The 230,686-nt window shown below is 72.8% G+C and carries 183 protein-coding genes, 1 tRNA gene and 4 pseudogenes (2 of these 188 running past the window's edge); 74 read left to right on the forward strand and 114 right to left on the reverse strand.

The genetic code is table 11. The features are described 5' to 3' along the window. The 7 genes from QUY26_RS05330 to QUY26_RS05360 all read left to right on the forward strand — a co-directional run. Positions 1 to 853 carry the 3' portion of an aminotransferase class I/II-fold pyridoxal phosphate-dependent enzyme gene (locus QUY26_RS05330; protein WP_289943949.1) on the forward strand. It extends 1,112 nt beyond the left edge of the window, so the window shows 853 of its 1,965 coding nt (coding positions 1,113-1,965); the start codon falls outside the window, past its left edge; the stop codon is at positions 851 to 853. 5 nt (positions 854 to 858) lie between these two features. Then, the gene (locus QUY26_RS05335; protein WP_289943950.1) at positions 859 to 2,574 is read left to right on the forward strand and encodes an AMP-binding protein; all 1,716 of its coding nucleotides are present in this window, start codon (positions 859 to 861) and stop codon (positions 2,572 to 2,574) included. Positions 2,575 to 2,585: 11 nt separating this feature from the next. Further along, complete coding sequence (locus QUY26_RS05340) at positions 2,586 to 10,667, forward strand: type I polyketide synthase (protein WP_289943951.1); 8,082 nt, start codon at positions 2,586 to 2,588, stop codon at positions 10,665 to 10,667. A 46-nt stretch (positions 10,668 to 10,713) separates the two neighbouring features. Continuing rightward, positions 10,714 to 11,592 carry a thioesterase II family protein gene (locus tag QUY26_RS05345; protein WP_289943952.1) on the forward strand — a complete coding sequence of 293 codons (879 nt, stop codon included), beginning with the start codon at positions 10,714 to 10,716 and terminating at the stop codon, positions 11,590 to 11,592. Then, complete coding sequence (locus tag QUY26_RS05350) at positions 11,580 to 12,725, forward strand: SAM-dependent methyltransferase (RefSeq protein ID WP_289943953.1); 1,146 nt, start codon at positions 11,580 to 11,582, stop codon at positions 12,723 to 12,725. The genes QUY26_RS05345 and QUY26_RS05350 overlap by 13 nt, the downstream gene beginning before the upstream one ends. Next, on the forward strand, positions 12,722 to 15,457 hold the full coding sequence (locus QUY26_RS05355; RefSeq protein WP_289943954.1) for a PEP/pyruvate-binding domain-containing protein: 2,736 nt from the start codon (positions 12,722 to 12,724) through the stop codon (positions 15,455 to 15,457). Before QUY26_RS05350 ends, QUY26_RS05355 begins: the two co-directional genes overlap by 4 nt. Positions 15,458 to 15,526: 69 nt before the next feature. Further along, positions 15,527 to 16,702, forward strand: a complete 1,176-nt coding sequence (locus QUY26_RS05360) for an aromatic ring-hydroxylating oxygenase subunit alpha (protein ID WP_289943955.1) — start codon at positions 15,527 to 15,529, stop codon at positions 16,700 to 16,702. Between the two features lie 63 nt (positions 16,703 to 16,765). On the opposite strand, the gene QUY26_RS05365 is transcribed toward QUY26_RS05360, so the two are convergent. Then, positions 16,766 to 17,776: a Ppx/GppA phosphatase family protein gene (locus QUY26_RS05365; protein ID WP_289943956.1), complete on the reverse strand. Its 1,011-nt coding sequence runs from the start codon at positions 17,774 to 17,776 to the stop codon at positions 16,766 to 16,768. 273 nt (positions 17,777 to 18,049) lie between these two features. On the opposite strand from QUY26_RS05365, the gene QUY26_RS05370 reads away from it, so the two are divergent. Beyond that, a complete protein-coding gene (locus tag QUY26_RS05370) occupies positions 18,050 to 19,591 on the forward strand; it encodes an amidohydrolase family protein (protein ID WP_289943957.1) in 1,542 nt (513 codons plus the stop codon). A 136-nt stretch (positions 19,592 to 19,727) separates the two neighbouring features. Here QUY26_RS05370 and QUY26_RS05375 read toward each other — a convergent pair whose 3' ends face one another. The 5 genes from QUY26_RS05375 to QUY26_RS05395 form a co-directional block, all read right to left on the reverse strand. Then, on the reverse strand, positions 19,728 to 20,531 hold the full coding sequence (locus QUY26_RS05375; RefSeq protein ID WP_289943958.1) for an ABC transporter permease: 804 nt from the start codon (positions 20,529 to 20,531) through the stop codon (positions 19,728 to 19,730). After that, complete coding sequence (locus QUY26_RS05380) at positions 20,528 to 21,529, reverse strand: ATP-binding cassette domain-containing protein (protein WP_289943959.1); 1,002 nt, start codon at positions 21,527 to 21,529, stop codon at positions 20,528 to 20,530. Before QUY26_RS05380 ends, QUY26_RS05375 begins: the two co-directional genes overlap by 4 nt. Positions 21,530 to 21,627: 98 nt before the next feature. After that, entirely contained in the window at positions 21,628 to 22,476 is an 849-nt protein-coding gene (locus tag QUY26_RS05385; RefSeq protein ID WP_289943960.1) for a DUF4097 family beta strand repeat-containing protein, read from the reverse strand. A gap of 96 nt (positions 22,477 to 22,572) precedes the next feature. Next, on the reverse strand, positions 22,573 to 23,070 hold the full coding sequence (locus QUY26_RS05390; protein WP_289943961.1) for a hypothetical protein: 498 nt from the start codon (positions 23,068 to 23,070) through the stop codon (positions 22,573 to 22,575). Positions 23,071 to 23,600: 530 nt separating this feature from the next. Next, a complete protein-coding gene (locus tag QUY26_RS05395) occupies positions 23,601 to 25,853 on the reverse strand; it encodes an MMPL family transporter (RefSeq protein WP_289943962.1) in 2,253 nt (750 codons plus the stop codon). Positions 25,854 to 26,575: 722 nt separating this feature from the next. Between QUY26_RS05395 and QUY26_RS41115 the strand changes: the two genes are divergently transcribed. After that, positions 26,576 to 27,289 (forward strand): hypothetical protein, encoded by a 714-nt coding sequence (locus QUY26_RS41115; RefSeq protein ID WP_436840270.1) that lies wholly within the window; start codon positions 26,576 to 26,578, stop codon positions 27,287 to 27,289. Positions 27,290 to 27,413: 124 nt separating this feature from the next. Here the strand turns inward: QUY26_RS41115 and QUY26_RS05405 are convergent, their stop codons facing one another. The 6 genes from QUY26_RS05405 to argJ all read right to left on the reverse strand — a co-directional run bounded on the left by QUY26_RS05405 (position 27,414) and on the right by argJ (position 34,216). Further along, complete coding sequence (locus QUY26_RS05405; protein ID WP_289943963.1) at positions 27,414 to 28,688, reverse strand: cytochrome P450; 1,275 nt, start codon at positions 28,686 to 28,688, stop codon at positions 27,414 to 27,416. 471 nt (positions 28,689 to 29,159) lie between these two features. Then, positions 29,160 to 29,999, reverse strand: coding sequence for a DUF4097 family beta strand repeat-containing protein (locus QUY26_RS05410; protein WP_289943964.1), 840 nt, complete (start codon positions 29,997 to 29,999; stop codon positions 29,160 to 29,162). 82 nt (positions 30,000 to 30,081) lie between these two features. Further along, positions 30,082 to 30,627, reverse strand: a complete 546-nt coding sequence (locus QUY26_RS05415) for a toxin-antitoxin system HicB family antitoxin (protein WP_289943965.1) — start codon at positions 30,625 to 30,627, stop codon at positions 30,082 to 30,084. Between the two features lie 205 nt (positions 30,628 to 30,832). Next, the gene (locus QUY26_RS05420; protein WP_289943966.1) at positions 30,833 to 32,071 is read right to left on the reverse strand and encodes an acetylornithine transaminase; all 1,239 of its coding nucleotides are present in this window, start codon (positions 32,069 to 32,071) and stop codon (positions 30,833 to 30,835) included. Between the two features lie 82 nt (positions 32,072 to 32,153). Continuing rightward, complete coding sequence (gene argB / locus QUY26_RS05425) at positions 32,154 to 33,065, reverse strand: acetylglutamate kinase (RefSeq protein ID WP_289943967.1); 912 nt, start codon at positions 33,063 to 33,065, stop codon at positions 32,154 to 32,156. Then, positions 33,062 to 34,216: a bifunctional glutamate N-acetyltransferase/amino-acid acetyltransferase ArgJ gene (gene argJ, locus QUY26_RS05430; protein WP_289943968.1), complete on the reverse strand. Its 1,155-nt coding sequence runs from the start codon at positions 34,214 to 34,216 to the stop codon at positions 33,062 to 33,064. Before argJ ends, argB begins: the two co-directional genes overlap by 4 nt. 633 nt (positions 34,217 to 34,849) lie before the next feature. On the opposite strand from argJ, the gene QUY26_RS05435 reads away from it, so the two are divergent. After that, positions 34,850 to 35,074 (forward strand): MbtH family protein, encoded by a 225-nt coding sequence (locus QUY26_RS05435; protein WP_030357088.1) that lies wholly within the window; start codon positions 34,850 to 34,852, stop codon positions 35,072 to 35,074. 268 nt (positions 35,075 to 35,342) lie between these two features. Here the strand turns inward: QUY26_RS05435 and QUY26_RS05440 are convergent, their stop codons facing one another. Further along, positions 35,343 to 36,653: a lysine N(6)-hydroxylase/L-ornithine N(5)-oxygenase family protein gene (locus QUY26_RS05440; protein WP_289943969.1), complete on the reverse strand. Its 1,311-nt coding sequence runs from the start codon at positions 36,651 to 36,653 to the stop codon at positions 35,343 to 35,345. Positions 36,654 to 37,047: 394 nt separating this feature from the next. On the opposite strand from QUY26_RS05440, the gene QUY26_RS05445 reads away from it, so the two are divergent. Then, positions 37,048 to 37,692 carry an FMN-binding negative transcriptional regulator gene (locus QUY26_RS05445; protein ID WP_289943970.1) on the forward strand — a complete coding sequence of 215 codons (645 nt, stop codon included), beginning with the start codon at positions 37,048 to 37,050 and terminating at the stop codon, positions 37,690 to 37,692. A gap of 283 nt (positions 37,693 to 37,975) precedes the next feature. Here the strand turns inward: QUY26_RS05445 and QUY26_RS05450 are convergent, their stop codons facing one another. Then, the gene (locus QUY26_RS05450) at positions 37,976 to 38,680 is read right to left on the reverse strand and encodes an LmbU family transcriptional regulator (RefSeq protein ID WP_289943971.1); all 705 of its coding nucleotides are present in this window, start codon (positions 38,678 to 38,680) and stop codon (positions 37,976 to 37,978) included. A gap of 1,382 nt (positions 38,681 to 40,062) precedes the next feature. Here QUY26_RS05450 and QUY26_RS05455 point away from each other — a divergent pair. Beyond that, a complete protein-coding gene (locus QUY26_RS05455) occupies positions 40,063 to 41,253 on the forward strand; it encodes an IS701 family transposase (RefSeq protein WP_436840487.1) in 1,191 nt (396 codons plus the stop codon). 342 nt (positions 41,254 to 41,595) lie between these two features. Here the strand turns inward: QUY26_RS05455 and QUY26_RS05460 are convergent, their stop codons facing one another. Then, positions 41,596 to 42,159, reverse strand: a complete 564-nt coding sequence (locus QUY26_RS05460) for a hypothetical protein (protein WP_289943973.1) — start codon at positions 42,157 to 42,159, stop codon at positions 41,596 to 41,598. Positions 42,160 to 42,407: 248 nt separating this feature from the next. Between QUY26_RS05460 and QUY26_RS05465 the strand changes: the two genes are divergently transcribed. From QUY26_RS05465 to QUY26_RS05475, 3 genes are all read left to right on the forward strand, one after another. Further along, on the forward strand, positions 42,408 to 42,833 hold the full coding sequence (locus tag QUY26_RS05465; RefSeq protein ID WP_289943974.1) for a nuclear transport factor 2 family protein: 426 nt from the start codon (positions 42,408 to 42,410) through the stop codon (positions 42,831 to 42,833). A 25-nt stretch (positions 42,834 to 42,858) separates the two neighbouring features. Further along, positions 42,859 to 43,182, forward strand: a complete 324-nt coding sequence (locus QUY26_RS05470) for a nuclear transport factor 2 family protein (RefSeq protein ID WP_289943975.1) — start codon at positions 42,859 to 42,861, stop codon at positions 43,180 to 43,182. Positions 43,183 to 43,356: 174 nt separating this feature from the next. After that, positions 43,357 to 46,635 (forward strand): AfsR/SARP family transcriptional regulator, encoded by a 3,279-nt coding sequence (locus QUY26_RS05475; protein ID WP_289943976.1) that lies wholly within the window; start codon positions 43,357 to 43,359, stop codon positions 46,633 to 46,635. Between the two features lie 85 nt (positions 46,636 to 46,720). On the opposite strand, the gene QUY26_RS05480 is transcribed toward QUY26_RS05475, so the two are convergent. The 9 genes from QUY26_RS05480 to QUY26_RS05520 all read right to left on the reverse strand — a co-directional run bounded on the left by QUY26_RS05480 (position 46,721) and on the right by QUY26_RS05520 (position 57,028). Next, positions 46,721 to 47,038: an AzlD domain-containing protein gene (locus QUY26_RS05480; RefSeq protein WP_289943977.1), complete on the reverse strand. Its 318-nt coding sequence runs from the start codon at positions 47,036 to 47,038 to the stop codon at positions 46,721 to 46,723. Continuing rightward, a complete protein-coding gene (locus tag QUY26_RS05485; RefSeq protein WP_289943978.1) occupies positions 47,035 to 47,739 on the reverse strand; it encodes an AzlC family ABC transporter permease in 705 nt (234 codons plus the stop codon). Before QUY26_RS05485 ends, QUY26_RS05480 begins: the two co-directional genes overlap by 4 nt. Next, positions 47,736 to 48,677, reverse strand: coding sequence for a branched-chain amino acid transaminase (locus QUY26_RS05490; RefSeq protein WP_289943979.1), 942 nt, complete (start codon positions 48,675 to 48,677; stop codon positions 47,736 to 47,738). The genes QUY26_RS05485 and QUY26_RS05490 overlap by 4 nt, the downstream gene beginning before the upstream one ends. Next, positions 48,674 to 49,123, reverse strand: a complete 450-nt coding sequence (locus QUY26_RS05495; protein ID WP_289943980.1) for a nuclear transport factor 2 family protein — start codon at positions 49,121 to 49,123, stop codon at positions 48,674 to 48,676. The genes QUY26_RS05490 and QUY26_RS05495 overlap by 4 nt, the downstream gene beginning before the upstream one ends. Before the next feature lie 82 nt (positions 49,124 to 49,205). Further along, entirely contained in the window at positions 49,206 to 50,480 is a 1,275-nt protein-coding gene (locus tag QUY26_RS05500; protein ID WP_289943981.1) for a DUF6421 family protein, read from the reverse strand. Continuing rightward, complete coding sequence (locus tag QUY26_RS05505) at positions 50,477 to 51,112, reverse strand: bacilysin biosynthesis protein BacA (RefSeq protein WP_289943982.1); 636 nt, start codon at positions 51,110 to 51,112, stop codon at positions 50,477 to 50,479. The genes QUY26_RS05500 and QUY26_RS05505 overlap by 4 nt, the downstream gene beginning before the upstream one ends. A 335-nt stretch (positions 51,113 to 51,447) precedes the next feature. Then, entirely contained in the window at positions 51,448 to 52,779 is a 1,332-nt protein-coding gene (locus tag QUY26_RS05510) for a M1 family metallopeptidase (protein ID WP_289943983.1), read from the reverse strand. 71 nt (positions 52,780 to 52,850) lie between these two features. Further along, positions 52,851 to 56,738 carry a Pls/PosA family non-ribosomal peptide synthetase gene (locus tag QUY26_RS05515; RefSeq protein WP_289943984.1) on the reverse strand — a complete coding sequence of 1,296 codons (3,888 nt, stop codon included), beginning with the start codon at positions 56,736 to 56,738 and terminating at the stop codon, positions 52,851 to 52,853. Between the two features lie 213 nt (positions 56,739 to 56,951). Continuing rightward, positions 56,952 to 57,028 (reverse strand) — tRNA-Pro (locus tag QUY26_RS05520). 126 nt (positions 57,029 to 57,154) lie between these two features. On the opposite strand from QUY26_RS05520, the gene QUY26_RS05525 reads away from it, so the two are divergent. Beyond that, positions 57,155 to 57,856, forward strand: a complete 702-nt coding sequence (locus QUY26_RS05525; protein ID WP_289943985.1) for a transketolase — start codon at positions 57,155 to 57,157, stop codon at positions 57,854 to 57,856. A gap of 108 nt (positions 57,857 to 57,964) precedes the next feature. Further along, the gene (locus QUY26_RS05530) at positions 57,965 to 58,864 is read left to right on the forward strand and encodes a transketolase family protein (RefSeq protein ID WP_289943986.1); all 900 of its coding nucleotides are present in this window, start codon (positions 57,965 to 57,967) and stop codon (positions 58,862 to 58,864) included. A 355-nt stretch (positions 58,865 to 59,219) separates the two neighbouring features. On the opposite strand, the gene QUY26_RS05535 is transcribed toward QUY26_RS05530, so the two are convergent. After that, positions 59,220 to 59,723: a GNAT family N-acetyltransferase gene (locus QUY26_RS05535; protein WP_289943987.1), complete on the reverse strand. Its 504-nt coding sequence runs from the start codon at positions 59,721 to 59,723 to the stop codon at positions 59,220 to 59,222. A gap of 230 nt (positions 59,724 to 59,953) precedes the next feature. Then, positions 59,954 to 60,610 (reverse strand): HAD family hydrolase, encoded by a 657-nt coding sequence (locus tag QUY26_RS05540; protein ID WP_436840488.1) that lies wholly within the window; start codon positions 60,608 to 60,610, stop codon positions 59,954 to 59,956. Positions 60,611 to 60,764: 154 nt separating this feature from the next. Between QUY26_RS05540 and QUY26_RS05545 the strand changes: the two are divergent. Next, a pseudogene (locus QUY26_RS05545) lies at positions 60,765 to 61,164 on the forward strand (IS5/IS1182 family transposase); the annotation flags it as partial. Between the two features lie 101 nt (positions 61,165 to 61,265). Here QUY26_RS05545 and QUY26_RS05550 read toward each other — a convergent pair. From QUY26_RS05550 to QUY26_RS05565, 4 genes and pseudogenes are all read right to left on the reverse strand, one after another. Further along, positions 61,266 to 61,454, reverse strand: a pseudogene (locus QUY26_RS05550) (hypothetical protein); the annotation flags it as partial. 90 nt (positions 61,455 to 61,544) lie between these two features. Then, positions 61,545 to 62,786, reverse strand: a complete 1,242-nt coding sequence (locus tag QUY26_RS05555) for an MFS transporter (protein ID WP_289955495.1) — start codon at positions 62,784 to 62,786, stop codon at positions 61,545 to 61,547. Between the two features lie 390 nt (positions 62,787 to 63,176). Further along, positions 63,177 to 63,533 (reverse strand): MmcQ/YjbR family DNA-binding protein, encoded by a 357-nt coding sequence (locus QUY26_RS05560; protein ID WP_289943989.1) that lies wholly within the window; start codon positions 63,531 to 63,533, stop codon positions 63,177 to 63,179. Between the two features lie 59 nt (positions 63,534 to 63,592). Then, complete coding sequence (locus tag QUY26_RS05565) at positions 63,593 to 64,570, reverse strand: alpha/beta fold hydrolase (protein WP_289943990.1); 978 nt, start codon at positions 64,568 to 64,570, stop codon at positions 63,593 to 63,595. Positions 64,571 to 64,815: 245 nt separating this feature from the next. Here QUY26_RS05565 and QUY26_RS05570 point away from each other — a divergent pair, with 245 nt between their 5' ends. Further along, positions 64,816 to 68,301, forward strand: a complete 3,486-nt coding sequence (locus QUY26_RS05570) for a ThuA domain-containing protein (RefSeq protein WP_436840271.1) — start codon at positions 64,816 to 64,818, stop codon at positions 68,299 to 68,301. After that, entirely contained in the window at positions 68,298 to 69,158 is an 861-nt protein-coding gene (locus tag QUY26_RS05575; protein ID WP_289943992.1) for a sugar phosphate isomerase/epimerase family protein, read from the forward strand. The genes QUY26_RS05570 and QUY26_RS05575 overlap by 4 nt, the downstream gene beginning before the upstream one ends. Before the next feature lie 4 nt (positions 69,159 to 69,162). Here the strand turns inward: QUY26_RS05575 and QUY26_RS05580 are convergent, their stop codons facing one another. The 9 genes from QUY26_RS05580 to QUY26_RS05620 all read right to left on the reverse strand — a co-directional run bounded on the left by QUY26_RS05580 (position 69,163) and on the right by QUY26_RS05620 (position 78,345). Further along, positions 69,163 to 69,753 carry a GNAT family N-acetyltransferase gene (locus tag QUY26_RS05580; RefSeq protein WP_289943993.1) on the reverse strand — a complete coding sequence of 197 codons (591 nt, stop codon included), beginning with the start codon at positions 69,751 to 69,753 and terminating at the stop codon, positions 69,163 to 69,165. Then, complete coding sequence (locus QUY26_RS05585; protein ID WP_289943994.1) at positions 69,750 to 70,364, reverse strand: helix-turn-helix domain-containing protein; 615 nt, start codon at positions 70,362 to 70,364, stop codon at positions 69,750 to 69,752. Before QUY26_RS05585 ends, QUY26_RS05580 begins: the two co-directional genes overlap by 4 nt. 59 nt (positions 70,365 to 70,423) lie before the next feature. Continuing rightward, positions 70,424 to 71,257: an ABC transporter ATP-binding protein gene (locus QUY26_RS05590; RefSeq protein ID WP_289943995.1), complete on the reverse strand. Its 834-nt coding sequence runs from the start codon at positions 71,255 to 71,257 to the stop codon at positions 70,424 to 70,426. Between the two features lie 92 nt (positions 71,258 to 71,349). Next, positions 71,350 to 72,384: an ABC transporter substrate-binding protein gene (locus tag QUY26_RS05595; protein WP_289943996.1), complete on the reverse strand. Its 1,035-nt coding sequence runs from the start codon at positions 72,382 to 72,384 to the stop codon at positions 71,350 to 71,352. A 19-nt stretch (positions 72,385 to 72,403) separates the two neighbouring features. After that, entirely contained in the window at positions 72,404 to 73,270 is an 867-nt protein-coding gene (locus QUY26_RS05600) for an ABC transporter permease (RefSeq protein WP_289943997.1), read from the reverse strand. Between the two features lie 247 nt (positions 73,271 to 73,517). After that, positions 73,518 to 74,417, reverse strand: coding sequence for a LysR family transcriptional regulator (locus tag QUY26_RS05605; RefSeq protein WP_289943998.1), 900 nt, complete (start codon positions 74,415 to 74,417; stop codon positions 73,518 to 73,520). A gap of 185 nt (positions 74,418 to 74,602) precedes the next feature. Further along, positions 74,603 to 75,805, reverse strand: a complete 1,203-nt coding sequence (locus QUY26_RS05610; protein ID WP_289943999.1) for a glycine C-acetyltransferase — start codon at positions 75,803 to 75,805, stop codon at positions 74,603 to 74,605. Positions 75,806 to 75,927: 122 nt separating this feature from the next. Next, the gene (gene tdh, locus QUY26_RS05615) at positions 75,928 to 76,956 is read right to left on the reverse strand and encodes an L-threonine 3-dehydrogenase (protein ID WP_289944000.1); all 1,029 of its coding nucleotides are present in this window, start codon (positions 76,954 to 76,956) and stop codon (positions 75,928 to 75,930) included. Positions 76,957 to 77,160: 204 nt separating this feature from the next. Beyond that, a complete protein-coding gene (locus QUY26_RS05620) occupies positions 77,161 to 78,345 on the reverse strand; it encodes a Gfo/Idh/MocA family protein (protein WP_289944001.1) in 1,185 nt (394 codons plus the stop codon). 224 nt (positions 78,346 to 78,569) lie between these two features. Here QUY26_RS05620 and QUY26_RS05625 point away from each other — a divergent pair, with 224 nt between their 5' ends. Continuing rightward, a complete protein-coding gene (locus QUY26_RS05625) occupies positions 78,570 to 80,498 on the forward strand; it encodes a DUF2264 domain-containing protein (protein WP_289944002.1) in 1,929 nt (642 codons plus the stop codon). A 124-nt stretch (positions 80,499 to 80,622) separates the two neighbouring features. Here QUY26_RS05625 and QUY26_RS05630 read toward each other — a convergent pair whose 3' ends face one another. From QUY26_RS05630 to QUY26_RS05655, 6 genes are all read right to left on the reverse strand, one after another. After that, positions 80,623 to 81,246, reverse strand: a complete 624-nt coding sequence (locus QUY26_RS05630; protein ID WP_289944003.1) for a GAF domain-containing protein — start codon at positions 81,244 to 81,246, stop codon at positions 80,623 to 80,625. A 16-nt stretch (positions 81,247 to 81,262) separates the two neighbouring features. Continuing rightward, the gene (locus tag QUY26_RS05635) at positions 81,263 to 81,862 is read right to left on the reverse strand and encodes a GTP-binding protein (protein ID WP_030357053.1); all 600 of its coding nucleotides are present in this window, start codon (positions 81,860 to 81,862) and stop codon (positions 81,263 to 81,265) included. Then, positions 81,840 to 82,211 (reverse strand): DUF742 domain-containing protein, encoded by a 372-nt coding sequence (locus QUY26_RS05640; protein WP_289944004.1) that lies wholly within the window; start codon positions 82,209 to 82,211, stop codon positions 81,840 to 81,842. Before QUY26_RS05640 ends, QUY26_RS05635 begins: the two co-directional genes overlap by 23 nt. A 2-nt stretch (positions 82,212 to 82,213) precedes the next feature. Then, positions 82,214 to 82,648: a roadblock/LC7 domain-containing protein gene (locus QUY26_RS05645; RefSeq protein ID WP_030357202.1), complete on the reverse strand. Its 435-nt coding sequence runs from the start codon at positions 82,646 to 82,648 to the stop codon at positions 82,214 to 82,216. 182 nt (positions 82,649 to 82,830) lie between these two features. Next, complete coding sequence (locus QUY26_RS05650) at positions 82,831 to 85,032, reverse strand: sensor histidine kinase (protein WP_289944005.1); 2,202 nt, start codon at positions 85,030 to 85,032, stop codon at positions 82,831 to 82,833. 552 nt (positions 85,033 to 85,584) lie between these two features. After that, positions 85,585 to 86,781 carry an MBL fold metallo-hydrolase gene (locus QUY26_RS05655; RefSeq protein ID WP_289944006.1) on the reverse strand — a complete coding sequence of 399 codons (1,197 nt, stop codon included), beginning with the start codon at positions 86,779 to 86,781 and terminating at the stop codon, positions 85,585 to 85,587. 228 nt (positions 86,782 to 87,009) lie between these two features. Here QUY26_RS05655 and QUY26_RS05660 point away from each other — a divergent pair, with 228 nt between their 5' ends. From QUY26_RS05660 to QUY26_RS05670, 3 genes are all read left to right on the forward strand, one after another. Further along, entirely contained in the window at positions 87,010 to 87,588 is a 579-nt protein-coding gene (locus QUY26_RS05660) for a carboxymuconolactone decarboxylase family protein (RefSeq protein WP_289944007.1), read from the forward strand. Between the two features lie 192 nt (positions 87,589 to 87,780). Beyond that, positions 87,781 to 89,025 (forward strand): Glu/Leu/Phe/Val dehydrogenase dimerization domain-containing protein, encoded by a 1,245-nt coding sequence (locus QUY26_RS05665; RefSeq protein WP_289944008.1) that lies wholly within the window; start codon positions 87,781 to 87,783, stop codon positions 89,023 to 89,025. Between the two features lie 73 nt (positions 89,026 to 89,098). Then, positions 89,099 to 89,710, forward strand: coding sequence for a TetR/AcrR family transcriptional regulator (locus QUY26_RS05670; protein WP_289944009.1), 612 nt, complete (start codon positions 89,099 to 89,101; stop codon positions 89,708 to 89,710). On the opposite strand, the gene QUY26_RS05675 is transcribed toward QUY26_RS05670, so the two are convergent. From QUY26_RS05675 to QUY26_RS05685, 3 genes are all read right to left on the reverse strand, one after another. Beyond that, a complete protein-coding gene (locus tag QUY26_RS05675; protein WP_289944010.1) occupies positions 89,614 to 90,237 on the reverse strand; it encodes an SIMPL domain-containing protein in 624 nt (207 codons plus the stop codon). The genes QUY26_RS05670 and QUY26_RS05675 overlap by 97 nt on opposite strands. Positions 90,238 to 90,650: 413 nt before the next feature. Continuing rightward, entirely contained in the window at positions 90,651 to 91,454 is an 804-nt protein-coding gene (locus tag QUY26_RS05680; RefSeq protein ID WP_289944011.1) for an SGNH/GDSL hydrolase family protein, read from the reverse strand. A 78-nt stretch (positions 91,455 to 91,532) separates the two neighbouring features. Beyond that, positions 91,533 to 93,662, reverse strand: coding sequence for an alpha-galactosidase (locus tag QUY26_RS05685; protein WP_289944012.1), 2,130 nt, complete (start codon positions 93,660 to 93,662; stop codon positions 91,533 to 91,535). A 267-nt stretch (positions 93,663 to 93,929) separates the two neighbouring features. Here QUY26_RS05685 and QUY26_RS05690 point away from each other — a divergent pair, with 267 nt between their 5' ends. Beyond that, the gene (locus QUY26_RS05690) at positions 93,930 to 94,727 is read left to right on the forward strand and encodes a tyrosine-protein phosphatase (RefSeq protein ID WP_289944013.1); all 798 of its coding nucleotides are present in this window, start codon (positions 93,930 to 93,932) and stop codon (positions 94,725 to 94,727) included. Positions 94,728 to 94,755: 28 nt separating this feature from the next. Here the strand turns inward: QUY26_RS05690 and QUY26_RS05695 are convergent, their stop codons facing one another. The 19 genes from QUY26_RS05695 to QUY26_RS05785 form a co-directional block, all read right to left on the reverse strand. Next, on the reverse strand, positions 94,756 to 94,872 hold the full coding sequence (locus QUY26_RS05695) for a DUF6126 family protein (RefSeq protein WP_289955497.1): 117 nt from the start codon (positions 94,870 to 94,872) through the stop codon (positions 94,756 to 94,758). Positions 94,873 to 94,924: 52 nt separating this feature from the next. Next, entirely contained in the window at positions 94,925 to 95,596 is a 672-nt protein-coding gene (locus QUY26_RS05700) for a helix-turn-helix domain-containing protein (protein ID WP_289944014.1), read from the reverse strand. Positions 95,597 to 95,707: 111 nt separating this feature from the next. Further along, positions 95,708 to 97,102, reverse strand: a complete 1,395-nt coding sequence (locus tag QUY26_RS05705) for an aspartate aminotransferase family protein (RefSeq protein WP_289944015.1) — start codon at positions 97,100 to 97,102, stop codon at positions 95,708 to 95,710. After that, complete coding sequence (gene dxs, locus QUY26_RS05710) at positions 97,099 to 99,069, reverse strand: 1-deoxy-D-xylulose-5-phosphate synthase (RefSeq protein WP_289944016.1); 1,971 nt, start codon at positions 99,067 to 99,069, stop codon at positions 97,099 to 97,101. Before dxs ends, QUY26_RS05705 begins: the two co-directional genes overlap by 4 nt. Before the next feature lie 26 nt (positions 99,070 to 99,095). Then, positions 99,096 to 100,262, reverse strand: a complete 1,167-nt coding sequence (gene ispG / locus QUY26_RS05715) for a flavodoxin-dependent (E)-4-hydroxy-3-methylbut-2-enyl-diphosphate synthase (protein ID WP_289944017.1) — start codon at positions 100,260 to 100,262, stop codon at positions 99,096 to 99,098. 4 nt (positions 100,263 to 100,266) lie between these two features. Continuing rightward, positions 100,267 to 101,289, reverse strand: a complete 1,023-nt coding sequence (hpnH, locus tag QUY26_RS05720; RefSeq protein ID WP_289944018.1) for an adenosyl-hopene transferase HpnH — start codon at positions 101,287 to 101,289, stop codon at positions 100,267 to 100,269. A gap of 5 nt (positions 101,290 to 101,294) precedes the next feature. Continuing rightward, positions 101,295 to 101,945, reverse strand: coding sequence for a phosphorylase family protein (locus QUY26_RS05725; RefSeq protein ID WP_289944019.1), 651 nt, complete (start codon positions 101,943 to 101,945; stop codon positions 101,295 to 101,297). Further along, complete coding sequence (gene shc / locus QUY26_RS05730; protein ID WP_289944020.1) at positions 101,945 to 103,939, reverse strand: squalene--hopene cyclase; 1,995 nt, start codon at positions 103,937 to 103,939, stop codon at positions 101,945 to 101,947. Before shc ends, QUY26_RS05725 begins: the two co-directional genes overlap by 1 nt. A gap of 105 nt (positions 103,940 to 104,044) precedes the next feature. Then, positions 104,045 to 105,169: a polyprenyl synthetase family protein gene (locus QUY26_RS05735; protein ID WP_289944021.1), complete on the reverse strand. Its 1,125-nt coding sequence runs from the start codon at positions 105,167 to 105,169 to the stop codon at positions 104,045 to 104,047. After that, entirely contained in the window at positions 105,166 to 106,572 is a 1,407-nt protein-coding gene (hpnE, locus tag QUY26_RS05740) for a hydroxysqualene dehydroxylase HpnE (protein ID WP_289944022.1), read from the reverse strand. The genes QUY26_RS05735 and hpnE overlap by 4 nt, the downstream gene beginning before the upstream one ends. Positions 106,573 to 106,681: 109 nt before the next feature. Then, positions 106,682 to 107,632, reverse strand: coding sequence for a presqualene diphosphate synthase HpnD (hpnD, locus tag QUY26_RS05745; protein ID WP_289944023.1), 951 nt, complete (start codon positions 107,630 to 107,632; stop codon positions 106,682 to 106,684). Then, on the reverse strand, positions 107,629 to 108,528 hold the full coding sequence (gene hpnC / locus QUY26_RS05750; RefSeq protein ID WP_289944024.1) for a squalene synthase HpnC: 900 nt from the start codon (positions 108,526 to 108,528) through the stop codon (positions 107,629 to 107,631). Before hpnC ends, hpnD begins: the two co-directional genes overlap by 4 nt. A gap of 354 nt (positions 108,529 to 108,882) precedes the next feature. Continuing rightward, positions 108,883 to 109,668 (reverse strand): ABC transporter ATP-binding protein, encoded by a 786-nt coding sequence (locus tag QUY26_RS05755; protein ID WP_289944025.1) that lies wholly within the window; start codon positions 109,666 to 109,668, stop codon positions 108,883 to 108,885. After that, positions 109,661 to 110,590, reverse strand: a complete 930-nt coding sequence (locus QUY26_RS05760; RefSeq protein WP_289944026.1) for an ABC transporter permease — start codon at positions 110,588 to 110,590, stop codon at positions 109,661 to 109,663. Before QUY26_RS05760 ends, QUY26_RS05755 begins: the two co-directional genes overlap by 8 nt. 98 nt (positions 110,591 to 110,688) lie before the next feature. Then, entirely contained in the window at positions 110,689 to 111,534 is an 846-nt protein-coding gene (locus QUY26_RS05765; RefSeq protein WP_289955500.1) for a glycosyltransferase family 2 protein, read from the reverse strand. 71 nt (positions 111,535 to 111,605) lie between these two features. Continuing rightward, positions 111,606 to 112,385: a CDP-alcohol phosphatidyltransferase family protein gene (locus QUY26_RS05770; RefSeq protein ID WP_289944027.1), complete on the reverse strand. Its 780-nt coding sequence runs from the start codon at positions 112,383 to 112,385 to the stop codon at positions 111,606 to 111,608. Continuing rightward, on the reverse strand, positions 112,363 to 113,427 hold the full coding sequence (locus QUY26_RS05775; protein WP_289944028.1) for an iron-containing alcohol dehydrogenase family protein: 1,065 nt from the start codon (positions 113,425 to 113,427) through the stop codon (positions 112,363 to 112,365). The genes QUY26_RS05770 and QUY26_RS05775 overlap by 23 nt, the downstream gene beginning before the upstream one ends. Further along, on the reverse strand, positions 113,415 to 114,167 hold the full coding sequence (locus QUY26_RS05780) for a phosphocholine cytidylyltransferase family protein (protein WP_289944029.1): 753 nt from the start codon (positions 114,165 to 114,167) through the stop codon (positions 113,415 to 113,417). The genes QUY26_RS05775 and QUY26_RS05780 overlap by 13 nt, the downstream gene beginning before the upstream one ends. Further along, on the reverse strand, positions 114,164 to 116,029 hold the full coding sequence (locus QUY26_RS05785) for a DUF5941 domain-containing protein (RefSeq protein ID WP_289955502.1): 1,866 nt from the start codon (positions 116,027 to 116,029) through the stop codon (positions 114,164 to 114,166). Before QUY26_RS05785 ends, QUY26_RS05780 begins: the two co-directional genes overlap by 4 nt. Positions 116,030 to 116,284: 255 nt before the next feature. Between QUY26_RS05785 and galE the strand changes: the two genes are divergently transcribed. From galE to idi, 4 genes are all read left to right on the forward strand, one after another. Then, positions 116,285 to 117,265, forward strand: a complete 981-nt coding sequence (gene galE, locus QUY26_RS05790) for a UDP-glucose 4-epimerase GalE (protein WP_289944030.1) — start codon at positions 116,285 to 116,287, stop codon at positions 117,263 to 117,265. A 191-nt stretch (positions 117,266 to 117,456) separates the two neighbouring features. Beyond that, positions 117,457 to 118,389 (forward strand): cation diffusion facilitator family transporter, encoded by a 933-nt coding sequence (locus QUY26_RS05795; RefSeq protein WP_289944031.1) that lies wholly within the window; start codon positions 117,457 to 117,459, stop codon positions 118,387 to 118,389. Positions 118,390 to 118,678: 289 nt separating this feature from the next. After that, on the forward strand, positions 118,679 to 119,947 hold the full coding sequence (locus QUY26_RS05800; protein ID WP_289944032.1) for a bifunctional class I SAM-dependent methyltransferase/N-acetyltransferase: 1,269 nt from the start codon (positions 118,679 to 118,681) through the stop codon (positions 119,945 to 119,947). Positions 119,948 to 120,104: 157 nt separating this feature from the next. Beyond that, positions 120,105 to 120,698 (forward strand): isopentenyl-diphosphate Delta-isomerase, encoded by a 594-nt coding sequence (gene idi / locus QUY26_RS05805; RefSeq protein ID WP_289944033.1) that lies wholly within the window; start codon positions 120,105 to 120,107, stop codon positions 120,696 to 120,698. 23 nt (positions 120,699 to 120,721) lie between these two features. Here the strand turns inward: idi and QUY26_RS05810 are convergent, their stop codons facing one another. After that, the gene (locus QUY26_RS05810) at positions 120,722 to 121,234 is read right to left on the reverse strand and encodes an ATP-binding protein (protein WP_436840272.1); all 513 of its coding nucleotides are present in this window, start codon (positions 121,232 to 121,234) and stop codon (positions 120,722 to 120,724) included. 93 nt (positions 121,235 to 121,327) lie between these two features. After that, positions 121,328 to 122,035 carry an HdeD family acid-resistance protein gene (locus QUY26_RS05815; protein ID WP_289944034.1) on the reverse strand — a complete coding sequence of 236 codons (708 nt, stop codon included), beginning with the start codon at positions 122,033 to 122,035 and terminating at the stop codon, positions 121,328 to 121,330. Positions 122,036 to 122,109: 74 nt separating this feature from the next. On the opposite strand from QUY26_RS05815, the gene QUY26_RS05820 reads away from it, so the two are divergent. Further along, positions 122,110 to 122,925 (forward strand): enoyl-CoA hydratase/isomerase family protein, encoded by an 816-nt coding sequence (locus QUY26_RS05820; protein ID WP_289944035.1) that lies wholly within the window; start codon positions 122,110 to 122,112, stop codon positions 122,923 to 122,925. Here the strand turns inward: QUY26_RS05820 and QUY26_RS05825 are convergent. Then, positions 122,900 to 123,547 carry a DJ-1/PfpI family protein gene (locus tag QUY26_RS05825; RefSeq protein ID WP_289944036.1) on the reverse strand — a complete coding sequence of 216 codons (648 nt, stop codon included), beginning with the start codon at positions 123,545 to 123,547 and terminating at the stop codon, positions 122,900 to 122,902. The genes QUY26_RS05820 and QUY26_RS05825 overlap by 26 nt on opposite strands. 80 nt (positions 123,548 to 123,627) lie before the next feature. Further along, entirely contained in the window at positions 123,628 to 124,617 is a 990-nt protein-coding gene (locus tag QUY26_RS05830) for a GlxA family transcriptional regulator (RefSeq protein WP_289944037.1), read from the reverse strand. 162 nt (positions 124,618 to 124,779) lie between these two features. Between QUY26_RS05830 and QUY26_RS05835 the strand changes: the two genes are divergently transcribed. The 3 genes from QUY26_RS05835 to QUY26_RS05845 all read left to right on the forward strand — a co-directional run bounded on the left by QUY26_RS05835 (position 124,780) and on the right by QUY26_RS05845 (position 128,431). Further along, entirely contained in the window at positions 124,780 to 125,673 is an 894-nt protein-coding gene (locus tag QUY26_RS05835; protein WP_289944038.1) for an SCO6745 family protein, read from the forward strand. 101 nt (positions 125,674 to 125,774) lie between these two features. Next, complete coding sequence (locus tag QUY26_RS05840; protein ID WP_289944039.1) at positions 125,775 to 125,918, forward strand: LPFR motif small protein; 144 nt, start codon at positions 125,775 to 125,777, stop codon at positions 125,916 to 125,918. 110 nt (positions 125,919 to 126,028) lie between these two features. After that, positions 126,029 to 128,431, forward strand: a complete 2,403-nt coding sequence (locus QUY26_RS05845) for a Tex family protein (protein ID WP_289944040.1) — start codon at positions 126,029 to 126,031, stop codon at positions 128,429 to 128,431. A gap of 407 nt (positions 128,432 to 128,838) precedes the next feature. Here the strand turns inward: QUY26_RS05845 and QUY26_RS05850 are convergent, their stop codons facing one another. Next, the gene (locus QUY26_RS05850; protein ID WP_289944041.1) at positions 128,839 to 130,482 is read right to left on the reverse strand and encodes an ABC-F family ATP-binding cassette domain-containing protein; all 1,644 of its coding nucleotides are present in this window, start codon (positions 130,480 to 130,482) and stop codon (positions 128,839 to 128,841) included. Between the two features lie 52 nt (positions 130,483 to 130,534). After that, positions 130,535 to 131,584 carry an oxidoreductase gene (locus tag QUY26_RS05855; RefSeq protein WP_289944042.1) on the reverse strand — a complete coding sequence of 350 codons (1,050 nt, stop codon included), beginning with the start codon at positions 131,582 to 131,584 and terminating at the stop codon, positions 130,535 to 130,537. A 66-nt stretch (positions 131,585 to 131,650) separates the two neighbouring features. Between QUY26_RS05855 and QUY26_RS05860 the strand changes: the two genes are divergently transcribed. Then, positions 131,651 to 132,616, forward strand: a complete 966-nt coding sequence (locus tag QUY26_RS05860; protein WP_289944043.1) for an FAD-dependent oxidoreductase — start codon at positions 131,651 to 131,653, stop codon at positions 132,614 to 132,616. A 94-nt stretch (positions 132,617 to 132,710) separates the two neighbouring features. On the opposite strand, the gene QUY26_RS05865 is transcribed toward QUY26_RS05860, so the two are convergent. From QUY26_RS05865 to QUY26_RS05875, 3 genes are all read right to left on the reverse strand, one after another. Continuing rightward, the gene (locus QUY26_RS05865) at positions 132,711 to 134,357 is read right to left on the reverse strand and encodes a BCCT family transporter (protein ID WP_289955507.1); all 1,647 of its coding nucleotides are present in this window, start codon (positions 134,355 to 134,357) and stop codon (positions 132,711 to 132,713) included. Between the two features lie 173 nt (positions 134,358 to 134,530). After that, positions 134,531 to 135,814 (reverse strand): M14 family metallopeptidase, encoded by a 1,284-nt coding sequence (locus tag QUY26_RS05870; RefSeq protein WP_289944044.1) that lies wholly within the window; start codon positions 135,812 to 135,814, stop codon positions 134,531 to 134,533. After that, on the reverse strand, positions 135,811 to 137,826 hold the full coding sequence (locus QUY26_RS05875) for a Xaa-Pro dipeptidyl-peptidase (RefSeq protein ID WP_289944045.1): 2,016 nt from the start codon (positions 137,824 to 137,826) through the stop codon (positions 135,811 to 135,813). The genes QUY26_RS05870 and QUY26_RS05875 overlap by 4 nt, the downstream gene beginning before the upstream one ends. A 271-nt stretch (positions 137,827 to 138,097) precedes the next feature. On the opposite strand from QUY26_RS05875, the gene QUY26_RS05880 reads away from it, so the two are divergent. After that, entirely contained in the window at positions 138,098 to 139,633 is a 1,536-nt protein-coding gene (locus QUY26_RS05880; protein ID WP_289944046.1) for a M1 family metallopeptidase, read from the forward strand. A 38-nt stretch (positions 139,634 to 139,671) separates the two neighbouring features. On the opposite strand, the gene QUY26_RS05885 is transcribed toward QUY26_RS05880, so the two are convergent. The 3 genes from QUY26_RS05885 to QUY26_RS05895 form a co-directional block, all read right to left on the reverse strand. Then, positions 139,672 to 140,517 (reverse strand): oxygenase MpaB family protein, encoded by an 846-nt coding sequence (locus QUY26_RS05885; protein ID WP_289944047.1) that lies wholly within the window; start codon positions 140,515 to 140,517, stop codon positions 139,672 to 139,674. 167 nt (positions 140,518 to 140,684) lie between these two features. Next, a complete protein-coding gene (locus QUY26_RS05890) occupies positions 140,685 to 142,148 on the reverse strand; it encodes an amino acid permease (RefSeq protein WP_289944048.1) in 1,464 nt (487 codons plus the stop codon). A gap of 183 nt (positions 142,149 to 142,331) precedes the next feature. Beyond that, positions 142,332 to 144,149, reverse strand: a complete 1,818-nt coding sequence (locus tag QUY26_RS05895) for an AMP-dependent synthetase/ligase (RefSeq protein WP_289944049.1) — start codon at positions 144,147 to 144,149, stop codon at positions 142,332 to 142,334. 133 nt (positions 144,150 to 144,282) lie between these two features. Between QUY26_RS05895 and QUY26_RS05900 the strand changes: the two genes are divergently transcribed. Continuing rightward, positions 144,283 to 145,095, forward strand: a complete 813-nt coding sequence (locus tag QUY26_RS05900) for a MerR family transcriptional regulator (protein WP_289944050.1) — start codon at positions 144,283 to 144,285, stop codon at positions 145,093 to 145,095. An 80-nt stretch (positions 145,096 to 145,175) separates the two neighbouring features. Here QUY26_RS05900 and QUY26_RS05905 read toward each other — a convergent pair whose 3' ends face one another. From QUY26_RS05905 to QUY26_RS05930, 6 genes are all read right to left on the reverse strand, one after another. Continuing rightward, positions 145,176 to 147,404: a 3-hydroxyacyl-CoA dehydrogenase NAD-binding domain-containing protein gene (locus QUY26_RS05905; protein ID WP_289944051.1), complete on the reverse strand. Its 2,229-nt coding sequence runs from the start codon at positions 147,402 to 147,404 to the stop codon at positions 145,176 to 145,178. Positions 147,405 to 147,476: 72 nt separating this feature from the next. Continuing rightward, a complete protein-coding gene (locus tag QUY26_RS05910) occupies positions 147,477 to 148,691 on the reverse strand; it encodes an acetyl-CoA C-acetyltransferase (RefSeq protein WP_289944053.1) in 1,215 nt (404 codons plus the stop codon). Positions 148,692 to 148,773: 82 nt separating this feature from the next. Then, positions 148,774 to 149,916 (reverse strand): acyl-CoA dehydrogenase family protein, encoded by a 1,143-nt coding sequence (locus QUY26_RS05915; RefSeq protein ID WP_289944054.1) that lies wholly within the window; start codon positions 149,914 to 149,916, stop codon positions 148,774 to 148,776. Positions 149,917 to 149,937: 21 nt separating this feature from the next. Beyond that, a complete protein-coding gene (locus QUY26_RS05920; protein WP_289944055.1) occupies positions 149,938 to 150,963 on the reverse strand; it encodes an LLM class F420-dependent oxidoreductase in 1,026 nt (341 codons plus the stop codon). Further along, complete coding sequence (locus tag QUY26_RS05925) at positions 150,963 to 152,150, reverse strand: CaiB/BaiF CoA transferase family protein (RefSeq protein WP_289944056.1); 1,188 nt, start codon at positions 152,148 to 152,150, stop codon at positions 150,963 to 150,965. The genes QUY26_RS05920 and QUY26_RS05925 overlap by 1 nt, the downstream gene beginning before the upstream one ends. Before the next feature lie 169 nt (positions 152,151 to 152,319). Then, positions 152,320 to 152,733: an MmcQ/YjbR family DNA-binding protein gene (locus tag QUY26_RS05930; protein ID WP_289944057.1), complete on the reverse strand. Its 414-nt coding sequence runs from the start codon at positions 152,731 to 152,733 to the stop codon at positions 152,320 to 152,322. Between the two features lie 82 nt (positions 152,734 to 152,815). On the opposite strand from QUY26_RS05930, the gene QUY26_RS05935 reads away from it, so the two are divergent. After that, complete coding sequence (locus QUY26_RS05935; protein ID WP_289944058.1) at positions 152,816 to 154,003, forward strand: saccharopine dehydrogenase family protein; 1,188 nt, start codon at positions 152,816 to 152,818, stop codon at positions 154,001 to 154,003. Positions 154,004 to 154,110: 107 nt separating this feature from the next. On the opposite strand, the gene QUY26_RS05940 is transcribed toward QUY26_RS05935, so the two are convergent. Further along, positions 154,111 to 154,821, reverse strand: a complete 711-nt coding sequence (locus tag QUY26_RS05940) for an endonuclease V (protein WP_289944059.1) — start codon at positions 154,819 to 154,821, stop codon at positions 154,111 to 154,113. 120 nt (positions 154,822 to 154,941) lie between these two features. Here QUY26_RS05940 and QUY26_RS05945 point away from each other — a divergent pair, with 120 nt between their 5' ends. Next, positions 154,942 to 155,241 (forward strand): YciI family protein, encoded by a 300-nt coding sequence (locus QUY26_RS05945; protein WP_289944060.1) that lies wholly within the window; start codon positions 154,942 to 154,944, stop codon positions 155,239 to 155,241. A 24-nt stretch (positions 155,242 to 155,265) separates the two neighbouring features. Here QUY26_RS05945 and QUY26_RS05950 read toward each other — a convergent pair whose 3' ends face one another. Next, positions 155,266 to 156,366, reverse strand: a complete 1,101-nt coding sequence (locus QUY26_RS05950; protein WP_436840489.1) for a WD40/YVTN/BNR-like repeat-containing protein — start codon at positions 156,364 to 156,366, stop codon at positions 155,266 to 155,268. Between the two features lie 459 nt (positions 156,367 to 156,825). Here QUY26_RS05950 and QUY26_RS05955 point away from each other — a divergent pair, with 459 nt between their 5' ends. Continuing rightward, positions 156,826 to 157,242, forward strand: a complete 417-nt coding sequence (locus QUY26_RS05955; protein ID WP_289944061.1) for an SsgA family sporulation/cell division regulator — start codon at positions 156,826 to 156,828, stop codon at positions 157,240 to 157,242. A 57-nt stretch (positions 157,243 to 157,299) separates the two neighbouring features. Here QUY26_RS05955 and QUY26_RS05960 read toward each other — a convergent pair whose 3' ends face one another. Next, positions 157,300 to 158,133, reverse strand: coding sequence for an isocitrate lyase/PEP mutase family protein (locus tag QUY26_RS05960; protein WP_289944062.1), 834 nt, complete (start codon positions 158,131 to 158,133; stop codon positions 157,300 to 157,302). Between the two features lie 548 nt (positions 158,134 to 158,681). Between QUY26_RS05960 and QUY26_RS05965 the strand changes: the two genes are divergently transcribed. The 4 genes from QUY26_RS05965 (at position 158,682) to QUY26_RS05980 (ending at position 166,487) form a co-directional block, all read left to right on the forward strand. Further along, the gene (locus tag QUY26_RS05965; protein WP_289944063.1) at positions 158,682 to 160,424 is read left to right on the forward strand and encodes an ABC-F family ATP-binding cassette domain-containing protein; all 1,743 of its coding nucleotides are present in this window, start codon (positions 158,682 to 158,684) and stop codon (positions 160,422 to 160,424) included. A gap of 10 nt (positions 160,425 to 160,434) precedes the next feature. Then, a complete protein-coding gene (locus QUY26_RS05970) occupies positions 160,435 to 162,780 on the forward strand; it encodes an excinuclease ABC subunit UvrA (RefSeq protein ID WP_289944064.1) in 2,346 nt (781 codons plus the stop codon). A gap of 171 nt (positions 162,781 to 162,951) precedes the next feature. Beyond that, a complete protein-coding gene (locus tag QUY26_RS05975) occupies positions 162,952 to 163,920 on the forward strand; it encodes an acyl-ACP desaturase (protein ID WP_289944065.1) in 969 nt (322 codons plus the stop codon). A gap of 95 nt (positions 163,921 to 164,015) precedes the next feature. Continuing rightward, entirely contained in the window at positions 164,016 to 166,487 is a 2,472-nt protein-coding gene (locus QUY26_RS05980) for a hypothetical protein (RefSeq protein ID WP_289944066.1), read from the forward strand. A gap of 75 nt (positions 166,488 to 166,562) precedes the next feature. Here QUY26_RS05980 and QUY26_RS05985 read toward each other — a convergent pair whose 3' ends face one another. Further along, positions 166,563 to 166,811, reverse strand: coding sequence for a WhiB family transcriptional regulator (locus QUY26_RS05985; RefSeq protein ID WP_289944067.1), 249 nt, complete (start codon positions 166,809 to 166,811; stop codon positions 166,563 to 166,565). A gap of 167 nt (positions 166,812 to 166,978) precedes the next feature. Continuing rightward, positions 166,979 to 167,770 (reverse strand): VOC family protein, encoded by a 792-nt coding sequence (locus QUY26_RS05990; RefSeq protein ID WP_289944068.1) that lies wholly within the window; start codon positions 167,768 to 167,770, stop codon positions 166,979 to 166,981. Positions 167,771 to 168,102: 332 nt separating this feature from the next. Here QUY26_RS05990 and QUY26_RS05995 point away from each other — a divergent pair, with 332 nt between their 5' ends. Further along, positions 168,103 to 169,326 carry a glycoside hydrolase family 64 protein gene (locus QUY26_RS05995; RefSeq protein ID WP_289944069.1) on the forward strand — a complete coding sequence of 408 codons (1,224 nt, stop codon included), beginning with the start codon at positions 168,103 to 168,105 and terminating at the stop codon, positions 169,324 to 169,326. A gap of 74 nt (positions 169,327 to 169,400) precedes the next feature. Here the strand turns inward: QUY26_RS05995 and QUY26_RS06000 are convergent, their stop codons facing one another. Then, positions 169,401 to 170,462 (reverse strand): LacI family DNA-binding transcriptional regulator, encoded by a 1,062-nt coding sequence (locus tag QUY26_RS06000; RefSeq protein WP_289944070.1) that lies wholly within the window; start codon positions 170,460 to 170,462, stop codon positions 169,401 to 169,403. A 267-nt stretch (positions 170,463 to 170,729) separates the two neighbouring features. Between QUY26_RS06000 and QUY26_RS06005 the strand changes: the two genes are divergently transcribed. Further along, positions 170,730 to 171,293, forward strand: coding sequence for a ricin-type beta-trefoil lectin domain protein (locus tag QUY26_RS06005; RefSeq protein ID WP_289944071.1), 564 nt, complete (start codon positions 170,730 to 170,732; stop codon positions 171,291 to 171,293). A gap of 31 nt (positions 171,294 to 171,324) precedes the next feature. Then, complete coding sequence (locus tag QUY26_RS06010) at positions 171,325 to 171,870, forward strand: DUF1707 SHOCT-like domain-containing protein (RefSeq protein ID WP_289944072.1); 546 nt, start codon at positions 171,325 to 171,327, stop codon at positions 171,868 to 171,870. A gap of 19 nt (positions 171,871 to 171,889) precedes the next feature. Here QUY26_RS06010 and QUY26_RS06015 read toward each other — a convergent pair whose 3' ends face one another. Next, positions 171,890 to 173,002, reverse strand: coding sequence for a multicopper oxidase domain-containing protein (locus tag QUY26_RS06015; protein WP_289944073.1), 1,113 nt, complete (start codon positions 173,000 to 173,002; stop codon positions 171,890 to 171,892). A gap of 268 nt (positions 173,003 to 173,270) precedes the next feature. Between QUY26_RS06015 and QUY26_RS06020 the strand changes: the two genes are divergently transcribed. Both QUY26_RS06020 and QUY26_RS06025 read left to right on the forward strand, forming a co-directional pair. Continuing rightward, entirely contained in the window at positions 173,271 to 175,826 is a 2,556-nt protein-coding gene (locus QUY26_RS06020; RefSeq protein ID WP_436840273.1) for a ThuA domain-containing protein, read from the forward strand. Beyond that, positions 175,823 to 178,048 carry an OmpL47-type beta-barrel domain-containing protein gene (locus QUY26_RS06025; RefSeq protein WP_289944075.1) on the forward strand — a complete coding sequence of 742 codons (2,226 nt, stop codon included), beginning with the start codon at positions 175,823 to 175,825 and terminating at the stop codon, positions 178,046 to 178,048. The genes QUY26_RS06020 and QUY26_RS06025 overlap by 4 nt, the downstream gene beginning before the upstream one ends. Before the next feature lie 56 nt (positions 178,049 to 178,104). Here QUY26_RS06025 and ligD read toward each other — a convergent pair whose 3' ends face one another. After that, a complete protein-coding gene (gene ligD / locus QUY26_RS06030; RefSeq protein WP_289944076.1) occupies positions 178,105 to 179,121 on the reverse strand; it encodes a non-homologous end-joining DNA ligase in 1,017 nt (338 codons plus the stop codon). Positions 179,122 to 179,195: 74 nt separating this feature from the next. Between ligD and QUY26_RS06035 the strand changes: the two genes are divergently transcribed. The 3 genes from QUY26_RS06035 (at position 179,196) to QUY26_RS06045 (ending at position 183,222) form a co-directional block, all read left to right on the forward strand. Then, a complete protein-coding gene (locus tag QUY26_RS06035) occupies positions 179,196 to 180,269 on the forward strand; it encodes an ATP-dependent DNA ligase (protein WP_289944077.1) in 1,074 nt (357 codons plus the stop codon). Between the two features lie 154 nt (positions 180,270 to 180,423). Then, complete coding sequence (locus tag QUY26_RS06040; protein ID WP_289944078.1) at positions 180,424 to 182,238, forward strand: hydroxysqualene dehydroxylase; 1,815 nt, start codon at positions 180,424 to 180,426, stop codon at positions 182,236 to 182,238. A 30-nt stretch (positions 182,239 to 182,268) separates the two neighbouring features. After that, positions 182,269 to 183,222 carry a DUF3048 domain-containing protein gene (locus QUY26_RS06045; protein WP_289944079.1) on the forward strand — a complete coding sequence of 318 codons (954 nt, stop codon included), beginning with the start codon at positions 182,269 to 182,271 and terminating at the stop codon, positions 183,220 to 183,222. Here the strand turns inward: QUY26_RS06045 and QUY26_RS06050 are convergent. Beyond that, a complete protein-coding gene (locus QUY26_RS06050) occupies positions 183,209 to 183,673 on the reverse strand; it encodes a MarR family winged helix-turn-helix transcriptional regulator (RefSeq protein WP_289944080.1) in 465 nt (154 codons plus the stop codon). The genes QUY26_RS06045 and QUY26_RS06050 overlap by 14 nt on opposite strands. Positions 183,674 to 183,904: 231 nt before the next feature. On the opposite strand from QUY26_RS06050, the gene QUY26_RS06055 reads away from it, so the two are divergent. The 7 genes from QUY26_RS06055 to QUY26_RS06085 all read left to right on the forward strand — a co-directional run bounded on the left by QUY26_RS06055 (position 183,905) and on the right by QUY26_RS06085 (position 190,532). Next, positions 183,905 to 184,660, forward strand: coding sequence for a CoA transferase subunit A (locus QUY26_RS06055; RefSeq protein WP_289944081.1), 756 nt, complete (start codon positions 183,905 to 183,907; stop codon positions 184,658 to 184,660). Next, positions 184,660 to 185,403, forward strand: a complete 744-nt coding sequence (locus QUY26_RS06060) for a CoA transferase subunit B (RefSeq protein WP_289944082.1) — start codon at positions 184,660 to 184,662, stop codon at positions 185,401 to 185,403. Before QUY26_RS06055 ends, QUY26_RS06060 begins: the two co-directional genes overlap by 1 nt. Beyond that, on the forward strand, positions 185,400 to 186,083 hold the full coding sequence (gene pcaH / locus QUY26_RS06065; RefSeq protein ID WP_289944083.1) for a protocatechuate 3,4-dioxygenase subunit beta: 684 nt from the start codon (positions 185,400 to 185,402) through the stop codon (positions 186,081 to 186,083). Before QUY26_RS06060 ends, pcaH begins: the two co-directional genes overlap by 4 nt. A gap of 164 nt (positions 186,084 to 186,247) precedes the next feature. Further along, on the forward strand, positions 186,248 to 186,748 hold the full coding sequence (gene pcaG, locus QUY26_RS06070; protein WP_436840490.1) for a protocatechuate 3,4-dioxygenase subunit alpha: 501 nt from the start codon (positions 186,248 to 186,250) through the stop codon (positions 186,746 to 186,748). Between the two features lie 80 nt (positions 186,749 to 186,828). Beyond that, complete coding sequence (locus QUY26_RS06075) at positions 186,829 to 188,367, forward strand: lyase family protein (protein ID WP_289944085.1); 1,539 nt, start codon at positions 186,829 to 186,831, stop codon at positions 188,365 to 188,367. Between the two features lie 176 nt (positions 188,368 to 188,543). Next, the gene (locus QUY26_RS06080) at positions 188,544 to 188,909 is read left to right on the forward strand and encodes a hypothetical protein (protein WP_289944086.1); all 366 of its coding nucleotides are present in this window, start codon (positions 188,544 to 188,546) and stop codon (positions 188,907 to 188,909) included. Positions 188,910 to 189,029: 120 nt separating this feature from the next. Continuing rightward, complete coding sequence (locus QUY26_RS06085) at positions 189,030 to 190,532, forward strand: SulP family inorganic anion transporter (RefSeq protein ID WP_289944087.1); 1,503 nt, start codon at positions 189,030 to 189,032, stop codon at positions 190,530 to 190,532. A 138-nt stretch (positions 190,533 to 190,670) separates the two neighbouring features. Here the strand turns inward: QUY26_RS06085 and QUY26_RS06090 are convergent, their stop codons facing one another. Together QUY26_RS06090 and QUY26_RS06095 are read right to left on the reverse strand one after the other, a co-directional pair. Continuing rightward, positions 190,671 to 191,615, reverse strand: a complete 945-nt coding sequence (locus QUY26_RS06090) for an SDR family oxidoreductase (RefSeq protein WP_289944088.1) — start codon at positions 191,613 to 191,615, stop codon at positions 190,671 to 190,673. A gap of 132 nt (positions 191,616 to 191,747) precedes the next feature. Beyond that, positions 191,748 to 192,512: an SDR family oxidoreductase gene (locus QUY26_RS06095; protein ID WP_289944089.1), complete on the reverse strand. Its 765-nt coding sequence runs from the start codon at positions 192,510 to 192,512 to the stop codon at positions 191,748 to 191,750. A gap of 71 nt (positions 192,513 to 192,583) precedes the next feature. Here QUY26_RS06095 and QUY26_RS06100 point away from each other — a divergent pair, with 71 nt between their 5' ends. The 4 genes from QUY26_RS06100 to QUY26_RS06115 are packed head-to-tail and all read left to right on the forward strand — an operon-like array spanning position 192,584 to position 196,057. Next, a complete protein-coding gene (locus QUY26_RS06100; RefSeq protein ID WP_289944090.1) occupies positions 192,584 to 193,339 on the forward strand; it encodes an enoyl-CoA hydratase family protein in 756 nt (251 codons plus the stop codon). Beyond that, the gene (locus tag QUY26_RS06105) at positions 193,336 to 194,202 is read left to right on the forward strand and encodes a CoA transferase subunit A (RefSeq protein WP_289944091.1); all 867 of its coding nucleotides are present in this window, start codon (positions 193,336 to 193,338) and stop codon (positions 194,200 to 194,202) included. Before QUY26_RS06100 ends, QUY26_RS06105 begins: the two co-directional genes overlap by 4 nt. After that, on the forward strand, positions 194,199 to 194,975 hold the full coding sequence (locus QUY26_RS06110; RefSeq protein ID WP_289944092.1) for a CoA-transferase subunit beta: 777 nt from the start codon (positions 194,199 to 194,201) through the stop codon (positions 194,973 to 194,975). Before QUY26_RS06105 ends, QUY26_RS06110 begins: the two co-directional genes overlap by 4 nt. Then, on the forward strand, positions 194,972 to 196,057 hold the full coding sequence (locus QUY26_RS06115) for an NAD(P)H-dependent flavin oxidoreductase (RefSeq protein WP_289944093.1): 1,086 nt from the start codon (positions 194,972 to 194,974) through the stop codon (positions 196,055 to 196,057). The genes QUY26_RS06110 and QUY26_RS06115 overlap by 4 nt, the downstream gene beginning before the upstream one ends. A 273-nt stretch (positions 196,058 to 196,330) precedes the next feature. Here QUY26_RS06115 and QUY26_RS06120 read toward each other — a convergent pair whose 3' ends face one another. The 4 genes from QUY26_RS06120 to QUY26_RS06135 all read right to left on the reverse strand — a co-directional run bounded on the left by QUY26_RS06120 (position 196,331) and on the right by QUY26_RS06135 (position 201,910). Then, positions 196,331 to 198,982: an ATP-binding protein gene (locus QUY26_RS06120; RefSeq protein WP_289944094.1), complete on the reverse strand. Its 2,652-nt coding sequence runs from the start codon at positions 198,980 to 198,982 to the stop codon at positions 196,331 to 196,333. Positions 198,983 to 199,175: 193 nt separating this feature from the next. Continuing rightward, positions 199,176 to 200,333, reverse strand: coding sequence for an acetyl-CoA C-acetyltransferase (locus tag QUY26_RS06125; RefSeq protein WP_289944095.1), 1,158 nt, complete (start codon positions 200,331 to 200,333; stop codon positions 199,176 to 199,178). 47 nt (positions 200,334 to 200,380) lie between these two features. Further along, positions 200,381 to 200,968 (reverse strand): TetR/AcrR family transcriptional regulator, encoded by a 588-nt coding sequence (locus QUY26_RS06130; protein WP_289955512.1) that lies wholly within the window; start codon positions 200,966 to 200,968, stop codon positions 200,381 to 200,383. 159 nt (positions 200,969 to 201,127) lie between these two features. Further along, complete coding sequence (locus QUY26_RS06135; RefSeq protein ID WP_289944096.1) at positions 201,128 to 201,910, reverse strand: SDR family oxidoreductase; 783 nt, start codon at positions 201,908 to 201,910, stop codon at positions 201,128 to 201,130. Positions 201,911 to 202,063: 153 nt separating this feature from the next. Here QUY26_RS06135 and QUY26_RS06140 point away from each other — a divergent pair, with 153 nt between their 5' ends. Beyond that, on the forward strand, positions 202,064 to 203,311 hold the full coding sequence (locus QUY26_RS06140; protein WP_289944097.1) for an acyl-CoA dehydrogenase family protein: 1,248 nt from the start codon (positions 202,064 to 202,066) through the stop codon (positions 203,309 to 203,311). Then, positions 203,311 to 204,315, forward strand: coding sequence for an acyl-CoA dehydrogenase family protein (locus QUY26_RS06145; protein WP_289944098.1), 1,005 nt, complete (start codon positions 203,311 to 203,313; stop codon positions 204,313 to 204,315). The genes QUY26_RS06140 and QUY26_RS06145 overlap by 1 nt, the downstream gene beginning before the upstream one ends. A 44-nt stretch (positions 204,316 to 204,359) precedes the next feature. Here QUY26_RS06145 and QUY26_RS06150 read toward each other — a convergent pair whose 3' ends face one another. Continuing rightward, positions 204,360 to 205,835 carry an MFS transporter gene (locus QUY26_RS06150; protein WP_289944099.1) on the reverse strand — a complete coding sequence of 492 codons (1,476 nt, stop codon included), beginning with the start codon at positions 205,833 to 205,835 and terminating at the stop codon, positions 204,360 to 204,362. A gap of 366 nt (positions 205,836 to 206,201) precedes the next feature. Between QUY26_RS06150 and QUY26_RS06155 the strand changes: the two genes are divergently transcribed. Continuing rightward, positions 206,202 to 207,383 (forward strand): anhydro-N-acetylmuramic acid kinase, encoded by a 1,182-nt coding sequence (locus QUY26_RS06155; protein WP_289944100.1) that lies wholly within the window; start codon positions 206,202 to 206,204, stop codon positions 207,381 to 207,383. A gap of 80 nt (positions 207,384 to 207,463) precedes the next feature. Continuing rightward, positions 207,464 to 208,390: a DUF2510 domain-containing protein gene (locus tag QUY26_RS06160; RefSeq protein ID WP_289944101.1), complete on the forward strand. Its 927-nt coding sequence runs from the start codon at positions 207,464 to 207,466 to the stop codon at positions 208,388 to 208,390. A 252-nt stretch (positions 208,391 to 208,642) separates the two neighbouring features. Here QUY26_RS06160 and QUY26_RS06165 read toward each other — a convergent pair. Next, a pseudogene (locus QUY26_RS06165) lies at positions 208,643 to 209,263 on the reverse strand (TetR/AcrR family transcriptional regulator); the annotation flags it as partial. Positions 209,264 to 209,448: 185 nt separating this feature from the next. Here QUY26_RS06165 and QUY26_RS06170 point away from each other — a divergent pair. Next, positions 209,449 to 210,417, forward strand: coding sequence for a phosphatase PAP2 family protein (locus QUY26_RS06170; RefSeq protein WP_289944102.1), 969 nt, complete (start codon positions 209,449 to 209,451; stop codon positions 210,415 to 210,417). Continuing rightward, a complete protein-coding gene (locus QUY26_RS06175; RefSeq protein ID WP_289944103.1) occupies positions 210,414 to 211,403 on the forward strand; it encodes a DMT family transporter in 990 nt (329 codons plus the stop codon). The genes QUY26_RS06170 and QUY26_RS06175 overlap by 4 nt, the downstream gene beginning before the upstream one ends. 119 nt (positions 211,404 to 211,522) lie before the next feature. On the opposite strand, the gene QUY26_RS06180 is transcribed toward QUY26_RS06175, so the two are convergent. From QUY26_RS06180 to QUY26_RS06195, 4 genes and pseudogenes are all read right to left on the reverse strand, one after another. Next, positions 211,523 to 212,422, reverse strand: a complete 900-nt coding sequence (locus QUY26_RS06180; RefSeq protein WP_289944104.1) for a phospholipid scramblase-related protein — start codon at positions 212,420 to 212,422, stop codon at positions 211,523 to 211,525. A gap of 123 nt (positions 212,423 to 212,545) precedes the next feature. Beyond that, complete coding sequence (locus tag QUY26_RS06185; protein WP_289944105.1) at positions 212,546 to 213,271, reverse strand: class I tRNA ligase family protein; 726 nt, start codon at positions 213,269 to 213,271, stop codon at positions 212,546 to 212,548. 406 nt (positions 213,272 to 213,677) lie between these two features. Next, positions 213,678 to 214,001, reverse strand: a pseudogene (locus QUY26_RS06190) (class I tRNA ligase family protein); the annotation flags it as partial. Positions 214,002 to 214,121: 120 nt separating this feature from the next. Then, positions 214,122 to 216,179 carry a phosphocholine-specific phospholipase C gene (locus QUY26_RS06195; protein WP_289944106.1) on the reverse strand — a complete coding sequence of 686 codons (2,058 nt, stop codon included), beginning with the start codon at positions 216,177 to 216,179 and terminating at the stop codon, positions 214,122 to 214,124. 315 nt (positions 216,180 to 216,494) lie between these two features. Between QUY26_RS06195 and QUY26_RS06200 the strand changes: the two genes are divergently transcribed. The 3 genes from QUY26_RS06200 (at position 216,495) to QUY26_RS06210 (ending at position 218,210) form a co-directional block, all read left to right on the forward strand. Next, positions 216,495 to 217,415 (forward strand): NADP-dependent oxidoreductase, encoded by a 921-nt coding sequence (locus QUY26_RS06200; protein ID WP_289944107.1) that lies wholly within the window; start codon positions 216,495 to 216,497, stop codon positions 217,413 to 217,415. Then, a complete protein-coding gene (locus tag QUY26_RS06205) occupies positions 217,412 to 217,564 on the forward strand; it encodes a hypothetical protein (protein WP_289944108.1) in 153 nt (50 codons plus the stop codon). Before QUY26_RS06200 ends, QUY26_RS06205 begins: the two co-directional genes overlap by 4 nt. Positions 217,565 to 217,706: 142 nt before the next feature. Continuing rightward, a complete protein-coding gene (locus QUY26_RS06210) occupies positions 217,707 to 218,210 on the forward strand; it encodes an FBP domain-containing protein (RefSeq protein WP_289944109.1) in 504 nt (167 codons plus the stop codon). Here QUY26_RS06210 and QUY26_RS06215 read toward each other — a convergent pair. From QUY26_RS06215 to QUY26_RS06245, 7 genes are all read right to left on the reverse strand, one after another. Continuing rightward, positions 218,207 to 218,596, reverse strand: a complete 390-nt coding sequence (locus QUY26_RS06215) for a (2Fe-2S) ferredoxin domain-containing protein (protein WP_289955513.1) — start codon at positions 218,594 to 218,596, stop codon at positions 218,207 to 218,209. The two genes, QUY26_RS06210 and QUY26_RS06215, sit on opposite strands and share 4 nt — an antisense overlap. A gap of 129 nt (positions 218,597 to 218,725) precedes the next feature. After that, on the reverse strand, positions 218,726 to 220,066 hold the full coding sequence (locus QUY26_RS06220; RefSeq protein ID WP_289944110.1) for a 6-phospho-beta-glucosidase: 1,341 nt from the start codon (positions 220,064 to 220,066) through the stop codon (positions 218,726 to 218,728). Between the two features lie 122 nt (positions 220,067 to 220,188). Continuing rightward, positions 220,189 to 220,704, reverse strand: a complete 516-nt coding sequence (locus QUY26_RS06225) for a thioesterase family protein (RefSeq protein WP_289944111.1) — start codon at positions 220,702 to 220,704, stop codon at positions 220,189 to 220,191. After that, positions 220,701 to 221,687: a 3-hydroxyacyl-CoA dehydrogenase NAD-binding domain-containing protein gene (locus QUY26_RS06230; RefSeq protein WP_289944112.1), complete on the reverse strand. Its 987-nt coding sequence runs from the start codon at positions 221,685 to 221,687 to the stop codon at positions 220,701 to 220,703. Before QUY26_RS06230 ends, QUY26_RS06225 begins: the two co-directional genes overlap by 4 nt. A 139-nt stretch (positions 221,688 to 221,826) precedes the next feature. Further along, entirely contained in the window at positions 221,827 to 222,729 is a 903-nt protein-coding gene (locus QUY26_RS06235; protein WP_289944113.1) for a 3-keto-5-aminohexanoate cleavage protein, read from the reverse strand. Between the two features lie 116 nt (positions 222,730 to 222,845). Next, the gene (locus QUY26_RS06240) at positions 222,846 to 223,703 is read right to left on the reverse strand and encodes a TetR/AcrR family transcriptional regulator (RefSeq protein WP_289944114.1); all 858 of its coding nucleotides are present in this window, start codon (positions 223,701 to 223,703) and stop codon (positions 222,846 to 222,848) included. 105 nt (positions 223,704 to 223,808) lie between these two features. Continuing rightward, a complete protein-coding gene (locus QUY26_RS06245; protein ID WP_289955515.1) occupies positions 223,809 to 224,987 on the reverse strand; it encodes an MFS transporter in 1,179 nt (392 codons plus the stop codon). A gap of 503 nt (positions 224,988 to 225,490) precedes the next feature. Between QUY26_RS06245 and QUY26_RS06250 the strand changes: the two genes are divergently transcribed. The 3 genes from QUY26_RS06250 to QUY26_RS06260 all read left to right on the forward strand — a co-directional run bounded on the left by QUY26_RS06250 (position 225,491) and on the right by QUY26_RS06260 (position 229,678). After that, the gene (locus QUY26_RS06250; RefSeq protein ID WP_289944115.1) at positions 225,491 to 227,707 is read left to right on the forward strand and encodes a terpene synthase family protein; all 2,217 of its coding nucleotides are present in this window, start codon (positions 225,491 to 225,493) and stop codon (positions 227,705 to 227,707) included. Between the two features lie 94 nt (positions 227,708 to 227,801). Then, positions 227,802 to 228,278 (forward strand): hypothetical protein, encoded by a 477-nt coding sequence (locus QUY26_RS06255; RefSeq protein WP_289944116.1) that lies wholly within the window; start codon positions 227,802 to 227,804, stop codon positions 228,276 to 228,278. 14 nt (positions 228,279 to 228,292) lie between these two features. After that, a complete protein-coding gene (locus QUY26_RS06260; RefSeq protein ID WP_289944117.1) occupies positions 228,293 to 229,678 on the forward strand; it encodes a hypothetical protein in 1,386 nt (461 codons plus the stop codon). Between the two features lie 207 nt (positions 229,679 to 229,885). On the opposite strand, the gene QUY26_RS06265 is transcribed toward QUY26_RS06260, so the two are convergent. Continuing rightward, positions 229,886 to 230,686 carry the 3' end of a tetratricopeptide repeat protein gene (locus tag QUY26_RS06265; RefSeq protein ID WP_289944118.1) on the reverse strand. It continues 1,461 nt past the right edge of the window, so only the last 801 of its 2,262 coding nucleotides appear in the window; its start codon lies off the right edge, out of view — the gene reads right to left on this strand; the stop codon is at positions 229,886 to 229,888.

Genomic DNA, 230,686 nt, shown 5'->3' on the forward strand with positions numbered 1-230,686 from the left:
CGGCACCATCTCCGCGCTGGTCAAGAGCTACGACACGCTGGTCGTCGACAAGCTCAACCACATGAGCATCGTCGACGGCGCCCGTCTCTCCGGCGCGGTCCGCAAGATCTACCAGCACAACGACATGGCGGACCTGGAGCGCGTCCTCAAGCGCTGCGACGACCGCACGGCGGGCAAACTCATCGTCGCCGACGGCGTGTTCAGCATGCACGGCGACATCTGCGACCTGCCCGAGATCGTCCGGCTCGGCAAGGAGTACGGCGCCCGCGTCCTGATCGACGACGCGCACGCGACCGGGGTGCTCGGCGCGCGCGGCTCGGGCACCGCCGAGCACTTCGGCCTCAAGGGCGAGGTCGACCTGGAGCTCGGCACCATGAGCAAGTCCCTCGCGGGCATGGGCGGTTTCGTCGTCGGCGACGAGGACGTCGTCGAGTACCTGCGCTTCTACGCCCACTCCTACGTCTTCGCCGCGGGCATCCCCGCCGGGGTCGCCGCCGGACTCATCGCCGCCCTCGACCTGATCGAGGCGGAGCCGGAGCGGATCACCCGGCTCTGGTCCAACATCCGCTTCCTGCACGGCCTGCTCGCCGACGCGGGCTTCGACCTGGAGCACACCGAGAGCGCCATCCTGCCGCTCGTCATCGGCGACGAACGGCGCGCCCTGGAGATGGGCCGGGCCGTGCGGGCCCGGGGCCTGTTCTGTCAGACGGTGGTGTTCCCGGGCGTGCCGCTCGGTGACGCGCGGCTGCGGGTCAGCGTCACCTGCGAGCACACCCGCGAGGACCTGTCGACCGCCGCGGGCATCTTCGTCGACGCCGCCCGCGAGACCGGCGTCCTGCCGTCGGCCGGGTGAGCGCGATGACGAAGCCGCCCACGGATCTCTCGGACGTCGCGCTCATCCGCGAGCCGTGGCCTCGAAGCGCCGAACAGTCCACGCGGCTCGCGTTCGTCGGGCCCGACACCCGTACGTACGGCGAGCTGGCGGGGCACGTCGCAGCCGTCGCCGCCGGACTGCTCGGCCTCGGCGCCGAGGTCGGTGACCGGGTCGCGATCTGGACGGACAAGCAGCCGCGCTACGCCGAGGCGATCCTCGGCGCCCTGCACGCGGGCTGCGCGTACGTCCCGCTGGACGGCGGGCAGCCGGTGGCCCGCGTGGAGACGATCCTCAGGGACGCCGAGCCGGTCGCGCTCGTCACGGACAGCCGCCGCCTGGACGCGCTGAGGGAGTGTCACCTGCCGGATTCGGTGCGGGTGATCGTGCTCGTCGACGAGTGCGGCGGGCCCGACGGGCACGGGGCAGCGGGCGGGGCCAGGAGCGAGGGCGAGGGCACGCCGCACCCGCCCCGGCCGCTCCGCCCGGCCCCCGCCCCCCACCGGCCCGCCGTCACCTGGTCCGCCTTCACCGCGGGCGCCGCGGGCCACGTCGTCCTCCTTCCGCCCCTGGACCGCGACGACCTCGCCGCGATCCTGTACACCTCCGGGTCGACCGGCGTCCCCAAGGGCGTGCGGATCAGCTACCGGAACCTGGCGTGCTTCATCCGGTGGGCGCGCGTCGAGCTGGACGTCGGGCCGGACGACGTGTTCGCGGGCCACGCCTCGTTCAACTTCGACCTCTCCACGTTCGACCTGTTCACCGCCCTGTCGGCGGGCGCGGGCCTGTGGATCGTGCCGGACGGGCGGGCCCGCGACGTGGCCGCGCTCGCCGCCGGGATCCGTGACCACGGCGTCAGCGTCTGGTACTCGGTGCCGTCCGTGCTGCGGCTGCTCACGGTGTCCGGGGCACTCACGCCCGAGGTGGCGCGGGGCCTGCGGTACGTCCTGTTCGCGGGCGAGGTGTTCCCGATCCCCCATCTGCGGGCGCTGGCGGAGCGATTGGCGCCCGGCACCGGGCTCTACAACCTGTACGGGCCGACGGAGACGAACGTCTGCACCTACCACCGGGTGCGCCCCGAGGACCTGGCGCGCCACGAACCCGTTCCCATCGGCACCCCCCTGCCCGGCGCCAAGGTGTCCGTCGTCGACGCCGACGGCCGCGCCCTGACCGGCCCCGACGCGTTCGGTGAACTCGTCGTCGAGGGCGACTGCGTGACCCCCGGGTACTGGCGCGGGGAGGCCGAGCCCGCCGCTGCCGGGCACCGCAGGGGCCGGCACGCCACCGGCGACCTGGTGAGCCACGACGTGCGCCACGGCAGCGCCGCCCTGGTCTACCGGGGCCGCAAGGACCGCATGGTGAAGCTCGCGGGCCACCGCGTGGAGCTCGGCGAGATCGAGGCGGCCGTCCTGCGCCACCCCGGCATCGCGGAGGCCGCCGCCGTCGCCGACACCAGCGGCCCCGACACCGCTGTCGCCCTCTACTTCACCCTCAACGGCGAGACCCCACGCCCCGGCCTGATCGAGCTGAAGCGGCACTGCGCGCGCCACCTGCCGCGCTACATGCTGCCCCGCTCGGCCACCTGTCTGGACGTGATGCCGCACAACGCCAACGGCAAGACCGACTACCGGCGCCTCGGCGGCCCGGCGCCCACACCCCGGCCCGCGCCCGGCCCCGCCCCGCGTGCCGTGCCCGGCAAGTGACGGAGACGTACATGACCCAAGGCCCGACCGAGACCCACGAACGCGGCGGCGAGCCCCGGACCCTCGTCGACCTCCTGCGCCGGCACGCCGCGCACCGGCCGGACGCGCTCGCCTACCGCTTCCTCGGCACCTCCGACGCCCCGGCGCGAGATGGCGCACCCGCCCCGGGCGAGCACTCCTGGACGTTCGCCGACCTCGACCTGCGCGCCCGGCACGTCGCGGCGCTGCTCCAGCACGAGGGCGCGGCGGGCGACCCGGTGCTGCTCCTGCACCCGCCCGGCCTCGACTACATCGCCGGCTTCCTCGGCTGCCTGTACGCGGGCGCCACAGCCGTCCCCGCCTATCCCCCGGACACCCGCAGGTTCGGGCAGACCATGCCCCGGCTCGCGGCCATCGCCCGGGACGCGCGGGCCATGCACGCGCTGGCCACGGGCGGTCTCTCGCGGTTCGCGGGCGACCGCGAGGACGAGCTCGCCGCGCTCGGGCTCGGGGGGCTGCGGTGGCTGGTGACGGGGGGCGGATCCGGCGCGGCGGGTGGCGGCCCGCACGGGAGCCCGGGCGGGCAGGAGGACGTCGCGGGTGCCGACACCGCGGGCGCGGACGACTGGCGGGCGCCGGACCTCGACGGCGACTCCCTCGCCTTCCTCCAGTACACCTCCGGCTCGACGTCCGCCCCCAAGGGCGTCATGGTCAGCCACGGCAATCTGCTGCACAACCTCGCCGCCATCCACCGCAGGCTGGCGCACGACGCGGACTCGCAGATGGTGTCGTGGCTGCCGCCGTACCACGACATGGGCCTGATCGGCGGCATCCTGTCGCCGCTGTACGGCGGGTTCCCCGCGCATCTGATGGCGCCGATGTCGTTCGTGCGCCGCCCGCTGCTGTGGCTCCAGGCCCTGTCCGACACGCGGGCGTCGACCAGCGTCGCCCCCAACTTCGGCTTCGAGGCGTGCGTCCGCAGGATCACCGACGAGGAGCGCGACCGGCTCGACCTGCGGCACTGGCGGCTGGCCCTGAACGGCGCGGAGCCCGTGCGGGCCGACACCCTCGACCGGTTCGTGGAGCGATTCGCCCCGTGCGGGTTCCGGCGGGCCGCGCTGCTGCCCTGCTACGGCCTGGCCGAGGCCACCCTGATGGTGACGGGCGTGCGCGCCCACGAGCCGCCCGCCGTCGGGGAGTTCGACTCGGCGGCGCTCGGCACGGGACGCGCCACCGAGGCCACCGAGGCCGGGAAGGCGGCCGGGGGCCGGGTCACGCGGGTCGTGGCCTGCGGCCCCGCCGTCGACGGCGTGGACGTGGCGGTCGTGGACGCGGCGACCCGGCGGCGCGTCGCCGACGAGGGCACGGTCGGCGAGGTGTGGCTCACGGGCGCCGGCGTGGCGCGCGGCTACTGGCGTCGCCCCGAGGCCACCGAGGCCACCTTCGGCGCCCGCCTGGCGGACGAGCCCGACACGCCCTACCTGCGCACCGGCGACCTGGGCTTCCTGCGCGACGGCCAACTGCACGTCGTCGGCCGCACCAAGGACGTCGTCATCGTGCGGGGCCGCAACCACTACCCCCACGACATCGAACTCACCGTGGAGCGGGCCGACCCGGCCGTCCGCGCGGGCTGCGGCGCCGCCTTCGCCGTCGAGGTGGACGGCGCGGAGCAGCTCGTGGTGGCGTACGAGATCGACGGCCGCAGAGCAGCCGACGCGCCGGGTCTGCTCGCCCGGCTGCGCTCGGCGATCGCCGACGAGCACGAGGTGACACCGCACGCCGTGGTGCTGCTCAAGCGGTCCACGGTGCACCGGACCACCAGCGGGAAGATCCAGCGCCAGGCCTGCCGCGCGGACTTCCTCGGCCTCGGCCTGAAGGTGGTGGCGGCCAGCGTCACCCGCGACGGCCCGGTCCCGGCGCCGGACGGACGACGCCAGGGGCAGCCGGTCGCGGCGGTCGTCGACGAGGTCCTGCGCGCCCACGTCCCCGCCGCCACCGCCACCGCCACCGCCACCGCCACCGCCACCAGCACGTTCGCCGATCTCGGCCTTGACCACCCCCGGCTGCTGCTCGTCGCACGGGACCTGGAGCGGCGCCTCGGGGTGCCGGTCCCGGTCGGGGAGTTGCTCGTGCGGCCGCGGGTCGACACGCTGACCGGGCTGCTCTCCCCGCGCGTGCCCGCCGCGGGGACCTGGGACCCGGACTCCGTCGAGGCGTGGCTGACCGCGCGGGTCGCCGAGCGCCTGGGGCTCGCCGCGACGGCCGTCGACCCGTCCCGGCCGCTCGCGTCGCTCGGCCTCGACTCCAAGCAGGCCGTGGCGGTCCTCGCGGAGCTCAGTGCCCGCACCGGCCGTGAGATCCCCGCGTCCGTGGTCTTCGACCATCCGACGATCCGCGCGATCGCCGCCCACCTCGGCGCGGCGGACACGGCGGCGGCCGGGGCGCGTGCTGGCACGTCCGCGACCGTGGCGGCGGCCGGCCCCGCCGGTCCGGGGGGCGCGCCCGAGCCCGTCGCCGTCGTCGGGATCGGCTGCCGCTTCCCGGGCGCGCCCGACCCGGACAGCTACTGGCGGCTCCTGCGCGACGGCCGCGACGCGATCACCGAGGTGCCGCGCGGCCGGTGGGACGCCGCTCGGGTCGCGGCGCCCGGCTTCGGCGGGTTCCTCGACGGCGTCGAGGAGTTCGACGCCCGCTTCTTCGGCCTGTCGGCGCGCGAAGCGGTCCGGATGGACCCGCAGCAGCGGCTGCTCCTGGAGACGGCCTGGGCCGCGCTGGAGGACGCGGGCCACGACCCGACGTCCTGCGCGGGCTCCGCCACCGGCGTGTTCGTCGGCATCAGCAGCCACGACTACGCCGAGTTCCAGATGGGCCGCATCGACACCGTCGACGTGCACGGCGCGACCGGCAACGCGCACTCCATCGCCGCCAACCGGCTCTCGTACGCGCTCGATCTGCGCGGCCCGAGCCTCGCCGTGGACACGGCGTGCTCCTCGTCCCTGACGGCCGTCCACCTGGCGTGCGACAGCCTGCGCCGGGGCGAGTGCGGGGCGGCGCTCGCGGGCGGGGTGAACCTGATGCTCACGCCCGGCCTCTCGGTGGCGTTCGCGGACGGCGGGATGCTCGCGGCGGACGGCCGCTGCCGCACGTTCGACGACGCGGCGAGCGGCTACGTGCGCGGAGAGGGCGCGGGCCTGGTCCTGCTCAAGCCCCTGTCGGCCGCCCTCGCCGACGGCGACCGCGTGCACGCGGTGATCAGGGGCTCGGCCACCGGGCACGGCGGGCGCGCCAACGGCCTGACCGCGCCGAAGGGTTCCGCGCAGCGCGCCGTCATCGAACAGGCCCTGGCCCGAGCCGAGTTGAGCGGCAAGGAGATCGACTACGTCGAGGCGCACGGCACCGGCACGCCGCTCGGCGACCCGGTCGAGTGGGAGGGCCTCGCGGCCGTGTACGGCATGGGCCGCCCGGAGGGGGCCCGCTGCCTGGTCGGCTCCGTCAAGACCAACATCGGGCACCTGGAGGCGGCCGCGGGTGTCGCGGGCCTCATCAAGGCGGCGCTCGTCGTGCGGGAGCGCGCGGTGCCGCCGACGCTGCACCTGACCACGCCCAACCGCCAACTCGACTTCAGCGGAGCGGGACTTGACGTACCGACCCGGCTGACGCCGCTGCCCGGCACGGGTCCGGCGCGCGCCGCCGTCAGCTCCTTCGGCTTCGGCGGGGCGAACGCCCACGTCGTCCTGGAGTCCCCGCCCGCGCCCGCCCCCGCACCCGCACCGCCCGCACGGCCGGCGCACGCCCTGTGCCTGTCCGGCCACACCCCGACCGCCCTCACCACCCTGGCCCGGCGCTGGCGCACCCACCTGGCCGCGAACCCCGACGCGCCCCTCGCCGACCTGTGCCGGGCCGCCCACACCGGCCGGGCCGCGCTCACCCACCGCGCGGTCGTCGTCGGCGGGTCCGCGGCAGCGTTCGACGCCGGGCTGGACGCGCTGTCCCGGGGCGAGGCCTCGACGGCGGTGGTGCGCGACACCGCCGGGCACGGGCCCGAGCCGCGCACGGCGTTCCTGTTCAGCGGCCAGGGCACGCAGTACCCGGGCATGGGCAAGGGCCTGTACGACACGCACGAGCCGTTCGCCCGCTCCCTCGACCGGGCGGACGACGTGCTGCGCCCGCACCTGGGCGCCCCCCTGACCGACATCCTGTTCGCGCCCGACGGCGCGGACCGGCTGCGCGCCACCCGGTACTGCCAACCCGCCCTCGTCGCCCTGGAGATCGCGCTCGCCGAGCTGTGGCGGTCCCTCGGCGTGCGGCCCACCGCCGTGCTCGGACACAGCGTGGGCGCGTACGCCGCCGCGTGCGTGTCCGGCGCGCTGGCCTTCGAGGACGCCCTCACGCTCGCCGCGACCCGCGGACGGCTCATGGAGGAGCAGCCGGGCGACGGCGCGATGGCCTCCTGCGTCGGGGATCCCGAGACGGTGCGGGAAGTGGCCTCGCGGTACGGGACGTTGGCGGTGGCCGCCGTCAACGCGCCCACCCACCTGGTGCTCTCCGGGGACCGCGCGGAGGTCGAGCGGGCGCGCGCGGAGCTCACGGAGCGGTTCGTCGTCGTCAAGCCGCTCGCGGTCTCGGGTGCCTTCCACTCGCCGCTGATGGCGGGTGCCGCCGAGCCGCTGCGCGCCGCCGCCCGCCGCGTGCGCTTCGCCGAGCCCGCGATCACCTGGGTGTCGGACGCCACCGGTGAGCCCGTCGGCCGGATCGACGCCGACGCCCTGGTGGACCATCTCCTCGGCACCGTGCGCTTCGCCGACGGCCTCACCACCCTGCGGCGCCTCGGCTGCACCGCGTACGTCGAGCTCGGCCCGCACCCGACGCTGCTCGGCCTGGGCCGCGCGACGGCTCCCGCCGACGCCGGGCCCGGCACGCGGCCCGCGCTGTGGCTGCCGTCGCTGCGGCGGGGCAGGGACGGGGCCGCGCCCGGCGCGACGGGCGACTGGGAGACGCTGCTGACGTCCCTGGGGCGGCTGCACTGCGCGGGCGGCACGGTGGACTGGGCGGCGCTCGACGCGGGGCGGCGGGCACCGCGGGTGCCGGTGCCGCACGCGGTGTGGGAGCGGGAGCCGTACTGGTTCACGCCGGGCGGGGCGGAGTCCGGCGGTGAGGGTGCCGCGGCGGACGCGGTCGCGGCGGGGCACGGGCCCGTACGCGTGGCACGGGAGCCCGTGCACGCGGCGCGGGAACCCGGGTCCGTGCCGCGGGAGCCCCTGGTCGTACCGCGAGAGCCCCGCCGACCGGCCCAAGAGCCCGCGTCCGTACCACAAGAGCCCCTGGACGTACCGCGAGCGGCGCCCCTCGCGCCCCCGGCGGCGGACGCCCACCGGCCCGGGCGCCAGGAAGTGCTCGCGCAGGTGTCCCGCGTCTGCGGGTACGCCGTGGCGCAGATTCCGCGCGACGCCCGGCTCGGCGCGGACCTCGGCTTCGACTCGCTGATGCGCGCCGAGCTGGAACGGGCCCTGGCACGACGGTTCCCCGGGCATCTGAACAGCGACAGGGAGCGGCTGCCCGAGGACCCGACCGTGGAGCAGCTCGCCGACCTCCTGGCGGACGCCGCCCCCGTGGCGGACGAGACGGCCGCCATCGCCGAGGCACCCGTCGCCGGCGCGCCCGGCGAGGAGACCGCACCCGTCGTGCGCCAGGAGCGCGTCTTCGAGGAATGGCCCGAGTACGCCGAACTGCGCGGTCGCCTGCGGCAGGCCACGGCCGACGGCGACAACCCCTACGGGCGTACGCACGAGGGCTTCAACAGCGCCCGGTCCTGCGTGGACGGCCGCCCCGTCCTCAACTTCGCCGCCTTCAACTACCTCGGTCTCTCCCACCATCCACGGGTCCGCGCGGCGGCCCGCGCCGCCGTCGACCGCTACGGCACGTCCTGCTCGGCGACGCCGCTCCTCTTCGGCGAGACGCCGCTGCACCACCGGCTCGACGCCGAGATCGCCGCGTTCCTCGGCACCGAGGCCGCGATCGTGTTCGCGGGCGGGCACGCCACGAACGTCGCGACCATCGGGCACCTCTTCGGCCCCGAGGACCTGATCCTGCACGACGAGTGGATCCACGACAGCGCGGTGCGCGGCAGCGTCCTGTCCGGCGCCCGGCGCAGGCCGTTCCCGCACAACGACTGGCGCGCGCTCGACCGGCTGCTCGGCGCGTCCCGGGCGCGGGCGCGCCGCGCCCTCGTCCTCGTCGAGGGCGCCTACAGCCAGGACGGCGACCTGCCGGACCTGCCGAAGTTCATCGACGTGAAGAAGCGGCACGGCGCGATGCTGATGGTCGACGAGGCCCACTCGCTCGGGGTGCTCGGCCGCACGGGGCGCGGCATCGGGGAGTACTTCGGCGTCGACCGCGCCGACGTCGACCTGTGGATGGGCACGCTCAGCAAGGCCGTCGGCAGTCTCGGCGGCTATGTGGCGGCGCGGCGCCCGCTCGTGGAGTACCTGAAGTTCACCGCTCCGCTGCACATCTTCAGCACCGGCATCTCGCCCGCCAACACGGCCGCCGCCCTGGAGGCGCTGCGGGTCGTGCGCGACGAGCCGGAGCGCGTGGCGCGGCTGCGGCACCTCGCCGAGCACTTCCGCGACGGGGCCCGCGCCCGCGGCCACGACATCGGCGTGTCGCGGGCGTCGGCGGTGGTCCCGGTCGTCATCGGCGGCTGGGAGGAGACCATGGCGCTCTCCAACGCGCTGCTGCGCCTCGGCGTGAACGTGATGCCGATCGGCCACCCCGCCGTCCCCCGCGACGAGTGCCGCCTGCGCTTCTTCGTCAACGCCGATCACACCGAGCAAGAACTCGACCGCGCACTGGACCTGTTGGGGCGAGCCATGGCTGAACTCAAGCGGACGAACGGGACCTCGCGGACGGCGGGGCGCACCGGGACGGCGGCGCGCCCTGCGGAGCCCGCGGACCACGCGGACCACGCGGACCACGCGGCCGGACCGGACCACGAAGCGGCGGCGCCGGGCGCGACAGCACCGGTCACCAGGGCCGGGCCCGACACCACCCCCTCCCCCACGCCCGCCGCCGTCCCGTCCGCCCTGTCCGCCCCGTCCGCCCCGTCCGCCCCGGACGTCCTCGTGGCGGGCGCGGGCGGCTTCATCGGCGGCCACCTCACCCGCCGCCTCGCCGAACGCGGTCACCGCGTGCGGGCCCTGGTCCGCGAGGGCAGCGACCGCTCGGCGTTCGCGGAGTTCGACGTCGACGTGGCCGTGGGCGACCTCGGCGATCCCGACAGCCTGCGGCGGGCGGCGGCCGGGGTGCGGCACGTGTACAACTGCACGGGCCTGTCGGCCGACTGGGGCCCGTGGGCGGACTTCCAGCGGGTCAACGTCGACGGCAGCCGCAACCTCGTCGACGCCGCGCGGCACGCGGGCACCGTCGAGCGCTTCCTGCACGTGAGCACCACCGACGTGTACGGCTACCCGGTGCGGCCCTGCGACGAGGACACCCCGCCGCGCGACATCGGCCTGCCGTACAACCGCAGCAAGCTCCTCGGCGAGCAGGCCGTGCGCGAGACCGCGGCCCGCGCGGGTCTGCCGCTGACCGTGGTGCGGCCGGTGAGCGTGTACGGGCCGCGCAGCAAGGACTTCGTGGTCGAGATCGCGACGCTGCTCCTGAGCCGTCAGATGGTGTGCATCCGGGGCGGCGACGTACCGGCCGGACTCCTGTACGTGACCAACGCGGCCGACGCGATGATCGCCGCCTGCGCGACCGAGGCCGCCGCGGGCCGCACGTACAACCTGCGCGATCCCGACCGCACGACGTGGCGCGCGTACGTCGAGGCGCTGGCCCGCGGCCTCGGCGTGAAGCCGCCCTCACTGAGCCTGCCCGCGCCGCTGGCGCGCGGCGTCGCGACGCTGTCGGAGGGGGTGTACGGGGCGCTGCGGATCAAGTCCCGACCGGTCCTGACCCGGCACGCGGTGCACCTCTTCGACCGCGACCAGTCCTACGCCGTCGACCGTGCCCGCGACGACCTCGGCTTCAAGGGCGACGTGGGCTTCGAGGAGGGGGTGCGGCTGACCCTCGACTGGCTCGACTCGCCCGAGGGCCGCGCCCGCGTCCCCCGCTGAGGCCCCGCCCGCTCAGCCCGAGTCCGAGCCCGAGAGGAACCCCGTCGTGCACCTCACCGAACGGCCGCAGGCACCGGCCCGGGCCTGGTTCGCGGGCCCCGGCTTCGGGCCCCCGCCAGGAGCGGCCGCCTCGCCCGGCGCCACCTCGCCCGGCGCCGCACCGGCCGCCGCGCCCGCGCCGGACGCGCCCGACCCCCGGCCGCGTCTGATCTGCTTCAGCCACGCGGGCGGCACCCCGTCCGTGTTCCGCGACTGGCCCGCCCTGCTCGGCCCCGCCGTCAGGGTCGTACCGGTGCTGCTCCCGGGGCGCGGCCTGCGGCTCGGGGAGGAGCCGTACACGGACATGGAGCCGCTGGCCCGTGACGTGACCGACGCGCTCGTGGCGGCCGGACACGTCGGCGACCACGCCCTGTTCGGGCACAGCATGGGCGCGCTCCTGGCCTACGAGGTCGCCTGTGAGCTGCGGGCGCGCGAACTCCCCGGCCCCACGCACCTGTTCGCGTCCGGCAGCAGGGCCCCGCACCTGTACGGCGGCCCCGACGACCAGGCGCTCGGCGACGACGACCTGCGGCGCCTCGTGCACGACCTGGGCGCCCTGGAGCCCGACGACCGGGTGGGCGGCTCCTACCTGGAGCGCAGGCTGCCCGTGCTGCGCGCCGACCTCACGCTCTGCGCCCGCTACCGCTGGCGGCCGCGGCGCCCGCTCGACTGCCCGATGACGGCGTTCTCCGCCGCCCGCGACCCGGTGGCGCCCCCGGACCACGTCGAGGCGTGGCGGGCGTACACCAGCGCCTCGCTGCTGCACCGCAGGGTGGCGGGCGGCCACTTCTACCTGACCGGACCCGCACGGCTTCCGCTCCTACGTGAGCTGCGCGCCGAACTCACCCGTACCACCGAGGAGAGGGACCCCACATGGACCTACTGAGGCTGGCCAGGGCCGTCAAGGACCGGGCACAGGAGCCGTTCACGGATCTCGCCGCGATGGCGCGGATCGTCGCCGACCCCCGCCTTCCGCTGCTTCTCGTCCTCAACCGGACGCTGTTCACGCCCCTGTACCGGGCGTCGTTCCTCGCCGCCGCGGCGGGCTCGGGCGTGCTCGGGTGCCTGGCGGCGCGCCCGTGCGACCTGGAGAGCCTGGCCGAACACCTGGAGAGCGGGCCCGAGGACCGGCAACGCCTGCGCGCCTGGCTGGACGTCGGCGTGCGCCTCGGCGAGCTGGACCGCGGCGAGGGCTGCTACCGGCTGCGCAGCCGCACCGCCAAGGCGCTCGCGCAGGTCGGCAACGACGCCGTCGCGGGCGCCCTCGAAGAGCTCCTTCGCTTCCACGTGCCCGCGCTGCGCGACGCCCCGCGCATGCTGAAGGACGGCAGCCGCTTCGATCTCTCCGACCAGGACGGCCTGGTCATCGCCCGCTCCACCCTGGTCGTGCGCGGCTTCGTGGAGGAGGCCATCAGCCGGGTGCTGCCGCGCACCGCGCCGGTGCGGCTCCTCGAAGTGGGCTGCGGCAGCGGCGCGTACGTCCGGTACGCGGCCGGGCTCAACCCGCGTCTGACGGCGCTGGCCGTCGACCTCCAGGCGGAGGTCGCCGAGCAGGCCGCGAAGAACATGGCGCAGTGGGGCCTCGCCGACCGCGTCGAGACCCGCGCCGGGGATCTGCGCACGCTGGACCTGCAACCGCAGTTCGACGTGGTGACGCTGCACAACAACATCTACTACTTCCCCGAGGAGGAGCGCGCCGAGGTCCTGGCCCGCGCCCGGTCCTTCCTCGCCCCCGGCGGCACGCTGCTGCTCACCTCCTCGTGCCGGGGCGGGGGCCCGCTGGGCCTGGACGTGCTCAACCTCTGGTTCGAGTACGCCGGTTTCGGCGGCCCGCTGCCGCAGGCCGACGAGCTCACCGGCCAGCTGCGGCAGGCGGGCTTCGAGCAGGTGCGGGCGACCCGGTTGCTGCCCGGCCAGGCGTTCCGCTCGTTCGTCGGCGTCAACCCGGCGGCCGGGCCCGCCGCCCTGCCCCCGGCCCGCTCCGGCTCCCCCACCACCGCCGAGGAGGCCGCGTCATGACGACGAAGGCGACCACCGACTCCACCCCCACCGCCGAGGCCACCGCCCCGCACGCCGGCCTCGTGGCCGTGCTCGGCCGCCCGCACACCGCCACGCCCGAGGAGCTCGGCGGCAAGGCGGCCCGGCTCGACGAGCTGACGGCCACGGGCCTTCCGGTGCCGCCCGCGTTCTGCCTCACCACCGGGCTCTTCGACGTCTTCCTGCGCGAGAGCGGCCTCGCCGCCGAGATCCGCGCCGCCGAGGCCCGTGGCGAACCCGCCCTCGCCGTCCGCGAGTCGGTGCTCACCCGCGACATCCCGGAGCCGGTCGCCCGCACGATCCTCGCCGCGTACGAGGACCTGGGCCGCCCCCGGGTCGCGGTGCGCTCGTCCGCGCCGCGGGAGGACTCCGCCGAGCGGTCCTTCGCGGGCCAGCACGACACGGTCCTCGACGTGGCGGGCGACGCGGCCCTCCTCGACGCGGTCAAGGTCTGCTGGGCGTCGCTGTGGTCGGACCGCGCCGCGGCCTACCGCGCCGGGGGCGGCCCGGCGGGCTCCATCGCCGTCGTGGTGCAGGAGATGGTGCCCGCCGACGTCAGCGGGGTGCTCTTCACCGTCGACCCGGTCGGCGGAAGGCCCCACCGGCTTGTCGTGGAGGCCTGTTGCGGGCTCGGCGAGGGCCTGGTCTCGGGCAGGGTGTCCAGCGACTTCTTCGTGGTGGACGACCGCACGCTCGACGTCGTCGAGGAACGCGTGCGGTACAAGGTCACCAAGTGCGCGCCGCTCGCGCCCGGCCGCATCGGCCTGACGAAGGTCGACGCCGCCGACCGGGACGCCCCCTGCCTGACCCGGGACCAGCTCGCGGCGCTCGCCCGGATCGCCCTGGAGATCCGGGACGGCTGCGGCACGGAACAGGACATCGAGTGGGCGGTGCGCGACGGCACGCTGTACCTCCTCCAGGCCCGCCCGATCACCACCCGGCCCCGCCCCGAGACCTCCGACGCCGCCCGCAGCCCCTATCTGCCGGACCTGCTGGAGCGCCAGCCGGAGGCCGTGCGACACGGCACCCTGTGGTCGCGGATGGACATCGGGGAGATCTTCGTCGGCCTGATGACCCCGCTCGGCCTGAGCTTCGCCCGGCACTACCAGGACCACGTCCACGGCGACTGCGCGGCGGCGCTCGGCGTGCGCGACACCGGCGACGTCGGCCTGCACATGGGCTTCTTCCAGGGCCACGTCTACCTGAACATCTCCTACACCGCGTATCTGCTCGGCCAGGCCCTGCCCACCCGCGACCAGCGCCACTTCACCCGCCGCTTCGTCAGCGAGGAGGTGGACCTGGCCACGTACGAGAACCCCTTCGGGACGTTCCCCGGCGGTCTGGAGGACCTGCTCTCGACGACGCACTGGCTGCGGTCCACGGCCCACGAGATGCTGGTGATGAAGGACCGCGCCCGCGACATGGCCGAAAGTCGCCTGTACGAGTTCGACCGCGCCCGGCGACTGGACCTCACCCGCATGGGCCGCCGCGAGCTGCACGCCGAACTAGGCCGCTATCTGGACTACTTCCACGACGCGCACGTCGGCTACATGCCGTACTACATCAACGCGTTCGGGTTCTACGGCATCCTCACCGAGCTGTGCGGCAAGTGGCTCGGCGCCGCGGGCGACAACCTGCAGAACCGCATCAAGACGGACATGTCGAGCCTGCGCACGGTCGCGTCGGCGCAGGAGATCTGGAGCGTCGCGCAGGCCGCGAAGGCCAGGCCCCGGGTCATGGAGATCATCGAGGCGGCGCCCCTGGACGAGGTCGCGGACCGGCTGCGCGCCGACCCCGACGGCGAGGCGTTCTGGCAGGCGCAGCTGGAGCCGTTCCTGCGCGCCAACGGCACCCGGGGGCGCCAGGAGATGGAGCTCACCCATCCGCGCTGGATCGACGACCCGGGTTACGTCTTCCAGATGATCCGCCGCTACGCCGCCGACGGCTTCACCGCCGACGACATCATGGGCCGCAGCCGCGCCCGCCAGGAGGGCGACGTCCGGGCGGTCCTGAGGAAGCTGCCGCTGCCGCGCCGCACGGCCATCGAGGGCGTCATCTCGATGTACGCCCTGTGCAGCGAGCTGCGCGAGTCCACACGCATGTCGATGATCACGTCGATCTGGCTGGTCAGGAACGTGGTGTACGAGGTGGGCCGGCGTCTCGTCGCGGAGGGGGTGCTGCACTCCCTGGACGAGGTGGCGTTCCTCGACTTCGCGGATGTGCGCCGCTGGCTCGCCGGTGAGCTGCCCCTGCGCGAGGCGTTCGCGCGGTCCGCGATCGAGGAGCGGCGGCGCGTGCACGAGTACCACAACCGGCTGCCGGAGCCGCCGCTCACCTTCGTCGGCGAGCACGACGGCACCCGCGCGGTGCGGCCCGTGAAGGACGGGGCGCGCCTGGACGGGCTCGGTTCGAGCCCGGGGCGGATCGTCGGCAGGGCCCGCATCGTGGAGGACCTGGTGTGGCAGGCCGACGAGTTCCAGGCGGGCGAGATCCTCGTGACCCGGCACACCGACGCGTCCTGGACGCCGCTGTTCGCCATCGCGGGCGGCGTGGTCACCGACATCGGCTCGATGCTCTCGCACAGCTCCATCGTGTCGCGGGAGTTCAACGTGCCCTCGGTGGTCAACACCAAGCACGCCACCCAGGTGATCAACACCGGCGACATGGTCATGGTCGACGGCGACACGGGCGTCGTCGAGGTCGTGGAGGGCTGAGCGCGCCGAAAAGGCCCCGAGGAACCCCGAGGAAGGCAGCACGTTCCCGAGGAAGGCAGGAAGTTCCAGATGATCCCGAACCAGTGGTATCCGATTCTGCGGACCGAAGACATCAAACGTGACGCGCCGACCGGCGTGCGCCGCATGGGCGAGGAGCTGGTGCTCTGGCGTGACCTGCGCGGCCGTCTCGTCTGCCAGTCCGCGCGCTGCCCCCACAAGGGCGCGAACCTCTCCGACGGCCGCCTCGTGGGCAATTCGGTGGCCTGTCCCTACCACGGCTTCCGGTTCGGCACCGACGGGGCGTGCAAGCTGGTGCCCGCGCTCGGCGCCGAGGGCCGGGTCCCGGCGTCGCTGCGGGTCGACACCTACGAAGTGCGCGAGAAGTACGACCTGGTGTGGCTGTGGTGGGGCGACAGGCGCGCGCAGCTGCCGGACATCGAGCTGCCTCATGAACTCGCCGAGCACCCGCGGCCGTACGAGACCATCACCTTCAGCCGCCCGGTCCACTACACCCGCTACATCGAGAGCCTGCTCGAGTTCTACCACGTGACGTTCGTGCACCGGGACCACTGGGCGAACATCATCGACTACACGTTCATGTACGGCAGTTGGAAGAAGCTGTGGACGGACGGCCGGGAGCGGTACATCGCCGCCAACAAGATCGTCAACCATCGCGTGGACGTCGAGGGCACGATCATCCGCAACACCTTCGACCAGTGCGAGGAGGGCAACCCCGACAACACCTGGCACTTCGACCTGATCTACCAGGCCCCGTGCATGACGCACGTGCGCCAGGGTCTCCTGGAGGTCACGACCTGGCTCGTGCCCATCGACGAGCATCACACCCAGGCGATCATGCGGCTGTACGAGTACCCGCTGCTCAAGTGGATGGTGCCCGTCAAGCCGCTGCGGCCGCTGGTGCTGCGTCTGTCGCTGATGATGGAGCAGTACGTCCAGGACCGGCAGGACAACGACATCATGGCGCGCCAGGAGCCGAAGGTCAGCGAGCGCGGGGTGAACAAGTTCATCGCCGTCGACGAGATGAATGCCAAGTACCTGCAGATGCGGGACCGGTTGAAGGCGGAGGCGCGCGCCGAAGGGCCGGTGGCGGTCCCCGTGGCGGGCGGGGCGAACGGGCACGGGGCGGGCACCGGCGACGGGGCCGACGGCGCGAACGGGAACGGCGGCGCCGAGCGGTCCGGGAAGGGTGCCCGCGCGGGCGGTCTCAGCAGGTCCGCGCCCTGACCCCGGTGCGCGTTCCGGCGCGGACGGCCGGAGCGTGCACCGTGCGCGGGGCCGCGGCGCGGGTCAGGACGAGGCGACCCGCAGCGAGAGCCGGCCCGTGCGACGGCGGCTCTCGCCGTCGGTGAGCTCGCTCGTGACGCCCGCCCACCACTGGGCGCCCTCCTCGATGTGGCGCAGCAGGATGCCCTCGCGGACCGCCCAGGGGCAGATGTCCGCCGACTTCACGCCCATGAGTTTCATGGCCGTGTGCCCGACGACCGCCCCGGCCAGGCTCTGGGCCGCCCGCGGCGCCGAGATCCCCGGCAGCTGGGCGCGTTCGTGCGCGGGCAGCAGCGCGAGCTGGTCCTTGGCCCGGCGCAGCGCGGACCGCTTCAGGCGCCGGGACGCGAACAGGCCGCGCCGTCCTGGCACTTCACCGGTCAGGCGGGCCAGTTGCTGGAACGTCCGTGAGGTGGCGACGGCGGAGCGGGGCCCCTCCCAGCGGATCCGTGCGGCCACGTCCCGCAGTTGGTGGCGCACCCGGCGCCGCAGCTCCTTGACCGCCTGCGGGGACGGCGGGTCCGCGTCCTGCAGGAACTCGTGCGTCAGGCGGTTCGCGCCGAGCGGCAGGCTCGCCACGAAGTCCGGCAGCCGCCCCCGCCCGAACGCCACCTCCAGCGAGCCGCCGCCGATGTCGAACAGGACGAGCGGCCCCGCCTGCCAGCCCAGCCACCGCCGCGCGCCGAGGAACGTCAGCTCCGCCTCCAGCTCACCGGGCAGCGTGCAGAGGCCGACGCCGGTGCTCGCGCGGACGGCCCGCAGCACGTCGAGGCGGTTGGGCGCGTCCCGCACCACCGCGGTCGCGAAGGCCAACGGCTCGTCGGCGCCCCACCGTTCGGCCGTCGCCGCGGCCTCGTCGACGGCGCGCACGAGGTGCCGCACGGCCTCCTCGTCCAGCGGGCCGCCGGGCTCCACCCGCTCGGACAGGCGCAGCCGCCACTTCGCGGTGTGCACGGGCAGCGGCGCCCCGCCGGCGGCGTCCGCCACCACGAGGCGCACCGTGCGCGATCCGACATCCAGCACGCTCACTCGCATGAGCCCTCAGTACCCCCGGCGCGATCCGACACGCACCACGATTCGGTCACCTGTCGTTTCCTCATACTTCTTCCGTACGACATCCTTTCGTCAACCGTCGCGCGGGGAAAGGTCATTTCGCCCCCTGATCCGTTGGCGGCTCCCAGTCGGTTGAAGCATCCCCCGCTCCAAACGCGGCCGAAGGCCGAGGGAACAGGAGGGAAGCCGACGGAGGCCGAGGGAAACCGAGGGAAGCTGTCGGGAGGGGGCGCGGGCGGGGCCTAGCGTGGGCGCATGACTGCTGCTGCCGCACCGCCCGGACACCTCCATGATCTGGTCCTGCGCGGGGGCCGGGTCATCGATCCCGAGACCGGTCTCGACCGGATCGCCGACGTGGCCGTGACCGCGGGGACGATCTCGGCGGTCTCGCCGACGGCACCGGCCGCCCCCGCTCCCGAGGCTTCCCCGCGGCCGCCGTGGCGTCTTGCCGCCCGTCGGACGCTCGACGTGACGGGCCTGGTCGTCGCCCCGGGCTTCATCGACCTGCACAGCCACTCGCACACCGTGGCGGGACACCGCCTGCAGGCCCTCGACGGGGTGACGACGGCCCTGGAGCTGGAGCTAGGCCTCTCCCCCGTCGCGGAGGCCTACCGGCAGGCCGCCGTCGAGGGCCGACCGCTCAACTACGGCTTCTCCGCGTCCTGGGCGCAGGCCCGCATGGCCGCCGTCGGGGCGCTGCCGCACGGCGGCGGAGCGGCGGCCGCCCTTGACCACCTGGGCAACGCGGCCTGGCAGCGCGAGGCCCGTCGGCCCCAGGAGGACGCGCTGCTCGAACTGTTGCGGCGCGACCTCGCCGACGGCGCCCTCGGCATCGGCCTGATCGTCGGCTACGCGCCCCGGATCCGGCCCGAGGAGTACCTGGCCGTGGCCCGCGTCGCCGCGCTCGCGGGGCTTCCGACCTTCACGCACGCCCGGAGCCTCGTCGAGCAGGTCGCGGACACCCCGGTCGACGGCGCGGAGGAGATCGCGCGGGCGGCGGGCGAGACCGGGGTGCACGCCCACTACTGCCATGTGACGTCGACGTCCCGGCGGCACACCGACCGGGTCCTCGCCCTCATGGACCGGACCCGCTCCGAGGGCGGCCGGGTCTCCACGGAGGCGTATCCGTACGGAGCGGGCATGACCGCCGTCGGTGCCGCGTTCCTCGCGCCGGAGCTGCTGCCCTCGGCCGGGCTCGACGTCACCGACGTCGTCATCGCGGCGACGGGCGAGCGGGTCCGCGACACCGACCGGCTGCGCGAGCTGCGCGCGGCCGACCCGGGCGCCCTCGCCGTCCTGCACTTCCTCGACGAGGCCGACGCGCACGACCGGGCGTTCATCGACCGGGCGCTGCTGCACCCGGCCACGGTCGTCGGCTCCGACGCGATGCCGCTGACCTTCACGGGACCGGCGCCGGACCCGCTGGCGTGGCCGCTGCCGCCGGGCACCGCGGTCACCCACCCGCGCACCGCGGGCACGTTCGCCAGGATGCTGCGCCGCTACGTCCGCGAACTCGGCGCCCTCGACCTCCTGGACGCCGTCGGCCGCGCCACGCTGTTGCCGGCGCGCGTCCTGGAGTCGGGCGTGCCCGCGCTGCGCCACAAGGGGCGCGTCCAGGTCGGCTGCGACGCCGACCTCGTCGTCTTCGACCTCGCGACGGTGGGCGACCGGGCCACGTACGCCGAGAGCACCGCGCCGTCGGTGGGATTCACGCACGTGCTGGTCGGCGGGACGCCGGTGGTGGCGGACGGGGAGGTGGTGGCGGGGGCGCTGCCGGGGCGGCCGGTGCGGCGCTGAGCGCCCGGGGACCGGCCCAGGGGCCCGGGGGCCGCGGAGGCCCGAGGGTGTCCGAAGTCCCGAAGTCCCGGGGCACAGAGCGAGGGCCTCGGAGTCCGCCGACTCCGAGACCCTCAGTTCAGGGGGAGCTGCGCTCCTACCGCTTGGCGTCCTTGTTGAAGGAGGCCTTGGCCCACAGGTAGCCCAGGATCGACAGGCCCGCGAGCCAGGCCAGGGCGATCCAGGCGTCGTTGCCGATCTCGGTGCCCAGCATCAGACCGCGCAGGGTCTCGTTCATCGGCGTGAAGGGCTGGTACTCCGCGAACCAGCGGATCCCCGCCGGCATCGAGTCCGGCGTCACCACCGCCGAACCCAGGAAGGGCAGGAACGTCAGCGGCATCGGCGCGTTCGACGCCGTCTCCACACTGTCCGAACCCAGACCGATCGCCGCCGAGATCCACGCCAGCGCGAAGGCCAGGAAGACCAGCAGACCGATCGCGGCCACCCACTCCACCACGTTCGCGTTCGGACGGAAACCCACCACCAGCGCCACACCGATGACCAGGACCAGACTGATCAGCGTCTGCACCACATTGCCCACCACATGCCCCACCAGCACCGACGCCCGCGAGATCGCCATGGTCCGGAACCGGTTGATGATGCCCTCGGTCATGTCCGAGCACACCGCCACCGCCGTCGACACCGCACCAGAGGTGATCGCCATCAGCAGGATGCCGGGCGTGACGTAATTGGTGTAGTCACCGCGGTCCCCGCCACCACCGACCCCGGGGATGTCGATCCCCCCGCCCAGCGCGCCGCCGAAGACGTACACGAACAGCAGCAGCATCAGGATCGGCATCGCGACGACCGAGACCGTCATCGACGGATAACGCTGCGCGTGCTTGAGGTTGCGGCGCAGCATCGTCATCGAGTCACGCACGGCGTACGAGTTGGTGCTCATCGCTGAGCCTCCTTCACAGCGGTCGCGCTGTTCGCGTCAGAGGTGGACTTGCGGCCCTGACCGGTCAGGGCCAGGAACACGTCGTCGAGGTCGGGGGTGTGCACCGTCAGCGCCTCGGCGTGGATGCCCGAGCGCTCCAGGCCGTCGAGCACGCCGCGCAGCGCCGGGATGCTGCCGTCGCTGGGGATCTGCAGCGTGAGGTCCTCGTCGTCGCGCGTGGCCTGCGGGAGGGCGCGGGCGGCGGCGTCGTGGTGGGTGGCGTCGTTGAACTTCAGCTTGATGTAGCCGCCGGGGATGCGGCGCTTCAGCTCCTCGGCGGTGCCCTCGGCCACGATCTTGCCGCCATCCAGGACCGCGATGCGGTCGGCGAGCTGATCGGCCTCTTCGAGGTACTGGGTGGTGAGGAAGATGGTGGTGCCGCCCGCGACCAGGTCGCGGATCATGTCCCACATCGTGCGACGGCTGCGCGGGTCCAGACCCGTCGTCGGCTCGTCGAGGAAGATGACGCTGGGGCGGCCGACCAGGGTCATCGCCAGGTCCAGCTTGCGGCGCATACCACCGGAGAAGGCGGACGCGGGCTTCTTCGCGACATCGGTCAGGTCGAAGCGCTCCAGGAGTTCGGCCGCACGGCGCTGGCCCTCGGCCTTGTCGAGGTGCAGCAGGTCGGCTATCAGGAACAGGTTCTCCTCAGCGGTCAGCAGACCGTCCACCGCCGCGAACTGCCCGGTGACACCGATCTCGGAGCGCACCGCGTCCGGGTCCTGCTCGAGGGAGTGCCCGGCGACCGTGCACTGGCCCTCGTCCGCGCTGATCAGCGTGGAGAGGATCTGCACCGTGGTGGTCTTGCCCGCGCCGTTGGGACCGAGCAGGGAGAAGATCGTGCCCGGGGTGACCTGCAGGTCGACGCCGTCCAGTACGACCTTCTCGCCGTACGACTTGCGCAGCCCAAGGGCGGTGATCCCCTTGGATGCCCCGGTCGGTTGGGTGGTGGCGGTCATCGTGCCCCTTCTCATTTCCATTGGTGTCTCAAAGGTCGTTCTGTGTTGCTGCGGCCTGCTCGGGTCGTCTTCCGTGCTGCGGTGTCGTGCCCCGTGTGTCACACGGGCTGCGCGCGGCGGATCACGATGTCGCCGACGCCGGTGCGGGCGCGCACCTGCACGGTCTGCGCGCCCTTGCCGGGGGCGGCGGAGGCACCGAGTGAGTTGTGGACGGCGCCGGCCTGGGAGGTGACGTCCAGCCAGGCGGCGGTGCCCAGGTTGATGCCGACCTCCAGGTCGCCGGTCTGGGTCTGCAGGTCGACGCGGCCGCGGGCGATCTGCTCGATGCGGGTGTCGCCGTTGGCGGACTTGGACGCGACGCCCGCGTGCGCCCGGCCGACGAAGATGTTGCCGTTGGCCACCTTCAGCCGCAGTTCGCCGGTGACCTGGTCGATCCAGGTGTTGCCGTTGGAGTTCTTGACCTCGGCGGCGCCGTCGATCTCATGGACGCGGATCTGGCCGGAGCCGGTGATGATCTCGGCCATGCCGCCGATGTGCTGGACGGTGACGTCGCCGCGCTCCGTGCGCAGTCGTGCGGGTCCGGTGCGGTCCAGGCGGATGTCGCCGTCCATGGTGGTCAGCTGGCACTCGCCGAGCGTGCCGTCGCCGGTGAAGTCGCCGGTGGCCGCGGCGCCGTTGACGCGGGAGCCGCTCGGCAGCCGGATCTCGACGGCGACGGACCCGGAGTCGCCGCGCCGGTTGGCGGACTTGGGCGTGCGGATCGCGAGGCGGCCCCGGCTGAAGTCGACCCTGGTGTCCCGGGCGGCCCGCAGGTCGGCCTCGTCGCCCTCGGTGCGCGGGTGCACCTCGACGACGGTGATGGGGCGCTCGCCCGCGGTGATGTGGGCGACGCCCTGCTCGACGTGGAGCGTGGCAGTGATCGGCTCAGGGGTGTCAAAAGTAGGCAAGGGTGTCCCATCCTCGTGACTCTGCTGGGCGTCCCCACTGGCGGGACGGCTGGTTTCGGCGTCAGGCGGCCGTGGGCCGGGGGCGGTCCGTGGGGTCTATGTGCACGCCACCGATCCGCGGTTCCCGTCCGGCTCCAGGGCGTCCGAGACGGCTCGCACCAGCCAGGAGTTGAGCGAGACCCCTTCCGCCGCGGTGGCCTGCTCGGCCCGGAGCTTCAGCCGCGCCGGGAGGCGGAGGTTGATCCGCGAGGCGCCGCCGTCCTCCGGCTCCGCTGCGGGGCGCGGCACGGGCAGGGCCGGGAGCCGGTCGGACGCGCTCCGGTCGGGGCGCTGCGCGAACGGCTCGCCGCCGGGCGGCGGGGTCACGACGAAGTCGGGGTCGAGTCCCCGCAGCCGTACGTCGACCGAGCCGGGCGCGAGTTCGAGGGTGATCTCCCGCGTGGCGTCGGACAGCGCGTTCAACAGGGCGAGCCGGGTCGCTGTCTCCAGCGTCGCGGCCAGGCGCTCGGCGAGCGCGCGGGCGCCCTCGTCGCCCGCTTCGGTGGCGACCGCGAGTTCGTGCCGGAGATTGGCCACGTACGGCGTCAGGTCCATGCTGCCATCATGGCACACCCATGGCGCCACAGCGAGCCATCATGGCACCACACCCTTTCCCTGATGTGTGCCGGACGCCGTGTCCGGCACGTTTGCGCTCTTCAGGGCGACGTTAGACCCGGGATTGCCGCCGGAACAGGGTTTCTGGCGCAGACGCAGACCGCTCGGCGGATCGCCCTCTTCCAGGGCGGCGCCGACCGCGCGCGACGCCGCCGAGGAGCGCGCCACCAACCGGGCGCGCCCCCTGTTTCGTCCCGGCGACCAGGACACGCCGCCGGGAATTCCTCGCGCCCCCGCACACCACGAAGCGGGTCGCGCCGACCGGGTGAGCCGGTGCGGCCCGCTTCAACACCCTCTCGGGCAGCGCACGTTGACCCGCCGCCAGAACAGGGCGCAGGCGGTCCGGCAGCGGCCTCCACGACCGTGCTGACCCGCCTCGGGGCAGCTTTTCCGCCTCAGGTCTGGCTGTGTGCCACTCCTGGTGCTGTACGTCCGCTCCCGCCCGGGCGTCAGTCGGGGCGGCTCCCGCCTCAGCCCCGGTACTGCGGCTCGGGCCGGCGCTGTTGCGGCGGCACCTGCTGCTGCGCGGCGAGGCGCCGGGACAGCTTCTCGCCCTCGACGTCCATGTTCGGAAGCAGCCAGTCGAGCCACTTCGGCAGCCACCACGCCGACCTGCCCAGCAGGGCGAACAGCGCGGGCACGATGGTCATGCGGACGATGAAGGCATCGAAGAGGACGGCGACGGCGAGACCGAAGCCGATCATCTTGACCAGGTCGTTCTCCTCCATGATGAAGCCGGAGAAGACGCTGATCATGATGATCGCGGCCGCGGTGACCACCCGTCCGCCGTACCGGAAGCCGGTGACGACCGACTCGCGCGGTTCGACGCCGTGGACGTACGCCTCGCGCATCCGCGTCACCAGGAACACCTCGTAGTCCATCGCGAGGCCGAAGACCACGCCGATCATGAAGACCGGCATCGTGCTCATGATCGGGCTCGGCTGGTCGACACCGAAGACGTCCGCGAGCCAGCCCCACTGGAAGACCGCCACCACGGCGCCGAGCGCGGCGGCCACCGAGAGCAGGAAACCGAGCGCCGCCTTCAGCGGCACCAGGATCGAGCGGAAGACCAGCATCAGCAGAAGGAAGGCCAGGCCGACGACCGTGCCCAGGTAGGGCAGGAGCGCGTCGTCGAGGGTCTTGGAGAAGTCGATGAACATGGCCGTCTGGCCGGTGAGAAGGATTTCGGGGCCGTTGTCGGCCTTGATGTCCTTTGCCACTCCTCGCAGGGATTTGACCAGATCCTTGGTCTCGTCCTCGGCCGGGCCCGTCTTGGGCACGACGTTCACGATGGCGGTGTCGTTGGCCTTGTTCGGCGCGGCGGGGCCGACCGACTCGACGCCGGGCTCCTTCTCCATGCGCTTGCGCACGGTCTCGGCCTCGGCCTTGACGTTCTCGCCCTCGATGGTCACCATCAGCGGACCGTTGAAGCCCTTGCCGAAGGAGTCCGACATCATGTCGTACGCCTTGCGCTGGGTGGTGTCCGGCGCCATGGTGCCCTCGCTGGGCAGGCCGAGCTTCATGCCGGCGGCGGGGACGGCGACCGCGCCGAGGCCCACGACGGCAAGGAGCAGGACGGCGACCGGGTGGCGCAGGATGAAGCACGCCCAGCGGGCACCGAGGTTCGGCTGCTGCTGCTTCCGGACCCGCTCCTCGGCCTTGCGCTGCTTCTTCTCCGACAGCGGCTTGTCCTTGTGCAGCGCGCGGTCCTTGCGGGCGAGCACCTTGACGGGTGCGAAGCCGAGGAGCGCGGGGACGAGCGTCACGGCGATGAGGACGGCGATCGCGACGGTGCCCGCGGCGGCCATGCCCATCTTCGTGAGCATCGGGATGTTGACGACGGCCAGGCCCGCCAGGGCGATGATGACGGTGAGTCCGGCGAAGACGACGGCGGTGCCCGCGGTGCCCACGGCCCGCCCGGCCGCGTCCTGGCGTTCGCGGCCCTCGGCGATCTCCGAGCGGTAGCGCGAGACGATGAACAGGGCGTAGTCGATGCCGACCGCGAGGCCGATCATCATGGCCAGGGTCGTGGTCGTGGACGACAGGCCGACGGTGGAGCCGATCGCGGTGATGCCGGAGATGCCGACGCCGACACCGACGAGCGCGGTGAGCAGCGGCATGCCGGCGGCGATCATCGAGCCGAAGGTCAGGATCAGGACGATCGCGGAGACGGCGATGCCGATCGCCTCGGAGGAACCGCCCACGGACTGCTCGACCTTGACGGCGTCGCCGCCGGCCTCGGCCTTGAGTCCGCTCTTGCGGGCGTTCTCCAGCGTCTTGTCCAGGGCCTCGTGCGCCTTGTCGTTCACCTTGGTCTGGACGACCTTGTAGGTGGCGGACACATAGACGGTGGACTTGTCCTTGCTGACGGCGGCGTTGCCCGCGTAGGGGTCGCCGACGCTCGCCACCTGGGGCGCCTCGCGCAGCTCGGCGATGACCTTGTTGACCTTGGCCTTCTCGCCCGCCGCGGTGATGTCGCCGCCGGGAACCCGCAGGACGACGCGAGCCGTCGCGCCGTCGGCGCTCGCGTCAGGGAACTTGTCCTCGAGGAGGTCGTAGGCCTTCTGCGACTCCGTGCCCGGCATCGAGAACGCGTCGGCGGGGGGCGTCGGCGCGGACGAGGCAGCGTAGCCCACCCCGCCGAAGATCAGCACCCAGAGCAGTGCCATCAAACCGCGTCGCCGGAAGGCGAAGCGGCCCAGTTTGTACAGGATGGTAGCCACGGCGAAAGGGACTCCTGTCGGGTAGTCAGGAACACGGGGACCGTGCGAGAACCGCGCCGGCGGTCTCGCTGCGCGCTGCCGCGGGACTCGACGGGCCAGCCACGGCGGCGGCCTGCGGCAGACGGATGGACGGCACGGCTACGTCGGACCGGGGAGGCCGAGTCCGGCTCCGCTCACACGCGCCGAGGGGGCCGCGAACCCGAGCCGGAACTCGTCGACGTACCGCGTGGCATCCACAGCGCTACGATGGCACCACGATGGTGCCATGGCAAGCCACCATGGCACACATTCGGCACCAAGGCATCGCCACCCCTCGCCAGCACCACCCTCAAGGGGTAATCGACAATAGGAAAGCGGGCTTTTCGAGTGCCCGTTCGGGCGTGCGGGAGCCGCGAGTTGGCGCCACGCCCGCACGGATCCAGGCACCGGAAGCGGCGCTTCACCAGGTCACCCCCATCCGTCCGCACCATCGCCACATCCAGGCCCGAATGGGTTGCAGTAGCCGATCCCGAAGCGAAAACCAGCCAGCACCCTTTGCGGGCCTTGACTTCCAATGGGCCGCTCCATTCGCGACAGCGAAGTACTCCAAGGTCGCCACCGCCCCACAGCGGCACTTCCACCGTCAGGGACAAGCACGCATCAAGTAGCCGACAATCGGTCAGCCGTCGAGGGCGGGAGAAAGTGGCACTTGTATGGCGCCATATTTGTGCCATCATGGCGTCATGGACCTCACGCCATACGTCGACGATTTCCGGCACGAGCTCGTAGTCGCCGCAGACGCGGGCGGAGACGAAGCCCGAGCCCTGGCCCAACGCCTCACCGCGCCGCTGGCGACAGCGGCGCGGCTCACCCTGCTCAACGCGCTGTCCGACGCCATGGGAGAGGTGACCCGCGACCTCGCGCCCGGCTGCTCGGTGGCCGTGCAACTCCGCGGCCTCGACCCGGAGTTCGTGGTGACGCCATCCCCCTGCGGCCACGCCCTCGCGGAGCGCGAGCAGGACAGCGGCGCACGGAGACACACACCGGCGCCCGTGACGCCGGTGGCGCCCCTTCTCGACACCGGACTGCACGGCGGTTTCATCCGGCTGCAATTCGCCACCGTGAGCGGACTGGAATCAGCCACCGCCCTCTTCGACCTCGCCACCCCCGACCACGAGGCACTCGCCCTGCACCTGCCGAGCGACGGCACCGTGCCCGCGCTCCGTGCCGTCCTTGACGCCCTGGACGACGCGGCGATCGAGGCCACGCGGCTCACCGTGCACAGCGCCGGCCTCGACGACGTCGCCCATTCCCTCATCGGCATGCCCCAGGCGAGCGCCGGGCTGCCCCAAACGGGCATCGAGTTCGTCCCGTCGAACGACGAGCTCGCCTGCCGCAAGTCGTCGCCACGCACCCCGCGCAAGCCCCGCAAGTCCCCCCGGGGCGACGCGGGCTGAGGGCCGGCCGCAGGCCGCAGGCCCTCGCCGCACGCGGCTCGGGACCCGTCCCGTACGCGGCTCAGGGCCCCTCCCCTCCTCGGGGCACGGCCTCTCCCCTACGCGGGCGGGAGCCCCGTCGACATCACGCCGCCGCTCGTCCCGGCCCTCCCGCGGTGAGCAGCGGCAGCTCCCGCGCACCCGTCAGCTCCGGGTTCGCCATCAGGACGGGCGGGTTGTCGGGGTCGGTGCGCAGGTCCGGGTAGCGCTCCAGGAGGATGCCGAGCGCGATCCGCCCTTCGAGCCGCGCGAGCGGCGCTCCGAGACAGAAGTGGATGCCCCGGCCGAAGGCCAGGTGGGGGTCGGGGTCCCGCCCGGGGCGGAAGTCGTCCGGGCCGAAGAACACCCGCTCGTCGCGGTTGGCCGCGCCGACCCACAGGGCGAGCGCCTGCCCGGCGGGCACCCGCTGTCCGCCGAGTTCGACTTCCCGGGTCGTGGCCCGGTAGAAGACCTGGAACGGCGTGAGCAGGCGCAGCGACTCCTCGATCACGGCGGGCAGCCCCGTCGGGTCCCGCCGCAGCGCGTCCCCGTGCTCCGGATGGGCGTCCAGGCAGAGCACGGTGTTGCCGAGCAGCATGGTCGTGGTGACGTGCCCGGCGATGAGCAGCAGCTGGGCGAAGTTGCCGAGCGCCGCGGGGGACAGCCGTTCGCCGTCGACCTCGGCCTGGACGAGCAGCGTGAGCAGGTCCTCCCTCGGGTGGCGCCTGCGGTCGTCGGCGTGCTCCGTGAAGTACTCGTTCATGCGCCGCCCGAGGTCGAGGGCGGCGGCGACCTCGTCCACGCCGACGCCTCCACCGCCTCCACCGCCTCCGGTACCGCCCGCGCCGACTGCGTTCGGCCCTTGCTCGCGCGGGAAGATCTCCTCGCTCCACTGCCGGAACAGCGGGCGGTCGGCGGCGGGGACACCGAGGAGTTCGGCGATGACGGTCACCGGCAGCGGGTGGGCGAGGTCGTCGACGAGTTCCAGCGCGCCGCGTTCGTCGGCCCGGTCGAGCAGCTCATGGGTCAGGGCGCTGATTCGGGGCGCGAGGCCCGCCACGAGCCGGGGCGTGAAGGCCCGGCCGACGAGCTGCCTGAGCTTGCGGTGGTCGGGCGGGTCCATCTGGGTGAGCAGGCCGCTCTTCTCGTAGTCCGGGGCGTCGGGGGCGAGTTGGCGGACCGTGTCGGACGAGTAGGTGGCGGGGTCGGAGAAGACCTCGACGACCTCCGGGTAGCCGTGCACGTTCCAGATCCCGGTCCGCTCGTCGAGGGTCACCGCCCGCTCCGGGCGGGTGCCGCGGAGCCAGAAGTGGGCCGGGGGCGCACCCCACTCGTCGGCGCGGGCGGTGAGAGGGACTTGGCGCAAGGACTGGTAAGTCATGATATTTCACCTGTTTCAGGGCGTGCCAGGGCACGCTCCACGGGTCGGGGACCGCGCGGTACGGGAGGTGGGGGGGGAAGGTGGCGCGTCGGGGCCGCGACGGCTCTGCCGAGGGCGGGCGGCGATCAGCGCGTGCGGGGTGCGCGTGCGGGGTGCGCGTTCGCCCCGCGCTCGGGACGCGGGCTCCGTGCGCGGCCGGCACGAGCGGTACCGGCGGTACGCCGCCATGTACCGCAGCCTGATCACGGGCTCCGGCCGGGCGGACCGGCCGACGAAAGGGCGGGCGGGCCCCCGGGCGCGGCCGGATCAGGGCGCGGCCGGATCAGGGCGCGGCCGGATCAGGGCGCGGCCGGATCAGGGCGCGGCCGGATCAGGGCGCGGCCGGATCAGGGCGCGGCCGGGGGTTCCCGGAAACGCGGCGAGGGCGCGGTGCCGACCACCGCGCCCTCGTGCTGCCGTCAGGCGCCGTGATCAGGCGCGGCGTATGACGATGTCGCCGCGGCTGGTGACGGCGTGTATCTCGACGGCCTCTTCCGGCAGTTCGGGCGCTTCGGACGCACCGAGCGAATTCCGTACGTGGCCGACCTTGGTGTGCACGTCCAGCCAGGCGGCTGATCCTTTCCGCACTCCGACCTCCAACTCGCCCGCGGCGGCGCGCAGCTCCACGCGGCCGCGCGTCACCTCGCCGACGCGGATGTCACCGGTGACGGAGCGGGCGGTGACGTCGTCGTACACCCGGCCGATGCTGATGTCGCCGCGGTTGACGGTGGCCCGCAGGCGTCCTGTGACCTCTTCGATGTCGGTGTCGCCGCTGGAGTTCTTGAGGGTCAGCGCGCCGTCGACACGGCCGATGCGGATGTCACCGGAGGCCACACGGATGTCGGTCTCGCCGGTGACGCTGCCGACGGTGACGTCACCGAAGCCGCTGTTGAGCTGAAGCCGTCCGGCCCGCTCCAGTTGGATGCGGCCGTGCCCGGTCTTGAACTCGCACTCCCCCAGGTCGCCCTCGCTGTAGATGTCGGCCATGGTGGCATCGCCCGACACCCGTGATCCGGCGGGCAGTTCGACGCTCACGTCGACGGAGCCGCCGGAGCCGAAGAGGCTGCGCCGGCGCGGGGTCCTGATCAGCAGCCTGCCCTGGCCGTACTCGACGCGGGTCTGTTCGGCGGCGCTGCGGTCGGACTGGCTCAGCCCGTTGCTCGGGCTCACCTCCACCACGGTCTCGGTGCGCGCGCCCGCAGTCAGGCGCAGGAGGCCCGCGTTGAGCTGCAGGGCGACAGAGATGGGCTCGGGGGTGTCGAAGGTTGGCATGGCTGCCCCGTCCTGTGGGTCTGTCGGGCGTCCCCGCTGGTGGGACGGTTGAGGGAGGGTGACACTGCGGTGCGGGCGGCGCTCAGCCGACCCAGCCGGTGTGGCTCCGGCCGCCGCGGTCGGCGAAGCCCTGCGGCCCCGCCTCGGGGGCGACGGTCCGCTCCTCGGGTTCCAGAGCCGTCGATATCGCCCGTACGAGCCAGGCGTTGAGCGAGAGTCCTTCCCGCGCCGCCGCCTTCTCGGCTCGCAGCTTGAGGCCGGAGGGCAGCCGAAGGTTGATCCTGACCGTGGTGCGCAGGTCCTCGGCGGACAGGGCCGGGGGCGGCACCGGGGCCGGTCCGGCCGGGGCCGGCTCGGGCGCGGCGCGGTCGGACCAGTCGTCGAGCGGGGCCGGTGTCACCACGAACTCGGGCTCGCGGCCGCGCAACCGTACGTCCACGGAGCCCGGTGCCAGTTCACCGGTGATCTCGCCCGCCGCGTCGGACAGGGCCCGCAGGAGCGTGAGCCGGGTCGCCGACTCGAGCTGCGCGGTGAGGCGCTCGGCCGTCGCCCGCGCCTCATCGCCGTCCGCGTCGGCTGCGACGGACAGCTCCCGGCGGAGAGAGTCGACGTACGGCGTGAGATCCATGACGCCACTATGGCATCACGATGGCGCCATTGCAAGCCGAAATGGCTCATACTGGCGCAGCCTGGCGACCGGACGGAGCCAGTAAATCTTGAGGACGCTTCCCCGCGGCGCCCTGGGCGACAGAACCGAAAGGGCCGCCCACCGGTTGGCGGGCGGCCCTTTCGGTCGATGGCGGTCGATGGCGGTCGATGGCGACCAGGCGGTGTCAGGCCCCTGCCTCACTCCGCACCCGGTCGAGGACTCCGGGCAGCGCGCGCAGGAACGCCGTCACCTCTTCCTCGCCGACGATCAGCGGCGGGGCGAGCCTGATGGTGTCCGGCAGGGCGGCGTTCACCAGGAGTCCCGCGTCCTGCGCGGCCTGCTGCACGCGCGGGGCGACGGGCTCGGTGAGGACGATGCCGAGCAGCAGTCCGGCGCCGCGGACCCGGTCGACCAGCGGGTGCCCGAGCGCCTCGATGCCCCGCCGCAGCGCCTCGCCCTGCCGCTTGACGTGGTCGAGGAGTCCGTCGCCGTGAATGGTGTCGAGCACCGCGAGCGCGGCGGCACAGGAGACGGGGTTGCCGCCGAAGGTCGTGCCGTGCGCGCCGGGCGCCATCAGCTCGGCGGCCGGGCCGAACGCGAGCGTCGCGCCGATGGGCATGCCACCGCCGAGGCCCTTGGCGAGGGTGAGGACGTCCGGCTCGACGCCGTGCGCCTGGTGCTCGAACCAGTGGCCGGTGCGGCCGATCCCGGTCTGCACCTCGTCGAGGACGAGCAGCGCCCCGGCGGCCCGGGTGATCTCACGGGCCGCGACCAGGTAGCCGGGCGGCGGCACGACCACGCCGTTCTCGCCCTGGATCGGCTCGATGACGACGAGCGCGGTGTCCTCGTCCACGGCCGCGCGCAGCGCGTCGGCGTCACCGAACGGCACGTGCGTGACCTCACCGGGCAGCGGCTCGAACGCGGCGCGCTTCGGGGGCTGGCCGGTGAGGGCGAGGGAGCCCATGGTGCGGCCGTGGAAGCCGCCCTCGGTGGCGACCATGCGGCGGCGCCCTGTCAGGCGGCCGATCTTGAAGGCCGCCTCGTTCGCCTCCGCGCCGGAGTTGGAGAAGAAGACGCGGCCACAGCGCCCGGTCAGGCGGAGCAGGCGCTCGGCGAGCCGCACCGGCGGCTCGGCGATGAACAGGTTCGAGACGTGGCCGAGCCTGGCCACCTGCGCGCTGACGGCGCGGACGACGGCGGGGTGCGCGGTGCCGAGCGAGTTGACGGCGATGCCGCCGAGGAAGTCGAGGTACTTCCTGCCGTCGGCGTCCCAGAACGCGGCACCCTCGCCGCGCACCAACGGCACCCTCGGCGTGCCGTAGTTGTCCATCAGCGACGCCTGCCAGCGCTCGGTGAGCTTGATGTTCCCGCGCTCCCCCGCGGCGTCGCCCGTGACGCCGGTGTCGCTCGTTGCCTCGTTCATCCCATCCCCTCCATGCCGGGCACGCTCATCGCGCCCCCCTTCGACGGCCCCGCTCACCGCAGAACCTCCCCGGCAGCCCCGCTCACCGCAGATCCTCTTCGATGTCCGGCATGACCAGCGTGCCGATCTCCTCGCGCGTGAACATCTCCAGGAGCACCGAGTGCTGGACCCGTCCGTCGATGACGCGCGCGCTGCCCACGCCGTTGCGGACCGCGTGCAGGCAACCTGCCATCTTGGGGACCATGCCGTCGGCCAGCTCCGGAAGGATCTTCTCCAGTTCGCTGGCGCTGAGCCTGCTGATGACCTCGTCGCTGTGCGGCCAGTCCGCGTACAGGCCCTCGACGTCGGTGAGGAAGACCAGCGTGTGGGCGTTGAGGGAGGCGGCGATCGCGGCGGCGGCGGTGTCGGCGTTCACGTTGTAGACGTGGTCGTCGTCGACGCTGCGGGCCACCGGCGAGATGACCGGGATGCGGCCGTCCGCGAGCAGCGCCTCGACGGCACCGGGGTCCACTCCGGCGATCTCGCCGACGCGGCCGATGTCGACCTTCTCGCCGTCCTCGTCCTCGGGCCAGTGCTTGGTCGCGGTGATGGTGTCCGCGTCCTCGCCGGTGAGGCCGACGGCGAGCGGGCCGTGCTGGTTGATGAGGCCGACGAGCTCGCGCTGCACCTGGCCCGCGAGGACCATCCGGACCACGTTCATGGCCTCGGGCGAGGTGACCCGGAGGCCGGCCTTGAACTCGCTGTCGATGTCGTGGAGTTTCAGCGCTGCGCTGATCTGGGGGCCGCCGCCGTGCACGACGACCGGCTTGAGCCCGGCGTGCCTCAGGAAGACGACGTCGTGGGCGAAGGCGGCCTTCAGCTCGTCGTCGATCATGGCGTTGCCGCCGAACTTGATGACGCAGATCTTGCCCTGGTGGCGGTTGAGCCACGGCAGCGCGTCCATCACGGACTGCGCCTTGACCAGTGCGGGGTGCTCCTGCGTGCTGATCCTCATGACGAGTACGCGCTGTTCTCGTGGACGTACTCGGACGTCAGGTCGTTGGCCCACAGCGTGGCGCGCTCGGCGCCGGCCGCCAGGTCCGCGGTGATGACGACCTCGCGGCCGGACATGTCGACCGCGGTGCGGTCCGCGCCGATCGAACCGTCCTTGCAGACCCAGACGCCGTTGATGGCGACGTTCAGGCGGTCCGGCTCGAAGGTCGCGGACGTGGTGCCGATGGCGGAGAGCACGCGGCCCCAGTTCGGGTCCTCGCCGTGGATGGCGCACTTGAGGAGGTTGTTGCGGGCGATGGAGCGCCCGGCCTCCACGGCGTCGTCCTCGGTCGCGGCGTTCACGACGTCGATGCGGATGTCCTTGCTCGCGCCCTCGGCGTCGCCGATGAGCTGGCGCGCCAGGTCGTCGCAGACGGTGCGGACGGCCTCGGCGAACTCCGCGTACTCCGGGGTCACTCCGGAAGCGCCGGAGGCGAGCAGGAGCACGGTGTCGTTGGTGGACATGCAGCCGTCGGAGTCGACCCGGTCGAAGGTGAGCCGGGTCGCCTCGCGCAGCGCCTTGTCCAGGACGTCGTTCTCCAGGTCGGCGTCGGTGGTGAGGACGACGAGCATCGTGGCCAGGCCGGGGGCGAGCATGCCCGCGCCCTTGGCCATGCCGCCGACCGTCCAGCCATCGCCCTCGACGACCGCGGTCTTGTGCACGCTGTCGGTGGTCTTGATCGCGATGGCGGCCTTCTCGCCGCCGTCCGCGGAGAGTTCGGCGACCGCGCTCTCGACGCCCGGCAGGAGCTTGTCCATCGGGAGCCGGACGCCGATGAGGCCGGTGGAGGCCACGGCGACCTCGCCCGCCCGGTGCCCCTCCAGGCTCGCCGCGACCTTCTCGGCGGTGGCCCGGGTGTCCTGGAAGCCCGCCGGGCCCGTGCAGGCGTTGGCGCCGCCGGAGTTGAGGATGACGGCGCTCACCGCGCCCACCCTCAGAACCTGTTCACTCCACACCACGGGGGCGGCCTTCACTCGATTCGAGGTGAAGACACCCGCCGCGGAACGGCGCGGGCCGTTGTTCACGACCAGGGCCACATCCGGATTTCCGCTGATCTTTATTCCGGCCGCGACGCCTGCGGCCGAAAAACCTTGTGCTGCCGTGACGCTCATGGCGCTACTACTCCTATAGTGGAAGTTCCCAGTTTCCCGGGAAGGCCGAGGGGGACCACCGACAATGACATGACTCGAGCCGCCCCATTCCTCGATTCTGGCGACGGGGTGCCGCGCTTCCACAACTCCCCGTCCGCCCTTTCCTGTCGAACGCCACACATCGCTGATCTGGCAGTTCATCGATGTGTCACCGGCACTGCCGGGCGTACTCGCCCGACAACCCGCAACAAACTACAGGCAATTCAGGCTTTCGGCACCGGGCTGTCCTGTCCACGGGACAGCGGCCCACCGGGGCCGACCCGCCCCGGAACCTCATGCATGGCTCGCAAGGATCGCCGGAGAACCAACCGAGAAGGTTCGACAGCGCTCTTCGCGGTCGCGGCGGGCCCGGCGAAGGTCCGGAGCTCTTCCGACACTTTTCACGGAATTTTGATCCGGTCGCAGTGAATACTTCACGGCATCACCGCCGGAACACCCCGATCCCTACCGACAATTCGTCGGCGAACAGCCGGGTCTGGACGCCGGGCCCGTCCCCGACCGACAATGACGAAGCTGGTGGACTCTGTCCGCCGGCCCCTGGAACGAACGGCTTCCGCCGGGAAGCCATCGTGTACGGCTTGAAATGGAGTGGACATGAGCAGCAACCCGTTCGACGACGCGGATGGCCAGTTCTACGTCTTGGTGAACGACGAGGAGCAGCACTCCCTGTGGCCGTCGTTCACCGAGGTCCCCGCCGGCTGGCGGGTGGTGTTCGGCGAGGCCGGCCGCCAGGAGTGCCTGGACTACGTGGAGCAGAACTGGACCGACCTGCGGCCCAAGAGCCTGCGCGACGCGATGGCCGCCGACCAGGCCGCGTAAGGCCGTGCGGCGGGCGCGCTCCTGAGCGACGCCGAGAAGCCGTAAGGGGCGGGCCCCGGTGCTTCCCAGCACCGGGGCCCGCCCCTTGCCGCGTGCGCGGCCCGCGCCGTTGCCGTGTGCGCGGCCCGCACCCACCGGCCTGTCACAGGTCACCGGGCCGGTCCTGTCACAGGTCACCGGGCCCGTCCTGTCACAGGTCACCGGGCCCGTCCGCGCATGCGAACGGCCCGTCGGTGGGGGCCGACGGGCCGTCCGGAACAGGGGTGGCTCAGACCTTCTCGCCGACGCCGCGTCGCTCGACGATCGAGTCGGCGATCTCGCCGCTGCGCACGGCGATGTTCGACAGCAGGGACGACGTCAGACCGTGCGTGTGCTCGGTGCCGCCCTGGAGGTAGATGCCACAGGACAGGTCGCCGGTGGTGACGACGCGGTAGTCGCGCTCCACCTGGTGGCGGCCCTCCTCGTCGCGCAGGCAGAAGCCGTCGAGGTCGCCGAGCAGGCGGGTGGCGTCCATCGTGGCGTAGCCGGTCGCGAAGACGAGCGCGTCGACGTCCATCTCCTGCTCGGTCTCACCGTCCAGGAGCGAGTGCAGGACGACACGGGTGTCGTTGCCGGAGCGCTTCACTTCCTTGACCCGGGTGAGGTTCAGGAAGTGCAGCCGCTGCGCGCCCGCGACCTCCTCCTCGTAGGAGCGGCGGAACAGCTCGCGGATCACGTCGTCGTCGACGACGGAGTAGTTGGTGTTCTTGTGGTACCGCCAGAACGCGTCCCGCGTCTTCTCGGTGCCGAAGTAGTAGTGGTCGACGGCGGTGGGGTCGAAGACCTGGTTGGCGAAGGGCGTGTCGTCCGCGACGGAGTAGCCGTAGCTGGGCAGGATCGCCGAGACCTGGGCGTGCGGCAGCATGTCGTGCAGGTACTTGGTGATCTCGGCGGCGCTCTGGCCCGCGCCGACGACCGCGACGCTGTTCAGCTCCTCGGGCTTCATCCGGGCGTACTTCGCGAGGAACTCCGAGCTGTGCCACACGCGCTCGTCGCGCTCCATGCCGTCGGGCATGCGCGGCACGAGGCCGGTGGAGACGGTGATGTTGCGGGCCTTCACCACGCGCGTGGTGCCGGCGGCGGTGTCACGGACGACGACCTCCAGGATCTGCTCGTCCGCGGAGGACTCCGCCGCCAGGCGCACCTCGGTGACCTCGGAGTTGTACGAGACGCGGTCGCGGAAGCTCGCCTCGGCCCACTCCAGGTACTGGTGGAACTCCTGGCGGGTGGGGAAGAAGTCCTGGTTGTTCACGAACTGGACCAGGCGGTTCGACTCGTGCAGGTAGGACACGAAGCTGTAGCGCGACAGCGGATTGCGGAAGGTCGCCAGGTCCTTCAGGAACGAAATCTGCATCGTCGCCTGCGGGAGCAGCATGTTGCGGTGCCAGCCGAAGGCGGCCTGCCGCTCGAAGAACGCAGCTGTGATCGGCTGCTGAGAGGAATTCGCCTCGTGTTCCTCCAGGGCGATGGCGAGGGACAGGTTGGACGGGCCGAACCCGATCCCAACGATGTCGTATATCTCGTTTTCACGCGTACCCATAGATATTCTCCCGCTGATGTAGCTTCGACTGGGACTTCCGCAGCTGCGACGACGGCATTGCGGTTGTCCAAGAGAGACCTTGGCCGGAAATGCTGCGGTCGGAAATGCTGCCAACTCTCGTCTGACGTGCGGCTGATGGTCTCGAACATCTCGACCGGTGGTCCGGGAGACACGCATTAAGTATTGCGCTGGAGAACACCGCCACGCCAACTTAGAGGGGCCGGACGGACCTTTCAAGAGGCCCCGGCCGCACCGTCTGCCGGGTACCGCTGTCCTGCCGACAGGACAGCCATGGCGGCTCGTCAGTAATTTGGGTTGTGCCTCTCAAAGCGCTGGTAGCGTCGGCGACTTGGCACCATACCGTGAGTGAGATTAGCGAAAGGGTGAACTCCGGATGTTCGTTCCCAGCCAGTACCGCCAGCCGGACAGTTCGTGGATGCTGGATCTGATCCGCGGCAATCCGTTGGCGCTCTTTGTGAGCAATGGCAGTCCCGAAGCGGGACCGTTCGCCACGCATCTGCCGGTGATTCAGGATCCGGAGTGGGACGGCGAATGGTCGGACGACCTCTCGGGCGGCCGGCTGCTCGGACACATGAACCGCGCGAACCCGCATTGGAAGGCGCTCGAGTCGGGCAGCGTGAATCTCCTGACGTTCACCGGACCGCACGGCTATGTGTCGCCGACGGTCTATCAGGTGACCCCGGCCGCGCCGACGTGGAACTTCACCTCCGTGCACGTCCACGGTGTCGTCGAGAAGATCGAGGGCATCGAGAACACCCTGGAGGTCGTGAAGTCCACCGTGCGCACCTACGAGGGCGCCTTCGGTGACGGCTGGGACATGTCGGAATCACTCGACTATTTCCGGAAGATCGTGCCCGCCGTCGGCGCTTTCCGCATCAAGGTGACGGGCGCCGAGGGCATGTTCAAGCTCAGCCAGGAGCAGCCGGACGAGGTCCAGGACCGCGTGCGGAACTCCTTCGGCGGCCGTGAGTGCACCCGCCACCAGGCGACGGCACAGCTCATGAGCAAGCTGCCGTAGCCCTTCCACGCCGCAGCCCTTCCACCCCGAAGAAGACTCCGCACGGCCGTTCCGCTGCCGCGGACCGTTCGACGGGCCCCCGCACCCTCTCGCTCACGGGACTCGGGGCCCGCCGTCCAGTCCGCGGCAGCGGCTCGGCGTATCCGCGCCGACACATGCCGACGCGCAGGAGCCCGCACCCCCTCTCCGGAGTGCGAGCCCTGCGCGTCGCGTATGCGTCCGCCGAGGTCAACTGCCCTGATCTCGGCGGACGTTGTCATCTCACGCCATGGCACCCGAGGGTTCAGGCGCTGATTCCGGCCTGCTCCCGCTGCTGTGCCGCCTCGTCCTCGACGAGCGCCCGCTCGGCGGCGTTGTCGAGCGTCGCGAGCACCCACTGCTCGAAGTCGATGCCGGACTGCTCCGCGGCCTTGTGCCACCACTGGAGCCTGCTGCCGGGGACGGCGAGCCGCCGCATCGTCTCGGGCGTCTGGGTTCCGTCGCGTGCCTCGTCCTCACGGGCGACGCGGATGGCGCTGCGCAGCTGCTTGGTCGTCCACTGCATCTGCTCGGCCCGGTCGAGCCACAGCTCCTGCTCGTCGATCGGCAGCGAGGCCAGCTCCGCGTGGTGCTGGAAGCTGAGCGCCGCGCGCCGGCGGCTGAAGTCGAAGCGCCGTGACACCCACGCGTAGTTGCGCAGGGTCTGGTACTGGAGTCCGGCGGCGCGAATGCCGCGCTGATAGCGGTCGGTGTAGTGGTCCTTGCCGTATACCAGCCAGTCCCCGAGCCACCAGGAAGAGGAGTTGACGATCCCGGAGAGCTGGCGTCCGGCCCGCTCCCAGTCCTCGAAGGTGAGACCGGCCGGCATCTGCAGACCCACCTTCGTCGTCAGCACCTGGCCACGACGCTCGTCCACTGCTGCTCTTCGCTGCCGCGGGACCGCGCTCGCGTTTCGGCGGAAGAGCACGACCTTCGAGTCCTCGAGGTCGCTGACCTGGTTCGTCATCATGCCTCCATGTGAAAGAACATCGAACGAACGCGGGCACAACGATCCGCGTCCGAACAGGAAAATGCCTTGCGGGTGTGGCAGCCGTGTCCTGACCCGGCACGGGTCGGAAGCCTTCGCGCAGCGCGAGGCACAGGCTGGCCAATCAATCACAGCCGATCGGCCGGATGAGGGCTCTCTCGAGCCGCTCGCCGAGTCGGGTCGTCAGAGTTCGGTCAACTCGTCGCTGGATCCGTCGGCGTGGCACGTGCGGGTACGCCGTCGGACCGCCCTCACCGCTCGAGGGGGCCGCCGGCGCAGAGCGCAGGCAGGTCCGGCCGTTCGGCGCATCCTTGAGGAGTGCGCGGAAGGCATTCAGTCGGCATGTGTGTGGATACGTACATCAACTACTCGCCCCGTTCAACTACTCGCCCCGTTCGCCTCGACCACGACCTCCGCGCCCTCGGGACGGCCGACGTGTCCCCCATCGGTTCCGATCCGGTTTCGCAGTGGTCTCTTCCAAAGGCCTACCCGAGTAGAACCCGACACCCGTTGGAGATTCAAGGAAGAGGCAGTCGCTCGTCGCGACTTTTCGAAGTCCGAACAAGATAGCCCAGCATCGCTATGCCTGTCCTCGTGTGACGCAGCTCTCTCGGGACTTGGGCAGCGGGGGCTATGCCGATCAACTCTCGCCACTGGCGGCAGGAATTGAGCCAAACCAGGGGGGAAGTGAAACAGTTGCAGACGAGAAGGGGACGTACGGAAGGCGGGGGTCCTTCGTTGAGTTGGCGAGCCGGATTCGGGGCAAACGGTGATGGTCCGTCACCATTGGCGCCTATTAGCTGAATCCCAGGGCCGCCAGCGAACTCTAGCATTTCCCATACGGACTCTTAACGCGAGTATGAGCCACGCTCCCGCCGATGTGGCCGAAGAACAACCCGTCGGACACGTCGCCGCGCGGCTATGCGGAGTTGGCCGCACCGGGACGAGGGCGGAGGTGCGCGCGGAGAGTCGCGGCGCGAGCGGAGGCGAGGACGAGCCGTGAGGGCGGCCCTCCGGATGCCCCCGGGACCGCCGCGGTGCGGCCCCCCGGAATGGCTCGCTCCAGGGAGCGAAAGCCCGGAAGCTGGAATTCCTGATCCTCTTCGCGGAATCAGTCTGCGAGTTGACGGCTAACCGGAGGGCGAACCGGAGAGGCGGAGTCCGCCTCCACGACCCTCGCGGATCCGGCGCGTGCACCAGGTTTGCTGCCGTGGTTGCCACATCAGTCACGCCCGCAGCAAGATGGTGCGACGCGCCCTCGGATCCTAGACTCGACGCTCGGCAGCTACCGCTCAGGGACGTCCGGGAGGGATCGCAGCATGGTTGTGCCCTGCGCATTGCCAACATCGACTCCGGCCAACGAGGTGCCCGAAACCCATCTCGCGTCACCTTTCGGCGACTTCACCGACCAGGTCTTCCAGAACCTGCGCCGTGCCGATCAGCGCAGGTGGGCGGGGGCCTATTTGGCGGGTCTTCTCATCACTCCCGGCAAGAAGTCCGTCCGCCGCCTCGCCGGAGCCGTCTCGGCCTCGCCCACCGCGGTGCAGTCCCTGCGCCAGTTCGTGAGCCTGAGCCCCTGGGACTGGGACCCCGTCATGGTGGAGCTCACCCGCTGGGCCGAGAGCCACGGCCCCGTCTCCACCTGGGCGATCGGCCGTGCGGTCCTGCCCAAGCGCGGCGACCGTTCCGTGGGCGTGCACCGCTACTTCGACCCGGCCTCCGGCCGCACCCTCAACTGCCAGCTGGGCCTCGGCGCCTTCCTCGGCATCGACGCCCTGCACGTCCCGGTCGACTGGCGGCTGCTGCTCCCGGCACCCTGGACCGAGGACGCCCAGCTGCGCCGACGCGCGCGCATACCGGACGACGTCGGCCACCGCCCGCTGTGGGCCCAGGCCCTTGACCTCGTCGACACCCTGGAGGCCCGCACCGCGCCCACGTCGGCGCCGGTCGTCGCCGACATGAGCGACGACCCCGACGTGGCCCTCTTCCTGCGCGGACTCAGCCAGCGCGCCCGGGACTTCGTGGTCGCCGTGCCCCAGCACCTGAAGGTCCTGCCCGTCGGCGACCGGACCCCCGGCGCCACGGAGCCGGTGAGCGCGCGCGGCCACGTCTCCTCGGGGAACACCGAATCCGTCCTCGTCACCGCGCCGGACGGCCACCGGCAGCACACCCGCGTCCACTCCGTGCTCGTACGGCTGCCCGGAGCCAGGCCGGGCGCGACGCCTGAATATCCCTATCGACTATTCACAGAAGTGCTACCGGAAAGTCGCCCGGGGTCCATGTGGCTGACCAGCCTCACACATCAGCGACTCGACAACGTTGCCTCACTCGCCACCCATCGGACCCGGACCACCACGGCGGTCGCCGGCATGGAACGCCACTTCGGCCTCCTCGACTTCGAGGGCCGTTCCTTTCCGGGCTGGTATCACCACATGACGCTGGTTTCCGCGGCCTACACGTATCAGCGACTCACGCACCGGCCCGTTCCGCGCCATCTGCCGTGCTGTCCGGCACCACTGCCCCGACCCAGTCGGCAACGGTTGCACTTGGTCTGAGGAGCACATCGGATTGACTCAAATTCAAGTGCTTCCGGCATATTCACAGAGGCCGTCGCGAAACTGATTCCCTTGTCCCGTAAGCGAATTGACGACATTGACCGCAAGTCAGCTTCAGCGTGACGCTTTCCACGGGGCGCGGCTCGCCTAGAATTGCTGCGCGGTACGAGGACGAGCGCTCATCCGGCGCCCGGCGCCGACGCGCTCTCGTACCGAGTGTCCGGCGTGCGCGCCGGAAGGGTGCGGCCCCGGAGACCGCCGGGGGAGGTCGGTCTCCAGGGCCGCGGGATCGGTACCGGCGTGCGGCAGCACGCCGGACCGAAGTCTGTGGCCGCGGTGCGGCTAGTTCACCCAGCCCGTGTAGCGCTGGGAGCTTCCCGATGCGGCGCGCGGCACGCGTCGCTCGCCGCGGCGGTCGCGCTCGTCGAACTCAAGCATCGCCGAGACCGCTCGAACCAGCCACGCGTTGACCGACAGCCGCTCGCGCCCCGCCGCCTCCTCGATCCGGGTCTTGAGGTGCTCGGGGGGTCGGAAGTTGATGCGGGAGGTCGCGCCTTCCTCTCCGTTCACCGTCACTGGCGCCAGTGACACCAGTGATGGCGCCACACCATTGCGCGGGTGGTCGAAGTCGTGGTCGACCTCGTCGCCGAACGGCTGGTCCTGCGGGGGTGGCGTCACGACGAACGTCGGGTCGAGCCCACGCAGGCGTATCTCGACCGAACCGGGGGCCAGGTCGCGGGTGATCTCGTCCGCGGCGGCCGACAGCGCGTCAAGAAGCGTCAGACGGACAGCGGAAGCCAGCGGCGTGACGAGGCGTTCGGCGAGTTCTCGCGTCTCCTCGTCGCCCGCCTCCACTGCGACCGAGAGCTCCTGGCGCAGGTTGTCGACGTACCGCGTGAGTTCCATGGCGCCATCGTCGCACCACTATGGCGCCACGCGCAAGCTTTCGAGGCATCACTCTCGCGACCTTTGGCGCCGCGTGCTGGCGCCGGGCCCGGACGGCTGTTTCCGGTCAGGCACCCGCCGCCCCGGCCCGCCGCGCCCCGGCGCCAACCCGTGGCGGGAATGAGGCGTGTGACTTACGCTCGCCGCCCCAGGCGCACCACACTGGTTCCGCATACCCAAGGGCCTGAGCGCGACGAGGAGTTGGTGAGATGTCCACGCAGTCCCCCGCGGCATCCGACCGGGCGACCAGGGAAGTGATCGACGCCTATCTGGCCCGGCTCGCGGAGCGGGACCTGGACGGCGCGGTGCGGCTGTTCTCCGAGTCGGCGGAGTGGGTCGCGCCGGGCTCGCCGGACGTGCCCTGGTCGGGGAACCGGACCGGGCGGGCGGGGGTGAAGGAGTTCTTCACCACCCTGCACGCGTATCTGCAGCCCGAGGAGTTCACCGTCACGCACATCGTCGTCGAGGGCGAGCAGGGCGTGATCCTCGGCCACCTGCGCGACACCGTCAAGGCCACCGGCGCCCCGCTGACCACGCCCTTCGCCGCCCATCTCACGGTGGTCGGCGGCGAGGTCACGCGCTACCACCTGTTCGAGGACACCTACGCACTGCACCGTGCCGCGACCGGCGGCTGACCGACCCGCGAGAGAGGCACGCCAGATGACCACCCCCGACCGCATGCCCTCCCATCCGGTGGTGAGCGCCTTCGTCGACGCGGTCAACGCCCAGGACCCCGCGGCGCTGTGGACCGTGCTCGCGCAGGACGCCACCGTGATCGACGTGGGAACCGAACGCGACCTCGGCGCGTGGGTGGAACGTGAGCTGTTCTCGTCCCACGCCCGGATGGACGTCGTGCAGGAGTCGCCCGACGGCCTGTCGGTCACGGCCCGCTTCCACAACGACATCTGGGGCGACATCGACACCGCCTGGGAGTTCACGGTGTCCGACGGCGTCATCCGGCGGTTCGTCGCAGGACCCGCCTGAGCAACCGGCCCGGCGGGAGACCGACCGGGCCGTCGAACCGAGCACGACCGGGCCGCCCCACGGATCCGTCACCGGTCGCCCGAACGGGCCGCGGGGCAGCGGGAAGCCGACCGAGCGCAGGGAAAGCGGGAAGCCGACCGAGCGCAGGGTAGCCGAGGGAAGAGGGGCCAAGGCGTGAGCCGCACCCCCGGGCCCGAGGTGGAGCAGGCACCGAAGGAGTCGGTGCGGATCCGCCTCCTTGGCCCGGTGAGCGTGGAGGTCCGGGGTCGTCATGTCGGCCTCGGGCCGCAGCAGCGCGCGCTCCTCGCGGTCCTCGCCCTCGCCCGCGGCCACCCCGTCAGCACCTCCCGGCTCGCCGAACTCCTGTGGGAGGGCGAGGTACCGGACGGCGCGGTGAGCGCCCTGCGCACCCACGTCCTGCATCTGCGCCGCATCCTGGAGCCGGGCCGGCGGGCCACCTCCGGGTTCGAGGTCCTGGTGAGCGCGGGGGCCCGCAGCAACACCAGCTACACCCTCCAGGTGTCGGACGAGCAGGTCGACGCCCTGCGCTTCGTCCACCTCACCGACCGGGCCCGCAAGGCCGCCGCGGACGGCGACGCCGACGCCGTGGTCACACTGCTCGACGAGGCCCTCGCCCTGTGGACGGGGCCCGCCCTGGAGGGCGTGAGCGACCGCAGCTTCGCGCTCGCCGAGGCCGAACGCCTCCAGGAGCTGCGGCTCGTGGCCCGCGAGGACCGGATCGACGCCCTGATCGAGCTGGGTCACTACGAGGCGTCGGTGGCCGAACTGACCACGCTCGTCAATGAGTTCCCGCTGCGCGAGCGGCTGCGCTGTCAGCTGATGCTGGCGCTGCACCGCTCCGGCCGGCAGGCGGACGCCCTCGCCTCGTACCGCGACTTCTACCACCTCCTCGACGCGGAAGTGGGCATCGAGCCGGGCCGCCCGCTGAAGGAACTCCACCAGCGCGTCCTCGCCGGCGACCCCGCCCTCGCCCCCGGCCCCGCCCCGCTCGCCCCCGCACCGCCCCCGGCCCGCCCTGTGCCGCGTCAACTCCCGCCCGACGTCGCCAGTTTCACCGGCCGCTCGGACTATCTGCGCCAGCTCGACGCGCTTCTCACCCAGCACGAGGCGGGCCCCGGGCAGACGCTGGTGATCTCCTCCGTGTCCGGCATGGCGGGAGTCGGCAAGACCACGCTCGCGCTGCACTGGATGCACCAGGTGGCCGACCGCTTCCCCGACGGACAGCTGTACGCGAATCTGCGCGGCCACTCCCAGGAGGGACCGACGTCGGCCGACGAGGCGCTGGGGCAGTTGCTGCGCGCGCTGGGCGTCGGCACGGGGCACCTGCCGGAGAGCACCGACGAGAAGGCGGCGCTGTACCGCTCGCTGCTCGCGGGGCGGCGCATGCTGATCCTGCTCGACGACGCGGCCGGGCTCGCACAGGTGCGTCCGCTGCTGCCCGGATCGCCGACCTGCTTCGTCGTCGTCACCAGCCGCAACGACCTGCGGGGCCTGACCGCGTTCCACGACGCCCACCGGGTGAGCCTGAGCGTCTTCGGCGAGGAGGAGGCCCTGGCCCTGCTCGCCCGCGTCATCGGGGCGGACCGGGTGCGGCACGAGCCGGAGGCCGCCGCCGAGGCCGTCCGGCTGTGCGGGCTGCTTCCGCTGGCCGTGCGGATCGTCGCGGCCCACCTGATCGGCGACCGGCATCCGCCGATCGAGGAGGTCGTGCGGCGGCTGCGCAGCGGCGACCGGCTGCGGGAGCTGACCCTCGACCAGGAGGAACACACCGGCGTACGCGCGGTCCTCGACCTGTCGTACCGGTCGCTGCCCGCCGCCGAGCAGGAGCTGCTGCGGCTGCTCGCCCTCGCCCCTGGCCCCGGCATCACCGCCCCGGCCGCCGCCGCCCTCGCCGGGACCAGCCTGCCCGCCACCGCCCGGCTCCTGGACCATCTGGTCGCCCGCAGCCTCCTGGAGAGCCACCAGCCGGGCCGCTTCCAACTCCACGCCCTGGTCGCCCTGTTCGCCCGGGAGCGGGCCGAGGAGCAGGACAGCCCCGCCGCCCGCGAGCGCGCCGTCGGCCGCCTGCTCACCTGGTACCTGGCCACCACCGAGCAGGCCGCCCACCTGCTGTACGGCACCTTCTACTCCTGGTACGCGGCCGACCCGCCGGAGCCCGACGGCTCCCCCACGGCGCCGCTGGCCTTCGCGGGCGCCAGCGAGGCGCTCGCCTGGCTCGACGACGAGCGGACCGCGCTGCTCGCCTGCACCCGGCACGCCGTCCGGTACGGGCCGCGGTCCTTCGCCTGGAAGTCGGCGCTCGCCCTGCACGGGCACCTGATGGAGCACGGGCGCCGCGCGGACTGGCTGCGGGCCGCGCACGCCGGACTGCGGGCTGCCGAGGCCGCGCACGACGACCACGCGCGGGCGGTGATGCACTGGAGCATGTGCTACGTGCTGTGGGAGCTGGCCCGGCACGACGAGGCGCTGTGGCACAGCGCCCACGCCGAGGCCCTGTTCGCGCGGTCCGGGCAGCCCGTGGAGACCGCGGGGGCGGTGCTCGGGCTCGCCGCCTCGCACCGCGAACGCGGCGCGCTCGACCAGGCGGCCCGCGACGCCGAGCGGGCCCTCGCCCTGTACGCCGACAGCGGGCAGCCCGCCGGGGAGGCGTGGGCGCTGTGCCTGCTCGGCTTCGTCCGCCTCGACCAGGGCCGGCTCACCGTCGCCCACCGGCACTTCAGCGCTGCCCGCACGCGCGCCGAGGCCTCGCAGGACCAGCACACGGTGATGCTGGCCCTTTGGGGGCTCGGCACCGTCGCGCACGCGCTCGGTTCGACGGAGGAGGCACAGCGCCTGCTCACCCGGGCTCTCGCCGCGGACGGCAGACTGCTGTTCACCTACGCGGCGGAGGGCGCGCTGAACGCCCTCGCGGTGGCGTGCCGGGACGCCGGGGATCCGCGGCTCGCCCTCAAGTACGCCGTCGACGCGCTCGGCGTCACGCACCGCACGCACCGGCGCCTGGTGGAGCCGGAGGCCCTCAGCACGATCGGCACGGTGCTGCTGCGCCTGGACGACGCGCCGGGCGCCCTCGACCACCACGGCCGTGCCCTGGAGGCGGCGCGCGCGGCGGGCTGCCGCCGGGCCGAGGCCGGTGCCCTCGTGGGCCTCGCGGCTGTGTACCGGCACCTGGGTGAGAACGGCGAGGCGCTGGCCTGCACCCGGCGGGCTCTCGCCGCGGCCCGCAAGGCGGGGCTGCGGCTCGCCGAGGCCGAGGCGCGGACCGAGCTGGCCCTGGTGCATCTGGCGCTCGGCCGGCACGCCCAGGCGGAACGCGCCGTCGAGCGGTCCCTGCGCAGCTACCGGGCCGCTGGGCACCGGCCGGGTGTCGCCCGCGCCCTGGAGGTGGCGGCCGTGGTGCGGCGCGCGGACCCGGGCCCTGAAGCCCACGTGTGAACCGGGTCGTTCGCGTGGAGCGCGGGCGCGGGGGCGCACGGCGTGCCGACCGTCGCTGTGTGGGCGAGGGTCCGGCGACAGGCGCTCAACTCAGCGCCCGTACCCCCGCCGTGACCGCGGCCGCCACCAGGATCACCAGCGGTACGGGGGCCTTGAGCCGCCAGGCCACCAGTGCCCCGGCGAAACCGGCGAGCCTGGCGTCGAAGGTCATGCCGTGCGCGCCCGCCGCGCCCACGAGCTGGGTGACGACGAGGACGGCGAGGAGCGCGGGCGTCAGGTACTCGACGAATCGCGGGAACCATCCGGGCAGTTCGCGGTCGCCCATCACCAGGGAGCCCGCGCCCTTGATGAGGAAGGTGGTCGCCACCAGGGCGCCCACGACGATCCACGGGTCGCTGCTCATCGGGACCTCCACGTCCACACGACGGCGATGACGCAGGCCACGGCGATGGCGGTGTCGGGCACGGCGACGGCGGTGAGGACCGCGGCACAGAGAGCGGCGGTGGCGGCCGCCGTCCGTTTGGACGCGGTGCCCAGGTGCGGGGCGAGCAGCAGGAAGAACAGGACGGGCGAGACGGCGTCCAGGCCGTAGGTGAGGATGTCCACGGCCTTGAACGGGCCGATCGCGCCCACCAGGGTGCCGAGGACCCAGCCGAGCCACAGGACCACCCCGGAGGACAGCAGCCGCACCCGGTCGAAGCGCCCGTCGGCGTCGCTGGCGATGGCCCAGGACTCCTCGATGACGAGCTGCGACTCGACCGCGCGGCGGGCCCTGCCACCGCGCAGAGCGGGCAGGATGGCGAAGCCCATCACCAGGTAGCGCAGGTTCAGCAGGGTCCCGGCGACGGCCGCCGCGGCCCAGCCGCCGCCGTTGACGATCACCGAGACGGCGGCGAACTGCGAGGAGCCGACGAAGACCAGGCCGGACATGGAGGTCGCGGCGAGCGCGCTGAAGCCCGCGCCCCTGGCGAGGACGCCGAAGGAGATCCCGAAGGCGAAGATCGCGACGGTGAACGGCACGGCGGCCCTGGCCCCCGTGGCCCAGGCCCCGCGCCGCCCGTCCGCCGGGACCTGCCGGGCGGGCCCGGCCCCGCCGTCGGTCATCCGCGCTCGCTCACCGCGGGGGCGGTCCTCGCGGGCGCCAGGACCGCCTCCTGCCCGCGCACGATCCGTCCGTACGCCGCCGCGAGCGCGGCCCCGACCGCGCCGAGGGGGAACCGCAGGGCGTCGACGGCGGTGACGGGCTGTACCTCGTAGGCCGTGCCGGTGAGGAACACCTCGCTGGCGCGGGTCAGTTCGGACGGGTGCAGGTGGCGTTCGACGACGGAAAGGCCCCGGTCGCGGGCGATGTCGATGACGGTACGGCGGGTGATGCCGTCCAGGACGCACTCCGGGGGCGGGGTGTGCAGCTCCCCCGCGATCACCAGGAACAGGTTGGCGCCGGTGGCCTCGGCGAGGCGGCCGCGGTGGTCCAGGAGCAGCGCGTCGTCGTGGCCCGCCGCCTCGGCCTCCTGTCCGGCGAGCGCGCCGAGGGCGTAGAGGGCGGCGGTCTTGGCGCTGACGGGCGCGGTGTCGGGGGCGGGGCGGCGCCAGCGCGAGGTGCGCAGGCGGATGCCGCGGGGCCCTTCGGTGAAGATCCGCGGCCAGGGCCAGGCGGCGATGGCGACGTGCACGCGGCTGTCCGGCGCGACCAGGCGCAGGGTGTCGCTGCCGCGCCAGGCGACCGGGCGTACGTAGCCGTCGGTGAGGCCCGCGACGGCGACGGTCTCGGCCGTGGCGGCGGCGAGGTCCGGGACGGACCAGGGCAGTTCGAAGCCCATCGTGCGGGCCGACGCGGCGAGCCGGGCGGTGTGCTCGTGGAGCTTGAAGACGCGCCCGTCGTAGGCCCGTTCGCCCTCGAAGACGCTGCCGCCGTAGTGCAGCCCGTGGCTGAGCACGTGCAGCCTGGCCTCGCGCCAGGGCACGAAGTCCCCGTCGTACCAGATGACGCCGTCCCGTTCGTCGAGGGGCGGCGCGGCGGGTGCGGGGGCGGCCCGGGTCATGTGGCGAAGCCCCGCTCGGCGTAGGGGAAGCCTTCGAGTTCGTTGACGGGGACGGTGTCGTCGCGGCGCGACGCGTAGTAGATGCGGACCTCGTCGATGAGTCCGGCGTCGTCGAAGCGGTAGACCTCGGCGCCGCGCAGGACCTTGCCCAGGCGGGGCTTGAAGGCGGTCCACTCGCAGACGGCGGTGCGGGTCTGCTCGTCGGCGTACACGGCGTCGACGGCCCAGTGGGAGTCGTTGGCCCGCACGTCGGCGCCCCAGCGCTCCACGATGGGGTCGATGCCGGGGACGGGTCCGGACATGCCGTGGGCGAGGTAGTGCACGACCCGCTCGGACACGCACTGGGCGAACAGGTCCCGGTCGACCTTGTTGCACGCCTCGAAGTACTGTCGTACAGCGGCTTCCATCGCGGCCCGGTCCAACGTGGCACGCTCAGGGCTTCCCATGGCTGCTCGCCCTCTCGTCAGTGGTCATCGGTGTTCCCGCGGGTGCGTGCGGGTGCATGAGGGCACACCCGCCGCGCCCCGCTCACAGCTCCGCCGGCGCGAACCGCAGCGGCGGCAAGGACGTGAGGTGCTCCCGTGCCCGCAGCAGCGCCCGCTGGTCGCCGGTGAAGGCGTAGCGGTCGCCGTCCGCGCCGGTGGGCAGCAGGGTGCGTACGAGTTCCTTGGCCGCCGCGCGGTACTCCGCCGGTGTGCCGACGGACGCTTCCATACCCTCGACCGCGTCGATCAACTCCCGCAGCCCCATGAGGGCCCGGTCGAGGTCCAGGCGCAGCCGCCCGTCGCGGTCGGCGGTCAGGGCGCGGCGGGCGCGCAGCCAGGAGTAGAGGAACACACCGGTGCCCGCGTCGAAGTTGCGGACGGCGTGCGCGTCGAGCGGGTACCGGAACACGCGCTCGAGCAGGACCATGGCGACCTGCTCGTCGGCGTAGGGGACGGCGGGGTCCGTGTGGCAGGCGAGGACGGTCTTCGCGTCGACCTTCAGCTCTTCGAGGAGGCCGATGAACCAGTTCGTCTTGAGTTTCACGTGCCGGTCGAGGGGCCACCGGCCCTGGTGGTGGAAGTAGTCGTGGAGATATCCCCACACGGAGCGGGCCTGGTAACACACGTCGGGGTCGAGTCCGGCCGAGTCCTGGGGCACGGATTCGGCGGTGAGCACGGACTGTGCGGACGGCAGGGCGAACGTCTCGTGAATCCGGCGGAATTTGTTGAAGAAGAAGATCGCGTAATTCTGTTCGGTGACGCGGTCGTGGGCGGCGACATTCTCGGGGAAGAAGACGATGCAGTTGCCCTGGGAGAACCCCGCGCTGCCCGCGAGCAGGACGGTGGCCTGGCAGTTGTTCTTGGGGTGCGGATAGTGGACGGCGAGTTCGGCCAGCGCGTCCGGTTCCTTGCGGCGGACGAGGAAGAACTCCAGGCGCCGGCCCACCGGCGGCGCGCTGTTGGTGGTCTGGACGGGGGCGAGGAACGCCGCCCAGTCGCCGTCGGCGGGGGCGGTGAGGGCGTCACGGCTGCGGGCGAAGTGCGGCGGCGTGTCCAGGCCCGCGGCCAGCCAGTCGTCGACGTCGGCGGCGAGCGCGTCGGCCTGGGCCGTGCGGCCGTGCCCGGCGAACCAGGCGGTGGCCTCGTCCTTGACGGCGAGCAGGCGGCGGCGGTCGTCGTCGTCCGGGGCGGGGACGGTGCCGTCGTCGCGCTGGCGGGTGCGGAAGTCGTCGATGCGGGGCAGCAGGCCGTGGCCGAGGCGGGTGGCCTCGTCGAGCAGGTCGTCCTGGAGGCGGTGGGCGGCCCGCGCGGCGCTCATCGGCCGGACTCCCGCACGGGGTGGGCCGGTTCCCGCACGGCGTGGGCCGGTCCCCCCGCGTGCGGTTCGGGTTCCCGCACGTGGTGGACGGTGAAGACCATCGGCACCTCACCGAAGCTGCGCACGACCCGCAGGCCGTGGGCCCGCGCGGCGACGACGGTGGTGACGCACGCGTCGGCGCGGCCCGCGGCGCAGTCGATGGCGGCCTGGGCGTTGCTGGTCACCAGGCGGCGTGCGCGGCGGTCGGGGACGAGCCCGGCCGGGGCGGGGTGGGTGGCCACGGTGCGGGGCTCGGCGCGGGCTCCGGGCGGGGCGGCGAGCACCATCTCGTGGGTGGGCCACAGGAAGCAGTCGACCATGCGGCAGGTGCGCAGGTTGCCGAAGACGAGGGTGTGCAGTTCGGGGTAGACGGCGCAGGCGAGCAGCGCGTGTTCGCCGTTCCTCGGCACGCTCTCCATGGCCTCTTCGAGGCAGGTGTGCAGGACGACCTGTCCGTCGTCGGCGCGCCCGTGGCGCCGGAGCCACAGGTGGGCGGCGGACTCCAGGTTGGTTCCCGTGGGGCCGAGGGTGTGCAGGTACCGGATCTCGTCGATCGCCGACGACGGCGCCCACGGCGGAGAAGCAACGCTCAATTGTTCCCCCGTCATCATTTCCACTCCCTCTGGAATTTCTCCCGAAATTCTCCGGTCGTGCTGGGGCGACACTTCTCGGGGCGTACTGGGACAACGCCCGGAACGTACGCCACCGGTTCAGGTGCGCGTCGGCGATCCTAGGCGTCCGCACCCCGCTCCGGCCAGGGCGTCCAGGGCCCGCGGAGCCGTTTTCCGTACTCTGGCCAATTCGGCCCGCCCGGCGTTCCTGAATTCCACCGACAAATCACATCGGGCCGGGCGAAAGAGCGTCGTTTTCATCGCCCCGCCCGTGATGTGGCCAGCCGTATTACGTCACGGCGACCGCAATGCGCCGCTCAGGCGGCAGCAGTGGGCAGCGACGGCAGCCGGGTGTCGTACAGCCAGGCCTGGAACAGCTCGTCCACCGGGCCGTCCGCGTACCGCTCGACGTGGGCGGTGAACGTCTGCGTGGTGACCACGCCGTGCCGGTGGACCCTGGTCCACTCGCGCAGCATCCGGAAGAACGCGTCGTCGCCGAGCGCGCAGCGCACCGCGTGCACGGCGAGGCCGCCGCGTTCGTAGAGCCGGTCGTCGAACATCAGCTTGCGGCCGGGGTCGGCCAGCTTGAGGTCCTGCGGCTGCGCGGCGAGCAACCGGTGGGCGACGGCGGCGAGTTCCGGGGCGGTGCGGGCGCCCGAGCGCTCCGACCAGAGCCATTCCGCGTACTTGGCGAGGCCCTCGTTGAGCCAGATGTGCCGCCAGTCGGCGATGGTGACGCTGTTGCCGAACCACTGGTGGGCGAGCTCGTGCGCCACCAGGCGCTCCGCGCTGCGGGCACCGTCCACGTGGTTGACGCCGAACAGCGACAGGCCCTGGGCCTCGACGGGCACGTCCAGTTCCTCGTCGGCCACGACGACGCCGTACTCGGCGAAGGGGTAGGGCCCGAAGAGCTCCTCGAACAGCGCCATCATCTGCGGCTGGCGCGCGAAGTCCCGGGAGAACTCGGCGAGGAGGTGCGCGGGGAAGTGCCCGGTCTGCGGCACCCCGCTGAGCCCGGGGTCGCCGAGGATCGCCGTCTGGTACTTGCCGACGGACAGGCCGACCAGATAGCTGGGCGTGGGCGCGGGCTGTTCGTAGAGCCAGGTGGTGGTGGAGGCCTTGGTGGTGCGGGTGAGGAGGCGGCCGCCGATCACCACCTGGTACGCCGAGGGCGTCGTGATCGAGATCTGGTACGCGGCCTTGTCGGCGGGCCGGTCGTTGCACGGGTACCAGGACGGCGCCCCGACGGGCTGGCTCGCGACCAGCGCGCCGTCGGTCAGCTCCTCCCAGCCGAGCCCGCCCCAGGGGCTGTTGACCGGCTTGGGGTTGCCCGAGTAGTGCACGTCGACGGTGAAGGCGGACCCGGCGGGCAGGGCCTTCGCGGGGCGCACCCGCAGCTTGCCGCCCCGGTGCGAGTAGTGCGCGGCCCGGCCGTCGACACGGACGCGGCCGATGCGGAAGTCGGCGAGGTTCAGCTGGAACTCGGTCAGCGGTGCCCGGCCCGTTATGGCGCTGAGCCGGGCCGCGCCCGCGAGCCGGTTCGGCGCGGGCCGGTAGTCGAGTTCCAGCTCGTAGCGGTGCACCCGGTAGCGGGAGTCACCGTTGTCCGGGAAGTAGGGGTCCGGTGCTGTCTTCGGCTGCCCGCTCAACGCTGGTCCGCTCCCTGCCCTGTGCTCGTACGACGTGACGCGCGTGCTGTCCTGCCACGCGGCCCGCCGCCTCAGGGACGCCAGGCCTCGATCGGGTTGCCCAGCCAGCGGGTGTCGGCCGGGACCGACTCGCCGGCCATCACGAGGGACGCGGGGCCGAGGGTCGACCGGGCTCCGATCTCGCTGCCGGGCAGCACGATCCCGCCCGGACCCAGGGTGGCGCCCGCACGGAGGACCACAGTATCCGTCCGCAGGATCCGATCATGGAAGAGGTGCGTCTGCAGGACACAGCCCCGGTTCACGCTGGTCGCGGTCTCCAGGGTGACCAGATCGGTCTCCGGCAGCCAGTAGCTCTCGCACCACACGCCCCGGCCGACGCGCGCGCCGAGCCCGCGCAGCCACAGGTTCAGGACCGGGGTGCCGGGGACGGCTCCGGCGAGCCAGGGCACCGCGACCATCTCGACGAAGGTGTCCGCGAGTTCGTTGCGCCATACGAAGCCGCACCACAGCGGGTGCTCGCCGGTGCGGTGGCGGCCCACGAGCAGCCACTTGGCCACGATCGAGGTGAGGCAGCCGAGTGCCCCGGCGGCGAGCAGGACCGCCCCGGAAAGCAGCGCGGCGAGCCAGAGCCCGTGCCGGGCGGCCAGGGCGAGCAGCCCGACCACGAAGATCACCAGGGCGGCCGAGCAGAACACGGGGACGATCCGGCACGCCTCGACGAGCGCACGGGCCAGCTTGAGCCGGACGGGTGGCGCGTAGGTGCGGCTGTCGTCGGACCCGGCTGCCGCGCGGGGCAGCTTGACCGGCGGCAGGCCCAGGTAGGAGCTGCCCTTCTTGGCCTTCTTCGGGGTGGCCGACAGGACGCCGACCAGGCCGTCGTCGGGCACGGAGCGGCCGGGCGCGGTCATGCCGGAGTTGCCGAGGAAGGCGCGGCGGCCGATCTCGGCACGGCCGATGCGCACCCAGCCGCCGCCGAGCTCGTAGGGCGCAGTCAGGGTGTCGTCGGCGAGGAACGCGCCGTCGCCGACCGTGGTGAGGCTCGGCAGGGCGAGCACGGTGGACACTTCGGCGCCGCGTCCGACGCGCATGCCGAGCAGCCGCATCCACAGGGGGGTGACGAGTCCGGCGTACAGCGGGAAGAGGGTCTGCCGGGACAGGTCCATGAGCTGGGTGACAGTCCACGCCTGCCAGCCGATGCGGCTGTGGGTGGGGCGGGTGCCCGTGCGCAGGCCGAGGCTGAGCAGCCGGACGCCGATCAGGATCAGCAGGGCGTACGCGAGGCCGAAGGCCAGGGTCGCGGGGGCGAGGGCGAGCAGCGCGCCGCGTACGGCCTCGCCGAGGGCGGCGTCGGCGGGCACGAAGGCGCGGGCGACGAAGAGCGCGGGCAGGGCGGCGGCGAGCGGCAGGAGGCTGAGGGCGATGCCCGTCACGCCGTACATGGCGCGCCAGTGCACGGCGCGCGGCGGGCGCTGCTCGGGCCAGTCGCGCTTGGCCTTGCCGAGCTTGCCCGCGGGCGATCCGGCCCAGCGCTGGCCGGTCGGGATCGGGCCGCGCACGGCGGAGCCGGGGGCGACCTCGGCGCGCTTGCCGACGCGGGCGCCCGGGAACAGGATGCTGCGGGTGCCGACCACGGCGCCCGCGCCGACCTTGATCGCGCCGATTTCGAGGCGGTCGCCGTCGAGCCAGTGCCCGGACAGGTCCACCTCGGTCTCGACGGCGCAGCCGCGGCCGAGCTTGAGCAGCCCGGTGACCGGCGGCAGCGAGTGCAGGTCGACCTCGGCGCCGACCTTGACGCCGAGCGCGCGGGCGTAGCGCTCCAGCCAGGAGCCGGTCAGGGAGGTCGCGCCGCTGTACTCGGCGAGGCGTTCGGCGGTCCACAGGCGCAGGTGCACCGAGCCGCCGCGTGGATAGCTGCCGGGCTGGACGCCGCGCAGCAGCAGCCGGGCGCCGCCCGCCGCGACGGCGAGACGTCCGGGCGGGCTGTACAGGACGAGGACGCCGACGGCGATGAGCCACCAGGGCGCGGACAGGGCCCACGGGTAGGCGCCGAAGTGGTGCAGGACGTTGCCGAGCGCGGCGAGCGCGACCGTCCAGCGCAGTCCGACGAGGGTGAACAGCGGGAGCAGCAGGGCCGCCTGGGCGGCCTGGGCGCGCACGGGCACGGGGGCGATCTCGCGGGCGGCGCCGTCGTCCTGCGCGGACTTCTCCAGGCGGCGGGCGAGCTTGCGCAGGACGGGGCGTTCGTAGATGTCGATGACGGCGGCGCTCGGGTAGCGCGTGCGCAGCCGGGTGGTGAGCTGGGCGGCGGCGATGCTGCCGCCGCCGATCGCGAAGAAGTCGTCACAGGCGCTGGTCACGGGGATGCCGAGGGTCTCGCTCCACTGCTCGGCGAGCCAGGCCTCGGTGCCGTACAGCTGCTCGGCCTTGCCGCCGGTGTCGAGGTCGGGCAGGGGCCAGGGCAGGGCGTTGCGGTCGACCTTGCCGGAGGTGCGGGTGGGCAGGTCGGCGACGGGGGCGAGCAACGGCACGAGGGCGGCGGGCAGTTCGGCGCGCAGCTTCTCGACGGCGGCCGCGTGGTCGAAGCCGTCCTGGGGGACCAGATAGCCGACGAGGAGCTGGTTGCCGCCGCGTGCGGTGCGGACGGCGGCGGCCGCGCCCGCGACGCCGGGCAGGGCCTGGAGGGCGGCGTCCACTTCGCCGAGTTCGATGCGGCGGCCGCCGAGCTTGATCTGTTCGTCGGTGCGGCCGAGGAAGATCAGACCCTCGGGGTCGGCCTTGACGAGGTCGCCGCTGCGGTAGGCGCGCCGCCAGCCCATGGACTCCAGGGGCGCGTACTTCTCAGCGTCCTTCTCCGGGTCGAGGTAGCGGGCGAGCCCCGCGCCGCCGATGACGAGCTGACCGCTCTCCCCCATCGGCACGGGCCGGTCCGCCTCGTCGACGACGACGAGCTCCCAGCCGGCCAGCGGCAGCCCGATCCGGATCGGCTCGTCGCCGGTCATGAGTGCGGCGCAGGCGACGACCGTGGCCTCCGTCGGGCCGTAGGTGTTCCACACCTCGCGGCCCTCGGTGACCAGGCGCTGGGTCAGCTCGGGCGGGCAGGCCTCGCCGCCGAAGATCAGCAGCCGGACGTCGCCCAGGGCCTCGGGCTCCCACAGCGCGGCGAGCGTCGGCACGGTGGAGACCACGGTGATCTCCTGCTCGACCAGCCAGGGCCCGAGGTCGGCGCCGCTGCGCACCTGCGAGCGCGGCACGGGCACGAGGCAGGCGCCGTAGCGCCAGGCCAGCCACATCTCCTCGCAGGACGCGTCGAACGCCACGGAGAGGCCGGCCATGACGCGGTCGCCCGGCCCGATGGGCTCCTCCTGGAGGAACAGGGCGGCCTCGGCGTCCACGAACGCGGCGGCGCTGCGGTTGCTCACCGCGACGCCCTTGGGCTTGCCGGTGGAGCCCGACGTGAAGATGATCCACGCGTCGTCGTCGGGCTCGGGCCGACCCGCGGGGACGTCGGCGGGCTTGTCGACGGTGAAGGCGTGTCCGGCGCCGATGACGGTGCGCACGCCCGCCTCGCCGAAGACGAGGTCGGCGCGCTCGTCGGGGTCCTCGGCGTCGACCGGGACGTAGGCGGCGCCCGCGGCGATGACGGCGAGGATCGCGACGTACAGCTCGTTGGTGCCGCTCGGCACGCGGACGCCGACGCGGTCGCCCCTGCCGACTCCGGCGGCGTCGAGCCGGCGCCGTAGCTGTTCCACCTCGGCGGCCAGGGCGCGGTACGTCAGCTGGCGGGTGCCGTCGTCGAGGGCGGGTTCGTCGGGGTGTGCCCGCACGGTCGCGTCGATGATGTCGACCAGGGTGCGCGGTGCGGCGGCGCTCCCGGTGCTGAAGAAGGCCGGCTCCTCGAACTGTTCGCTCATCTCCGCTTCGAGCAGGCTGAGCTCAGCGTTCGCGCGCGTGGCTTCCATCGGGTCCTATCGTCGAAGGCCGCGGATCCCCGGGAGCTCGCCGTGCCACTCCCGGTTTGCCTGGGGTTGTCCGGTCCTGGACCAAACAACCGGCATAGCCTAATCGCTTGTCGTGAACGCGGCGCGGCGGAGTGAGCAAGGCCACCGCCCCGGAGACACGGAAAAGGCCGCCCCCGCCTTTCGGCGAGAACGGCCTCCGACCTGTGAGACACATGGTCGGGACGACAGGATTTGAACCTGCGACCCCTTGACCCCCAGTCAAGTGCGCTACCAAGCTGCGCCACGTCCCGTTGCCCGCTGACCTGGGGTTTCCCCTGGCCGAACGCGCACCGAAACAATACCGCACTCCGGACCGTGATCGCTCACGCCTTTCACCTCTTGACCTCAAGTGGACTTCAGGTTGCACGCTCGTCCGCATGACGACGACAACGGAGCACACCTTCACGTACGGGGACCTCCCCCGCCTCATGGGCCTCATGACGGGCGACGAGAAGCACGGCCCCGCGGCCACGTCCACGCTGGACGCGCTGTGGGTGCTCTACGACCGCGTGCTCAGGGTCACACCCGACCGCGCCGACGACCCGGCCCGCGACCGGTTCCTCCTCTCCAAGGGACACGGCCCCATGGCCTACTACGCCGTGCTCGCGGCCAAGGGCTTCCTGCCCGTCGACTGGCTGGAGGGCTTCGGCTCGTACGACTCGCCCCTCGGACACCACCCGGACCGTGTCCTGGTCCCGGGCGCCGAGATCGGCAGCGGCTCGCTCGGCCACGGCCTGCCGCTGGCTGTCGGCACCACTCTCGGCCTGCGGGCCCGCGGCCTCACCGACCCGCGCGTGTGGGTGCTCGTCGGGGACGCCGAGCTGGACGAGGGCAGCAACCACGAGGCCATCGCCTACGCCGGACCGGCCGGCCTCGAACAGCTGCACACCCTGGTGATCGACAACGCCTCGGCGTCCTACGCCCGGCCCGGCGGCATCGCCGCCCGGTTCGAGGCGGCCGGCTGGTCCGCGCTCACCGTCGACGGACGCGATCACGAGGCGCTGTACGCGGCGTACACGGCGCCGCACGCGGGGCGGCCGCACGCGGTCATCGCGCGGGTGGAACCCAAGTCGGTGTGAGGCGCGCGAGGAGCCCGGGTCGGCGTGACGCCGACGCCCGGCCCCGCCCCTGACCCGTCTGACCCGTCTCCTCCCCTGGTTCATCTCTTCTGGAAGGACTCCCTCCTCATGGACACCATGCGTGACCGTTTCGCCCCCGTCATGACGCGGCTGCTCGACGAGGACCCTCGCCTGGCCGTCGTGCTCGCCGAGATCGGCTTGGACGGTTTCAAGGACGCGATGCGGGCTCATCCGGACCGGGTCATCAATGTCGGCATCCGGGAGCAACTGCTCGTCGGCGCCGGTGCCGGACTCGCCCTCGCGGGGCTGCGCCCCGTCGTGCACACCTTCGCCAGCTTCCTGGTGGAGCGGCCCTTCGAGCAGATCAAGCTGGACTTCGGCCACCAGGACGTGGGCGGCGTCCTGGTCAGCGCGGCCGCGTCGTTCGACTGGCCGGAGGGCGGGTTCACGCACATGTCGCCCGGCGACGTCGCGCTCCTCGACACCCTGGACGGCTGGACCGTGCACGTGCCGGGCCACCCCGACGAGGCCGAGACGCTGCTGCGGCACGCGGTCGCCGCGGGCGACGACAAGGTGTACGTGCGGCTGTCCGTGCAGGCCAACGCCACGCCGATGCCGGTGGACGGGGCCGGGTTCCACACCGTGCGGGAGGGGCGGCGCGGGGTCGTCGTGGCCGTCGGGCCGATGCTCGACCAGGTGCTCGCCGCCACGGAGGGGCTCGACGTGACGGTCCTGTACGCGACGACGGTGCGGCCGTTCGACGCGGCGGGGCTGCGCCGGGCCGTGGGGGGCGCGGTGGCCGCCGATGTCGTGCTGGTCGAGCCGTACCTCGCCGGGACGTCCACGGCTGCCGCGAACGACGCCCTCGTGGAGGTGCCGCATCGGGTGCTCGGGCTCGGGGTGGCTCGGCGGGAGCTGCGGCGGTACGGGCGGGTGGAGGAGCATGTGCGGGCGCATGGGCTGGATGCGGGGTCGCTGCGCGAGCGGATCGGGGGGTTCCTGGGCTGAGGTTCGGGGCCCTGCGGTGCTTTCCCCGACCCCACCTCTTCCCGAACCCGGGGGCTGCGCCCCCTGGACCCCCGCTATTCGGCGCTCCGCGCCTCGCCCTCGAACGCCGGACGGGCTGAAAGTGTGCCGGTGCGGCAACGTCTCAGCCGCTCCGGCGTTTGAGGTGCGGGGTCTGCGGCGGAGCGCCGGTTTCGGTGAGCCCCGATGCTCGCTGAGGGCTGCCCCGTAGAAGATCTGCGGTGTGGTCGACTGCCGTGGGACCGAGTCGACCGTCCAACCGTTCGCGGCACGCCTGGGGCTCCGCCGGAGCGCACACGGTCGTGTGAGCATGAAGCCCCGGGAGCGCGCGCTCACCTCACGGCAACTCGCGTGTGAGCCAGACCACTTCACCGTTGTCTTCCATGGAGACGTGATCCCGCTCGAACCCGAGCTTCTCAAGCACACGGAGCGATGGCGCGTTCCATGCTCCGACGGTTGACCAGAGGCGTTTCCGCCCGGTCGCGATAGCGGCATCGAGTACCGCGCCGGCCGCCTCGGTGGCGTAGCCGCTCCCATGTACGCGCTGGAACAGCTCGTACGCGATTTCAGGCTCCTCCAGGGTGGAGCGGCCGATGATCAGCCCGCAGTAGCCGATGAAATCGCCCTCCTCGCGGCGCTGGATGGGCAACAGGGCGATCCCCGTAGTCGCCGTCGCGCTGAGCAGCTCAGCGATGGACTTCCGGATGTGCTCAACCGTGGGGGTCCCCTTGCCGCGTTCGGAGAGCAGGGCGCAGAACTCGGCGGCGTCCGACTCGGCCCACGGCCGCAGTATCAGCCGCTCGGTCTCAAGGTGAAACGGCATCGTCTCGTACGGAGTCATGCCCCCACTCTGCCCCACAGATCATCACGATCTGCAGGTGGAGCACTTTCCGGCGAGCTCGCAGCTGTGCGGGCGGGCGATGCCACGCATGGCGCGGTGGACACGGTCGCCCTTGAGGCGGCAGTCCCGCCCGGCGTAGCGCGGTCACCAACTTGCTGACGCCGCGCGGAAATAGCCAGGTGGCCGGGACCATCCGGAGCGGCACCGGGATGACACCAGCCATTGCAAGTTCAATCCACTGTGGCCGGCCCCGCAGGCCGCTGAGGGTGGACCCCGGACGCGAAGGCGAGGATGTCGCGGGCGGCTTCACGCAGGCTCTCGAAGTGGCGGTGGGCCCCGTCCACCGCCACGGGGGTGTTGACGCCCCATACCGTCATCCCGGCACGCAGGCCGGCTTGGATTCCGGAGGGGGCGTCCTCGATGACCAGGCAGTCCTCCGGCTCGGCGCCAAGCCGTGCGGCGGCCTGCAGATACGGCACCGGCGACGGTTTGCCTTCCTCCACGGCACCCGCATCCACGATGACCTCGGGCACCGGCAGACCTGTCCGCGCGAAACGCCCCCGTACCCGGTGCTCGTAGTTCGAGGTCACCAGCGCCCAGGACCCGGGCGGCAGGGCCCTCAACAGCTGCCGGGCGCCGTCGAAAGCCGTATACGTGCCGGAGCGAACGTCCTCATCCTCCAGTTCATGCAGCGCGGCCAGGCACTCTCCGGGGTCCTGGTCCGGGGCGACCTGCGCAAAGGTCTCCACCGGCCTCGTCCGCAGTGCCACTCCATAGACCTCATCAGGGTCCAGTCCATAGCGCTCTGCCCACGTTCGCCAGATCAGGCGCTGATTGTCCACGGCATCGATCAATGTGCCATCGACGTCGAACAGGACATACCTCATCGCACCAGCACTGCCGGGATCACTGATCACGCCCCGATCATGCCACCAGCCCCTGAGCAGGCCGTGCGTTCGGCGAAGATGTTTCACCGGGCGAGAAGATCCCCCTGGCTCGACCTCCGGTCGGAGGGATCAACCACAGTGGAACGATCTTGCTGTGGCTGGTGTGATCACGGCGTCGGAGCCGTCCTGGACAGCCCCGTTCACCGGCCTGAGCCCGCGCGGCTTCGGCAAGTTGCTGACCATGGCGCGCCGCGAGAGCGCGGACGAATCGCGGCGCGGCAGGCCATATCGTGGTGCGGCAGGCCATGGGGCCTGCCGCTGGAGGACCGGATACCGCTGATCACGGCGTACTGGCGCAGGGACTTGACGCTGCGTCAGCTCGCCCCGCTCTGCGGGTCTCCAAGTCGGCGGCCGGCCGGATCATCGACCTCCTCGGCCCCCAGCTCGCCTTCCAGCCGCGCAAGCGGTTCGCGAAGGGCACCGTGCGCATCGTGGACGGCACCCTGGTGCCCACCCGCGACCACGCGGTGGCCGAGCAGTCGAAGAACAGAAGGCCCGAGCAGCCACAGGGGCCCGTTCGGGCTGTCTCAACGCTACGGCTCCGCTACGCGGCGCCCAGTTCCCGCATGGGCTCGGCGGGGGCGGGCGCGGCCGGGTCGACCGCTTCCCGCAGAGCGGCGCCCCCGCCGAAGGTGATGCCGAGGGCTGTCGCCGCCGCGTCATCCGCCTCGCGCTGCCGCGCCGGACTCGTCGTCTCGTCGGTGCGGACGGACAGCCGGATGCAGCGCACTCCGCGCAGCGTCTCGATACCGTCGGCACCCTGTCCTACCGGTGTGGTTTCCATGGAACCGGTGCGGACGGACGCATTCCCCGAGCTAGCGGCATACGGTGCGACCTGCTCGGATGCCACCACGACCCGACCACTCCAGAAGTGTCACTCCGGAGCACCGGGAAGAGGCGGGACTGGGGAGCCCCCGGCAAGGCCCCCACCCCCCACCCGCACCAACCCCCGCACCGCAGGCACAACCAACAACGTCCCGCACACCACAAGCACCATCACCCCACCCATCAACAGCACCCGCTCAGCCCCGAATGCGGCGGCCGCGGGCCCCGCCAACGCCTGACCGACAGGCAGCATCGCCAACGACCCCGCCACGTCGTAGGCGTGGATGCGGTTGAGAACGTCCGGCGGCACCTGAGTCTGGACACTGGTCGCCCACATCACCGCCCAGAACGAGGTCCCCGCCCCGGCGACCACGGCCCCCGCCACCATCAGCCCCACCCCGGCCTGCGCCCCGACGGACGCCGGGAACGCGGCGTAGCCGATGAGGGCGAACGCCCCGGCGCGCAGCATCCGCCGGGGCCGGAGCCGCAGCGCGATCACACCGCCGATGACGGTACCCGCGCCGAGAGCGGAGTTCACCAGGCCGTACGCACCCGAGCCGTGCTGTTCGACGACGGTGACGGCGACCAGGGGCGTGACCGGTCCGGTGACGGTGATCATCAGGACGCACCAGATGGCGATGACGCCCCACAGCCAGGTGCGGGCCCGGAACTCCCGCCAGCCCACTGCCAGGTCCTTCTTGAAGCCGAGGCTCCCCGCGCGGCTGCGGGGCACGGCGGGCGGCAGCCTGAGGAGCAGCAGGCACACGGCGCTCAGCGCGTACGTACCGGCGTGGGCGGCGAAGACGGCCGCGGGCGACGCGAGGCCGACGAGGACGCCCGCGACGGCGGGGCCCGCGAGCTGCGCGCCGGACTCGGCGACCCGGATCACGCCGTTGGCCTTCTGCACGTCGGCGGCGAGCCGGGGCACGGTGCTGGCGACGCCGGGCTGGAAGACCGCGGCCGCGGCGCCGTTGACCGCGCCGATCAGACAGATCTCCCACAGCACCACGTGGCCGGTGAGGAAGAAGACGGCGGCGAGCGACTGGGTGACAAGGCGCACCGCGTCGGCGCCGATCATCAGGAGCCGGGTGCTGAACCGGTCGGCGAAGACGCCGCCGAAGATGACGAGCGAGGCGAAGCAGGCAGCGGTCGCGGCCATCGCGAGGCCGACGGCTCCCGCTCCGTACCCGTGGAGCAGCAGGCCTGCGGCGAGGGCGACGGGCAGCATCGTGTCGCCGAGCTTGGCGACGGCCCGCGCCACGAAGAAGAGCCCGAAGTCCCGCGACCACAGCCCGTCCTCGGCGGGCCCGGGACTCCCGGGTCCGGGATTGTCAGGTCCGGGGTTCCCGGGTCCGAGCCGAACCCCCGGCCCGCCCGGCGCCCGCGACTCATCCCACGCGCGCGGTTCCCGCGGCGCCCCCGCGCTCGCCCCCTTCGCCCCCTTCGCCCCCTTCGACGCCCCGGAACCCCCTGGGTCCGCGAAATCCCCCGAGCCCCCGGACGCCACCCCTGACATACCCGACCCGCCCCTCCGCTGAGCGCTGCTGACCGCTGACCGCCGACGGCACGACGCCGGATCATGCCACGCGATCCGGCCACGCTCAGCCGGATTTACGCCCGCCCGGCCGCTGCCAGGGACACCTCCCAGGTCAGCGCCCCGTCCGCTCGCCCCGCCGCCCCGCTACTCCCCGGCCGGAACCCCCAACTCCGGGTAGGTCTCCAGGAGTCGGGGCGTGGCCGCCTGTCGCCACGAGTCGGCGAGGATGTCGGACAGCTCGTCCTGGTCGATGGCCTTCAGGCGCACCCGGACCCAGGCGAAGCTCGCCTCGTGGTCCGCGATCCAGAACTTCTCGGGCTCGGCGAGGACCAGTTCGTCGCGCTCCAGCTTCGGGCAGCGCACGGCGATGGACGTCTCCTCCTCGGGGAGCGTGACGAACATCTTCCCCGCGACGCGGAACGTCGGCATGGACCAGGCGAGCTTCTCCGTCGTGTCCGGCAGGGCGAGTGCGGTGCGGCGTACATCATCGGCGTTGACCATGGCCAGAACCGTAGCCAAGCCGACTGACAATCGCCCGCCGGGCCGGGCGGGCGCGGGCTCTACGGGATCCGCGCGTCCAGCCACGCCGTGAGGTCCCGCTGCACCTCGTCCCGGTTCGTCTCGTTGAGGATCTCGTGCCGCGCGCCCTCGTACCCCTTCCAGGTCAGGTCGCGCACGCCGACGTAGCGGAAGTCCTCAAGGAGTTCGTACACGAGCGTCATGCCCTGGTTGCAGGGGTCCTGGGCGCCGACGGCGATGTGGATGGGCAGGTCGGCGGGGACGCGGGCCAGGTTCCGGGGGTCGTTGATCTTGCGGACGGCGCGCACCCAGTCCAGGGTGAGGCCCGCCGAGAAGGCGAATCCGCAGGCCTCGTCCGCGGCGTAGGCGTCCACCTCGGCCTCGTCGCGGGACAGCCACTCGAAGCCGGTGCGGCGGGGGTAGGGGTCGTTGAAGGAGGCGAAGAGTTCGGCGAGGAAGGACGACCGGGCCGCCCGGCCGCCCTTGGCGATCTCCTCGCCGAGCCGCGCGGCGGCGGCCTCGGTCTCGGCTCCGGGCAGCGAGCGGAAGGTGCCGGAGAGGATCAGGCCGGCGAGGGTGTCCGGGTACTCCTGGGCGTAGTCCCGGGCGAGCAGGGAGCCCAGGCTGTGGCCGAGCAGGACCACGGGGACGCCCGGGTGCAGGGCGCGCACCTGGTCGCCGATGGCCTTGAGGTCGTCGACGATCGCCCGCCAGGCGTCGGCGCCGCTGTCGGGTTCCGCCGTGTCGGTGACGCCGTAGCCGCCGGTGGCCTGCGCGGTGGCGCCGTGGCCGCGGTGGTCGGAGGCGACCGCTCCGTACCCGTGCGCGACCAGGTGGCGGGCGAACCGCTCGTAGCGCAGGCCGTGTTCGGCGGCGCCGTGCGCGATCTGCACGACGGCCCGGGGCCTGCTCCCGGCGGGCAGCCAGGTGTACGTGGCGACGGGCACGCCGTCCGACGCGGTCAGCAGCCCCGCGGTGTACGTGACCGGCGCCCCGTCGGCATGGTCCTTCTCCGGCATCGGAGCACTCCTCTGCTGTGCGGTGGGACTCGTCTCTCCCGGCACACCCTCCCCCACGAGGCAGCCGTCAACCCCCGTGCCGCTCGGGGCCCCGCCGACCCATTGACCCTCCCGGGATGCGGAACCTACGCTGAACAACCTTGCGGAGTAAGCGCTTTCCACGGCGACCGACCCACCGCTCCGCCCCGTCACCGCGACTCACCGCACACCCGGCTACCGGCAGCCGTCCAAGCCCAGGGAGCGCCATGAGTTCCACGCGAAGAGCCCGCATGTCCAGACCGTTCACCGTCCTCGCCGCCCTGTTCGCCCTGCTCGTCGGCCTCGGCCTGTCGTCGCCGCCGCCCGCCGAGGCCGCGGCGGCCTTCCGGGTCCTGGTCTTCTCCAAGGTCACCAACTATCCGCACGAGTCCATTCCCGCGGGCATCGAGGCGATCGAGAAGCTGGGGAGCGAGCACGGCTTCGAGGTGGAGGCCACCGACGACGCGGCGGCCTTCACGGACGCCAACCTCGGCCGGTTCCAGGCGATCGTGTTCAACAACACCAACTCGACGCCGGAGAAGGGCGACCTCCTCGACGCGGCGCAGCGCGCGGCGCTGCAGAAGTTCGTGCGCGGGGGCGGCGGCTGGGTGGGGCTGCACGCGGCGTCGGCGAGCGAGCGGGACTGGGGCTGGTACGAGGGGCTCGTCGGCGCGATCTTCGACAAGCATCCGCAGGTGCAGACGGGCCGGGTCAAGGTCCTCGACCAGGCGCACCCGTCCACGAAGGGGCTTCCGCAGCTGTGGGAGCGCGAGGAGGAGTGGTACAACTGGCGCGCCAACCCGACCGGGAAGGTGCACACGCTCGCGCAGATCAAGGTGCGTGACGGGGTCGAGGGCCTCGACGAGGGCGTGGACCACCCGTGGTCGTGGTGCCAGAACTACGACGGCGGCCGCTCCTGGTACACGGCGGGCGGGCACGCGTCCGCGGCGTTCTCGGAGCAGGCGTTCCTGCGGCACCTGCTCGGCGGCATCGAGTGGGCGGCCGGTGCGAAGCCGGGTGACTGCACGGCCACGAAGACGGGCGCGTTCCAGCGGACGCCGCTGGTCACGGAGGACCTCGCCGACCCGTTCGAGCTGGCGGTCGCACCGGACCGGCGGGTGTTCTTCATCCAGCGCACCGGCAAGCTGAAGGTGATCGACCAGGAGTCGCTGAAGGTCACGACGGCACTCGACTTCGCGTACACGCCGGAGATGACGAGCCAGTCCGACGGTCTGCTCGGGCTCGCCCTGGACCCGGACTTCGCCAGCAACCACTGGCTGTACCTGCTGCACTCGGACAAGACCGAGAAGCGCATCAACCTGTCGCGGTTCACGGAGGCGGGCGGCAAGGTCGACCCCGCTTCCGAGAAGCGGCTCCTGACGATTCCGACGCTGCGCGGCGAGGGCAGGGCCAACTCGCACATGGCGGGCTCGATCGCCTTCGACAAGAAGGGTGACCTGTACGTCGCGACGGGCGACAACACCGACCCGTTCGCGTCGGACGGCTTCACTCCGATCGACGAGCGCGAGGGGCGTCGCGCCTGGGACGCGCAGGGCACCTCGGGCAACACGAACGACCTGCGCGGCAAGGTGCTGCGGATCACCCCGAAGGCCGACGGGACGTACGCGGTCCCGGAGGGCAACCTCTTCGCGCCGGGCACGGACAGGACGCGCCCCGAGGTCTACGCGATGGGTCTGCGCAACCCGTTCCGGATCACGACGGACCCGGTGAGCGGGGCGCTGCTCGTCGCCGACTACGGCCCGGACGCGCGCCAGGCCGTGCCCGACCGCGGTCCCGAGGGGACGGTGGAGTTCAACCGGATCACCAAGGCCGGGAACTACGGCTGGCCGTACTGCGTCGGCGACAACACCCCCTTCAACGACTACGACTTCGCGGCCCAGAAGCCCGGCGCGAAGTTCGACTGCGGAAAGCTCGTCAACGACTCTCCGAACAACACGGGCCTGCGGGACCTGCCGCCCGCGAAGGCCGCCGACGTCTGGTACGCCTACTCCGCCTCCCAGCGCTTCCCCGAGCTGGGCACCGGGGGCGGCGGCCCGATGAGCGGTCCGGTCTACGACTACGACGCCGACAACCCGTACCGGACGAAGTTCCCGGAGTACTTCGAGGGCAAGTGGTTCACGTACGAGCTGACCCGGCAGTGGTTCAAGGCGTTCTCGGTCCAGGAGAAGGACCAGGAGTTCACCGATCCGCGGTTCCCGCCCGCCAGGGCGGGTGAGCTGCACTCGATCAACGGGATCTTCCCCGACATGAAGTGGAACCAGCCCTTCGACGCCGACTTCGGTCCGGACGGCGCGATGTACGTGATCGACTTCGGGCTCGGCAGCGGCACGGGCCGCGGCGGCAGCAACGAGGGCGCGGGCATCTATCGCATCGACTACGTGGCGGACGAGCGGCTGCCCGACGCCCGCGTGAGCGCCACGCCCGACAACGGCAAGGCGCCGCTGAAGGTGGCGTTCTCCAGCGCCGGTTCGGGTCTGCCCGACGGCAAGCCGGTCACGTACGCGTGGGACTTCGACGGCGACGGGAGCACCGACTCCACGGCGGCGAACCCGACCCACACGTACACGAAGAAGGGCCGGTTCACCGCGCGTCTGAAGGTCACGGGGCCGGGTGATCTCTCCGGGCTCGCCGTGCGGGAGGTCACCGTCGGCAACACCCGGCCGACAGTGACGATCGGGCAGCCGCCGGACGGCGGCATGTTCAGCTTCGGCGACACCATTCCGTTCACGGTGAAGGTCACCGACCCCGAGGACGGGAAGGTCGACTGCTCCAAGGTCGTCGTCCAGTCCCAGCTCGGCCACGACTCGCATCTGCACCCGCTGGACAACTACACCGGCTGCAAGGGCGAGATCGTCACGGACGCCGGCGACAGCCACGGCCCGGGCCAGAACCTGTACTACGGCATCACCGCCCAGTACACGGACAAGGGCACCCCGGGCGTGCCCGCGCTCACCGGCTCGGACGCCCTGACGCTGCGGACCTCGCTGCGGGAGGCGGAGCACCGCACGGCCACCGGGGGCGCGCACGGCGGCGCGGAGACGGGCAGCCGTCCCGACGCTTCCGGCGGCAAGCGGCTCATCGAGATCGAGCACGGCGACTGGGTCGCCTTCGACCCGGTGCACCTGAAGGGCGTGGACTCGGTGACGGTCGGCGCGGCCTCCGGCGGGCTCGGCGGCGACGTCGAGTTCCGGGCGGGCTCGCCGACGGGCAGGCTCCTGGGCAAGGTGACGGTGCCGAACACCGGCAGCTACAGCAACTTCGTCTCCCCCACCACGAAGCTCGCGCGCCACGACGGCACGACGAAGCTGTACGCCGTGTTCACCAACCCGCAGTGGGCCGAGGACAAGCCGGACCTGTTCACCGTGGACTGGCTGCACTTCAACGGTCCCGGCGTGGAGAAGAGCCCGCACGCCCGGGTCACGGTGACAGCCGCCCCCGGCAGCGGCACACCGCCGCTCACCGTCCGCCTCACCGGCAAGCCGCGGCTGCCCGCCGGGCGCGAGGTCGCCTCGTACCACTGGGACTTCGGCGACAACTCCAAGCTCTCCGCTCCGCAGGGGCCGACCGCGGAACACGCCTACCCGCGCGCGGGCACGTACACGGCGCGGCTGACGGTGACGGACGACAAGGGCGACACGACGACCGGCTCGGTCGGGATCACCGTGCGGCCCGCGCGGGGAGGACGGTCATGAGCGCGACCAGACGGGCCTTTCTCGGTACGTCGCTGGGGCTCACCGCGGGTCTCGTGACGGGCGCCCCGGCGTGGCCGGCGAGCAGTACGGGACACCCGTGCCGTCGCATCCCGCGCGGCGGCATCGGCATGCACCTCTACACGATGCGCACCGCCCTCGCGCAGGACTTCCCGGGGACGCTGGAGCGGCTCGCCACCATCGGCTACGCGACGGTCGGTGTCAGCGGCCGGCACGGCCACTCGGCGGCCGCCATCCGCCGCGTGCTCGACGACGTCCGGCTCAAGGCCGTCCTCGAACACGTCTCCTACGACGTCCTGCGCGGGCCCGGTCTCGGCCAGGCCCTCGCGGACCTGCACACGCTGGGCGCGACCTGGCCCGTCGTGCCGAGCCTGCCCGGCGCCCTGCACTCGCCCGCCGGATTCCGGGAGGCGGCAAGGGAGTTCAACCGCATCGGGCGGGCGTCCCGCGAGGCGGGCCTCGGCCCCGTCCTCTTCCACAACCACGGCTCGGACCACACCGTGGTCGACGGCGTGAGCCTGTACGACATCCTCGTCACGGAGACCGACCCGCACCTGGTCGGCTTCGAACTGGACGTGTACTGGGCCGTCAAGGGCGGCGCCGACCCGGGGAGCTGCTTCACCAGGCACCCCGGCCGCTTCCCCGCCCTGCACGTCAAGGACATGGCCGCGAACGGGGACTTCGCCGACGTGGGCTCGGGGACCCTGGACTTCGCGGCGATGTTCGACCACGCGCGCAGGGGCGGGGTGCGGCAGTGGCTGGTCGAACACGACAGCCCGACGGACCCGTTCGCCACGGCGCGCGACAGTTACCGGTATCTGGCGGCGTTGCGGTACTGAGCGCCTACGGCCGGCGCGCCCGGTCCGCCCGGCCGACCTGGTCCAGGGCCCCGTCCGGGCCCTGGACCAGGCTCTTGTAGAAGAAGGTGCTGGCGCGCGGCACTCCGGCCGGGTCCGCCGCGTGGTCCGGTACGACGCCGACGCGGGTCCAGCCCGCCGAGACGTACAGGGTCTCGGCGGGGCTGTCCGTCTCGGTGTCCAGGAGCAGCAGCGTCCTGCCCGCCCGCACGGCCTCCCGTTCGGCGAGCGCGAGCAGGGCCCGGCCGAGGCCCCGGCCGCGCGCCTCGCGGTGGACGAGGAGCTTCACGAGTTCGGCGCGGTGGCGGGCGTTGGGCTTGTCGGCGAAGGCGAGGCTCACGGTGGCGGTGACGCGGTCGGCCTCACGGACGGCCCAGGTCGCGCGGCGGCCGGCGGCCACGTCCGGTGCCCGGTCGCGCCACCAGCGCGCGGCGCTGTCGCTGTCGAGTCCGGTGAGGAACCCGATGGACGCCCCGTCGTCCACCGCGTCGATCAGGAGGTCCCCCAGTTCACCGGCCAGTGACGTGAGTCGCTCGGCCGTCAGTCGCTCGGCGCGCGGCTCCGGGGTCGTGGTCACGGCGCCACCACCAGCAGCGCGTAGCGCACGGGCCGTTCGCCTCCGCACCGGAAGCGGGTGGCCCCCCACACCCGGAACCGCAGGCAGTCGCCCGTGGCCAGCCGGTGCGGTTCGGCGCCCACCGTCACGTCGAGGTCGCCGTCGAGCACCCAGACGTGCTGTTCGAGTCCGGGTACGGGCGGCCGGTCGTAGGCCAGGTCCGCGCCGGGCGTGAGGGTGCCCTCGACCACTTCGCCGCGCAGGCCCGCGTGCGGCGGCGAGACGGACCGCCGTGCGAAGCCGGACGCCTCGTCCGTCCACACGGCCTGCTCGGCGGCGCGCACGAGCCGCGCGGGTTCGGCCTCGACCTCGCTGAGCAGCTGCGACATGGTGCGGCCGTAGGCGCCGCAGAGGCGGTTCAGGATCGCTGCCGTCGGGCTGATCTCGCCGCGCTCGGCCCGCGAGAGCGTCGACCGGCTGACCCCGCTGCGCTCGGCCAACTCCCCGAGGGACCAGCCGTGTTCGGCCCGCAGCCCGGACAGGCGGGTGGCGAGCCGGGCGTCCACGTCTGTGTCGGCGGCCGGGTTCCTGTGCGCGGGTGAGGAGACCAGCCCGCCATCATCATGTCCCATATTCGGGATGCTATCCCACATGCGGGATAGTGCGCCTCCCCCGGCCCCGGGGAGATCCCTCAGTCGTGCGCCCCCGCCGCCCCGAGCAGTTCCCTGATCCGCCCGGTCGCCTCGCGGAACCCGGCCGACGCCAGCGTGGCCGCGTAGGCCCGTTCCCGTGGCAGTGCGACGTCGACGACCTCGGTCACCGTGCCCGGGCGCGGGCTCATCACCACGACACGGTCGGCCAGGTAGACGGCCTCGGGGATGGAGTGGGTGACCAGGAGGACCGTCGTGCCGGTCTCGCGCCAGATGCGGTGCAGTTCGACGTTCATCTGCTCGCGGGTGAGCGCGTCGAGGGCGCCGAACGGCTCGTCCATGAGCAGCACGGGCGGCTCGTGCAGCAACGCGCGGCACAGCGCGACCCGCTGCTGCATGCCGCCCGACAGCTCGTGCGGGTAGGCGTCCTCGAAGCCGTCGAGGCCGGTCATGCGGATCAGTTCGTCGGCCCGGGCGCGGGCCGCGGGCGCGGGCAGACCGCGCATCTCCGCCTGGAGCAGGATGTTGCGGCGGGCCGAGCGCCAGTCGAGGAGGGCGGCGCGCTGGAAGACGTAGCCGATGTCGCGGCGCGGTCCGCGCACCGGCTCGCCGCCGAGCACCGCCTCGCCCGCCGACGGCGCGAGCAGCCCGGCGACCAGCTTCAGGAGCGTGGACTTGCCGCATCCCGAAGGGCCGACGATGGCGACGAACTCGCCGCGCGGCACGTCGAGGGTGACGTCGGTGAGCGCGGTGACGTCCTTGCGCTTCGTGCGGAAGCGCACGCAGACGCCGTCGAGGCGGACGGCGGGCACGGTGGCGGTCCGGCCGGGCGCCGCGTCGGACTTGTTCAGTGCCGTGTCGTTCACGGTCGTCATCTCCTGCCTCCGGCATCGGCGTTCGTCGTCGTCGGCCTCGCTTCAGCGTTCGCCATCGCCCGCCCCACTGCCCCCGGGCGCCGCCGGGCGCTTCATCCCTCGACCCCGTTGGCCGCGTCCCAGTACTCGGCGACCGGCTTCGGGCTCTTGACCATGCCCGCCTCCGCGAACACGTCGATGGTCTGCTTCCAGTCGGCCTCGGTGTTGGCGCCGGGCGCCTTGCCCCGGGTCGCGTCCGTGTGGAGCAGCGTCAGGGTGGTCCTGAACTGCTCGGCGAGGACCTCGCGCGGCGGCAGTTGCTCGGACGCGCCCTCCATCGCGGCGACCGCGGGCCCCGGGGACTTCTCGGCGGCCGCCCAGGACTCGCTGACGGCCGCGGTCATGCGCTTGGCCAGGTCGCCGCCGCGCCGCAGGGTCTTGGTCCCCGCGATCAGGCCATTGGAGTAGAAGTTCAGGCCGTGCTCGGAGAAGCGCAGGTAGGAGACGTCCTTCTTGGCCTTGTTCCGCATGATCGGGCCCTGGTCGCTGGCGTAGCCGAGGAGGGCGTCCGTCCGGCCCGAGATCACCGCGGCGATCTTGCCCGCCGGGTCGGTGTTCTGGACCTGCACGTCGTCCAGCTCCATGCCGTTCTTCTGCAGGAAGATGGGGAAGGTCTGGGTGAGGGCGTCGCCCGCGGTGCCCGCGACGGTCTTGCCCTTGAGGTCGGCGGGCCCGTCGATGCCCTTTGCGTCGAAGGACTGCACGGACGCGGGCGTGGTCTGGAGGTAGACGCCGAGGCTCTTGACCTTGACGCCCCGGTCGACGCCCGCGAGCACGGCCGGGGTGTCGGCCCAGCCGAAGTCGGTGCGTCCCGTGCCCGTCGCCTGCACGGTCTTCTGGGAGCCCTGACCTGCCCGTATGTCCAGGTCGATGCCGTGCTTCTCGAAGATCTCGCGCTGCTTGCCGTAGTAGAACGGCGCGTGCTCGCCGTACGGATACCAGTTGAGGGTGAGCGTCACCTTGTCCAGCTTCTCGCCGGAGTCGCTGACGGTGGTCTTGTCGTCCCCGCCGCAGGCCGTCGCGGTGACGGTGACCAGGAGCAGCGGGACGAGGCCGGTGAGGAGTCGGTTTCTGCGCGTCGCTTGCATGGGGTCGGCCCTTCTCGCGTCAGAGCGTGATGGTGGCGGCGGTGTCGCGGCGGGACGCGTGCCAGGGCAGGAGCAGCTTCTCGGCGATCTCCACGAGGACGAAGAGGACGACGCCGATGAGCGACATCACGAGCAGCCCGGCGAACAGCATCGGGGTGTCGAGGTTGCCGTTGGCCTGCAGGATGACGTAGCCGAGGCCTTCGTTCGCGCCGACGAACTCGCCCACGACGGCGCCGGTCACCGCCAGCGTGACGGCGACCTTCAGACCGGAGAACAGGTGCGGCAGCGAGGCCGGGAAGCGGATCTTCAGGAAGGTCTGCCAGGGCCGGGCGCCCATGGTGGCGGAGAGCTGGAGCATCTCCGGGTCCACGGCCTTCAGCCCGGTCACCATCGAGATCACCACGGGGAAGAACGCGATCAGGACGGCGATCAGGACCTTCGGCCCGATGCCGAAGCCGAGCCAGACGACGAACAGCGGCGCGATGGCGATCTTCGGCACAACCTGGGCGAAGAGCAGGATCGGATAGAGGGTCTTCTCGACGGTCGTGGAGTACACCATCACGACGGCGCTGAGGATGCCCACGCCGACGGCGATGACGAAGCCGAGCAGGGTCTCGTACGTGGTGACCCAGCCGTGCTCCCACAGATAGCCGGGCTTGTCCACGATCACGTCGAGGGTGGCGCCGGGAGTGGGCAGCAGATACGACTCGACCCAGCCGGCGGCGGCGATCACCCACCAGGCGCCGAAGCACACGAGCAGCAGGGCGAGCGGCCGCCAGGTCCTCTCGGCCGCGTCGAGGGCGCGGCGGCGCGGGCCCGGCCGGGTGCGCTCGGCGACACCCGCCGCTTGTTTCGGGGCAGTACGGGACAGGACGCGCTGACTCACGGTGGACTCCCCGGAACGTCGGCGAAAGTCGTCAGGGCTACCTCGAGTTGCTGCCGGAACCGCCTCGCGAAAGCGCCTCACGCTCCTCGCGCGCGGCACGCACACCAGGCGCTCCGCACGTTTCAGAAAGCGCTTTCTGACACGGTGTCCGCCACGCTAATGACTCGCCGACCACAGGGTCAATACGTCGTTGCGAAGTTCCGAACGCGGAATTCCGGGGGCGCGGCGGGGCGGGGGCCGCCGGGGCCTACTGCGCCGCGTCGCCGAGGGCGCCGAGGACCGGGGCGATCAGCGGATGCGTCTCCGCGCCGCGCCGCACGGCCGCGAACACCCGCCGTGTGGGCGTGATCCCGTCCACCGGCCGGACCACGGCCCCCGCCATGTCCATCCCGCGCAGCGCGGACCGCGGTACTAGGGCGACGCCCGCTCCCGCCGATGCCAGCGCGACGACGGCGCGGAAGTCGTCCGACGTGTGCTCGAGGACCGGCTGGAACCCGGCCTGTTCGCAGGCGAGGACCACCACGTCGTGGCAGGGGTTGCCCGGGAACGGGCCGATCCACGGGTCCTTCGCCAGCTCGGCGAGCGGCACCCGCTCGCTGTCGGCGGCCCGGTGGCCGACGGGCAGGACCGCGTCGAACGGCTCGGCGTACAGCGGCACCCGCGTGAGTCGTGAGTCGTCCGCACCGGGCGCGCCCCGGTACTCCACGGCCACCGCGACGTCCACCTGCCGGTCGAGGACCATCGGCAGGCTCGCGTCGCCCTCGGCGTCCTGCACCCGGACGCGGATGCCGGGGGCGCTGTCCGCGAGACGGGCCAGGGCGGGGGCGACGACGAGTCCGATGCCGGTCGCGAACGACGCCAGCGTCACCGTGCCCGCGCTGCCCGCGTCGTACGCGGCCAGCTCGGCCTCGGCGCGTTCCAGCTGGGCCAGCACGGCGTTCGTGTGGGCCAGCAGGATCTCGCCCGCGGGCGTCAGCCGGACGCCCCGCGCGGAGCGCTCGACCAGGCGGTGGCCCGTCTCCTGCTCCAGGGCTGTGAGCTGCTGCGATACGGCGGACGGGGTGAGGTAGAGGGCGGCGGCCGCTGCGGTGACGGTGCGGTGGTCGGCCACCGCGCGGAGGATGTGCAGCCGACGCGCTTCGATCATGCGCACATTGTCCCACCACGGCCCGCACACGGGGCTGCGCCCCTGGCCCCCCATCGGCGCTCCGCGCCTCGTCCTCACACGCCGGACGGGCTTTCCTCCACCCACCCGCCCGGACTCGCACCACGCGGCGGAGCCGCGCATGGACACAGCCGGAGAAGGGGCGGGACCGGGGCGCCCCGCGAGGGCTAGGACCCCGCCAGCTCCGCCCGCGCCGCGACGAACGCCTCCACCGCCCGGTTCACGTCCTCCGTGGAGTGCGCGGCGGACAGCTGCACCCGGATGCGGGCCTGCCCCTGCGGCACGACGGGGTAGGAGAAGCCGATGACGTACACGCCGCGCTCCAGGAGGAGCTCGGCCATGCGTCCGGCCACGGCGGCGTCGCCGATCATGACGGGCGCGATGGCGTGGTCGCCGGGCAGGATGTCGAAGCCGGCCTCGGTCATCCGGGACCGGAACAGCGCGGTGTTGGCCGCGAGCCGCTCCCGCAGGTCCCCCGCGGACTCCAGCAGGTCGAGCACCTTGAGGGAGGCGGCCGCGATCACCGGGGCGAGGGTGTTGGAGAACAGGTAGGGGCGCGAGCGCTGGCGCAGCAGGGCGACGATCTCGGCGCGCGCGGCCACGTACCCGCCGGAGGCACCGCCGAGCGCCTTGCCGAGCGTGCCGGTGATGATGTCGACGCGGTCCATGACGCCGTGCAGCTCGGGCGTGCCCCGGCCGCCGGGGCCGACGAAGCCGACGGCGTGCGAGTCGTCGACCATGACCATGGCGTCGTACCGCTCGGCGAGGTCGCAGATGTCCGCGAGCGGGGCGACGTAGCCGTCCATGGAGAACACGCCGTCGGTGACGATCAGCTTGCGCCGGGCGCCGCCCTCGGTGGCCTCCTTCAGCTGCTTCTCCAGGTCGGCCATGTCGCGGTTGGCGTACCGGAAACGGCGGGCCTTGGACAGGCGGATGCCGTCGATGATGGAGGCGTGGTTGAGGGCGTCGGAGATGACCGCGTCCTCGGCGCCGAGGAGGGTCTCGAAGACGCCGCCGTTGGCGTCGAAGCAGGAGGAGTAGAGGATCGTGTCCTCCTGGCCGAGGAAGGACGAGAGCCGGGCCTCCAGCTCCTTGTGCACCTCCTGGGTGCCGCAGATGAAGCGCACGGACGCCATGCCGTAGCCCCAGCGGTCGAGCGCCGCGTGGGCGGCGGCGACGACCTCGGGGTGGTCGGCGAGGCCGAGGTAGTTGTTGGCGCAGAAGTTCAGCACGTCGCCGGGTCGGCCCCCCGCGGTGACGGAGACCGTCGCGGACTGCGGGGTGCCGATGACGCGCTCGGGCTTGTGCAGACCGGCGGCGCGGATCTCTTCGAGGTCGGCGGCGAGGGCGTCGCGTACGGAGTCGAACATCAAGGTGTCCTTCGGGAGTGCGGAGGGTGGGTGGAGCCAGGGACCGGGCCGACCGGTCCGGGGCCCAGGTCATCCGGGCCGGGGCTCAGGCGGTCCGGTGCGCGGACGGTCCGGACCGGGGCTCAGACGGTCCAGTCGAGGATGACCTTGCCGCCGCGGCCGCTCGCCGCGTCGTCGAAGGCCTCTTGGAAGTCGCGGTACCCGTAGCGTCCCGTGATCACGGGTGCGAGGTCGAGACCGCCTTCGAGCAGCACCGACATGGCGTACCAGGTCTCGAACATCTCGCGGCCGTAGATGCCCTTGATGGTGATCATCGACGTGACGACGCGGGACCAGTCGACGGCGAACTCCTCGGCGGGCAGGCCGAGCATGGCGATCTTGCCGCCGTGGGTCATGTTGGCGACCATGTCGCGCATCGCGCGCGGGTTGCCGGACATCTCCAGGCCGACGTCGAAGCCCTCGCGCAGGCCCAGTTCGCGCTGGCCGTCGGCGATCGTCGACTCGGCGACGTTGAGGGCGAGGCTGACGCCGGCCTTGCGGGCGAGCTGCAGACGCTCCTCGCTGACGTCGGTGATGACGACGTGACGGGCGCCCGCGTGCCGGGCGACGGCGGCGGCCATCAGGCCGATCGGACCCGCGCCGGTGATCAGTACGTCCTCGCCGACCAGCGGGAAGGAGAGCGCCGTGTGCACGGCGTTGCCGAACGGGTCGAAGATCGCCGCGACGTCGAGGTCGACCTGCACCCGGTGCACCCACACGTTCGAGGCGGGCAGCGCGACGTACTCCGCGAACGCCCCGTCGCGGCCGACGCCGAGGCCGACCGTCGCGCGGCACAGGTGGCGGCGCCCGGCCAGGCAGTTGCGGCACTTGCCGCACACCAGGTGGCCCTCGCCGCTGACCAGGTCCCCGGCCTTGATGTCGGCGACGTCCCTGCCGGTGGCGACGACCTCGCCGACGAACTCGTGGCCGACGACCAGCGGCGTCTTGATGGTCTGCTGGGCCCAGCCGTCCCAGGCCCGGATGTGCAGATCGGTGCCGCAGATCCCGGTGCGCAACACCTTGATCAGGACGTCGCCGGGGCCCACCTCGGGCTCGGGGACGTCCATCAGCCGGAGACCCGGCTCTGCCTTCTCCTTGACCAGCGCTTTCACGCGTCGGCTCCTGTCGTGCGTCTGGGGGGTGCCGGCGGCCCGTACAGCTCCTGTACATCCCGTACCGGTGACCCGCACCGGTCGCGCACCGACGCACAGCAATCTTCCGTACCTCGCCGCGCGGGTCCATCGAGGATTTCTTAATCGCGGCCGCAGCTTTCCTTCAGACCGCAGGCAGGTCGCGCCTTCCCGCCTCCGGACGGACTAGCGCGACTGCCCCCGATCGAAGTAGGCGACCAGCTCCGGGTCGAGCTCCGGCACCGGGCGCGGCGCGCCGCCGTCCCGCAGCGACTCGGTGGCCCGCGCGCCCGCCGCGACGGCCATCCGCGCGGCCACCGGCGAGGTGTCGGTGGCACCGCCGTCCCGCGCGAACCGCACGAACTCGTCGACGAGCAGCGGATCCGCGCCGCCGTGCCCCGCTTCGTCCTCGGCGTCCGGCACCGGATACTCGGCGTCGCCCCGCTCCCGGTGCGCCGACCTCCCGCTGTTCCACACCTTCACCACGCCGCCGGGTCCGTCGCCGAAGTTCTCCAGCCGGCCCGCGTCACCGATGACCGTGTAGTTGCGCCAGTAGTCGGGGGTGAAGTGGCACTGTTGGTAGGCGGCGAGAACGCCGTTGTCCAGGCGCATGTTGACCAGCGACACGTCCTCGACGTCGATCACGGGGTTGAGGGCGCGCTGGGTGTGCGGCGGCCAGTGGCCGTCCTCGGTGTACCAGTCGTCGGCCTTGGGCTCGCCCGGGGCGCGGCGGTGCGGGTTGTCGCCGTAGACCATGAGGTCGCCGAGCGCCTGCACCCGTTGGGCGTAGCCGCCCGCCAGCCAGTGCAGCACGTCGATGTCGTGGGCGGCCTTCTGGAGCAACAGGCCGGTGGTGTACCGCCGTTCGGCGTGCCAGTCCTTGAAGTACCAGTCGCCGCCGTAGCCCACGAAGTGGCGCACCCACACCGTCTTGACCGTGCCGATCTCGCCGCGCCCGATGATGTCGCGCATCAGCCGGACCACGGGCATGTGACGCATGTTGTGCCCGACGTAGAGGCGGGTGCCGCTCTCGTACGCGGCCCGCAGGATCGCGTCGCACCCCTCGACGTCGATGGCGAGGGGCTTCTCCACGAACACGGGCTTGCCCGCGCGCAGCGCCTCACAGGTCAGTTCGGCGTGTGTGTGGTCGGGGGTGAGGATCATCAGGGCGTCGACGTCGCGGTCCTCGGTGACCTTGCGGTGACCGGCGGAGATCCGCGCGCCGGGGAAGGCGAGGGCGGCGGCGGTGCGGGCGGCCGGGTCGTGGTCGGCGAGCGCGGTGACGCGGGAGCCCGCGCCGGGCCGGTGGGCGGTGCGGGCGAGGGAGCCGCGCAGGCCGTAGCCGAGCACGCCGAGACGGAGGTCGGTCATGAGGTGCCTTTCGGGTGCGTGGATGCCGTACAGGGCCGTACAGGGCTGTCGGAGCCGTCGGAGCCGTCGAACAGAAAACGCTTGCTACCCGATTCATGCGCTGCTCACAGTCACCCCCCTGCACTTCTTCCCTCACAGCCTCTGGCGTACAGCCTCGCCGCAGTACACGCTTGCTGTCCACGGCGTATCGCACTCCCCGCCCCTCCGATCCGAGGATCCCCGCCATGACTCCGCACCGCCCCGCTCCGCCCCACCTCGCGCTCCCGCCCGCCGACCGGGTCCGCTCGCCGCTCACCGGCTGGACCCGCGCGCACTGGGAGGCGCTCGCCGACCGGCAGCTCCAGGCTCTGATGCCGTACGCGACGCCGCGGTTCGCGCAGTACCGGCTGCCGGGGCGCGGGAGTTGGTCGGGAGTGGTGTCGGACGGGCTCGAGGGCTTCGCGCGGTCGTTCCTGCTGGCCTCGTTCCGGATCGCGGGAGCGGGCGGCGACGTGGACCCCGCGCTCGTGGAGCGCTACGCGCTGGGTCTGGAGGCGGGCACGGACCGGGACGGCGGGACGGGCGGCGGCGAGGCCTGGCCCGAACTCACCGACTGCTCCCAGCAGATGGTGGAGGCCGCGTCCATCGCGATCGGGCTGCACGAGACCCGGCCGTGGCTCTGGGACCGCCTGGACACCAGGGTGCGCGAGCACGTCGTCGACTGGCTCTCGGGCTTCGTCGGCGCCCGCACCTGGGACAACAACTGGCGGCTCTTCCAGGTCGTGGCCGAGCAGTTCCTCGCCTCGGTGGGCGCGCCGTACCGGCAGGCCGACATCGACGGCGGCCTGGACCGTGTCGACGACTGGTACCGCGGCGACGGCTGGTACAGCGACGGCGACGGCCGCAACTACGACTACTACGTCGGCTGGGCCCTGCACCTGTACCCCCTGCTGTGGGCGCGGATGGCGGGCCCCGAGCACGACGGCGGGCGCGGCGCGGTGTACCGCGAGCGCCTCGGCCGGTTCCTCGCCGCGTACCCGCACTTCTTCGGCGCCGACGGCGCGCCCGTGCACCAGGGCCGCTCCCTCACCTACCGCTTCGCCGCGACCGCGCCCGTGTGGATGGGCGCCCTCGCGGGCTGCTCGCCGCTCGCGCCCGGACTGACCCGTCGCCTCGCCTCCGGCACGGCACGGCACTTCGTGGAGCGCGGTGTCCCGGACGAGCGGGGGCTGCTGCCGCTCGGCTGGTACGGCACCCATCTGCCGTCCACGCAGGCCTACTCGGGGCCGGCGTCACCGTACTGGGCGAGCAAGGGCTTCCTCGGTCTGCTCCTGCCCGCCGACCACCCGGTGTGGACCGACCGTGAACTCCCCCTGCCCGTCGAGGAGTCCGACCAGTTCACGGCGCTGCCCCGTCCCGGCTGGCTGTTGCACGGCACCCGCCACGACGGCATCGTCCGCCTGGTCAACCACGGCAGCGACCACCACCCCGCGACGGACGCCGAGGGCCCCGCGACGGACGACCCGCACTACGCCAAGTTCGCCTACTCCTCCGCGACGGCCCCCGAGACCGCCCCGCGCGCGTGGGAGCGCGCCGTGGACGGCCACCTGGCGCTCCTCGCCCCGGACGGCACCGCCTCGCGCCGCCGCCGCATCCACCCCCTGGCCTGCGCGGGCCGCGTCGCCTCCTCCCGCCACGACGCCTGCTTCCCCGGCACCGACGACACGTACCCGATCCTCACCACCAGCGCCCTGTACGGACCGTGGGAGATCCGCGCCCACCGGGTGCGGGCGCCCGCGGGCGCGGCGGTCCGCGAGGGCGGGTTCGCGGTGGCGGACGGGGAGCCGCCGCACGTCGAGCAGGGGCCTGGGTGGGCGCTCGCGCGTACGGAGGCGGGGCTGACGAGTGCCGTGGTGGGGCTGCACGGGTGGGGCGCCGGGCCGAAGGCGGCGGGCACGGTCCAGGAGGTCGAGGCCAACGCCTACGGGCCCCGCTCGGCCACGCCGTACCTGTTGGCCCGCGATCACCCGGGCGGAGCGAGCGTCCACGTCACCCTGGTCGTCCTCAGCCGTGACGAGGTGCGGCCGTGGGCCTTGAAGGAGGCGATCGGCTGCGTCGTGCGCGACGACACGGTGCGGGTCACGTTCCCCGACGGCGAAGAACTGGTGCTCTGACGGAGACGAGCGCTGAGGGGCACGTGCGCAGAGGGGCATGTGCGCTGAACGGCACGTGTGCTGAGGTCCCGGACTCCGCTGGGCTCGTGCGGTGCGATACGGCGCGGTCGCGGGCGCCGGGCGGTCACAGGGGGGCGTTCCCGTCCCCGTCGTCCTCGCGTCGCTGGATGCGTTCGGCGAGCTCCGTCGCCATCGCCTTGATCGTGTCGAGTCCGGCGCGCCCCCACGGCCGCGGTCGCACGTCCGCGACGCACACGGTGCCGAGCACCAGGCCCGTCCGGTCGGCGAGCGGCGCGCCCAGGTAGGACCGGATGCCGATCTCGTCGACGACGGGATTGCCCGCGAACCGCGGGTAGTCCCCCACGTCCTCGAGGGCCAGGGCCCGGCCGCGCACCACGACGTGCGGGCAGTAGCCGCGCTCGCGGCCCACGCGGCGGCCGACGACGCCGACCGGGGCCTCGGTCGCGTCGGAGTGCGGCTCGGTCGCGTCGGGGTACGGGTCGGCCGCGTCGGGGTACGGGTCGGCCGCGTCGGGCAGGTGCAGCCCGGCGAAGAACTGCTGATCCTCGTGGATGAAGTTGACCATCGCGTAGGGCGCGTCCATGACCCGCGCGAGCCGGTCGGCGAACGCGTCGAGTCCGGGCTCGGGCCGCTCCCCCAGGCCCAGTTCGCGCAGCCGTCGCACACGCGTCGGCGCCTGCTTGTCGACCGGGGTCAGCAGCAGCCGACCGGTCGCTTCGTACGTCATCGGCGTGCTCCAGGGGTCATGTCGTGCGGGCTCCGAAGGTGGGCGCGGCGGGTGCGTGGGCGAGCAGGTGGCGTACGAGGGTGAGGAGCGTCTGGATGCCGGAGCTGGAGATGCGGGCGTCGCAGCGGACGACCGGAACCTGCGGGTCGAGGTCGATGGCGGCGCGCACCTCCTCGGGCTCGTAGCGGTGGGCGCCGTCGAACTCGTTGATGGCGACGATGAACCCCATGCCGCGCTGCTCGAAGAAGTCGACGGCGGCGAAGCAGTCCTCCAGGCGGCGGGTGTCGGCGAGGACGACCGCGCCGAGCGCCCCCTCGGACAGCTCGTCCCACATGAACCAGAACCGCTCCTGGCCGGGTGTGCCGAACAGGTAGAGCACGTGCGCCGGGTCGAGGGTGATCCGGCCGAAGTCCATGGCGACGGTCGTCGTGGTCTTGTGCTCCACGCCCGCCAGGTCGTCGGTGCCCTCGCTGACCGTGGTGAGCAACTCCTCGGTGCTCAAGGGCGCGATCTCGCTGACCGCGCCCACGAAGGTGGTCTTGCCGACCCCGAACCCGCCCGCCACGAGGATCTTCAGCGCGGTGGGGAAGGCGTCAGAGCTGTCGTCGTAGTCCATCGAGCACTGCCTCCAACAGGGACCGGTCGGTCGGGTTGTGGTAGAAGTCCGGGGCTCTCGTGGTGATGGCCCCGCAGTCGACGAGGTCGGACAGGATCACCTTGGTCACCACCGCCGGCAGCTTCAGCTGGGCGGCGATCTCCGCGACCGACAAGGGCGCCTCGCACAGGCCGAGCGCGAGGGCGTGCTCGGGGCCCAGATCGCCGGACGGGACGGTGCCGGTCGTCCGCACCTGGGACAGCAGGTCGAGCTGCGCCGTCGGTCTGGTGCGCCCGCCGCTGACCGTGTAGGGGCGGATGAGCCGCCCCGCGGCGTCGTCGAGCCACGGCCCGTCGTGCGGGGGCCCCACGCTCAGTGCCTCATCGACGCGGGCTCGACAGCGGGCTGCCGGGGCGCTGTGACCAGGTAGGGGCGCACGCTCTTCACGAGCATCGCCATCTCGTACCCGAGCACCGCCGCGTCCGCGTCCCGCCCGGCGAGCACGGCAAGACAGGTGCCCGAGCCCGCCGTGGACACGAAGAGCAGCGTGGAGTCCAGCTCCACGACCACCTGCCGCACGTCCCCGCCGTCCCCGAACCGGACACCCGCGCTGCGCCCCAGCGAGTAGAGCCCCGAGGCGAGGGCCGCCATGTGGTCGGCGCTGTCCGGGTCGAGGCCGTGCACCGACTTCACGAGGCCGTCGCAGGAGAGCAGGACGGCACTGTGGGTGTGCGGGACACGCTGCACGAGGCCGCTCATCAGCCAGTCGAGATCGGATACCTGGCCGGTCGGCGCATCGCTCGCCATGGTGGATCGACTCCTTGAGGTACGGGGGTTCTCGAAGTTCTCGAGGTCTGCTGGGGCAGACGGGGCGGGGGTGGTGCGGTCGGTCGCCCTGATCGGCGCGGCGGGGGCGTACGGAGCGGCCGGGGCGGCGCGCGCCCGCGGCGCGCCCGGCGCCCTCGGCGCGGTCCGCGCGGGCGCCGCGGTCAGCCGCCCTGGTCAACGCGGCCTGCTCGGTCGGCGGTCGCGGTGGGGCCGGGCCCGGGGTTCGTCCCGGCAGCGCCGTCCCGGGGCACGTCGCGGACCTCGGCGGCCTGGGCGAGGCCGATGCCGCGCTGGAAGGCGGCCATCAAGCCGGGGTCGTGGCCGACGTGTTCGTCGTCCGCGCGCGGGGCCCGGGCGTCGCGCAGCTGGGGTGCCAGGTGTTCCTGGGCGCGGCGCTTGGGCAACTGCGGTCTGCCGACCCGGCCGCGGACCGCGCCGTTGCGGGGCAGCGGCGGGGTGGCGGTGTGCTCGATGGCGCTCTGCCGGTCCTCGGGCCGGATTCCCGGAACGGCCTCGGCGGGGGTGGGCCGGTCGCCGCGGGGGCCCCGGACGGGCAGGGGGCCGGGCTGGGTGGTGGCGCCGGGGCCGGTGGGGTTCGTGGCGCCCGGGGTGCCGTTGGCGCCGGCGTGCCCGTACCGCGGGGCGGGGGGCGTGTGTGGTGTGTGGGACGTGTGGGGTGCAGCTGCGCCGGGTTCCTGGGGCGTGCCGGTCTCTTGGAGGCCGAGGGGGTCGTGGGACTGGTAGGGGTGGTCAGACTGAAGAGGCTGGTGGGGGGCGAGGGATTCCTGGGGAGTGTGGGTTTCCTGGTACGAGGGTGAGTGCTGCTGGGCGGGGGGCTGCGGCTGGGCGGAGGTCTGCGGGGTGTGGCGCCGGGCGGAGTGGCGGGGCTGCGCGGAGTGCCGGGGCCGGGAGGTGGTCGACGCCGGGTTCCCGGCGGGGTCCGGGGCGGACGCGGAGGGGTTGGCGGTGGCCGGGGGCGGGGTGGGGGTGGAGGCGGGGCCCGCGTAGCCCGAGGCGGCCTGCCGGGGCCCCGGCACGAGGCCGCTCACCCCACCGCTCGCGCCCGCGCCACCCGTACCACCCACACCGCTGGCGCCACCCGCACCGCTGACACCGCCCGCTCCACCGCGAGCGGCCGAAGGCACGTCCTCCTGCTCGGCGCCGAGGAGGCCCTGCGGCAGGATCAGGACGGCCTGCACACCGCCGTAGATGTTGGTCTGGAGGCGTACCGCGATGCCGTGCCTGCGGGCGAGCGCGGCGACCACGAAGAGGCCGATGCGCCCGTCCTGGAGCAGGCTGGCGACGTTGACCTGGTCGGGGTCGGCGAGCAGTTGGTTCATCCGGGCCTGTTCGGCGAGCGGCATGCCGAGGCCGCGGTCCTCCACCTCGACGGCGAGCCCGGCGGTCACGAGGTTGGCGCGCAGCAGGACTTGGGTGTGCGGGGCGGAGAACACGGTGGCGTTCTCGACGAGTTCGGCGAGCAGGTGGATGACGTCGGCGACGGCGTGCCCGCGCAGGGTGCCGTCGATCGGCGGCACCAGCTTGACCCGGGAGTACTGCTCGACCTCGGCGATCGAGGACCGCAGCACCTCCGTCATGGTCACCGGCCTGCTCCACTGGCGCCGGGACATGGCGCCGCCGAGCACGGCCAGGTTCTCCGCGTGCCGCCGGATGCGGGTGGCCAGGTGGTCGATGTGGAAGAGGCCCTTGAGGAGTTCGGGGTCCTCGACGGTGTTCTCCAGGTCGTCGAGGAGCGAGATCTCGCGGTGCACGAGGGACTGGAGCCGCCGGGCGAGGTTCACGAAGACCTCGACCTTCTGCTCGCTGCCCGCCTGGCTGGAGAGCTGCGCCGCCTGCACGACGGCGGTGACGGCGCCGTCGTGCGCGCGGGAAAGCTCCTCGGCGAGGGAGCCGAACTCGTCCCCCTCGGCCACGGGCCGCGCGGGCGGCTGCCCGGGCGCGGGCGGGGCTTCGCCCCGGCGCAGTTGTTCGACGAGTTCGCGCAGGTCGGCCTGGCCGCGTACGGAGGCGCGGCGGAGCGCGCCGACGCGGTCCCGCACGGACCGCGCGGCCCGCTCGGCGGCCACCGCGGCGATCACGACGCTGGCGAGGCCCAGCAGCGCGGCGGCGCCGAGCACGGCGAGCAGGGGCAGCCGGGGCCGGGCCTCGGTGTCCCGGATCAGGAAGAGCACGGCCGCGCTGCCGCACAGGCCGACGGCGACGGCGGGCAGCACGGCGATGCGCAGGAGCTGGGGCCGTATGCGCGCCTCGGGCAGCGGTGGCGCGGCGCTCCTGGCGGGCCTGCCGTGCCGGCCGCTCTCCCGGCGGTCTGCGCGTGCTGCCGGTGCGCGAAGGTGAGACATCTGCGTCCTCGGTACGTGCGGGCGAGACGTCGCGGCGGTCCGCCGCGGCACCTCGTCGATGGCATCGCGATGCCGGCCGGCAGGCCGTGATGTGATCCCTGCGTCGCCCGACGGCCACACACGGTAGTCGTCACCGCATCAAGTGCGGTGGGCAGTTGACAAACTCCGGCAGCAGGGGTCCCGCTCTGGTATGACGCGTCGCACGGCTGCGCGAAAACGCTCGTACGGGTGCGCGAGAAACGGCACGGATGTCCACTCCTGGGCGGGCAGGAGGCGCAGGGCGGGCAGGAAGCCGGAGGCCTTGGGGCGGGCACGAAACCGCAGGGACGCAGGGACGCAGGGCGGGCAAACCCGGGGCGGCGTCCCAGGTGACCGGCTCTGCGGGCCCTGCGGTCCTATGGCCCTATGGCCCGATGGTCCTGTGCCCCTGTGGCCCTGTGCCCCTGTGGCCCTGTGCCCCTGTGGCCCTGTGGCCCTGTGGCCCTGTGGCCCCACGGCCCTGTGGTCAGCCGACGTCCGGCGCGGTCCGCTCGCTGGCACCGGCCTCCGCGGTCAGCCGACCTCCGCGACCTCGTGCCCCGGCGCGTTCGGCGTCGTCGGCTTCTTCCGGCCGCACGTCCTCGCGGCGCCGGCCGTGGCCTCCTGCGGCGCCCGGGCGACCGCGCGCCACCAGGGGGCCTCGGGCCTGGCGTCGGACGAGGGCTCGAAGGGCTCGCCGGGGATCGGCAGGGCGACGGCGGTGTCCGCGGCGCGGGCGGCGGCGAGGGTGCCCTCGCCGGGCTCCGACCAGGGGTGCGGCGCGAGGTTGAACGTGCCCCAGTGGATGGGCAGCAGGACGCCGTGCGGGGTGCCGCCCTGGAGGTCCAGGTGGGCGCGAACGCCTTCCTCGGGACGCATGTGGATGTCGGGCCAGAAGTCCGCGTAGGCGCCGATCTGGATCATCGTGGCGTCGAACGGGCCGTGCTGGGCGCCGATGTCCGCGAAGCCGGGGAAGTAGCCGGTGTCGCCGCTGTGGAAGACCCGGTGCTCGGGGCCGCGCACGGCCCAGGACGCCCACAGCGTGTGCTGCTGGTTGCGCAGGCCGCGCCCGCAGAAGTGCCGCGCGGGTGTCGCCGTCAGGGTCAGGCCGCCGACGTCCGTGGACTCGTGCCAGTCGAGCTCGCGCAGCCGGTCCGCGGGCACGCCCCAGCGCTCCAGGTGGGCGCCGACGCCGAGCGGCACCGCGAACACCGTGTCCGTACCGGCGAGCGCCTTGATGCTGGGCAGGTCCAGATGGTCGTAGTGGTCGTGGGAGATCACGACGGCGTCGACGGGACCGAGCGCCGCGAGCGGCACCGGCACCGGGTGCAGCCGCTTCGGCCCGGCGAAGGCGAACGGCGAGCACCGGTCGCCCCACACGGGGTCGAAGAGCACCCGGCGTCCGTCGATCTCGGCGAGGACGCTGGAGTGCCCCATCCAGGTGAGCCGCAGGCCGCTCGCCGGGGTCTTCGCGAGGTCGGCGAGCGTCGTCGCGTGCACCGGGATCGGCTCGGAGGGGGTGCGGCGGACCCGCTCCTCCTTGCGGAAGTAGATCTTGGCGAACTCGATGGCGGACCCGGACGGCCTGGTCCGGGCGCCCAGCGGGTTCTGGAACGAGCCGTTCGCGAAGTGGGGCGATCTCTGGATGCGCGCCAGCCGCTCCCCCGCGGGGTCCGCGCCGAAGGCGGCGGGCCGCAGGGAGCGGAGCCGGGAGCTCGAGAACCAGGACACGGCACCTCCAGAAACAGGATTGCTCAGGCTTCCCCCATTATGTGCACCACCTCCGGCAACGGCCGCCGGGGCCGGACCGGGCGCCACGGCCTCCGCCCGGCCGCCCCCGGCGGCCGTTCGCACCCGCCCTCGGGCCGCTCCGGGCCCCGATGTCACATCCGGCCGCCCTCGATCCGTCTCATCCACGAGACGGCGAGACCACGCCGCGCACGCACCGGAGGTGGCCCCATGGCCCGCATTTCACTCACCCCACCCCGCACTCTCTTCTTCCGCGCCATGGAGTGGTACTCGAAGCGCACCTACGGCAAGGTCCTCGACCCGGGCAAGGCGATGGCCCACAACCGCCGCGTCCTCTGGTCCTACCTGCGCTTCGAGCAGTCCGTCGCCAAGTACGGCAAGCTCGACGCCGACCTGAAGGCGCTGGCCGAGATGGCGTCGGCGGCGGCGATCGGCTGCTCCTGGTGCATGGACTTCGGCCACTGGGAGAGCCGACGGCGCGGCATGGATCCGCGCAAGCTGCGTGACGTACCGCTGTGGCGCGAGAGCGACGCCTACACGGCGCTGGAGCGGGACGTGATGGCGTACGCGGAGGCGATGACCGCGAATCCGCCGGAGGTCGACGACGAACTCGCCGCCCGGCTCCTCGGCCGCCTCGGCGAGGCCGCGTACGTGGAGCTGACCATGATGGTGGCCGTCGAGAACCTGCGCTCGCGGTTCAACTCCGCGATGGGGCTGACCAGTCAGGGCTTCAAGGAGTCCTGCGACCTGCGCGACGCACCCGCGGGGAAGTCCCGGCCCACGGTGTGAGCCGCCGGACCAGAAGGCCAGAAGGCCAGAGGGCCACGGGCCACGGGCCACGGGTCAAGGGGCCATGGTGTACTACTGACCACCGACTACTGATCGCCCAGTCAGTAGCAAGAAGTACGCCAGGCAGCGCACCGGCCGGTGGTGCCCCCGCAGGTGGGGGGCCGCCGTCGGCAGACCCGCAGGAGCCGCCCCATGTCCGCGTCCGCGACGCCGCAGTCCCCCGACTCCCCGCCCCTGCTGTCCCTCACCTGGACCGACCACGTCACCGGGCGTCGCGGCTTCCTGGTGGTCGACCGGCTGGTGCGCGGGGTGTGCAGCGGAGGCCTGCGGATGCGGCCGGGCTGCACCCTGGAGGAGGTCGCCGGGCTCGCGCGCGGGATGACGATGAAGGAGGCCCTGCACTACGACCCGCGGGCCCGCTACGTCCCGCTCGGCGGCGCCAAGGGCGGCATCGACTGCGATCCGCGGGACCCGGCGGCGTACGACGTGCTCGTGCGCTATCTGCGGGCGATGCGCCCCCACATCGCGGAGTTCTGGACCATGGGCGAGGATCTGGGGCTGACCCAGGACGTCGTCGACCGGGCCGCCGCCGAGGCCGGTCTGACCTCCTGCGTGCAGGCCGTCTACCCGCTCCTCGACGACGAGGCGGCCGCCCGGCGGCGCCTCGCGGACGCGTTCGCCGTCGAGGTCGACGGGGTCGGCCTCGACGCGCTGGTCGGGGGCTGCGGGGTCGCGGAGTCCGTGCTCACCGCGCTCGACGCGGCGGGCACGGACCCCGCCCGCGCGCGCGTGGCCGTGCAGGGGCTCGGCACCATGGGCGGTGCCACCGCCCGCTTCCTCTCCCGGGCCGGGCTCACGGTCGTGGCGGTGGCCGACATCAAGGGCACCGTCGCCAACCCCGACGGCCTGGACGTGGAGGCGCTCCTCGCCGCCCGCGACGCGTACGGCACCGTCGACCGCGCGGCGCTGCGCCCCGGCGACCGCGAGCTCCCCGACGACGCCTGGCTCTCGGCCGACGCGGAGGTGCTCGTACCGGCCGCCGTGTCGTACGCGATCGACACCGCCAACCAGGACCGGATCAGGGCCCGCTGGATCGCGGAGGCGGCCAACATGCCGGTGCGTGCGGACGCGGAGCGGCTGCTCACCGCGCGCGGCGTCGAGGTCCTGCCGGACGTGGTGGTCAACTCGGCGACGAACGCGTGGTGGTGGTGGACGCTGTTCGGCGACATCGGCACAGGCGCCGCGGCGGGAGCCGCCGGAACGGCCCTGGCCGACGAGGCCTTCGCGCACACCCGCCGCGCCATGCGGGCGCTGGTCGGGCAGGTGCTCGCGCGGGCGCGCAGGGACGGTACGACACCACGGGCCGCGGCACACGCCCTGGCCGCGGACCGCCTCCCGGAGATCACGGACCGCTTCGGCTGGTACGCGCCACGGTGACGCCCGCCGCGCGGCGGGCACCGCGCCCGCCGCGCATACGCCCTGCGAGACGCGCGTAGGTAGGGTGCACGGCGTGACAAGAGTGCGGTTGAGCGTGGCGGAGCGGCGGGCGGAGCTGCTGACCGCCACCGTCGAACAGATCGAGGCACGCGGGGTGGCCGCCGTGCGCATCGCGGACGTCGCGGCCGCGCTCGGAGTGAGCAACGCGCTCGTCCTGTACCACTTCTCGACCAAGGACGAGCTGGTCGCCGCCGCCTTCGCGCATGCCGCCGAGGGTGACCTCGCGCATCTGCACAAGCTTCTGGGCCGCCGTACGTCGGCGGTGCGCAGGTTGCGGGCGGCGGTGCGCTGGTACGCGCCGACGGGCCCGGCCAAGGGGTGGCGGCTGTGGATCGAGGGGTGGGCCTCGGCGCTGCGCGAGCCCGCGCTGCGGTCGGTCACCCGGGACCTGGACCGCCGCTGGAAGGCGGCCCTCGCCGACGTCATCGCCGAGGGTGTGGCCGCGGGTGAGTTCCGCTGCCCCGACCCGCGGGCCGCGGCTCTGCGCCTGACGGCCTTCCTCGACGGACTCGCCGTCCAGGTGACGGCCTACCCCGGCTCCGTGTCCCGGGCACGGGCGCGGGCCTGGGCGGACGAGGCGCTGGCCCACGAACTCGGCGTGGCCCCGGAGGCCTTGAAACCCTGAGCCCCCCCGGGGCCCGGACCTCGCGGTGCGCCCCAGTCCCGCCCCTCTCCCGAAACCGCGGCTCCGCCCCGGACCCCGCTCCTCGAACGCCGGAGGGGCTGTCCATTGGACCGGGCGTCCGCGTGCGCCGCCTCCCGAGCCTCGGCCCGCAGGGGCCGCGCGTCCGCCAGGTCGAAGGTCACCCCGTTGATCCGCACGGCATCCCCCGCAGCGGCCACCGCCGCCTTGACCACCCGCCCGGTGCGACGCGGCTCACGCACCTTCACGCTGAAGCGCTGCGCGGCCCGGTACCCGGTGAGCTTTGAGGCCCCGCCACCGTCGTCGTGGACGGCGGAGAGTTCCAGGCTGTCCGTACGGACGTCGCGCTCGGCGACCTGCTGACCGCGCAGGGCGTCGAGCAGGGAGTTCGCGGCGGCGTGCTGCGCGGCGAGGGCCTTCTCCGCGGTCGGCGCGGTGACTTCCACGGCCATGCCGACGACGGCCAGGTCGGATGCGGCGCTCGCGGAGCCCGTGCCGGTGACGGTCACGGTGGACGGGGAGGGCGTGGGGTCGGCCTGCGTGAAGGGGACAGGGGCGGGCGCAGGCGCGGCGAGGGCGTGACCCGGCGCCGCGGAGGCCAGGGCGGGCCGAGTGCGGCGAGCACGACGACAGCCGCCGTGAGGGCGCGCACCGAGCCGCGCGGACGCGGGGCACGGGCGGGCCCGGCGCCGGTGGGAGCCGGGTCCCCGTCGCGGGCGGGCGGGCGCGGAGCTCGGGCAGGCAGGCGCCGAGCTGGGGCGGGCGGGCGCGGGGCCGCGGACATGGCGGGAGTCCTTCCGGTGTGCCGGTCACCGCCCCGAGGGGACGGCCGGCCGTCATCCCAGCACCCGAGCGCCGACGCCCGGCTCCGCCACTCCCGCCCTGTCACTTCACCGGTCGATGCCGCCGCCGGGGCCCAGCCCTACAGCGGCATCAAGTCCGGCCGCTTCGCGGCCACATGGTCGCCGGAGGACTCCCCGCGCAGCCGTCGCCCGATCCACGGCACCAGGTGCTCGCGCGCCCAGTGGATGTCGTCGCGCCGCTCCTCCAGGGGGCCGCGCGGCGGCAGCGGGGGCCAGGGCTGCTCCGGGTCGGCGGGGACCTCGATGCCGAGGACCTGGGCGGCCCGCAGCGCGACGCGGGTGTGCCCTTCGGCCGACAGGTGGAGGCGGTCGTCGTCCCAGGCCCGCCGGTCCTGCACGGACTTCAGGGACCACAGGTCGAGGACCGGGCAGCCGTACCGGTCGGCGACCGCGCGGACATGGCCGTTGTACGTGGCGATCTTGCCGCGCAGATGCTTGAGGAGGGCCACGCCCCGGGTGTCGAAGCCGGTGGTGACGACGACGGTGCCGACGGCGGACGCGAGGTCGGCGACGGCGCGCTCGAACCGCTCGGCGACCTCGTCGGGGTCGGTGCCGGGCCGGATGATGTCGTTGCCGCCCGCGGCGAACGTGACCAGGTCGGGCGCCAGCTCCTTGGCGCGCGGCACCTGGTCCGCGACGATCTGGTCGAGCAGCTTGCCGCGCACGGCGAGGTTGGCGTACCGGAACGAGTGCTCGGGCACGCGGTCGTCGAGGAGGACGGCGAGCCGGTCGGCCCAGCCGACGAAGGTGCCGTCGGGTCCGGGATCCCCCACCCCTTCGGTGAAGCTGTCGCCGACCGCTGCGTAGGAGGTGAAGGTGTTCGTAGGTGCGTTCTTGATGAAGTGTGTCGACTCTGCTGTCACGTCGTCACATCTTTCCTGGCGACAAGTGACCTACGCCATCGTAATAAGGGGTTGACGAGGGGTGAGATAGGCCATTGGTCAAGATTGCGCCAACCCGGAATACGCGCCCGTGACCTCTCGGTTCCGCCGGAACCGGAACACGGCCGCGGCCAGGTCCCCCCGCAGCCCGGTCCGCAGGCCGTGGTGCAGCAGCACCGCGCCACGATGGACCGCCCCCGTCTCCCGGCACGTGTAGGACGCCGCCGGATCCAGCCCCCGCAGCCGCACCGGGGGTGTCTCCTGCCCGTACGCCTGCGCCGGAAGCCAGGTCAGGACGACGACGTCGTCCCCGAGGACGTACTGGACCGCGCACAGGCCGCCGTCGGGGTCCCGCAGCCGGTACAGGTCGCCGCGCTGCACGACGGGCCTGATCTCCTTGTACAGCTCGACCCAGCCGCGCGCCTCGGCGAGCTCCGCCGTGCTCCACCGCGTCAGGTCGCCGCCGACGCCGAGCACACCCGCCATCGCGCTGACGAAGCGGAACCCGAGCGAGCTGACGCGCCCGTTGAGCTGGGTGTTCGGGCTGTCGGTGACCCACGCGGCCATGACCCGCGCGGGGTGGATCTGACTGAATCCGTGCTGGATGGCGAGCCGGTCGAGGGGGTCGGTGTTGTCGGACGTCCAGACCTGGTCGGTGCGCGCGAGGACGCCGAGGTCGACGCGCCCGCCGCCGCCCGAACAGGACTCGAAGGCGACCTGGGGGTGCGCCGCCCGCAGGCGGTCGAGGAGGCCGTAGAAGCCGTGCACATGGGCGTCCCAGAGCCGCTGTGGGTAGGGCTCGCCGGGCCAGCCCGCGTCGCTGAAGCAGCGGTTGAAGTCCCACTTCACGTAGTCGACGGGCGCGCTGGTCAGGAGCGCGTCGAGCTGTTCCCAGAGGTGGTTCCGCACATCATCGCGCGCGAGGTTGAGGACGAGCTGGTTGCGGAACTCGGTGCGGGTCCGGCCGGGGTGGTGCTGCACCCAGTCGGGGTGCGCGCGGTACAGGTCGCTGTCCGCGTTGACCATCTCCGGCTCGACCCAGATCCCGAACCGCATGCCGAGGGCGTGCACGTGGTCGGCGAGCGGCCCCAGCCCGCCGGGGAAGCGGTCGGGGTTGGGCGTCCAGTCGCCGAGCCCGGCCCGGTCGGACACGCGCGCGCCGAACCACGCGTCGTCGACGACGAACAGCTCGACGCCGAGCTCCGCGGCCCGCTCCGCGAGGGCCCGCTGCTGCTCCTCGGAGATGTCGAACCCGGTGGCCTCCCAGGAGTTGTAGAGCACGGGCCGCACCTCGTCCGCGTCCGGGATCACGTGCGCGCGCTGGTACGCGTGCCAGGCCCGGCTCGCCGCGCCGAAGCCGCCGTCGCTCCACAGCCCCGCGAAGACGGGTGTGGTGAGCGAGGTGCCGGGCGGGAGCAGCGTCTGTCCGGAGTCGTCGTGCCCGCTGCCGCCGGTGATCTGTACGGCGCCGTCCGGGAGTTGGTGCACGCAGATCCGCCACGACCCGGACCACGCGAGCGCGCAGCTGTAGACCTCGCCGCGCTCCTCGGTGGCACCGTCCGCGTCGAGCGCCACCCAGGGCAGGTGCTGGTGCCCGGTGTGCCCGCGGCGGCTGCCGATGACCTTCTCCCCGTACGTGAGGGCGGACCGTACGAGACGGGACTCCGCCGCCCAGCGCCCATGCAGCTGCGAGAGCCGCCAGCGTTCGCGCAGGGGCAGGGTCCAGGTCGCGGCGTCGGCCCGCAGCACCTCCAGCTCCGTCGCCCCGGTCGGTTCGTTGCGCAAGGTGGCGTACCGCTCGACGACGTCACCGCGCATCCGGTACGACAGCGTGACCTGGAGGCCGTGCACGGCGTCGGTGAAGTGCAGCTGGAGGTCGCCGTCGGCGCCCTCGGCCCACCGCAGGAACCGCCACTCCGTCCCGCGCACCCCGCCGCCGCGCACCGAGAGCGCGGGCCGCACGAACCGCGGGCCGCCCTCGACCGGGTACTCCTCGCGGCCGTCCAGCCGGGACTCGAAGGGCCGCTCCGGGGGCGTCGGCGCCGCCGCGAGCGCTTCGGCGTCGGCCAGTGCGATCCGCGGGCCCCAATGCAGGTGCAGCAGCTCGTCCCGGTCCGTGAGACGCAGCGCGTAGCTGCTGGTGGGCCCCGAGAGGAGCCAGGTCCGGCCGTCTGCGCCGATCTCGATCATCGAACCCCCAGAGCTCCACAGAAGCGGAAACAAATCTCAACAGGCACGCGCGTGTACGCACATCTTCGAGCCCATACGACCACCGGGGCAACGCCCGCGCACCTCCCGCGTACGCCACCCTGGCGCGCCCCCGTGCGCACCTCCGGGCACCCCCGCACCAGGGCTGATTGCCTCAGGAACCCGTGTCGTATCGTCGAAGGCGCAACCAGCGGCGGGCCGTGTGCCCGCGAGGTCGCGCGAAGCCGCCCCCGAACCTGAGGAGACCCCGTGACGCAGCAGGTCCCGTCGACCGAGCCCGAGCTGGCCGGCGTGCGCAACTTCCGTGACGTGGGCGGCCTTCCGACGCTCGACGGCCGCCGGCTGCGCCACGGCGTCCTCTTCCGCAGCGGTCACCTCGCGCACGCCACGGAGGCCGACGCCGCGTTCCTCGGCTCGCTGGGCCTGCACACGATCTTCGACTTCCGCAACGCCGCCGACCAGCGCCTGGAGGGCCCGGACGTGGCGCTGCCGGGCGTGCGCAACGTGAATCTGCCGCTGACGGACCCCGCCGACGGCGCCGAGTTCTGGAAGATGGTCCGCGACGGCGACCTGGACCAGCTGCGCTCGGCCCTGTCCGACGGCAGGGCGGCGGGCCGGATGTTCGCGTCGTACCGGACGATCATCAAGGAGCGCACGGCCGAGCACAGCCGGGTCCTGCACGCGCTGGCCGAGGACAGCGTGCCGGCCCTCATGCACTGCGCGGCGGGCAAGGACCGGGCCGGCCTGTCCATAGCAGTGACGCTGCTCGCGGTCGGCGTGGAGCGCGACGCGATCATGGCGGACTACCTGGAGTCGAACGCCAAGCACCGCCGCTACAAGGTGCACCGCAGCAGCACCGCGGCGGACGCGATGTCCCCCGAGGTGATGGAGCTCCTGAGCCCGCTGTTCGACGCCCGCGCCGAGTATCTGGACGCGGCCTTCGAGACCATCGCGCTGACGTGGGGCGACACGGACACGTATCTGGAGCGGGGCCTCGGCGTCAGCGCGCAGACGCGTGAGCGGCTGCGCGAGCGCCTGCTCGACTGACCCGCGCGGCCCCTCGCCCCGCCGCCCCCTACTGGTTCTTGCCCCCGAGCACGAACAGCAGATAGACGAAGAACGCGAACACGTGGCCCACGGCCACATAGATGATCAGCCGGACCCACAGGGCGCGCGGGAACTTCTCCTGCATGACCATGCGGCGCTCGGGCCGCGCCGCCTCCTCGGGGCGGGCCTGCGGCTGCTCAGATTCCGTCATGTCGGTCTCCCTGGGTGGGGCCGCCGAGGCACAGCGCGGTGGCCGGGCTCTGCAGCAGGGTGTGGACGAAGAGAAGGTCGGCGCCGCCGTGGTCGGCTGCGGCGATCCGGTGCGGGGTCAGCGAGTCGAAGTGCGCGCTGTCGCCGGGGGCGAGGGTGTACGCGGTGTCGCCGAGCCGGAGCCGGAGCCGTCCGGTGAGGACGTACAGCCACTCCTCGCCCGGGTGGACCCGCACGATGTCGCCCTGCGCGCCGTGCGGGACGTGCACCCGCAGCGCCTGCATGCCCCGGCCGGGCGCGCCCGCCTGCCAGTACGTCCAGCCACCGGCCGCCGTGGGCTCCATGTCGGGGGCGCGGACGACCGCGTGCCGGTCGGCAGGCGTCTCGCCGAGGAGCTCGGAGACCGTCGTACCGTAGGTACGGGCGAGCGCGAGCAGCATCGGCAGGGACGGCTGGCGCTGTCCGGTCTCCAGGCGGGACAGGTGCGCGGGCGAGAGACCGGCCGCGCGGGCGGCGGCCTCCAGGGTCAGCGCGGCGCGTCGGCGCAGGTCCCTCAGCTGGGGCGCGACGACGGGCAGGGCATCCGCGACGGCGTCGGCCCGGGGGGCGGCGGCGTCGCCGGGCTCCGGGGCGGGCCCCGCGGGCTCGGCAGGGTTCATGCTTCGATTCAGCCAGAGCCTTGCCCCTGGGGCAACTTTCTTGCCCCAGGGGCAAAAGCCTCGGCGGCTCTCCTGGTGACCCGCCCGGCCTCCCCGCGGACCGCGCGGCGGCTACCTGTTCGCCACCGCCTGCTTCACCAGCGTCCTGCCGAAGTCCCACATCAGCCCGCCCCCGCCGTGGGCGTCGTCCATGACGGCGGTGAAGGCGTCCACGAACCGGTCGACGTCCTTCTCCCCCACCGTGAGCGGCGGGATCAGCTTGATGACCTCCAGGTGGTCGCCGGAGACCTGGGTGAGGATGCGGTGCTTCTGGAGCAGCGGCACCACCACCATCTGTGCGAACAGGCCCTTGCGCGCGGCCTGGAGCATCGTCCAGCGGCTGCGCAGCTTCAGGGACGTGGGCCTGCCGAACTCGATGCCGATCATGAGGCCGCGCCCGCGCACCTCGCGGAGGAGTTCGTAGCGGTCGACGAGCGCGCCGAGCCGCGACTTCAGGAGTTCGCCGGTCACCCGCGCGTTCTCCACCACCTTCTCGTCCCGCATGACGGCGAGGACGGCGAGCCCGGCCGCCATGGCCTGCGCGTTGGACCCGAAGCTCGCCGAGTGCACCAGGACCCGGTCCATCGACGAGTAGACCTTCTTGAAGATCCAGTCCTTGCCGAGGGTGGCGCCGACGGGCACATAGCCGCCGGACAGCGCCTTGGCCACGCACACCAGGTCCGGCTCCACGCCCTCGTCGTGCTGGTAGGCGTAGAACTCGCCGGTCCTGCCGAGGCCGGTCTGCACCTCGTCGGCGATCAGGAGCGCCTTGTGCCGGTGCAGGAGGTCCTGGGCGGCGCGCAGATAGCCCGGGGGCGCCTCGTGCACGCCCTTGCCCTGGATGGGCTCGACGATCAGCGCGGCGACGTCGCCCTTGCGCAGTTCCGCGCGCAGGGCGTCCAGATCGCCGAGCGGGACCGCCGTGTCCGGCAGGAGCGGCGCGAAGCCGTCCCTGAACCCGTCCTCGCCGTTGACGGAGAGCGACCCGGTGGTCAGGCCGTGGAAGGCGTGCGCGCAGTAGAGCACGCGCGGCTTCCCGGTCGCGTACCGGGCGAACTTCAGGGCCGTCTCCACCGCCTCGGTGCCGCTGTTGCCGAAGAACACCCGGTCCAGGTGCGGGCTGTGGGTGAGCAGTTGCTCGGCGAGCAGGCCGGGAAGGGGCTGGCAGTCGAAGCGGGTGAGGTCGGCGAGGGAGGCGTCGAGGACGTCGTGCAGCGCCTTGCGCACGACCGGGTGGTGGCGGCCGAGGCCCATGACGCCGAACCCGGCGAGCATGTCCAGGTAGTCGTTGCCGTCCGCGTCCCAGAAGTGGGCGCCCTCCGCGCGTTCGTAGACCTTGTCGAAGCCGATGGTGTGCAGCATGCGCGGCAGTTGGTGGTTCAGGTGCCGCGCGTGCAGTTCGTACCGTTCACCGCCGCGCTCGGCGAGCAGCCGGCCGAGGTCGAACTCCTTGCTCATGCTGGTCATGCTGGGTTCTCCTCGCCGGCCGCACCGGCTCTCTCGGCGCCGGTGGGACCGGCCTGTTCCGGCGCGCCCGCGCGGGTGGCGTGCTGGCGCGCGATGGTCGCGCTGATGCTCCCGGCGATCTCGACGGGGGTGAGCCCGAGGTCGGCGAGCACCTCGCTCCGCTTGGCGTGCGCGAGGAACTGGTCGGGGATGCCGAACCGCCGTACGGGCACGTCCACTTCGGCTTCGCCGAGGGCCAGCGCGACCGCCGCGCCGACCCCGGCGGCCTTGCTGTTGTCCTCGACGACCGCGACGAGCCGGTGCGACGCCGCGAGCGCGGGCAGCGCCGGGTCGACGGGCTTGACCCAGCGCGGGTCGACCACAGTGGCGCTGATCCCCCGCTCCCGCAGCAGGTCGGCGGCGCCCAGGCACACCGGTGCCATCACCCCGACGGCGACGAGCAGCACGTCGGCGGCCGTGCCCGCGCCCTCTTCGGGGCCGCGGCTCAGCACGTCCATGGCGCCGACGCGGTCGACCGCCGGGATCGCGGGGCCCACCGACTCCTTGGGGAACCGCAGCAGCGTCGGCGCGTCGTCGACGGTGACGGCCTCGCGCAGCTGGGTGCGCAACTGGTCGGCGTCGCGCGGCGCGGCGATCCTGAGGCCGGGGACGACCTGGAGGACGGACAGGTCCCACATGCCGTTGTGCGAGGCACCGTCGGGCCCGGTGACCCCGGCGCGGTCGAGGACGAACGTCACCCCGCAGCGGTGCAGCGCGACGTCCATCAGGAGCTGGTCGAAGGCGCGGTTGAGGAAGGTGGCGTAGACGGCGACGACGGGGTGCAGGCCGCCGGTGGCGAGCCCGGCGGCCGCGACGGCGGCGTGCTGCTCGGCGATGCCGACGTCCCACACCCGGTCCGGGTAGGCCTCGGCGAACTTGGTGAGGCCCACCGGGTGCAGCATGGCGGCCGTGATCGCCACGACGTCCTCGCGCTCGGCGCCGATGCGGACGATCTCGTCGCCGAACACCGAGGTCCAGGAGGGGCCGTTGGACGGGGCGAGGGGTTCGCAGGTGAGCGGGTCCATGACGCCGACGGTGTGGAAGCGGTCCGCCTCGTCGGCGAGCGCGGGTTCGTAGCCGCGGCCCTTCTCGGTGAGGCAGTGCACGAGCACGGGCCCGTGGAAGCGTTTCGCGCGGCGCAGCGCCGACTCGACGGCCTTGGTGTCGTGCCCGTCGATCGGCCCGACGTACTTCAGGCCCAGGTCCTCGAACATGCCCTGCGGCGCGAAGGCGTCCTTGAAGCCCTTCTTCGCGCCGTGCAGCGACTCGTACAGGGTGCGGCCGACGACGGGGGTGCGCTGGAGGACGTCCTTGCCCCAGGCGAGGATCTGTTCGTAGCTGTCGGTGGTGCGCAGGGTGGCCAGGTGGTTGGCGAGGCCGCCGATGGTAGGGGCGTACGAGCGTTCGTTGTCGTTCACGACGATGATCAGCGGCTGGTCCTTGGCGGCCGCGATGTTGTTCAGGGCCTCCCACGCCATGCCGCCGGTGAGGGCCCCGTCCCCGATGACGGCGACGACGTGCCCGCGTTCGCCGAGCACGTCACGGGCCTTGGCCAGGCCGTCCGCCCAGCCGAGGGCGGTGGAGGCGTGGCTGTTCTCGACGATGTCGTGCGCGGACTCCTCCCGCGAGGGATAGCCGGAAAGGCCTCCTTTGCCGCGCAGCTTCGAGAAGTCCTGACGGCCGGTCAGGAGCTTGTGCACGTAGCTCTGGTGACCGGTGTCCCACACGATGCGGTCGACGGGTGACTCGAAGACCCGGTGCAGGGCGATGGTCAGCTCCACCACGCCCAGGTTGGGCCCGAGGTGACCGCCGGTCCTCGCGACCGCGTGCACCAGGAACTCCCGTATCTCCTCCGCCAGTTCGGCGAGATCGCCCTCGGTCAGCGCCTTCAGGTCGCGCGGCCCCCGGATCGTCTCCAGAATGGTCATGCTCGGGCCCCCTTACTGGTTCGTTCTCAGCTCACAGTGACGTCGGGCACCCCGGACGGGACGCCTGCGGCCTCCATCTGTTCGGCGATCTTCATCGCCTCTTCGATCAGGGTCTCCACGATCTTCGACTCGGGGACGGTCTTGATGACCTCACCCTTGACGAAGATCTGGCCCTTGCCGTTACCGGACGCGACACCCAGATCGGCCTCACGCGCCTCACCCGGCCCGTTCACCACACACCCCATGACGGCGACGCGCAGCGGCACCTCCATGCCGTCCAGACCCGCCGTCACCTCGTCCGCCAGCTTGTAGACGTCGACCTGCGCACGCCCGCACGAGGGGCAGGAGACGATCTCCAGGCGGCGCTGGCGCAGGTTCAAGGACTCCAGGATCTGGATGCCGACCTTGACCTCCTCCGCCGGCGGGGCAGAGAGGGAGACGCGGATCGTGTCGCCGATGCCCTCGGAGAGCAGCGCGCCGAAGGCGACGGCCGACTTGATCGTGCCCTGGAACGCGGGACCCGCCTCCGTCACACCCAGGTGCAGGGGGTAGTCACACTGCGCGGCCAACTGCCGATAGGCGTTGACCATGACCACCGGGTCGTTGTGCTTCACCGAGATCTTGATGTCCCGGAAGCCGTGCTCCTCGAACAGCGACGCCTCCCACAGCGCCGACTCCACCAACGCCTCCGGCGTCGCCTTGCCGTACTTCTTCAGGAGACGGGCGTCCAGGGAGCCCGCGTTGACCCCGATCCGGATCGGCGTCCCCGCGTCGTTCGCCGCCCGCGCGATCTCCTTGACCTTGTCGTCGAACTGCTTGATGTTGCCCGGGTTCACCCGCACCGCCGCACACCCGGCATCGATCGCCGCGAACACGTACTTCGGCTGGAAGTGAATGTCCGCGATCACCGGAATCTGCGACTTCCGCGCGATCGTCGCCAGCGCGTCCGCGTCGTCCTGCGTCGGACACGCCACCCGCACGATCTGACACCCCGACGCCGTCAGCTCCGCGATCTGCTGCAACGTCGCCCCGATGTCCGACGTACGCGTCGTCGTCATCGACTGCACCGACACCGGCGCGTCCCCGCCGACGGCCACCGTACCGACCTCGATGCGCCGCGAGAGACGGCGCTCGGCGAGGGGTCGGACCGGCAGCTCCGGAAGGCCCAACGCGACGGGCGCTCCAGAAGTCATGACATCACCCGCGATTTCCGTTGACGGTCTCACGCATGGCCCGCAGGGACTCCTTGAGGGAGCCCATGGTGGCGAGGACGGCCGTCGGCTCGTACCCGCAGTGCGCCATGCAGTTGGCGCACCGCTCGTCCTTGCCGCGGCCGTACTTGGACCAGTCGGTCTTCTCGATCAGCTCCCGGTACGTGGGGACGTACCCGTCGCTCATCAGATAGCAAGGGCGCTGCCAGCCGAAGAGCGAGTAGTTGGGGATCGCCCACGCCGTGCACTGGAAGTCGACCTTGCCCTCCAGGAAATCCAGGAACAGCGGCGAGTGGTTCAGCCGCCAGCGGCGCCGGTTGCCGCCCGCGAAGGCCTTCTTGAACAGCTCGCGGGTCTGCTCGACGCCGAGGAAGTGCTCCTGGTCGGGCGCCTTCTCGTAGGCGTAGGCGGGCGACAGCATCATCTCGTCGACCTGCAGTTCGTCATTGAGGAAGTTGAGCACCTCGATGATCGTCTGCGGGGTGTCCGTGTTGAAGAAGGTCGAGTTGGTGGTCACCCGGAAGCCGCGCCGCTTGGCCTCCTTCATGGCCTCGACCGCCTCGTCGAACACCCCCTCCTTCGCCACCGACTCGTCGTGGCGCTCCCGCATTCCGTCGATGTGCACGGCGAACGCGAAGTACGGCGAGGGCTTGAACTTGTCCATCTTCTTGCGCAGCAGCATGGCATTGGTGCAAAGAAAGACATACTTCTTCTTGGCCACCAACTGCCGCACGATCTCATCGATCTGAGGGTGCATCAGTGGCTCACCGCCGGCGATGGACACCATCGGCGCGCCGGACTCGAGCACGGCGCCCACGGCCTGGGCCACCGGCATGCGCTGCTTGAGCACCCCGGCCGGATGCTGGATCTTGCCGCAGCCCTCGCACTTCAAGTTGCACGCGAACAGCGGCTCCAACTCGACAATCAGCGGGAACTTGTCCCGCTTGCGAAGCTTCTGTTCCATCAGGTACGTCGCGACCTTGATCGACTGACGCAGCGGCATGACCATCTGGCTCACCTCCGGGGGAGCAGCGAAGAACGGTGCCATTCGAAGAAAGCGGGAAGCACGGCACGGAGAACGCGGAAGGCCGATATTCCACCGCGCACCGTGCCGATTCGTACGAGTTCGTGCTGTGGGGCGTCCACGACCACCCGGACGGCGGCAACGGGGCGGGGCCCGGCCGTCACGGCGGTGCGCAGGGTCACGGCGGACTCCATGTCCACCGCGATGGCGCCGGTGGCGAGCAGATCGCCGCGTTCGTGGCCGCGGACGACGTGGTCGGAGCCCGTGAGCGGCCCGGTGTGCACGGTGCGCCGGGGCAGCGCCCGCACCAGCCCCTCGACCAGGAGCTCGGTGCCCGAGCACGGCGTGGCGCCGCCGTCGTGGCGGGTTTCCTCGGCGACGACCAGGTCGCCGGGGTGCATACCGGGGGCGAGCCCGGCGCAGAAGCCGGTGGCCACGACGGCCGCGCCGCGCAGGGAGGGGGTGTCGAGCGCCTTGGCCACGGCGCGCTCGGCGGCCCGCGGGCCCATACCCGTCCTGAGGACGGTCATGGGTCCGCTCGCGCCGCCCCGGTCGCCGGTGCGCAGGGCGAGGTGCTCGATGCCGAGCGCACAGGCGACGAGGAGCGGTGCGGGGCCCGGCCGCGCCGGGGACACGGCCATCAGCCCCCCTTGCCGGAGCCGCCGATGGCGGGCTCTCCGTTGACGTACCGGCCGAGCGCGGTCAGCGGGAAGACCTGCCGGTAGAGGTGGTAGTTGATCGAGAAGTCCCAGGGGAAGCCGGTGCCGGTGAAGTACGGCTCGTCCCAGGAGCCGTCCTCGGACTGCGCCTGCACCAGCCAGTCGACGCCGCGCTCCACGGACTTGGTGTCCCGCTCCCCCGCCGCGAGCAGCGCGAGCAGCGCCCAGGCGGTCTGGGACGCCGTGGAGGCGCCGCGCCCGACCCACTGTTCGTCGCGGTAGGAGCGCAGGTCCTCGCCCCAGCCGCCGTCGTCGTTCTGCACCGACTCCAGCCAGGCGACCGCGCGTCGGATCGCCGGGTGCGAGGCGGGCAGTCCGGCGGCAATGAGCGCGGGCAGCACCGACCCGGTGCCGTAGACGTAGTTGACGCCCCAGCGCCCGAACCAGGCGCCGTTCGCCTCCTGTTCGGCGAGCAGCCACTCCACCCCCCGCCGGGTGCGCGGGTCGTGGGACCTGCCCTCGTAGGCGAGCATCTCCACGACGTGCGCGGTGACGTCGGCGGAGGGCGGGTCGATGACCTCGCCGAAGTCGCAGAACGGCAGCCGGTTGGGGAAGGAACTGGTGTTGTCGACGTCGAAGGCGGCCCAGGCGCCGTTCTTCGACTGCATGCCGAGGTTCCAGCGCACGCCGCGCTCGATGGCGTTCTCCAGGCGCGGCTTGTCCGGGTGCGCGATCCGGCGCAGGGCGAGGACGACCTCGGCGGTGTCGTCGATGTCGGGGTAGTTGTCGTTGTGGAATTCGAAGGCCCAGCCACCGGGGGTCAGGCCCGGCCTGCGCACCGACCAGTCGCCGGGCCGTACGATCTGCTCGCCCAGCATCCAGTCCGCGGCCTTGACCAGCTGCGGGTGGTCGGCGGGCAGGCCGGCGTCGGCGAGGGCGATGGCCGCGAGGCAGGTGTCCCAGACGGGCGACTGGCAGGCCTCGATCATCCGCGCGCCGTCCTCGCGCCACACGGCGAACCGGTCCAGGGAGGCGAGGCCCGCCTTGAGGACCGGGTGGTCGAGGTCGTAGCCCATCAGGTGCAGCGCGATCACGGAGTACACGGCGGGCGGCTGGATGCCGCCCCAGCAGCCGTCGTTCTCCTGCCGTTCGATGATCCAGCGCGCCGCGCTGTTCATCGCGGCCTTGCGCACACCGCGCGGAGCGACCTTGTGGTAAAGGTGCAGCGCCTTGTCCATGCGCTGGAAGACGCCGTCCCAACTCGCCATCGGGGCAAGGGGTTTGGCGGGGTTCGGAATGCTCGCGTCGCTGTGCAGTTCATCCAGCGGGAAGGGCGCGGGACGCACCGGACGCTTGGCCGAGACAATGGTGAGCGGCACGATGGTCTGCCGTGCCCAGCAGCCGAAATCGTAAATGTTGAGCGGGAACCACTTGGGAAAATAAATGAGTTCGGGCGGCAGCTCGGGCAGGTCGTCCCACTTCCACCAGCCGAAGAGGGCGAGCCAGATGCGGGTGAAGACCCGGGCCGAGGCGATGCCGCCCCGCTCCCTGATCCAGGCGGACGCCTTGGCCATGTGCGGTGCGTCCGGGGCGTCCCCCGCCAGGCGCAGCGCCACATACGCCTCGATGGTGGTGGAGAGTTCGCCGGGGCCGCCGTAGAAGGTGGCCCAGGTGCCGTCGTCGCGCTGCTCGCCGCGGATGAAAAGGGCGGCGGCTCTGGTCGTCGACTCGTCCTGGACACCCAGGAACTGACGGAGCAACAGGTCCTCGGCGTCCATGGTCACATTGGTTTCCAGGTCGCCCTTCCACCATCCCTGGGCGTCCTGGCGGGACAACAGGAATTGTGTGGACCGTTCTATGGCGCGGGCCGCGGCACCCAGTGCGCCGGGCGCCGCGGCAGTGGTGTCGGTCGTTCCGGTGGCCGAGGCCGCTCGGGGCGTCGCCGCTCCGGTGCTTCCGTCGGTCGTCGCTGTCATGGCTTCCCCTTCTACGCAGTGCTTCATCTCTGCTGGGTCCGCCGTCGGCCGGGGCCCTGGAGGGACACAGGCCGGCGACTGCGATTCAGTTGGGGCCGATAGTGATCATCTCTTTCGTACGACGACGAAGTCGGCGAGCGCGGTGAGCTGCGCCCGCACCTGGTCCGGCATCTGGACCGCGTCCAGAGCCTCGATGGCGACGGCGTGCTGCCGTCGCGCCTCCTCGGCGGTCCACTCGCGGCCGCCCGCCTGCTCGATCAGGGCGGCGCGCGCGGCGAACTCCTCCTCGGAGAAGCTGTCGAAGTCGCTGCTCTTGGCGTCGGCGGCGAGCAGCTCGCCGAGCCGTTCGGAGGCCGGGCCGCCCGCGGCGAGCGCGGCGACCACGGGCAGGGACTTCTTGCGCTGGCGCAGATCGCTCCAGGTCTGCTTGCCGGTGGCCTCGGGGTCGCCCCAGATGCCGAGCAGGTCGTCGACGGCCTGGAAGGCGAGGCCCAGGTGGTAGCCGTACTTCTCCAGGATGTCGGCGGTGGCGTCGTCGGCGCCGCCGAGGACCGCGCCGATGGAGACCGCGCAGGCGAGCAGCGCGCCCGTCTTGTTGCCCTCCATCTCCAGGCACTCCTCGACGGTGACCCGCTCGCGGTGCTCGTAGGAGATGTCCTGCGCCTGGCCGTCGATGAGGGCGCGGGTCGCGGTGGTCAGGCGGCGCGTGGCGCGGCCGGCCTCGACGGTGCCGAGTTCGAGCAGGACCTCGTTGGCGAGGGCGAACAGCGCGTCGCCGACGAGGATCGCCTGCGCGGGGCCGTGCACCTTCCAGACCGTGTCGCGGTGGCGGCGCTGCTCGTCGCCGTCCATCAGGTCGTCGTGCAGGAGCGAGAAGTTGTGGACCAGCTCGACGGCGACGGCGCCGGGCACGCCGGTCTCCGGGCTCGCGCCGGCGGCCTCCGCGGAGAGCAGGGCGAGCGCCGGGCGCACGGCCTTGCCGCCGTCGCCGACGGACGGGTTGCCCGCCGCGTCGATCCAGCCGAAGTGGTAGGCGGCGACGGTGTCCATGGGCGGCGCGAGGCGGTCCACGGCGGACCGCAGGACCGGGGTGGCCAGCGTCCGGCCGCGTTCCAGCAGCGCGGTCACGTCCACAGCGGCCGGTTCGGCCGAGGGCACAGTCGGCACATTCTCTCCTCTGGTTCCGGTGCGGGGTTCGTGGGGCCCTGGCCCCACCAGGTCGAGCTTCACGCCGCCTCCTCGAAGAGATGGCCATGAGGGCGGTCGAGTGCGGTCAGGGCCGCCCGGGCTGCGGTGATTCCGCTGCGTACGGCACTTTCCATCGTCGCGGGCCAGCCGGTGGCGGTCCACGCGCCGGCCAGGTAGAGCCCGGACGCGTTGGTGTGCGCGCCCGGACGCAGGCGGCCGACGCCCGGTGTGGGCGCGAAGGTGGCCGTGCGCTCCCGGGTCACGAAGAAGTCGAGGACCCGTGCGCCGTGCGCGGCGGGCAGGAGGCGCTCGAGCTCCGGCAGATAGCGCTCCTTGAGCGCCGCCACGGGAGCGTCGATCTCGTCCTGGGCCGCGGACTGCGACACCGCCAGGTACTGGCCCTCGGCCAGGCCCGAGGCGTCGGTCCGGTCGAAGACCCACTGCACGGGGGTGCCGAGCGCGGCGAAGAAGGGCCGCTTGAGGACCTTCCGGTCGTACACGACGTGGATGTTCAGGATCGGCGCGGTCTCGATGCCGAGCAGCCGGTCGGGCTCGTCGAGGGCACCGTCCGGGAGCAGGTCGTGGGTCTCGGCCTGGGGCACGGCGAGCACCACCGTGTCCGCCGGGATGGTCTCGCCGGGAACCTCGACGCGCCAACCGCCGTTCTCACTACGGGAGATGGAGGTGACACGTGCCCTCAGTTCGGTACGCACGCCCGCCGAGTCGAGCGCCTTGCGGGCCAGACCGTCATGGATGTCACCGAGGGGCACCCGTGCCCAGCCGATGTCGGCGGCACCGGGGTCGGAGAGCAGACCGGTCTTGAACACCATCGCGGCGAGGCCGAGCGAGGCGTCGCCCGCGACGGCGTTGAGGGTGGCGACGCCGACGAGGTCCCACAGGGCCTCGATGGCGCGCTTCGACTGTCCGCGAGCGGCCAGCCAGCTGCCGAAGTCCTGACTGTCGAGCGCCGGGTCGGCCGGGTCCAGCCCCTTGAGGGCGAGTGCCGCGCGGCCGACGGCGGCGCGCTCGGCCAGCGACAGATGCGGGTAGGTGGCGAGGCTCGCGGCCAGGTGCAGGGGCACGGGCAGCGCGGTGCGGCGCAGCCGTCCGAGCCGATGCCGGTCGGCGTCGAGCACGGGTACGTCGAGACGTTCCTGCAGCGGTGCCAGGTGCGCGCCCTCGACCCGGTCGAGGAACCAGCGGTAGGCGGTGCAGCAGCGCAGGTAGACGTGCTGGCCGTTGTCGACGGTCAGCTCGCCGCGCTGGAAGGAGAAGGCGAGCCCGCCGAGGCGCGGGCGGCCCTCCAGGAGGGTGACGTCGAGGCCGGCGTCGGCCAGGGCGAGGGCTGAGGTGATGCCGGCCAGGCCGCCGCCCACGACGACGGCGGAGGCCCGTTTCCCGGCTCCGTCGGCGTCTCCTTCGGGATGCCTGTCGTCCTGCCTCATGCGTCCTCCCTTTCGGCAGTTGCAGTCTGGGACGCCAAGGTCATGCGGAGGGTTGCCCGCCGTTTGAGGCGGCGTGCGGGACCTGTGCCGGGGCCGTCATATCTGCGCATCACGTACGCCTCCTGACGGCTCCCCGGGAGACGCTGCGCGCGTCCAGCCCGGACAGCCCGCGCACGGCGACGTACGCCTTCTCGCGCCCCGGCAGTGAAACGCGGCCCCGCAGGACCGCTTCCGGCTCCCGCTCGATGCGGTCGAGGAGGCGGCGGTAGATCCCCGCCATCGCCGCCACACAGGCGCCGCTGCGCCGGTCCAGCATGGGCAGTAGGCGGTAGCCCTCGGCGAACAGGGCCCGGGCGCGGCGCACTTCGAAGTGCACCAGGCCCGCGAAGTCCGACCCGGCGGGCGGCTCACTGTCGGCGAACCCGGCGGAGCAGCCGAACTTGGCGAGGTCGTCGGCCGGCAGGTAGGTGCGGCCCTCCAGCGCGTCCTCACGAACGTCCCTGAGGATGTTGGTGAGTTGGAGCGCGAGGCCGAGCGTGTCGGCGTACTCCGGCGCGCGCTCCGCGTGCAGCGCCCCCGGCTCGGTGCCGAAGACACCGAGGGAGAGGCGCCCGATGGCTCCGGCCACGCACCGGCAGTAGACCTTCAGGTCGTCCCAGGTCTCGTACGTCTCACCGCGCACGTCCATCAGGACGCCGTCGATCAGCTCGTCGAGACCGCCGAGCGGGATCGGGAAGTGCCGGGCGGCGTGGCTGAGCGCCACGGCCACGGGGTCGGTGTCGTCCTCCGCCACCTCGCCGTCGCGGACACGGGCGAGCAGGGCCCGGGTGTCGTTCAGCCGCGCCCCTTTCACCTCCGGCTCCAGGACGCCGTCGCCGATGTCGTCCACGCGCCGGGAGAACGCGTAGAGCGCGGACATCGCCCGCCGCTGGGGCGCCGGCAGCAACCTGATGCCGTACGCGAAATTGCGTGCCTGCTGCCCGGTCACGGTCTCGCAATAGCTGTATGCGGCGAGTACCGGCGCGGACACGCGAGGTTCTGACTCCACGGTCCGGCTCACCCCTCTCCTCGCAGAACCGCACCCACCTCGCGCACCAGGCGCGGCTTCGTGGGCTTCGGCGGCCTTGGAAGTACGTCGTATCCGGCGGCGGCGATCGCCGCGACCGCCGCCCTCCCCCCTGCCACGAACCCTGCAAGCAGCAGCTTGAGCCTGCCGTGGACGCTACCCACCAGGGGGGTGCCTTCATTCAGGAGGCAGCGGGCGCGTTCCGCTTCATATGCAACCAGTGCGCGCACCGACGCGCCTGCCGTAGGGACGGCCAGATCCCGCTCCTGGACATGAAACCGCTTCATGTCCTCGGCGGGGAGGTAGACGCGGTCACGCTCCAGGTCCTCGCGCACGTCCTGGAGGTGCTCCACGATCTGCAGCGCCGTGCACACGGAGTCGGAGAGGCGGACCCGCTCGGGCGTCGCGGTGTCGGTGATGGCGAGGACGAGGCGGCCGACGGGGTTCGCGGACAGCTCGCAGTAGGCCACGAGGTCGTCGTAGGTCTCGTACCGCTTGACGAGCTGGTCCTGGCGGTTGGCCGCGATCAGGCCGAGGAAGGGCTCGGGGGTCAGCCGGCGGCGGCGCACGGTGGGCGCCAGGGCCCGCAGCAGCGGGTGGCCGGGCTCCTGACCTGCGAAGACCTTGCCGAGGTCGGCTTCGAAGGCGTCGAGGAGGGCGAGCGGGTCAGCGGCGGCCTCGGGGTCCGCGCCGAGGTAGCGGGCGTGGGCGGCGCCACGGTCGAGGTCGGCGTCGCCGATGTCGTCGACCAGGCGGGCGTAGCCGTACACGGCCATGAGGTCCTCGCGCCAGGCGCGGGGGAGGAAGAACGGGGCCACGGGAAAGTTCTCGTCCGCGGCTTTGTCGAGGACGGCGGACGCATCGCGGAGCCGGAGATCGTCCGTAGCCATTGCCGTCACATCTCCCGTTCTACACTGCCGACCCAAAACATCCTATTTCGGACACGCCGCCTCACCCCCCGCGCGGCCGACCGCACCCGTCGCCACGGTGCCGCGCGATATCGCCCCACTTGCCGCGAATCAGCACCGGTACAGCTTACGTTGTACAACGCACACCGAGTCGTCGGGGTGTTCGGCACATCACAACAACGCACCGATTGGCTTCAATCTTCCCTGAACTCGGGTGACTTGAGGGGCTCCTGGTGCCCGGAAACGGGTCAGGGCCCCAGCCGGATGTCCCGGCGGGGCCCTGACCCGTTCGGCCGCCACCCGCGTGCGGCCATTCGGCTACTCACCGGTGAACCGCTACTTACCGGTGAACTTCTCGTACTCCTTGATGACCTCGTCCGTCGGTCCGTCCATCCGCAGCTCGCCGCGCTCCAGCCAGAGCACGCGGTCGCAGGTGTCACGGATCGACTTGTTGTTGTGGCTCACCAGGAAGACCGTGCCCGCCTCCTTGCGCAGCTCGCGGATGCGGGCCTCGGAGCGCTTCTGGAACTTGCGGTCACCGGTGGCGAGGGCCTCGTCGATCATCAGGACGTCGTGGTCCTTGGCCGCGGCGATGGAGAACCGCAGGCGGGCGGCCATGCCGGAGGAGTAGGTGCGCATCGGCAGGGTGATGAAGTCGCCCTTCTCGTTGATGCCGGAGAAGTCGACGATGTCCTGGTAGCGCGACTTGATCTGCTCGCGGCTCATCCCCATCGCGAGCCCGCCGAGGATCACGTTGCGCTCACCGGTCAGGTCGTTCATGAGGGCCGCGTTCACACCGAGCAGCGAGGGCTGGCCGTCGGTGTACACCTTGCCCTTCTCGGCGGGGAGCAGCCCGGCGATGGCCCGGAGCAGCGTGGACTTGCCGGAGCCGTTCGACCCGATGAGGCCGATCGCCTCGCCGCGGTAGGCGGTGAAGCTGACTCCGCGCACGGCGTGCACCTTGCGCACGCCGCGCTCCTCGCCGCGCTTGATGATCCGGCTCAGCGCGGAGGTGGCGCTGCCCTTGCCCGTCTTGGCGCCGTTGACGCGGTAGACGATGTGCAGCTCGTCCGCGATGACGGTGGGGATGTGCGCCCGGTCGGCGCTCTTGTCGTCAGCCACGGCCGTACCGCTCCTCCGCCTTCCAGAAGTACACGAAGCCGCCCGCGGCGACGAGCACGGCCCAGCCGACCGCGACCGCCCAGACGTGCGGCGGCAGGTTCTCGGAGCCGTAGCCGTCGATGAGCGCGAAGCGCATCAGGTCCATGTAGATGGCGGCCGGGTTCCACTGGAGGATGTCGGCGATCCACGCCGGGTGCTCCTTGAGCATCACCGGGATGGAGAACATCACGCCGGACGCGTACATCCAGGTCCGCATCACGAACGGCATCAGCTGCGCGAGGTCGGGAGTCTTGCTGCCGAGCCTCGCCATGATCAGCGCGAGGCCGGTGTTGAAGAGGAACTGCAGCGCGAGCACCGGCAGGATGAGCAGCCAGGAGAGCCGCGGGTAGCTGCCGAAGCCGACCGCCACCACGAACAGCACGATCATCGAGAACAGCAGCTGCTGGAGCTGCTGCAGGGAGAAGGAGACGGGCAGCGAGGCGCGCGGGAAGTGCAGCGCGCGCACCAGGCCGAGGTTGCCCGAGATCGCCCGCACGCCCGCCATCACCGAGCTCTGCGTGAAGGTGAAGACGAAGACACCTGTCACGAGGAACGGAATGTACACCTCCCGCTCCATGCCCCGGTCGGCCTTCAGGATCAGGCCGAAGATGAGGAAGTAGACGAGCGCGTTGAGCAGCGGGGTCGCCACCTGCCACAGCTGGCCGAGCTTGGCCTGGCTGTACTGGGCGGTGAGCTTCGCCTGCGAGAAGGCGAGGATGAAGTGGCGCCGCCCCCAGAGCTGGCGGACGTACTCGAAAAGACCCGGACGGGCGCCGCTGACGGACAGGCCGTACTTGGCCGCCAGCTCTGCGGGGGACAGCCCGTCGTCGGGCGACGGTGGCGCGGTCACCGCGACTCCACCGTCCTGCGTTGTCTCACTCACGAGGGGAAACTTTCGTCTTCAGATGCACGGCCGGTCGGGCGTAGGCGTGGGGGGCCAGGGACCGGAATACGGCCCGAATGTTCTCAGACCCGAGCTTGTCAGATCACAGGAGGTCGGCCCAGCCTGGTCAGGCGCCACACCGTACGCCACTTCATGGGGCGCCGGGGTCCGCTCGGGCTGGTCCAGCCCTCCTTGAAACCGCCGAACCAGGCCTTCAGGGCGGGCCGCGAGGGGCGCCGGGCGAGGGTGAGCAGGAGCCAGACGCCGAGGTACACGGGCACCAGTGGGGCGGGCAGGTTGCGGCGGGCCAGCCAGACCCGGTTGCGGGCCACCATGCGGTGGTAGACCGCGTGCCGGGAGGGGGCCGTGGTGGGGTGGAAGAGCACCATGTCGGCGCGGTAGTCGATCATCCAGCCCGCGTCCAGGGCACGCCAGGCGAGGTCCGTCTCCTCGTGGGCGTAGAAGAAGGCGTCGGGCAGGCCGCCGACCTCCTTCAGGACCGCGGTGCGCACGGCGTTGGCGCCGCCGAGGAACGTCGTCACGCGGGAGGAGCGCATCGGGTCCGAGGCGCGCAGACGCGGTACGTGACGGCGCTGGGTGACCCCGGTGTCGGGGTCGGCGATGCGGAAGCTGATGATGCCGAGCTCGGGGTCCGCCGCGAAGGCCGCGCGGCACAGCTCGGCGGTGTCGGTGTGCGCGAGCAGCCCGTCGTCGTCGAGGAAGAGCAGGATGTCGACGTCGGTGCCGCCAGGACCGAAGGCCTCGATGCCCACGTTGCGCCCGCCCGGGATGCCCAGGTTCTCGGGCAGTTCCATGGTGCGCACGCCCTCGGGCACGTCCGGCACGGGGGCGCCGTTGCCGACGACGACCACCTCGACCCGGTCGCCGTCCTGCTTGGCGACCGAGTCGAGCAGGGCGCGCAGCTCCTGCGGGCGGTTGCCCATGGTGATGACGACCGCGCCGACCTTGAGCGGCGCGGCCGGCGTCCCCGGTGTGCCGGAGGGGCTCGGTGTGCTCACTTCAGCCTGCTCGACGCGAGGATGGACACGAGGTGCAGCAGGGTCTGCAGGAGCGCGATGCCGGCCAGGACCGCGACCCCGAGGCGCGAGAAGAACAGGTCGCCCCTGATCTGGTCCACGACCGCGATGACCAGGATCAGCAGCGAGGCCTCGATGCCGAGGATGAGGCGGTGGAACTTCAGCGCGGCGGCGGCCTTGCGGGCCAGGGCCACACCGGAGGCGCGCGGCTCGGACGCCGACTCCTGCACCGGCGCCATGCCCTGCTGGTGCCGGGCGACGGCGACGAGGTCGGTCTCCGCCTTGATCAGGATCGCGCCGAGGGCGGCCAGGGTGCCGAGGAAGGCCCACAGCCAGTCGATCCGGCCCGATCCCCACAGGTCGGCGGCGCGCAGGCCGAAGCCGACCAGGACGGCCGCGTCGCACAGGTAGGCGCCGACCCGGTCCAGGTACACCCCGGACATCGAGTACTGCTTGCGCCAGCGGGCGATCTCGCCGTCGACGCAGTCGAGCAGCAGATAGAGCTGGACCGCGACCACGGCGAGCACGGCGCCCCAGATGCCCGGCACGAGCAGGGCCGGGGCGGCGAGGACGCCCGCGACGGTCATCAGGTAGGTCAGCTGATTGGGCGTGATCCTGGTGTTCACCAGGTAGCGGTCGCAGCGCAGCGAGATCTCCCGCATGTACATGCGTCCCGCCCAGTGCTCACCGCTGCGCCGGTCCTTCACCCCCGCGGGGTGAACGACGGGCCGGAGTTCAGCTACCGATGGCCTTGGCATAGTCGGCGTATGCGTCCTTGATCTGGTCGGTGTTCAGATTGAGGTGCTCGAGGATCGTGTAGCGGCCCGGCCGGGTCTGCGGGGCGTACTCGACGACCTGGACGAACTCGTCCACGGTGAAGCCGATCTCCTCCGGCAGGACCGGCAGGCCGTGGCGGCGCAGGACCTCCGCCATGTACGCCGACTCCTCGCGGGCACCGCGCAGGTGCATCGCGAAGGCGGCGCCGAGCCCGCACTGCTCGCCGTGGCTCGCGGCGCGCTTGGGGAAGAGCAGGTCGAAGGCGTGGTTGATCTCGTGGCAGGCGCCGGACGCCGGGCGGGAGTCGCCCGAGACGGACATGGCGATGCCGGTGAGGACCAGGCCTTCGGCGAGTACCTGGAGGAAGCCGTCGTCGCCGACGCCGCCGGGGTGGCGCAGGACCGCCTCACCGGCCTGGCGGGCCATCGCGGCGGCCAGGCCGTCGATGTCCTCGCCGCGCTCGCGGGCGGCGAGCTCCCAGTCCCGGACCGCGGAGATGTTGGACAGGGCGTCGCCGATGCCGGAGCGGACGAAGCGGACCGGGGCCTCGCGGATGACGTCGAGGTCGATGACGACCGCGATCGGGTTCGGCACGCCGTAGGAGCCGCGGCCCGCGTCGTTGTCGAGGGTCGCGACGGGCGAGCACAGGCCGTCGTGCGACAGGTTCGTCGCGACGGCGACCAGCGGCAGGCCGACGCGCGCCGCGGCGAACTTGGCGCAGTCGATGATCTTGCCGCCGCCGAGGCCGACGACCGCGTCGTAGCGGCCCTTCTTCATGGCGTCGGCGAGCTTGATGGCGTCATCGAGGGTGCCGCCGCCCACCTCGAACCATTCCGCGCTCGGCAGCGACGGCGCGAGCCGCTTGCGCAGCACGGCGCCGGAGCCGCCGCTGATGGCGATGGCGAGCTTGCCGGTCGACGAGCAGATCCGCTGGTCGGCGAGGACACCGGCCAGGTCGTTCAACGCCCCCGGCCGGATGTCCACGACGACCGGCGAGGGGATGAGCCTCGTCAGTACTGGCACGCGATCTCACGTCCCTTGGCGAGGTCGTCGTGGTTGTCGATCTCGACCCACTTGACGTCGCCGATCGGCGCCACATCGATCTTGAAGCCGCGGTTGACGAGCTCCTGGTAGCCGTCCTCGTAGTAGAGGTCGGGGTCGCGCTCGAAGGTGGTCTTCAGCGCGTCGGCGAGCTCGTCGGCCGCCTCGCCCTCGATGAGGGTGACGCCGATGTACTCGCCGGTGGCCGTGGCCGGGTCCATCAGCTTGGTGATCTTCTGGACGCCCTTCTCGGGGTCCACGACGACCTTCATCTCCTCGTCGGCGAGGTTCTTCACCGTGTCGAGGGCGAGGATGATCTTCTTGCCGTCGCCGCGGGCGGCGAGCAGCGTCTTCTCGACGGAGACCGGGTGCACGGTGTCACCGTTGGCGAGGATCACCGAGTGCTTGATCGAGTCGCGGCCGCACCACAGGGAGTAGGCGTTGTTCCACTCCTCGGCCTTGTCGTTGTCGATGAGGGTGATCTTGAGGCCGTACTTCGCCTCGAGGGCCTCCTTGCGCGCGTAGACGGCCTCCTTGCGGTAGCCGACGATGATCGCGACGTCGGACAGGCCGATCTCGGCGAAGTTCTTCAGGGTGAGGTCGAGGATCGCCAGCTCGTTCTCGGTTCCCTCGCCCACCACGGGCACCAGCGCCTTGGGCAGCGTTTCGGTGTAGGGGCGCAGACGCCGGCCGGCGCCGGCGGCCAGGACGAGGCCGATCATGCGGGTTCTCCTTCATCGTGTACGGCGGGTGCGCCACGCTTGTGAGCGGTCACCCAGAAGTGGATGCTCTCGATGAGCACCACGAGTGCCACGGCCACGGCGAGCGCCGTGAGCGCGACGGTGAAATCTGTGTTTGTCAGCAGGGCGGCGAGCACGGTGACCGCGAACGTCCTGCCTTCGTGCCCGCCGATCGCCCGCACCAGCCAGCGCGGGGGCGCGCCGACACCGCGAATGCGGTACACGGTGTCGTAGTGATGGTAGGCGACCGCGGCCACCAGGCCGAAAGCCGCGGGAAGGCTCCCGTTCACGTCGGCTTTGGCGGCCAGTACCAGAACGGTGACGTACTCGGCGGCCCGGAAGAGCGGGGGAACCAGCCAGTCGAGGCGCCCCTTGAGCTGCGGGACGACGGCGAGGCCCGAGGTGGCCGCGTAGACGGCGGCACCGATCACGGGCCAGGCGCTGCCGTAGGGGCTGAGGGCGGCCGCGCAGACGACGGCGGCGGCGCCGACGAGGGCGAGCAGCGGCGCGAGGGGCAGCGGCCGCCGGCGCAGCGCGGCGAACGCCGAGGCGACGGTGCCGCTGTCGGCGAGGTCGGCGAGGGCCTGGGCGGCGCGGTCGGTGCGGGGGGCCTTGCGCAGCGAGCGCAGGACGCGGCCGGCCGTGGTGTAGCAGGCGGCGAGGCCGCAGCCGATCAGGAGCACGACGAAGGTGATGCGCGGCGTGGTGACGGCGGTGAGGACGGCGATGAGGGCCCAGCGCTCACCGATGGGCAGCACGATCATCCGGCGCACCCAGACCGTCCAGCCGACGCCGTCGAGCTTGCCGGAGAGCGCCGCGGTGGGGCTGGTGTTGACGGCGGCCTTGCCCGCCTCGTCGACGTTGCCCTCGTTGAAGGAGAAGTCCACGACGTGCCGACAGGTCTGCAGGATCATCGCGCCGAGCGCGAGCGCCCATACGTCATCACTGCCCCCGCCGCGGGCGGCGCCGAGGGCGAGGCCCGCGTAGTACGCGTACTCCTTGGCACGGTCGAACGTCGCGTCGAGCCAGGCGCCGAGCGTGGAGTACTGCAGGGAGTAGCGGGCGAGCTGGCCGTCCGTGCAGTCGAGGACGAAGGAGAACAGGAGCAGCAGTCCGGCGGCGACGAAGCCGCCGCGGGTGCCGGTCGCCGCGCAGCCCGCCGCGATCACCGCGACCAGCAGGGAGGCGGTGGTGACCTGGTTCGGGGTGAGGCCGCGGCGCGCACACCAGCGGGCCAGGTAGCGCGAGTAGGGGCTGATGCAGTACGTCGTGAAGAAGCCGTCGCGGGCCTTCACCGCGCCGCGCAGGCGCACGGCCTCGTCGTCGACGGCGGCGACGGCCTGGCGCGCGGTGTTGCGGGCCTCGGGGTCGACGGGCAGGGCCGCGACGAGGGTGCCGAGTTCGGGCCGGTGCACGTCGGTGCCGGAGGCTTCGACGGCGGCGGCGACGCGGTCGGGCAGGGCGTCGGAGGCGAGCGCCACGCTCGCGCGGGCGCCGTCGGCCTGCGCCTCGGGGGCGCGGGCCTCGGGGGCGGCCCCAACTGCCGTACGCAGCGCGGCCGTCAGCTCCCGGCGCGCCCCCGCCTGCGCGGTCACGGCGCCGGGCACGGCCGACACCGGGAAGCGCGGGTCGGTCAGGCCGAGCCGCAGGGCGTGGACGTGGCCGACGAAGCGGCTGTCGACGAGGGCGACGCGCTCGCCGGCGGGCAGGTCACGCAGCAGGGCCTCGAGCTCTTCCGGGGACGCGGCCTCGGGGGCGGTCCGCACGTCGAAGCCCAGGGACCGCAGATCGCCTTCGAGCGGCGAACCGGGCACCGGCCGGCCGGTGAGGATGGCGGTCGACAGACGAACTCACTCCTTGATTCCCGGCGCGGCTCGCGCGGGCACGTGCGTGACGGGGGCACCCGGGCAGCGGGGCGGCCGGGCGGCATGTCGGCAGAGGCTATCGGATGAATGGAAGCGGGCGTTCACCGCCCGTTCACGCCCCGATCAGCGCGGTCTGCGTGGTTCTCGACCGCCGCGATCATCATGGTCGAAAGCGGCCCGCGGCCACAAACCGCGGGGTCCACAACCGTCCAAGCCAGCCTAAGGTGGACGCCCATGACATGGATGATCACAGGTGGAGCGGGATATATCGGGGCGCATGTGGCGCGGGTCATGGCCGGGGCGGGTGAGCGGGTCGTCGTCGTGGACGATGCCTCCTCGGGTGTACCGGAGCGGCTGCCCGCGGACATTCCGCTGGTACGGGGCACTTCGCTCGACGGGGCCCTGCTGCGGCGGGTGTTCGCCGAGCACGCGGTGACGGGTGTGGTGCATCTCGCGGCCCGCAAGCAGGTCGGCGAATCGGTCGAGCAGCCGCTGCGCTACTACCGGGAGAACGTCGGGGGCCTCGGCACGCTCCTGGAAGCGGTGGTGGACGCGGGCGTGGAGCGGTTCGTCTTCTCGTCGTCGGCGGCCGTCTACGGCAATCCGCCGGACGCCGACCTGGTCGCGGAGGACACACCCTGCGCCCCGGTGAGCCCCTACGGCGAGACGAAGCTGGCGGGCGAGTGGCTGGTGCGGGCGGCGGGGCGCGCGCACGGCCTGACCACGACGTGCCTGCGCTACTTCAACGTGGCGGGCGCCGCGAGCCCCGAGCTGGCCGACACCGGCGTCTTCAACGTGGTCCCGATGGTCTTCGACCGCCTGACCCGGGGCGAGGCCCCGCGCATCTTCGGCACCGACCACCCCACGCCCGACGGCACCTGCGTGCGCGACTACGTCCACGTCAGCGACCTCGCCGAGGCCCACCTCGCCGCCGCCCGCAGGCCCGCCGAGCCGGGCAGCGATCTCACGGTGAACATCGGCCGCGGCGAGGGAGTTTCCGTACGCGAACTACTCACCGTGATCGCGGAGGTCACCGGGGACCACCGCGAGCCGCTCGTCGAGCCGCGCCGCGCGGGTGACGCGCCGCGCGCCGTGGCGGATGTGCGGCTCGCGGCGAAGGAGCTGGGCTTCGGGGCCCGGCGCGGCGTGCGGGAGATGGCGGAGTCCGCGTGGGCGGGCTGGTGCCTGCGCCACCCGGAGGCCGCGCGCGGCTAGACGCGCCGGGCCCCCGCTCCTCCACCCGTCGCTCGCAGGGCTCTGACCTGCGGAGTGTTTACGCAGGTCAGAGCATATGACAACGGTTCTCAGGAGCGTGTTGCACATACCCCCCACCCGTAGTTGACTGAAGGCCGCGACCGGACCTGGGCGCCGACGCACGACGCCGCACGACGACGGAGGAACGCACCATGGGGGCAGGACACGACCACGGCCACGCGCCGCCCGCCAAGGGCACGGCCACGGCCGCCTACAGGGGTCGTCTGCGCATCGCGCTGTCCATCACGATCACCGTCATGGTGGTCGAGATCGTCGGCGGCATCGTCGCCGACTCCCTCGCACTGATCGCGGATGCGACGCACATGGCGACGGACGCGCTCGGCCTGAGCATGGCGCTGCTCGCCATTCACTTCGCGAACCGCCCGCCGAGCGAGAACCGCACCTTCGGCTACGCCCGCGCCGAGATCCTGGCGGCGCTCGCGAACTGTCTGCTCCTGTTCGGCGTCGGCGGGTACGTCCTGTACGAGGCGGTGCAGCGGTTCGTCACGCCCGCCGAGACCGAGGGCGGCCTCACCATGGTCTTCGGCGTGATCGGCCTGCTGGCCAACCTGGTCTCGCTGGCCCTGTTGATGAGCGGCCAGAAGGACAGCCTCAATGTGCGCGGCGCCTTCCTGGAGGTCCTCGCGGACGCCCTGGGATCGGTCGCGGTGCTCGTCTCGGCCGCCCTCATCCTGCTCACGGGCTGGCAGGCCGCCGACCCCATCGCCTCCCTCGTCATCGGGCTCATGATCGTCCCGCGCACCTGGAAGCTGCTGCGCGAGACGTTGAACGTCCTGCTCGAATCGGCGCCCAAGGGCGTCGACATGGCCGAGGTCCGCGCCCACATGCTGGCCCTGCCCGGCGTGGAGGACGTGCACGACCTGCACGCCTGGACGATCACGTCGGGGATGCCGGTCCTGTCCGCGCACGTGGTCGTCGGCTCCGAGACGCTGACCGCCATCGGCCACGAGAAGATGCTGCACGAACTGCAGCTCTGCCTGGGCGACCACTTCGACGTCGAGCACTGCACGTTCCAGCTGGAGCCGGGCGGCCACGCGGAGCACGAGCCGGGGCTGTGCCACTGACGTACGGCACCTGTCGTCGCGGTGCGCCCCCCCGACGACAGGACGAGCGATCACGGACAGTGCTAGTCTGGCCAAGACCTTGCAAGACGTAACGGAAGCGAAAGAGGTGGGTTGATGACTGTCGCGATTGGCGCTGCCCCGCGCGGCGACATGTCTGTCCCCACCTTCCGGGCCCACGCCTGACCTTCCGTACGTCGCCTCGCGCACGTACGTCGCGTGCGCACCGTTCCGCACGGCGCGCACGCCCTGGTGTCACGGCTGGGCCCCCTCACTCAAGGGTTACTCTCCGTTGACTCAGAACGCGATCACCGACGCCTTCTTCACCCTGCACCACGGCCTGCCGCGGCAGGGCCCCGGCTCCGACGCCACCACCCGGGCCCTGCTCGCCCTCGCCGGCGAGCTGCCCGCCCGTCCGCGCGTGCTCGACCTGGGCTGCGGCCCCGGCCGGTCCGCGCTGCTCCTGGCCGCCGAGGCCGGTGCCGAGGTCACGGCCGTCGATCTGCACGAGCCGTTCCTCGCCGAGCTGCGCGCGGCGGCGGACGCCCGCGGGCTCGCCGACTCCGTGCGCACCCTCCTGGCGGACATGGGCGAACTGCCCTGCCCGGACGGTTCGTTCGATCTGATCTGGGCCGAGAGTTCGGCCTACGCCATCGGCTTCGACACCGCGCTCGACACCTGGCGGCGGCTGCTCGCCCCCGGCGGGACGCTCGTCGTCACCGAGTGCGAGTGGACGACAGCCACCCCGTCCCAGGAGGCGCGCGCCTTCTGGGACCGGCACTATCCGCTGCGCACCGGCGAGGAGAACACCCGCGCGGCACTCGCCGCCGGATACGCGGTGCTCGGCACCGTGTCCCAGCCGGAGTCCGACTGGGACGAGTACTACGGTCCGCTCGGCGCCCGCGCCGACGCGGCCGACCCCGGGGCCCCCGGCATGGCCGAGGCCCTGGCCGCCACCCGCGCCGAGATCGCGATGCGAAGGGAGCACGGGACGGAGTTCGGCTACACCGGCTACGTCCTGCGTCCGGCGGGCGACGGCTGGCGCACCCGGCCCGAGGCGGCGTCCGGCGCCGACCGCGCGGCGGTGCGCGCCGTGAACGCCGCCGCCTTCGGGACGCCCGCCGAGGCCGACCTCGTGGACGCCCTCCGCGAGGACCCCGAGGCCTGGCTCGAAGGGCTCTCGTTCGTCGCCGAGACGGCGGCGGGCGAGGTCGCGGCGCACGCCCTGCTCACCCGCTGCCACGTGGACGGCGCCCCGGCCCTGTGCCTGGCGCCGGTGGCCGTGCTCCCGGCGCACCAGGGAACAGGCGCTGGTTCGGCCGTCGTGCGCGCCGTGCTGCACGCCGCGCGCGCCCGTGGCGAGCAACTGGTCCTGGTGCTCGGGCACCCGGGCTACTATCCGCGGTTCGGGTTCACCCGGGCCTCGGCGTACGGGATCCGGCCAAGTTTCGAGGCGCCGGACGAGGCCGTCATGGCGCTGGTCCTCGATGAGGCCGACACGGACGGTGGGGTGCCGGTTCCGTCCGGCACGATCGTCTATCCGGCGGCCTTCGGGGTCTGATCCCGGCGGCGCCCCGGCCCGCGGCCCGGGGCGCCGCGGCCGAAACCGCGTGTCCCGCCCCCACGGTCGGGGACGGGACATGCGGGGCCCCCGGAGTGCCGGGAGAGCCCCTGTCGTACGGCAGACTTGAGGCCCGAGACCGAAGCGAAGGATGGGTATGCCGATCACACCTGCCACCGCGGCGAACAGCTCGCCGAACGGCACCGGAGAGACAATCCTGCTGGAACTCGTCGACGAGGACGGCAGGACGATCGGCACGGCGGAGAAGCTCGCCGCTCATCAGGCGCCCGGCCAGTTGCACCGGGCGTTCTCCGTCTTCCTCTTCGACGAGCAGGGCAGGCTGCTGCTGCAGCAGCGGGCACTCGGCAAGTACCACTCCCCCGGCGTCTGGTCGAACACCTGCTGCGGACACCCCTACCCGGGCGAGGCGCCGTTCGCGGCCGCCGCCCGGCGCACCTTCGAGGAGCTCGGCGTCTCGCCGTCACTGCTCGCCGAGGCGGGCACCGTGCGCTACAACCACCCGGACCCGGAGTCGGGCCTGGTGGAGCAGGAGTTCAACCACCTCTTCGTGGGCATGGTGCAGGCCGAGCTGCGCCCGGACCCGAGCGAGGTGGGCGACACGGCGTTCGTGACGGCCGCCGAGCTCGCGGAGCGGCACGCGAAGGGGCCGTTCTCCGCGTGGTTCATGACGGTCCTCGACGCGGCGCGGCCCGCGATCAAGGAGCTGACGGGGCCGGGCGCGGGCTGGTAGGTCGCGGGCCCCGCCGCGTCCCGTCAGATCCCGTGAGGTTTCAGGGGCAAGGCCGCCCAGATGACCTTGCCCCCGCTGGCGGTGTACTCGACGTCGCACGCGCCCCCCGCCTCGCGGGTGATCTCGCGCACGAGGAGCAGACCGCGGCCGCCGGTCTGGCCGTAGTCGGCCTCCAGGGCCGTCGGACGGTAGGGATGGTTGTCCTCCACGGAGACCCGCACCCACTCCGCGCCGACCGCCACCTCCACGGCGAGCATCGGCGAGAGCAGCGCCGCGTGCCGTACCGCGTTGGTGACCAGTTCGGAGACGATCAACAGCAGTCCCTGCACCAGTTCGTCCGGTGCCGGCACCCCCTGACGCGCGAGCAGATCGCGCACCGCGTGCCGTGCCTGGGGCACCGAGGCGTCGACGGCGGGGGCGGTGAACCGCCACACGCCCTCGTACGGCACCCCTCCACCTCCCCCGGGGAGCGGGTCCGGCCCTCTCCCGTCGTTCCCCATTGCCCGGTCCCCGCCCTCGCGCTCGGTTGTCACCACACGTCGAGTGTTGGTAACGCGCTGGTCCGTACCGCACTACTGACCAGAAGTCAGCGACTATCGACGGGATTTGATCGCCCTCGCGTGCCGTCGTCAGTTGCGCGACTGCTCCTGCCCTTCTTGTTCCGCCTTCAAGGGTTCTTCAGCTTGTACGGATTGCGGGGTGCCGCCGTCGCCGCCGTCGCGCTCCGAGACCAGGCTGATCAGGCGTCGGCCGCCGACGGCCGTCGCGATCAGGCCGAGGCCGTCGAAGAGCAGCGCGAGGGAGAAGAAGCAGCCGATGACGTACTGGCTGCTGCTCGGCCAGTCGCCGAGCACGAGCACGCCGAGCAGCACGCCGAAGGCACCCTGCAGCAGCGTCACCGCCATCTGCGGCCCGCGCACCACCAGGCTGCCGACGAGCCGGAAGACGCCGCCGGTGAGGAAGAGCAGCGCCGCGAACATCGTCAGCGCCTCCGCGGCCACGTCGGGCCTGCGGATGACGACGACGCCCGCCGCGAGGTTCAGCGCGGCGACCACCACGCCGAGCCAGAAGAAGTTCGAGCCGCGCGACTGCACCGCGTGCAGGAGTGCCACCAGGCCGCCCACCAGGAGCAGCCAGCCGAACAGCAGCATCGAGGTGAGCGTGGCCACGCCGACGTACACGACGCCGATGAGCCCGCCGAGGACGAGGATCGCGCCGAGCACGGCGAGCCAGCCGAAGCTGCGCCGAAGGCGCTCCCCCTCGGGGGTGCCGCCAGTGCTGTCAGCGCTGCCGGTGTCCGCCCGACCTGCTGCTTTGCTTCTTCCGCCGAGAACCATGAGGGCCTCCGTCCGCCGTGCGAAGCCGCCCCTTCTTGATCGTACGTTCGCTGGGTGCGGATAGCATCCGGCGCATGGAGCCGCAGCTGAGGCACGCCGTCGCGGACGGCGTCGCCACCGTCGTCATCGACCATCCGGCCAAGCGCAACGCCATGACGGCGGACATGTGGCGCGCGCTGCCGCCGCTGCTCGCGGAGCTCGCCGCGGACTCCGGCGTGCGGGCACTGGTCCTGACCGGCGCCGGTGACACGTTCTGCGCGGGCGCCGACATCTCCTCGCTGCGCGAGGAACCCGCACGCGCCCAGGAGCTCGCGGTGCGGGCCGAGGAGGCCCTGGCGGCCTTCCCCAAGCCGACGCTCGCCGTGGTGCGCGGGTACTGCGTGGGCGGCGGCTGTCAGCTCGCGGCGGCCTGCGACCTGCGGTTCGCCGACGAGGGCGCGGTGTTCGCGGTCACCCCGGCGAAACTCGGCATCGTCTACCCGGCGTCGACGACGCGCCGCCTGGTGTCGCTCGTGGGGCCCTCGACCGCCAAGTACCTGCTGTTCTCGGGCGAGTCCATCGACACCGGCCGGGCGCTGCGCAGCGGGCTCGTGGACGAGGTCCTGCCCGCGGGTGAACTCCAGGCGCGCGTCGAGGAGTTCACGCGGATCCTGGCCGCGGGCTCGCTGCTCACGCAGGCGGCGGCGAAGGAGTTCGCGTCCCTGGCCGCCGGTCCGGACGGGCCCGGCAGCCCGGGGGCGGGGGCGGCGCGAGAGGCCCACTGGGCGGAGCAGATGCGCGCGAGCGGCGACACCGCCGAGGGTGTCGCCGCCTTCCTGGAGCGCAGGCAGCCGCGCTTCGCCTGGACCCCGCCCGAGGTCCCGGCTACGCGGGCTGCTCCGCTTCGCTGAACCGGCTGCGGTCGCGGAACATCTCGACGAGGTGAGCGGGCGCCTTCTCCGGCGAACCGGCGTCGTAGGGCGGCTGGGGGTCGTACTCCATCATCAGCTGCACGGCCTGGGCGCGCTCGTCGCCTGCGATCCTGCCGACCAGGGCGAGGCCCATGTCGATGCCGGACGACACCCCGGCCGCCGTGACGTACTTCCCGTCGAACACCACCCGCTCCCCGGTCGAGCGCACGCCGACCTTCTCCAGCTCCTCCAGGGCCAGCCAGTGCGATGTGGCCCGGCGGCCCTCGAGGAGCCCGGCGGCGGCGAGGGCGAGCGAGCCCGTGCACACGGACGTCGTCCAGGTGCTGCTCCCGTCGGCCGTGCGCAGCCAGCCGAGCAGCGCCTCGTTCTCCATCTGGTCGCTCTGGCCGGGGCCGCCGGGGACCACCACGATGTCCGGGCTCAGCACCTCGGCGAAGGACTTGTCGGCGACGAGGGCGAGCCGGCCGGTGTCGTCGCGCACGGGTCCGGCCTGCTCGGCGACGAAGACGACCTCCGCGTCCGGGAGTCCGGCGAGCGTCTGGAACGGTCCGATGGCGTCGAGGGCGGTGAAGCGTTCGTAGAGGGCGATGGCGATCTGCATGCGGGCTCTCCTGAGGAAGGCGGGTCGGATGACGGTGTGCGGTGCCGGAAGGTGGGTGACGGAGGTGGGTGACGGGGTGGTCACGCGGGGGCGGTGAGAGGGCTGTGGAAGCGGCGGCGGTATTCGGCCGGTGCCGTGCCGAGGGCCTTGACGAAGGCGCGGCGCATCGCCTCCGGGGTGCCGTAGCCGCAGGCGCGCGAGACCTCCTCGACGCCGTCGGAGGTGTCCTCCAGGAGCCGCCGGGCGTGCTCCACGCGGACCCGGTCGACGTACTTGCCCGGCGTCATGCCGGTCTCCGCCTGGAAGGCGCGGGCGAAGTGCCGGGGCGAGAGCCGGGCGCGCTCCGCCAGTGACTCCACGCTCAGGTCTCCCCCGGGATGCTCGGTGATCCACTGCTGGACCTCGCGCAGCGGCTCACGGCGGGCCGTCTGCACCGCCAGCTGGGCGCTGAACTGCGCCTGGTTGCCCGGACGGCGCAGGAACACGACGAGGTAGCGCGCGATGGTCAGCGCCGTGTCGCGGCCCAGGTCCTCCTCGACGAGGGCGAGCGCCAGATCGATGCCCGCCGTGACGCCCGCGGAGGTCGACACGTGCCCGTCCCGTACGTAGATGGGGTCGGGGTCGACGTCGATCTCCGGGTGGTTCCGGGCGAGGGTGTCGCAGTACGCCCAGTGGGTCGTCGCGCGGCGGCCGTCGAGCAGACCGGCGCGCGCGAGCAGGACGGCCCCGGTACAGACCGAGATCAGCCGCTCGGCGAGCGGGGCGTGCGCCCGCAGCCAGGCGACCAGCGCCTCGTCCTCGTCCCTGGTGCCCGCGCCGCCGGGGACCAGGACCGTGTGCGGGACCGCAGCGCCGTCCCGTCCCGAGTGGTCCGCGAGCCTGGAGTCGGGGACCAGCGTCAGCCCGCTCGACGTCCGCACGGGGGCGCCGTCGAGGGAGGCGGTGCGCACGCGGTACGGCGGCGCGTCCGGGTGGTGGTGGCTCGCGCCCGTGAACACCTCGGCGGGGCCCGTGACGTCGAGGCTCTGGACGCCGTCGAAGAGGACGATCAGGACGGTTCGCTGCTCCATGTCCACGATTCTTGGGGTGCGGCGGGATGGCCGCAATGACGGGCACCCCACCTTTCCTGCCATCCTTTTCTGCCATCGGCGCCCGCCACCGGAGCCCCGGGGAAGCCCGCTCGGCCCCGGGAAACCCTTCACCTCATACCGACCAGTCGGTAACGTGTGGCCATGACCTCTTCGACGACCTCGGCCCCGGTCGGCGCGGCGCTGCACCCGCGCGCGGGACGGCGCTGCCACAACGTGCTCAACGCCCTCCACACCACGCACTACTTCTCCCCGGACGTGGGCCGCGAGCTGGCCGCGCTCGGCATCACCCACCCCAAGGCCGTCAACTTCGCCATCCGGGCGGCGGCGCTGGGAGCCGTGGGCGCGGGCACCGTGACGGCCACGTTCTACAACTACAAGCCCGAGACGGTCGCCCGGTTCGTCCCGGAGATCTGGCGCACCGCCGCGCCCGACGACGTCCTCGCCGCCCGGCTGCGCGGTGTCGACACGACGCTGCGGCGGCTCCTCGGGGACGGGACGGTGGCGTCCCCGGAGATGGCGGAGGCGGCCCGGCTCGCGCTGCGGGCCACGGAGGCGTGCTCGCCCGGCGGCCGCCCGCTGTACGCCGCGCACGCCGCGCTCCCCGTGCCCGACGAGCCGCACCTGGCCTACTGGCACGCGGCGACCCTGCTGCGCGAGCACCGCGGTGACGGCCACCTCGCCGCGCTCCTGGACGCCGAACTCGACCCGGTGGAGGCGCTGGTGACCCACACCGCGACGGGCAAGGGCATGACGCCCGCGTGGAACCTCAACACCCGGGGCTGGACCCGGGAGGACTGGGACGCGGCCGTCGAGCGGATGCGCGGGCGCGGGCTCGTCGACGCCGATGGCGAGCTGACGGAGTCCGGCACGGCCTTGCGCAAGGACATCGAGGAGCGCACCGACCGCCTGGACCGGGGGCCCTACGAACACCTCGGCGCGGCGGACGTGGAGCGGCTCACGGAGCTGGGCACGGTCTTCGCCGGAGCGGCGCTGGAGGCCGGGGCGTTCCCCGCGGACCTGCTCGGCAAGGCCTAGCCCCACCCGGCGCATGGGGCCCCGCCCTCGGGGTACTCGCCCGTCCCACGGCCCCGGTCGCTCCTCCGTGACCCGGGCCGGGGAGACGAAGGGAGTGTCTCGTGTTCCGTGCGATCGCAGATGTGCTGCGCCAGATCGCTGGGGCGATCGCCACCGTGGTCACCCTGCCGTTCCGGGCCCTGGCCCGGCTGTTCGGCGGAGTTTCACGTTCCGGGCGCCGGTCGGGCCGGGCCCGCCGGGTCTGACCCGGCGACCGGCCGGGCCCGGCCGCACCGCCCCCGGGTCTGACTGCCTCGCTGTCGGCGTCACCTGCCACAATTGGCGGGCAACCCCAGCGAGAAGGCGGTACCGGAACGTGACGACCACCCCAGCGTCCATCGAAGGCAGGATCGCCGAGGAACTCGGCGTGCGGGAGCGGCAGGTGAAGGCCGCCGTGGACCTGCTCGACGGCGGGTCGACGGTGCCCTTCATCGCGCGCTACCGCAAGGAAGCCACCGAGATGCTCGACGACGCGCAGCTGCGCACGCTCGAGGAGCGGCTGCGCTATCTGCGGGAGCTGGAGGAGCGGCGCAGCGCCGTCCTCGACTCGGTGCGCGAGCAGGGCAAGCTCACCGACGAGCTGGAGGCCCGCATCCGGGAGGCCGACACGAAGGCCCGCCTGGAGGACATCTATCTGCCGTTCAAGCCGAAGCGGCGGACCAAGGCGCAGATCGCCCGCGAGGCCGGCCTGGAGCCGCTGGCCGAGGGGCTGCTCGGGGACCCGACGGTGGAGCCGCAGGCCGCGGCCGCGGCGTTCGTCGACGCGGACAAGGGCGTCGCCGACCCGCAGGCCGCCCTGGACGGCGCCCGCGCCATTCTCACCGAGCAGTTCTCCGAGGACGCCGACCTCATCGGCGAGCTGCGCGAGCGCATGTGGGTGCGCGGCCGCCTCGTCGCGAAGGTGCGCGACGGCAAGGAGGAGGCGGGCGCGAAGTTCGCCGACTACTTCGACTTCGCCGAGCCGTTCACGGAGCTGCCCTCGCACCGTGTCCTCGCGATGCTGCGCGGGGAGAAGGAGGACGTGCTCGACCTGGTCCTGGAGCCCGAGGAGGCCACCGAGGGCCCGTCCTCGTACGAGGACTCGATCGCCCGGCGCTTCGGCATCGCCGACCGCGGCAGGCCGGCCGACAAGTGGCTGACGGACACGGTGCGCTGGGCCTGGCGGACCCGGGTCCTGGTGCACCTCGGCATCGACCTGCGCCTTCGGCTGCGCACGGCCGCCGAGGACGAGGCGGTGCGGGTGTTCGCCGCGAACCTGCGCGACCTGCTGCTCGCCGCCCCCGCGGGCACGCGCGCGACGCTGGGCCTCGACCCCGGTTTCCGTACGGGCGTGAAGGTCGCCGTCGTCGACGCCACCGGCAAGGTCGTGGCGACGGACACCATCCACCCGCACGTCCCGGCGAACAAGTGGGACCAGTCCCTGGCGACGCTGGCGCGGCTCGCCAAGGAGCACGACGTCGACCTGGTCGCGATCGGCAACGGCACGGCGTCCCGCGAGACGGACAAGCTCGCCGGTGAACTCATCGCCAAGCACCCCGAGTTGAAGCTCACGAAGGTGATGGTGTCCGAGGCGGGCGCTTCGGTGTACTCGGCGTCGGCGTTCGCCTCGCAGGAGCTGCCGGACCTCGACGTGTCGCTGCGCGGCGCGGTGTCGATCGCCCGGCGCCTGCAGGACCCGCTCGCCGAGCTGGTGAAGATCGACCCGAAGTCCATCGGCGTCGGGCAGTACCAGCACGACCTGTCCGAGGTGAAGCTGTCCCGCTCCCTCGACGCGGTCGTCGAGGACTGTGTGAACGGCGTGGGCGTGGACGTGAACACGGCCTCCGCCCCGCTGCTCGCCCGGGTCTCCGGCATCGGCTCCGGCCTCGCCGAGAACATCGTGGCGCACCGCGACGCGAACGGCCCCTTCAAGAGCCGCAAGGGCCTCAAGGACGTGCCGCGGCTCGGCCCGAAGGCCTACGAGCAGTGCGCGGGCTTCCTGCGCATCCGGGGCGGCGACGACCCGCTCGACGCCTCCAGCGTGCACCCCGAGGCGTACCCCGTGGTGCGGCGGATGGCGGGCGCCGCGGGCGGTGCCGTCGGCTCGCTGATCGGTGACACGGCCACGCTGCGGTCCCTGCGGCCCGCCGACTTCGTCGACGACGTGTTCGGTCTGCCGACCGTCACGGACATCCTCAAGGAGCTGGAGAAGCCCGGGCGCGACCCGCGTCCCGCCTTCAAGACGGCGACCTTCAAGGACGGCGTCGAGAAGATCTCCGACCTCGCGCCCGGCATGGTCCTCGAAGGCGTCGTCACGAACGTCGCCGCGTTCGGCGCGTTCGTCGACGTCGGCGTCCACCAGGACGGCCTCGTGCACGTCTCCGCGATGTCCAGGACCTTCGTCAAGGATCCCCGGGACGTGGTGAAGCCGGGCGACATCGTCAAGGTGAAGGTCCTCGACGTCGACGTGCCGCGCAAGCGGATCTCGCTCACGCTGCGCCTCGACGACGAGGCCGCGCAGGACGCGTCCGCGCCCGGCGGCGGCCGCAAGGAGCGCGGCGGGCGTCCCCCGCAGCAGCGCGGCGGCGGCAGGCAGCAGGGCCAGGGCGGCGGCCGGGACCAGGGCGGCCGGGGCGGCAGGTCCAAGGAGCGTCAGCAGCGCCAGGGCCCGCCCCCGGCGAACGACGCGATGGCGGAGGCCCTGCGCCGGGCGGGCCTGGTCGACCCCAAGCAGCGCTGACGTCGCGGGCGCGAGGCGCCCGGAGGACGGGATCACGGTGGCAGCCGCCTCGGGGCTGCCACCGTGAGGGGCCGTCGGGCGGGCGCCGCGAGGCGGCGAGTGCGCGGCAGCCGTGGCCGGCAAGGCACTTGGCGGCGGCAGGCACGACGTCGGCCGTTGGCGACGGACACCTGATGGGCCGCCGGGCGCGGGGCTGATCCCGTACGGCCACCGAGCGGAACGGTCCAAGCGGAGTCGGCACCCGCCGCCCCGCCCGTAGGGGCGCCCCGGCTCCAGGCCGCCCCGCCCTCGGGCAGGCACACCCGTCAAGCCGCCTCAGGTGTCAGGCAGGCCCAGCCGCCGAACCGCCCGAGCCGTCACACGGCCCCACCCGTCGAACCGCCCCAGCCGTCACACGGCCCCACCCCTCAGAGCGACAGCTCCGTCACCTTGCCCTCCGCCACCTCCAGGCGGCGCGTGACGCGGACCGCGTCGAGCATGCGGCGGTCGTGTGTGACGAGGAGGAGCGTGCCGGTGTAGGAGTCGAGGGCGGACTCCAGTTGTTCGATGGCGGGCAGGTCCAGGTGGTTGGTGGGCTCGTCAAGGACCAGGAGGTTCACGCCTCTGCCCTGGAGCAGGGCGAGGGCGGCGCGTGTGCGCTCGCCCGGTGACAGGGTCACCGCGGGGCGCAGCACGTGGTCCGCCTTGAGGCCGAACTTGGCGAGGAGCGTGCGGACGTCCGCCGGGTCGGTGTCGGGCACCGCCGCCCGGAACGCGTCGAGCAGCGACTCCGCGCCGTGGAACAGGGCACGGGCCTGGTCGACCTCGCCCACGACGACACCGGACCCGAGCGCCGCATGCCCCTCGGCCACGGCGGCGCGGCCGAGCAGGGCGGCCAGGAGCGTCGATTTGCCCGAGCCGTTGGCGCCGGTGATGGCGACGCGGTCGGCCCAGTCGAGTTGGAGGTCGACAGGGCCGAGCGCGAAGGACCCGCGCCGCACGACGGCGCCGCGCAGGGTGGCCACGACGGTGCCGGAGCGGGGCGCCGCCGCGATCTCCATGCGCAGCTGCCACTCCTTGCGGGGCTCCTCGACGACGTCCAGGCGCTCGATCATGCGCTGGGTCTGGCGTGCCTTCGCGGCCTGCTTCTCGCTGGCCTCGCTGCGGAACTTGCGGCCGAGCTTGTCGCTGTCGGTGGCCTTGCGGCGGGCGTTCTTCACGCCCTTGTCCATCCAGGTCCGCTGCATCTGGGCGCGGTCCTGGAGGGCGGCGCGCTTGTCGGCGTACTCCTCGTAGTCGTCGCGGGCGTGCCTGCGGGCGACCTCGCGCTCCTCCAGGTACGCCTCGTAGCCGCCGCCGAAGAGGTTGATCTGCTGCTGGGCCAGGTCGAGTTCGAGGACCTTGGTGACCGTGCGGGTCAGGAACTCGCGGTCGTGGCTCACGACGACGGTGCCCGCGCGCAGACCCCGGACGAAGGACTCCAGACGGTCGAGGCCCGCCAGGTCGAGGTCGTTGGTGGGCTCGTCGAGCAGGAACACGTCGTAGCGGGACAGGAGCAGCGAGGCGAGGCCCGCGCGGGCCGCCTGGCCGCCGGAGAGCGCCGTCATCGGCTGGTCGAGGCGCACGCCGAGGCCGAGCGACCCGGTCACCTCCTCGGCGCGTTCTTCCAGGTCGGCACCGCCGAGGGCGAGCCAGCGCTCCAGGCTGAGCGCGTACGCGTCGTCGGCGCCGGGCGCGCCCGCCACGAGGAGTTCGGTGGCCTCGTCCATGGCGGCCTGCGCCGCGGTGACGCCGGTGCGGCGGGCCAGGAACGCCTGGACGGTCTCACCGGGGCGGCGGTCGGGCTCCTGGGGCAGATGGCCGACGCTCGCCGTCGGCGGGGACAGGCCGACGCGTCCGGACTCCGGGGCGTCGAGGCCCGCGAGGAGGCGAAGGAGCGTGGACTTGCCGGCGCCGTTGGCGCCCACCAGGCCGATGACGTCGCCGGGGGCGACGACGAGGTCCAGGCCCTCGAAGAGGGAGCGGTCGCCGTGGCCGGCGGCGAGGTCTTTCGCGACAAGAGTGGCGTTCATCAGGCCCCGAGCCTAATGCGCGGGGGCGGTGCGGAACGCACGGGGCGGCGCGTCAGGGCGCGGCCGCCGACACCAGCACGCTGTCCGGCGTCCGCGCCACCACGTAGCGGGCCCTGTCCGGCAGGGCCACCCGGTGCTCGCCCGGCTCCAGGACCTCGTCGAGGGCTTCGTGGACGCGCGTGCGGAAGAGGCGGTCCTGCCGGTAGACGGTGAGCCGCACCCGGCACCTGGAGGTGACCTCGGTGACCGCGCTGCCGCCGGACACCGCGAGCCGGGCGAGGCGGCGCTGCGCCAGCGGGCTGCGGTCGAGGGCGTACTCGATCTGGGCGACGAGCAGCGGGACGATGGGCGCGAGGCCGTCCACGAACGCCACGTCGACGCCCGCGCCCTCGAACGAAGCCCGCACCGCGTCCCTGGTCCGCGCCGGCACCTCCCGCGCGAACGCCACCGCCCCGTACGTCCGCAGCTCCTCCGCCGGGACCCCCCTCGCGTCCGCCGCGATCTCCGCGCCGATGCCGATGGTGCGCAGGGCCGCCGCGAGCTTCGCGTTCAGCGCCACCCGGGCCCCGATGAGGAGCACCCGCCGCCCGCCCCCGGGGGCGCCTCCGTTCAGCAGCCGCCCCAGCTCCGCCCGGTACTCGTCGCCGCGGAAGCGGAACGGCCCTATGCCGTGGTAGCCGTTGAGCTCCAGGTCGGCGTGGTCGGAGGTCTGCCAGGCGAAGTCGCGCCACACATAGTCGCCGTCGCCGCCGTCGTCACCGTCACCGTCGTCGTCTCCGGCGCGCGTCTGCTCGATCACCGCCGTGACGGCCCCGCACTCCAGGCCCTCGCACTCCGGGCAGCCGTAGATCACGTACCGCCCGTCGAGCAGCGGGGCCTCGGCTTCCAGGAGGAGGCGGCGCACATGGGTCGTGAAGATCGCCGGAGGGATGTCGGACGCCAGCGGGGACACCGCGTCGAGGTCGGCGAGCTGGAACAGCAGCGGGCGGCCGTTCACGATGAAGTCGACGAATTCGCGGTGCACTTGGTAGTCACCGCCTGCGAGAACTCCACCGGCGCGCATCGCCGGTGCCAGGCCGAAGGTCGCATACTCGCCAGACATGCTGTGAGTATCCCCACCCGGTACGGGGTCTGAGCACGGCTTGGGGTATTCCGCTACGTTTCCGGGATGGGTGGGACTGAGAAGGCGGATGTGACGATCGTCGGCGGCGGGGTCATCGGCCTCACCACCGCCGTGGTGCTCGCGGAGGGGGGCAGCCGCGTCCGGGTCTGGACCCGGGACCCGGTCGAGGGCACGACCTCGGCCGTTGCGGGCGGCCTGTGGTGGCCGTACCGCATCGAACCCGAGGCGCTCGTCGGCGAGTGGTCGCTGCGGTCGCTCGCGGTGTACGAGGAGTTGGCGGCCGACGCGGAGCGCACGGGCGTACGCATGGTCGAGGGCGTACACGCCGAGCTCCACTTGGACGGCCTGGGGCCGTGGGCCGCGCGGGTGCGGGGGCTGCGCGCGGCGACGCCCGGGGAGTGCGCGGGCGGCGGACTGTGGGCACGGCTGCCCCTGATCGACATGCCGGTGCACCTGGCGTGGCTGCGGGAGCGGCTGCTCGCGGCGGGCGGCACGGTCGAGGAGCGGACGGTGCGGAGCCTCGACGAGGCGTTCGACGAGACCCCTCGCGTCGTCAACTGTGCGGGGCTCGGCGCCCGGGACCTCGTACCGGGAGACCCGATACGGCCCGTGCGGGGCCAGCTGGTGCTGGTGGAGAACCCCGGGATCCGTACGTGGTTCACGGCCGCTGACGCCGCGTCGGCGACGACGACGTACTTCATGCCGCAGCCGGGGCGGCTCGTGCTCGGTGGGACGGCCGACGACGGCGACTGGTCCCTCAAGCCCGATCCGGCGGTGGCGAAGGACATCGTCGAGCGGTGCGCGCGGGTGCGGCCGGAGATCGCGGCGGCGCGGGTCGTCGGGCACCTGGTGGGGCTGCGGCCCGCGCGTGCCTCGGTGCGCCTGGAGCGGGAGGCGCGGGCGGACGGACGGGTGCTCGTGCACAACTACGGGCACGGTGGGGCCGGGGTGACGGTGGCGTGGGGCTGCGCCGGACAGGCGGCGCGGCTCGTGACGGAAGCCACCGCCTGACGTCGCCGGGAAAGCCGTACCGGCCACGGCGCGGGCGCCGTGGCCGGTACTCGGATGTCAGTGGACCTCAGGGGCCCGCGGCTCCCGGCAGGCCTCAGCGAGCCGGGTCCGACTGCTGCTCGGCGCCCGAGCCGGTGTCCGTGTCGCCCCCGTTCTCGGACGGGCCGATCTGGAGCTCGAACTCGCCGACGCCGTACTGCTCGTGACCGGCGATGACGGCCTTCTCGACGGCCTCCGTGCCGTGCTCGCCCCGCACGATCAGCGGGTCGTGACGCAGATCGCGCATCAGCGCCACACACATCCCGATCATGACCAGGGTGAACGGCGCCGCCACCAGGATCGTCAGATTCTGCAAGCCCGTGAGGGCGTTGTCCTTCCCGTCGCCGATGAGCAGCATGATCGCTGCGACGGCGCCCGTCACCACACCCCAGAAGATCACCACGAGGCGTCCGGGTTCGAGCGAACCCTTCTGGGAGAGCGTGCCCATGACGACCGAGGCGGCGTCCGCCCCGGACACGAAGAAGATGCCGACGAGGATCATCACGAGCAGGCTGGTGGCCGTCGCGATGGGGTACTCGTGCAGCAGACCGAACAGCTGCGCCTCCGGGGTGTCGTCGCCCTTGAAGCCGCCGCCCTCCTTGACCTTTATGGCGCTGCCGCCGAAGACGGCGAACCAGATCAGGCTGACCGTGCTGGGCACGAGGATGACGCCGCCCACGAACTGCCGGATGGTGCGGCCGCGGCTGATGCGCGCGATGAACATGCCGACGAAGGGCGTCCACGAGATCCACCAGGCCCAGTAGAAGACCGTCCAGCCGCTCAGCCAGGCCGAGACGCCCTCACCGCTCGACGCCTCCGTGCGCCCGATGAGCTGAGGCAGGTCGCCCAAGTAGGCGCCGATGGAGGTGGGCATCAGGTCGAGGATGATGACGGTCGGACCCGCGATGAAGACGAAGACGACCAGGAGCAGGGCGAGCACCATGTTGATGTTCGAAAGCCACTGGATGCCCTTCTCCACGCCGGACACCGCCGAGGCCACGAACGCCACCGTCAGCACGGCGATGACGGAGATGAGCAGCCCGGTGGTCGCCTTGTCGCGCCAGTCCAGTTCCTCTATGCCGCTGCCGATCTGGAGCGCCCCGAGGCCGAGGGAGGCCGCGGAGCCGAAGAGCGTGGCGAGGATGGCGAGGATGTCGATGACCCGGCCCCACGTGCCGTGGGCGTGCTTCTCGCCGATGAGCGGGACGAAGACGGAGCTGATGGTCTGGCGCCGGTTCCGCCGGAACGTGCTGTAGGCGATGGCGAGGCCGACGACCGCGTAGATCGCCCACGGGTGCAGCGTCCAGTGGAAGAGGGTCGTCGCCATGGAGGTCTCCATGGCGGCGGCCTTGTCCGCGGGGTCGGTGCCGGGCGGCGGCGTGGAGAAGTGGGCGAGGGGCTCGCTCACGCCGTAGAACATCAGACCGATGCCCATGCCGGCGCTGAACATCATCGCGACCCAGGACACGGTCCGGAACTCGGGTTCCTCACCCTCCTTGCCGAGTGTGATCTTGCCGTACCGGCTCATGGCCAGCCACAGCGCGAAGACCACGAAGCCGGACGCCGCCAGCATGAAGGCCCAGCCACCGTTGTGGATCAGGCCTTCGAGCATGTCCGTCGAGACGTCTTCGAGGGTGTCCGTGGCGACGGCGCCCCAGACCACGAACGCCAGGGTGAGCGCGGCGGTGACGCCGAAGACCACCCGGTCGGTCTGTGGGGACCGGCCGCCGGAGGGGGCCGCCGTCGGCGGCGGGCCTCCTCCGGCGTCCGCTTTCTCTGTTTCCTGGGTCACAGGTGCACCTTTCGCGGAGTCGTTGATCGACCTTGGGTTCTTCTCCGCTACCCCCTACCACATGTGACGTGCGCTCCGATGCCTCAACAGTCGGTGTCGGGCTGCCCGGTGACGAGGTGGTACGGCGCGCGTTCGTCCAGGAGCAGCGGGACGAGTGCGCGCGCGGACTGCCGCAGCGGCACGAGGACGCCCGCGCCGTCCCGCTTCACGGTAACGCCGTGGAGGCCGAGTTCGTCCTTGACGTCGGCGAACTGTTGCGGCGTCAGCCGGTAGCCGCACGCCGGGTCCTGGATGATTTCGGCGGGCTCGGCCGGGTCGTTGTCGGCGCCGCCCAGGTAGACGGGTCCGCGGTCGCGCAGGCCCGCGAGCCGGGACGCCGTGCTCGCCGCCTCCAGGCGCCACCGGTGCTCGTCGGCGTACGAGAACAAGCCGGTGAGTGCCGAGAGTTGTGAGCGGACCCGGCGGCGGTTGTTCAGGGCCTCGTCGTTCTTCTCCGCGTCCGTGACGGGGTCGACCCGGCTCTCGATGAGCAGTCCGGCGGCGTGCTTGAGGCCGGAGGCGTTGCGCAGGATGCGCTCCTGGCCGTCGCCCGCGACCTGCTTGATCGGCTCACCGGTGACCGGGTCGGTCCAGATGCCGTACGTGCCCGTGCTGTAGCCGTCGGCCTCGGCGGCGGGCCGGACGTAGTCGAGGGACAGCGCCTTGGCCTCCCGGTGCACCGCGCCGTGTGTGTTGAGGTTGCGCGGCCACAGGTCGAACAGGTCCTTGTCGTAGTACTTGGGCGTGGCCCCGTACTCGTGCAGGTCGTAGATGGCGTCGGGCTTGTGGTCGCGGATGACGGCGGCCATGGCGCGGCCCTCGGCGGTGGCCAGGGCGATGTGGTCGCGGTTGATGTCGACGCCGTCGGAGTTGCCGCGGGTGTTCGCGGCGCGCCCGTCGGGGTTCGCGGTGGGCACGAACAGGAGGGTGGTGCGGGACAGGAAGCGCCGGGTCTCCTTGTCCTTGGCGTAGGCCAGGTCGCGGATCGTGCTGAGACAGGCGTCGCGGCCGGACGGCTCGTCACCGTGCTGGCTGCACACGAGCAGCACGGTGCTCGCGGTGCGGCGCTCGCCGACCCGCACCAGCTGCACGGGCCGGTCCTGCTTGGTGGTGCCGATGCGGGACACCGAGACCCGGTCGGTGGCCTTGTCGACGGTTCTGAGGAGTCGCTGCTCCTCGGGCTGGCTCGTCCAGCGCGCCCCGTTGCTCTCCTCGAAGCCGGTGCGCGGCGGTGTGGGCGGGGCCGCCTGCGCGGGTGCCGTCAGGAGGGGGGCGGCGAGGGCGGCACAGGCCGCGGCCAGGGCCACTGCGCGGATGCGGGGGGTCATGAGGTGCGGCCTCCAGGGATGGGCGTGATCGGGCGCGGCTTCGCGACGCCCTCGAGCCGGGACTCACGCGCAACGGTGCTGTGCGGGGTCGTGGCGAGGGCCTTGACGCCGCCGACGAGGGGGACCCGCAGGGCCGTGCGGGCGAGGTCGACGGTCAGGGTCGGGGTGTCGGCGGGAGCCGTGATGAGGTTCCGGTCGGTGCCGCCGACGATCAGCGCGAGCCGGTGCCCCTTGGGTACGACGTGGTCGCTCGCGGCCAGGTCGAGGGTGATGGTGTACGGCTTGCCGGGGGTCAGCGGCTCGCCCTGCTGGTCGGAGGAGTGGTTGCCGAGGTCGGCCCAGCCGCGGCTGAAGATGGTGTAGTCGACGTCGGCGGTCCTGGCCTCGGTGTTCTTGAAGCAGGAGCTGTCGCCCGCGGTGCTCGCGCCCCAGCAGGAGCGCTCGGGAAGCGTGTTGATGCCCTCGTCGTCGTGGGCGTAGTCGCGGATGGTGCCGGGGCCGACGTCGACGAGGACGGCGCTCAGATGGGCCGTGCGGGTCGTCGGCGTGACGGTGACCTTCACCTGTGAGGAGCCGGAGATCCGCAGGTCACGGGCGAGCGGGCGGGTGGTGAAACCGGCCTTCGCGGACGTGGAGGTGTCGATCGTCGCGGCCCAGTCGGTCTCGCTCAGGCGCCGGTCGTCGGTGAAGGTCTCGGTGCCCTTGCCGGGGCGGGTGCCCAGGGTGCCGACGCCGGGCGCGCCGCCCTTCGCGGGGCGCAGCGCCGTGGTGTGCGTGGCGCGCGGCGGCCAGGTGCGGTCGGTGGTCCAGCGGTCGGGGGCGCGCTCGATGTCGGCCATGGGCTCGCGGTCGATGCCGTTGCGGTACCCGAGGAGTTCGTGGTCGAACCAGCGGTGCAGGGTGCGGACCCAGTCGGCGCGCCGGAAGTCGAAGGGGTCGACGTGTCCGGCCTGGCTCAGCCAGATCTTGCGCTGCACCCCGGCGTCGGCGAGGGCGTCCCACCACTGCCCGAAGTGCTTGGCGCGCACGTTCAGGTCCTGCAGGCCGTGCACGACGAAGACGCTGGCCCTGACCTTGCGGGCGTCCGGCACGTGGTCGCGCTCGGTCCACAGCGGGGTCCAGTCGCCGGTGCGGGGCGCGCCCTGGATCAGGCGCTGCTTGACGTGGCCGCAGCGGGCGGCGGCCTCGGGGCTCTCCACGCCGCGCGCGAGCCCGTCGGGGCCGCTGTTGAACAGGGGGGCGCCCTTGGCGAAGTAGTAGTCGTACCAGGAGGAGATGGCGCCGATCGGCACGATGGTCTCCAGGCCCTCGACGCCGGTCGCGGCGACGCCGTTGGCGATGGTGCCGTCGTAGCTCTTGCCGATCATGCCGGTGCGGCCGTTGGTCCAGCGGGCGTCGGTCCGCTGCTCGCCGGTGGGCGTGGTGTAGCCGCGGGCGCGGCCGTTCAGCCAGTCGACGACGGCCTTGGCGGACTGCACGTCGGAGCGGCCGCCGATGTCGACACAGCCGTAGGAGCGGTTGGTGCCCGTGAGGTCCACGGCGACGAAGGCGTAGCCGCGGGGCACGAAGTAGTTGTCGTAGTACAGCGGGAACTGCACCGGGTTGCCGTTCGCGTCGTACGTCTTCTTCTGGCTCTCGTTGCCGCGCCCGCAGCAGGAGTAGTACGGGCTGGCGTCCATGATGACCGGTATCTTCCGGCCCTTGGCGGCGGGTTCGCGGGGCCGGACTATGTCGACGGCGACGCGGTCGGTCCTTCCGTCCGCGTCGCCGTCGATCCGGGTGTCGACCCACACGGACTCGCGTATCGCGTCCGCGTAGGAGTAGACGGGTCTGCTCTCCTTGGCCTTCCCGGCCGTGGCGGAGCCGTCTTGGGCGGCCGGGACGCGCGGCGCGGAGTGCGCGGCGCCGCCCGGGGACAGGAGGGTGGCCAGCAGGGCGGCGAGAGCCGCTGCCAGGAGCGTTCTCCAGAGCGGCAGGGTCACAAGGCGCGTACGTCGCGCGCGTATCGGCATGGCGCGGAAGGTACACGCGTCAACAGCCGCCGGAAAGAGGGCCTCAGACGGATCGGAAAGGTCCGTGGGACGTGATCGCACATGTCGGCCGAATGGCGATCGTGTGACATATGCGGCCATGGACATGGGCAGGGGCGGGAGTGCTCAATAGGGTCGACCGCATCGTGCTTCACCTCGTGCCGCGACGCGGCTCGGCGGCCCCGCATCCCTGGGGCCGCCGAGCCGCGTCGCGGCGCAAACCGTCTCGTTCCGTGATGACTTGGAGTTCCACGTGCACCGCAGACTCATCGCCCCGGGCGCACTCGCGGCCGCCCTCGCCCTGCTGGCGATCCCGGCATCGGCCGCCGACTTCTCCCCCGGGGCCCCGGGCGCCGGCGACCACTACTACCCCGACGCGGGCAACGGCGGCTACGACGTCTCCCATTACGACCTGCGCCTGAAGTACCAGCCGAAGACGGACCTCCTGGAGGGCACGGCCACCATCCAGGCCATCACCACCCAGGACCTGTCCCGCTTCAACCTCGACTTCGGCCTGAAGGTCAGCGAGGTCCGTGTCAACGGCAAGAAGGCGGCGTTCGCCAAGACCGGCGAGCAGGAGCTGGAGATCACGCCGAAGGCGGGCCTGCCCAAGGGCAGTTCGGTCTCGATCGTGGTCCGCTACGCCGGGAAGCCGTCCGAGGTGAAGATCCATGGCTTCACCGCCTGGCAGCGCACGCCCGACGGCGGTGTGGCGGCGCAGGAGCCGGAGTCATCGGCCTGGTGGTTCCCGGGCAACGACCACCCGCGCGACAAGGCGACGTACGACGTGTCGGTGTCCGTGCCGGACGGCACCCAGGCCATCTCCAACGGCGTGCTCCAGTCGCAGTCCTCCAAGCTCGGCTGGACCCGCTTCAACTGGCGCTCCAACAAGCCGCAGGCCACGTATCTCGCCACGCTCGCCGTCGGCAAGTTCGACATCACCACGGACAAGACCGAGAACGGCCTGCCCGTCCTCAACGCCTACAGCAAGGACCTCGGCGACAACGCGGGCGCCGCGCGCGCCAGCATCGAGCGGACCACCGAGGTCGCCGAGTGGCTGGAGGAGGTCTTCGGCAAGTACCCCTTCAACGCCCTTGGCGGATACGTCCCGAACGTGCCCACCAGCTTCGCGCTGGAGACCCAGACGCGGCCCTTCTACAGCCCGAAGGCCTTCGCGAACGGCTCCAACGTCTCCATCGTCGTCCACGAGCTGGCCCACCAGTGGTACGGCGACAGCGTCTCCGTGGAGAACTGGAAGGACATCTGGGTCAACGAGGGCTTCGCCCGCTACAGCCAGTGGCTGTGGTCGGAGAAGGAGGGCGAGGGCACGGCCCAGGAGCTCGCCGACTACGTGTACGCGAACAACCCGGCGGACTCGCCCTTCTGGCAGGTCAAGCCCGGCGACCCGGGTCCTGACAACCAGTTCCACATCGCCGTGTACGACCGTGGGGCGCTCGCCCTGCAGGCCCTGCGCAACGAGGTCGGCGACAAGACCTTCTTCCGCATCCTGAAGGGCTGGCCGAAGAAGAACGCGTACGGCAACGCGAGCGTGCGGGACTTCGTGACCTACGCCGAGAAGGTCAGCGGCAAGCCGCTGTCCGCCCTCTTCGACACCTGGCTCTACAAGGCCGGGAAGCCGGGTGCTCCGGCCGCGCGCGACGCCGGTGTCGCCCGTGCGGCGGGCAAGGCCGCCCCGGCGAAGCCGAAGTCGTGGAAGAAGATCGCCGCGACGAACTCGCTCCACGACCACGAGGCCGGGGCCGGGCACGCCGAGGGCCACGACCACTGACAGCACCGCGGCTGCGTGGCGGTCCCCCGCCCGCCCGGTCAGCGGGTGGGCGGGCGGGACCGCCGGGCCCGGTGGGCCTGCGGGGCGTAGCGGAGGCGTTCGGGGAGACGGGGGTAGGCCCAGCGGACCGCGCGGCCGAGGCGGCGCAGGCGGCGCTCCTGCGCGGGCGTCCAGGCGAGGCCGATGGCGGCGCGGGCGTCGGGCGGCATCAGGCCCACGGTGAGGAAGCGGCGGAGCCGGACGAGGCCGGGGAGCAGCGCGGGCCACAGCGCCCGCAGGACGGCCTGGAGGGCCCGTGGGCCGCGGTCGGGCGGCGGCAGCGGCGCTCCGACGGCGATGAGGTCGCGTACCACCGCCGTCTGCTCCAGCTCCTCGGCGAGGATGCGCCGGTAGTACGGCCAGAACTCCTCCAGGGACTGCGGCATGTCCCGGTCGCGGAGCCCGAGCACCCGTCCGACCTGGAGCCACTCCGCGTACAGCCGGCGCTCCTGCGCGGGTGTGAACGGCTCCCCGAGGCAGGCGCGGGCGTGCCGGTGGACGGGGAAGCCGGTGGCGTGCACCCAGCCGTAGTGCGCGGGGGCGAGCGCGTGATAGGGGCGTCCGCGCGAGTCGGTGCCGCGGATGTCCCGGTGCAGGGCGCGCAGCCTGCGCCCCTCGTCGGCGGCGGCCTCTCCCCCGTACACCCAGAGCAGGAGGGACCTGATCGAGCGCTCGGCGCGCCCCCAGGGGGCCGTGCGGAACACGGAGTGCTCGTCGACGCCCGCACCGACCGCCGGGTGCGCCACCTGGAGGGCCATCGCGGCGGGCAGGGCCAGGAGCGTGCGGTATTCACCGGCGACGTCCCACAGGATCCCGTCGGGCGGGGGTGGCGCGGGGTCGGACACACCACCAGTATGCGGCGGTTTGCCCGCTCAGCGCGCGGAGCCGGAGCGGCGCGGACACAGCGGCGGACGGACACAGCGGCAGGCGGACACAGCGGCGGGCGGCGCCCCGAAGGACACCGCCCGCCGTCACAGCCGCGCGCGGGCTCTCGCCGCGCGCGCCGCCGGTGCTACTTGCTGAGCTCGGCCGCCTCGCGGTCCGTGTCGCGGTCCTGCTTGCGGCGGATCGCGTACCAGCCGACGGTGAGCGAGGCCGCCACGATCGGGATGAGGAAGAGCGTCTTGCGGCCCACCTCGGCGTCCTTCCACATCAGGCCGAGCACGGCCAGGAGGAAGGCGATGGTGATGTACTGCGTGACGCCACTGCCCGGCAGTCGGAAGTTCGGCCTGGTCAGGTGGCCTTCCTTGGCCCTGCGGACGAAGGCGAGGTGGCAGACCATGATGCTGATCCAGGTGCCGATGATGCCGAGCGACGCCACGTTCAGGACGATCTCGAACGCCTTGTCCGGCACCACGCGGTTGAGGGCGACACCGAGGACACCCACCGAGGCCGTGAGCAGGATGCCGCCGTAGGGCACCTGGTTGCGGTTCATCTTCGCCGTGAACTTCGGCGCCGAGCCCGCCATCGCCATGGAGCGCAGGATGCGGCCGGTGGAGTACAGGCCGGAGTTCAGCGAGGACATGGCGGCGGTGAGGACGACGAAGTTCATCACGTCACCGGCGCCGGAGACGCCGATCTTGGACAGCACCGTGACGAACGGGCTCTCGTCGGCGGAGTAGACCGAGCCGGGGAGCAGCAGCGCGAGCAGCACGACCGAGCCGACGTAGAAGATACCCACGCGCCACATGATCGAGTTCACCGCGCGCGGGACGACCTTCTGCGGGTCCTTGGTCTCACCCGCGGCGACACCGACCAGCTCCAGGGACGCGTACGCGAAGACGACACCCTGGAGGACGATCACGACCGGCATCAGGCCGTTCGGCAGGAAGCCGCCGTGGTCGGTGATCATGTTCAGGCCCGGGGTCTCGCCGCCCACCTTGTGCTGGGTGGAGACCAGGAAGATGCCGATGAACATGAAGGCGACGAGCGCCGCGACCTTGATGATCGCGAACCAGAACTCCATCTCACCGAACCACTTCACGGAGATCAGGTTCACGGCGAGCACCACAGCGAGCGCGGCGAGCGCGAGCAGCCACTGCGGGATGTCCGTGAAGAAGCTCCAGTAGTGCGTGTAGAGCGCGATGGCCGTGATGTCGGCGATGCACGTGGTCGACCAGTTGAGGAAGTACATCCAGCCGGCGACGTAGGCACCCTTCTCGCCCAGGAACTCACGGGCGTAGCTGACGAAGGAGCCGGACGAGGGCCGGTAGAGGACCATCTCGCCGAGGGCGCGTACGACGAAGAAGGCGATGATGCCGCACACGAGGTACGCGACGGCGAGCGCGGGGCCCGCCGAGTGGAGGCGGCCACCCGCCCCGAGGAACAGGCCGGTGCCGATCGCGCCACCGATCGCGATCATGTTGACGTGGCGGCCCTTGAGGTCCTTGCTGTAACCGGCGTCGCCCGCGTCCGCGGGGGCGGCCTGGGACGCGAGTCGGGCGTCCGCGGCCGTGTCTACGGCGTCGTTGCTCACGTGGAAGGTCCACTCTGTGGTGCCCGGAAGAGGTTCCGGGGTCCGGATGTGCTGCGGGCCCGCGGCACCCCTGACGTGCGCGGACCAACGCGACACCTTCCCTCAAGGACGGTTCCGGATGCGGTGGCGCACATCACATAGCGGCACTTCTCACATGGTGGGCGGCGTCTGTACAGCCCTACGTCACTCGGTGTACAGACCGTCGATGACGTCGGCGTACTTCTCTCTGATGACCCTGCGGCGCAGCTTCAGGGACGGCGTCAGCTCCCCGGACTCCGGACCCCACTCCTGGTCGAGCAGCCGGTACTTCTTGATCTGCTCGGTGCGGTTGAGGCGCGCGTTGGCGGCCTCGACGGCGCGGGCGATCTCGGCGCGCACGGCGGGATGGCCCGCGAGGTCGCCGGCGGCGGCGTCGACGCCGTGCGCGGCCGCCCACGCGGGTGCCATCTCGGCGTCCAGGACGAGCAGCGCCACCAGGTAGGAGCGGCCGTCGCCGTGGACCAGGGCCTGGCCGATCAGGGGGTGCTCCTTGAGGGCGTTCTCGACGAGCGCGGGCGCGACGTTCTTGCCGTTGGACGTCACGATCAGTTCCTTCTTGCGGTCGGTGATCCACAGGAAGCCGTCGTCGTCGAGATGCCCGATGTCGCCGGTCGCGAACCAGCCGTCGGCGTCGCACACCCCGTCCACACCGCTGCCGTCGCCCCGCAGATAGCCCTCGAAGACGTACGGGCCGCGCACCAGGACCTCGCCGTCGTCGGCGACGCGCACCTCCATGCCCGCGAGCGGCTTGCCCACGGAGCCGAGCCGGAAGGCCGCGGGGGTGTTGATGGTGACCACGCCCGTCGTCTCGGTCAGCCCCCAGGCGTCCATCACGACGAGGCCGAAGCCCGCCCAGAAGCGGACCACGTCCACCGGCATCGGCGCCGCCGCGCTGGCCGTCCACAGCAGCCGGTCGAACCCGGCGAGCGCGAGCAGCGGGTCGAGCACCCGTTCCTTGGCCTCGCGGTAGGCCGCTTCCAGTTCGGCGGACGGCTCCTCGCCGCGTTCACGGCAGGCCACGTGGGCGCGGGCCGTCTCGTTCGCCGCCGCCACCGCCCGGCGGCGCTCCTCGGGCAGCCCGGCGAGCGCCGCCCGCACGGCCGCGGCCAGCTTCTCCCACACCCGCGGCACGCCGAAGAACTGGTGGGGCCGCAACTCGCGCACGGTGGCGGCGACCTGGGTCGGCTCGGCGCACAGATAGACGTGGGCGGCGCGGAGCAGCGGCAGGTAGATCCCGAGCATGCGCTCGGCGATGTGCGCGAACGGCAGGTAGCAGATGTGGCCGACGTGCTCGGGGAACTCGATCACGGAGTCCAGGGCGGTGCCGTTGCCCACGACCATGCCGTGCGTCAGGCGCACGCCTTTGGGATCGCCGGTGGTGCCCGAGGTGTAGACGACGGTCAGCGGGTCCGTGGCCCGGATCTCCCGCCAGGTCTTCTCGAAGGTGTCCGGGCTGAACAGGCGGGCGCCGGTGGCGTGCAGCGAGCCGTAGGTGCGGTGCGGGCCCGCGACGGCGGGGTCGACGACCACGAGGCGCTCCAGGGGCACCGTCGGGTCGTCGAGCAGGGGCTCCCAGCGGGGCAGCTCACGGGCGCCCCCGACGATCGCGACCCGGGCCCCGCTGTAGCGGGCGATGTGCGCGATCTGTTCGGGCGCCGACGTTCCGTAGACGGTGACGGGGACCGCACCGAGGTGGACCAGGGCGAGGTCGCTCAGCCAGTGCTCGGGGGTGTTGTCCATCATCATCAGGACCTGCTCGCCGCGTCCGACGCCGAGCGCGGCGTACCCGGCGGCGAGGACCGCGATCTTGCGGCGCACCTCGCTCCAGGTGAGCGTCGTCCACCCGGTGCCCTCGCGCCAGGAGAGCGCGGGGAGTTCGGGGTGGTCCTCGGCGTTGCGCAGCAGCAGGGCGGGGAAGGTGATGCGGGCCGGGTCTTCGGGAAGTCGCAGGATCGTGGTCATGAAACCGCCTCCTGGCACCGTGGGTTCGCCATCGACTACGTGGCGTGACTGGCCCGGAGGCTTTCACAACAGTGGTGGCACAGCAATACTGTTGCACCGATTGATGCAGCAGCCGGGGAGGTGAGGAGCCGCGATGACGACGGACACGGAGCGGTCCGCGGCGACGGACGAGCCTTCGGCGACGGTGGAGCCCTCGGCGGAGAAGTCCTCGACGGAGAAGTCCTCGACGGAGGAGTCGACGTTCACCGTGGACGAGCTGGCCGCCCGCGCGGGCGTCACCGTCCGCACCATCCGCTTCTACAGCACCAAGGGCCTGCTCCCGCCGCCCGTGATCGGGCCGCGTCGCGTCGGCCACTACGGCCCCGGACACCTCGCGCGCCTCGCCCTCATCGAGGAGTTGCAGCACCAGGGCATGACGCTCGCCGCGATCGAGCGGTATCTGGAGCAGCTTCCGCCCGACCTGAGCGCCCACGACCTGGCCATCCACCGTGCGGTGGTGGCCTCGTGGGCGCCGGACGCGGCGGAGGACATGGCGCGCGCCGAGCTGGAGCGGCGGGCGGGCCGGGCCCTGTCGGAGGCGGACCTGGACCGGCTCGCGGCGATGGGGGTGGTGGGCCGTGCGGCGGAGGCGGAGGACCGGCTGCGGGTGGACACCGGGCTGCTGCGGCTCGGCGTGCAGCTCCTCGACGTGCCCATCGCGCACGAGACGATCCTGGCCTCGCGCACGGTCCTGATGGAGCACGCGCGCTCGGCGGCGCACGAGCTGTCGCGGCTCTTCCGGGACGAGGTGGGGGACGCCTGCCGCGAGCGCGAGTCGGACCCCGAGCACGTCGCGGCGATGCGGTCCCTGTCGGCCCATATGCAGCCGATGGTGGTGCAGGCGCTGGTGACGGCGTTCCAGCGGTCGCTGAAGGAAGAGCTGAGGGAGTGGCTCAAGGAGACCTGAACCACTCCCCCGCCTGAACCACTCCCCGCCCCGGGCACGGAGCCCCGCGCCGGTCAGCCGACGCCGAACTCCCCCGCCCGTCAGCCGTCGCTGAACTTCTCCCCCCGGTCGGCCTTCTCCACGAGCAGCGCGGGCGGCGTGAACCGCTCTCCGTAGCGCTCGGCGAGTTCCCGCGCGCGGGCCACGAACGCGGGCAGCCCGGCGCCGTCGTCGTAGCCGTTGATGTACTGCAGGACACCGCCCGTCCAGCCGGGGAAGCCGATGCCGAAGATCGAGCCGATGTTGGCGTCGGCGACCGACGTCAGGACGCCCTCCTCCAGGAGGCGCACCGTGTCCAGCGCCTCGGAGAACAGCATCCGCTCCTGCATGTCGCGGAACGGGATCTCGTGCCCCGGCTTCGTGCTGTGCTTGCCCGGGGGGCGACCCCCGGAACCCCCGAAGTGCTCGCGCAGGCCCGGCCAGAGGCGGGTGCGCTTGCCGTCGTCGCCGTACTCGTAGAAGCCGCCGCCACCGCTGCGGCCGGTGCGCCCGAACTCGTCGATCATGCGGTCGATGACGACCTCGGCGGGGTGTCCTGGCCAGGTGCCGCCCGCCTCCTCGACGGCCCGCTTGGACTCGTTGCGGATCTTGCGGGGCAGGGTGAGGGTCAGCTCGTCCATGAGGGAGAGGACCTTGGCGGGGTAGCCGGCCTGGGCGGCCGCCTGCTCGACCGAGGCGGGCTCGATGCCCTCGCCGACCATCGCGACGCCCTCGTTGATGAAGTGCCCGATGACGCGCGAGGTGAAGAAGCCGCGCGAGTCGTTGACGACGATCGGCGTCTTGTTGATCTGGCGTACGAGGTCGAAGGCGCGCGCCAGGGCCTCGTCGCCGGTGCGCTCGCCCTTGATGATCTCCACGAGCGGCATCTTGTCGACGGGCGAGAAGAAGTGCAGGCCGATGAAGTCGACCGGCCTGGCGACGCCCTCGGCCAGCGCGGTGATGGGCAGCGTGGAGGTGTTGGAGCACAGCAGCGCGTCCGGCTCGACGATGTCCTGGATCTCCTGGAACACCTTGTGCTTGAGCGCCGGGTCCTCGAAGACGGCCTCGATCACGGCGTCGCAGCCCGCCACGTCCTGCGGGTCGGCGGTCGGGGCGATGAGGGACAGGAGCGCGTCCGCCTTGTCCTGGGTGGTGCGGCCCCGGGAGACGGCCTTGGCGCACAGCTTCTCCGAGTAGCCCTTGCCCTTCTGGGCCGCCTCGGCGGAGACGTCCTTGAGGACGACCTCGATGCCCGCGCGGGCGCAGGAGTAGGCGATGCCCGCGCCCATCATCCCGGCGCCGAGCACGGCGACCTTGCGGACGGTCCTCGGCTCGATGCCCTGGGGCCGGTTGGCGCCGGAGTTGACGGCCTGGAGGTCGAAGAAGAACGCCTGGATCATGTTCTTGGAGACCTGGCCGGTGACCAGCTCGGTGAAGTACCGGGCCTCGATGGTCAGCGCCGTCTCGAAGTCGACCTGGGAGCCCTCGACGGCCGCCGCGAGGATGTTGCGCGGCGCCGGGTAGGGGGCGCCCGCCAGCTGCTTCTTCAGGTTCGCGGGGAACGCGGGCAGGTTCGCGGCGAACTTCGGGTTCGCCGGGGTGCCGCCGGGAATGCGGTAGCCGGGGACGTCCCAGGGCTGCTGCGACTCGGGGTGGGCGTCGATGAAGGCGCGGGCCTTCTCGATCATCTCCTCTGGGGTGGCGGCCAGTTCGTGCACGAGGCCGTTCTCCAGGGCGCGCTTCGGGGAGTACTGGGTGCCCTGGAGCAGCACCTTCAGGAGCGCGTCGGCGATGCCCATGAGGCGTACGGTGCGGGTGACGCCGCCGCCCGCGGGGAGCAGGCCGAGGGTGACCTCGGGCAGGCCGATCTTGGAGCCCGGCGCGTCGAGGGCCACGCGGTGGTGGCTGGCGAGGGCGATCTCGTAACCGCCGCCGAGGGCCGCGCCGTTGAGGGCGGCGACGACGGGCTTGCCGAGGGTCTCGATGCGGCGCAGCGAGTTCTTGATGGCGGTGCCGGTCTCGAAGGCCACGCGGGCGTTCTCGGGGCCCACCTGAATCATGTCCTTCAGGTCGCCGCCCGCGAAGAACGTCTTCTTCGCGGAGGTGTAGATGAACCCGCGGATGGCGTCCTTGTCCGCCTGTACGGCGGCCTCGGCGCGGTCGGCGATGGCGGCGATGGAGTCCTTGAACGCCTGGTTCATGGTGTTCGCGGACTGGTGGGGGTCGTCGAGGACGAGGGTGACGACACCGGTGTCGTCCTGTTCCCAGCGGATGGTGGTGCTCTCGGTCATGTCGTTGTCTCCGTGAAGTCTGTGGCAGGCGGAAGCGGAGGGGGCGGCACCCCGACCCCCTACGGCGAGGTGCTACACCCGTTCCACGATCGTGGCGATGCCCATACCTCCGCCGACGCACAGCGTGGCCAATCCGTACCGGAGGTCCCGCCGCTCCAGCTCGTCCACGAGCGTCCCGAGGATCATCGCTCCGGTCGCGCCCAGGGGATGCCCCAGCGCGATCGCGCCGCCGTTGACGTTGACCTTGTCCAGGGACAGGCCCATGTCCTTGACGAAGCGCAGGACGACGGCCGCGAAGGCCTCGTTGATCTCGACGAGGTCGATGTCGTCGATGCTCAGCCCCGCCTTGGCGAGCGCCTTGCGGGTGGCGGGCGCCGGTCCGGTGAGCATGATCAACGGCTCGGACCCGGAGACGGCCGCGGAGACGATGCGGGCACGCGGCGTCAGGCCGTTCCGCTCGCCCGCCTCCTTGGTGCCGATGGCGACCAGCGAGGCGCCGTCGACGATGCCGGAGGAGTTGCCCGCGTGGTGGACGTGGTCGATCTCCTCGATCCAGTGGTACTTCTGCAGCGCGACCGCGTCGAACCCGCCCAGGTCGCCGATGTCCTTGAAGGACGGCTTCAGCTCGGCGAGGGAGTCGGCGGTCGTGCCGGGGCGCAGGTGCTCGTCGTGGTCGAGCACGACGAGGCCGCTGCGGTCCTTGACCGGGACGACGGACTTCTCGAACCGGCCTTCCTTCCAGGCGGCGGCGGCCCGCTCCTGGGAGAGGGCGGCGTACTCGTCGACGTCGCGGCGGCTGAAGCCCTCGATCGTGGCGATCAGGTCGGCGCCGATGCCCTGGGGCGCGAAGTTCGTGTCCCAGTTGGTCATCGGGTCGGCGAACCAGGCACCGCCGTCGGAGGCCATCGGCACCCGCGACATCGACTCGACGCCGCCCGCGAGCACCAGGTCCTCCCAGCCGGAACGGACCTTCATGGCCGCCATGTTGACCGCTTCGAGGCCCGAGGCGCAGAAGCGGTTCTCCTGGACGCCGGCGACCGTGTCGGGCAGTCCGGCCGCGATGGCGGCGATCCGCGCGATGTCGGAGCCCTGGTCGCCGACGGGACCCACCACACCGAGCACGATGTCGTCGATGGCGGCCGGGTCGAGGCCGGGGAAGCGGGCCTGGATCTCGTGGATGAGCCCGACGACGAGGTCGATCGGCTTGGTGCCGTGCAGGGCGCCGTTCGCCTTGCCGCGTCCGCGCGGGGTGCGGATCGCGTCGTACACATACGCTTCGGTGGTCACGCCAGAGCCTTTCAGGGGAGGTCGGTCCGGGGAGGGTCGGGATGCGCGGGTGCGCCCGGGGGCGCGGAGGGGGCGCGGGCGGTCAGCCGAGCAGCGAGCGCCCGATGATCTCCTTCATGATCTCGGTCGTGCCGCCGTAGATGGTCTGGATCCGGCCGTCGGTGAACGCCTTCGCGACGCGGTACTCCGTCATGTAGCCGTAGCCGCCGTGCAGTTGCAGACAGCGGTCCGCGACGCGCTTTTGCAGCTCGGTGGCCCACCACTTGGCCATGGACGCGTGCACGGCGTCCAGCGTGCCCGCGGCGTGGTCGGCGATGCACCGGTCGAGGAAGGAGCGGGTCACGGCGCACTCGGTGGCCATCTCGGCTATCTCGAAGCGGATGTGCTGGAGCTTGGCCAGCGGACGCCCGAAGGCCTCGCGCTCCTTGACGTACGCGGTGGTGATCTCGAGCAGGTACTCGGCGGCGGCGATCCCGGCGACGGCGATGCCCATGCGCTCCTGCGCGAGGTTCGTCATCAGGTGCACGAACGCGCCGTTGAGCTCGCCGAGCAGGTTCTCCTTGGGCACCCGCACGTCGTTGAAGAACAGCTCGGCGGTGTCCTGGGCCTTCTGGCCGATCTTGTCGAGGTTGCGGCCGCGCTCGAAGCCGGGCATGCCGCGCTCGACGACCAGCAGCGACAGGCCGTGCGCGCCGCCCTCGGGGGTGGTCCTGGCGACCACGATGACGAGGTCGGCGAGGATGCCGTTCGAGATGAACGTCTTGGAGCCGTTGAGCAGCCAGTGGTCGCCCTTGTCCTCGGCGGTCGTGCGGATGCCCTGCAGGTCGGAGCCCGCGCCGGGCTCGGTCATGGCGATCGCCGTGATGGTCTCGCCGCTGCAGAAGCCGGGCAGCCAGCGCCGCTTCTGCTCGTCGGTGGCGAGGCCGGTCAGATACGGCCCGATGATGTCGTTGTGCAGGCCGACGGCGAGACCCGCCGCGCCCGCGCGCGTGAACTCCTCGGCGAGGACGGCGGCGTAGCGGAAGTCGGGGTTGCCGCCGCCTCCGTACTCCTCGGGCACGGCGAGGCCGAGCAGGCCCTGGCGACCGGCGGCGAGCCAGGCCTCGCGGGAGACGACGCCGTCCTTCTCCCACTGTTCGTAGTGCGGGAGCACCTCCTTGGCGAGGAAGGTGCGGACCGTCTCCCGGAACGCGTCGTGCTCGGGCTCGAAGAGCTGCCGTTGCATGTGTCGGTGACCTCCCCGGCCCTAGAGCCAGCCCTTGACGGTTTCGATGAGCCCGGCCGGGTCGGGCCCGACCGGGATGACGTTGAGCATGGTGACGCCCGCGGCGCGGAAGACCTCGACGCGTTCGCGCACGTAGCCCGCCGGGCCGCACAGCGACATGAGTTCGCAGAACTCGTCGGGCACGGCGGCCTCGGCCTCCTTCTTGTGCCCGGCCAGGTAGAGCTCCTGGATGCGCGCGGCCTCGCGCTCGTATCCGTACGCGACCGCCAGGTCGTTGTAGAAGTTCTTGCCCACGGCGCCCATGCCGCCGACGTAGAGGGCGATCTGCGGGCGGGCGAGGTCGCGGGCGGCCGCCGCGTCGTCGCCGATGGCGAGGAGTCCGCCCGCCACGACCTGGAGCGGGCCGAGCGCCGGATCCCGGCGGGCGCGGCCCTCGGCGAGGGGCTTGCCCCAGACCTCGTGCGCCTTCTCCGGCAGGAACAGCGTGGGCAGCCAGCCGTCGGCGACCTCGGCCGTCATGCGGACGTTCGCGGGCCCCAAGGAGGCGACGTAGAGCGGCACTTCCGGGCGGACCGGCCTGGTGAGGATCTTCAGGGGCTTGCCGAGGCCGCTGCCCTTCTCCGGCGGGAGCGGCATGTCCGTGATGCCGTGGTGGTCGATGACCTCGCGGCGCAGGATGCGGCGGGTCAGCTCGATGGTCTCCCGGGTGCGGCCGAGCGGCTTGTCGTACGCCTTGCCGTGCCAGCCCTCGACGACCTGCGGCCCGGACGCGCCGAGGCCGATGACGGCGCGGCCCCCGGAGATGGCGTCGAGCCCGGCGGCGGTCTGGGCGATGAGCGCGGGGGTGCGCGAGTAGACGTTGAGGATCCCGGCGCCGATGCGCACGCGCTCAGTGCGGGCGGCCAGATAGCCCATGATCGTGGGCGAGTCGAAGCCGTACGCCTCGGCGACCCAGACGGCGTCGAGGCCCGCCCGTTCCAGGGCCGCGACGGCGTCGGCGCCCGCGCGCGGGTCGCCCGCGTAGGCGAGCGGGGTGGAGATCTCCATCAGGCGCCTTCCTGGGTGGGGTGCGGCGGGACGGGTGCCCGGTCGGGGCCCGGCGCGTCCGAGGCGAGCAGGTCCGGTACGTCCCAGTCCTGGGCCACGGCCGCCGTGTCGGCGCCGGGCCGCGCGGGGCCCGAGCGCACGGACGTGGGTGTCGCGGAGAAGCGCGGCGCGGGCGCGGCCTGGGTGATGCCGCCGTGGTCGACGAAGGTGCCGCGGGCGGCGAGGTGCGGGTGGTGCGGGGCCTCCCCCAGCGAGAGCACGGGGGCCACGCAGGCGTCGGAGCCCTCGAAGACGGCCGTCCACTCCGCGCGCGTACGCGTCCGGAACCGGGCGGCCACCGCCGCGCGCAGCTCGCCCCAGCGCGCCAGGTCCTTGCGGGCCGGGGCGACCTCACCGAGGCCCATAAGCGCGATGAACTCGTCGTAGAACCGCTGCTCCAGGGCGCCCACGGCCATGTACTCGCCGTCGGCGGTCTCGTAGGTGCCGTAGAACGGGCAGCCGCCGTCGAGGAGGTTCGCGCCCCTGCGGTCCTGCCAGCTGCCCGCAGCGACCATGCCGCGGATCATCGAGGACAGGTGGGACGCGCCGTCGACGATGGCGGCGTCCACGACCTGCCCGGCGCCGGTGGACCGCGCGTGGTGCAGCGCGGCGAGAACGCCGACGACCAGGTACAGGGAGCCGCCCGCGTAGTCACCGAGGAGGTTCGCGGGGACGGTGGGCGCCTCCCCCGCGGCACCGATCATGCCGAGCGTGCCGGTGAGGGCGATGTACGCGATGTCGTGACCGGCGCGCTCGGCGAGCGGGCCGTCCTGGCCCCAGCCGGTCATGCGGCCGTAGACGAGCCGGGGGTTGCGGGCGCGGCAGGGCTCGGGGCCGACGCCGAGGCGCTCGGCGACACCCGGGCGATAGCCCTCGATCAGCACGTCCGCGCGGGCGACCAGGTCGAGGACGCGGGCCGGACCCGTGGGCGCCTTGAGGTCGACGAGGACGCTGCGCTTGTTGCGGTTGGTGATGTCGTACGCGGGGTCGATCGCGAGTCCGCCACCGCCGGGGCGGTCGACGCGCACCACGTCGGCGCCGAGGTCGGCGAGCAGCATGGCGGCGAACGGCCCCGGCCCGATGCCCGCGAGCTCGACCACGCGCACCCCGGCGAGCGGTCCGTGAACGCCCTTGTCCGGCACTGCCATTGAGCCCCCAGCGCTGTGACACAACCGATGTAACACCAGTGATGCTAAGAACGCGTTCCACTCCGCACAAGCCCCTGGCGAGCAAGCGCTTAGCCAAGGGGCGGTCCGGGGCGGGTCCGGGCAGGGCGCAGCGCCGTCGTCCACGGGGGCGGGGCGGGGGCGCGACGCCTCATGTGCCGCGCCCCTCCAGTTCCGCCACGCGCTTCTTCGGCGCGATCGCGCGGTAGCTCTCCTCGACCCAGTCGCACAGGAGGTCCGCGGCCGGGGCGCCCTTGCCCTCCAGCGGGACCGACACCCAGCCGGACCTGCCGAGGCCGTACCCCGCGGGTTGCGCGCCCGGGGCGGTCAGGGCGTGGGCGTGGGCCGCCTCGTCGGTGAGCTTGACGGTGACGCCCAGCGGATGGCTGCCGTCGTCCACGCCGAGGAAGACGAACACTTTCTTGTGAACCTTCGCGACGGTCTCGCCCCAGGGGAACTCCTCGGTGGCGCCCGGAAGGCCGAGCGCGAAGCCGCGCACCCGCTCCCACTTGGCCAGCGCGGCCTTCGGCGGTTTCCTCGGCCGCGGCCCTGCCGTCTCCGCCATGGCACCTCCTCGTTCGGAGCCCGTGTGTTCACGCTAGCCTCAGCCACCGGCAACGGCGCGGGACACACGGCTGAGAGGTGCCATGACCAGTCATGACAAGGACCGTCCCTACGACATCGTGCTCTTCGGAGCCACGAGTTTCGTGGGGGCGCTGACCGCCGAGTACCTCTCCGCGCACGCCCCCGACACCCTGCGGTGGGCCATCGCCGGACGGGACGCGGCCAAGCTGCGTCGCCTGCGGGAGCGGCTCGCGGAGGACCGTCCCGGCTGCGCGGAACTGCCCGTCGTGCACGCGGACGCAACCGATCCGGCGGCCCTGCGGGAACTGGCCGCGCAGGCGCGCGTGGTCGCGAGCACCGTCGGCCCCTACCTCAGCCACGGGCAGGGCCTGGTGGCCGCGTGCGCGGAGGCCGGGACGGACTACGTCGACCTGTGCGGCGAGCCCGAGTTCGTGGACCTGATGTACGTGCGGCACGACGCCCGCGCGCGGGAGACCGGCGCGCGCCTGGTGCACGCCTGCGGCTTCGACTCGGTACCGCACGACCTGGGCGCGTACTTCACGGTGCGTCAGCTCCCCGAGGACGTGCCGCTGCGCGTCGACGGGTTCATCAGCGCCGACGCGCGCTTCTCCGGCGGTACGTTCTCCTCCGCACTGCAGCAGTTCGCGCGCGGGCCGCAGATGCTGGCCGCCGCGCGCGACCGGCGGCGGCACGAGCCGCGGCTCGTGGAGCGCCGCGCGTCCACCCCGGCGAGCGCCCCCCGCTACGCCGGGGAGGTCGGCGCCTGGGCGCTGCCGCTGCCGACCATCGACCCGCAGATCGTGGCGCGGTCCGCGCGGGCGCTGCCGCGCTACGGCCCCGACTTCCGCTACCGCCACTACGCCGCCGTGCAGTCCCTGCCCGTCGCCCTCGGCGGCGTGGCGGCGGCGGGCGCCCTGTTCACCGCGGCCCAGGTGCCGGCCGTGCGGCGCTGGCTCACCGGCCTCCTCAAGCCCGGCGAGGGGCCCGACGCGGAGCGGCGTGCGACCAGTTGGTTCTCCATGCGCTTCGTCGGCGAGGGCGGCGGCAGGCGCGTCTTCACCGAGGTGTGGGGCGGCGACCCCGGCTACGGCGAGACCGCGAAGATCCTCGCCGAGGGCGCGATGTCCCTGGCCCTGGACGACCTGCCCGCCGTCGCGGGCCAGGTGACCACGGCCGTGGCGATGGGCGACGCGCTGACCGAGCGGCTCGTCGCCGCGGGGATCGGGTTCCGGGTGGCGGCGGTGCGGTGAGGGGGCGCCGGCGGTGCGGGGCGGACAGGTTGGTGAAGGGCGCCGACGCTCCGGCGACAGGCGTCGGCCGGTGCGGTGAGGGGCGGTGGAGTGCGGTCCCGGCCCGGTCAGCCGCCCGTCGCCTCCCGCAGCGCCGACCTGCACAGCGCGTCCGCCCTGCGGGTGGTCTCGGGGAGGCGGTAGCGCGGGGTGAGGTGGAGGGTGTGGGCGCGGGCCTCGGCCAGGGTCACGCGGTGGCCCACCGAGACGAACACCGGCTTGACGCCCTCGCGGGTGCGCAGCGCGCTGCCGACCTCCTCCGCGCCGTCGAGCAGCGGCGCCGCGCTGCCGCGTGCGGCGCCGGGCGCCTCGTAGGCGAACGTGAACGGGTTCTTGGCGACGCCGATCGTCGGCCGCCCGGTCAGCACGCCGAGGTGGCTCGCGAGCCCGAAGCGGCGCGGGTGCGCGATGCCGTACCCGTCGCACACCACGAGCCCCGGGTCGGCCGTCAGCGCGTCCAGGGCCGCGAGCACCGCGGGGACCTCCCGGAACGCCAACAGGCCCGGCACGTACGGGAAGGCGACCCGGCCGACCGCCGTCGCCTCCTGCACGACCTCCAGGCTCGCACCGTCGAGGACCACGACGGCCGCGGCGACCACGTCGCGCTCGTCGTCGTAGGCGACGTCGACGCCCGTGACGTGTCCGGTGCCGGGCCGGGGCCCGGGCTCGTCGCGCACGACCCGCTCGCGCAGGGCGTCCTGGACGGCGCGGGCCGCGGCCTCGTCGGCGGGCCAGTCGGCGGGCAGGGGCGGGATCGTCGTGGTGAGGGTCGTGTTCATGGTGGGCCGAGCCTAAGGGCCCGACGGGTCGGGGCGGGGCGGCAGGGGGCGGCCTGGGGCTGCGCACGGAGCGGAGCGGGGGTGAGGGGTCCGGGGCCGGGCCCGGGTAGCCTCACGATCATGTTTGTCATGGAGCTGACCTACACCGCCCCCGTGGACCGCGTCGACGCCCTGCTCGCGGACCACGTCGCCTGGCTCGACGCGCAGTACGCGGCCGGGGTCTTCATCGCGTCGGGGCGCAAGAACCCGCGCGACGGCGGCGTGATCCTGGCCGTCGGCGACAGCCGGGAGGAGATCGAGAAGCTGGCGGCGAGCGACCCGTTCACCGTCGGCGGTGTGTGCGCGTACCGCATCACGGAGTTCCTGGCGACGAAGACGGCACCCGAGCTGGCCCGCTACCGGCAGGAGCTGCCGCGCTGAGCCCGGCGGCAGCCCCGGCCGCCCTCACCCCCGTTCGAGCCGCGCCACCCGCCCCTTCTCCCCCGCCGCCCAGCAGCCCAGGTCCCGCGCGCAGTCGACGGTGTCGTACGAACCCGAGTCGACCGTCCGCCAGCTGCGACCGCCGTCCGTCGTGAGGTCCGTGCCCGTGGGGCCGACCGCGAGGGCCGAGCGGCGGGTGTGCGGGAGCCAGGTGACGCCCGAGCGGTACGCGGGGACGGGCTTCGCCGCGGGCCGCCAGCTGCGGCCGCCGTCGGTGGTCGTCGCGGACGCGCGGGGCGAGGGCTGGTCGGCGCGGTAGTCGCCGCCGACCGCGATGCCGTGCGCGCGGTCGCGGAAGGCCAGGCCGAAGACGCCGCGCGCCGGGTCGCCGCCCGGGATCGGGGCGTCGGTGGCGGTCCACGTCAGGCCCCGGTCGGCGGAGTGAAGGACCCGCGCGCGGGCCGCACCGCCGGTCGCCAGCCACACGTCGCGCGGGCCCGAGCTGACCAGGCACTGGCCGCTCGCGGCGAACCCCGACTCGCCCTCCTGCGCCTTCGGCATGCCCCGGTCGGGCAGCACCTTCCAGGAGCGGCCGCCGTCCGCCGTCGACAGGATGCGGTACTTGCCGTTCACGGGGTCGCTCATCGCCAGGCCGTGGCGGCGGTCGAAGAACGTCATGCAGTCGTAGAACGCCTTGGGATCGGTGTTGTGGAAGGACTCCGTCCAGGTGGCGCCGCCGTCGTCGGTGCGCAGGACCCGGGACGCCTCGCCCTCGCCGATGGCGAGCACCACGGCGCGGCGCCCGTCGAACGCCTCGATGTCCCGGAACTCCAGGGCCGACGCCCCGGGCGGTGACACGTCGCGCCAGGTCGCGCCGCCGTCGCTCGTGCGCAGCACGGTGCCCTTCGTCCCTGCGGTCCACGCGGTGCTGCGGCTGACGGCGGCGAGGCCGCGGAAGCGGGCGTCGGTGCCAGTGGGCTTGAGCGACCAGGCGGGCCGGGTGACGGGGTGCGCGTTCCCGGCCGCGGGCCAGGCCGGCGCGCCGCTCCGGTCGCCCGGGGCCGCCGCTCCGGTGCGCGCGGTCGACGCCGAGGCGGTGCCCGGTCCGCCCTGCGCGGGCGGCACCGCCGCGACGGAGGTCAGCGCGAGCGCCGCCGCGCCGAGTCCGGCCCACACCCCGCGGCCCGCCCACCGGGACCGCCCCGGGCCCGCGGCCCGACCCGGTCCTTCCCCGCCGCCTGTACGCGTCGTTCGCCCCGCACGTGTTCCCCGTACCTCACGCATCGCACGCCCCTCCCGGTCCAGCTGCCCCGTGGCCCTCATGGCGGGCCGAAGCTAGCCCACGCCCAAGGCCTCGTCCAGATGGCGGTACTGGGCCTTTCGGCGGTCGCCCGGTCGGGGGCCGACGGGAACCGGGCGTGGTCCCCGGGTGTCGCGGTGACAGAGGTCACTCGCTCCAGAGGGGTCCTCGCGTGCACGGATCCTCCGTTTCCGACGTCTATTCAAGTGTCCGACCCCGGTCGTGCACACCCAGGTCGTCCAGCCGTCAGAGTCGTCCAGCCGTCAGAGTTGAGGGAGCAGGCGTTGTCCACTGTCATCGAGCAAGCCGTTGAGGCCCGCCTGGTCGCCGCCGCGCCCCGGATGCCCACCATCCCCGCCACCCTGCACTACGACGGGCGCGACCCCTTCGCCGTCCGCATGAGCTTCCCGGCCCCGGCGACGCTGGAGGGCGTGGAGGTCTACTGGACGTTCGCCCGCGAACTGCTCACGCAGGGCGTGGAGAACGCGGTGGGCGACGGCGACGTACGCGTGCGGCCGTACGGCTACGACCGCACGGTCCTGGAGTTCCACGCCCCCGAGGGCACGGCCATCGTGCACGTCCAGACCGGCGACCTGCGCCGCTTCCTCCAGCGCACGGCCGCTCTCGTCCCGGTGGGGCAGGAGCACCTGCACGTCGACCTGGACCGGGATCTGGCCGACCTGATGCGCGACGCGTGCTGAACCGGGGCCCCGGCCCCGGTCGCGCCCGCCGAATCCCCGCCGTCTTCGCGGCCCGCCTCAGCGACCCAGCAGGCCGTTGAGCTCCCCGTAGTCCAGACCGCCCGCGAGCGACGCGTACGTCCCCTCCGTCAGGAGCTCCCGCGCGGCCCCGCGGACCAGGGCGTGCACCGCCTGCGCGATGCCCGAGCCGACACTGACGCGCGCGACACCGAGACCGGCGAGTTCCGCGACCGCGGGGGCGCCCGGACCCGCCATGACGTTCAGCGGCCCGTCGACGCCCTCGACCAGCGCCTTGACCGTGTCCGGAGCCACCGCGCCGGGCACGAAGACCCCGTCCGCGCCCGCGGCGAGGAACGCGGCGGCCCGCTCCAGGGTCAGCGCGAGCCGGGCGTCCGGACCCTCGCCGACACCCCGCAGATAGGTGTCGACGCGCGCGTTCACGAACAGCGGCACACCCGCCGCGTCGGCGGCACCGCGCGCGGCCGCGATCCGCTCCGCCTGCTCGGCGACGGGCCGCAGCGGCTCGGCCGCCCCGTACAGCGCGTCCTCGATGTTCACGCCCACCACCCCGGCGGCGAGCGCGGCGCGCACCGTGTCCGCGACGCCCGCCGCGTCCTCGGCGTAACCGCTCTCGATGTCGGCGCTCACCGGCACATCGACCGCGGCCGTGATGGCGGCGACGGCGGCCAGCGCCCGGTCCCGGGGCAGCCGGTCGCCGTCGGCCGCGCCGAGGGCCCAGGCCAGGCCCGCGCTGGTGGTGGCGACGGCGGCGGCACCGGCCGACTCGACGACGCGGGCACTGGCGAGGTCCCAGGCGTTGGGCAGTACGAGCGGGGTGCCGGGGGTGTGCAGGGCGCGGAAGGCGGTGGCGGTCGCGTGCTGGTTCGTCATGGCCGGTACTCAAGCAGGGGCGCGGGGCGGGGTCTGGCGGGAATCCGACATGACCGGCGGTCGCACCGGCGCGCGGCGCCGTGCGCCGCCACGAGAAAACCCCTTTGCGCGGCGGCGGTCCGGCCCGGCACGCTGGTGGCGGAAACCGCCCGGAGCAGCAGCCCGGCAGCGCACCGATGCGGCCCAGTCACCGAAAAGTCCGTTGACATGGCCCCGCATTGCTTCTACGGTGTATAGCGCTACTGTTGCCGTCGATTGGAGAAGGACGTTGCTCGTCTGAGGTCTTGAGACACCGCGTCGCAGCTGACGACGGACTCACCGCTCGGCGTGAGTTCCCTGCTGCGCACGATGTGTGCGACCTCGGCGTACGAGCCGTCCGTTCGGGCGCAGGGCCTTCCTTCTTCTCCGGCCTCCCGGCGTGACCGCCTCCCGACGTCCGGCCCCGGCATCCCCGGCGCCCCGGCGGCGGGCCGACGCACACACGACCCTCGCGGTGTCCCGCACGCGTTGCCCACACCCACCGCACCACAAGCAACCGCGAGGCCCGTATGCCCTTGTCCCCCACCACCTCCATCACCTGCACGTCGCTCGCGTTCAGCTGGCCCGACGGCACCAGCGTCTTCGACGGCTTCCAGGTCGCGTTCGGCCCCGGCAGGACGGGGCTCATCGGCCGCAACGGCTCCGGGAAGTCGACCCTCCTGAAGCTCGTCGCGGGGGAACTGCCGCCCGCCGACGGCACCGTGCGCACCGCGGGCGAGGTCGGATACCTGCCGCAGAACGTCACCCTCGACACCGGCCTGCGCGTGGACGAGGTGCTCGGCATCGCCGGGACCCGCGCCGCCCTGCACGCCATCGAGGCGGGCGACGCGAGCGAGCGGCACTTCACCGCCGTCGGCGACGACTGGGACGTCGAGGAGCGCGCCACGGCGACCCTCGACCAGCTCGGCCTCGGCCACATCGGCCTCGACCGCACCACGGGCGAGGTGTCCGGCGGCGAGTCGGTGCTGCTCCGCCTTGCCGCGCTGCTGCTGAGGAAGCCCGACATCCTGCTGCTCGACGAGCCCACCAACAACCTCGACCTGCACGCCCGCCGGCGTCTGTACGCGGCGGTCGACGCCTGGCCCGGTGTGCTCGTCGTGGTCAGCCACGACCGGGAGCTGCTCGACCGCGTCGACCAGATCGCCGACCTCCGCGACGGCGAAGTGACCTGGTACGGCGGCAACTTCAGCGCGTACGAGGCGGCGCTCGCCGTCGAGCAGGAGGCCGCGGAGCGCATGGTGCGGGTCGCCGAGTCCGACCTGCGCAAGCAGAAGCGCGAACTCGTCGACGCCCAGGTCAAATTGGCCCGCCGCAAGCGGTACGGCCAGAAGATGAACGACCAGAAGCGCGAGCCCAAGATCGTCATGGGGGCGCGCAAGCGGGCCGCCCAGGTGTCCGCGGGCAAGCACCGCATCATGCACGAGGAGAAGCTGAGCGAGGCCAAGGAGCGCCTGGACGACGCCGTCGAGGCGGTGCGTGACGACGACGAGATCCGCGTCGACCTGCCGTACACCGCCGTCCCGCCGGGCCGTACCGTGCTGACGCTCCTGGACCTGACACTCCGTTACGGGGCGCGCGTGAAGGGCGGGTTCGACCTGCGCGGACCCGAGCGGATCGCGCTCGTCGGCCGCAACGGCGCGGGCAAGACGACGCTGCTGAGGACGATCAGCGGCGAACTGGAACCGCTCGCCGGGGAGGCGCGGGCGCACGTCCCGCTGCGCTTCCTGCCGCAGCGTCTCGACGTACTCGACGACGAGCTGACCGTCGCCGAGAACGTCGCCCGGTTCGCGCCGGACGCCACGAACAACCGGGTCCGGGCGCGGCTGGCCCGCTTCTTGTTCAAGGGCGCGAAGGCCGACCAGCAGGCGGCGACGCTCTCCGGGGGTGAGCGGTTCCGGGCGGCGCTCGCGGCGCTGCTGCTCGCCGAGCCCGCGCCGCAGCTCCTGATGCTCGACGAGCCGACGAACAACCTGGACATGGCGAGCGTCCACCAGCTCTCGACGGCCCTGGAGAGCTACGAGGGCGCGCTGATCGTCGCCAGCCACGACCTGCCGTTCCTGGAGTCGATCGGGATCACGCGCTGGCTGCTGCTCGACGGCGAACTGAGGGAGGTCAACGGCATCGACGCGATCGCCGACGCCATCACCAACGGCATCGCGGAAGAGCACGACGAGGGCGACGCGGCCGCGGGAGCGGGAGCGCCCGAGGACGTCGCGGAAAACACGACAGAAGCTGTCGGGTATCCCGACTAGCTTCGCGTGCATGCGAGCAGTCAGCCACCCACCGCACACCGCCTCGGACCACCAGCACATCACCATCAGCAAAGGACGTGAGAACAATCTGAAGGAGGTGGACCTGCGCATCCCGAAGGGCCGTCTGACGGTCTTCACCGGGGTGTCCGGGTCGGGGAAGTCGTCGGTCGTCTTCGACACGATCGCCGTCGAGTCGCAGCGCCAGCTCAACGAGACGTTCACGTGGTTCGTCCGCAACCGGCTGCCGAAGTACGAGCGGCCGCACGCGGACGCCATCGAGGACCTGGCGCCCGCGATCGTCGTCGACCAGAAGCCGATCGGCGGCCACTCCCGCTCCACCGTCGGCACGATGACCGACATCCACTCGGTGATCCGGGTCCTGTTCTCGCGGCACGGCACCCCGAGCGCGGGCCCGGCCACCGCGTACTCGTTCAACGACCCGAGCGGCATGTGCCCCGAGTGCGCGGGGCTCGGCCGCACGGTGCGGCCCGACTACGACCGCATCCTGGACCCCGCCAAGTCCCTGGCGGGCGGCGCGATCCTCTTCCCGCCGTTCGCCGTCGGGACCTGGCACGGCCAGACGTACACGAACACCCCCGATCTGGACCCGCACAAGCCGGTCGGTGAATTCACCGCCGCGGAACGGCAGTTCCTGATGCGCGGCGACGGACGCGGCAAGCGGGCGGCCAAGGCCGGCAAGGTCAACGTCAACAACACCGGCGGCACCCACGACATCGGCTACGAAGGGCTCGCCGACCGCTTCGAGCGGCTGTATCTGCACCGGGACCTGTCGGCGCTCTCCCAGAGGACCCGCGACACGGTGCAGCCCTTCCTGGTCGAGGGCCACTGCCCGCAGTGCGACGGCGCGCGCCTGAACCCGGCCGCGCTCGCCACCCGCGTCGGGGGCCTGTCCATCGCCGACTGCGCGCGCATGGAGGTCACCGACCTGATCACGGCGCTCGGCCGCATCCACGACCCGGTGGCCGGACCGATCGCGGGGGCCGCCGTCGCCGCGCTGGAACGCATCGAGGCGATCGGCCTCGGCTATCTGAGCCTGGGCCGCGAGACGTCCACGCTCTCCGGGGGCGAGGGCCAGCGCCTGAAGATGGTGCGCCACCTGGGCTCCAGCCTCACCGGCATGACGTACATCTTCGACGAGCCCAGCGTCGGCCTGCACCCGAGGGACGTGGGGCGCCTCGGCGACCTGCTGCTGCGCCTGCGCGACAAGGGCAACACCGTGCTCGTCGTCGAGCACGACCCGGACGTGATCGCCCTCGCCGACCACATCGTCGACATGGGGCCCGCCGCGGGCGGCGACGGTGGCCTCGTCGTCTTCGAGGGCACCCCCGAGGAGCTGCGGGCCGCCGACACCCTCACGGGCCGCTGCCTGCGGCGCACCAGCGGCGTCAAGGAGCACCCGCGCGAGCCGGTCGGGGGCGAGTGGATCAAGGGGGCGGACCTGCACAACCTGAGGGACGTGAGCGTGCGGGTGCCGACCGGGGTGCTCACGGCCGTCACCGGGGTCGCGGGCTCCGGCAAGAGCACGCTGGTGTCGCGGGCCTTCATCGAGCAGCACCCCGACGCGGTGGCCGTGGACCAGTCCTCCATCGGCATCTCGGGGCGGTCCACTCCGGCGACGTATCTGGGGATCATGGACCGGGTACGGGCGCTGTTCGCGAAGCAAACGGGCACCGAGCCGGGCCTGTTCAGCTTCAACTCCCGGGGCGCGTGCGAGAGTTGCCAGGGGCGTGGGATCATCTACAGCGACCTGGCCTTCATGGACCCGGTCACCACGACGTGCGAGGCCTGCGAGGGGAGGCGCTTCAAGGACGAGGTGCTCCGGCTGACCGTGGGCGGGCACTCCGTCGTCGACCTCCTGGACATGACCGCCGAGCAGGCACTCGCCTTCTTCGCGGACTTCCCCGACGCGGCGGTACGGCGTCGGCTGGGCGCCCTGCGCGACGTCGGCCTGACCTACCTCACCCTCGGGCAGCCACTGTCCACGCTCTCCGGCGGCGAGCGCCAGCGCATCAAGCTCGCCACCCAGCTGCACCGCACCGGCACCACGTACGTCCTCGACGAACCGACGACCGGCCTGCACATGGCCGATGTCGACGGACTGCTCGCCATGCTGGACCGGCTCGTGGACACCGGGAACACCGTGCTCGTCGTCGAGCACAACCTGGAAGTCGTCAAGCACGCGGACTGGGTGATCGACCTGGGCCCCGAGGGCGGCAAGCACGGCGGCCGGATCGTCTTCGAGGGGACCCCGCGGGAGCTGCTCGGGGCGCGCGGCTCGCACACGGCGGAGCATCTGCGGCGGTCGGTAGGGGCGCCCGGGAGCACCGCGCGCTGACGTGAGCGCCGGGGGCTCCGACCGACCCCGGTTTGGGGGGCTCTTTACGGAGGACTTAACCTACGGGAACGTAACCTACGATGCCGTAGGTACTCCGCTCGCGGCGCCGTGGTTCCCCCCTCGGACCGCACCCCTCCCCTCCCGTTCCCCCTCCCGTCCCCAGGAGCCCCCGTGACGATCACCCCTTCCCACCTCGGCAGCACGGACACATGGACCGACGCCCGGCTCCTGTACGCCCTGGAAGAAGTGGTCGAGAAAGAGCTCAACCGGCACCTGGCCGTCGCCAAGGACTGGATGCCCCACGAGTACGTGCCGTTCTCCGACGCCCGGAACTTCCCCGGATTCTTCGAGGACGGCGAGGCCTGGGACAAGGGGCAGTCGCCGGTCACGGACATCGGCCGCATCGCCCTCGTGGTGAACCTGCTCACCGAGGACAACCTCCCCAGCTACCACCACGAGATCGCCTCGCTCTTCGGCCGCGACGGCGCCTGGGGCACCTGGGTGCACCGCTGGACCGCCGAGGAGGGCCGCCACGGCATCGTCATGCGCGACTACCTCCTCGCGTCCCGCGCCGTCGACCCCGACCAGCTCGAGCAGTTCCGCATGGCGCACATGAGCGAGGGCTTCGAGTCGGACAACCGGCACTCGATGCTGCACTCCGTGGCGTACGTCGCCTTCCAGGAGCTGGCCACGCGGATCTCCCACCGCAACACGGGCCACCAGTCCGGCGACCCCGTCTGCGACCGCATGCTGGCGCGCATCGCGACCGACGAGAACCTGCACATGGTCTTCTACCGCAACCTCCTGCGCGCCGCCTTCGAGCTCGCCCCCGACCTCACGATGTGCGCCGTGCGCGACGTCGTCGTCGGCTTCCGCATGCCCGGACACGGCATCCCCGGCTTCGAGCGCGCCGCGGCCCAGATGGCCATCGGAGGCGTCTACAACCTGCGCATCCACCACGACGACGTGCTCCAGCCCGTGCTGCGCTTCCTCAAGGTCATGGAGGTCCCCGGGCTCGGCCCCGAGGGCGCCCGCGCCCAGGAGGAGCTCGGCCTCTTCATGGGCGGCCTGGACGCGGAGGCCGCGAAGTTCGACGAGCGCCTGGCCGCCCGCAAGGCGCGCATGGCCACGCGGGGCTGAGCCCGGAGCCGTTTACGGCCCCTCCCCGCGGTGCCATGTTGGTCGGAGTTGAGCGGACGGACACAGCCGCCGTCGACCGCAGGGGGTGCACGGGAGTGGCACGGACCCATGAGTGGATGTTCTACGAGGTCATGTGGCGCAGCTGGGCGGACCGGGCACGGGTGCCGTATCCCGTGCCCTGGTGGGCCCAGACCGCCTTCCGGCGCTGGAGCGACGACTTCGACGCGGGCACGTACGAGTCGCGGGAGGCCGCCTTCTCCTCGAACGCGCTCTACCGCTACTGGCACATGGTGGGCGTCAAGGACCACCGCCAGGAGTCCCTGGTCGGGCAGGCCGGGGAGATCGAGCCGGTGTACGACAAGTACAGCCTGGCGTTCTTCCTGTACGACCCGGCGACGGGCACCGTCGCGGTGCCGCAGCTCGCGGCGTGCGGCACGGTCGCCCAGCACATGGAGGCGCCGCACGTACCGGAGGTCGTGACGACGTTCCGCGCGGCGGGCGGCCTCGGCTTCACCCAGCGGACCTTCGCGGTGCCGGTCGGGGCGCGGCAGCGGGACCTCACCGTGACCCGGCTGAGCGTCACGGGACCCGGCGGGCCGCCGCGCGAGGGCTGGCTGTGCGCGGCCGTGCTGCCCGCGGGGCCGACCGGTTTCCAGCGGCACGACCGCCGCGACCCCTCGGGCACCGACCGGAGGCTGACGTTCCTGCGGTATCTGCCCGACGAGGCGCGGGTGGAGACGAACAGCGGCTGGGGTCCGGCGTTCGACACGCCACCCGGGTACTACGGGGTGTACGGCAACCCGGACTTCTCGCTCGACCCGGCCACGTATCTGGTCCGCAGCCCGTTCCACGACCTGGCCGTCAGCGGCAAGCTCAACGCCGCGGCGCAGGCGCAGGACCAGGTCGCCGGGTTGTGCAGCGCCGCCTTCGCGTGGCCGTTCCGGATCGCGGGCGACGAGGCCTTCGAGGTCGACGTGCGGCTGCCCGTCGACCTGTACAGCGGGGCCGCCGACCTCGCGGAGCTGCGGGCCACACCCGCCGCCGATCTCGCAGGGGCCAACCGGGCGTTCTGGGCGGCGAAGCTCATCGGGCAGGGCGTGCAGCCGCTCCTGCCTCCCCCGGTGGGCCACTTGACGGACCTGTTCCGACAGGCGCGCTCGCAGCTGCTCGTCCTCTCCGACCACGGTGAGATCCACCCGGGTCCGACGGTGTACGACTCGTTCTGGATCAGGGACTCCTCGGTGGAGGCGACGGCGTGCTCCCTGGTCGGGGACTCGGCGCTCGCGGAGCACCAGCTGGGCACGCACTATCCGGGGCGGTTCAACCGCGGCACGGGCCGGATCGGGCCGTGCGCGGAGTACGGCTTCTACGGCGGGCCGCACGAGCGGGACGACCACGAGTGGGACAGCAACGGTCAGGCGCTGTGGGCGATCGGCCGCTACGACCGGACGGCGGGCCGCGCCGCCGCGTTCGGCGCGAAGCTGTACACGCCGTACGTCATCGACGGCGCGCGCTGGCTGCGCGACAACCGGGACGGCAACGGCCTGCTGCACAGCGGCTGGAGCGCCGAGCACCTGGGCGAGCGCGACAAGCCGCACTACTGGGACGACCTGTGGGGCCTCGCGGGCCTGTACGAGGCGGCGCGGCTGGCCGAGCGCCTCGGGACGCCGGACGTGCGGGAACTCTGGGCCGCCTTCGACGACCTGAAGCTGGCCACGGCGGCGTCGATCCGCTGGGTCCTCGCGGAGCAGCGGCGGCGCGGCGAGTGGGAGACGTACATCCCGACCGGGCCCGGCGACGTCGGGCGGCGCGACTCGACGATGATCGGCGCGGCGGCGTACTTCCATCCGCTGCGCCTGCACATGGGCAACAAGCTCGGTGACGACGTCGACCGGGCGGCGCGCTGGACCCTCGACACCATGTACGGCCGGTTCGTGACGGGCGGCTTCCGGCACGAGGCGGCCTGGAACGCCTACGGCCCCTACCTCACCACGCAGTTGGCGCACGCCTATCTGCTCGCCGGGGACCCGGCGCGGATGGACGCCCTGCTCGGCTGGGCCGTGGCCGCCTCCATGGCGCGCGTCGACGACCGGGCGGTGGCGCTCGGCGCCTGGAACGAGCAGCACGCGTTCCCCGTGGCGTCGGGCTTCACCGAAGTCCCCCACCGGCACTGGTACATGGGGGACATCCCGCACGGCTGGGCCGCGGCGGAGTATCTGCTGCTGCTCCGCGACATCCTGTTCTTCGAGGCCGACGAGGACCGCGATCCGCATGTGTACATCGCCCCGGGCGTGCGTCCGCACTGGGTGCCCGACGGCGAGTCGGTGAGCGTCGAGGACGCGCCGACGCTGTTCGGCGCGCCCTTCGGCTACCGGCTCACGCACGACGCGGGCGCGCGCACGGTGACCGTGGACATCAGCCGGGCCCCGGGGCGGGTCCGGTACGTCTACCCGTGCCGCTTCGGCAGCGTGCGGTCGGCGTCGGCGGACGGCCGCGACCTGCCGGTGAGCGGGGACGACGTCCACGTCCCCGAGGGCACGCGGCGGTTCGAGGTGAGCTACGCGTAGCCCGGGACGCGCCGCGCCCGGCCCGGGGGCCCGTGCGGGACCCGGGCCGGGCGCGGCCTGTACGCGGCCGTGGTCTCAGGCCTGCTCGCGGCGCAGGCTCTGCCGTTCCTTCTCGGAGAGCCCGCCCCAGACGCCGAACCGCTCGTCGTTGTCGAGGGCGTACGTCAGGCAGGTCTCGCGCATGTCGCACAGGAGGCAGATGCGTTTGGCCTCGCGCACCGAGCTGCCCGGCTCGGGGAAGAAGAAGTCGGGCCCGGTCTGCGCGCAGAGCGCCTGCTCCTGCCAGGCGAGTTCGGGCTCGGTCAAAGCGGTGTCAGAGTGCATGCCGTGATCGTGCTGGACGGCGCGAAACAAGGGATCAACGTTTGCTCAACGCGGCGCGCCGACGCCCGCGGGACCGCTTCCACCCGTCCCGCGACACGCGCCCCGGCCGCCTCCCGGGGACGCCTCAGCCCGTGCTCCGGCGCGTCCCGGCTCCGCTCCCCCGGCCCTCAGCCCTGCGGCGGCTGTGGCTGCATGAGCGCGAACCGCGCGCCGTAGGGATCGGCGAGCTTCGCGAAGGCGCCCACCCCCGCGAGGTCCATCCGCTCGGCCCGGACCGTGCCCCCGCTCGTCCGCGCCTTCTCCACGACCGCGTCGATGTCGGCGACCTGGAAGTACGGCATCCAGTAGACCCCGGCCTCCTGCTCGACCGGGTCCTGGTCCAGCGGCCACAGGCCGCCGAACATGTCGTCCGGGGTGCCGTCGGCGGGGTACACCATGGTGTACGACCCGCCCTCGAAGGGCTGGGTGATGGTCTTCCAGCCGAAGACGGTGGCGTAGAACGCGGCTCCCGCCTCGATGTCCGGGGTGTACAGCTCGGTCCAGATCAGCCCGCCGGGCTCGTTCACCAGCTCCAGGCCCTTGTTCCGCCGCGGCTGCCAGACGGAGAAGGCGACGCCGCCCGAGTCGGCGAAGCCCGCCATGCGGCCGAGGTCGAGGACGTCGGTCGGCTCCCAGAGGGTGCGGCCGCCGGCCTGCTCGACCTGCTTGGCGGTGGCGTCCGCGTCGGGCGTGCAGAAGTACAGCGACCAGGAGGGGGTGCCGGTCTCGGGCGTGACCGTCATGCCGCCCGCGGTCGTCCTGCCGCCGATCTTGAACGTGCCGTACCCGCCGACGTCCTCGCCGCCCTTCTCGAAGTCCCAGCCGAACACCGCGCGGTAGAAGGCTGCCGCGCCGTCGATGTCGGTGGTGCCCAGATCGACCCAGATCGGGGCACCGGTGAGCGTGAGATCACTGAGCATGATCGACTCCTTTGTCGCTCTTGTCGCTCTTTTCGCCTCATGAGTCCGTCGCTTCCGAGTCTTCCACCGGGCACTGACAATCCGCGCGCGCTGCCCCGGTCCGGACACCCCCGTCACCGTCCGTCGCCCGGCCCGGTGGCATTTCCGTCACCCTGCGCAGCCGTCCGCCATCACCTTGTGAAACCGGACAAGATTCTGAGAGCGCTCTCAGCAACATCTCTTGACGCCACGTTTTCCCCGCGGCAACAGTGGGGGCACGTCGACGCACCACCCCGCGCCCGGGCCGTACTCCTGCTCAACTCCCCCCACATTCCAGCCAGGAGAGAAATTCCGTGATCTCGCGCAGAGTGTTCCTGACGTCGTCCGCGGCCGCCGCGGGCGCCCTCACCTACCCCGCCTGGGGCAGCGCGCTCAGCCCGCGCGCCGACGCCGCGCCCGCGACCTGCGAACTCGCCTTGCAGAACAAGTCCCTGCCGGGCCAGGTCCGCGCGTACGTCACCGGGCACGAACCGGGCACCGACCGCTGGCTGCTGCTGAAGCCGGACGGCGGGGTCTACCGCCCCGAGTCGCCGTCGGGGCCGCAGACACCGCTGCCGGTGGACTGCGCCATCCCCCTCGGCGCGGCCGGCTCGGCCCCCAAGGTCCTGACGCTGCCCCAGATGTACGGCGCCCGCGTCTACTTCGTCCGCGACGACAAGCTGGACTTCTTCCTCAACCCGGGCCCGAGCCTCGTCGAGCCCGCCTTCGCCACCAAGGAGGACCCGAACTACGGCCGCACGTGGTCCTTCTGCGAGTTCACCTTCAACAGCACCCAGCTGTACGCGAACATCAGCTACGTCGACCTGGTGACCGCGCTGCCCATCGGCCTGACCCTGGCGGGCGACGCCACCCACACCGTCGCGCCGCTGCCCGACGGCGCGGTGGACAAGATCGCCGCCGATCTGGTGGCGCAGGCGGGCAAGGACGGGCAGCCCTGGGACAAGCTGGTGATCCGCGGTGACGGCGGCGTGCTGCGGGTCATCTCGCCGCAGAACCTCATGGCCCCGTATTTCGACCGCCCCGACCAGATGCCCTTCCGCGACCTCTTCAAGGGCTACGTCGACCAGGTCTGGGACAAGTACCGCTCCACCGACCTGCGGATCGACCTCCAGGGCGGCCGGGGCGTGCGCGTCGGCCGGGTCAGCGGGGACACCCTCACCTTCGAGGGCGGCCACACCTTCGCGAAGCCCTCGTCGAAGGACATCTTCACCTGCAACCACGGCCCGTTCACCAACAACCCGAACGACTCCGACGACAAGAAGGGCCTCCTCGCCCGCCTCGCCGCCGGCTTCAACCGCAGCATCATGCTGACGCATCCCTCGCAGCCCAATGGCACGACCTCGGGCGACTACTACCGCGGCGACGTGACCAACCACTGGGCCCGCGTGGTGCACGCCAACTCGCCCATCGGGTACGCCTTCCCGTACGACGACGTCCGCCCGGACGGCCAGCCGGACGTGTCGGGCGCGGCGCACGACGGGAACCCGCGGCGGTTCACGGTGTCGGTCGGCTCGTAGCGGCCGCGCGACGCGCCTGAAGGGGGCGGGCAGTTCCTTCCGGTGCCCGCCCCCTTTCACGCGGCGGGACAGGCCTAGGCGGACTCCCGGCGTACGAGTTCCGTGGGCAGCACCACACGCGCGGCCTCCTCCTCGGCCGCGGCGCCGCCCGGGGCGTCCGGGGCGTCCGGGGCCCCGGCCTGCCCCTGGTCGCGCAGCAGCATCGCCGCCATCAGGCGCCCCATCTCCTCGATGTCCTGGCGCACCGTCGTCAGGGGCGGATCCGCCTGCTCGGCCAGGGGCAGCATGTCGTCGAAGCCGACGACCGCCACGTCCTCGGGCACCCGCCGCCCCCTCTCGCGCAGCACGCGCAGCGCCCCGGCCGCCGACAGGTCGTTCGCGGCGAAGACCGCGTCCACGTCGGGGCATCGGTCGAGGAGCGCGCGCATGGCGCGTTCACCGCCCGCGGGAGTGAAGTCGCCCTCGGCGACCAGGCGGGGGTCGCCGTCCGGTACGACGTCGCGGTAGCCGTCGAGGCGGTCGACGGCGGAGGTCTGGTCGAGCGGACCCGTGATGTGGGCGACGCGGGTGCGGCCGAGGCCGGTGAGGTGGCGTACGGCCTGGCGGGCGCCGCCGCGGTTGTCGCAGTCGACGTACCGGACGCTGCCCGCGCCGCCCGTCCAGCCCGGCCGCCCGCCGAACACCGTGGGCAGGCCGGCGCCGTGGATGATGCCGGGCAGCGGGTCGTCCAGGTGCAGCGAGAAGACGAGGGCGCCGTCGACGTGGCCGCCCGCGAGATAGCGCCCGACCCGCTCGTGGTCGTCCCTGCCCTCCGTCAGGAGCAGCACCAACTGGACGTCCCTGGCGGTCAGTTCCTTGCTGATGCCGCGCAGCTGGCGTGCGAAGAACGGGTCGGCGAAGACCCGGGTCTCGGGCTCGGCGATGACCACGGCGACGGCGTCGTGGCGCCGGGTGACGAGGCTGCGGGCGGCGCGGTTGGGGACGTAGCCCAGTTCCCGCACCGCGCGCCTGACCTTCTCCGCGAGCGCCTCGCGCACCCCGGCGTCGCCGTTCACCACGCGCGACACCGTCGCCCGCGACACCCCGGCCCGCGCGGCCACGGCCTCCAGCGTGGGACGCGCTGCTGCCTGGGGCACCTCGGGACTCCTCGTCGACGGTTGCCGATCAGGATAGCTCCGGGCCCACCACGCCCCATCGAACATTCACACCGTCCGCAAGTGTCCGTTCGAGGTTCGGGAGGGATCGGTTCACCCTTCTCGGCCGGCGGTGGTCTCGTGCGGGCCATCCCGGGCTCGGGTCATGGCGGGTCGCGCACCGCGTGCGCCAGGATCGGGGGCACGGAACGTGAGCCACCGCGGCGCCCGGCCCCTCGGCCGGGCGCCGCCCAGGTGCAGGGAGTACGCATGACGTCCGCACGGCCCAAGATGTCCGTACGCAGACTGGCCGTACTCACGGGAGCCCTGGTCACAGCCCTGGCAGGGGGCGTCCTCGTGGGGCCGGCCCCCGTGCGCGCCGACGCTCCCGCCGACCCGGCACCCCGCGCCGACGACCCCTGGTCGCAGTGGCGCAACGTGGGCAACGGACTGTGCATGACCACGGCCGACGACCCGGCGAACGGCTTCCAGGGCACCGCCACGTTCGCCGCCTGCGACGCGGGGGACCGCCGCCAGCAGTGGGCCTTCGAGCTGCGGGCCCACAACGGCTTCCGGATCGTGTCGCGGGACAACGGCACGTGCCTGACGGACATCGCCGGCTGGGGCCTCGCCTGGATGGGGCCCTGCGACGAGAACGACCTCAACCAGGCCTGGCGGCTCTCGCTCAACGGGGCGGGGGAGGCCAACTGGCTGTCGTGGGACGACGGGAAGCGGCTGAGCACGCCGTACGTCGCGGGCACCTCGTACGTGACGGCCCGCAACGACCTCGACCCCGCCGACCCGCGGTACCGGTGGCGGTTCGTACGGCCGTAGCCGCCACTGCCGCAGGCACTAGAGTGCGAAGGTGACCTCCGAACGCGAGAACCCGTCCGCCCGCGTCAGCGAAGGCGACCGTGACACGGCCGTGCGGCGCCTGCAGGAGGCGTACGCCGAAGGGCACATCTCGCACGAGGAGATGGACGCCCACCTCCAGCGGGTGCTCACCGCCGAGACGGCCGACGACATCGCGTCGGCCCTGGCGTCGCTCCCCGCGGAGGACCCGGGCACCACCTCCACGATCGCCGCCGCGGCCGGACGGATCCGACGGCGCGGCGCCTGGCGGGTGCCGCGCAACCTCAAGGTCCAGTCGGCACTCGGCCGGGTGCGCCTGGACCTGTCCCAGGCGGTCTTCGAGCATCCGGTGGTCGACATCGAGCTGAACCTCGGCACCGGCGGGGCCAGGATCACCGTGCCGCGCGACGCGGTCGTGGACCTGGAGGGCCTGAGCTCCGGCTGGAAGGACACGCTGTACAAGGCCGGCCCCCGTGCCCGCCCCGGCGGCGGGCCGACGATCCGGATCACCGGGACCATGGGGATGGGGCGGCTGAGGATCCGCCACGCGTGGCGCTGAGACACCCGCGGGCCCGGCGTCAGTGGTGCGAGTGGTCCGCGCTTCCCCCGCCGGACTTGGCCCCGTCGGCCTTGCCCCCGGCGGCCTTACCCCCGTCGGCCTTGTCCCCGTCGGCCTTGTCCCCGTCGGCCTTGGCCGGGCCCGGCTTCTTCTCCGCCTTCGCGTGCGGATGGTGCGGCTCGTAGTCCGGGATCGTGCCGTCCGGCTTCTTGACCAGGAACAGCCCGACCATCCCCATGTCGGAGTGGCTCTGCACATGGCAGTGGTACATCCACGCCCCCGCGCCCACGCCCTCGCCCGCGATCACCTGGAAGCCGAAGGAGTCGCCGGGGCCGGTGATCTTGTCGTCCAGGATCTGGCTGGGGTCGTCGGGGCCGGTGAGCAGGCCGGTGCGGTTGTCGGCCCAGCGGTGACCGTGGATGTGGAACGTGTGGTAGTACTCGCCGTGGGTGATCGACACGAATTCGACCCGATCACCCACCGTGGCCTCGAAGTCGGGCCCGGAGTGCGCGGGCTTGTTGTTGATCAGCATGTCGTTGAAGACGACGACGCAGGTCTGGTCGGGCAGGATGTCGCCCTTGCGACGCACGATCACCGCGCCGTAGAGGCCCTTGCGCACGCCGACCGTGCCGTGCTCGGTGCCCACGACGTGATCGTGGTAGTGCCAGTACCCCGCGGTGCCGGGGCGCCAGGTGCCGTCCTTGCGGCGGCCCGGGGCGTGGGTGCGCCAGGTGTAGGTGCGCTTGCCGCCGGGCGCCACCTGGGACTTGGTGTGCTTCGTGCCGTCGCTGGAGATCTCGTAGTCCATGCCGTGGACGTGCAGGCTGACGTCGGCGTCCGTGGTGTTCTCGAACTCGATGTGGAGGGTGTCGCCTTCGTTGAGTTCGAGCAGCGGGCCCGGGATGGTGGCCTTGCCCTTCTCCAGGCCGTAGCCCAACTGCCCGCCGGGAAGCTTCTCCGCGTACATCTTGATGCGGCGCACCTCGCCGCCCGCGGGGGCCGTCTTCGGCGGGTCGACGGCGCGCGGGGTGTCGGCCACGGAGTCCGCGGTCATCGCCGACAACGATGTCACGCCCACGGTGGCCGCCGCTCCCCCGGCCAGCATCCGACGGTTGAAGCTCCGTCTGTCCATGGCGAACTCCCCATTCATATACGGAAACTGACGCTACGTACGGACACGGTCGGGGCGCCCGAGGCACCGGATTCCGGCCACACGCTAGCGGCAGCGCTCCGGTTTATCCACACGCAGGACAAAGGTCGCGCGAAGTCATGTCGTAGCTATTGGCTAGCCGTCAAAAGAGGGCTAGCTTCGTCGGCGCCAGCCATCGATGGAGGGCTGGCTTCCTCCGCACTGGTGAGGTATACGCCGTAGCCGTGACCGACGATGGGTGGGTGTACTCATGCGGATGACACCGCATCAAACGCCGCCAACCGTACGAGGGTTGGGCAGAACCAGACACAGATCCACACGCCGCGCCTGGGCGGCGGTGGTCGCCGCCGGGGCCGTCGCCGCCGGCCTCCTCACGGGCCCCGCCGCGACCGCGCGGCCCTTTCCGGAACCACCTCCCGACGCCGAGGCGATGAAGACAACGATGTCACGCGCGCTGCCCGCTCCCCCGGGCGGCGCGAACGTGCGTGTGCTCGCCTTCTACGGCTCGGCCGCCGACGGCGACGAGTCGCCGGTCGTCGACGCGGCCATCGCCGCCATCGAGAAGATCGGCCAATCGGGCCCGGCCGAGCAGCGGTTCACGGTGACGGCCACGGACGACCCGGCCGTGTTCACCAACGCCAGGAAGCTCGGCAAGTTCAACGCGGTGACGTTCGTGACCGGCGGCGGCGACGTCCTCGACGCCGAGCAGGAGGCGGGCCTGGAGGCCTATATGGAGGCCGGCGGCGGCTTCCTCGGCCTGCACGACGCGGCCCGCGCGGAGCCCTACTCGTCCTGGTTCACCGGACTCATCGGCGCCCGCCCCAAGGACGCGAGCCCCGCCGCCGTCCAGCGCGCCACCGTCGAGGTCGGCGACCGCGAGCACCCCGCCACCAAGGACCTCCCCCTGGAGTGGAAGCGCCCCGACAGGTGGCTCAACTGGGAGACCGGTCCGTCGGGGCCATCGGGCAACGTCCACACCGTGGCCCGCGTCCGCGAGGCCTCGTACAAGCCCGGTGAGGGCGCGAACGGCGCGGACCACCCGGTGTCGTGGTGCCGCGACTACGACGGCGGCCGGTCCTTCTACACCGGCATGGGCGGCACGGCGGACGCCTACGACGAGGCGGACTTCCGCAGCCATCTGCGCGGCGCCCTGCTGTGGACGACCCGCATCGCCCGCGCCGACTGCAAGGCCACCATCAACGCGAACTACAAGGCCGAGCGGCTGACCCAGCCCAACAAGCCCGGCCAGAACGACCAGATCGGCGAGCCGCACGGCCTGGTCACGGCTCCCGACGGCCGGGTGTTCTACATCGGCCGCGGCGGCGCCGACTCCTCGCAGCCCGTCGTCACCGACTGGAACAACCCCGACATCGGCAAGGGCAAGGGCGAGATCCACGTCTACGACCCGAAGACCAAGAAGTCGACGCTCGCCGGGGCGCTCACCGTCTTCGGCAACAAGGGCGGCGGCGGTGAGCTGATCAAGGTCGAGGAGGGCCTGCTGGGCATCGAGCTGGACCCCCGGTTCGAGCAGAACGGCTGGGTGTACCTGCACTACACGCCGCACTCGCGACTCAACCGCGACACGCGCATGGCCGAGCGGTACGTCTCCCGCTTCACCCTCGACCAGGCCACGAACAAGCTGGACCTGAGCAGCGAGAAGGTACTGCTCAAGTGGCCGGTGCAGGTGCACAGTTGCTGCCACTCCGGCGGTGGCATGTCCTGGGACTCCAAGGGCAACCTGTACATCGCGACCGGTGACAACAACTCCTCCGGCTTCAGCGACGGCTACTCGGGCAACAACCCGCAGCCCACCTTCAAGGGCGTCTCCTTCGCCGACGCCCGCCGCACCGCGGGCAACACCAACAACCTCAATGGCAAGATCCTGCGCATCCACCCCGAGCCGGACGGCACGTACACCCTGCCCGAGGGCAACCTCTTCACCGGCAAGGAGCCGGACGAGGGCGGCGGCAAGACACGCGGGGAGATCTACGTGATGGGTGTCCGCAACCCCGCCCGCATCTTCGTCGACAAGAAGACCGACATCCTGTACGCCGGGTGGGTCGGCCCTGACGCCGGCCAGCCGTCGACGACCTGGGGCCCGGCGAAGTACGACACGTTCGCGGCCATCACGCACGCCTCGAACCGGGGCTGGCCGTACTGCATGGGCAACAACCAGCCCTACCGCGACCGCAACCTGCCCGACCCGAGCAAGCCGCTCGGCTGGTACGACTGCAAGAACCTGCGCAACGAGTCGCCCCACAACGACGGCCTGGTGAAGATCCCGCCGGCCGAGCCCAACACCATCTGGTACTCGCCGCAGGGCGGCGGCATCGACTACCCGCGCGACGCCAACGGCGTGCCCAGCTACAAGCCCGAGGAGCAGAAGCAGCTCCTGCCGTGGCTCAAGGGCGGCGGCCAGGCCACGATGAACGGCCCGGTCTACCGCTACGACGCGCAGAGCACGAGCGCGGACAAGTGGCCGTCGTACTGGGACGGCAAGTGGTTCGTCGGCGACTTCTACGACGGCGACCAGCCGCGGCACGCGGTGCTCACCGACCCCAAGACGGTCGGCAAGGGCGGTCTGCCGGTGCACGCGGAATCGCTCAAGAAGATCATTCCGGTGGGCAACGACAACATCAAGAACCTCATGGACTGGAAGTTCGCGCCGGACGGCTCGCTGTACGTCCTGGACTACGGGCGCGGCTTCTTCACCTCCGACTCCAAGTCCGCGCTGTGGCGCGTGACGTACAAGGGCGGCGCGGCCACTCCGGCCGCCTCCGACCTGGCGAGGAAGGCGGCACGATGAGATCCGTGGGATCCATGGGGTCCGCTCGTCGCGGCAGACTCTGGACGGCGCTGCTCGCCGCGTTCCTGATGGCGGTCGGCCTGACGTCGGCGGCCAGCGCGCGACCCGACGACACCGGGCTCTCCGCTCAGCAGCAGACTCTCACCTGGACAGCCGACAACGACATCTCCAAGTACAAGTCCGCGCCGACGACGGCGGTCGCGGGCAGGACGACGATCGTCTTCGAGAACAGCGTGGCCACCGGCAACACCACCGGCATGCCGCACACGCTGACGTTCGACGTCTCCGACCCGGAGTACAACAACGACGTCCCGCTGAACATCCTCGCCAACCCGGGCGACGACAAGGGCGGCAAGCACACGGCCGAGGTCACCCTCAAGCCGGGCCGCTACCGCTACTACTGCACCATCCCCGGCCACGGCGCGATGCAGGGCATCCTGGTCGTGACCGAGGGCGGCGGCGAGGACACCACCGCGCCCGAGACGAAGGCGAAGGTGGACGGAGCGACCAACTCCGACGGCGCGTACGTAGGTTCGGCGACGGTCACGGTGACGGCGACCGACGAGAGCGGCGGCTCGGGCGTCGAGAAGGTCGAGTACGCCCTCGGGGCCGACGGCGCCTGGCAGCCGTACACCGCGCCCGTGGTGGTGAACACGGTCGGCACGCACAAGATCCGCTATCGGGCGTCCGACAAGGCGGGCAACGTGGCGGCGGAGAAGGCGGTCGACTTCAAGGTCGTGGCCCCGCCGACCGACGACAAGACCCCGCCGGAGACCTCGGCGACCGTCAGCGGCGAGCAGAACAGCCAGGGCCAGTACCTGGGCATGGCGACGGTCACGGTGACGGCGTCCGACGCGGGCTCGGGCCTGAACAAGGTCGAGTACGCGCTCGGGGACGGCGACTGGAAGCCGTACACGACGCCGGTGATGGTCCACGAGGTGGGCAGCCACACGGTCCGCTACCGCGCCTCCGACAAGGCGGGCAATGTCGCCCCGGAGAAGTCGGTGGAGTTCACGGTGGTCGCACCGCCGACCGAGGACAAGACGCCGCCGGAGACGTCCGCGAAGGTCGAGGGCGACAAGAACTCCGACGGCGCCTACATCGGGAAGGCCAAGGTGACGGTCACCGCGACCGACTCCGGCTCGGGCGTGGACAAGGTCGAGTACTCCCTCGACGGCGGCCCGTACGTGACGTACTCCGCGCCCGTGGTCGTCGACCGCGTCGGGCGGCACACCGTGGCGTACCGGGCGAGCGACAAGGCGGGCAACACCGCGCCCGCGAAGTCGGTGGCGTTCACCGTCGACGAGGGCGGCGGGGTCCCCGGGCCCAACTGCCCGGAGTACGACGAGCGGTTGACCGTCTTCGTCGGCACCGTCGACACGGGCATCCCGAACCGGGTCACGAACAACCGCTGCCGCATCGGCGAGTTGATCGAGGACGAGAAGGACTGGTCGTCGCACGCGCTGTTCCTCAAGCACGTCAAGACCGTCACGGACCGCCTCAAGAAGAACGCCGAGATCGACCAGCGCGAGTACAACAAGATCAACAAGGCGGCGAAGCAGTCGGGCATCGGCAAGCCGGGCCAGACCGAGGGCTATCGCTCGCTCTTCGACGGCACCCAGAAGTCCTTCGCCAAGTGGAGCCACGTGGGCGGTGGTTCGTTCGGCCTGAACGCCGACGGGTCGATGACCTCGGGCACCACGAAGAACGGCCTCGGCATGCTCTGGTTCCCCGAGCGCAAGTACGGGGACTTCTCGCTGAAGCTCCAGTGGCGCGACGACGCCCCGGCCGCCGGGAACGCCAACTCCGGTGTGTTCGTGCGCTTCCCGCAGGTCCACGACCACCCGGAGGAGTCACGTCCGGAGTGGGTCGCCATCAAGTACGGCCACGAGGTGCAGGTGCTCGACCGGCCCGACGGCGACATGTACAAGACCGGTTCGGTGTACGGATTCGACCGCGTCGGCCTCGGGGGCGCGGGCGTGACGCCCAAGGGCACCTGGAACGACTACGAGATCCGCGTGGTCGACCAGAAGTACTCGGTGTACCGCAACGGTGTCCTGCTGAACGAGTTCGACAACACCGGCGGCCAGGCCTTCGAGCCGCCGCGCGGGGACGACCCCGGCACGGACGGCCGCCGCTTCGCGTCCGGGTACATCGGACTCCAGGTCCACGGCGTCACGGACGTGGTGTCGTACCGGGACATCCGGATCAAGGAGCTGTAGCAGCACGCGAGTCGCGCGCGGGGCCCTCTTCGTACGCGGAGAGGGCCCCGCGTGCGTCAGTCGTCGTGCCGGGCGCGGCTCGGCTGGACCCGCTTCGGCTCCCCGGGCATCTTCGGGTACTCGGGCGGATACGGCATGTCGCCGAGCCCGTGGTCCCTCTCGTCGCGGTCGGCCTGTTCGAGGAGGCCCTCCAGGGAGAAGGCGTGCTCGTCCATGTCCTTGTGCACGTCGCCGACCTCGGCGAAGCGGGCCGGCATGGTGCCGATGTCGAAGTCGCGCGGCACCGCGTCGTCGATCTCCTCCCAGCGCAGCGGCGCGGAGACCGGGGCGTCGGGGCGGGCGCGCACCGAGTACGCGGAGGCGATGGTGCGGTCGCGGGCGGTCTGGTTGTAGTCGACGAAGATGCGCTCCCCGCGCTCCTCCTTCCACCACGCGGTGGTCACGGCGTCCGGGTTGCGCCGCTCCAGCTCCCGGCCGCAGGCGATGGCGGCGCGCCGCACCTCGACGAAGGTCCAGCGCGGCGCGATGGGCACGAAGACGTGGATGCCGCGCCCGCCGGACGTCTTGGGCCAGCCGCGGAGCCCGAAGTCGTCCAGGACCTCCCTGAGTCCGTGGGCGGCGCGGACGGCGTCGGCGTAGTCGGTGCCGGGCTGCGGGTCGAGGTCGATGCGCAGTTCGTCGGGGTGGTCGGGGGCGGCGCGGCGGACCGGCCACGGGTGGAAGGTGAACGTGCCGAACTGGGCCGCCCAGACGACGGCGGCGACCTCGGTCGGGCAGATCTCGTCGGCGGTGCGGCCGCTGGGGAAGGTGATGGTGCCGGTGGGGATCCAGTCGGGCAGGTTCTTGGGAGCGCGCTTCTGGTAGAAGTGCTCGCCCCCGAGGCCCTCCGGGTAGCGCTCCAGGGTGGTCGGCCGGTCGCGCAGCGCCCGCAGGATGCCGTCGCCGACGGCGATGAAGTACTCGGCGAGGTCCCGCTTGGTGAAGCCGCGCTCGGGGAACAGCACGCGGTCGGGGCTGGAGAGCCGTACCTGCCGCCCTCCAGCCGTCAGCTCCACCGCGGCTCCTGCGCCCATGCGAGCCACGGTAGCCGTGCCCGGCAATTGCCGCATACCGGGCGATATCTTTCGTATCGCCGCAGAATTGGACCATGGATCTGCCGGTGATGCCGCCCGTGAAGCCCATGCTCGCCAAGTCCGTGGCCCGGATTCCGCCCGGCATGCAGTACGAGGCGAAGTGGGACGGCTTCCGCGCGATCGCCTTCCGGGACGGCCCCGAGATCGAGATCGGCAGCCGCGGCACGAAGTCCCTGACGCGGTACTTTCCCGAGCTGGTCGAGGCGCTGCGGGAGCGGCTGCCCGAGCGGTGCGTGGTCGACGGCGAGATCGTCATCGCGCGCGGGGGGCGGCTCGAATTCGACGCCCTCACCGAGCGCATCCATCCGGCGGACTCCCGGGTACGGCTGCTCGCCGAGCGCACGCCCGCGTCGTTCGTGGCCTTCGACCTGCTGGCCCTCTTCGACGAGTCCCTGCTCGACGTCTCCCTCAGCGACCGCCGCGCGCTCCTCGCCAGGGCTCTTGAGGGAGTGAGCGCGCCCGTGCATCTGGCTCCCGCCACGCTCGACCGGGAGGTGGCCGAGCGGTGGTTCGAGGAGTTCGAGGGCGCCGGGCTCGACGGGGTCGTCGCCAAGCCGCTCGACCTGCGGTACCGGCCGAACGAACGCCTCATGTACAAGATCAAGCACGAGCGGACCGCGGACTGCGTCGTCGCGGGCCTCCGCCTCCACAAGAGCGGGCCCGTGGTGGGGTCGCTGCTGCTCGGTCTGTACGACGACGGGGGAACGTTGCAGCACGTCGGGGTGTGCGCCGCCTTCGCCATGAAGCGGCGGGCCGAGCTGATGGCGGAGCTGGAGCCGCTGCGGATGGAGTCCGTGGCGGGGCATCCGTGGGCGGCGTGGACCGAGGAGGCCGCCCACGAGGGGGCGCGGCTGCCCGGGGCGGTGAGTCGGTGGACCGGGAAGAAGGATCTGTCGTGGGTGCCGTTGCGGCCCGAGCGGGTGTGCGAGGTGGCCTACGACCACATGGAGAACGGGGTGCGGTTCCGGCACACCGCGCAGTTTCGGGCGTGGCGCCCTGACCGGTCCCCGGAGTCCTGCACGTACGCCCAGCTGGAGGAGCCCGCCGGGTACGACCTCACGGAGGTTCTCGGCTCGCCCCCGGCCTGAGTGCACCCCGCCCGAGCCCACCCCGCTGCCACCGTCCCCGCAGACGAAATCCCGCCAACGCCACCCCGGAAGCCCCACACCGCTTCCGGCGCCCCGCTCGCAACCGTAAGCTCCGCCCCCGACACGTTAGTTACCGACGGTAAGGGGGACGGGTATGGGGCACACGGAGCCGCAGGCGGGCGGCCGCGGCACGAGCACCCGCAGGGACTTCGTCGCGCGGACGGCCACCGTCGGCGGCGCGGCCGCGCTGGGGGTGGGCCTCGGGGCGCTCCCCGCCCAGGCCCGCGCCGCCGGCGCGAGGCCCAAGGCCGGCCCCCGCGTCGCCGTGCTCGGCGGCGGCGTCGCCGGCCTCACCGCCGCCCACGAGCTGGTGGAGCGCGGCTTCGCCGTGACCGTGTACGAGCGCAGGGCGCTGGGCGGCAAGGCGCGCAGCATGGACGTACCGAACAGCGCGAAGGGGAACCGCAGGCCGCTCCCCGGGGAGCACGGCTTCAGGTTCATCCCGGGGATCTATCACAACCTGCCGGACACCATGCGGCGCATCCCGTTCCCGGGGAACAAGAACGGCGTCTGGGACAACCTCATCAGCCCGCCCGAGATGAGCTTCGCCCGCTCCGGCGGCCGCGAGGACATCCGGCTTCCGATCCCCCAGCACACGGGTGACCCGGCCCGGCTCGACAAGGACGACATCGCCCGCGCCCTCACCGCCCTCCTGGACACGGCCACCAGCATCCCCGGCCATGAGATCGCGTACTTCGTGAACCGCGCCCTGGTCTTCCTGACGAGCTGCGACGAGCGCCGTGACGACGACTGGGAGTCGACGCCGTGGTGGGATTTCGTGCGCGCCGAGCAGATGTCGAAGGACTACCAGCGGGTCCTCGCGATCGGTGTGACGCGCAACATCGTGGCGACGAAGGCCGAGGAGGCGAGCACCCGCACGGTCGGCACGCTCGGCGAGGCCCTCGTGTTCAATGCGCTGGGGCGGGGCGCGGACGGCCCGCCGGACCGCATCCTGAACGCGCCGACCAACGAGGCGTGGATCGACCCGTGGGTGTCGCATCTGAAGGCGCTCGGCGTGGAGTTCCGCATCGGCTGGACGGTGCGGGAGCTGGCGTACGGCGGCGGCCGGATCACGAAGACGGTGGTCGAGAACCCCGGCGGCAAGCGCGAGGACGTCGTCGCGGACCACTACGTACAGGCCATGCCGGTCGAGCACGCCCGCAGGACGTGGAGCCGTGAACTGAAGGCCGCCGACCCGCAGTTGGCTCGCTGCGACAAGCTCAAGACCGACTGGATGACGGGCATCCAGTTCTATCTGACGCGGCGGCCCGACGTCGTCGAGGGACACTTCAACTGCATCGACTCGCCGTGGTCGCTGACCGGCATCGCGCAGGCCGCGCACTGGAAGGGCCGTGACTTTCCCGCGGACTACGGCGACGGCACGGCGGTGGACTGTCTGTCGGTGGACATCTCCGAGTGGGACAAGCCGGGGATCCTCTACGGCAAGACGGCCAAGCAGTGCACGCGCGACGAGGTGGCACGCGAGGTGTGGGCACAGCTGAAGGCGTCCCTGAACGACACCGGCACACCGGCCCTGAAGGACTCCGAGCTGCACTCGTGGTTCCTGGACCCGGGCGTCGACGGCATCGGCGGCCCGAACCCGACCAACGAGGACGAGCTGCTCATCCATCCGGTGGGCACCCTGCACAACCGGCCGGCGGCCGCGACGAGGATCCCGAACCTGTTCCTCGCGGGCGACTACGTGGCCGTCGACATCGACCTGGCCACCATGGAGGGCGCCAACGCCGCGGCCCGCCAGGCCGTCAACGCGCTGCTCGACCGGGTGGGCTCGGACCACAAGCGGTGCGAGGTGACGCCGCTGTACCGGGCCCCGGAGATCGAGGGCCTCAGGCGCCACGACCGCTTCCGGTACCGGCTCGGCCTGCCCAATCTGCTCGATCTGGGCTGAGAAGGACCCGGTTCGGGGTACATCCCCGGCATGACACGGCAAGCACAGGGACGCGTGCGGGAGCGGGTACGGATGTGGCGCGCGGCGACGGCGGTGGCGGTCGTCGCCGCGCTCGCCGCGGGCTGCACGCTGGAGCGGGACGACGCGAAGCGCTCCAGCTCCGGAAACGGCGGCCGCGTGCTCGCCGTGAAGATCGACAACGTCGGTCCCGCACGCCCGCAGACGGGCCTGGACGCTGCGGACGTCGTCTACGTCGAACAGGTGGAGGCAGGTCTGAGCCGCCTGATGGCGGTGTACGCGAGCAAGCTGCCGCCCGTCGTGGGGCCGGTGCGCAGCGCCCGCGAGACGGACCTGGACCTGCTGCGCCAGTTCGACCGGCCGGCGCTCGCCTTCTCCGGCGCGCAGTCCAAGCTCCTCCCGCTGATCGACCGGGCGCCGCTACGCCCGCTGCCGCCGGGCGAGGCGCCGGACCGGGCGTACTACCGCGGTGGCGGCAGGCCCGCCCCGCACAACCTCTATCTGCGGCCCGCCGCCCTCGGCGTCAAGGCCGAGGCGCGCGGCCTTGACAGCACCGGATTCGCCTTCGGCCCCCGCCCCGCGGGCGGCACCCCGGAGACGCGGCGCACGGTCCGCTTCCCTTCGGCGCGCTTCACCTTCACCTGGGTCGAGTACGAGGGGCGCTGGCACATCGCGATGGACGGCACCCAGGCCCGTACCGCCGCGGGCGAGCCCCTGACCGCCGCGACGGTGGTGATCCAGAGCGTCGACATCCGCGACTCGCGCTTCCACGACCGCTCGGGCAACACCTCGCCGTTGACGCGCTCCATCGGGGAGGGCTCGGCCCGGGTGCTGCGCGACGGCCGCTCCTACGAGGCGCGCTGGGAGCGCCGCGCGGCGGCCGACGGGACGGAGTTCACCACGCCCGGCGGCAAGCCGCTGCCGTTCGCGAAGGGCCCGGTGTGGGTGGTGTTCACGAAGGCGTGACGGTCTCGGCCAGCGGGTCGCGCAGCCGCTCCGCCGCGTCGGCGACCCGCTGGATCAGGCCGAGGAACAGGGTCCGTTCCTCGGCGGCCAGCGGCGCGAGCATGACTTCGTTCATCCGGGCCGCGCGCACCGCGAGGCGGCGGTGGACGCGCCTGCCCTCGGCCGTGGGGCGCAGCAGGGCGCGGCGGCCGTCCTGCGGGTCGCGGACCTTGTCGAGCAGGTCCCTGCGGGTCAGCCTGCCGACGACGTCGGCGACGGTGGAGCGGTCGAGGCGGACCCGTTCGCCCACGCCACGCTGATCGAGTCCCGGCTCGGCGACCAGGGCGTTCAGGACGGCGAACTGCGGGGAGGTGATCTCCTCGGAGACCATCGCGTTCCACAGCAGGTGGTGCGCCTGCTGCAGGCGCCGGGCCAGGTGCCCCGGGTGGGTGCTCAGGTCCACCGCGGTCATGGCTGCTCCTCACGCGTGCCGGTGCGCCCGCGCCCTTCGGGGCGCGGGGATTCGTTGGTGCACTGAACGATATCCCCAAGTCGACGGGGACGAAGGCATCTTGACGGGCTTCGGGTGCCGGTGGCAGCGTGGGTCCGAGGCCCCGAGCGACAGTCAGCGTGCTCGAGCGATAGTCAGTGTGCTGATGAAATTTCGGCGAGACAGACGGCGAGAGAGACGAGGTCGGCCCGGATGGACAAGGTGGTCGCTTCGGCCGCGGACGCGGTGGCCGACGTCACGGACGGCGTGTCCTTGGCCGTCGGCGGGTTCGGACTCAGCGGCGTGCCGACGGTGCTGATCGAGGCGCTGCACGCCCGTGGCGTCACGGGTCTGCACGTCGTCTCGAACAACTGCGGGGCCCTGGACACCGGCCTCGCCGTGCTCCTCGCGGCGGGCCGCATCGCGCGCGTCACGGGCTCGTACATCGGCGCCAACAAGGAGTTCGCACGCCAGTACCTGGCCGGTGAGCTGGACGTCGAGCTGATCCCGCAGGGCACGCTCGCCGAGCGGCTGCGGGCCGGGGGTTCGGGCATCCCCGCGTTCTACACCCCGGCCGGGGTCGGCACACAGGTCGCCGACGGCGGTCTGCCGGTGCGCTACGACGGCCGGGGCGGGGTCGCGGTGGCGTCGCCGCCCAAGGAGGTCCGGGAGTTCGACGGCGTCCCGTACGTCCTGGAGCACGCCATCCGCACGGACTTCGCGCTGGTACGGGCGGCGCGGGGCGACCGGCACGGGAACCTGGTGTTCGCCAGGGCGAGCCGGAACTTCAACCCGCTCGCCGCGATGGCCGGGCGGGTCACGGTCGCGGAGGTGGAGGAGCTCGTGGAGCCCGGCGCGCTCGACCCGGACGCGGTGCACCTGCCGGGCGTGTTCGTGCGGCGGGTGGTGGAGCTGAGCGCGGCGGAGGCCGCCGCCAAGCGCGTCGAGAACCGGACGGTGAGCTCCTGATGCCCTGGACCCGCGAGCAGATGGCGGCACGCGCGGCCCGCGAGCTGCGCGACGGACAGTACGTGAACCTGGGCATCGGCCTGCCCACCCTCATCCCCAACCACCTCCCGCCCGGCGTGCGGGTGGTCCTGCACTCCGAGAACGGGATCCTCGGCGTCGGCCCCTATCCGGCGCCCGACGCCGTGGACCCCGACCTGATCAACGCGGGCAAGGAGACGGTGACCGTCCGTCCGGGGGCCGCGTACTTCGACTCCGCGCTGTCCTTCGGGATGATCCGCGGCGGCCACATCGACGTGGCGGTGCTCGGCGCGATGCAGGTGTCCGCGCGCGGGGACCTCGCCAACTGGGCCGTCCCCGGCCGGCTCGTCACCGGCATCGGCGGCGCGATGGACCTCGTGCACGGTGCCCGCACGGTCATCGTGACGACGGCCCACACCGCCAAGGACGGCTCCCCGAAGGTCGTCGAGGAGTGCGACCTGCCGCTCACCGGCCGGGCCTGCGTGCACCGGATCATCACCGACCTCGCGGTCCTCGACGTCACCGACGACGGGCTCGAACTCACCGAGTGCGCACCGGGCGTCGAGGTCGCGGAGGTCGTCGAGCGGACCGCGGCGGAGGTGCGGGTGCGGGCCTTTGGGACGCGCGCCGCCCACGACCGGCCTCCGGAGGCCCCGCAGGAGGCTCCTGACCGCGCCGATCCCGCGCGCCCCGTACACCGCTCAAGGAGGAGCACCCGACCATGACCACGGCCCCCTCTCCCCCGCCCTACCGCAGCCTCGAACTGCGCACCCCGCACGGCCCGCTCGTCCCGGTCCGCGACCCCGACGCCGTGGAGCTGACGGGCCCCGTCTTCGGCGTCACCGACGTCACGGCGCTGGACAGCGATCTGACCCGGCAGCACACGGGCGAGCCGATCGGTGAGCGGATCACCGTCACCGGGCAGGTGACGGACCGTCAAGGGCGTCCGGTCCGAAACCAGTTGGTCGAACTGTGGCAGACGAACGCGGCCGGGCGGTACGCCCACCGCCGCGACCAGCATCCGGCGCCCCTCGACCCGAACTTCACCGGCTGCGGCCGCTGCCTCACCGACGACAACGGCACGTACGCCTTCACCACGATCAGGCCCGGCGCCTACGCGTGGCGCAACCACGACAACGCCTGGCGCCCCGCGCACCTGCACTTCTCCTTCTTCGGTACGGCGTTCACGCAGCGCCTGGTGACACAGATGTACTTTCCCGGCGACCCGCTCCTCGCCCTCGACCCGGTGCTGCACTCGGTCACCGACGAGGCGGACCGGGCCCGGCTCGTGGCCGCGTACGACCACGACTTGTCGGTCCCCGAATGGTCGCTCGGGTACCGCTGGGACGTCGTCCTCGACGGCCCGTCCGCGACGGTCTTCGAGGGGGAGGGTGGGGTCCGGTGACGACAGCGGAAGGGCGCGCCCCGACGACGGCATCGACGGCATCCCCTGAGCAGGGCCCGACGACTGAGCAAGGCCCGGCGACGGCCCCGGGAGGACGCGCCACGGCGACGACGCCGCACGCTCCCACCCCCTCCCAGACCGTCGGCCCCTTCTTCGGCCACGCGCTGCCCACCACCGGCGGCCCCGACATCGCGCCCCTCGCCCACCCCGACACGATCACCCTCCACGGATACGTGTACGACGGCGCCGGGGCCCCCGTCCACGACGCCCTCCTCGAAATCTGGCAGCCCGGCCCGGACGGCTCCCGCGCGGGCGCGCCCGGCTCGCTGCGCCGCGACCCCGTGACCGGCCGCGCGGCGGGCCGCGACGGCGTCACGTTCACGGGCTTCGGCCGCGTGCCCACGGACGCGGACGGTCACTGGGCGATCCGCACGCTCCCGCCCGGCGGAGCCCCCTACCTGTCGGTCGCCCTCTTCGCCCGCGGCCTCCTGAACCACCTCCGCACGCGCGCGTACCTGCGCGACGACCCCGACGACGCCCTGCTCACGACCCTGGACGCGAGCCGCCGCGCGACACTCCTCGCCCAGGCGGGGCCGCACCGCACGTACCGGTTCGACATACGCCTCCAGGGAGACGGCGAGACGGTGTTCCTGGAGTTCGCGTGAGCGGTGAGGCGCACGAAGTGAGGGGCGCGGCGCATGACGTGAGGGGCGCGGCGCATGACGTGAGGGGCGCGGCGCATGACGTGAGGGGCGCGGCGCACGCTTCGGGGGAATGCCCCGCCCTCGACGTCGGCCTGCTGGCCCCGGGGCGCGCGGGCTCGCCCGCGGAGCGCGCCACGAGCGACCGGGCCCTTCTCCAGGCCCTGCTGGACGCGGAGGCGGCGCTGACGCGGGCGCAGGCGAGGGTGGGCACGGCTCCGGCCGAGGCGGCGGACGCGGTCACCGCGGCCGCCGACGCCGCCCGCTTCGACGCACGCGCCCTCGCGCTGCGGGCTCGGGAGGGCGGCAACCCGGTGATCCCGCTGGTCGCGGACCTGACGGCGGCGGTGCCTCCGGAAGCGGCCCCTTACGTCCACCGGGGTGCGACCAGCCAGGACATCCTGGACACGGCGGCGATGCTGGTGGCGGCGCGGACGCTGGACCTGCTCCGGGCCGATCTCGTCGTGCTGGAGGGGGAGTTGGCCCGGCTTGCCCGGGCCCACCGGGACACGGTGCTGCCGGGCCGCACGCTCACCCAGCACGCGGCGCCGACGACGTTCGGCCTGAAGGCGGCCGGGTGGCGGGCGCTGGTCCTGGACGCGCGGGACCGGGTGGTGCGGGTGCGCGGAGGGCTGCCGGTGCAGTTGGGCGGTGCGGTGGGGACGCTGGCGGTGGCGCAGGCGTACGGGACCACCGGACCCGGCAGACCGGACGGCCCCACCGGACCCGACGCACCCGACGCACCCGACGCACCCGACGCACCCGACGCACCCAACGCACCCAACGCACCCAACGCACCCAACGCACCCAACGCCCATGATCTGACGCTCCGTCTCATCAGCACCTACGCGACCGAGTTGGGCCTCGCAGAACCCGACCTGCCGTGGCACACCCTCCGTACCCCGCTGGCGGACCTCGCCGCGGCGCTCGCCGTCACCGCCGGGGCGCTCGGCAAACTCGCCGCCGACGTCCTCACGCTCTCCCGCACGGAGATCGGCGAACTCTCCGAAGGCGCGGCGGGCGGCTCGTCCGCGATGCCGCACAAGGCGAACCCGGTCCGCGCCACCCTGATCGCCGCCGCGGCCCAGCGCGCCCCCGCGCTCGCCGCCACGCTGTACGCCTCGCTGCCCGCCGCCGACGAACGCCCGCCCGGCGCCTGGCACGCCGAGTGGGAGCCCCTGCGGGACCTCCTGCGCCTGGTCGGCGGCGCGGCCCGCGACGCGGTCGACCTGTGCGCCCATCTCCAGGTCCACCCGGCCACGATGCGCGCCCACCTGGACCTCACGGCGGGCCTCCTCACCTCCGAACGCCTCGTCGTGGAACTGACCCCCCACCTGGGCCGTGCCCGCGCCACGGAACTGGTGTCCGCGGCGGCTCGAAGGGTCAAGGCGGGCGAGAGAACCCTGGCGGAGGCAGTGTCGGCAGAACTGACAGCGCTCCAGCCCCGCCTCCACCCGCCCGACGACCCCCCACCCCCCGTACCCGACCTCCCCACGCTCACCGCACTCACCGCACTCACCGACCCCACCCACTGGACCGGCTGCGCGGGAACCCTCACGGACCGCGCGCTGAAACGACGATGAGCACCACACGGACTCGGCCGGACCCCGGCATGGGTCGCACGCACCCCTCCGCCGCCCGTGACCTGCAGCGCCACGCACGTGAGAAGCAGCACACGTCACCGTCAAGTCACCGCCGTGACACATCCGTGCCTTAGATTTCGAGGTGATCGTGGAACTTCACGCACGGAGGTGAGCACGTGCCCCGACTCGGCGGACGCCCCTGGGTGTTCACCGCGCTGGCCGCCGTGCTGTTCGTCGTCCTCCAGTGCTTCGGGCCCGGCCCGGGCGGTGGCGCGTCCGTGGGGCTCGCCGTCGAGGCCAGGGAGCCCGTCGTCTCGTCGGCGTGCGACGGTCCCGCGGGAGCCCGGGCCGCGTCCGAGCACATGCGGGTCCGGGCCCGGCCGCACGCGTGCCCCGTCACCGACGGGCACGTGGCCGCCCCGGTCACGGTGGCGTCCGACGCCCCGCCCGCGCGGCCGTCGCTGCCACGCCTCGTCGCGTACGACGAGAGCAGACCCGCGGGCCGTGAGCTACCGTCCCTGCTCCAGGTCTTCCGCTGCTGATCGGTGCCACCGCACCGGCACCCGCGACCCCCACACACACGTCGCCGTGCCGGTCCGTACCGATCCCATGTCACACCGAGCACCTACACGCCCCCCGTGGCGCTCAGGAGTCATTCCCCCATGCAGCCCTTCCTCGACCGTTCCCTTCACCGTGCCCGTTCGCTGTTAAAGGTCTCCGGAGACCGGCGGCACGACCTCACCGCCTCCGTAGTGGTCTTCCTCGTCGCACTCCCCCTGTGCGTCGGTGTCGCCGTCGCGTCCGGCGTACCCGCCGAACTCGGCCTGATCACCGGCATCGTCGGCGGTATCGTCACCGGCCTGCTGCCCGGCAGCAGCCTCCAGGTCAGCGGCCCGGCAGCCGGCATGACCGTCCTCGTGTACGAAGCCGTCCAGGAGTTCGGGCTCCCCGCGCTCGGCGCGCTCGTGCTCGCCGCGGGCCTGCTCCAACTGGCCATGGGCGCGCTGCGGCTCGGCCGCTTCTTCCGCGCGATCTCCGTCGCCGTCGTCGAGGGCATGCTCGCCGGGATCGGGCTCGTCCTGATCGCCGGACAGCTCTACGCGATGGCGGACCAGAAGGCCCCCGCGAGCGGGCTCGCGAAGATCGGGGGCCTGCCCGAGCTGATCGCCGACACCTTCGGCTCCGGCCGCGCGCTGGCCGCGCTCGCCCTCGGTTCCGGCACCGTCGCGGTGCTGCTGCTGTGGCGCAGGCTGCCGGCCGTGTTCCGCACGGTCCCCGCGCCGCTCGCCGCCGTCGCCCTGGCGACGGCCGTGTCACTGCTGTTCTCGATGCCGGTCGCCACCGTCGAGGTGCAGGGCCTCGTCGAGGCCGTGCAGCCGCCCGGCAGCGGTGCCTTCGGTGAACTCCTCGGCCTCGGCGCCATCGGCACGGTCCTCGCGTTCGCACTGATCGCGTCCGCGGAGAGCCTGTTCAGCGCGGCCGCCGTGGACCGGCTGCACGACGGCCCGCGCACCGACTACGACAAGGAGCTGGTCGCCCAGGGCGCGGGCAACACGGTGTGCGGGCTCCTCGGCGCGCTCCCGATGACCGCGGTGATCGTCCGCAGCGCCGCCAACGTGCAGGCCGGTGCCCGTACGAAGGCGTCCCGCGTCCTGCACGGCGTGTGGCTGCTCCTCTTCGCCGCGCTGCTGCCCGCCGCGCTCGGCCTCATCCCCGTCGCCGCGCTCGCGGGCGTCCTCGTGCACGCGGGCTGCAAGCTGGTGCCCGCGCGGCAGTTGGCCGGGCTGTGGCGCGAGCACCGGGGCGAGGCGGTCGTGCTGGTGGTGACGGCCCTCGCGATCGTGTCGGTGAGCATGTTCGAGGGCGTGCTCATCGGTCTCGCGCTCGCGGTCGTCAAGACGGCGTGGGAGACGTCCCACGTGCACATCGAGGTCGTCGACAAGGGCGTGGGCCCCATCCGCGCCCACCTGTCGGGCAACGCCACCTTCCTGCGGCTCCCGAAGATCCTCGACGCCCTGGAGGCACTCCCCCAGGACCGCCCGATCGAGCTGGACCTGACGAACCTGCGCCATCTCGACCACGCCTGCCGCACCTCCCTGGAGAACTGGGCGCTGCGGCACAGCGCGGAGGGCACGGAACCGGTGCGGGTGGCTTCGGAGGTGTGAGATCGCTTGGGGGCGGCGTTCGTCTCCTGAGGGCGGCGTTCGTCCCCTGAGAGTTCGTCCCCTGGGGCGGCGTTCCTGGACGGGGGCGCTCCTCCTGGTCCGGGCGCCGGGCGCCCGTCCCCGGGGCCGGTGTACGGGTCACCGTGCCCCGTACACCGGCTGCGGCGTCTCGGCCCTGGAGAGCAGCTTCAGAGCCGCTTCGCCCGCCTCGGCGGCGCTCCAGCGGGCGCCTTTGTCGGCGCTCGGCCCCGGCCGCCAGCCGTCCATGACGGTGATACGGCCCGCCTCCGCCTCGAAGACGCGGCCGGTGACCCCGGAGGCGGCGTCCGAGCCGAGCCAGACGACCAGCGGGGACACGTTCTCCGGAGCCATCGCGTCGAAACCGCCGTCCACGGGGGCGGCCATCGTGTCGGCGAACGTCCGCTCGGTCATGCGGGTCCGCGCGGCGGGCGCTATGGCGTTCACGCGCACTCCGTAGGCGGCGAGTTCCGCGGCCGCGACCAGGGTGAGCCCGAGGATCCCGGCCTTGGCGGCGCTGTAGCAGCCCTGCCCGACGCTGCCCGACAGGCCCGCCCCGGAGGAGGTGTTGATGACTCCCGCGCGGGGTTCGCGCCCCGCCTTGGACTCGGCGCGCCAGTGCGCGGCCGCGTGCTTCAGGGGCAGGAAGTGTCCCTTCAGGTGGACGCGTACGACAGCGTCCCAGTCGTCCTCGTCGAGGTTCACGAGCATCCGGTCGCGCAGGAACCCCGCGTTGTTCACGAGGGTGTCCAGGCGCCCGTACGTCTCCAGGGCGGCGTCGACGAGCGAGGCCGCGCCGTCCGGCGTGGCGATGTCCCCGTAGTGCGCGACCGCCGCGCCGCCCGCCGCGCGGATCTCCTCGACGACGGCCTGCGCGGGTCCTCCGGAGGAGCCGGAGCCGTCGAGGCCCGCCCCCAGGTCGTTGACGACGACCCGCGCGCCCTCGGCGGCGTACGCACGTGCGTGCGCGCGCCCCAGGCCCCGCCCCGCGCCGGTGACGATCACGACGCGCCCCGCGCAGATGCCGGTCGTGGGTCCGGGGCCGGACCCGGTGGCAGCGTTCATGGGGAACTCCCTTTTGTTGGTGGCTCTTCGTCGTTGGCTCTTTCGTCGGCGGCGCTTTCGTAGGTGGCGCCTGCTTCGTAGGTGGCGCCTGCGACGCATCCGTAGGCGGCGTTCTCTCCCATCGGTCTCCCGTCAGTGGTTCACGGAAGCCGCGTCGAGGAACGCGGGCCGCTCGCCGCCCCCGTGCAGATGCAGCGCCGCCCCGCTGACGTACCGTGCGGCGTCGGAGGCGAGGAACACGCAGGCGTCGCCGACGTCGGCCGGGTCGGCGAGGCGGCCGAGCGGGACCGTGCGCCCGACCGCCGCGACGCCCTCCTCGTCGCCGTAGTGCAGGTGGGAACTCTCGGTGCGGGTCAGGCCGAGGACGACGGTGTTCACGCGCACGTGCGGAGCCCACTCGACAGCCATGGTGCGCGCCAGGTTCTCCAGGCCCGCCTTGGCGGCGCCATAGGCACCGGAGCCGGGTGAGGGGCGGGTGCCGCTGACGCTGCCGATCATCACGATGGCGCCGCCGCTTCCTTGACGGCGCATCACCTCGTACGCGGCGAGGGAGGCGTAGAGCGGTGCCAGCAGGTTCAGCTCGACGATCTTCGTCTGGCGGGCCGCGGTCGTCTCGGCGAGCAGCCCGAACGGCGTGCCGCCCGCGTTGTTCACGAGGACGTCGATCCCGCCGTGGTCGGCCGCCACCTCGGCGAAGAAGTCGGTGGCCGCCGCGGCGTCCCGTACGTCGAGGGGGCGGAACTCCGCGGCGACGCCCGCCACATCGACGGGGGCGGCGGGGGGCCTGCGGGCGCAGATCACGACGCGCGCCCCGGCGGCGAGGAAGCGCCGGGCGATCCCGGCGCCGACGCCGCGGGTGCCGCCGGTGACCACGACCGTCTGTCCCTTGTCAGTCATGGCTGCTACCTTTCGAAGGCAACTAACAAATGTTTGGTTGAGGCTCTGGTCGAAAGGTAGCGGATCCTCTGATGCCTGTCTCCACCTCGGCTGCGGACGGCGGCGTCGCAGTCGTCACCGTCGACTACGCACCGGTCAACGCCCTGCCCGTGCGGGGGTGGTTCGACCTCGCGGACGCAGTGCGCGCCGCGGGCCGCGACCCGGGCGTGCGCTGCGTGGTGCTCGCCGCGGCGGGCCGGGGTTTCAACGCGGGCGTGGACATCAAGGAGATGCAGCGCGACCCCGGCCACGAAGCGCTGCTCGGCGCCAACCACGGGTGCTACGAGGCGTTCTCCGCGGTGTACGGCTGCGCGGTCCCGGTCGTCGCCGCCGTGCAAGGGTTCTGTCTGGGCGGCGGCATCGGCCTGGTGGGCAACGCGGACGCGATCGTGGCGAGCGACGACGCCACGTTCGGACTGCCGGAGCTGGACCGCGGCGCGCTCGGCGCGGCGACGCACCTGGCCCGCCTGGTGCCCCAGCACCTGATGCGCGCGCTGTACTACACCTCGCGCACGGCGACCGCCGCCGAACTGCACGCCCACGGCTCGGTGTGGCGGGTGGTCCCGCGCGCGGAGCTGCACGCGGCGGCCCTGGAGCTGGCCCACGAGATCGCCCGCAAGGACGGGGCGCTGCTGCGTCTGGCCAAGGCCGCGATCAACGGCATCGACCCGGTCGACGTGCACCGCAGCTACCGCTTCGAGCAGGGCTTCACCTTCGAGGCGAACCTCAGCGGCCTGGCCGACCGGATCCGCGCCGACTTCGGCGGCAAGGAGGGGAAGCAGTCATGAGCGGCAAGGTGATGACGCCCGACGCGATCGTGGGGCGCCTGGAGAGCGGCATGACCCTCGGCATCGGCGGCTGGGGCTCGCGCCGCAAGCCGATGGCGCTGGTGCGGGCACTGCTCCGCTCGGCCGTCACGGACCTGACGGTGGTGGCGTACGGCGGTCCGGACGTGGGGCTTCTGGCCGCGGCGGGCCGCATCCGCAAGCTGGTCACGGCGTTCGTGACGCTCGACTCGATCCCGCTGGAGCCGCACTTCCGCGCGGCCCGCGAGCGCGGCGCCTTCGAACTGGTCGAGCTGGACGAGGCGATGTTCATGCAGGGCCTGACGGCGGGCGCCCAGCGACTGCCGTTCCTGCCCGTCCGCGCGGGCCTCGGCTCGGACGTCCTGCGGGTCAACCCCTCGCTGCGGACGGTCACTTCGCCGTACGCGGACGGGGAGGAGCTCGTGGCGGTGCCCGCCCTGCGCATGGACGCCGCCCTGGTCCACCTGAACCGCGCGGACGCCCTCGGCAACGCCCAGTACCTGGGCCCCGATCCGTACTTCGACGACCTGTTCTGCGAGGCGGCCGACTCTGCGTACGTGGCGTGCGAGCGCCTCGTCGGCACGGCCGAGCTGACCCGGGACGCGGCTCCGCAGACGCTCCTGGTCTCGCGGCACGCGGTCACGGGCGTGGCCGAGACGCCCCGGGGCGCGCACTTCACGTCGTGTGTGCCGGACTACGACCGCGACGAGGCGTTCCAGAAGGAGTACGCGACCGCCGCCCGCACCCCGGAGACCTGGGGCGACTTCAGCGCCCGCTTCCTCGCCGGCACCGGCGAGGAGGACTATCACCTGGCCGTCGAGGCCTGGCACAAGGAGCAGCGATGACCACGACGACCGGGACCGCGACGGTGACGCGCGCCGAGTACTGCGTTGTGGCCTGCGCCGAGGCCTGGCGCGGCGACGGCGAGGTGCTCGCCTCCCCCATGGGCACGATCCCGTCGATCGGGGCACGCCTCGCGAAACTGACGTTCGCGCCCGAGCTGCTCCTCACGGACGGTGAGGCCCTGCTGATCGGGGACGTTCCCGCGATCGGGGCGCGGTCCCGGTTGACGGAGGGCTGGCTGCCGTACCGCCGCCATCTGACGATGGTGATGGGCGGCCGCAGGCACGTGATGATGGGCGCGAGTCAGATCGACCGCTTCGGCAACCAGAACATCAGCTGTGTCGGCGACTGGCGCCGGCCGGACCGTCAGCTCCTAGGCGTCCGCGGCGCCCCCGTCAACACCCTGAACAACCCGGTGAGTTACTGGATCCCGCGGCACTCCCCGCGCGTTTTCGTCGAGCGGGTCGACATGATCTGCGGGGTCGGGTACGACAGCGCCGCGGCGGCGGGCCTGTCGGCGACACGCTTCCACGAGCTGCGTCGCGTGGTGTCGGACCTGGGTGTCTTCGACTTCGCGACGGCGGATCGCTCGATGCGGGTGGTGAGCCTGCACCCCGGGGTGACGGTCGAGGAACTCCACGACGCCACGGGCTTCCCGCTCCCCCTGCCGGCCGAGGTCCCCCGCACCCGCGCCCCCTCCGCCGGCGAACTCCGGCTGATCCGCGACGTGGTGGACCCCTCCGCCCTGCGCGACCGGGAGGTGCGGGCCCGGTGACGGCGCCCGGCCCGCGGACGGCCCTGACCCGGCTCACCGGGGTGCGGCATCCGATCGTGCAGACCGGTATGGGGTGGGTGGCGGGCCCACGCCTGGTCTCCGCGGTGGCGAACGCGGGCGCGCTCGGCGTGCTCGCCTCCGCGACGATGGCGCCCGAGCGGCTGCGGGCGGCCGTCCGGGAGGTCAGGTCCCGCACGGACGAGCCGTTCGGCGTGAACTTGCGGGCCGACGCGGGGGACGCGCGCGAGCGGGTGCGGATCATCGTCGAGGAGGGTGTCCGTGTGGCGTCGTTCGCCCTCGCCCCGTCCAGGGATCTGATGGCCGAGCTGAAGGACGGCGGTGTCGTGGTGATCCCGTCCGTCGGGGCGCGGCGGCATGCCGAGAAGGTCGCGGCGTGGGGCGCGGACGCGGTCCTCGTGCAGGGCGGGGAGGGCGGCGGCCACACCGGCGAGGTCGCCACGACCGTGCTTCTGCCTCAGGTCGTGGACGCCGTGGACATCCCGGTGATCGCCGCGGGCGGCTTCCACGACGGTCGGGGCCTGGTCGCGGCGCTGGCCTACGGCGCGGCGGGCGTCGCGATGGGCACGCGGTTCCTCCTCACGGCGGAGTCGACGGTGCCGGACGCGGTGAAGGCCCGCTATCTCGCGGCGACGGTCAAGGACGTCACGGTCACCACCCGCGTCGACGGCCTCCCCCATCGCATGCTCCGCACGGACCTTGTGGCCGCCCTGGAGCGCGCGGGCCCCCTGCGCGCCCTGACCCGCGCGGCGCGCCACGCGGCGGCGTTCCGCCGTGTCTCCGGCACGACGTGGCCCGGCCTGATCCGCGACGGCCTGACGATGAAACGCGGCAAGGACCTGACCTGGAGCCAGGTCCTCCTCGCCGCGAACACCCCCATGATGCTCAAGTCCGCCCTGGTGGACGGCGACCCGGAAACCGGCCTGATGGCATCGGGCCAGGTGGTGGGCCTCCTCGGGGACACCCCGACATGCGCGGAGCTGGTGTCGAGGGTGGTTCGGGAGGCGGAGGAGACGGCACGGGGCTTGCGGGTCGGGTGGGGGGATGAGGCGGCCGTGGGGTGATCGGGTCGCGGCGGCACTGGACTCGCGGCCGCGGACGCGAGGGCGCGCCCCGCCCCGGCACCGACCGCCACCGCCCGCGCACCCCTGCTGGTTCGGCTCCGGGGGGGGCGTTTCAGCCCGTCCGGCGTTTGAGGACGAGGCCGTTCAGGCCGATGGCGGGGGTCCGGGGGCGGCAGCCCCCCGTGGCCTCGCCCCGGACCACGTCCAGGGCGCGACCAGCCGGTGCCACGCCCAGCCGCACGCAGCTCGCCGCACGCCGCACGCCGCCCAGCCCTACAACACCCCGGCCAGCTCCCGCTCGGCCAGCGCCACCAGCCCATCCGCCCCGCAGGCCCGAGCGAGTGCGAGCCCCCGCTCCAGTTCCTCCACGGCGCCCGAGGCGATCCCGTACTCGACGCGGGCCACGGCGTGTTCGTACTGGCAGGGCGAGGCCTCCAGATACGTCACGGCCTTGGCGTACAGGGCGACGGCCTTCGTCCCGGTCTCCAGCGCCGCCGCACACCGCACCGCTTCGCCGATCGCGGTGTCCGTGCCGAACCGCTCGGCCTGCACGCGCGCGTCCGCGACGAGGTCGCCCGCACGCCGCGGGTCCTCGACGGCGAGCGCGCGAGCGAGGTCGTACGCCCAGGGAGCGAGCACGGTGTTGTACTGGCCGCGGGCCGTCAGCGCCTTGGCGGTGGCCTCCAGTTCGTTGAGGCCTTCCTCGGTGTGGCCGAGCGCGAGGAGCAGCCGTCCGCGCACGGACATGGCGTCGGGGACGTAGATCGTGGACGCGGACGGCGGTGCGAAGCCGTAGCGGTCGGCGACGGCCTTGGCCTCCAGGGCGTGACCACGGGCGAGCAGGGTGTCGATGAGCATGCTGGCGGCCTCCCAGTGCATGGGGAGTCCGCCCTGGCCCACGCGGTCGGCGAGCCGCAGGCTCTCGCGGAGCGACTTCTCGGCGTCCCTGAGCCGTCCGCGCCTGCGGTGCACATAGCCGAGGAAGGCATGCGCGAGCGCGAGGTGACCGCCGCTCCAGCCCGCGGTCTCGTACGCCTTCACGGCTTCGGTGAACAGGCTCTCCGCGCGGTCGAGCCGGTCGGCGAAGGCATAGGAGCTGCCGAGCATCAGGCGCAGTTCGAAGCTCCACTCGGCGTCGGTCCAGCCGAGCCCGGGTGCGAGCCGGCCGTTGACGAGCGCGCGGTCGCACAGCTCGACGACCTCTTCGGCGTTCTCGCCGCGCGTCATGGCGTCGAAGGCGCGCAGGATGAGCAGGGCGCGCTCGGCGTTGTCGCGTCCGGTGAGCGGACCGGCGAGCACGGCGAGGCGCCGGGAGCGACCGGGTGAGTCCTCCTCGCCCGCGTGGATGCCCTCCCACATGTAGTGCACGGCTTGGAGCCGCAGCCGGGCGGGGCCGTCCGGAAGCCGCGAGGCCTCCTCGTCGATGACGCGCAGGCCTTCGCCGAGCTGGTCGTTGTGGACCAGGGCCTGGGAGAGCCTGCACACGGCGTCGACGCGCAGTTGCTGGCTGAGTCCGGACATCGACAGGGCCTCGCGCAGATGCCCGATGGTGGTGACGGGCGAGGTCAGCAGGGTGGCGCAGCCCAGTTCGTAGAGCACGTGGGCGTGAACGTCGGGACGGGGCGGCTCGCGCAGGGCCCGCTCCAGGCAGCGGCGGGCCGCGTCGGGCGCGCCGACGGCGAGGTGTTCGGTGGCGGCGTCGCGCAGGTGCTGGACCAGCTCCGGGTCGTCGTCCGGGTGGACTTCGAGGAGGTGCCGGGAGGCCGCGGCGGCGCCGCGTCCGGAGCGGGTGACGGCCCAGGCGGCCCGGCCGTGCATCGCGGTGCGGGTGGCGTTCGGGATCGATTCGTAGACGGCCGTGGCGATGAGCGGGTGCACGAACTCCAGGCCGGCTTCGCCGCTGGTGACGATGCGGGCGGCGCGGAGCCGCTCGGCGCACCGGACGGCGTCGTCGTGCCGCATCCCGGCGAGCGACGCGGCGAGTTCGGTGGAGATCCCGGGGCCGAGGATCGCGGCGGCCCAGGCGAACCGGGTCACGTCGGTGCCGAGGTCCTCGAGGCGGGCGACGAGGCCGCGGCCGCGTGCGGAGCGGTTGAGGTCCCGCAGTTCGGCGGCGGAGCTCTCGACCGGTTCCAGCTCGCTGTCCTGCACCTTGGCGAGCAGTTCCACGGACTCGTACGGATTGCCGCCGGTGACCGCCCAGACCTCGCGGCAGAACGGGGCGTCGGCGTGCTCGCCGAGGGTGGCGCGGGTCAGGCCCGCCGTGGCGTCCGGGGTGAGGGCGCGCAGCGGGGTCGTGGGCAGGGCCGACGCGCCGATCCGGGCGAGGTGGCGGGCGCCTTCGCCGGTGGCCTCGCCGGGCCGGTGCGCGACCACGACGAGGGCGGGCAGGTCGTCGAGGCGCTCGACGAACGCGGCGAGCCAGCGCAGCGTCTCCTGGTCGGCCCAGTGCGCGTCGTCGATGATCAGGACCAGTGGCCAGTACAGCCGGGAGAGGCGGGCGACCACGTCGACGAGGCCGTCGCAGACGGCCTGCGGGTCGGGGCGGCCGCTGCCCGGCTCGGTGATGCCGAGGGCGGGTCCGGCGATCTCGTACCAGTCGCCCAGATACTCGCGGCCCTCTTCGGGACTGAGCTGGACGAGGACGGGCTGGAGGAGCTGTCGTACGACGTTGAAGGGCACCTCGGCCACGGTCTCGCCACCGCGGGCCGCCAGGACCGTGGCACGGCCCTGGGCGATGCGGCGCACTTCGGACAGCAGCGCGGTCTTGCCGATGCCGGCCTCACCGCTGTAGACGAGCAGGCCGCCCTCGGTCGCCAGGTCCGAGCACAGTGCGGACACCGCGCCCTCGGCTGCGGCGAGTTCCGCGTCGCGCTCCCACAGCGGGGCCCAGGCGCCACCACCTCCGGGCCGTCCCTGCGTCATCGCGCTACCTCCCGGGGTCGCTCAATCGACGTACAGAAGTCGAGCCTAGCCGGGTCGGGGCCCTCGCGGAGCACGGTCCGCGCAGCTACTCCCGCACGGGTGACAGACGGTCATATGCCAGGCTGCCGGGCTTTCGGGGGCGGGGCGCGGCGCGGTGGCGCCGGGACGCATGGGCGGACGGACGGTGTGGTCTTCACAGGCGTTCGATCACGGTGACGTTGGCCTGCCCGCCTCCTTCGCACATCGTCTGGAGGCCGAACCGGCCGCCGGTGCGCTCCAGTTCGTGCAGGAGTGTCGTCATCAGGCGGGCGCCGGTGGCACCCAGGGGGTGACCCAGGGCGATGGCTCCGCCGTTGACGTTGACGCGGTCCGGGTCGGCACCGGTCTCTTTCAGCCAGGCGAGGACCACGGGCGCGAAGGCTTCGTTGATCTCGACGAGGTCGATGTCGTCGAGGGTCAGGCCGGTCTTCTTCAGGGCGTGCGCGGTGGCGGGGATGGGTGCGGAGAGCATCCGGATGGGGTCCTCGCCGCGTACGGACAGGTGGTGGATCCGCGCGCGGGGCGTCAACCCGTGGTCGCGGACGGCCTGTTCACCGGCGAGGAGCAGGGCGGCGGCGCCGTCGGAGACCTGGGAGGAGCACGCGGCGGTGATGCTGCCGCCGTCCATGACGGGCTTGAGGGACGCCATCTTCTCCGCTGTCGTGTCGCGGCGCGGGCCCTCGTCGGCGGTGACGCCCGCGAGGGGGACGGTTTCGCGGTCGAAGCGGCCCTCGTCGATGGCGCGCAGCGCCCGCTGGTGCGAGCCGAGCGCGAACTCCTCCATGTCCGTACGGGAGATGCCCCATTTCCCGGCGATCAGCTCGGCGCCGTGGAACTGGTCGACGGGCCGGTCCCCGTAGCGGGCGCGCCAGCCCTCGCTGCCCGCGAAGGGGCCTTCGGTGAGGCCGAGCGGGGCGGCGGCCTGCCGGGACGCGAAGGCGATGGGAACCATGGACATGTTCTGGGTGCCGCCCGCGACGACGAGGTCCTGGGTGCCGGAGAGGATGCCCTGGGCGGCGAAGTGCAGGGCCTGCTGCGAGGATCCGCACTGCCGGTCGACGGTCACGCCGGGCACTTCCTCGGGGAGTCCGGCCGCCAGCCAGCTGGTGCGCGCGATGTCCCCGGCCTGCGGTCCGACGGCGTCCAGGCAGCCGAAGACGACGTCGTCCACGGCTGCCGGGTCGATGCCGCAGCGCTCGACGAGCGCCGCGAGGACGTGGGCGCCCAGGTCGGCGGGGTGCACGGCGGCGAGGCCGCCGCCGCGCTTGCCGACGGGGGTGCGGACCGCCTCGACGATGTAGGCCTCGGCCATGGCTGCGTACTCCTCGCGGTCTGGCGCCGTGCGGCGACGGCGCGGTCTCAGGTGCGTACGGAGATGCCGTCCAGGACCATCGACAGATACTGGCGGGCGATCTCCTCGGGGCTGTGGCCCCCGCCCGGGCGGTACCAGGAAGCGGCGACCCAGACGGTGTCGCGCACGAAGCGGTAGGCCAGGCGGATGTCCAGGTCGGCGCGGAAGACGCCGTCGGTGACGCCGCGCTCCAGCGTCGTCAGCCAGGCCTTCTCGAACCGCTGCTGGGACTCGACCAGGTACTCGAACCGGGTCTGGGTGACCAGGTGCTTGGACTCCTTCTGGTAGATCGCGACGGCGGAGCGGTGCCGGTCGATCTCCCGGAAGGACTCGGTGACGAGGGCTTCCAGGGTCTCGCGGGGGCCGAGGGGCGCGGAGAGGACGCTGTCGTAGCCGTCCCACAGCTCGGTCAGGAACGTCCGCAGGATCTCTTCGAGCATCGACTCCTTGGAGTCGAAGTGGTAGTAGAGGCTGCCCGCGAGCATGCCCGCGGCGTCCGCGATCTTGCGGACGGTGGTGGCGTTGTAGCCCTGCTCGGCGAAGACGTCCGCGGCGATCCTGAGCAGCTCGCCACGGCGCTCGGGCGAGGGGGTCACCGGGGGCTTCTTCCTGCCGCCGGCCGTCCGCTCGCCGCCGGTCGACCTCTTGCTGGTACGCGTGTCGCTCGGCTTCTCGGCGGTACGGGTGTCGCTCGGCTTCTCGCTGGTACGGGTGTCGCTGGACTGCTTCTGTTTCGGCACACGGTCATTCTCCGCCTAGGCGTGCTGGCTGCTGACCGACACCGTCTCCCCCGTCATGTACGAGGAGTAGCCGCTGGCGAGGAAGACGATGACGTTGGCTATCTCCCAGGGCTCGGCGGGGCGTCCGAACGCCTCGCGCGCGGTCAGCTCGTCGAGCAGCTCGGCGGAGGTGACCTTCGCCAGGTGCGGGTGCAGGGCGAGGCTGGGGGCGACGGCGTTGATCCGGACCCTGTGGGGCGCGGCCTCCAGGGCGGCGCAGCGGGTGAGGGCCATGACTCCGGCCTTCGCGGCCGCGTAGTGCGCCTGGCCCGCCTGGGCGCGCCAGCCGAGCACCGAGGCGTTGTTCACGACGACGCCCCCGGAGCCGGTGGCGCGCAAGCGGCGCAGGGCTGCTCTGGTGCAGCGGAAGGTGCCGTTCAACGTGACGTCGATGACCTGGTCCCACTGCTCGTCGGTCATGTCGGTGAGCTCGGCGGTGCCACCGAGTCCCGCGTTGTTCACCACGATGTCGAGGCGGCCGTGCTGTCGCTCCGCCAGGTCGAAGAGCGCCTGCACCTGGGCCTCGTCCGTCACGTCGCAAGGCGTCCCGTGCACACGCTCGGCGCCGAACTCCTCGGCGAGCCGCTCGACCGTCTCCTCGGTGCGGCGCGCGTGCGCGTCGCCGAGGACGACGCGGGCGCCCTCCTCCAGGAAGCGGCGCGCGGTGGCGCCGCCGATGCCCGCTCCGGCCGCCGCCGTGACGACGGCCGCACGGCCGTCGAGCAGGCCGTGCCCGGACACGTACGGAACCGCCGCCATGCCCCCTCCTGACATCCGCTGCCCCCTCCGCCGCACCGGGCCCGACCGCACCCGCTCGCCGATGCCTCGACGCCTCTCGACGACTGTCTGCCCCTCACGATAATCTACCAAACACTTGTTAGGGACGATGCCCGAGCGGGAGGCGGACCCGGAATGGACCTCGGATTCAGCGCGGCGCAGGAGGAGTTCAGGCAGCGGGCGCGCACCTGGCTCGCCGCGCATGTGCCGTCGCGGCCGCTGCCCTCGCTGGAGACCGAGGAGGGGTTCGCGGCCCACCGCGCCTGGGAGGGCGAGCTGGCCGCGGACCGCTGGTCGGTGGTGTCGTGGCCCGAGGAGTACGGCGGGCGGGGCGTCGGTATCGTCGAGTGGCTGGTGTTCGAGGAGGAGTACTACGCGGCGGGCGCCCCGGGCCGGGTCTCCCAGAACGGCATCAGCCTGCTCGCGCCGACCCTCTTCGACTTCGGCACGCCGGAGCAGCGCGCGCGGGTGCTGCCCCCGATGGCGCGCGGCGAGGTGATCTGGGCACAGGCCTGGTCGGAGCCGGAGGCGGGTTCGGACCTGGCCTCGCTGCGCTCCACCGCCCGCCGGGTGTCCGGTGGTTGGGTCCTGAACGGGCAGAAGACGTGGTCGTCCCGGGCCGCGTTCGCCGACCGCGCGTTCGGCATGTTCCGCAGCGACGCGGACGCGGACCGGCCGCACCGCGGACTGACGTATCTGATGTTCCCGCTCGACGCTCCGGGCGTCACGGTGCGCCCCATCGGCCGCGTCGACGGCAAGCCCGCGTTCGCCGAGCTGTTCCTGGACGACGTGTTCGTGCCCGACGAGGACGTCATCGGCGAGCCGGGCCAGGGTTGGCGGATCGCGATGGCGACGACGGGCGAGGAGCGCGGCCTGACGCTGCGCTCCCCCGGCCGCTTCCTGGCGACGGCTGACCGGCTGCTGCGCGAGTGGCGCGCGCACGGCGACCCGGCCGACACGGCGCTGCGCGACCGGGTGGCCGACGCGGTCGTCGGCGCCCGCGCCTACCAGCTGTTCACCTGGGCCAACGCCTCCCGGTTCCGGGCCGGTGAGCAGATCGGCGCCGGGTCGAGCCTGAACAAGGTGTTCTGGTCGGAGTACGACATCAGGGTGCACGAGGCGGCGCTCGATCTGCTGGGCGCGGAAGGGGAGTTGAGGCCGTCCGCCCCGGGGCCCTCGACCCCGGCCCCGGGCTCTCCGGCCCCGGCGTCCCCGCCCCCGGCCTCCTCGGCCCCGGCGCCCCCGACATCCTCGACGTCCCCGACCGACTGGGCCGAGGGCTACGTCTTCGCGCTCGCCGGTCCGATCTACGCGGGCACCAACGAGATCCAGCGCGACATCATCGCCGAGCGGCTGCTCGGCCTGCCGAAGGGACGCCGGTGATGCGGTTCCTCCTGGACGACGAGCAGCGGGACTTCGCCCGTTCGCTGGACGGCATGCTGACGGCGGCGGACACCCCGGCGGCAGCACGGGCCTGGGCCGCAGGCGAGCACGCACCGGGCCTCGCCCTGCGCCAGCGGCTCGGCGCGGCCGGGGTGTTCGCGCTCGCGGCACCGGAGGCGTACGAAGGGGTGGGGCCGCTGCCCGTCGAAACGGCGGTCGCGTTCGTGGAGTTGGGTCGGCACGCGGTGCCCGGACCGCTGGTCGAGACGGTGGCGACGGTGGCGCTCCTGTCCCGCCTTGCCGAGCTCGGGACCGCGGAGCCCGCGAAGCGGTCGCTGCCGGCGCTGGTCGGCGGCGGGGCAAGCGCGTCGCTGACCCTCCCCGGCACCGGTCCGTACGCACTGGACGCGGACGCATCGGCGGTACTGCTCGCCGCCGGGGACGGGGAGATACGGCTCGCGCCCGGCCACGCGGAACCGCGCGTCTCCCTCGACCCGGCGCGGCGGCTCGCCCGGCTCCTGCCGGGCGGCGAGGTCCTCGCGGCCGGGGAGGCGGCGGCCGACGCGGCCGGGCGGGCCCTGGACTGGGCGGCGCTCGCGACGGCGGCGCAGTGCCTGGGGGTCGGGTACGCCCTCCTCGACCGGACCGTGGCGTACGTGCGGGGGCGGACGCAGTTCGGTGTGCCGGTGGGCTCGTTCCAGGCCGTCAAGCACCGGCTCGCGGACGTGCTGGTGGGGCTGGAGTTCGCGCGTCCGCTGGTGTTCGGTGCGGCGGTGTCGCTGCGGGACGGCGACCGGGCGGCGGCCCGGGTGGACCTGGCCGCGGCGAAGGTGGCCACCGGGGAGGCGGCGTACGGCGCGGCGCGGGCCGCGCTGCAACTGCACGGGGCCCTGGGGTACACGGCCGAGTACGACCTGTCCCTGTGGCTCCTCAAGGCGCGTGCCCTGCGCGGGGCCTGGGGCGGGGTGGGGTGGTGGCGGGAGCGGGTGGTGACGGGCGGGTAGGCCCGCGGCGCGCGGGGATCGGCCACGGGCACGTACCGGACCCCTCACCGCCCTCCGGGAAGCGTCCGCCCCAGCCGGACCAGCGGCGAGCACCCCATGAGCACCGGCGAGAGCAGCATGCCGCAAGCGGCCACCAGCAGGCCGGTCCGCAGCCCGTACACCTCGGCGAGCCGGCCGCCGAGCAGCGAGCCGAGGGGTGTGAGTCCCATGCCGACGAAGGTGATCGTCGCGGCGGCCCGGCCCTGCATGCCGTCCGGGGTGAGGGCCTGCCGGACGGCCATGACCGTGACGTTCACCAGCTGGCCGAAGACCCCGAAGACGAAGTTGACGGCCAGGAGCACGGGGACGGTCACCGGGGCGGGGCCGTGCAGCGCGGGCACGCACAGGAGCACGCCGTCGCCGAGTGCCGCCGCGGCCACGAGCACCGTGCCGTGGCCGAACCGGCGCGGCAGGCGGGCCGCGAGCAGCGAGCCGAGGAGCGCGCCCGGCCCGATCGCTGCCAGCGCGAGGCCGACGGCGGTTCCCGACAGGTGCAGTTCGCGGGGCAGGAACAGCAGGTACACGGTCATCAGGGCCGCGAAGGAGAACTGGAACGCGGCCGAGGCGAGGCCGACGGCGCGCAGTGCGGCGTCGCCGACGACGAAGCGCAGGCCGTCGAGGATCTGGTGCCGGACGCGCGGGGGACGCTCCGCGTGCTCGGGAAGGGGCTCCGCTTGAACGCCTGCCTCCGGAACGTGCAGGCCTTCCTCTGGAACGGATTCCTCCGCGACGGGCTCACGCCGAACACCCGCCTCCGGAACGGATACGTCCGCGCCGGACTCACGCGGAACGCGTGCCGCCGCAGCAGCGTCCCCGGGGACGCCCTCGTGGCGCCGGATCCCCCGGATCGACACGAACGACACCGCGAAGAACACCGCGCCGCACGCGATGCCCCACGGCGCCGCGAGGACGGACACCAGTGCCCCGCCGAGTGCGGGCCCGCCGACCTGGGCCGCGGACCTGCTGCCTTCGAGCGCGCTGTTGCCGAGCACGAGTTGATCGCGGGCCACCAGACGTACGAGGGAGGCCTGGTAGGCCACGTCGAAGAACACGGACAGCGTGCCGACGGCGAAGGCCACGACGAAAAGGACCGGCAGACCGACCCCGCCCAGGAGGCAGGCGACGGCCAGGGCGCCCAGGGCGAGGGCCCGGGCCGCGTCCGCGCGGACCATCACGGTGCGGGTCCGCCACCGGTCCACCCAGGCGCCGGCGAGCAGCGAGAACAGCAGGATCGGAGCCTGCCCCGCCGCGCGCAGGGCGCCCAGTTCACCGGCGCCCGCGTGCAGGGTGAGCACGGCGACGAGAGGCAGGACCACCAGGCTGAGGTGCTCGCCGAGTTGAGAGGCGCTCTGCCCGAGCCACAGACAGCGGAAATCACGGTCCCGCCACAGGTCGGCCGACGCGGAAGCGACGGACTCGGACCCGGCGGAATCAGGAACAGCGGAGGAGCCGGACGACGGCACGGGCGCCCCAAGCGTCACGGAAGAAATCAGGCAGGGAAGGGCTCGCTGTGCCACGCCTTCAGGGGCAGCACGCGATGACAGGCCTCACGGGGACAAGGTCAACGCGTGCGGGAACGACCGGGCATGCCGGACTCCTCACGGTGAACGCCCCCGGAACACTAGCCTTCGGCCGGACACGGCGAAACGCATTTCCGACCGGAACCGGAGGTGGCCGGAACCGGGCCCCGCGCCCACGGCACCTTTGACACCCGGGCCCCGTCCCCACGGCACCTTTGACACCCGGGCCCCGTCCCCACGGCACCTTTGCCACCGGGCCCCCGAGGGGAAGAGCACCCTGGCGCCGTCTCCGGCGCACCCCACCCCGCCAGTGAGAGACTGAGACGCATGCGAGTGATCGGCTTGATGTCCGGCACCTCCCACGACGCCATCGACGCCGGCGCCGTCGACCTGGCCCTCGACGGCGCATGCCTCCGTCTGACCCCGCTCGGCCTGATCAGCCGCGCGTACGACGAGGAGTTGCGCGCGGAACTCGCCGGGGCGCTGCCCCCGGCGGCCACCACCCTCGCCGCCGTGTGCCGCCTGGACACCCGCATCGGCCGGGCCTTCGCCGCGGCCGCCACCGAGGCCGACCGCGAACTGTGCGGCGGAGGCGCCGAGTTGATCGCCTCGCACGGGCAGACCGTCTTCCACTGGGTGGACGAGGGGCACGTGCGCGGCACGCTGCAGATCGGCCAGCCCGCGTGGATCGCGGAGGCCACCGGCCTGCCGGTGGTCGCCGACTTCCGGCCGCGGGACGTCGCGGCCGGCGGCCAGGGGGCGCCGCTCGTCAGCCTCGTGGACCAGCTGTGGCTGCGCGGCCGCCCCGGCACTCCCGTCGCCCTGAACCTCGGCGGCATCGCCAACATCACCGCCCCCGACGGCACGGCCTTCGACACCGGTCCGGCCAACGCCCTGATCGACGCGGCGGTCCGCGCGTGGACGCCGCAGGGCCGCGAGCGGGGCCTGACGTACGACAGGGACGGCGAGATCGCCGCGCGCGGCACCGTGCACGAGGCCCTGCTCGCCCGGCTGCTCGCCGAGCCGTACTACGCGCTGCCCGCCCCGAAGACGACGGGCAAGGAGCTCTTCCACCCGGACTATCTGCGCCAGGCCCTGTCCGGGTACGAGGACCTCGCCGCCGAGGACGTCGTCGCGACGCTCACCCGGCTCACGGCGGTGACGGTCGCCGACGCGGTGCGCGCGGCGAAGGCGAGCGAGGTGGTGGCGTCGGGCGGCGGGATCCGCAACCCCACGCTGATGGCGATGGTGCGGGCCGAGTTGGGGCCCGGCGTGCCGGTGCGCGACTCGGACGAGCTGGGGCTCGCGGCGGCGGCGAAGGAGGCGTACGCCTTCGCGGTGCTCGGCTTCCTGACGGCGCACGGCCTGCCGGGCACCGTCGCGACGAGCACGGGCGCCCGGCATCCGAGCGTGCTCGGCTCCATCACACCGGGGCGCGGGGCGCCCTGGCCGCGGGGACTGCTCGACGGCGCGCGGATGCCGACGCGGCTGGTCGTCGACGGCCACTGAGCCCCGCCCCGAGCTCACTTGGCCGATTTCCGCCGACCCCTCTCATCCGGCTTTCAGGCGCTGCTCCTACGCTGACGCCCATGACGCACGCGACTCCCCCGGGCTGGTATCCCGACCCCGGGCAGATACCTGGCGCCCCGCCGTCCGAGCGATGGTGGGACGGGACCATGTGGACGGACGCCGTCCGCGCGCCGGGCGGCTCGCCCGCCTTCCCTCCGCAGCCCCCGCAGTCGCCCCGGCGCCGGGCGCGCACGGCCGTCGTCATCGGCGTGGCCGTCGCGGTGCTCGCGGGCATCGTCGGCGGCGTGTACGCGTTGACGGCGGGCGACGACGACGGCGACGACGACAGCGCCAAGCCCCCGGCGTCCTCCGGGCCTTCGAAGCCCGGCGAGGACGACGGCGAGGGACCGAAGAAGCCCGACGGCTCCGTGTCGCCCGGTCCGTCCGACGGCGCCCCGGAGGCCGAGGAGGGATTCGCCTCCGACACCGCGAGCGGCATCAGCATGCCGGTGCCGGACGGCTGGGAGGGCAAGTCCGGCCCCGCCGGCGCGGGCGTCACCACGGGCAGGTACCCGTGCCCGGGCGACGACACGAAGGTGTGCGTGCGCGGCGGCGCCTTCTCCGCCCCCGCGACCGCCTTCAAGATCAGGAAGACCAGCCCCGAGGCGGCGGCCAAGGCGGACATCGAGAAGAACGCCGAGGAGTCGTACGGCGGCAAGATCTACGGCGGCAAGCTGGTGTCCCACAAGCAGCTCGCGTCGAAGTCGGTGACCGTGGCCGGGCAGAAGGGCTATCTGGTCCGCTGGAAGGCCGTGAACCGCAAGGGCCCGGACGGCTATGTGCAGTCGCTCGCGTTCAAGTCGCCCGCCGACGGCACGACGATGGTGATCGTCCGCTTCGGCATAGACGACACCGACGACGCGCCTTCGGTGTCGGTCATGGACGAGATCACCAAGGGCATCAAGGAGTCCCGCGGCGGGGGCGGAGGCGACGGCCAGCAGGTCTGACGGCCTCCCCGCAGACAGAAGCCGGGCGTACCGATCGCGATCGGTACGCCCGGCTTCTTGTCGCGCGCCGCCCCCGTCCCCACGGTGCGGCGCTCTGCGGGCCCCGTCCGGTCATCCTGCGGACCGGGCCCACGTTCAGGTGGCCGGGTTCTCCCCGGCGAAGACGGCCGGGTCCTTCCCGGCGGAGGCGGCCGGATCCTTCCCGGCGGAGGCGGTCTGGTCCTCCCCCGCGTCCGGGCGGCCCGGGCCCTCGCTCAGCCCGAGGACCGGAAGCAGCACCGCCTCCACGAACCGCTCCAGATAGGTCGCGTCCGCGTCCTTGCCCTCGACCAGCGGCCGGGCCCGCAGCACGCCGAAGAGCTGGACCGTGACGAACTGCGCCGCCGGGTGGCCCGCGGCGATCTCCCCGCGCTCCACGGCCCGCCGCACGAAGCCGTCGACGGCCTCCACCTCCGGCTCCACCAGGGCCTCGCGCAGCGCGTGCTGAAGGTCCTCGTCCTGCAGGACCGCGTGGCTGAGCGCCTGCACGATCATGGTGTCGCGCCCGGCCCAGGTGGCGGCGGCGCGCGCCGCCGCGCGCAGGTCTCCCGCGAGCGAGCCGGTGTCGATGCCCGCGAAGCGCACGCACCGGTTGGCGCGCAGCGCGGCGGCCACGAACTGGGGCTTCGTCTTCCACTGGCGGTAGAGGGTGGACTTGCTGCAGCGGGTGCGCGCGGCGACGCCCTCCATGGTCACGGCCTCGTAGCCGCACTCGCGGAGCTGGTCGAGGACCGCGTCGTAGAACTCCTGCTCACGCTCAGGGGTGATCTTGGAGCGGCGCGACATCGCGACCTGCTCGCAGAGGTGCTCCTCAACCCGTTCCCGCGACGTCATCTCTCGTCTCCTCGGTGCGGCGGCCCGCTCGGTTCGCTTCTCACGGACCCTACCGAAACGCCAGTGTACCGGTACGCTCCCGTATCGGTACACTGGCGTATCGGTACACTCCCGTATCGATGAGTGGAACAACAGGGACCCGCTCATCACCGCACCACCCAGTCGTCACGCAAAGGGGCCGGCGGATGGATTCCCGCACCGAGCCTGCAGAACAGGAGCCGGAGACAGTCTCCGGCCGACCGGACACCCCTGCCCGGCCGCCGCTCGCGCGCGAGCTGCTCCTCGTCGTCGGACTCTTCCTCGTCTACAAATTCGGCAGGCAGCTCGCCAACGGCCACACCGGCGAGGCGTTCCGCAACGCCCACCGCGTCTGGGACGCCGAGCGGTTCCTGCGCCTGCCGGGCGAGGGCTCCGTGCAGGACGTCCTGCTGCGCGGCGACAGCCTCGTCCACATCGCGAACACGTACTACGCGACCGTGCACTTCCCGGCGACGCTGCTCTTCCTGGTGTGGCTGTACGTGCGCCGCCCCCGGTACTACGTCTGGGCCCGGCGGATCCTCGCCGCGCTCACCGCCGCCGCGCTCGCCCTGCACCTCGCCTTCCCGCTCGCGCCGCCGCGCCTGCTCGACGCGGCGCACCTCGTGGACACAGCGCAGAAGTACGGGCCTTCGGTGTACGCGGCGAAGCCCGCGACCGACTCGATGGCCAACCAGTTCGCCGCCATGCCGTCGCTGCACTTCGGGTGGGCGCTGATGGTGGCCGTCGGCCTGATCGTCGCGACCAGCTCCCGGTGGCGCTGGCTGTGGCTGCTCCATCCGCTGCTCACGCTGTTCGTCATCGTCGGCACCGCCAACCACTACTGGCTCGACGCGCTCGCTGCGGCGGCGCTGCTCGGCGTCGCGCTGGCCGTGATCCGGCTGCCGCGTCCGGCACGCTCCCGGATCGTGCGCCGGTCCGCCGGGGCAGCGCCCGCGACCGAGGGAGCAACTGCACCGGCACTCCCCGCGCGGCCGCCGCTCCCTACGCGCGAGCCGGTCGCCGCGGCCGCCTCGTCGTCCACCACGGCGACCTCCGCCCCCGCACCCGCCACCGCCCTGGCCGCGAGCGCCACGACCTCCGCCCCCATACCCTCCGTCTCCGGAGCCGACCGATGAGCGCCACCCTGCTCGCCGTCCTCCTCTCCCTCGTCTCCGCCGCCGCGTACGCCACCGCCGCCGTCGCCCAGCAGCGCCTGGCCGCGCGCATGGCCGACGCGGGCGGCCGGGTGGCGCGGCTTCTGGGCAGTGGCGCGTGGTGGGCGTCGGTCGGGCTCAACGCGTCGGCGGCGCTGCTGCACGTCGCGGCGCTGAAGTTCGGCCCGCTCACCCTCGTGCAGCCGCTCGGCGCGCTCACGCTGGTGGCGGCGGTGCCGCTGGGCGCGCGCCTGGCGGGTCGGCGGGTCTCCCCGTTGGAGTGGCGCGGCACGGGCCTGACCCTGATCGGCCTCGGCGTTCTGCTGCTCACCGCGTCCGGCCCCGAGCCCGACGACACGCTGTCGCTGCCGGAGGCCGTGGCGGTCGCCGGTGTGACGACGGCCGTCGTCGGCCTCCTCACGCGGCCCGGCACCCGCCCCGGACTGCGGCACGCGACGGCGTCCGGGTTCGCCTCCGGTGTCGCATCGGCGCTCACGCAGACCGTGACGGTCGCGGCGACGGACCGCTCGGGTCCCGTCCTCGACGCGCGGGTCGTGGTGGTGGCGCTGCTCGTCGCCGCGTTCGCGGTGGGCGGGCTGCTGCTCTCGCAGACCGCGTACCGGGGCGGCCTCGGCGCGCCGCTCGCCGTGGTGACGCTGGCCAACCCCGTGGCCGCCGCGGCCATCGGCGTCGCCCTGCTCGGCGAGCGGCTGCGGGGCGGCGCGGGCGGGGTGCTGCTCGCGGCGACGGGGGCACTGGTCGCCGCGTACGGGGTCGTGGTCCTCACCCGGTCACCGCAGACCGCCGCCACGCGCGGGCCGGAACAGTCCCGCGAACCGACAACCGTCCCCGCACCGGCTGCCGCCCCCGCGCCGAGCCCCGCCCCCGCGCCGGACGCGACCGCCGACTACCTGCCCTCGATCCCCCTCCAGCCCGAACCGGCGGCTCCGCTGCGGATGCGGACGTAGCACGGGCGCACAAGACGAAGCGACCGCCCCCGCTCGACGCGGGGTGGTCGCTTCTTCGTACGTGCGCAGGCGCGCGTAATCGTCAGGCGCGCGTACCCGTGAGGGCCCGGCGGTCCTTCTCAGCCGAGGCCGCGCGCGTCCTGCTTGAGCGCGGTGTCGACGGTCAGGGCCGTCGCCACGACCAGGCTCAGGAGCGGGTCCGGGAGCTGGTAGTGGATCTGCAGGACGTAGTTGTCCGCGGTGGTGAACATCGTCTTCGCGAGGCCTTCCCAGGTCTTGGTGATCCGGGCGACCTCGTTGTCCGCGTGGTCGACGATCGAGAAGTTCCAGGCGCGCCAGTTCTCCGCCTTGATCGCGCCGACCTGCTGGCCGTTGACGTTCATCGCGAAGTTGATCTTGCCGATGACGTTCTGCTGGACGATCTCGCCGACCACCTGGCCGTCGGGGCGCTCCACGATGACCCGCGACTTCATGAACTTCCGCGGCCGGGTCATGAGCAGCTGCGGGGTGCCGTGGGCGTCCCGGATCTCCAGCTTGTGCGTCATGAACTGGTCGAGGCTGGAGACGAAGCGGGCGACCTTCTTGATGGCGCTCTGGTCGACCTGGACCACCGAGCCGAGCTGGTTGCCCGACTGGTCCATGACGCTGTACTCGTTCGTCAGCTCGATGAGCTTGGCCTTCTGGTTCACCACCAGGACCGGCTCGCTGAACAGCGTGCCGCCGCCCTGCGACGTGGGGTTCACGCCGGCCTGCTGCTGCACCTGGCGCTGGACCTTGGCCGGGTCGGCGGCCGGGGCGGCGGGGAATGCCTGGGCGGAGACCTGGGCCTTGCCGAACTCGGCCGCCTGCCCCTGCTCCTGCGGGGCCTGTCGGCCCTGAGCGGCCGCTTGGGCCGTCGCGTCCTGCGGGGCCTGGTTCGTGTGGTCGGTCCACTGGGAGCCGTCCCACCAGCGGAGGAGCTGGGAGGCGCCCTGGGGGTCCGGGTACCAGCCTGCAGGAGTGTTCGAATGCGTTGTCACTCGGGCACACTACCCCGAACCACCCCAGCCCCCGCCAGCCCCGGGAGCGGACTTTCCGCAGGCCGGAGCGGCGGCGCCGCTTCCGGAACAGCCACCGCCACCCGCACCGCGACCGCGCCGGAGCTACCTCAGGACCTCCACCGCCAGCTCCCCGTCCGCCACTTCGAGGACCACCTCGCCGACGCGCCCCGCCGCCCGCACGTCCCCCGCGGCGAGGGCGAACCGGTCGAGGACGTCCCTCGGTCCGCGCACGACGACCGTCGCGATCTCGGCCCGCATCGAGAGCCGGGCGAGGGACTTGGCCTTGCGCACCCCGGCGATGACCTCGGCGGCCGTCGCGAGCACGCTCCCGTCCGGGCCGCCCGCCTCCCCGCCCGGGGCCGCTGCCGGGCCGCCGGGCCCCTCGCCGCCGCCCGCCCGCGCGAGCACCCCGTCCGCAGACGGCCACGCGGCCCGGTGGACCGACCCCGGCGCGTACCAGAACCAGATCTCCTCGGTCACGAACGGCAGCACCGGCGCGAACAGGCGCAGCACCGCGTCCAGGGCGATCCGCAAGGTCTCACGGGCGGAGTCGCGGGCGGCCGCGCCCCCGTGGTCGCCGTAGGCGCGGGCCTTGACCAGCTCCACGTAGTCGTCGCAGAAGCGCCAGAAAAACGCCTCGGCGCAACTCAGCGCCCGAGCGTGGTCGAAGTCCTCGAAGGCGGCCGTCGCCCCCTCGACGGTGGCGGCGAGGTCGGCGAGCAGCGCCCGGTCCAGCGGTTCGGTGACGGCCGCGCCGCTCGCCTCGAACCCGAGGACGAGCTTCCCGACGTTCAGGAGCTTCGTCGCGAGCCGTCGGCCGATCTTCATCCGGTCGGTGTCGAAGGCCCGTCCGTGGTGTCGCCGAACGTGCGGACCATCGCGATGCCCGTGCCCTTGTCGGGCGCCGCGAGCCGGTGCGCTGGACGGGGACCTCGACGTCGAAGAGGGGGCTGCGGACGGTCGTGCCGAGGAGGTCGCGGTAGCGCGCGTCGTCGGGGTGCGCGACGAGCGCGACGCACGCGGGGAGCAGTTCGGGACGGGTCGTCTCGACCGGGACGCCGCTGCCGTCGGCGGTGCGGAAGGCGATCCGGTGGTACGCGCCGAGCCGCTCCCGGTCCCCCAGTTCGGCCTGGGCGACCGCCGTGCGGAAGGTGACGTCCCACAGGGTGGGCGCCTGCGCGCCGACGGTCCGGTAGGTACGCGACCAGTCGACGGACAGGCCGAGCCGGCGCCAGTCCTCGAAGGCCTGCTCGTCCCGCGCGGTCAGGCGCTCGCACAGCTCGATGAAGCTCTCCCGGGAGACCGGGAGTTGCCGATTTCCGGGCGCCGCGGGCGGGACGAAGTCCGGGTCGTAGGGCAGCGCGGGGGCGCAGCGGACGCCGTAGTGGTGCTGGACCCGGCGCTCGGTGGGCAGGCCGTTGTCCTCGCAGCCCATGGGGTAGAAGACGTTGCGGCCGCGCATGCGCTGGTAGCGGGCGACGGTGTCGGTGTGCGTGTACGAGAAGACGTGCCCCACGTGCAGGGAGCCGCTGACCGCGGGCGGCGGGGTGTCCGTCATGCCTGTGGATGCTGACGCGCCGCTCCGGGCACGGCGTTCACCCGTTCTTCGCGGCGCGGCCGCTGTCCCGAGCCGGGCCCGAGCACCCCCGGGACAGCGGCCGCCGCGTGCGCGCGTGCCTCAGACCGTGGCGATCGCCGGGTCGCTGACCCCCGCCTGCCCGTTCTCCACGTGCCCGGCGAACCGCCGCAGGAAGCCGGCGGTGGTGTCGGACACGACGGTCAGGTCGTACCAGCGCTTGCTGGCGCGCAGGTCCACGGTGTGCTGGACGGTGGCGCCCGGCTTGACCTTGAAGGTCTCCTTGCGGCCGCCGTAGGCGTTGGTCACCGTGAGGGCGCAGTCGGCGGCGCCCGCGTTGGTCATGGTCAGCTTGATGTTGCCGGTCTCCTTGTCGTGGCGGGCGGTGACCTCGGGGCCCGCGGTCCTGCCCGGGCCCTTGAAGGTGCGCAGGAAGCCGTTCGGGCCGAACACGCTCAGGTCGTGGCTGCCGCCGGAGTACGCCGAGTTCCAGGTGTCGGAGATCGTCCTGCCCGCGCCCGTGGTGTACGTCCAGGGGCCGTCGGCGCGGTTGCCGGAGCGGACGTGGAAGCAGACGCCCGCCTGGTCGCCGCCGCCGAAGGTGAGGGTGAACTTCCCGGCGGCCGTGTCCGCGCGGCCGTCCACCAGCGGGGCGTAGGGCAGGGCGCGCGCGGGCCGCGAGCCGCGCTCCTGCTTGGGCAGCGCGGGGCTCGCGGGCGGCTTGGGGAAGTAGTCGGGGTGGCGCTCGTGGTCCGGCGGCTCGTAGGCGGCCGTGTCGGGCAGCTCGGCCGGGTCGGTGTCCTTGCCGCCGAAGTCGAAGGCGGAGGTGAGGTCGCCGCAGATCGCGCGGCGCCACGGCGAGATGTTGGGCTCGGTGACGCCGAAGCGCTTCTCCATGAACCGGATGATCGACGTGTGGTCGAAGACCTCGGAGTTCACGAACCCGCCGGTGCTCCACGGCGAGATCACGATCATCGGGACGCGCTGCCCGAGGCCGTAGTGCCCGGCCGCGTAGGAGGCGTTGCCCGGGAAGTGGTCGAGCTCGGTGTCCACCGTCGACAGGCCCTGGTCGGCGTCCTTCGGGACGTACGGCGGCACGACGTGGTCGAAGTAGCCGTCGTTCTCGTCGTACGTGAGGAACAGCGCCGTCTTCCCCCAGACCGCCGGGTTGGAGGTGAGCGCGTCCAGGATCTGCGCGATGTACCAGGCGCCGTAGTTCACCGGCCAGTTCGGGTGCTCGCAGAACGCCTCGGGCGCGGCGATGTAGGACACCTGCGGCAGCCGGTCCGCCTGCACGTCGGCCTTCAGGATGTCGAAGTAGCCGTCGCCCGCCTTGGCGTTGGTGCCGGTGCGGGCCTTGTCGTAGAGCGGGTCGCCGGGCTTGGCGTTCCGGTACTTGTTGAAGTACAGGAGCGAGTTGTCGCCGTAGTTGCCGCGGTAGGCGTCGTCGATCCAGCCCCACTTGCCCGCGGCGTCCAGGCCGTCGCCGATGTCCTGGTAGACCTTCCAGGAGACGCCCGCCTGCTCCAGGCGCTCGGCGTACGTCGTCCAGTCGTAGCCCAGCTCCTGGTTGCCGAGGACCGGGCCGCCGCCCTTGCCGTCGTTGCCGACGTGGCCCGTCAGCATGTAGTAGCGGTTGGGGTCGGTGGCCCCGATGAACGAGCAGTGGTAGTCGTCGCAGATGGTGAAGGCGTCGGCGAGCGCGTAGTGGAAGGGGATGTCGCCCCGTTCCAGGTACGCCATGGTCCGCTCGCTCTTCGCGGGGATCCACTGGTCGTACGCGCCGTTGTTGAACGCCCGGTGGCCGCCCGCCCAGTCGTGGTCGAGGCCCGCGATGAACTGCATGCCGAGGTCGTCGGCGTCCGGGTGGAAGGGCAGCACCTCCTTGCCGCCGCCCTGCTGGTGCCAGACCGGTTTGCCGCTGGGCAGCGTGACCGGCCGCGGGTCGCCGAAGCCGCGTACGCCCTTCATCGTCCCGAAATAATGGTCAAAGGAACGATTCTCCTGCATCAGGACCACGACGTGCTCGACGTCCTTGATGGTGCCGGTGCGTCGCTTCGCGGGCAGCGAGGCCGCGCGGGCGATGCTCTCGTTCAGCGCGGCGAAGGCGGCGGTGCCACCGGCCAGTTGCAGGAAGCGACGCCGGTTCAGTTCTGGCATGGGGACATGACCTCGCGTGATGTGGGGGGACGTGAGCGGGTGAAGTGTGTCAACTGGGCCGAGGCTGATGGAAGAGGCAGGCGGTGCCGTGTCCCGCGGATGACGTCGGGGACAACCGCGCGTGCCGGAGGTCCGGTGCGGGGTCCGGGGCCCGGGGTGGTGGTGCCGTCCCGGTGCGGCGCGGGCGCGTTGCGGACGTGTGAACGCTCCCGCGGCCAGGAATGCGGGGCGGCCGCCGCGCCTTGTCATCAGTGATCGCCGGGACGCGCCGGGTGCCCCGGGCACGCGGGACGCAGGGAACGGAGCGAGGGACAGATGGCCAAGGCGTACGTATTCACCCGGCACGGCGGCCCCGAGGTCGAGGCCCTGATCGACCGTGAGCCGCCCGAGCCGGGCCCGGGGCAGTTGCTGATCGCGGTGCGGGCCGCGGGCGTCAACCCCGTCGACCACAAGCTGCGCTCCGGCTACCGCAGGCCCGGGCAGGCACCCGCCGAACTGCCCGAGGTGCTCGGCAGCGAGGCCGCGGGCGTGGTGGCGCGGACCGGCCCCGGCGTCGAGGGGTTCGCCGTGGGGGACGCGGTGTTCGGGTCCACGCTCACCGGCGGGTACGCCGCGTACACGCTGCTGCCGGTGGCCGTCGCCGCGCGCAAGCCGGAGGGCCTGTCGTTCGCGGAGGCGGCGACGCTGCCGGTCGCCGCGGCCACCGCCTACGACGGGGTGCGTCAGCTCGCGCTGCCCGCCGGGGCGACGCTGCTCGTCACCGGCGCCGGGGGCGGCGTGGGCGGGAACGCGGTGCGCCTCGCCCGCCATCTGGGCCTGCGTGTCGTCGGTACGGCGAGCGAGGGCAAGAAGGACGTCGTCGAGTCGCTGGGCGCGGTCCATGTGGCGCCGGGCCCCGACCTGGTGGAGCGGATCCGCGCGGTGGCCCCGGACGGCGTCGACGGCGTCTTCGACCTGGTCGGCGGGGAGCACTTGCGGACGGTGGCGGAGCTGGTGGCCGACCGCACGAAGCTGATCACGGCCGGCGGGAAGCAGATCGTGACCGAGCTCGGCGGCTCCCCCGTGGCCCGGGCACGGGACGCCGCCACGCTCGACGCGGTGGCCGAACTCGCCGCCGCCGGCGTGCTCCGGCCGCACATCACGGCGACGTACCCGCTGGACCGGGCGGGCGAGGCGCTGCGCGCGGTGGAGACCGGCCACGCGCTCGGCAAGGTGGTGATCGAGGTCGACGCGTGAGTGCGCCGCGGGCGGCGCAGCGGGACGGGGCACGGCTCGTCGACGACGGCGTCCGGGCGGTGCGGGACCCGGAGGCGGTGCCGCTCGGCCCCGACGACGTACCGGAGAGGGCGCGCGTCCCCGCGCGGGCGCCTGCTCGGAGAACGTGACCGGAGCACCTGACCGAAGGGCCTGACCGAAGGGCCTGACCGAAGGGCCTGACCGAAGGGCCTGACCGAAGGGCCTGACCGAAGGGCCTGACCGGGAAAAAGGAAAAGACGGGCGTTCGTTCGGATTGATACCTTCCGGGTCATGCGTGCCCTTGGTGACAAAGAAATCCGTGCGTCGTTCGTGAACTGCTCGAAGGGCGAGGCCCGGCGTCTGACGCTGCCCGTGGGCTTCGCCGAGACGCCCTGGCCCGACCTGGACTTCCTGGGCTGGCGTGACCCCAAGGCGCCGGACCGCGGCTACATCGTCGCCGAGCGGGACGACGAGCTCGTCGGCATCGCCCTGCGCGCCTCCACGGGAGCCCGCCGCTCCATGCTGAAGTCCAGCATCTGCTCGGTGTGCGTGACGCCGCAGGCCGGTTCGGGCATCGCGCTGCTCGTCGCGCCCCGCGCGGGCGAGGCGGGCCGCCAGGGCAACTCGGTCGGCCTGTACGTCTGCGCGGACCTGGCCTGCTCCCTCTACGTACGCGGCAAGAAGTCGTCGGCGCTGGCCCGCCGCTTCGACGAGAGCCTCACCCCGCAGGAGCAGAACGAGCGCACGGTCCGCAACCTGAACGGCTTCCTGGACCAGGTGCTCGGCCGCGCCTAGGCCTGCCGGGGGTCGACCAGTTGCAGGGTCAGGGCGTCCGGTGGTTCGGCGAGGCCGGGCCCGCCCGCCTCCGCCCAGGTGAGGATGTCGTCGAGGGAGGCGTCGTCCAGGGCGAAGCCCACCCAGGCCGGGCGGCCGCCGTGCGCGCGGCCCGTGCGGGAGGGCTGCACCACCACGATGTTGGCCTGGCCGCAGGGGCCGAGGCAGTCGCTGGTGCGCACCGCGAACCGGCCCCCGGACGCGTCCGCCGCCGCCCGCAGCCGCGCCAACTGGCCCACGTGGTCCGTGCCGGGGTGCTTGCCCGGGTCGCCGCAGCAGCAGCCCCGGCACACGACGAGCGTGCAGGGACGAGGGGCCGCCGGGGCCGATGATGCCGCCGGGGGCAGGAGGTCGGGGGCGGTGCGGGGTTCGGGCAGGGGCACGGCGGTGGTGCCGCGGGGCTCGGGCGCGGTGCGGGGCTCGGGCGCGGTGCGGGGCTCGGGCGCGGTCATTTCATGATCATGCCAGGGTCGTGCTCAGGTCAGATAGGCCAGGCCCGGGTGTGCCTGCCGGTAGCCGTCGACCAGGCGGCGGGCCACGGACACCGAGTCGACCAGCGGGTGCAGCGCGAACGCCTTGAACGCCGTGGCGCGCGAACCGCTGTCCGCCGCGGCGAGCACCTCGCGCTCGACCGCCTTGACCGCGCACACCAGGCCCGTGGCGTGCCCCGGCAGCGGCGACACGGCCGCCGGGTGCGGCCCGGACGCGTCCACCGTGCACGGCACCTCGATGACGGCGTCCGAGTCGAGCTCGGGCAGCGTCGTGCGGTTGCGGACGTTGAGGATCAGCGTCGCGCGTTCGTCGCGGGCGATGGCCCGCATCAGCGCGAGGGCGACTTGTTCGTAGCCGCCGGACTCCATGTCCTCGGGGGCGCGTTCCCCGGCGCCCGCGGCCTCGCGGTTGTGTGCCATGTACGTCGCCTCGCGCTCGGCGCGGGTGGCGTCCCAGGCCTGGAACGCGGGGGTCTCGGGGCTCCGCATCGCCTCGTAGAAGCGGGCCTGCTGGTCGCGCAGGAACGCGCCGCGGGTCTGCTCGGCCATCCGGTAGGCGCGGACGGTCTCCCGGTTGAAGTAGTAGTAGTGCAGGTACTCGTTGGGGATCACGCCGAGCGACTGCAGCCAGTCGGCGCCGAAGAGCTTGCCCTCCTCGAAGGACTCCAGGAGGGCGTGGTCGCCGAGCAGCCGGGGCAGCAGGTCCTGCCCGTCGACCTCCAGGCCGCTCAGCCAGCCCAGGTGGTTCAGGCCCACGTAGTCGAGCCGCGCCCGGCCGGGCGGTACGTCGAGCAGCCCCGCTACGCGGCGGCCGAGGCCCACGGGCGAGTCGCAGATGCCGATGGCGCGGTCGCCGATGTGGCGGGCCATCGCCTCGGTCACCAGGCCCGCCGGGTTGGTGAAGTTGATGACCCACGCCTCGGGCGCGAGCCGCCGCACGCGGCGGGCGATGTCGACGGCGACGGGCACCGTCCGCAGCCCGTACGCGATGCCGCCCGCGCCGACCGTCTCCTGCCCGAGGACCCCCTCGGCGAGGGCCACCCGCTCGTCGGCGGCGCGCCCTTCCAGGCCGCCGACGCGGATCGCGGAGAACACGAAGTCGGCGCCGCGCAGCGCCTCGTCGAGGTCGGCGGTGACGCGCACCGCGGGCGCGTCCACCACCCCGGCGGCCTGGTCGGCGAGGACGCGGGCGATGGCCCCGGCACGGGCGCCGTCCACGTCGTGCAGGACGACCTCGGTGACACGGCCCTCGGCGCGGTCGCCGAGCAGCGCCCGGTACACGAGGGGCACACGGAATCCGCCGCCGCCCAGAATTGCCAGCCTCACGTCTGAACCACCTCGCTCGCAGTGCACGTCGCCCTGAACACCTACCACTTCGTACGGGGTGGTGTGGAACGCGGGGCCCGCCGGACGCGACCGGAAGAGCCCGGCGGGGTGGCCCGGAGCGGCTAGCCCGTGGCCCCCGGGTCGCCCGGCCCGGGCGCGATCGCCCGGCCCGCCCACTCCGGCGCCGCCTCCACGAACTCGGCGACGCGCTCGCGGACCGCGTCCGGGAACGGCACCGCGCGTCCCGCCTTCTGGTCGACGTGCAGTGCGAGCAGTTCGGTCGTCGCGACGGGCGCGGCGTCCGGCGCCGGATCGGCCGCGGCGCCGTCGACGACGTACAGCTCATGGGTGAAGTGCGCCTTCTTCCCGTGCACGCCGAGGACCCGGGTGCGCACGGCGAGGTGCGCGCCCTCGGCGACGTCGCGCAGGTACCGCAGATGGGCCTCGACGGTGTAGAGGGAGCAGCCGGTGGCCTCGCGGTACGCGGCGTCGAGGCCGACGGCGTCCATCATGGCGTCGGTGGCGAACCCGAAGGCCAGCGAGTAGTAGCCCTCGCTCATATGGCCGTTGTAGTCGATCCACTCCGGCGGCACGACCTGCCGGTGGGGCGCGAGACGGCGGGCGATTTCCCTGGTCACAGAGTTCCCTTCGGATCGGTCGGGTCGGCGGTGGCCTGGCGCGGGAGGCGTCCCGTCGCGCGCAGCACGTCGATGACGCCCCGGTCGCGCTCGGCGACGAGGTCGGCGACGGTGCGCCCGGCGGCGGCCTCGTCGCAGCCGGCGACCACCGCGTCGTACAGCTCCTTGTCCAGCTCGGGTGCTTCGAGCCGTGTCCACGGGGACTTCAGGGACGGGCCGAAGTGGTCGAGCATATGGGCCATGCCGCCCTCGCCGCCCGCGAGCGCGAAGGTGAGCATGGGGCCCATGAACGCCCAGCGCAGGCCGGGGCCCTCGGTGATGGAGTCGTCGATCTCCTGGACGGTGGCCTCGCCGTTGGCGACCATGTGCAGCGCCTCGCGCCACAGGGCTTCCTGGAGCCGGTTGGCGATGAAGCCCGGCACCTCGCTCTTCATGGTGATGACGGACTTGCCGGCGACCTCGTAGAAGCGCGACGCCCAGGAGACGGCCTCCGGGGTGGTGCGCTCGCCGCCGACGACCTCGACGAGCGGGATCAGGTAGGGCGGGTTGAAGGGGTGTCCGACGACGAGGCGGCCCGGGTCGGCGGCCGTGGTCTGCATGTCGGTCATCGGATAGCCCGAGGTGGAGGAGGCGATGACGACGCCGGGCGGCGCGGCGGCGTCGAGGCGCGCCAGCAGGTCGCGCTTGAGCTCCAGCTTCTCGGGGGCGCTCTCCTGGACGAACTGGGCGTCGGCGACGGCCTCTTCGAGGCTCGCGGCGACGGTGAGCCGGTCCCGGGACGCGCCGTCGGCGAGGCCGAGCCGGGTGAGCGCGGGCCAGGCGGCGTCGACGAGACGGCGCAGGCGGGGCTCGGCGTCCGGGGCGGGGTCCCAGGCGGTGACGTCATAGCCGCGCGCGAGGAAGTGCGCGACCCAGCCGCCGCCGATGACACCGGCACCGACGCAGGCGACGCGGCGTACTTCTTCGGGAGTGGTCGTGGTCATGGTGGGGCTTCCCTTCCTTGCTACGGGGTGGCGGCGCCCAGTAAGGGCGCGGGGAACTGCGCGACCAGTCGGCGACGGGCCGCGGATGAGTCACCTCGCGAAGCGGACTGGCGGACTGGAGGGCTAGCGGCGGGGCGGACTAGCGGCGTGGCTTCAGGCCGAGCTTCTGCCGGGCCTCGTCGGGCGTGGCGACGCGCGAGCCGAGGTTCTCGGTGATCCGGACGGCGCGCTCGACCAGCTGGGCGTTGGTCGCCTTGTTGCCCTTGCCCAGGTACAGGTTGTCCTCGAGGCCGACGCGGACCTGCCCGCCGAGCAGGATGGACTGCGCGACCCACGGCATCTGCATGCGCCCGATCGCGAAGCTGGCCCACTGAGCGCCCTCGGGCAGCATGTTGACCATCGACTGGAGCACGCCGGGGTCGGCGGGCGCGCCCCAGGGGATGCCCATGCACAGCTGGAAGACGGTGGGGTCGTCGAGCAGGCCCTCGGCCAGGAGCTGCTTGGCGAACCACAGTTGCCCGGTGTCGAAGATCTCCAACTCGGGCCGTACGCCCAACTCCTGGATGCGCTTGGCGCCCTGCCGGAGCATGTCGGGGGTGGAGACGTAGAGGTTGGAGCCGTCGCCGAAGTTGAGGGAGCCGCAGTCGAGGGTGCAGATGTCGGGGAGCAGGTCCTCGACGTGCGGGAGCCGGTCGAGGCCGCCGACGAGGTCGGTGCCGGGGAGCGCGCCGAGTTCCTTCAGCGGCTCGTCCGGGTCGACGACCAGGTCACCGCCCATGCCCGCCGTCAGATTGATGACGACGTCGGTGCCGGTCTCCTTCACGCGCTCGACGACCTCGCGGTAGAGGCGGGGGTCGCGCGACGGCGCGCCGCTCTCCGGGTCGCGGACGTGGATGTGCACGACGGCGGCACCGGCCTCGGCGGCGGCCACCGCGTCGCGGGCTATCTGCTCGGGTGTGACGGGCACGTGCGGGCTCTTGCGGACGGTGTCGCCCGCGCCGGTGAGGGCGCAGGTGATGATGACGTTGTCGTTCACGGGCATGCCGGACTCCCTTTCGGGTGCTGGGGGTTCTGGTCGTGCGGGGGCCGTACGGAGTCGGGGGTACGAGGCCAGGGGGGCGGGGACGGGTGTGCGGGCCGGGGGTGCGGGGCCGGGGCTCAGCGCGCGGCGAGCGCGGCGTCGACGTGGGCGAGCAGGGCCGCGTGCATGTCGTCGGGGCGGGTGCCGGGTCCTTCCGGGGTGCCGGCGAGGACCTGGGTGGCGAGGCCGTCGATCAGGGCGGTCAGGTGCAGGGCGGCCGCTTCGGGGTCCACGGGCCTGAACGCGCCCTGGGCTACGCCGCGCCGGACTACGTCGGCGACGGTGGCGCGCCACTGCCGGTAGTACTCGGTGTGCAGGCGGCCGACGACGGTGGAGCGGGCCGCCTCGGCCCACAGGTCGAGCCAGACACTCCACTGGTCGCGCTGCTGGGCGGTGCGCGGGGTCTGGAGCTCGATGAGCTGGCGCAGTTCGTCGGCGGCGTCGGCCGCTTCGGCGATGCGCGCGGCCCTGCGGGCGGTGTCCTCGTCCATGCACCAGCGCACGGCCGCCTCCAGGAGGTCGTCGCGGCCCGGGAAGTGGTAGTGAATGGCAGCCGTGCTGGTCTCGCAGGCCTTGGCGATGTCCTGGACGCGGACGGCGTGGAAGCCGTGGTCGGCGATGAGGCGGACGGTCTCGCGGATGATCTGCAGCGGCCGCCCCTCGGGCGGCGTCGCGGCCCGCCGTCCGCGCGGGGCGGCGGGGCGGGCAGCCGCCGGGTCGGCGCCGCCGCGGGTGCCGAGCAGCCAGGCGGCGTCGACGTCGGCGGTGTCCGCGATCCGGGCGAGCTCCGCCGCGGTGAAGCGCCGGGTGCCGCCCAAGGAGCGCGACAGCTTCGACGGGTCCATGACGATCCGCCGCGCGAACTCGCGCTGGGTCACGCCCGCCGCGGCGATGACCTCACGGACACGGGTGGGGACGTCGGGGTCTTGCTCCATGCGGACCACCGTACCCGGGCATTGAGATCAGCACAACGCAAGCCCCATGATCTTCCGGTCCATACTCACACTTTCAGGCCATTGCGATGCTGACTGATGCATCAGTCACCTCAATGTCCCGCACACCCCGGCCGGACCCCGCCGCCACCGCCGCACCGCCACCGGCGCCGACACCGCCCCGAGGACCCCCACCCACGCGCAGACTCCCGCCCAGCCCAGCGTCGCGTACGCCAGCGCCCCGAGCGACGAGCCCGCCGCGCCGCCGATGAAGGCACACGTCATGTAGGCCGTGTTGAGGCGGCTGCGGGCCTCGGCGCTGAGGGCGAAGATCCGCACCTGGTTGGCGACCATCCCGGACTGCATGGCCACGTCCAGGAGCAGCGTGCCGAGGGCCAGGGCCACGAGTCCGGGCACGCCGCCGAGGCCGCCGAGGGCGAGGACTCCAGCCGAGGCGACGACCGCGACCAGGCAGACGGCGTTCACCGCGTCCGGGCCGCGCCGGTCGATCTGGCGGCCCGCGAACGGCGTCGCCAGCATCGTGCCCGCGTTCACCAGGGCCAGCGCGCCGACCGCCGAGGCGCCGAGGCCGTACGTCCCGCTCGTCAGGAACAGGGCGACCCCGGTCCACAGCGCCTGGAAGGCCGCGAAGGCCGTCGCCTGGTAGAAGCAGGAGAGCCGCAGCAGAGGCTCCCCGCGCAGCAGCCGCAGCGACTCGGCGAGCAGCGCCGGATAGCGCTGGCTCGACGTCGGGACGGTGCGGGGCAGGCTGCGGGCGAGGACGGCGGCGATCAGGAGCGCCACCACGGCCGCCACGAGGTAGGGCGCCCGCCAGCCGAGCCATTCGCCGAGCGCGCCGCCGAACGCGCGTGAGAGCAGCATGCCGCCGATGGATCCGCTCAGGATGGTGCCGGTGACGGCGCCGCGGCGGTCGGCGGGGACGAGTCCCGCCGCCATGGGCGCGACGACGGGGGCGACGACCGTCGTGACGCCGACGAGCATGCTCGCGCCGAGCAGCGGCGGCAGCGCGGGCGCGGCGCTCGCGGCGAGCAGCCCGGCGCCGCTGAGGGCGAACAGGGCGGTGATGAGCGTGCGGTGCGGGACCCGGTCGCCGAGGGGCACCAGGAAGAAGATGCCGAGCGCGTAGCCGAACTGGGCCGCGGTCACCACGAGGGCGGCCGTGTCGCCGGACACATCGAGCCCGGAGGCGACAAGCGGGCTGACGGCCTGCGGGAAGTAGATGTTGCCGACGGCCACACCACAGGCGACGGCGAGGAGCAGCACCATGCCACGGCTGAGGGAGGCGGGGGGAGCGGGGGCGTGCGGGGCGGGGGCGCCCTGCGTGGGGGTGTGCGGAGCGGGAGCGCCCGAACCCCGGGCATCCGAAGCCGAGGCATCCGAACCCCCGGCGCCCGGAGCCGAGGCATCCGGAGCCGAGGCATCCGGAGCCGCGAAGGCCATGGCTTCCGGAGCGGTCGCCTCCACGGGGGTGGGCGCGGCGACGGCCGGTATCGGCCCCGGCGTGGGCGTGGTGCGTTCGGTCACGAGGGTTCACCTTCGCCGCTGCGCCCCCCGCGCACAAGGCATTTCTCCCCACCGCCCCGACCCGCCCTGCACCCTCCCCCTGCCGCTCGCTCAACACCCTTCTCCGCACGCGTGTTTGACTCACGGGCCGGATCCGGTCCGGCGTATCACGCGATGGTGTGACCGGGGGCGGCGCCCGGCATCCGGCGGCGCGGCCCGGGTAGTGCTCGGCTGCCCGTACGCCGTCCGCGAGGAGAGAGCCCCGCATGCCGCAGCCGTCACGTCCCTTCGAACTGCCGAGCTTCTACATGGTGCATCCGGCGCGCCTCAACCCCCATACGGAGGAGGCCCGTGCGCACACCAGGAAGTGGGCGCGCGACATGGGGATGCTGGAGGGCTCCGGGGTCTGGGACACGGCCGACCTGGAGGCGCACGACTACGCGCTGCTGTGCGCGTACACCCACCCGGACTGCGACAGCGCGGCCCTCTCCCTGGTCACCGACTGGTACGTGTGGGTGTTCTTCTTCGACGACCACTTCCTGGAGCTGTTCAAGCGCACCCAGGACCGGGTGGGCGGCAAGGCCCACCTCGACCGGCTGCCCGCGTTCATGCCGATGGACCTCGCGACGCCGATGCCCGAGCCCACCAACCCGGTGGAGGCGGGCCTCGCCGACCTGTGGACGCGCACGGTGCCCAGCATGTCCCTGGCATGGCGGGCCCGGTTCGCGGAGAGCACCCGCAACCTCCTCAACGAGTCGCTGTGGGAGCTGTCCAACATCAACGCGCGCCGCGTCGCGAACCCCGTCGAGTACATCGAGATGCGCCGCAAGGTCGGCGGCGCCCCCTGGTCGGCGGGGCTCGTCGAGTACGCGACGGGAGCGGAGGTCCCGGCGGCGGTGGCGGGGTCCCGGCCGCTGCGGGTCCTCAGGGACACGTTCTCCGACGCCGTGCACCTGCGCAACGACCTGTTCTCCTACCAGCGGGAGGTCGAGGAGGAGGGCGAGCTGAGCAATGGCGTCCTGGTCCTCGAGACGTTCCTCGGCTGCTCCACCCAGGAGGCCGCGGAGTCGGTCAACGACCTTCTCACGGCCCGGATGCAGCAGTTCGAGGACACGGCCTTCACCGAACTCGCCCCGCTGTGCGCCGAGAAGTCGCTGACACCGAGGCAGAGCGCCGACGTCCTCGCGTACGTCAAGGGGCTCCAGGACTGGCAGTCCGGCGGCCACGAGTGGCACATGCGCTCCAGCCGGTACATGAACGAGGGCGCCACCGACCGCCCCTCGCCCCTCGCGGGCCCCACCGGCCTCGGCACGTCCGCCGCCGGCATCAAGGCCCTGATGGCGGCGACGGGCGCCCAGCGCGTGCGCCGCTTCACCCACGTCCCGTACCAGCGCGTCGGCCCCTCCGTGATCCCCGACTTCGACCTGCCCTACACGACCACCCTCAGCCCCCACCTCGACCACTCGCGGCGCGAGGTCGTCGCCTGGGCCACCCGCATGGGCATGCTGGAGCCCCAGCCGGGCGTGCCCGCGTCGCACGTCTGGGACGCCCGCAAGCTCGCCGGGTTCGACTTCCCGCTGTGCGCCGCGGGCCTGCACCCGGACGCCACACCGGAGCAGCTGGACCTCGGCTCGTGCTGGCTGACCTGGGGGACGTACGGCGACGACTACTACCCGGTGGTGTTCGGCAGGCCCCGGGACCTGCTCGGCGCGAAGGTGTGCAACGACCGCCTGCTGCTGTTCATGCCGCTGGACTGCTCGCCGACGCCACCGCCCGCCAACGCCCTGGAGCGCGGCCTCGCCGACCTGTGGGCGCGGACGGCGGGCCCCATGGACGCAGGGGGGCGTGCCGCGCTGCACCGGACGCTCGTGGACATGCTGGAGAGCTGGCTGTGGGAGCTGGGCAACCAGGCACAGAACCGCGTCCCGGAGCCCGTCGACTACATCGAGATGCGCCGCCACACCTTCGGCTCCCAGTTCACGATGAGCCTGAGCCGCCTCGGGCACGGCAAGCGGGTGCCCCAGGAGATCTACGCCAGCGGGCCGATGCAGAACCTGGAGAACGCCGCCGCCGACTACGCGACGCTCATGAACGACGTCTTCTCTTACCAGAAGGAGATCGAGTACGAGGGCGAGGTGCACAACGCCGTCCTCGTCGTGCAGAACTTCTTCGACTGCGACTACCCGACCGCCCTCGGCATCGTGGACGATCTGATGCGGTCCCGAATGAACCAGTTCCAGCACGTCATCGCCCATGAACTGCCGGTCCTGTACGACGAGTTCGACCTCAACCAGGAAGCGCGGGACACCCTCGACGGCTATGTGGAGGAGCTGAAGCACTGGATGGCCGGGATCTACATCTGGCACCGCGACTGCCGCCGCTACCGCCAGGAGGACCTCTCGCACGGGCCGGTGCCCGAGCCCACCGGCCTCGGCATGGAAGTGGTGCGCCCCGCGTGGCTGCGGGAGCTCGCCACCCCGTGAGCGCCTGCGGGTAAGGTCGGCGGACGGGCCGATCACCGGGATCGGCCCGGGGTCGGCGCGGTCCGGCCCCGGGAACGTGGGGAGGGCGCGCGCCGTGCGGGAGCCGAACCACGTCCACCCGGCCGCCCCCGGCGCCCCCGCCCGCTGGCTCACCGTCGCCCCCGAACGCACCGTCCTCGGCGTCATCCACAACGTGACCTCGGCGACCCGGCTGCTCGACCTGCTCACCGCCTTCGACGGCGACCGGCGGGTGCAGACCCTGTTCACCTGCACGGGCTCCTCACCGTTCGCGGACGGCGTCGCCGAGTTCGCCGCCGCCCGCGAACTCCCCCTCGTCCCCTGGGACGAGGCGGTGAAGACGGACTTCGACCTGGCCATCGGCACGAGCCGCGGCGGGGCCCTGCACACCATCTCCGCACCACTCCTGGGCGCCCCGCACGGCGCTGGATATAATAAGAGACTCGGGAGCCGGGAGCCGGGAGCCGGGAGCCGGGAGCCGGGAGCCGGGAGCCGGGAGCCGGGAGCCGGGAGCCGGGAGCCGGGAGCCGGGAGCCGGGAGCCTTCGGCCTGACGGCTGAATGGCTCGTGCACGACGGCGAGTTGATACCCTCCGCGATCGTCCTCTCCCACGAGGAACAGCTCGCCCGGCTCCGCGTCGGCTGCCCCGAGGCCCTGCCGGTGGCGCACGTCGTCGGCGACCCCTGCATGGACCGGCTCGACGCCTCCCTCCCCTTCCGCGCCGAGTACCGCGCCGCGCTCGGCGTCCGCCCCGACCAGCGTCTGCTCGTCCTCAGCTCGACCTGGGGCCGCCGCTCCCTCCTCGGCTCCGCCGGCGACGTCGTGCTCCGCGCGCTCGCCGAGCTGCCCCACGACTCGTTCCGCGTCCTCGCCGCAGTGCACCCCAACGCCTGGTACGGCCACGGCGGTTGGCAGATCCGATCCTGGCTGCGCCCGCACCTGGACGCCGGACTCCTGCTTCCCCCGCCCGCGGGCAGCACCTGGCAGGCGGCGCTGTGCGCGGCGGACGCGTTCATCGGCGATCACGGCTCCGTGACGCTGTACGCGGCCGGGCTCGGTGTGCCCGGGCTGCTCGGCGCCTTCGACGAGGACGGCGTGGCGGCGGGCTCCCCCATGGCGGCCCTCGGCACGGTACTGCCCCGCCTCTCGCCCGCGCGACCGCTCGCCGCCCAACTGGAGGACGCCGCACGCGACCAGGCGACGGACCCCCGGCTCGCCGCGGTCACCGCCCAGATCACCTCCCACCCGGGCGACGCACCGGCCCGCCTGCGCCGCCTCTGCTACCGGATGCTCGACCTGGACGAACCCGCCGCGCCGCCCACCCCGCGCCCCGTCGACGTCCCGCAGGACCTGCCGCCGGCGCCCCGCTCACCCGTGGAACGGCCTCTGTTCGTCGAGGCCGTGGTGACAGCGGTCGGCGGAGCCCACCGGCCGACGCAGCCCACCGGGGTCACCGGGGCCACCGAGTCGCCGGAGCCGACGGGGCTGCCGGAGCTGCTGATCCGGCGCTATCCGGCCCATGCCCGTGCCGCCGCCGCCCCGTCCCCTCCGTTCACCGACGCCCACCTGGCCGTCACCGCAGGCGAGCCCGACGCGCGTTGGGCCCACGCGGCGGACGTGGTCACGGCCCGCTCCCCCGCTTCGGGGCACCACCTCGCCGCGCTGACAAAGGAGTTGTTCAGGGACCACCCGGGCTGCGCCCTGGTCGCCGTGCCGCGAGAGGGCGACGGGTGCCTGGTGCGGACCCGCAACGGCACCTCACTCCGAGCAGGTTGGGAGTCGACACCCGGCTGGGCGACGGCTTCGCTCACCGCGTCCGCGGTGTACGCCTGCCTGCTCCAGCACGGAGGCGACTGGGCGGGCGAGGCACTGGTACGGCTCACACCGGACGGTGAACCCGCGCGCCTGCGGGTGCGGCGGCCGGGTGCGGATCCCGGGCCGTTCGGCGGCTGAGGGCCGCGCGGGCCGCGCGGCGGCACACGGGCACGCGCGCGGTGCGGCGGCCATGGTCACGCGGGCCGCCTGGCGCCTGACCGTCCCGCGTGCGGTCCCGCAGCCGTCGGCCACCGCCGCGGCGCGGCGGCCGACAAGTCCCGCGGCCACGGTCAGACGGGCCCGTACGACGGCTCACCATCCCGCGCCCGGCCCGGCGGCCGACGGTCACGAGTCGGCCCCCTCCCCCAATCGCTCCCGCGCCCCCGCGGCCCCCACACTCCCCAGCCTCCGGTAGGTGTCGAGCGCCGCCCGCCAGTCCTCCCGGGCTCGCCCCTGGGCGCCGCGCGCCGCCCACGCGTCGCCGCGGGTGAGGCGGGCGTCGGCCTCCTCCTTGGGGGCGCCGCGCTCCTGGAGAAGGGTGATCGCCTCGTCCAGCGGGGCGACGGCTTCGTCCGCGCGGTCGGCGGCCAGCCGGGCCTGGGCGTAACGGGTCAGCGCGCGGGCCTCGTTGTAGCGGTCGGGCACGGGCAGCTCGGCGAAGAGCCGGCGTGCGCCGAGCAGGGCCGCGGCGGCCTCCTCGTGGAGGTGGGCGGCGCTCGCCGCGCGCCCCATGTGGTACTGGAGCAGGGCCCGGCCGCGCGGGTGGGCGAGGTCGCCGAGCGCGCGCAGCGCCTGCCGGAAGCAGTCCAGGGCGTCCTGCGGGCGGCCCTGTTCCACGGCGACCTGGCCGAGGCCTTCGAGCGCTGAGGACTCGGTGCGGACGTGCCCGGCTGCGCGCGCTCGGCGCAGGGCGAGCCCGTAGTGGTGACCGGCTCGCTCGACGCTCTCCGCGCCGCCCTGGTCGAAGAGCGCGAACGCCAGCTCGTAGTGACAGCGGGCCAGGACGAGGGCCGCGTCGTCCGGCACGGCGGCATCCCCGGCGGCCGGGCCCGCACTCACGCCCGCACCATCCCCAGCCCCATCTCCCGCACCGGCCTGCGGGCCCGCCCCGTCCCCCACACCCGCGCCCGCGATCCGCTCCGCCGC

It is taken from the genome of Streptomyces flavofungini, from assembly GCF_030388665.1.
Classification (GTDB): Bacteria; Actinomycetota; Actinomycetes; order Streptomycetales; family Streptomycetaceae; genus Streptomyces; species Streptomyces flavofungini_A.

Excerpts from the sequence above, each read along its gene's own strand:
- QUY26_RS05335 (WP_289943950.1), top strand. The coding sequence starts at position 859 with ATGACGAAGCCGCCCACGGATCTCTCGGACGTCGCGCTCATCCGCGAG.
- QUY26_RS05340 (WP_289943951.1), top strand. The coding sequence starts at position 2,586 with ATGACCCAAGGCCCGACCGAGACCCACGAACGCGGCGGCGAGCCCCGG.
- QUY26_RS05350 (WP_289943953.1), top strand. The coding sequence starts at position 11,580 with ATGGACCTACTGAGGCTGGCCAGGGCCGTCAAGGACCGGGCACAGGAG.
- QUY26_RS05355 (WP_289943954.1), top strand. The coding sequence starts at position 12,722 with ATGACGACGAAGGCGACCACCGACTCCACCCCCACCGCCGAGGCCACC.
- QUY26_RS05360 (WP_289943955.1), top strand. The coding sequence starts at position 15,527 with ATGATCCCGAACCAGTGGTATCCGATTCTGCGGACCGAAGACATCAAA.
- QUY26_RS05365 (WP_289943956.1), bottom strand. The coding sequence starts at position 17,776 with ATGCGAGTGAGCGTGCTGGATGTCGGATCGCGCACGGTGCGCCTCGTG.
- QUY26_RS05370 (WP_289943957.1), top strand. The coding sequence starts at position 18,050 with ATGACTGCTGCTGCCGCACCGCCCGGACACCTCCATGATCTGGTCCTG.
- QUY26_RS05375 (WP_289943958.1), bottom strand. The coding sequence starts at position 20,531 with ATGAGCACCAACTCGTACGCCGTGCGTGACTCGATGACGATGCTGCGC.
- QUY26_RS05380 (WP_289943959.1), bottom strand. The coding sequence starts at position 21,529 with ATGACCGCCACCACCCAACCGACCGGGGCATCCAAGGGGATCACCGCC.
- QUY26_RS05390 (WP_289943961.1), bottom strand. The coding sequence starts at position 23,070 with ATGGACCTGACGCCGTACGTGGCCAATCTCCGGCACGAACTCGCGGTC.
- QUY26_RS41115 (WP_436840270.1), top strand. The coding sequence starts at position 26,576 with ATGGACCTCACGCCATACGTCGACGATTTCCGGCACGAGCTCGTAGTC.
- QUY26_RS05405 (WP_289943963.1), bottom strand. The coding sequence starts at position 28,688 with ATGACTTACCAGTCCTTGCGCCAAGTCCCTCTCACCGCCCGCGCCGAC.
- QUY26_RS05410 (WP_289943964.1), bottom strand. The coding sequence starts at position 29,999 with ATGCCAACCTTCGACACCCCCGAGCCCATCTCTGTCGCCCTGCAGCTC.
- QUY26_RS05415 (WP_289943965.1), bottom strand. The coding sequence starts at position 30,627 with ATGGATCTCACGCCGTACGTCGACTCTCTCCGCCGGGAGCTGTCCGTC.
- QUY26_RS05420 (WP_289943966.1), bottom strand. The coding sequence starts at position 32,071 with ATGAACGAGGCAACGAGCGACACCGGCGTCACGGGCGACGCCGCGGGG.
- argB (WP_289943967.1), bottom strand. The coding sequence starts at position 33,065 with ATGAGGATCAGCACGCAGGAGCACCCCGCACTGGTCAAGGCGCAGTCC.
- argJ (WP_289943968.1), bottom strand. The coding sequence starts at position 34,216 with ATGAGCGTCACGGCAGCACAAGGTTTTTCGGCCGCAGGCGTCGCGGCC.
- QUY26_RS05435 (WP_030357088.1), top strand. The coding sequence starts at position 34,850 with ATGAGCAGCAACCCGTTCGACGACGCGGATGGCCAGTTCTACGTCTTG.
- QUY26_RS05440 (WP_289943969.1), bottom strand. The coding sequence starts at position 36,653 with ATGGGTACGCGTGAAAACGAGATATACGACATCGTTGGGATCGGGTTC.
- QUY26_RS05445 (WP_289943970.1), top strand. The coding sequence starts at position 37,048 with ATGTTCGTTCCCAGCCAGTACCGCCAGCCGGACAGTTCGTGGATGCTG.
- QUY26_RS05450 (WP_289943971.1), bottom strand. The coding sequence starts at position 38,680 with ATGATGACGAACCAGGTCAGCGACCTCGAGGACTCGAAGGTCGTGCTC.
- QUY26_RS05460 (WP_289943973.1), bottom strand. The coding sequence starts at position 42,159 with ATGGAACTCACGCGGTACGTCGACAACCTGCGCCAGGAGCTCTCGGTC.
- QUY26_RS05465 (WP_289943974.1), top strand. The coding sequence starts at position 42,408 with ATGTCCACGCAGTCCCCCGCGGCATCCGACCGGGCGACCAGGGAAGTG.
- QUY26_RS05470 (WP_289943975.1), top strand. The coding sequence starts at position 42,859 with ATGACCACCCCCGACCGCATGCCCTCCCATCCGGTGGTGAGCGCCTTC.
- QUY26_RS05480 (WP_289943977.1), bottom strand. The coding sequence starts at position 47,038 with ATGAGCAGCGACCCGTGGATCGTCGTGGGCGCCCTGGTGGCGACCACC.
- QUY26_RS05485 (WP_289943978.1), bottom strand. The coding sequence starts at position 47,739 with ATGACCGACGGCGGGGCCGGGCCCGCCCGGCAGGTCCCGGCGGACGGG.
- QUY26_RS05490 (WP_289943979.1), bottom strand. The coding sequence starts at position 48,677 with ATGACCCGGGCCGCCCCCGCACCCGCCGCGCCGCCCCTCGACGAACGG.
- QUY26_RS05495 (WP_289943980.1), bottom strand. The coding sequence starts at position 49,123 with ATGGGAAGCCCTGAGCGTGCCACGTTGGACCGGGCCGCGATGGAAGCC.
- QUY26_RS05500 (WP_289943981.1), bottom strand. The coding sequence starts at position 50,480 with ATGAGCGCCGCGCGGGCCGCCCACCGCCTCCAGGACGACCTGCTCGAC.
- QUY26_RS05515 (WP_289943984.1), bottom strand. The coding sequence starts at position 56,738 with ATGGAAGCCACGCGCGCGAACGCTGAGCTCAGCCTGCTCGAAGCGGAG.
- QUY26_RS05525 (WP_289943985.1), top strand. The coding sequence starts at position 57,155 with ATGACGACGACAACGGAGCACACCTTCACGTACGGGGACCTCCCCCGC.
- QUY26_RS05530 (WP_289943986.1), top strand. The coding sequence starts at position 57,965 with ATGGACACCATGCGTGACCGTTTCGCCCCCGTCATGACGCGGCTGCTC.
- QUY26_RS05535 (WP_289943987.1), bottom strand. The coding sequence starts at position 59,723 with ATGACTCCGTACGAGACGATGCCGTTTCACCTTGAGACCGAGCGGCTG.
- QUY26_RS05540 (WP_436840488.1), bottom strand. The coding sequence starts at position 60,610 with ATGAGGTATGTCCTGTTCGACGTCGATGGCACATTGATCGATGCCGTG.
- QUY26_RS05560 (WP_289943989.1), bottom strand. The coding sequence starts at position 63,533 with ATGGTCAACGCCGATGATGTACGCCGCACCGCACTCGCCCTGCCGGAC.
- QUY26_RS05565 (WP_289943990.1), bottom strand. The coding sequence starts at position 64,570 with ATGCCGGAGAAGGACCATGCCGACGGGGCGCCGGTCACGTACACCGCG.
- QUY26_RS05570 (WP_436840271.1), top strand. The coding sequence starts at position 64,816 with ATGAGTTCCACGCGAAGAGCCCGCATGTCCAGACCGTTCACCGTCCTC.
- QUY26_RS05575 (WP_289943992.1), top strand. The coding sequence starts at position 68,298 with ATGAGCGCGACCAGACGGGCCTTTCTCGGTACGTCGCTGGGGCTCACC.
- QUY26_RS05585 (WP_289943994.1), bottom strand. The coding sequence starts at position 70,364 with ATGGGACATGATGATGGCGGGCTGGTCTCCTCACCCGCGCACAGGAAC.
- QUY26_RS05590 (WP_289943995.1), bottom strand. The coding sequence starts at position 71,257 with ATGACGACCGTGAACGACACGGCACTGAACAAGTCCGACGCGGCGCCC.
- QUY26_RS05595 (WP_289943996.1), bottom strand. The coding sequence starts at position 72,384 with ATGCAAGCGACGCGCAGAAACCGACTCCTCACCGGCCTCGTCCCGCTG.
- QUY26_RS05605 (WP_289943998.1), bottom strand. The coding sequence starts at position 74,417 with ATGATCGAAGCGCGTCGGCTGCACATCCTCCGCGCGGTGGCCGACCAC.
- QUY26_RS05610 (WP_289943999.1), bottom strand. The coding sequence starts at position 75,805 with ATGTTCGACTCCGTACGCGACGCCCTCGCCGCCGACCTCGAAGAGATC.
- QUY26_RS05620 (WP_289944001.1), bottom strand. The coding sequence starts at position 78,345 with ATGACCGACCTCCGTCTCGGCGTGCTCGGCTACGGCCTGCGCGGCTCC.
- QUY26_RS05625 (WP_289944002.1), top strand. The coding sequence starts at position 78,570 with ATGACTCCGCACCGCCCCGCTCCGCCCCACCTCGCGCTCCCGCCCGCC.
- QUY26_RS05630 (WP_289944003.1), bottom strand. The coding sequence starts at position 81,246 with ATGACGTACGAAGCGACCGGTCGGCTGCTGCTGACCCCGGTCGACAAG.
- QUY26_RS05635 (WP_030357053.1), bottom strand. The coding sequence starts at position 81,862 with ATGGACTACGACGACAGCTCTGACGCCTTCCCCACCGCGCTGAAGATC.
- QUY26_RS05645 (WP_030357202.1), bottom strand. The coding sequence starts at position 82,648 with ATGGCGAGCGATGCGCCGACCGGCCAGGTATCCGATCTCGACTGGCTG.
- QUY26_RS05650 (WP_289944005.1), bottom strand. The coding sequence starts at position 85,032 with ATGTCTCACCTTCGCGCACCGGCAGCACGCGCAGACCGCCGGGAGAGC.
- QUY26_RS05660 (WP_289944007.1), top strand. The coding sequence starts at position 87,010 with ATGGCCCGCATTTCACTCACCCCACCCCGCACTCTCTTCTTCCGCGCC.
- QUY26_RS05665 (WP_289944008.1), top strand. The coding sequence starts at position 87,781 with ATGTCCGCGTCCGCGACGCCGCAGTCCCCCGACTCCCCGCCCCTGCTG.
- QUY26_RS05685 (WP_289944012.1), bottom strand. The coding sequence starts at position 93,662 with ATGATCGAGATCGGCGCAGACGGCCGGACCTGGCTCCTCTCGGGGCCC.
- QUY26_RS05695 (WP_289955497.1), bottom strand. The coding sequence starts at position 94,872 with ATGCAGGAGAAGTTCCCGCGCGCCCTGTGGGTCCGGCTGATCATCTAT.
- QUY26_RS05700 (WP_289944014.1), bottom strand. The coding sequence starts at position 95,596 with ATGAACCCTGCCGAGCCCGCGGGGCCCGCCCCGGAGCCCGGCGACGCC.
- QUY26_RS05705 (WP_289944015.1), bottom strand. The coding sequence starts at position 97,102 with ATGACCAGCATGAGCAAGGAGTTCGACCTCGGCCGGCTGCTCGCCGAG.
- dxs (WP_289944016.1), bottom strand. The coding sequence starts at position 99,069 with ATGACCATTCTGGAGACGATCCGGGGGCCGCGCGACCTGAAGGCGCTG.
- ispG (WP_289944017.1), bottom strand. The coding sequence starts at position 100,262 with ATGACTTCTGGAGCGCCCGTCGCGTTGGGCCTTCCGGAGCTGCCGGTC.
- hpnH (WP_289944018.1), bottom strand. The coding sequence starts at position 101,289 with ATGGTCATGCCGCTGCGTCAGTCGATCAAGGTCGCGACGTACCTGATG.
- QUY26_RS05725 (WP_289944019.1), bottom strand. The coding sequence starts at position 101,945 with ATGGCCGTGTCCCCGGCGCGGCCGGGCCCCGCACCGCTCCTCGTCGCC.
- shc (WP_289944020.1), bottom strand. The coding sequence starts at position 103,939 with ATGACAGCGACGACCGACGGAAGCACCGGAGCGGCGACGCCCCGAGCG.
- hpnE (WP_289944022.1), bottom strand. The coding sequence starts at position 106,572 with ATGAGGCAGGACGACAGGCATCCCGAAGGAGACGCCGACGGAGCCGGG.
- hpnC (WP_289944024.1), bottom strand. The coding sequence starts at position 108,528 with ATGGCTACGGACGATCTCCGGCTCCGCGATGCGTCCGCCGTCCTCGAC.
- QUY26_RS05765 (WP_289955500.1), bottom strand. The coding sequence starts at position 111,534 with ATGGGCAACCGCCCGCAGGAGCTGCGCGCCCTGCTCGACTCGGTCGCC.
- QUY26_RS05770 (WP_289944027.1), bottom strand. The coding sequence starts at position 112,385 with ATGCCAAGGCCATCGGTAGCTGAACTCCGGCCCGTCGTTCACCCCGCG.
- QUY26_RS05780 (WP_289944029.1), bottom strand. The coding sequence starts at position 114,167 with ATGATCGGCCTCGTCCTGGCCGCCGGCGCCGGCCGGCGTCTGCGCCCC.
- galE (WP_289944030.1), top strand. The coding sequence starts at position 116,285 with ATGACATGGATGATCACAGGTGGAGCGGGATATATCGGGGCGCATGTG.
- QUY26_RS05795 (WP_289944031.1), top strand. The coding sequence starts at position 117,457 with ATGGGGGCAGGACACGACCACGGCCACGCGCCGCCCGCCAAGGGCACG.
- idi (WP_289944033.1), top strand. The coding sequence starts at position 120,105 with ATGCCGATCACACCTGCCACCGCGGCGAACAGCTCGCCGAACGGCACC.
- QUY26_RS05815 (WP_289944034.1), bottom strand. The coding sequence starts at position 122,035 with ATGGTTCTCGGCGGAAGAAGCAAAGCAGCAGGTCGGGCGGACACCGGC.
- QUY26_RS05820 (WP_289944035.1), top strand. The coding sequence starts at position 122,110 with ATGGAGCCGCAGCTGAGGCACGCCGTCGCGGACGGCGTCGCCACCGTC.
- QUY26_RS05825 (WP_289944036.1), bottom strand. The coding sequence starts at position 123,547 with ATGCAGATCGCCATCGCCCTCTACGAACGCTTCACCGCCCTCGACGCC.
- QUY26_RS05830 (WP_289944037.1), bottom strand. The coding sequence starts at position 124,617 with ATGGAGCAGCGAACCGTCCTGATCGTCCTCTTCGACGGCGTCCAGAGC.
- QUY26_RS05835 (WP_289944038.1), top strand. The coding sequence starts at position 124,780 with ATGACCTCTTCGACGACCTCGGCCCCGGTCGGCGCGGCGCTGCACCCG.
- QUY26_RS05850 (WP_289944041.1), bottom strand. The coding sequence starts at position 130,482 with ATGAACGCCACTCTTGTCGCGAAAGACCTCGCCGCCGGCCACGGCGAC.
- QUY26_RS05855 (WP_289944042.1), bottom strand. The coding sequence starts at position 131,584 with ATGTCTGGCGAGTATGCGACCTTCGGCCTGGCACCGGCGATGCGCGCC.
- QUY26_RS05860 (WP_289944043.1), top strand. The coding sequence starts at position 131,651 with ATGGGTGGGACTGAGAAGGCGGATGTGACGATCGTCGGCGGCGGGGTC.
- QUY26_RS05870 (WP_289944044.1), bottom strand. The coding sequence starts at position 135,814 with ATGACCCCCCGCATCCGCGCAGTGGCCCTGGCCGCGGCCTGTGCCGCC.
- QUY26_RS05875 (WP_289944045.1), bottom strand. The coding sequence starts at position 137,826 with ATGCCGATACGCGCGCGACGTACGCGCCTTGTGACCCTGCCGCTCTGG.
- QUY26_RS05895 (WP_289944049.1), bottom strand. The coding sequence starts at position 144,149 with ATGACCACGATCCTGCGACTTCCCGAAGACCCGGCCCGCATCACCTTC.
- QUY26_RS05900 (WP_289944050.1), top strand. The coding sequence starts at position 144,283 with ATGACGACGGACACGGAGCGGTCCGCGGCGACGGACGAGCCTTCGGCG.
- QUY26_RS05905 (WP_289944051.1), bottom strand. The coding sequence starts at position 147,404 with ATGACCGAGAGCACCACCATCCGCTGGGAACAGGACGACACCGGTGTC.
- QUY26_RS05915 (WP_289944054.1), bottom strand. The coding sequence starts at position 149,916 with ATGCAACGGCAGCTCTTCGAGCCCGAGCACGACGCGTTCCGGGAGACG.
- QUY26_RS05920 (WP_289944055.1), bottom strand. The coding sequence starts at position 150,963 with ATGGAGATCTCCACCCCGCTCGCCTACGCGGGCGACCCGCGCGCGGGC.
- QUY26_RS05925 (WP_289944056.1), bottom strand. The coding sequence starts at position 152,150 with ATGGCAGTGCCGGACAAGGGCGTTCACGGACCGCTCGCCGGGGTGCGC.
- QUY26_RS05930 (WP_289944057.1), bottom strand. The coding sequence starts at position 152,733 with ATGGCGGAGACGGCAGGGCCGCGGCCGAGGAAACCGCCGAAGGCCGCG.
- QUY26_RS05935 (WP_289944058.1), top strand. The coding sequence starts at position 152,816 with ATGACCAGTCATGACAAGGACCGTCCCTACGACATCGTGCTCTTCGGA.
- QUY26_RS05940 (WP_289944059.1), bottom strand. The coding sequence starts at position 154,821 with ATGAACACGACCCTCACCACGACGATCCCGCCCCTGCCCGCCGACTGG.
- QUY26_RS05945 (WP_289944060.1), top strand. The coding sequence starts at position 154,942 with ATGTTTGTCATGGAGCTGACCTACACCGCCCCCGTGGACCGCGTCGAC.
- QUY26_RS05960 (WP_289944062.1), bottom strand. The coding sequence starts at position 158,133 with ATGACGAACCAGCACGCGACCGCCACCGCCTTCCGCGCCCTGCACACC.
- QUY26_RS05965 (WP_289944063.1), top strand. The coding sequence starts at position 158,682 with ATGCCCTTGTCCCCCACCACCTCCATCACCTGCACGTCGCTCGCGTTC.
- QUY26_RS05970 (WP_289944064.1), top strand. The coding sequence starts at position 160,435 with ATGCGAGCAGTCAGCCACCCACCGCACACCGCCTCGGACCACCAGCAC.
- QUY26_RS05985 (WP_289944067.1), bottom strand. The coding sequence starts at position 166,811 with ATGCACTCTGACACCGCTTTGACCGAGCCCGAACTCGCCTGGCAGGAG.
- QUY26_RS05990 (WP_289944068.1), bottom strand. The coding sequence starts at position 167,770 with ATGCTCAGTGATCTCACGCTCACCGGTGCCCCGATCTGGGTCGATCTG.
- QUY26_RS06005 (WP_289944071.1), top strand. The coding sequence starts at position 170,730 with ATGACGTCCGCACGGCCCAAGATGTCCGTACGCAGACTGGCCGTACTC.
- QUY26_RS06015 (WP_289944073.1), bottom strand. The coding sequence starts at position 173,002 with ATGGACAGACGGAGCTTCAACCGTCGGATGCTGGCCGGGGGAGCGGCG.
- QUY26_RS06020 (WP_436840273.1), top strand. The coding sequence starts at position 173,271 with ATGCGGATGACACCGCATCAAACGCCGCCAACCGTACGAGGGTTGGGC.
- QUY26_RS06025 (WP_289944075.1), top strand. The coding sequence starts at position 175,823 with ATGAGATCCGTGGGATCCATGGGGTCCGCTCGTCGCGGCAGACTCTGG.
- ligD (WP_289944076.1), bottom strand. The coding sequence starts at position 179,121 with ATGGGCGCAGGAGCCGCGGTGGAGCTGACGGCTGGAGGGCGGCAGGTA.
- QUY26_RS06035 (WP_289944077.1), top strand. The coding sequence starts at position 179,196 with ATGGATCTGCCGGTGATGCCGCCCGTGAAGCCCATGCTCGCCAAGTCC.
- QUY26_RS06040 (WP_289944078.1), top strand. The coding sequence starts at position 180,424 with ATGGGGCACACGGAGCCGCAGGCGGGCGGCCGCGGCACGAGCACCCGC.
- QUY26_RS06045 (WP_289944079.1), top strand. The coding sequence starts at position 182,269 with ATGACACGGCAAGCACAGGGACGCGTGCGGGAGCGGGTACGGATGTGG.
- QUY26_RS06050 (WP_289944080.1), bottom strand. The coding sequence starts at position 183,673 with ATGACCGCGGTGGACCTGAGCACCCACCCGGGGCACCTGGCCCGGCGC.
- QUY26_RS06055 (WP_289944081.1), top strand. The coding sequence starts at position 183,905 with ATGGACAAGGTGGTCGCTTCGGCCGCGGACGCGGTGGCCGACGTCACG.
- QUY26_RS06060 (WP_289944082.1), top strand. The coding sequence starts at position 184,660 with ATGCCCTGGACCCGCGAGCAGATGGCGGCACGCGCGGCCCGCGAGCTG.
- pcaH (WP_289944083.1), top strand. The coding sequence starts at position 185,400 with ATGACCACGGCCCCCTCTCCCCCGCCCTACCGCAGCCTCGAACTGCGC.
- QUY26_RS06085 (WP_289944087.1), top strand. The coding sequence starts at position 189,030 with ATGCAGCCCTTCCTCGACCGTTCCCTTCACCGTGCCCGTTCGCTGTTA.
- QUY26_RS06090 (WP_289944088.1), bottom strand. The coding sequence starts at position 191,615 with ATGAACGCTGCCACCGGGTCCGGCCCCGGACCCACGACCGGCATCTGC.
- QUY26_RS06095 (WP_289944089.1), bottom strand. The coding sequence starts at position 192,512 with ATGACTGACAAGGGACAGACGGTCGTGGTCACCGGCGGCACCCGCGGC.
- QUY26_RS06100 (WP_289944090.1), top strand. The coding sequence starts at position 192,584 with ATGCCTGTCTCCACCTCGGCTGCGGACGGCGGCGTCGCAGTCGTCACC.
- QUY26_RS06105 (WP_289944091.1), top strand. The coding sequence starts at position 193,336 with ATGAGCGGCAAGGTGATGACGCCCGACGCGATCGTGGGGCGCCTGGAG.
- QUY26_RS06110 (WP_289944092.1), top strand. The coding sequence starts at position 194,199 with ATGACCACGACGACCGGGACCGCGACGGTGACGCGCGCCGAGTACTGC.
- QUY26_RS06120 (WP_289944094.1), bottom strand. The coding sequence starts at position 198,982 with ATGACGCAGGGACGGCCCGGAGGTGGTGGCGCCTGGGCCCCGCTGTGG.
- QUY26_RS06125 (WP_289944095.1), bottom strand. The coding sequence starts at position 200,333 with ATGGCCGAGGCCTACATCGTCGAGGCGGTCCGCACCCCCGTCGGCAAG.
- QUY26_RS06135 (WP_289944096.1), bottom strand. The coding sequence starts at position 201,910 with ATGGCGGCGGTTCCGTACGTGTCCGGGCACGGCCTGCTCGACGGCCGT.
- QUY26_RS06140 (WP_289944097.1), top strand. The coding sequence starts at position 202,064 with ATGGACCTCGGATTCAGCGCGGCGCAGGAGGAGTTCAGGCAGCGGGCG.
- QUY26_RS06145 (WP_289944098.1), top strand. The coding sequence starts at position 203,311 with ATGCGGTTCCTCCTGGACGACGAGCAGCGGGACTTCGCCCGTTCGCTG.
- QUY26_RS06155 (WP_289944100.1), top strand. The coding sequence starts at position 206,202 with ATGCGAGTGATCGGCTTGATGTCCGGCACCTCCCACGACGCCATCGAC.
- QUY26_RS06160 (WP_289944101.1), top strand. The coding sequence starts at position 207,464 with ATGACGCACGCGACTCCCCCGGGCTGGTATCCCGACCCCGGGCAGATA.
- QUY26_RS06170 (WP_289944102.1), top strand. The coding sequence starts at position 209,449 with ATGGATTCCCGCACCGAGCCTGCAGAACAGGAGCCGGAGACAGTCTCC.
- QUY26_RS06175 (WP_289944103.1), top strand. The coding sequence starts at position 210,414 with ATGAGCGCCACCCTGCTCGCCGTCCTCCTCTCCCTCGTCTCCGCCGCC.
- QUY26_RS06185 (WP_289944105.1), bottom strand. The coding sequence starts at position 213,271 with ATGAAGATCGGCCGACGGCTCGCGACGAAGCTCCTGAACGTCGGGAAG.
- QUY26_RS06195 (WP_289944106.1), bottom strand. The coding sequence starts at position 216,179 with ATGCCAGAACTGAACCGGCGTCGCTTCCTGCAACTGGCCGGTGGCACC.
- QUY26_RS06200 (WP_289944107.1), top strand. The coding sequence starts at position 216,495 with ATGGCCAAGGCGTACGTATTCACCCGGCACGGCGGCCCCGAGGTCGAG.
- QUY26_RS06210 (WP_289944109.1), top strand. The coding sequence starts at position 217,707 with ATGCGTGCCCTTGGTGACAAAGAAATCCGTGCGTCGTTCGTGAACTGC.
- QUY26_RS06230 (WP_289944112.1), bottom strand. The coding sequence starts at position 221,687 with ATGACCACGACCACTCCCGAAGAAGTACGCCGCGTCGCCTGCGTCGGT.
- QUY26_RS06235 (WP_289944113.1), bottom strand. The coding sequence starts at position 222,729 with ATGCCCGTGAACGACAACGTCATCATCACCTGCGCCCTCACCGGCGCG.
- QUY26_RS06240 (WP_289944114.1), bottom strand. The coding sequence starts at position 223,703 with ATGGAGCAAGACCCCGACGTCCCCACCCGTGTCCGTGAGGTCATCGCC.
- QUY26_RS06245 (WP_289955515.1), bottom strand. The coding sequence starts at position 224,987 with ATGGTGCTGCTCCTCGCCGTCGCCTGTGGTGTGGCCGTCGGCAACATC.
- QUY26_RS06250 (WP_289944115.1), top strand. The coding sequence starts at position 225,491 with ATGCCGCAGCCGTCACGTCCCTTCGAACTGCCGAGCTTCTACATGGTG.